The organism is Rhizobium sp. BK418, assembly GCF_004341105.1.
In the GTDB taxonomy this organism is placed as follows: Bacteria; Pseudomonadota; Alphaproteobacteria; order Rhizobiales; family Rhizobiaceae; genus Rhizobium.
On the sequence record NZ_SLZK01000002.1, the window covers coordinates 927228 to 1113600 of the forward strand.

176 protein-coding genes, 3 tRNA genes, 1 other RNA gene and 3 pseudogenes (1 of these 183 running past the window's edge) are annotated in these 186373 nt (G+C 59.7%); 103 read left to right on the top strand and 80 right to left on the bottom strand.

Annotated features, from left to right (window positions below; translation table 11 throughout):
- The 4 genes from cpaB to EV281_RS10600 all read right to left on the bottom strand — a co-directional run.
- Positions 1-624 carry the 5' portion of a Flp pilus assembly protein CpaB gene (gene cpaB / locus EV281_RS10585; RefSeq protein WP_132653032.1) on the bottom strand. It extends 192 nt beyond the left edge of the window, so only the first 624 of its 816 coding nucleotides appear in the window; it begins with the start codon at positions 622-624; its stop codon lies beyond the left edge, outside the window.
- A 110-nt stretch (positions 625-734) separates the two neighbouring features.
- Positions 735-1247: a prepilin peptidase gene (locus EV281_RS10590; protein WP_132653033.1), complete on the bottom strand. Its 513-nt coding sequence runs from the start codon at positions 1245-1247 to the stop codon at positions 735-737.
- A 99-nt stretch (positions 1248-1346) separates the two neighbouring features.
- On the bottom strand, positions 1347-1535 hold the full coding sequence (locus EV281_RS10595; RefSeq protein ID WP_132653034.1) for a Flp family type IVb pilin: 189 nt from the start codon (positions 1533-1535) through the stop codon (positions 1347-1349).
- A 52-nt stretch (positions 1536-1587) separates the two neighbouring features.
- Positions 1588-1776, bottom strand: coding sequence for a Flp family type IVb pilin (locus EV281_RS10600; RefSeq protein WP_132653035.1), 189 nt, complete (start codon positions 1774-1776; stop codon positions 1588-1590).
- A 393-nt stretch (positions 1777-2169) separates the two neighbouring features.
- On the opposite strand from EV281_RS10600, the gene EV281_RS10605 reads away from it, so the two are divergent.
- From EV281_RS10605 to EV281_RS10635, 7 genes are all read left to right on the top strand, one after another.
- The gene (locus EV281_RS10605; protein ID WP_132653036.1) at positions 2170-2571 is read left to right on the top strand and encodes a pilus assembly protein N-terminal domain-containing protein; all 402 of its coding nucleotides are present in this window, start codon (positions 2170-2172) and stop codon (positions 2569-2571) included.
- Positions 2572-2681: 110 nt separating this feature from the next.
- Positions 2682-3314 carry a TadE/TadG family type IV pilus assembly protein gene (locus EV281_RS10610; protein ID WP_132653037.1) on the top strand — a complete coding sequence of 211 codons (633 nt, stop codon included), beginning with the start codon at positions 2682-2684 and terminating at the stop codon, positions 3312-3314.
- Positions 3314-3895, top strand: coding sequence for a TadE/TadG family type IV pilus assembly protein (locus EV281_RS10615; RefSeq protein WP_132653233.1), 582 nt, complete (start codon positions 3314-3316; stop codon positions 3893-3895). The genes EV281_RS10610 and EV281_RS10615 overlap by 1 nt, the downstream gene beginning before the upstream one ends.
- Positions 3896-4088: 193 nt before the next feature.
- Complete coding sequence (locus tag EV281_RS10620; RefSeq protein ID WP_132653038.1) at positions 4089-5309, top strand: phosphopentomutase; 1221 nt, start codon at positions 4089-4091, stop codon at positions 5307-5309.
- The gene (locus EV281_RS10625; RefSeq protein ID WP_132653039.1) at positions 5306-6274 is read left to right on the top strand and encodes an adenosine deaminase; all 969 of its coding nucleotides are present in this window, start codon (positions 5306-5308) and stop codon (positions 6272-6274) included. The genes EV281_RS10620 and EV281_RS10625 overlap by 4 nt, the downstream gene beginning before the upstream one ends.
- A 111-nt stretch (positions 6275-6385) precedes the next feature.
- The gene (gene upp / locus EV281_RS10630) at positions 6386-7015 is read left to right on the top strand and encodes a uracil phosphoribosyltransferase (RefSeq protein WP_132653234.1); all 630 of its coding nucleotides are present in this window, start codon (positions 6386-6388) and stop codon (positions 7013-7015) included.
- A 159-nt stretch (positions 7016-7174) separates the two neighbouring features.
- Positions 7175-7708, top strand: a complete 534-nt coding sequence (locus EV281_RS10635) for a TIGR02281 family clan AA aspartic protease (protein WP_132653040.1) — start codon at positions 7175-7177, stop codon at positions 7706-7708.
- Positions 7709-7713: 5 nt separating this feature from the next.
- Here EV281_RS10635 and deoA read toward each other — a convergent pair whose 3' ends face one another.
- The 9 genes from deoA to EV281_RS10680 form a co-directional block, all read right to left on the bottom strand.
- Complete coding sequence (deoA, locus tag EV281_RS10640) at positions 7714-9021, bottom strand: thymidine phosphorylase (RefSeq protein WP_132653041.1); 1308 nt, start codon at positions 9019-9021, stop codon at positions 7714-7716.
- A gap of 1 nt (position 9022) precedes the next feature.
- The gene (deoC, locus tag EV281_RS10645; protein ID WP_132653042.1) at positions 9023-9799 is read right to left on the bottom strand and encodes a deoxyribose-phosphate aldolase; all 777 of its coding nucleotides are present in this window, start codon (positions 9797-9799) and stop codon (positions 9023-9025) included.
- Between the two features lie 20 nt (positions 9800-9819).
- Positions 9820-10614, bottom strand: a complete 795-nt coding sequence (locus tag EV281_RS10650; protein WP_132653043.1) for a purine-nucleoside phosphorylase — start codon at positions 10612-10614, stop codon at positions 9820-9822.
- Positions 10611-11000 (bottom strand): cytidine deaminase, encoded by a 390-nt coding sequence (locus EV281_RS10655; RefSeq protein WP_132653044.1) that lies wholly within the window; start codon positions 10998-11000, stop codon positions 10611-10613. Before EV281_RS10655 ends, EV281_RS10650 begins: the two co-directional genes overlap by 4 nt.
- Before the next feature lies 1 nt (position 11001).
- Positions 11002-11973, bottom strand: a complete 972-nt coding sequence (locus tag EV281_RS10660) for an ABC transporter permease (protein ID WP_132653045.1) — start codon at positions 11971-11973, stop codon at positions 11002-11004.
- Positions 11974-11983: 10 nt separating this feature from the next.
- Entirely contained in the window at positions 11984-13087 is a 1104-nt protein-coding gene (locus tag EV281_RS10665) for an ABC transporter permease (protein WP_132653046.1), read from the bottom strand.
- A 7-nt stretch (positions 13088-13094) separates the two neighbouring features.
- A complete protein-coding gene (locus tag EV281_RS10670) occupies positions 13095-14606 on the bottom strand; it encodes an ABC transporter ATP-binding protein (protein ID WP_132653047.1) in 1512 nt (503 codons plus the stop codon).
- Positions 14607-14678: 72 nt separating this feature from the next.
- The gene (locus tag EV281_RS10675) at positions 14679-15671 is read right to left on the bottom strand and encodes a BMP family ABC transporter substrate-binding protein (protein ID WP_132653048.1); all 993 of its coding nucleotides are present in this window, start codon (positions 15669-15671) and stop codon (positions 14679-14681) included.
- 334 nt (positions 15672-16005) lie between these two features.
- Positions 16006-16323: a hypothetical protein gene (locus EV281_RS10680; RefSeq protein WP_132653049.1), complete on the bottom strand. Its 318-nt coding sequence runs from the start codon at positions 16321-16323 to the stop codon at positions 16006-16008.
- A gap of 222 nt (positions 16324-16545) precedes the next feature.
- On the opposite strand from EV281_RS10680, the gene EV281_RS10685 reads away from it, so the two are divergent.
- Positions 16546-16635: transfer RNA gene (locus EV281_RS10685), tRNA-Ser, on the top strand.
- A 335-nt stretch (positions 16636-16970) separates the two neighbouring features.
- The gene (locus EV281_RS10690) at positions 16971-17177 is read left to right on the top strand and encodes a hypothetical protein (protein ID WP_132653050.1); all 207 of its coding nucleotides are present in this window, start codon (positions 16971-16973) and stop codon (positions 17175-17177) included.
- A 184-nt stretch (positions 17178-17361) separates the two neighbouring features.
- On the opposite strand, the gene chrA is transcribed toward EV281_RS10690, so the two are convergent.
- From chrA to EV281_RS10705, 3 genes are all read right to left on the bottom strand, one after another.
- Positions 17362-18768 carry a chromate efflux transporter gene (gene chrA, locus EV281_RS10695; RefSeq protein ID WP_132653051.1) on the bottom strand — a complete coding sequence of 469 codons (1407 nt, stop codon included), beginning with the start codon at positions 18766-18768 and terminating at the stop codon, positions 17362-17364.
- Positions 18769-18773: 5 nt separating this feature from the next.
- Entirely contained in the window at positions 18774-19586 is an 813-nt protein-coding gene (locus EV281_RS10700; protein WP_132653052.1) for a sulfurtransferase/chromate resistance protein, read from the bottom strand.
- A gap of 524 nt (positions 19587-20110) precedes the next feature.
- The gene (locus EV281_RS10705; protein ID WP_132653053.1) at positions 20111-20368 is read right to left on the bottom strand and encodes a hypothetical protein; all 258 of its coding nucleotides are present in this window, start codon (positions 20366-20368) and stop codon (positions 20111-20113) included.
- A gap of 13 nt (positions 20369-20381) precedes the next feature.
- Here EV281_RS10705 and EV281_RS10710 point away from each other — a divergent pair, with 13 nt between their 5' ends.
- Complete coding sequence (locus tag EV281_RS10710) at positions 20382-21362, top strand: DUF72 domain-containing protein (RefSeq protein WP_132653054.1); 981 nt, start codon at positions 20382-20384, stop codon at positions 21360-21362.
- Between the two features lies 1 nt (position 21363).
- On the opposite strand, the gene pncB is transcribed toward EV281_RS10710, so the two are convergent.
- From pncB to EV281_RS10750, 8 genes are all read right to left on the bottom strand, one after another.
- Positions 21364-22668, bottom strand: a complete 1305-nt coding sequence (pncB, locus tag EV281_RS10715) for a nicotinate phosphoribosyltransferase (protein WP_132653055.1) — start codon at positions 22666-22668, stop codon at positions 21364-21366.
- A 176-nt stretch (positions 22669-22844) separates the two neighbouring features.
- The gene (locus EV281_RS10720; RefSeq protein ID WP_132653056.1) at positions 22845-23138 is read right to left on the bottom strand and encodes a hypothetical protein; all 294 of its coding nucleotides are present in this window, start codon (positions 23136-23138) and stop codon (positions 22845-22847) included.
- 88 nt (positions 23139-23226) lie between these two features.
- Entirely contained in the window at positions 23227-24186 is a 960-nt protein-coding gene (locus tag EV281_RS10725) for a glyoxylate/hydroxypyruvate reductase A (RefSeq protein ID WP_132653057.1), read from the bottom strand.
- A 23-nt stretch (positions 24187-24209) separates the two neighbouring features.
- Positions 24210-25838, bottom strand: a complete 1629-nt coding sequence (locus EV281_RS10730; RefSeq protein WP_132653058.1) for an ABC transporter ATP-binding protein — start codon at positions 25836-25838, stop codon at positions 24210-24212.
- On the bottom strand, positions 25835-26980 hold the full coding sequence (locus EV281_RS10735; protein WP_132653059.1) for an ABC transporter permease: 1146 nt from the start codon (positions 26978-26980) through the stop codon (positions 25835-25837). Before EV281_RS10735 ends, EV281_RS10730 begins: the two co-directional genes overlap by 4 nt.
- Positions 26980-28068, bottom strand: coding sequence for a microcin C ABC transporter permease YejB (locus EV281_RS10740; RefSeq protein WP_132653060.1), 1089 nt, complete (start codon positions 28066-28068; stop codon positions 26980-26982). Before EV281_RS10740 ends, EV281_RS10735 begins: the two co-directional genes overlap by 1 nt.
- Before the next feature lie 149 nt (positions 28069-28217).
- Entirely contained in the window at positions 28218-30050 is a 1833-nt protein-coding gene (locus EV281_RS10745) for an extracellular solute-binding protein (RefSeq protein ID WP_132653061.1), read from the bottom strand.
- Between the two features lie 107 nt (positions 30051-30157).
- On the bottom strand, positions 30158-30793 hold the full coding sequence (locus tag EV281_RS10750) for a TetR/AcrR family transcriptional regulator (protein WP_132653062.1): 636 nt from the start codon (positions 30791-30793) through the stop codon (positions 30158-30160).
- 39 nt (positions 30794-30832) lie between these two features.
- Between EV281_RS10750 and EV281_RS10755 the strand changes: the two genes are divergently transcribed.
- The 7 genes from EV281_RS10755 to EV281_RS10795 all read left to right on the top strand — a co-directional run bounded on the left by EV281_RS10755 (position 30833) and on the right by EV281_RS10795 (position 37787).
- On the top strand, positions 30833-31405 hold the full coding sequence (locus tag EV281_RS10755; RefSeq protein ID WP_132653063.1) for a hydrolase: 573 nt from the start codon (positions 30833-30835) through the stop codon (positions 31403-31405).
- 96 nt (positions 31406-31501) lie between these two features.
- Positions 31502-32590 (top strand): penicillin-insensitive murein endopeptidase, encoded by a 1089-nt coding sequence (mepA, locus tag EV281_RS10760; RefSeq protein ID WP_132653064.1) that lies wholly within the window; start codon positions 31502-31504, stop codon positions 32588-32590.
- 99 nt (positions 32591-32689) lie between these two features.
- Entirely contained in the window at positions 32690-33070 is a 381-nt protein-coding gene (locus EV281_RS10765) for a methylglyoxal synthase (protein WP_132653065.1), read from the top strand.
- A gap of 28 nt (positions 33071-33098) precedes the next feature.
- A complete protein-coding gene (locus tag EV281_RS10770) occupies positions 33099-34115 on the top strand; it encodes a glucokinase (protein ID WP_132653066.1) in 1017 nt (338 codons plus the stop codon).
- Between the two features lie 383 nt (positions 34116-34498).
- The gene (locus EV281_RS10785) at positions 34499-36286 is read left to right on the top strand and encodes an ABC transporter ATP-binding protein (protein WP_132653068.1); all 1788 of its coding nucleotides are present in this window, start codon (positions 34499-34501) and stop codon (positions 36284-36286) included.
- An 18-nt stretch (positions 36287-36304) separates the two neighbouring features.
- Positions 36305-37129 carry a 4-hydroxy-tetrahydrodipicolinate reductase gene (gene dapB, locus EV281_RS10790; RefSeq protein ID WP_132653069.1) on the top strand — a complete coding sequence of 275 codons (825 nt, stop codon included), beginning with the start codon at positions 36305-36307 and terminating at the stop codon, positions 37127-37129.
- A gap of 22 nt (positions 37130-37151) precedes the next feature.
- The gene (locus EV281_RS10795; RefSeq protein WP_132653070.1) at positions 37152-37787 is read left to right on the top strand and encodes a 2,3-bisphosphoglycerate-dependent phosphoglycerate mutase; all 636 of its coding nucleotides are present in this window, start codon (positions 37152-37154) and stop codon (positions 37785-37787) included.
- Between the two features lie 55 nt (positions 37788-37842).
- Here EV281_RS10795 and phnF read toward each other — a convergent pair whose 3' ends face one another.
- Positions 37843-38580, bottom strand: a complete 738-nt coding sequence (gene phnF / locus EV281_RS10800) for a phosphonate metabolism transcriptional regulator PhnF (RefSeq protein WP_132653071.1) — start codon at positions 38578-38580, stop codon at positions 37843-37845.
- Between the two features lie 118 nt (positions 38581-38698).
- Between phnF and phnG the strand changes: the two genes are divergently transcribed.
- From phnG to EV281_RS10875, 15 genes are all read left to right on the top strand, one after another.
- The gene (gene phnG, locus EV281_RS10805) at positions 38699-39175 is read left to right on the top strand and encodes a phosphonate C-P lyase system protein PhnG (protein WP_132653235.1); all 477 of its coding nucleotides are present in this window, start codon (positions 38699-38701) and stop codon (positions 39173-39175) included.
- Positions 39175-39783, top strand: coding sequence for a phosphonate C-P lyase system protein PhnH (gene phnH / locus EV281_RS10810; RefSeq protein ID WP_132653072.1), 609 nt, complete (start codon positions 39175-39177; stop codon positions 39781-39783). The genes phnG and phnH overlap by 1 nt, the downstream gene beginning before the upstream one ends.
- Before the next feature lie 4 nt (positions 39784-39787).
- Positions 39788-40894, top strand: a complete 1107-nt coding sequence (locus EV281_RS10815; protein WP_132653073.1) for a carbon-phosphorus lyase complex subunit PhnI — start codon at positions 39788-39790, stop codon at positions 40892-40894.
- Positions 40891-41766 (top strand): alpha-D-ribose 1-methylphosphonate 5-phosphate C-P-lyase PhnJ, encoded by an 876-nt coding sequence (locus EV281_RS10820; RefSeq protein ID WP_132653074.1) that lies wholly within the window; start codon positions 40891-40893, stop codon positions 41764-41766. Before EV281_RS10815 ends, EV281_RS10820 begins: the two co-directional genes overlap by 4 nt.
- Positions 41763-42539, top strand: a complete 777-nt coding sequence (gene phnK / locus EV281_RS10825; RefSeq protein WP_132653075.1) for a phosphonate C-P lyase system protein PhnK — start codon at positions 41763-41765, stop codon at positions 42537-42539. Before EV281_RS10820 ends, phnK begins: the two co-directional genes overlap by 4 nt.
- Positions 42540-42551: 12 nt before the next feature.
- Positions 42552-43262, top strand: a complete 711-nt coding sequence (phnL, locus tag EV281_RS10830; RefSeq protein ID WP_132653076.1) for a phosphonate C-P lyase system protein PhnL — start codon at positions 42552-42554, stop codon at positions 43260-43262.
- Positions 43259-43876 carry a DapH/DapD/GlmU-related protein gene (locus EV281_RS10835; RefSeq protein WP_132653077.1) on the top strand — a complete coding sequence of 206 codons (618 nt, stop codon included), beginning with the start codon at positions 43259-43261 and terminating at the stop codon, positions 43874-43876. The genes phnL and EV281_RS10835 overlap by 4 nt, the downstream gene beginning before the upstream one ends.
- Before the next feature lie 118 nt (positions 43877-43994).
- Positions 43995-44840, top strand: coding sequence for a phosphonate ABC transporter ATP-binding protein (gene phnC / locus EV281_RS10840; RefSeq protein WP_132653236.1), 846 nt, complete (start codon positions 43995-43997; stop codon positions 44838-44840).
- Positions 44841-44927: 87 nt separating this feature from the next.
- A complete protein-coding gene (gene phnD / locus EV281_RS10845) occupies positions 44928-45836 on the top strand; it encodes a phosphonate ABC transporter substrate-binding protein (RefSeq protein ID WP_132653078.1) in 909 nt (302 codons plus the stop codon).
- A 165-nt stretch (positions 45837-46001) separates the two neighbouring features.
- Positions 46002-46967 carry a phosphonate ABC transporter, permease protein PhnE gene (gene phnE, locus EV281_RS10850; protein ID WP_132653079.1) on the top strand — a complete coding sequence of 322 codons (966 nt, stop codon included), beginning with the start codon at positions 46002-46004 and terminating at the stop codon, positions 46965-46967.
- A gap of 7 nt (positions 46968-46974) precedes the next feature.
- A complete protein-coding gene (gene phnE, locus EV281_RS10855; RefSeq protein ID WP_132653080.1) occupies positions 46975-48321 on the top strand; it encodes a phosphonate ABC transporter, permease protein PhnE in 1347 nt (448 codons plus the stop codon).
- Positions 48322-48459: 138 nt separating this feature from the next.
- Positions 48460-49155, top strand: coding sequence for a DUF1045 domain-containing protein (locus EV281_RS10860; RefSeq protein ID WP_132653081.1), 696 nt, complete (start codon positions 48460-48462; stop codon positions 49153-49155).
- A gap of 12 nt (positions 49156-49167) precedes the next feature.
- Positions 49168-50307 carry an alpha-D-ribose 1-methylphosphonate 5-triphosphate diphosphatase gene (locus EV281_RS10865; RefSeq protein ID WP_132653082.1) on the top strand — a complete coding sequence of 380 codons (1140 nt, stop codon included), beginning with the start codon at positions 49168-49170 and terminating at the stop codon, positions 50305-50307.
- Positions 50304-50903, top strand: coding sequence for a phosphonate metabolism protein/1,5-bisphosphokinase (PRPP-forming) PhnN (gene phnN, locus EV281_RS10870; protein WP_132653083.1), 600 nt, complete (start codon positions 50304-50306; stop codon positions 50901-50903). Before EV281_RS10865 ends, phnN begins: the two co-directional genes overlap by 4 nt.
- Before the next feature lie 19 nt (positions 50904-50922).
- Entirely contained in the window at positions 50923-51429 is a 507-nt protein-coding gene (locus EV281_RS10875) for a GrpB family protein (protein ID WP_132653084.1), read from the top strand.
- 15 nt (positions 51430-51444) lie between these two features.
- On the opposite strand, the gene EV281_RS10880 is transcribed toward EV281_RS10875, so the two are convergent.
- Positions 51445-53811, bottom strand: coding sequence for a DNA translocase FtsK (locus EV281_RS10880; RefSeq protein WP_132653085.1), 2367 nt, complete (start codon positions 53809-53811; stop codon positions 51445-51447).
- 174 nt (positions 53812-53985) lie between these two features.
- Complete coding sequence (gene polA, locus EV281_RS10885) at positions 53986-56985, bottom strand: DNA polymerase I (protein ID WP_132653086.1); 3000 nt, start codon at positions 56983-56985, stop codon at positions 53986-53988.
- A 437-nt stretch (positions 56986-57422) separates the two neighbouring features.
- On the opposite strand from polA, the gene EV281_RS10890 reads away from it, so the two are divergent.
- A complete protein-coding gene (locus EV281_RS10890; protein WP_132653087.1) occupies positions 57423-57839 on the top strand; it encodes a MarR family transcriptional regulator in 417 nt (138 codons plus the stop codon).
- Here the strand turns inward: EV281_RS10890 and EV281_RS10895 are convergent.
- Positions 57836-60235, bottom strand: coding sequence for an EAL domain-containing protein (locus EV281_RS10895; RefSeq protein WP_132653088.1), 2400 nt, complete (start codon positions 60233-60235; stop codon positions 57836-57838). The genes EV281_RS10890 and EV281_RS10895 overlap by 4 nt on opposite strands.
- Positions 60236-60421: 186 nt before the next feature.
- On the opposite strand from EV281_RS10895, the gene EV281_RS10900 reads away from it, so the two are divergent.
- From EV281_RS10900 to EV281_RS10925, 6 genes and pseudogenes are all read left to right on the top strand, one after another.
- Positions 60422-61810, top strand: coding sequence for a dipeptidase (locus EV281_RS10900; protein ID WP_132653089.1), 1389 nt, complete (start codon positions 60422-60424; stop codon positions 61808-61810).
- Positions 61811-62274: 464 nt separating this feature from the next.
- Positions 62275-62697, top strand: a pseudogene (locus tag EV281_RS10905) (SH3 domain-containing protein); the annotation flags it as partial.
- A gap of 587 nt (positions 62698-63284) precedes the next feature.
- Positions 63285-65594, top strand: coding sequence for a transglycosylase domain-containing protein (locus EV281_RS10910; protein ID WP_132653090.1), 2310 nt, complete (start codon positions 63285-63287; stop codon positions 65592-65594).
- A 305-nt stretch (positions 65595-65899) separates the two neighbouring features.
- Positions 65900-67810 (top strand): molecular chaperone DnaK, encoded by a 1911-nt coding sequence (gene dnaK, locus EV281_RS10915; protein ID WP_132653091.1) that lies wholly within the window; start codon positions 65900-65902, stop codon positions 67808-67810.
- A gap of 79 nt (positions 67811-67889) precedes the next feature.
- Positions 67890-69023 (top strand): molecular chaperone DnaJ, encoded by a 1134-nt coding sequence (dnaJ, locus tag EV281_RS10920; RefSeq protein ID WP_132653092.1) that lies wholly within the window; start codon positions 67890-67892, stop codon positions 69021-69023.
- A gap of 208 nt (positions 69024-69231) precedes the next feature.
- Positions 69232-69438 carry a hypothetical protein gene (locus EV281_RS10925; protein ID WP_184327331.1) on the top strand — a complete coding sequence of 69 codons (207 nt, stop codon included), beginning with the start codon at positions 69232-69234 and terminating at the stop codon, positions 69436-69438.
- 30 nt (positions 69439-69468) lie between these two features.
- On the opposite strand, the gene EV281_RS10930 is transcribed toward EV281_RS10925, so the two are convergent.
- On the bottom strand, positions 69469-69834 hold the full coding sequence (locus EV281_RS10930; protein ID WP_132653238.1) for a helix-turn-helix transcriptional regulator: 366 nt from the start codon (positions 69832-69834) through the stop codon (positions 69469-69471).
- Positions 69835-70663: 829 nt separating this feature from the next.
- Between EV281_RS10930 and recF the strand changes: the two genes are divergently transcribed.
- From recF to EV281_RS10955, 3 genes are read left to right on the top strand one after another with little or no spacing between them, the layout of a single operon-like run.
- On the top strand, positions 70664-71794 hold the full coding sequence (gene recF / locus EV281_RS10945; RefSeq protein WP_132653093.1) for a DNA replication/repair protein RecF: 1131 nt from the start codon (positions 70664-70666) through the stop codon (positions 71792-71794).
- Positions 71784-72608 carry a molybdopterin-synthase adenylyltransferase MoeB gene (locus EV281_RS10950; RefSeq protein WP_132653094.1) on the top strand — a complete coding sequence of 275 codons (825 nt, stop codon included), beginning with the start codon at positions 71784-71786 and terminating at the stop codon, positions 72606-72608. Before recF ends, EV281_RS10950 begins: the two co-directional genes overlap by 11 nt.
- On the top strand, positions 72605-73078 hold the full coding sequence (locus EV281_RS10955; RefSeq protein ID WP_132653095.1) for a GNAT family N-acetyltransferase: 474 nt from the start codon (positions 72605-72607) through the stop codon (positions 73076-73078). The genes EV281_RS10950 and EV281_RS10955 overlap by 4 nt, the downstream gene beginning before the upstream one ends.
- Positions 73079-73099: 21 nt before the next feature.
- Here EV281_RS10955 and EV281_RS10960 read toward each other — a convergent pair whose 3' ends face one another.
- Positions 73100-74101: a D-glycerate dehydrogenase gene (locus EV281_RS10960; protein WP_132653096.1), complete on the bottom strand. Its 1002-nt coding sequence runs from the start codon at positions 74099-74101 to the stop codon at positions 73100-73102.
- Positions 74102-74277: 176 nt separating this feature from the next.
- On the opposite strand from EV281_RS10960, the gene EV281_RS10965 reads away from it, so the two are divergent.
- On the top strand, positions 74278-74820 hold the full coding sequence (locus EV281_RS10965; protein ID WP_132653097.1) for an SH3 domain-containing protein: 543 nt from the start codon (positions 74278-74280) through the stop codon (positions 74818-74820).
- On the opposite strand, the gene EV281_RS10970 is transcribed toward EV281_RS10965, so the two are convergent.
- The gene (locus EV281_RS10970; protein WP_132653098.1) at positions 74813-75805 is read right to left on the bottom strand and encodes an adenosine kinase; all 993 of its coding nucleotides are present in this window, start codon (positions 75803-75805) and stop codon (positions 74813-74815) included. The two genes, EV281_RS10965 and EV281_RS10970, sit on opposite strands and share 8 nt — an antisense overlap.
- A 407-nt stretch (positions 75806-76212) precedes the next feature.
- Here EV281_RS10970 and EV281_RS10975 point away from each other — a divergent pair, with 407 nt between their 5' ends.
- Entirely contained in the window at positions 76213-77160 is a 948-nt protein-coding gene (locus tag EV281_RS10975; protein ID WP_132653099.1) for an AEC family transporter, read from the top strand.
- A gap of 56 nt (positions 77161-77216) precedes the next feature.
- Here EV281_RS10975 and EV281_RS10980 read toward each other — a convergent pair whose 3' ends face one another.
- Positions 77217-77789 carry a cytochrome c family protein gene (locus EV281_RS10980; RefSeq protein ID WP_132653100.1) on the bottom strand — a complete coding sequence of 191 codons (573 nt, stop codon included), beginning with the start codon at positions 77787-77789 and terminating at the stop codon, positions 77217-77219.
- A 154-nt stretch (positions 77790-77943) separates the two neighbouring features.
- On the opposite strand from EV281_RS10980, the gene EV281_RS10985 reads away from it, so the two are divergent.
- On the top strand, positions 77944-78699 hold the full coding sequence (locus tag EV281_RS10985) for a 3-deoxy-manno-octulosonate cytidylyltransferase (RefSeq protein WP_132653101.1): 756 nt from the start codon (positions 77944-77946) through the stop codon (positions 78697-78699).
- Positions 78700-78711: 12 nt separating this feature from the next.
- Positions 78712-79566, top strand: coding sequence for a prephenate dehydratase (locus EV281_RS10990; RefSeq protein WP_132653102.1), 855 nt, complete (start codon positions 78712-78714; stop codon positions 79564-79566).
- A 73-nt stretch (positions 79567-79639) separates the two neighbouring features.
- On the opposite strand, the gene EV281_RS10995 is transcribed toward EV281_RS10990, so the two are convergent.
- From EV281_RS10995 to EV281_RS11010, 4 genes are all read right to left on the bottom strand, one after another.
- Positions 79640-80008: a VOC family protein gene (locus EV281_RS10995; RefSeq protein ID WP_112542837.1), complete on the bottom strand. Its 369-nt coding sequence runs from the start codon at positions 80006-80008 to the stop codon at positions 79640-79642.
- 432 nt (positions 80009-80440) lie between these two features.
- Positions 80441-81136 carry a YafY family protein gene (locus EV281_RS11000; protein ID WP_132653239.1) on the bottom strand — a complete coding sequence of 232 codons (696 nt, stop codon included), beginning with the start codon at positions 81134-81136 and terminating at the stop codon, positions 80441-80443.
- Between the two features lie 61 nt (positions 81137-81197).
- Entirely contained in the window at positions 81198-82157 is a 960-nt protein-coding gene (gene nudC, locus EV281_RS11005) for an NAD(+) diphosphatase (RefSeq protein WP_132653103.1), read from the bottom strand.
- The gene (locus tag EV281_RS11010) at positions 82154-82564 is read right to left on the bottom strand and encodes an HIT family protein (RefSeq protein WP_132653104.1); all 411 of its coding nucleotides are present in this window, start codon (positions 82562-82564) and stop codon (positions 82154-82156) included. Before EV281_RS11010 ends, nudC begins: the two co-directional genes overlap by 4 nt.
- A gap of 89 nt (positions 82565-82653) precedes the next feature.
- Between EV281_RS11010 and ffs the strand changes: the two genes are divergently transcribed.
- The 4 genes from ffs (at position 82654) to EV281_RS11030 (ending at position 85655) form a co-directional block, all read left to right on the top strand.
- Positions 82654-82751, top strand: an RNA gene (gene ffs / locus EV281_RS11015) — signal recognition particle sRNA small type.
- Positions 82752-82794: 43 nt separating this feature from the next.
- Positions 82795-84663 carry a DNA polymerase III subunit gamma/tau gene (locus EV281_RS11020; protein ID WP_132653105.1) on the top strand — a complete coding sequence of 623 codons (1869 nt, stop codon included), beginning with the start codon at positions 82795-82797 and terminating at the stop codon, positions 84661-84663.
- 19 nt (positions 84664-84682) lie between these two features.
- Entirely contained in the window at positions 84683-85006 is a 324-nt protein-coding gene (locus EV281_RS11025; RefSeq protein ID WP_132653106.1) for a YbaB/EbfC family nucleoid-associated protein, read from the top strand.
- 37 nt (positions 85007-85043) lie between these two features.
- On the top strand, positions 85044-85655 hold the full coding sequence (locus tag EV281_RS11030; protein WP_132653240.1) for a LysE family translocator: 612 nt from the start codon (positions 85044-85046) through the stop codon (positions 85653-85655).
- Position 85656: 1 nt separating this feature from the next.
- Here the strand turns inward: EV281_RS11030 and EV281_RS11035 are convergent, their stop codons facing one another.
- Positions 85657-86274 (bottom strand): MOSC domain-containing protein, encoded by a 618-nt coding sequence (locus EV281_RS11035; RefSeq protein ID WP_245508247.1) that lies wholly within the window; start codon positions 86272-86274, stop codon positions 85657-85659.
- Between the two features lie 57 nt (positions 86275-86331).
- Between EV281_RS11035 and recR the strand changes: the two genes are divergently transcribed.
- Together recR and EV281_RS11045 are read left to right on the top strand one after the other, a co-directional pair.
- Positions 86332-86937: a recombination mediator RecR gene (recR, locus tag EV281_RS11040; protein WP_132653108.1), complete on the top strand. Its 606-nt coding sequence runs from the start codon at positions 86332-86334 to the stop codon at positions 86935-86937.
- 230 nt (positions 86938-87167) lie between these two features.
- On the top strand, positions 87168-88382 hold the full coding sequence (locus tag EV281_RS11045; protein WP_245508255.1) for a lytic murein transglycosylase: 1215 nt from the start codon (positions 87168-87170) through the stop codon (positions 88380-88382).
- Between the two features lie 14 nt (positions 88383-88396).
- Here EV281_RS11045 and EV281_RS11050 read toward each other — a convergent pair whose 3' ends face one another.
- Together EV281_RS11050 and EV281_RS11055 are read right to left on the bottom strand one after the other, a co-directional pair.
- Complete coding sequence (locus EV281_RS11050; RefSeq protein WP_132653110.1) at positions 88397-88852, bottom strand: GNAT family N-acetyltransferase; 456 nt, start codon at positions 88850-88852, stop codon at positions 88397-88399.
- Positions 88853-88860: 8 nt separating this feature from the next.
- Entirely contained in the window at positions 88861-90492 is a 1632-nt protein-coding gene (locus tag EV281_RS11055) for an MFS transporter (protein ID WP_132653111.1), read from the bottom strand.
- A gap of 245 nt (positions 90493-90737) precedes the next feature.
- On the opposite strand from EV281_RS11055, the gene rimP reads away from it, so the two are divergent.
- From rimP to EV281_RS11105, 10 genes are all read left to right on the top strand, one after another.
- Entirely contained in the window at positions 90738-91343 is a 606-nt protein-coding gene (gene rimP, locus EV281_RS11060; RefSeq protein WP_112564901.1) for a ribosome maturation factor RimP, read from the top strand.
- 60 nt (positions 91344-91403) lie between these two features.
- Positions 91404-93008, top strand: a complete 1605-nt coding sequence (gene nusA, locus EV281_RS11065; protein ID WP_132653112.1) for a transcription termination factor NusA — start codon at positions 91404-91406, stop codon at positions 93006-93008.
- On the top strand, positions 93008-93694 hold the full coding sequence (locus EV281_RS11070) for an RNA-binding protein (protein ID WP_132653113.1): 687 nt from the start codon (positions 93008-93010) through the stop codon (positions 93692-93694). Before nusA ends, EV281_RS11070 begins: the two co-directional genes overlap by 1 nt.
- 102 nt (positions 93695-93796) lie before the next feature.
- Positions 93797-96568: a translation initiation factor IF-2 gene (gene infB / locus EV281_RS11075; RefSeq protein WP_132653114.1), complete on the top strand. Its 2772-nt coding sequence runs from the start codon at positions 93797-93799 to the stop codon at positions 96566-96568.
- 75 nt (positions 96569-96643) lie between these two features.
- Entirely contained in the window at positions 96644-97045 is a 402-nt protein-coding gene (gene rbfA, locus EV281_RS11080; protein WP_132653115.1) for a 30S ribosome-binding factor RbfA, read from the top strand.
- A gap of 11 nt (positions 97046-97056) precedes the next feature.
- Positions 97057-97989, top strand: coding sequence for a tRNA pseudouridine(55) synthase TruB (gene truB, locus EV281_RS11085; protein ID WP_132653116.1), 933 nt, complete (start codon positions 97057-97059; stop codon positions 97987-97989).
- A gap of 91 nt (positions 97990-98080) precedes the next feature.
- Positions 98081-98932 (top strand): alpha/beta hydrolase, encoded by an 852-nt coding sequence (locus EV281_RS11090; protein WP_132653117.1) that lies wholly within the window; start codon positions 98081-98083, stop codon positions 98930-98932.
- Positions 98933-99085: 153 nt separating this feature from the next.
- Positions 99086-99355: a 30S ribosomal protein S15 gene (gene rpsO, locus EV281_RS11095; RefSeq protein WP_132653118.1), complete on the top strand. Its 270-nt coding sequence runs from the start codon at positions 99086-99088 to the stop codon at positions 99353-99355.
- A 334-nt stretch (positions 99356-99689) separates the two neighbouring features.
- Complete coding sequence (gene pnp, locus EV281_RS11100; protein WP_132653119.1) at positions 99690-101840, top strand: polyribonucleotide nucleotidyltransferase; 2151 nt, start codon at positions 99690-99692, stop codon at positions 101838-101840.
- Between the two features lie 131 nt (positions 101841-101971).
- On the top strand, positions 101972-102988 hold the full coding sequence (locus EV281_RS11105; RefSeq protein ID WP_132653120.1) for a class I SAM-dependent methyltransferase: 1017 nt from the start codon (positions 101972-101974) through the stop codon (positions 102986-102988).
- Between the two features lie 45 nt (positions 102989-103033).
- Here the strand turns inward: EV281_RS11105 and fabI are convergent, their stop codons facing one another.
- From fabI to fabA, 3 genes are read right to left on the bottom strand one after another with little or no spacing between them, the layout of a single operon-like run.
- The gene (fabI, locus tag EV281_RS11110) at positions 103034-103840 is read right to left on the bottom strand and encodes an enoyl-ACP reductase FabI (RefSeq protein ID WP_132653121.1); all 807 of its coding nucleotides are present in this window, start codon (positions 103838-103840) and stop codon (positions 103034-103036) included.
- A gap of 4 nt (positions 103841-103844) precedes the next feature.
- The gene (fabB, locus tag EV281_RS11115; protein WP_132653122.1) at positions 103845-105077 is read right to left on the bottom strand and encodes a beta-ketoacyl-ACP synthase I; all 1233 of its coding nucleotides are present in this window, start codon (positions 105075-105077) and stop codon (positions 103845-103847) included.
- A gap of 46 nt (positions 105078-105123) precedes the next feature.
- Positions 105124-105639 carry a 3-hydroxyacyl-[acyl-carrier-protein] dehydratase FabA gene (fabA, locus tag EV281_RS11120; protein ID WP_112564876.1) on the bottom strand — a complete coding sequence of 172 codons (516 nt, stop codon included), beginning with the start codon at positions 105637-105639 and terminating at the stop codon, positions 105124-105126.
- A gap of 302 nt (positions 105640-105941) precedes the next feature.
- On the opposite strand from fabA, the gene irrA reads away from it, so the two are divergent.
- Positions 105942-106361: an iron response transcriptional regulator IrrA gene (irrA, locus tag EV281_RS11125; protein ID WP_132653123.1), complete on the top strand. Its 420-nt coding sequence runs from the start codon at positions 105942-105944 to the stop codon at positions 106359-106361.
- Positions 106362-106364: 3 nt separating this feature from the next.
- Here the strand turns inward: irrA and EV281_RS11130 are convergent, their stop codons facing one another.
- A complete protein-coding gene (locus EV281_RS11130; RefSeq protein ID WP_132653124.1) occupies positions 106365-107000 on the bottom strand; it encodes a trimeric intracellular cation channel family protein in 636 nt (211 codons plus the stop codon).
- Between the two features lie 113 nt (positions 107001-107113).
- Between EV281_RS11130 and EV281_RS11135 the strand changes: the two genes are divergently transcribed.
- Positions 107114-107584: a hypothetical protein gene (locus EV281_RS11135; protein WP_132653125.1), complete on the top strand. Its 471-nt coding sequence runs from the start codon at positions 107114-107116 to the stop codon at positions 107582-107584.
- A 3-nt stretch (positions 107585-107587) separates the two neighbouring features.
- Here EV281_RS11135 and EV281_RS31590 read toward each other — a convergent pair.
- The 4 genes and pseudogenes from EV281_RS31590 to EV281_RS11155 form a co-directional block, all read right to left on the bottom strand.
- Positions 107588-107794: pseudogene (locus tag EV281_RS31590) on the bottom strand (YdcF family protein); the annotation flags it as partial.
- Positions 107795-107862: 68 nt separating this feature from the next.
- Positions 107863-108585 (bottom strand): YoaK family protein, encoded by a 723-nt coding sequence (locus EV281_RS11145; RefSeq protein ID WP_132653126.1) that lies wholly within the window; start codon positions 108583-108585, stop codon positions 107863-107865.
- A gap of 148 nt (positions 108586-108733) precedes the next feature.
- A tRNA-Ala gene (locus tag EV281_RS11150) sits at positions 108734-108809 on the bottom strand.
- Positions 108810-108957: 148 nt separating this feature from the next.
- Positions 108958-109338 (bottom strand): TIGR02300 family protein, encoded by a 381-nt coding sequence (locus EV281_RS11155; protein WP_132653127.1) that lies wholly within the window; start codon positions 109336-109338, stop codon positions 108958-108960.
- Between the two features lie 276 nt (positions 109339-109614).
- Between EV281_RS11155 and aroA the strand changes: the two genes are divergently transcribed.
- The 4 genes from aroA (at position 109615) to rpsA (ending at position 114139) form a co-directional block, all read left to right on the top strand.
- Positions 109615-110967, top strand: coding sequence for a 3-phosphoshikimate 1-carboxyvinyltransferase (gene aroA / locus EV281_RS11160; protein ID WP_132653128.1), 1353 nt, complete (start codon positions 109615-109617; stop codon positions 110965-110967).
- Position 110968: 1 nt separating this feature from the next.
- Complete coding sequence (locus EV281_RS11165) at positions 110969-111610, top strand: FMN-binding negative transcriptional regulator (protein ID WP_132653129.1); 642 nt, start codon at positions 110969-110971, stop codon at positions 111608-111610.
- Between the two features lie 4 nt (positions 111611-111614).
- Complete coding sequence (gene cmk / locus EV281_RS11170; RefSeq protein WP_132653130.1) at positions 111615-112259, top strand: (d)CMP kinase; 645 nt, start codon at positions 111615-111617, stop codon at positions 112257-112259.
- A gap of 176 nt (positions 112260-112435) precedes the next feature.
- Positions 112436-114139 carry a 30S ribosomal protein S1 gene (rpsA, locus tag EV281_RS11175; protein WP_132653131.1) on the top strand — a complete coding sequence of 568 codons (1704 nt, stop codon included), beginning with the start codon at positions 112436-112438 and terminating at the stop codon, positions 114137-114139.
- Positions 114140-114214: 75 nt separating this feature from the next.
- Here rpsA and EV281_RS11180 read toward each other — a convergent pair whose 3' ends face one another.
- The 3 genes from EV281_RS11180 to EV281_RS11190 all read right to left on the bottom strand — a co-directional run bounded on the left by EV281_RS11180 (position 114215) and on the right by EV281_RS11190 (position 116922).
- Entirely contained in the window at positions 114215-115750 is a 1536-nt protein-coding gene (locus tag EV281_RS11180; RefSeq protein WP_132653132.1) for a hypothetical protein, read from the bottom strand.
- Between the two features lie 224 nt (positions 115751-115974).
- Positions 115975-116601 carry a ribonuclease D gene (locus EV281_RS11185; protein ID WP_132653133.1) on the bottom strand — a complete coding sequence of 209 codons (627 nt, stop codon included), beginning with the start codon at positions 116599-116601 and terminating at the stop codon, positions 115975-115977.
- 111 nt (positions 116602-116712) lie between these two features.
- A complete protein-coding gene (locus EV281_RS11190) occupies positions 116713-116922 on the bottom strand; it encodes a SlyX family protein (protein WP_132653134.1) in 210 nt (69 codons plus the stop codon).
- A gap of 168 nt (positions 116923-117090) precedes the next feature.
- Between EV281_RS11190 and uxaC the strand changes: the two genes are divergently transcribed.
- Positions 117091-118506 carry a glucuronate isomerase gene (gene uxaC / locus EV281_RS11195; protein ID WP_132653135.1) on the top strand — a complete coding sequence of 472 codons (1416 nt, stop codon included), beginning with the start codon at positions 117091-117093 and terminating at the stop codon, positions 118504-118506.
- Positions 118503-119960, top strand: coding sequence for a mannitol dehydrogenase family protein (locus EV281_RS11200; protein WP_132653136.1), 1458 nt, complete (start codon positions 118503-118505; stop codon positions 119958-119960). The genes uxaC and EV281_RS11200 overlap by 4 nt, the downstream gene beginning before the upstream one ends.
- A 121-nt stretch (positions 119961-120081) precedes the next feature.
- On the opposite strand, the gene EV281_RS11205 is transcribed toward EV281_RS11200, so the two are convergent.
- The 7 genes from EV281_RS11205 to EV281_RS11235 all read right to left on the bottom strand — a co-directional run bounded on the left by EV281_RS11205 (position 120082) and on the right by EV281_RS11235 (position 128813).
- Positions 120082-122532: an FAD-dependent oxidoreductase gene (locus EV281_RS11205; protein ID WP_132653137.1), complete on the bottom strand. Its 2451-nt coding sequence runs from the start codon at positions 122530-122532 to the stop codon at positions 120082-120084.
- Complete coding sequence (locus EV281_RS11210) at positions 122533-123408, bottom strand: phosphotransferase (RefSeq protein ID WP_132653138.1); 876 nt, start codon at positions 123406-123408, stop codon at positions 122533-122535. It abuts the gene before it with no gap.
- A 70-nt stretch (positions 123409-123478) separates the two neighbouring features.
- The gene (gene ugpC / locus EV281_RS11215; RefSeq protein WP_132653139.1) at positions 123479-124555 is read right to left on the bottom strand and encodes a sn-glycerol-3-phosphate ABC transporter ATP-binding protein UgpC; all 1077 of its coding nucleotides are present in this window, start codon (positions 124553-124555) and stop codon (positions 123479-123481) included.
- A gap of 16 nt (positions 124556-124571) precedes the next feature.
- Entirely contained in the window at positions 124572-125645 is a 1074-nt protein-coding gene (locus EV281_RS11220) for a Gfo/Idh/MocA family oxidoreductase (RefSeq protein WP_132653140.1), read from the bottom strand.
- Between the two features lie 35 nt (positions 125646-125680).
- On the bottom strand, positions 125681-126568 hold the full coding sequence (locus EV281_RS11225) for a carbohydrate ABC transporter permease (RefSeq protein WP_132653141.1): 888 nt from the start codon (positions 126566-126568) through the stop codon (positions 125681-125683).
- Positions 126561-127520, bottom strand: a complete 960-nt coding sequence (locus EV281_RS11230) for a sugar ABC transporter permease (protein WP_165911866.1) — start codon at positions 127518-127520, stop codon at positions 126561-126563. The genes EV281_RS11225 and EV281_RS11230 overlap by 8 nt, the downstream gene beginning before the upstream one ends.
- A 6-nt stretch (positions 127521-127526) precedes the next feature.
- Positions 127527-128813: an ABC transporter substrate-binding protein gene (locus tag EV281_RS11235; RefSeq protein ID WP_132653143.1), complete on the bottom strand. Its 1287-nt coding sequence runs from the start codon at positions 128811-128813 to the stop codon at positions 127527-127529.
- Between the two features lie 207 nt (positions 128814-129020).
- Here EV281_RS11235 and EV281_RS11240 point away from each other — a divergent pair, with 207 nt between their 5' ends.
- The 5 genes from EV281_RS11240 to EV281_RS11260 all read left to right on the top strand — a co-directional run bounded on the left by EV281_RS11240 (position 129021) and on the right by EV281_RS11260 (position 134427).
- On the top strand, positions 129021-129695 hold the full coding sequence (locus EV281_RS11240; protein ID WP_132653144.1) for a TetR/AcrR family transcriptional regulator: 675 nt from the start codon (positions 129021-129023) through the stop codon (positions 129693-129695).
- Positions 129696-129828: 133 nt separating this feature from the next.
- Complete coding sequence (locus EV281_RS11245) at positions 129829-130977, top strand: Gfo/Idh/MocA family oxidoreductase (protein ID WP_132653145.1); 1149 nt, start codon at positions 129829-129831, stop codon at positions 130975-130977.
- Between the two features lie 3 nt (positions 130978-130980).
- The gene (locus EV281_RS11250) at positions 130981-132144 is read left to right on the top strand and encodes a dihydrodipicolinate synthase family protein (protein WP_132653146.1); all 1164 of its coding nucleotides are present in this window, start codon (positions 130981-130983) and stop codon (positions 132142-132144) included.
- 30 nt (positions 132145-132174) lie between these two features.
- Positions 132175-133005, top strand: coding sequence for a sugar phosphate isomerase/epimerase family protein (locus tag EV281_RS11255; RefSeq protein WP_132653147.1), 831 nt, complete (start codon positions 132175-132177; stop codon positions 133003-133005).
- 147 nt (positions 133006-133152) lie between these two features.
- Positions 133153-134427, top strand: coding sequence for a Gfo/Idh/MocA family oxidoreductase (locus EV281_RS11260; RefSeq protein ID WP_132653148.1), 1275 nt, complete (start codon positions 133153-133155; stop codon positions 134425-134427).
- 6 nt (positions 134428-134433) lie between these two features.
- Here the strand turns inward: EV281_RS11260 and EV281_RS11265 are convergent, their stop codons facing one another.
- From EV281_RS11265 to EV281_RS11275, 3 genes are read right to left on the bottom strand one after another with little or no spacing between them, the layout of a single operon-like run.
- On the bottom strand, positions 134434-135444 hold the full coding sequence (locus tag EV281_RS11265) for a hydroxyacid dehydrogenase (RefSeq protein ID WP_132653149.1): 1011 nt from the start codon (positions 135442-135444) through the stop codon (positions 134434-134436).
- The gene (locus tag EV281_RS11270; RefSeq protein ID WP_132653150.1) at positions 135441-137297 is read right to left on the bottom strand and encodes a DUF2264 domain-containing protein; all 1857 of its coding nucleotides are present in this window, start codon (positions 137295-137297) and stop codon (positions 135441-135443) included. The genes EV281_RS11265 and EV281_RS11270 overlap by 4 nt, the downstream gene beginning before the upstream one ends.
- Positions 137298-137306: 9 nt before the next feature.
- Positions 137307-138335, bottom strand: a complete 1029-nt coding sequence (locus EV281_RS11275; RefSeq protein ID WP_132653151.1) for a LacI family DNA-binding transcriptional regulator — start codon at positions 138333-138335, stop codon at positions 137307-137309.
- A gap of 158 nt (positions 138336-138493) precedes the next feature.
- Between EV281_RS11275 and EV281_RS11280 the strand changes: the two genes are divergently transcribed.
- Positions 138494-139780: an ABC transporter substrate-binding protein gene (locus EV281_RS11280; RefSeq protein ID WP_132653152.1), complete on the top strand. Its 1287-nt coding sequence runs from the start codon at positions 138494-138496 to the stop codon at positions 139778-139780.
- 183 nt (positions 139781-139963) lie between these two features.
- Here EV281_RS11280 and galE read toward each other — a convergent pair whose 3' ends face one another.
- The 3 genes from galE to EV281_RS11300 all read right to left on the bottom strand — a co-directional run bounded on the left by galE (position 139964) and on the right by EV281_RS11300 (position 143434).
- Positions 139964-140947 carry a UDP-glucose 4-epimerase GalE gene (gene galE, locus EV281_RS11285; RefSeq protein WP_132653153.1) on the bottom strand — a complete coding sequence of 328 codons (984 nt, stop codon included), beginning with the start codon at positions 140945-140947 and terminating at the stop codon, positions 139964-139966.
- A 1-nt stretch (position 140948) separates the two neighbouring features.
- A complete protein-coding gene (locus EV281_RS11290) occupies positions 140949-141896 on the bottom strand; it encodes a UDP-glucuronic acid decarboxylase family protein (RefSeq protein ID WP_210288324.1) in 948 nt (315 codons plus the stop codon).
- 755 nt (positions 141897-142651) lie between these two features.
- Positions 142652-143434, bottom strand: a complete 783-nt coding sequence (locus tag EV281_RS11300; protein WP_132653155.1) for a response regulator transcription factor — start codon at positions 143432-143434, stop codon at positions 142652-142654.
- A gap of 947 nt (positions 143435-144381) precedes the next feature.
- Between EV281_RS11300 and EV281_RS11305 the strand changes: the two are divergent.
- The 3 genes and pseudogenes from EV281_RS11305 to EV281_RS11320 all read left to right on the top strand — a co-directional run.
- Positions 144382-144531, top strand: a pseudogene (locus tag EV281_RS11305) (fibrinogen-binding protein); the annotation flags it as partial.
- A gap of 288 nt (positions 144532-144819) precedes the next feature.
- A complete protein-coding gene (locus EV281_RS11310) occupies positions 144820-145308 on the top strand; it encodes a hypothetical protein (RefSeq protein ID WP_132653156.1) in 489 nt (162 codons plus the stop codon).
- A 585-nt stretch (positions 145309-145893) separates the two neighbouring features.
- Complete coding sequence (locus tag EV281_RS11320) at positions 145894-146961, top strand: YihY/virulence factor BrkB family protein (protein WP_132653157.1); 1068 nt, start codon at positions 145894-145896, stop codon at positions 146959-146961.
- Positions 146962-147008: 47 nt separating this feature from the next.
- On the opposite strand, the gene EV281_RS11325 is transcribed toward EV281_RS11320, so the two are convergent.
- Together EV281_RS11325 and EV281_RS11330 are read right to left on the bottom strand one after the other, a co-directional pair.
- Entirely contained in the window at positions 147009-149309 is a 2301-nt protein-coding gene (locus EV281_RS11325) for a cation:proton antiporter (protein WP_132653158.1), read from the bottom strand.
- 214 nt (positions 149310-149523) lie between these two features.
- Positions 149524-150006 (bottom strand): PPC domain-containing DNA-binding protein, encoded by a 483-nt coding sequence (locus EV281_RS11330; protein WP_132653159.1) that lies wholly within the window; start codon positions 150004-150006, stop codon positions 149524-149526.
- 349 nt (positions 150007-150355) lie between these two features.
- Between EV281_RS11330 and EV281_RS11335 the strand changes: the two genes are divergently transcribed.
- Positions 150356-150769: an HD domain-containing protein gene (locus EV281_RS11335; protein ID WP_132653241.1), complete on the top strand. Its 414-nt coding sequence runs from the start codon at positions 150356-150358 to the stop codon at positions 150767-150769.
- Between the two features lie 31 nt (positions 150770-150800).
- Here the strand turns inward: EV281_RS11335 and EV281_RS11340 are convergent, their stop codons facing one another.
- Entirely contained in the window at positions 150801-151019 is a 219-nt protein-coding gene (locus EV281_RS11340) for a hypothetical protein (RefSeq protein ID WP_132653160.1), read from the bottom strand.
- A gap of 391 nt (positions 151020-151410) precedes the next feature.
- Between EV281_RS11340 and EV281_RS11345 the strand changes: the two genes are divergently transcribed.
- From EV281_RS11345 to EV281_RS11360, 4 genes are all read left to right on the top strand, one after another.
- Positions 151411-151911, top strand: coding sequence for a ferritin-like domain-containing protein (locus EV281_RS11345; RefSeq protein ID WP_132653161.1), 501 nt, complete (start codon positions 151411-151413; stop codon positions 151909-151911).
- Positions 151912-151981: 70 nt separating this feature from the next.
- Positions 151982-152467, top strand: a complete 486-nt coding sequence (locus EV281_RS11350) for a hypothetical protein (protein ID WP_132653162.1) — start codon at positions 151982-151984, stop codon at positions 152465-152467.
- Entirely contained in the window at positions 152464-152802 is a 339-nt protein-coding gene (locus EV281_RS11355; protein WP_132653163.1) for a hypothetical protein, read from the top strand. The genes EV281_RS11350 and EV281_RS11355 overlap by 4 nt, the downstream gene beginning before the upstream one ends.
- A gap of 480 nt (positions 152803-153282) precedes the next feature.
- Positions 153283-155055: a PAS domain S-box protein gene (locus EV281_RS11360; RefSeq protein WP_245508248.1), complete on the top strand. Its 1773-nt coding sequence runs from the start codon at positions 153283-153285 to the stop codon at positions 155053-155055.
- A 30-nt stretch (positions 155056-155085) separates the two neighbouring features.
- On the opposite strand, the gene EV281_RS31095 is transcribed toward EV281_RS11360, so the two are convergent.
- Positions 155086-155244 (bottom strand): hypothetical protein, encoded by a 159-nt coding sequence (locus EV281_RS31095; RefSeq protein WP_165911867.1) that lies wholly within the window; start codon positions 155242-155244, stop codon positions 155086-155088.
- 255 nt (positions 155245-155499) lie between these two features.
- Here EV281_RS31095 and EV281_RS11365 point away from each other — a divergent pair, with 255 nt between their 5' ends.
- Entirely contained in the window at positions 155500-156249 is a 750-nt protein-coding gene (locus tag EV281_RS11365; RefSeq protein ID WP_312862145.1) for a DUF1236 domain-containing protein, read from the top strand.
- 562 nt (positions 156250-156811) lie between these two features.
- Complete coding sequence (locus tag EV281_RS31595; protein ID WP_245508249.1) at positions 156812-157303, top strand: hypothetical protein; 492 nt, start codon at positions 156812-156814, stop codon at positions 157301-157303.
- On the opposite strand, the gene EV281_RS31600 is transcribed toward EV281_RS31595, so the two are convergent.
- Positions 157304-157501: a hypothetical protein gene (locus tag EV281_RS31600; protein ID WP_245508250.1), complete on the bottom strand. Its 198-nt coding sequence runs from the start codon at positions 157499-157501 to the stop codon at positions 157304-157306.
- A gap of 227 nt (positions 157502-157728) precedes the next feature.
- On the opposite strand from EV281_RS31600, the gene EV281_RS11375 reads away from it, so the two are divergent.
- Positions 157729-158568: a cytochrome c oxidase assembly protein gene (locus tag EV281_RS11375; protein WP_132653164.1), complete on the top strand. Its 840-nt coding sequence runs from the start codon at positions 157729-157731 to the stop codon at positions 158566-158568.
- Between the two features lie 217 nt (positions 158569-158785).
- Positions 158786-159037: a hypothetical protein gene (locus tag EV281_RS11380; protein ID WP_184327339.1), complete on the top strand. Its 252-nt coding sequence runs from the start codon at positions 158786-158788 to the stop codon at positions 159035-159037.
- A gap of 121 nt (positions 159038-159158) precedes the next feature.
- On the opposite strand, the gene EV281_RS11385 is transcribed toward EV281_RS11380, so the two are convergent.
- Positions 159159-159422: a hypothetical protein gene (locus EV281_RS11385; RefSeq protein ID WP_132653166.1), complete on the bottom strand. Its 264-nt coding sequence runs from the start codon at positions 159420-159422 to the stop codon at positions 159159-159161.
- 274 nt (positions 159423-159696) lie between these two features.
- Between EV281_RS11385 and EV281_RS11390 the strand changes: the two genes are divergently transcribed.
- Together EV281_RS11390 and EV281_RS11395 are read left to right on the top strand one after the other, a co-directional pair.
- Positions 159697-161499: a thiamine pyrophosphate-dependent enzyme gene (locus EV281_RS11390; protein ID WP_132653167.1), complete on the top strand. Its 1803-nt coding sequence runs from the start codon at positions 159697-159699 to the stop codon at positions 161497-161499.
- Between the two features lie 162 nt (positions 161500-161661).
- Positions 161662-162531, top strand: a complete 870-nt coding sequence (locus EV281_RS11395; protein ID WP_245508251.1) for a cytochrome c — start codon at positions 161662-161664, stop codon at positions 162529-162531.
- A gap of 2 nt (positions 162532-162533) precedes the next feature.
- Here the strand turns inward: EV281_RS11395 and EV281_RS11400 are convergent, their stop codons facing one another.
- The 10 genes from EV281_RS11400 to EV281_RS11450 form a co-directional block, all read right to left on the bottom strand.
- Positions 162534-162908, bottom strand: a complete 375-nt coding sequence (locus EV281_RS11400; RefSeq protein WP_165911875.1) for a c-type cytochrome — start codon at positions 162906-162908, stop codon at positions 162534-162536.
- Between the two features lie 396 nt (positions 162909-163304).
- Positions 163305-163907: a cytochrome c oxidase subunit 3 gene (locus EV281_RS11410; protein ID WP_132653170.1), complete on the bottom strand. Its 603-nt coding sequence runs from the start codon at positions 163905-163907 to the stop codon at positions 163305-163307.
- Positions 163904-165817, bottom strand: a complete 1914-nt coding sequence (gene ctaD / locus EV281_RS11415; protein WP_132653171.1) for a cytochrome c oxidase subunit I — start codon at positions 165815-165817, stop codon at positions 163904-163906. Before ctaD ends, EV281_RS11410 begins: the two co-directional genes overlap by 4 nt.
- Positions 165814-166800 carry a cytochrome c oxidase subunit II gene (coxB, locus tag EV281_RS11420; RefSeq protein WP_132653172.1) on the bottom strand — a complete coding sequence of 329 codons (987 nt, stop codon included), beginning with the start codon at positions 166798-166800 and terminating at the stop codon, positions 165814-165816. The genes ctaD and coxB overlap by 4 nt, the downstream gene beginning before the upstream one ends.
- Positions 166797-167402 (bottom strand): cytochrome c, encoded by a 606-nt coding sequence (locus EV281_RS11425; protein ID WP_132653173.1) that lies wholly within the window; start codon positions 167400-167402, stop codon positions 166797-166799. The genes coxB and EV281_RS11425 overlap by 4 nt, the downstream gene beginning before the upstream one ends.
- Positions 167403-167422: 20 nt before the next feature.
- The gene (locus tag EV281_RS11430) at positions 167423-169822 is read right to left on the bottom strand and encodes an FdhF/YdeP family oxidoreductase (protein WP_132653174.1); all 2400 of its coding nucleotides are present in this window, start codon (positions 169820-169822) and stop codon (positions 167423-167425) included.
- Between the two features lie 232 nt (positions 169823-170054).
- Positions 170055-170615 (bottom strand): DUF1003 domain-containing protein, encoded by a 561-nt coding sequence (locus EV281_RS11435; protein WP_132653175.1) that lies wholly within the window; start codon positions 170613-170615, stop codon positions 170055-170057.
- Between the two features lie 33 nt (positions 170616-170648).
- Positions 170649-170891: a helix-hairpin-helix domain-containing protein gene (locus EV281_RS11440; RefSeq protein ID WP_245508252.1), complete on the bottom strand. Its 243-nt coding sequence runs from the start codon at positions 170889-170891 to the stop codon at positions 170649-170651.
- A gap of 112 nt (positions 170892-171003) precedes the next feature.
- Positions 171004-172041, bottom strand: a complete 1038-nt coding sequence (locus EV281_RS11445) for a Gfo/Idh/MocA family oxidoreductase (RefSeq protein ID WP_132653176.1) — start codon at positions 172039-172041, stop codon at positions 171004-171006.
- Positions 172038-173027: a zinc-binding dehydrogenase gene (locus tag EV281_RS11450; RefSeq protein ID WP_132653177.1), complete on the bottom strand. Its 990-nt coding sequence runs from the start codon at positions 173025-173027 to the stop codon at positions 172038-172040. The genes EV281_RS11445 and EV281_RS11450 overlap by 4 nt, the downstream gene beginning before the upstream one ends.
- A 266-nt stretch (positions 173028-173293) precedes the next feature.
- Here EV281_RS11450 and EV281_RS11455 point away from each other — a divergent pair, with 266 nt between their 5' ends.
- From EV281_RS11455 to EV281_RS11510, 13 genes are all read left to right on the top strand, one after another.
- Positions 173294-174400 carry an NAD-dependent epimerase/dehydratase family protein gene (locus tag EV281_RS11455; protein ID WP_132653178.1) on the top strand — a complete coding sequence of 369 codons (1107 nt, stop codon included), beginning with the start codon at positions 173294-173296 and terminating at the stop codon, positions 174398-174400.
- Positions 174397-176439, top strand: coding sequence for an NAD-dependent epimerase/dehydratase family protein (locus tag EV281_RS11460; protein ID WP_132653179.1), 2043 nt, complete (start codon positions 174397-174399; stop codon positions 176437-176439). Before EV281_RS11455 ends, EV281_RS11460 begins: the two co-directional genes overlap by 4 nt.
- Positions 176440-176462: 23 nt before the next feature.
- Complete coding sequence (locus EV281_RS11465) at positions 176463-177542, top strand: glycosyltransferase (protein WP_132653246.1); 1080 nt, start codon at positions 176463-176465, stop codon at positions 177540-177542.
- A complete protein-coding gene (locus EV281_RS11470; protein WP_132653180.1) occupies positions 177539-178669 on the top strand; it encodes a glycosyltransferase in 1131 nt (376 codons plus the stop codon). Before EV281_RS11465 ends, EV281_RS11470 begins: the two co-directional genes overlap by 4 nt.
- Complete coding sequence (locus EV281_RS11475) at positions 178666-179754, top strand: glycosyltransferase (RefSeq protein ID WP_132653181.1); 1089 nt, start codon at positions 178666-178668, stop codon at positions 179752-179754. Before EV281_RS11470 ends, EV281_RS11475 begins: the two co-directional genes overlap by 4 nt.
- The gene (locus EV281_RS11480) at positions 179751-180860 is read left to right on the top strand and encodes a glycosyltransferase (RefSeq protein ID WP_132653182.1); all 1110 of its coding nucleotides are present in this window, start codon (positions 179751-179753) and stop codon (positions 180858-180860) included. The genes EV281_RS11475 and EV281_RS11480 overlap by 4 nt, the downstream gene beginning before the upstream one ends.
- 10 nt (positions 180861-180870) lie before the next feature.
- The gene (locus EV281_RS11485; RefSeq protein ID WP_132653183.1) at positions 180871-181947 is read left to right on the top strand and encodes a UDP-glucuronic acid decarboxylase family protein; all 1077 of its coding nucleotides are present in this window, start codon (positions 180871-180873) and stop codon (positions 181945-181947) included.
- A gap of 20 nt (positions 181948-181967) precedes the next feature.
- On the top strand, positions 181968-182732 hold the full coding sequence (locus EV281_RS11490) for a TIGR04290 family methyltransferase (protein ID WP_132653184.1): 765 nt from the start codon (positions 181968-181970) through the stop codon (positions 182730-182732).
- 685 nt (positions 182733-183417) lie between these two features.
- Entirely contained in the window at positions 183418-184635 is a 1218-nt protein-coding gene (locus EV281_RS11495) for an Nramp family divalent metal transporter (RefSeq protein ID WP_132653185.1), read from the top strand.
- Position 184636: 1 nt separating this feature from the next.
- Positions 184637-184981: a hypothetical protein gene (locus EV281_RS11500; protein WP_132653186.1), complete on the top strand. Its 345-nt coding sequence runs from the start codon at positions 184637-184639 to the stop codon at positions 184979-184981.
- The gene (locus tag EV281_RS11505) at positions 184978-185316 is read left to right on the top strand and encodes a hypothetical protein (RefSeq protein ID WP_184327340.1); all 339 of its coding nucleotides are present in this window, start codon (positions 184978-184980) and stop codon (positions 185314-185316) included. The genes EV281_RS11500 and EV281_RS11505 overlap by 4 nt, the downstream gene beginning before the upstream one ends.
- Before the next feature lie 6 nt (positions 185317-185322).
- Positions 185323-185469, top strand: coding sequence for a hypothetical protein (locus tag EV281_RS31100; protein ID WP_165911868.1), 147 nt, complete (start codon positions 185323-185325; stop codon positions 185467-185469).
- Between the two features lie 313 nt (positions 185470-185782).
- Positions 185783-186004 carry a hypothetical protein gene (locus EV281_RS11510; RefSeq protein ID WP_132653187.1) on the top strand — a complete coding sequence of 74 codons (222 nt, stop codon included), beginning with the start codon at positions 185783-185785 and terminating at the stop codon, positions 186002-186004.
- 284 nt (positions 186005-186288) lie between these two features.
- Here the strand turns inward: EV281_RS11510 and EV281_RS11515 are convergent.
- A tRNA-Met gene (locus EV281_RS11515) sits at positions 186289-186365 on the bottom strand.
- Positions 186366-186373 lie beyond the last annotated feature (8 nt).

Below are 186373 nucleotides of genomic sequence, written 5' to 3' on the forward strand. Positions count from 1 at the left end.
TGTCTGATCGGGGGTCAGTTCCAGCGTTGCAGTGGTGCCGACGGCTGCCTTGCTGCCGTCTTCCTTTTCCTCGATCTGCTGGTCGATGGCGAGGACGCGAACGTTGCTGAGCACGGTTTCGGTTATGTATTTCTCCGTGCCCTGCCCCTTGCGCACCATGATAACGTCGACGCGGTCATTGGGGAGGATGAAGCCGCCGGCGCCGGTCGCGACGGAGATTTCGGTCGCAACTGCCCGCTTGCCGGCAGGCAGCAGCGAAGACAGGATACGGCTGTTGGAATCGGCGACCTTTTCCGGACGGATCGGCTCTCCTTCGAAGACGGGCAAGCGCACGACAGCCCCTTGCAGATCCTTGATGGCATCAGGCCGTTCAGTCTCGGTAATAAAACCCTGGACAACGCCATTTTGCGGCCAGGCCATCCAGTGAACGGCTTTTTCATCCAGCCTTGCGCCAACGGGAAGATTGGCACTGGAGACCAGGACGTTGACGGTCGGCTCTTTTTCGATAACGGACTGGACTTTCGTCACCACGCCCCGATTGCCGGCCATGTTCATTGCAAGAAAACCGGCAAGGCCGGCTGCCACCACGGCGACAGCTAGGATAATAAGGCGGGCCGGTTTCATTGATCATTCCTCAGGGCACGACGCGTTCGCCCCGCAGAATGCTCAGGAATTGGTATAATTATGGTTAATGGAATACTTACATTTTAAGTTAACGGCCGATTAATACGCCGTTATTTCAGGCTTTCCAACGCCGCGATGAACAGCGGTGAGGATGGGAAGGCCATGAAACCGCCGATCGCGATGGCAATGCCATAGGGGATTTTTTTTGCGAGCAGGAGCGAATTGGGCATGGGAAGGCCGATGGCCAATATCGTGTTCGCCTGTGACCGGATCACAAGGATCGCCAAGGTGACCAGGCCACCGACGATACTGACATAGGTCAGAAACGACAGCAGAGCAGAATCGTAACCGAACCAGAGCGCGGCCGCGCTCAAGAGTTTCGCATCTCCGCCGCCCATAACATTGAGCGCGAAAAGCGCGAAGCAAATGCCGAACACGATAGCGGCACCCACTGCGTGCATCCCGATTGCCGGAAGAGCAAGGCCGCTCAATGGTGCGAGCACGGCAAATGAAATTACCAGGATCAACGATACCCTGTTCGGGATCGTCATCGTCAACAGATCGGACATGGCCGCAAAAGCAAGGCAGAGAGGAAAAATCAGAAGGATTACAGCTACCATCATCTTCTCACCTGCCCCAAGTTCTCATCTACCTAAGCAAAAAGGCCCACGGCGGTTCGCTCGTGAGCCTGATCGCTGTGAACGAGAGCTACGCTCCAGTTATTACGGAGTAGTCTTCGTCGTGGCATTAGACAGCTTTAGACCGAGCTCGCCGAACGTGTCGTTGAGCTTGGTGCCGAGCGTGGTGGCGCCAGCAACGAGGGCTACGGAAATGAGGGCGGCGATCAGGCCGTATTCGATTGCGGTCGCGCCGGATTTATCTTTTAAAAAACGGCCAAAAATTTCGGTCATGATCACTCCTAATTCCGGTTGATGTTTCTAAACCGAAGCTACGCCGCAGCTGTTAAGGGGCCGTCTTCGCCGTAGCATCGGACAGCTTGGTGCCAAGTCCAACGAAGGTGGCGTTGAGCTTCTGGCCGAGCGTCGTGGCGCCAGCAACGAGCGCTACGGAAATGAGGGCGGCGATCAGGCCGTATTCGATTGCGGTCGCGCCGGATTCATCCTTCAGAAAACGGCTAAAAAGCTTGGTCATGGCTACTTCTAACTCCAGTTGATGTTCAGCACGTCCGCCAACTGTTTGCCGTTGATCGGATAGCAGCAACCTAGCGAATGGCTGTTTCCATCGACTTAATGAAATGCGTTAACGGGATGTAAACGAGACAACCGGCCCGCTCAGGATAAGTAATTCCTTACCGCCTTACTTACATTTTTACATGAATTTCGGCAGAAAATGCGGAACAACAGCTTCCGGACATCCAGTAACGGCACAAATTTCTGGGGCACGGCAATTTCACGCCTCATCGGCGCGTACCGAAACAATCCAATTCGTTTCGCTCGTGAACATGTCATGGAACGCTTAAAGCTTCGTTCACCATTTTTTTCCATTCTATACGCACTTTGCATTGCGATCGTGAAAGAGGCCAAAATGCCATCGAACGGCAAGACCGTTTTCTTTGCCTGGGTGATTGCGGCTCTCACGGCATCCACAGCCTTCGCCCAGGAAGACATGCTGCGCGTTTACATGGATCACGCGCGCGTTTTGAAGCTCGACCGTCCGGTCAGCAAGGTCATCGTCGGCAATGCCAAGGTTGCAGATGCGACGGTTGCCGATGCCAAGACGATCGTGTTGACGGGCCGCAGTTTCGGCACGACCAACATCGTGCTGCTCGACGGCGATGGCAACGCCATTCTGGACGAACGCATTCTCGTTTCCATCGACGAAGGCAATACGGTGCGTGTCTATCGTCAGACAGAGCGCTCGGTTCTTTCCTGCACCCCCAACTGCGAACAGCATGCGCAGCAAGGTGGAGCCGCCTCCACAAATTAATGAATACGCGCTGCTCACGCCCATTCGTTAAAATGACTGCTCCGACCTGAAACGGAAAATCAACGAACACGCCCTAGTGTGCGCCCGAAGAACATTTTCGAGGCCAGACTATGGCGATCAGTGAGCAGGAGACGGGCAAGGTGCGTGTGTCCCTCCGTTTATCCAGACTTCGCGCCCTGGCCCGCTCGCGCGATGGCTCCGCCGCTATCGAATTCGCGTTGCTGGCTATCCCCTATTTCATCGTCATATTCGCCATCCTGGAAACCTTTATCGCCTTTGCGGCGGAAGAACTCGTCTCGAACGCCGTCGATACGATGAGCCGCCAGATGCGGACAGGGCAGATCACCTTCATCGATTCTACCCGCCCGACCTATAAGACGCAGACGCAGTTCCGGCAGGCTTTCTGCGACGAGATCTCGATTATCATCCGCTGCTCGGAAACGGAGGCGGCAACACCAAGCAAGCTTTATCTGGATGTCCGGAGCTTCACGACCTTCGCCTCGATCCCGACCACCATCCCCAGAGCATCTGCGGACAAATATTCCGATCTGAAGATTTCGGATTTCAAGTTCACGCCCGGCGGCCCCGGCACGATCAACATGGTGCGCGCCTATTATCGCTGGTCCATCATTGTCGACCTCGTCCGCCCCTATGTCACCGGCCTTCGCCCTGTCGGCAGTTCCATGCCGAGCGAATACCTTATTGTCGCGACGGCAGCCTTCCAGAACGAACAGTATCCATGATGGCGCGCCGCGGACTTCTCGTATGGCTGGCTTCGACGACGCGGCGCTTCGCCCGCGACAGGAAGGGCGTCGGCGCCATCGAGTTTGCAATCATCTTCCCGGTTCTGATCATGCTCTATCTGGGCGCGTTCGAGATCACGATCGGGCTCAGCGTCAGCAAGCGCACGACACGTGCCGCCGGCGCGATCGCCGATATCATTACCCAGCAGCAGAATGTCACCAAAAGCTCGCTCGCCGATATCGCCAAAGCCGCCCCGGCAATCTTCGCGCCTTATGACAGTTCCGATCTGTCGCTGAAGGTCACAGCAATCCAGATCGACGGCAGCGCAAATCCCACGGTTCTCTGGTCCTGGGCCCCGAGCGGTACGGCGCCCTATGCCAAGAACAGTGCGGTTTCCGGTGTGCCTACGGAAATGAAGAAGGCAAACAGCTTCCTCATCCGCACCGAACTCAGCACGCCTTATACGCTGTTCGTCTTTGCCCCCGATTTCATGCCGTCCGGGATGCGCACCATCACGATCAGCCGCAGCTATTTTTATCGCCAGCGGCAGAACGACAATATCCCCTGCGGCGACTGCTAGAGTCTGGCGCGCCTTTGCGCGACATGCTCTCTGTCTAGCGCATTCGTTATCCCAAAAACCGCTACGCACTATTGCGCGACATGCGCGCGCTTCCACACCTCAGATTTGCCAAGCGGTTTCCGTCATTATATGGCTGGGCGTTATTCAGATCGTTCCAGCCGAGGCTGACGACAGTAGATAATGCGGGTGAAAAATGGCGCGTGCCTTTCTCTTCGTTCTGGATTCCTTCGGTGTCGGTGGAGCGCCGGATGCAGCAGCCTATGGCGATGAAGGCGCCGATACGCTCGGCCATATCGCCGAATTTTGTGCGGCGGGTGCCGCTGACCGGGCGGGTCTGCGTTCCGGTCCCCTCTCGCTGCCGAACATGTCGGCACTCGGCCTATTGCATATTGCGCGGGCTGCTTCCGGCCAATTTCCAGCCGGCATGCCGCTGCCGGACAGGATCTACGGTATCTATGGCGCTGCCACTGAAACTTCGCGCGGCAAGGATACACCGTCAGGACATTGGGAAATTGCCGGAACGCCCGTTACCTTCGACTGGGGCTATTTTCCGAGCGAGGGCGATGCCTTTCCACCGGAGCTGATCGAAGCGCTCTGCCGGGCGGCCGACGTGCCCGGCATTCTCGGCAATTGCCATGCTTCGGGGACCGAGATCATCGCCCGCTACGGCGAAGAGCATATGCGCAGCGGCAAGCCAATCTGCTACACATCAGCGGATTCCGTGTTCCAGGTCGCCGCTCACGAGGTCTATTTCGGCCTCGATCGCCTGCTCAAGTTTTGCCAGATCGCCCGCAGCCTGCTCGATCCCTACAATATCGGCCGCGTCATCGCCCGGCCCTTCATCGGCCAGAGCGTCTCGACCTTCCAGAGAACGGGCAACCGCCGCGACTTCTCTGTGCCGCCGCCGGAACCGACGCTGCTCGACCGGCTCGTCCAGAATGGCCGGAATGTGCATGCGGTCGGCAAAATCGGCGATATCTTCGCCCATCAGGGCGTCTCCCGGGTGATCAAGGCGAATGGCAACGACGCGCTGATGGATGCCTCCCTGGCTGCCATCGACGAGGCGGAGGAAGGCGATCTGGTCTTCACCAATTTCGTCGATTTCGACATGATCTACGGCCATCGCCGCGATGTGCCGGGCTATGCCGCAGCACTCGAATCCTTCGATGCGCGCCTGACGGAAGTTCATCAGAAATTGCGGGAGGGCGACCTTGTGATCCTGACGGCCGATCACGGCTGCGATCCGACCTGGCGCGGCACCGACCATACGCGCGAGCGCGTGCCCGTCATCGCTTACGGCCCCGGCATCCGGTCGCGTTCGATTGGCGTTCGCCGGACCTATGCCGATATCGGCGAGAGCGTTGCGCGGCATCTCGGAATTCCCGCAGGCCCGCACGGAAGGAGTTTTCTGTGATATCGCATTTGAAGAAGGTAGAGCTGCATTGCCATCTGGAGGGTGCGGCCCCCCCAGACCTGACGGCTTCGCAGGCCCGTAAATACGGCATCGACATCAGCGCCCATCTGCAGGATGGCGTCTACGTCTGGCACGATTTTGCAAGCTTTCTGGAATGCTATGACAAAGTCTCCGAGGTCTACAAGACCGAGGAGGACTATGCGCTGCTGACAGAGACCTATCTGGAGGAGCTTGCCAGCATCGGCACGATCTACAGCGAACTCATCGTTTCCCCCGACCACGGCAAGCGCATCGGCCTCGGCGCGGATGCCTATATCGCCGGCGTGTGCGAGGGCATTCGCAGGGCAAAGGCAAAGAGCTGCATCGAGGCCCGGCTGATTGTGACCGGGGAACGGCATTTCGGCCCGGAAAGCGTGATCGGAGCCGCGGAATATGCCGCAAAGGCCGACAATCCGCTGATTACCGGCTTCAATCTCGCCGGCGAGGAGCGAATGGGACGTGTTGCCGACTATGCGCGCGCTTTCGACATCGCCCGCGATGCGGGGCTTGGCCTGACGATCCATGCCGGCGAAGTTTGCGGCGCCTTCAGCGTCTCGGATGCACTGGACGAGGTTCGCCCCGCGCGCATCGGCCATGGCGTACGGGCAATCGAGGATGCCGATCTCGTCAAGCGTCTGGCTGATCTCGGCACCGTGCTGGAAGTCTGCCCCGGTTCGAATATCGCGCTTAGGGTTTTTGAGAATTTCAGTTCGCACCCGCTGCGCAGGCTGAAGGACGCGGGCGTCAAGGTGACGATCAGCTCCGACGACCCGCCGTTCTTCCATACGTCGCTCGAGCGGGAATACGAGCTGGCCTCCGGTGCTTTCGGCTTCAACGATGCCGATATCGATGCGATGACGCGCACAGCTATCGAGGCAGCGTTCGTCGATGAAGAGACCCGCAAGGCGCTGCTCGCGCGCCTTTAACGGGTGCGCTGGATTGTTAATGGTCCAGGCAAATCAGCCTCCGCTCTTGAAGTGGAGGCGGTTTCCATGGAAGAAACAGCCGATAAGAACAAAGAATTGGAAGGTTTCCCTATGGACGGCGTCACAGTCATTGATCATCCGCTCGTGCAGCACAAACTCACCATCATGCGGCGCAAGGAAACCTCGACGGGCAGCTTCCGCCGGCTGTTGCGCGAGATCTCGACACTGCTCTGCTACGAGGTGACGCGCGATCTGGAATTGACCATGGAGACAATCGAAACGCCGATCCAGGAGATGCAGTCGCCGATCCTGGAAGGCAAGAAGCTGGTTTTTGCCTCCATCCTGCGCGCCGGCAACGGTCTCTTGGAAGGCATGCTCGATCTCGTACCGTCTGCCCGGGTTTCGCATATCGGCGTCTACCGCGACCATGAAACGCTGCAGCCGGTGGAATATTACTTCAAGGCGCCCGAAGATGTGGCCGAGCGCCTGATCATTGTCGTCGATCCGATGCTGGCGACCGGCAATTCCTCGATTGCCGCCATCGACAAGCTTAAGGAGCGCGGAGCGCACAATATCCGCTTCCTCTGCCTGTTGGCCGCTCCCGAGGGCCTCAAGAACTTCCGCACCGCGCATCCCGACGTTCCGGTCTTTACCGCCGCCATCGACAGCCATCTGAACGAGAGGGGCTATATCGTGCCCGGTCTCGGCGATGCGGGCGACCGGATGTACGGCACTAAATAATTTCGACTTCGTTTACCAAATCGAAAGACTTCCAAGGCCCGGTCGTCCATTCCGGGCCTTTTTAGTGTTGCGATTAGCAACTTCTCAGCACTTGCGGATTAGCTGCTTGAAGCATGGGGTTCCGCATGAGGCGGGGTTATACAGGAAGGATTTCTGTTCATGCTCATGCGAGCTGTCCTATTTGCCGGCATAGCGGCGGTGCTGGCGACACAAGTGCCTTCCCTGCTCGCAGTCGCGACACGGCAGCCTGGCAATACGATCTCCCCCAACTTCGTCTCGACCGAAGATGACCCACCTGACGCTTCTGCACCGATCGCCAATGGTGGCACGATGCGCCTGCAGGCCGATGCGCAGGGTCACTATACAGGCAACTTCAGGATCAACGGTAAGCCGGTGCAGGGGCTGATCGATACAGGCGCCACCTATGTCGCGCTGAACGAAAGCCTTGCCCGCAGGCTCGGTTACAGCGGCAACCAGCTTGACTTCCGCTACGCGGTCAATACGGCCAACGGCCAGACCAAGGCCGCGCATGTGACGCTCGACCGCGTGGAAATCGGCGGCATCCGTGTTCGCAGCGTCGAGGCCTTCGTGCTGAAAGACGAGGCGCTGAGCGGCACGCTGGTCGGCATGAGCTTTCTGCGGAAGCTGGCCTCCTACTCCGTCGCCGACGGTTCGCTCAGCCTCAAACAGTAGTTCGATCAGATCCGGCCGGCGATAACCGGAAGCAGGGCCGGTTTCTCGTCGGCAATGCGATAGTTTGCGGCAAGTGCGGCCACAGCTCTTTCGGCGGAAGCCTCGTCGGCCGCGTGAACGAGCGCGATCGGATCGCCTTCATGCACATGCGTTCCAAGCGGCAGCAGGCCGGTGAAGCCGACGCTGTGGTCGATTCTGTCGGCTGGATGGCGTCGCCCGCCGCCGAGGTCGATGACGCTCACGCCGACGTCGCGGGCGTCGCAGGCAGCGAGCCAGCCGCCGCGGGATGCCGGAATAGCCCGCTCTATGGGGGCTCTGCGCAGGTAGGCATCCGGCCGCTCCAGAAGATCGGCGGGGCCGCCAAGCATATGCACCATGCGTGCGAAGATCTCCGCAGCCCTGCCGGACGAAAGTGCCTCCTGCGCCTTGCTCTCCGCCTCGATGAGCGAGCCGGCAACACCCGATTGCACAAGCATTTCGGCGGCAAAGGCGAGGACGACGGTTTCAAGCCGGGTGCCGGCCTTTCGGCCTGCCAGAAAATCGAGGCAGTTGCGTACCTCCACGGCATTGCCGGCACTGTCGGCCAGCGGCTGGTTCATGTCCGTTATCAGCGCCGATGTCTTCACGCCCGCGCCGTTTGCGACCTCGACCAGCGAATGCGCCAGAACAGCCGCCTGCTCCGGATCGGCCATGAAGGCGCCGTTGCCGGTCTTGACGTCGAGCACCAGCGTCTGGAGACCAGCAGCGAGTTTCTTGGACAGGATCGACGCCGTAATCAGCGGGATGGAATCGACGGTCGCCGTCACGTCGCGCACGGCATAGAGCCGGCCATCTGCTGGCGCCAAGGCGCCTGTCGGGCCGATGATGGCGCAGCCGACGTCCTTCACCACCTTGCGAAAGAGCGTGGCATCCGGATTGATCGTATAGCCTGGAATAGATTCGAGCTTGTCCAGCGTACCGCCGGTATGGCCGAGGCCGCGGCCGGATATCATCGGCACCGCCAGACCGCAGGCGGCGGCGATCGGGGCAAGCATCAGCGAGACGTTGTCGCCCACCCCACCGGTCGAGTGTTTGTCGGCAACGGGGCGGTCAACGCCTGCCCAGGAGAGCATGTCGCCGGAGCGCGCCATGGCGAGCGTCAGCGCCACCGTTTCCGTGCGCGACATGCCCTTGAACCAGACCGCCATGGCGAAGGCACCGATCTGGCCTTCCGACAACTCGCCTGCCGCAAGCGCCGAGATGAAGGCATCGATATCGCCTGACGGCAGTTCGGCGCCGTTGCGCTTCTGGCGGATGATCTCCTGCGGGATCATCTCAATAGCTCGAGGCAACCGCCGGCTTCGGTTCCGTGCCGCTGAGCACGGCGAGGATATTGTCGAGCAGGCCAGAGGCGCCGAAACGGAAGGTGGAGGGCATCGGCCAGTCCGGCGTCATGATAGTTTCGGCCAAACTCAGATAGAGTGCCGCATCGGCGACGGTCGAGATACCGCCGGCGGGCTTGAAACCCACCTTGCGGCCGCTCTCCCTGATGGCGCGGATCATGATGTCGGCGGCTTCCAGCGTGGCGTTGACGGAAACCTTGCCCGTGGAGGTCTTGATGAAATCGGCGCCTGCGTCGATCGCCAGCTGCGAGGCGCGTCGGATGAGGGCCGCGTCCTTCAGTTCGCCGGTCTCGATGATCACCTTCAGGAGCACAGGTGCTACGCATTCGGCGCGTATGGCCGAAACCATGTCGATGACGGCCTTCTCGTTGCCCGCAATCAGCTTACGATAGGGAATGACGAGATCGATCTCATCGGCACCGTCGGCGATCGCCTCGCGGGTTTCGGCGGCGACATCGGCGATTTCCATATCGCCGGACGGGAAATTGACGACGGTTGCGATGCGGACTGGGTGACCTTTGCCGAGCACGGTGCGGGCATGGGCGACGAAACGCGGCCAGATGCAGATTGCGGCGCTGTTGCCATAGGGCGTCTGCGCACGGGCGCAAAGTGCATCAATCTGTTCCTGCATGCAGTCGTCCTTCAGGTTGGTGAGATCGAGAAGGGAAAGGGCGACAGCGGCCGTTTCCCGGCTGGAATGGCTATTCATTTCGCTTCCTCCACCGGCAATCAGCTTCCGGCAATCATTTCTTTGAGTATAGCGGCAAGACGGGCACCGCCAACCGGCGCCATATCCTTGGTTTCTTCGTGGCTCAGCTCGTTTCCGGTCATGCCAGCCCCATAGTTGGTGATTACGGAGGCAGCCGCAACCCTCAGCCCCAGCATTCTTGCAATGATGACCTCCGGCACGGTCGACATGCCGACCGCATCGGCGCCGAGAATACGGGCCAGGCGGATTTCGGCCGGCGTCTCGAAGCTCGGGCCGGAGAACCACATGTAGACGCCGCTTGCGAGCGGGATATCCAGCTTCTTTGCTGCATCTCGCATGGCCGCCGAAAGCTCAGCGTCATAAGCATTGGTCATACCGACGAAACGATGATCGCTCTCTTCGCCGATCAGCGGGTTCATGCCGGAATAATTGATATGATCGGCAATCTGCATCACCGAGCCGGGCGGTATCTCCTCTTTCAGAGAACCGGCCGAATTGGTGAGGATGAGGGCTTCGACGCCGAGCGCCTGCAGGACCTCGATCGGCAGGCGCATGGCGTTTGGGTCGCCCTTTTCGTAATAGTGGACGCGGCCCGAGAGCATGATGACCGGCACCGAACCGAGATGGCCGGCGACGACTTCTCCGGCATGACCGGAGACGGCGCTGACGGGAAAACCCGGCAGATCCTTATAGGGGATGCAAACCGCACCGGTGATCTCTCCGACGAGCGAGCCAAGGCCGGAGCCGAGCACGATGCCGTATCGCGGCTTCAGCCCGCCGAGCAGCGCCGTGAGCAGATCGATAGTCGCAATCATCCGAGTTCGGTCTCAAAGCTGAAGGGAAGAAGCTCATCCATGGTCATGGTCTTCTTCACGCCGGTCTCGTCGCAAAGGTAGATCTTCGTGCCCTTCGAGGCGAATTCCGAAATCTTCTGCCGGCAGCCGCCGCAGGGCGGGCAGAGCGGCAGCTTTTCGGCGATGACGGCCATTTCGACGATCTTCTTGGCGCCGCCCATGATCATGGCGCTGATTGCCGTCGGCTCGGCGCACCAGCCCTGCGGGAAGGAGAGGTTCTCGATATTGGCGCCGGTATAAACCTTGCCGTCTTCGGCGCGGATCGCCGCACCGACCGGAAACTTGGAATAGGGCGCGTGCGCGAAGGCCATGGCGCCGCGAGCGGCTTCGAACAGGTCGTGGGACATATCAACGCTCCTTTACATAGGGCACGCCGCCGGCCTTCGGCGGGATGGCGACGCCGATGAAACCGGCGAGCAGCACGCAGGTCAGAATATAGGGCAGCGCCTGGAAAACCTGAACGGGCACCTCACCAATCAACGGTACCGACTTACCCTGCATGAAGTTCGACAATGCATCGAGGAAGCCGAAGAGCAGGCAGGCGAACATGACCGGGACCGGCTTCCACTTGGCGAAGACCAGTGCCGCAAGCGCGATATAGCCCTTGCCGGCTGACATGTCCTTGATGAACGCAGCAGACTGGGCGATCGACAGATAGGTGCCGGAGAAGCCGCAGAGAATGCCGGCGCACATGACGGCGCGGTAGCGCAGCCAGCTTACCGAAATGCCTGCCGTATCGACTGCACCCGGATTTTCACCGACGGCACGCAGGCGAAGGCCGAAACGCGTGCGATAGAGAACCCACCAGGAGAAAGGCACGGCGAGGAAGGCAAGATAGGTGAGGATATTGTTGCCGGAGATCACGCCGGCATAGAGCGGGCCAATGATCGGCACGTCGCGAATGGCATCCGCACCCGGAAGCACGATCGGCGCGAAACGCGCTTGCGGGTCCAGTTGCGGCGTGCGGCCGCCCTGCCCGAACCAGGCCTGACCGAGCACGATGGTGATACCGGCGATGAAGAAGTTGATGGCGACGCCCGAGATGATTTGATTGCCGCGATTGGTGATCGAGGCAAAGCCGTGCACGAGGCTGAGCGCCACCGAGCAGACCACGCCGGCGCCAAGGCCGGCCCAAGCCGAGCCGGTGAGATAGGCCACACAGGCGGCGGCGAAGGCCGAGCCCAGCATCTTGCCTTCGAGACCGATATCGAAAATGCCGGCGCGCTCGGAAAACAGGCCAGCAAGTGCGGTGAAGATCAGGGGAATGGAGAGCCGGATCGTCGAGCTCAGAACGCTGATGAAAATTTCATAATATTCCATCGTCCGTTCCTCAGGCTCGCTTGAACTGCTGGTAGATATGCACCATCGCCGGGCGGAACATATATTCCAGCGCGCCGGCAAACAGGATCACCAGACCCTGAATGACGAGGATCATCTCGCGGGTGATGTTTGGCATTTCGAAAGAGATCCAGTCGCCGCCCTGATAGAGGACGCCGAAGAGGATTGCGGCGAAGATGATGCCGAGCGGATGGTTTCGTCCCATCAGCGAGACGGCGATACCGACGAAACCCGCGCCACCGACGAACTCCACCTGCAGGCGCGCCGACGAGCCCATGACCGGGTTCAGCGCCATCATGCCGGCCAGCGCTCCAGAGAGCAGCATAGCGATAATGACGATACGCGCATAGGGAATCCCGGCATAGGAGGCCGCTGTCGGGCTGACGCCGAGCGTGCGCATCTCAAAGCCGAGCTTGGTGCGCCAGACCAGGACCCAGACGAACCAGGCCGCGACCAGCGCAATGATGAAGGAGACATTGAACGGAGCAGCACCGAGTTTGCTGCCGAACATCGCCATGACCCAGCCGAGTTTCGGAAGCTGCCCGCCCTCCAGGAAGGTGCGGGTTTCCGGCGCCATCTTGCCCGGCACGATCAGCACATGCACCAGCAGATAGACCATCAGCGCTGCGGCGATATAGTTGAACATGATCGTGGTGATGACGATGTGGCTGCCGCGCTTCGCCTGCAGGAAGGCAGGAATGAAGGCCCAGGCAGCGCCGAAAAGGCCGGCGCCGACGACGGCAACCGGCATGGTCACATACCAAGGCACATATTTGTCGAGCGCCAGCGCCGCCAGCGCACAGCCGAGGCCGCCGACATAGGCCTGGCCTTCCGAGCCGATATTGAAGAGGCCGGCATGGATGGCGACGGCGACCGACAGGCCGGTGAAGATGAAACTCGTCGCGTAATAGAGCGTGAAGCCGATGCCTTCACCGCTGCCGAAGGCGCCTTCGATGAGCAGCGAGAGCGCGGCCAGCGGGCTTTCGCCTATCAGCCAGACGACGAAGCCTGATATCAGGAAGGCGACGATCAGGTTCAAAAGAGGGATCAGGCCGTAATTGATCCATCTCGGTAGGGGTACGGAAGCAGTGCTCATCAAGGCCTCACGCGGCAATGCCGGCCATCATCAGGCCGAGGGTCTGTTCACCGGCATCGGGCGCCTTCTCGCCGACGACATGGCCGGCGAACATGACAAGGATACGGTCTGAAAGGGCACGGATTTCATCGAGTTCGACGGATACGAGCAGGATCGCCTTGCCCGCGTCGCGCATCTCGATGATCCGGCGATGGATGAATTCGATGGCGCCGATATCGACGCCGCGGGTCGGCTGGCCGATGATCAGCATTTTCGGGTCACGCTCGATTTCGCGGGCGACGACGATCTTCTGCTGATTGCCGCCGGAGAAATTCGCCGTCTTCAGCCGCGGGTTCGGCGGGCGGATGTCGTACTTCTCGATCTTCTCCATCGCATCCTTGCGAATGGCTTCGAGATCGAGCAGCGGTCCGCGGCTGTAGCCCTTATGGCGATGATAGCCGAGCACGGAATTCTCATATTCCTCGAATTTCAGGACCAGCCCCATGTGATGGCGGTCTTCGGGAATATGGGCGAGGCCGAGCTCGCGAAGCCGGGCCGGATCAGCCTTGTCGATTGGCTGGCCGTCGAGCAGGATTTCGCCTGACGCCGGCTTGCGGATGCCGGCAATCGCCTCCAGCAGTTCCGATTGGCCGTTGCCGGCAACACCGGCAATGCCGACGATCTCGCCGGCGCGGACATCGAAGGAGACGTTGTCGACCATCGTCACGCCCCTGTTATCCTTGACCGTAAGGTTGCGGATGGACAGAACGACATCGGCGGGCTTTGCCTCGCCCTTCTGGACGCGCAGCAGCACGCGGCGGCCGACCATGAGTTCGGCCAATTCCTCGACTGTAGTCTCGCTCGTCTTGCGGGTGGCGACCATCTCGCCGCGGCGCATGACGGAAACCGTATCGGTGATCGCCATGATCTCGCGCAGCTTATGGGTGATGAGGATGACCGTCTTGCCCTGATCGCGCAGCACGCCAAGGATGCGGAAAAGGTGATCGGCTTCGGCCGGCGTCAGCACGCCTGTCGGCTCGTCGAGGATCAGGATTTCGGCGCCGCGATACATGGCTTTGAGGATTTCCACGCGCTGCTGCAGGCCAACCGGGAGCTGCTCGATCAGCGCATCCGGATTGACCTCCAGGCCGTACTCGGTTTCCAGCCGCTTGAGTTCGGCGCGGGCGGAAGCAACGCCCTTCGCCAGCAGCGCGCCGCCTTCCGCACCGAGCATGATGTTTTCGAGGACAGTGAAATTATCGACCAGCATGAAGTGCTGGTGCACCATGCCGATGCCGGCTGCGATGGCGGCCTGGCTGTCGCGGATGGTGACCGGCTGGCCGTTGACGCGGATCTCGCCGCTATCGGCATGGTAAAAACCGTAGATAATGGACATCAGCGTCGATTTACCCGCGCCGTTTTCCCCGATGATCCCGTGGATCGAGCCCTTGGCGACGGTGAGGTTGATGTCCTTGTTGGCGTGAACGGCGCCGAATTTCTTGTCGATGCCGACAAGTTCGATAGCAGGCTGGTCTGTCACAGCAGGCTCCAAATAAGAAAAGGGCGTATGGCGAAAATCCTTGTCCGCCATACGCCCGATCTCAGTTTCGACTCACTTCGGGCAAGCGTTGTCCGTGGTGTAATCGTGGACCTTGACGGTGCCTGCGACGATGTCGGCCTTGGCCTTGTCGAGGGCAGTCTGCATTTCGGCCGTGATCAGCGGCTTGTTGTTGTCGTCCATAGCAGCGGCAACGCCGTCTTCCTTGATGCCGAGGGCCAGGACGCCGGGCGTGAACTTGTCGTTCTTGGTGTCGTTGAAGGCATTGTAGACGGCCAGATCGACGCGCTTGACCATCGAGGTCAGAACGGAACCCGGATGCAGGTGGTTCTGGTTGGAATCGACGCCGATCGACAGCTTCTTGTTGTCGGCTGCCGTCTGCAGAACGCCAAGACCGGTTGCACCGGCTGCTGCGTAAACGACGTCTGCACCCTGATCGATCTGGTTCTTGGCGAGCTCGCCGCCGCGAACCGGGTCGTTCCAGGCTGCACCGGTCGTGCCGGTCATGTTCTGGAAGACTTCGATGTCGGACTTGACGGAACGAGCGCCCTGCTCATAGCCGCATTCGAACTTGCGGATCAGCGGAATATCCATGCCGCCGACGAAACCGACCTTGCCGGACTTGGAAGCGAGGCCAGCGAGAACGCCAACGAGATAGGAGCCTTCCTCTTCCTTGTAGAGGACGGAGCGGACATTCGGCTTGTCGACGACGGAGTCGACGATGATGAACTTGGTATCCGGGAATTCAGCGGCAACCTTCTCGACAGCCGAGGTCCAGGCGAAGGAAACGGCAACGACCGGGTTGAAGCCGCGGCTTGCAAAGTTGCGGATAGCCTGCTCGCCCTGGGTGTCGCCGGTGGGTTCGAAGTCACGGTAGGCGATGCCGGTTTCCTTCTTGAACTTTTCGGCGCCGTTGAAGGCCGCTTCGTTGAAGGACTTATCGAACTTCCCGCCGGTGCCGTAAACGAGAGCCGGCTTGATGTCGGCGGCAAGCGCCGTCGTCGACATCGCTGCCACGGCAAGGAGGGTGAGAAGGGATTTTTTCATGAGTTTGCAGCCCTGTTGTTACTATTTGTTTGGGGTCCTCCCGCAAGCCTTTTGAGGCATGTCTGCGGAACCACCGACCTCCCCCCGGAGGCCTGGCTGCGTGCATCCTTGCATGGCTCAGCGAAAAATTCACCAGAAATTTTTCGGTTGGTAAAGATTTGCCATCATTGCTGAAAATCAGTCCTCGGGTGCTGAATTCTGGGCAAATCTGCCGCTAAAGTGCGGATTTTCTGATCAACGGCGCCTCGTCATCAGCACCAGAATCCCGCTGCTTCAGTACCGGCCGATCGTGCCCGTTCCACACCCTGCAGATAGTGCTGGCTGGCGTCAGCGGTCAGGCGGTAAAGCGGCCAGCCACCGGCGGCTTCTTATAGCCGATCATCCAGAAGAGGAGCGACAAGACCAGAAACACGGCGAAGGCCGGCTGCAACATGAGCCACTGGAAGATAAAGGCATAGAAGCGCGGGTGGATATAGTAGGAGAGGGACGACTGGAGCGCCGTCAGCGTCGTGGGGCTGACATCCTGCCAGGCATCGGCCATCGGGGTCATGATCACTTGCGAGGATGCGACGGATTGAATCGAATCGATGGTTCCGGCAATGACCGCCGCTGCCAGCGCAAACAGACTGGCGAGACGCAACAAGAAACGCATCAAATCCTCCGACGACGGTAATGCCTTGATATCCGGCGAGCCGCGCCATTGTCTACCCAAACCAGACATAGGTTTGCGGCAGACACGGCGCAATGGACGGCATGCGCGCAGTTTTATCAGAAGAAGTCAAAAAACTGTTAGATTTGGGTTGATCGGCAAAAATTCATCGGTATATATCGCGCCGTTCCGACGATTTGCTCCTCTCCGGTGCGAAACGCAAATGGACAGGTGGCCGAGTGGTTGAAGGCGCACGCCTGGAACGCGTGTGTACGTGAAAGCGTACCGAGGGTTCGAATCCCTCTCTGTCCGCCATTTTTCCTTACGTTAATGTTCTGAAATTTTTGCATTATTTAATGCCGACTCGCCTGCCTCCGATCGCTGAGAGTTCTGTGCGGCGAAGCATTCCCAGCCGCAATCATCCTCGGAAAGGCGCTTGGCCACGAGCGATGGTGACTGTGCAGATAACTAACGCGCAGGCAAAGCAAAAGCTAATGGACCAAGCGCGTCCTATGTGGCAGCCAGCCATTTAACAAGGTAGCGACGAATTTCTTCGGGCTGGTCTACAACGCCATCGTAAGACGATAAGCTGCTCCGGACTTTCAGCACAGAACCACTTCATTGCCAACGACGGAGAGGGGAGACCAGCGATGACGAATTTCAAGGCTGAGGACGAAGCGATCGGAACGATCATCCTGATGGAGGAACTGTTTCAATCCCTGGTCAAGTCTGGCATCGTGCCTGCAGCCGTCATGGCGGATGTCGTGCGTGGCGCGGTTGCGAGGCTGGATACGACCGATCATTTCGGCGCCGGCGCGGCTGTTCGCCATTACTTCGAAAGCTGGCTGTCGAAGTAGATACCTTTCCGGAAGCAATCACGCCGAAATCAGCAGAGTGCGATGAGCTGGATCTCAGATCCGGCGGCGTAGGATGCATAGGCAATTTTCAACACTCTCTGGGAAATGTCGGATTCAATAGCTGTCATGTCATCGTCTGACATTTCCCACACGGCGTATGCATCCTATACAGGCGACAGAACTTCTAAGAGGAAAAAAGCACTGTCCACGCAACGCCCAAAGCAGCTGTCGTCGCCAGGATCGGTATCACCGACATCCTCAGCCGGAAGATGGCGACTGCGGCGAAGATGGTCAGCGCCAGAGGCGGCAAGGCGATGGACGTCAGGACGGGCAGATCCATCGTCCACGCCCTATAGGTAAAGCGCGTCGTCTCGCGGAACAGCACATGCAGCCCGAACCAGACGGCGAGATTGAGGATCACGCCGACGACGGCGGCGGTGATTGCCGACATCGCACCGCTAAGTGCCACATTGCCGCGCATCTTCTCGATGAAGGGCGCGCCTGCGAAGATCCAGAGAAAGCTCGGGATGAAGGTGACCCATGTCGTCAGCATGGCGGCGAGCGTTGCGGCCGTGAGTGGGCCTAATGGTCCCGCTGAACGATAGCCTGCCAGGAAGCCGACGAACTGCGTCACCATGATCAGCGGCCCGGGAGTGGTTTCCGCCATGCCCAGACCATCGAGCATTTCGCCCGGCTGCAGCCAGCCGAAATGTTGCACCGCCTCCTGTGCGACATAGGCGAGCACCGCATAAGCGCCGCCGAAGGTCACGACGGCCATCTGGCTGAAGAACAGGCCGATCTTGGAGAAGGTATTGTCGGGACCGAGTGTGAGGAGAAGGAGAGCGACCGGCAGAAGCCATGCGGCGGCAAGCGCGCCCGAGGTCTTCAGCGACCACGCCAGATTGGGGCGGGCGTGGGCGGGGATCTCCTCGCCCAGAAGCGAATCCCTGTCTTCCAGGATTTTGCCGGCGCCGGATTTGTGCCCGCCGCCGAGCTTGAATGCCGTCATACCGGCGCGCGCACCGAAATAGCCGATCAGCCCGGCCGCAAGGATGATCGCCGGGAACGGAACATGCAGGAAGAAGATTGCAACGAAGGCGGCGGCTGCGAGCCCCACCATGACATTGTTCTTCAGCGCCCGGCTGCCGATGCGGAAGACCGCCTGGACCACGATCGCCAGAACCGCGCATTTCAGGCCGAAGAACATGCCCGCGATGACGGTCACGTTTCCGAAGATGACGTAGACATAGCTCAGCGCCAGGATCGAGAAGAGGCCCGGCAGGACGAAGAGGATGCCGGCGATCATGCCGCCCAGAGTCCTGTTCAGCAGCCAGCCGATATAGATTGCCAGCTGATGGGCTTCAGGCCCGGGCAGCAGCATGCAGTAGTTCAGGGCATGCAGGAACCTGTGCTCGCCGATCCACCTTTTTTCGTCGACGAGGATGCGATTCATGACGGCGATCTGTCCTGCCGGGCCGCCGAAGCTGAGGGCGGCGACGCGCGCCCAGACCTTTACGGCCTCGGAGAGCGGCACGACATCCTTTTGGGCCGAGCCGGGCTGCTCGGCCGCGTCTTTTGCAAGGTCGGTCATGGGCTCTACCCCTTCCTGGGATTGGGCCAGTTGTGCGTCTCGTCGGTCGCATCGCGGCACCAGCGATAGAAGGCGTCATAAAGCAGCATTCCGGCCTCGAGCTGCGCAAGGTCATCGTTGAACATGCGGGAAAGGCCGAGCGATGCCGCCAGGAGGCCGGGCGCTTCAGGTGCAAGGTCCGGCCGGGCGGTGTCAGCGCCGCGAACGATCGTCGCAAGGTGCAGAAGCGGCTCGGTTTTGAGGCCGAACTCTTCGATCATAGTGTCGAAGGTGCAAAGCTCCCCTCGGTGGCTCCAGAAGACGTTTTCAATGTCGAACGGCACCGCGTTGAAGCGATCGGCGACATCAGGAACCTCGGCGGCCGGCACGAATAGGAAAACGGCCGAGGGATCGACGAAACGGCGGATCAGCCAGGGGCAGGCAATGCGGTCGATCTTCGGCCGCGCCCGCGTGACCCAGACAGTCCGCCCCCTGGCATCGCGCGGCGGCAGCTTGACGTCGGGCACCAGAATGCCCTTTGCATCGCGCCAGCCTTCGAAACCGCCTTCGAGAACCTCCGCTTCAACGCCGAGGGCGCGAAGGTGGGCGGCAGTCCCATGCGCGAGCTTCTGGCCTCGCTGGCAGAGCACGATGACCGGACCGGCCACTTCGCCCGCCCAATCGGCCACGGTGCGATAGTCGCGGCGAGTGGAGCCGGGAACAAGGCGCGGATCGGCGGCAAAATCCTCGTCGTTGCGCACATCGATAATCGTCGGCAGGTTGGGCGTGCCGATGATACGGTTCAGCTTATCGGAAGAAATTTCAAGAAATGACGGCATAGCGCGTCCCTCCGTTTGTTCGGGTTCAAAGGACGCGATTCTTTGGCCTTGGCCTCGTGGGGTGATCGCAACCCCATATCTAATCCTCTGCTCTTCGTGGTCTAAAAGTCAAGCCTCGTGGCGCATCACCGCTGCTACGCCGGCCGGCTCCATCGTTTCCACTTTCCAGAGCGTCGCATTCAAGCGGTTTTTCCGCGGTGACGACTATCTGGCCGTTGACGATGAGTCCCGAGTACTTGCGTAAAAATCCGCCGAAGCGAGCCGGTTCCATGGAGATCGGGAAGCGCTTCCCTCAGCGTTCAGTCAGGTTGATTGTCTAAGGGATCAACCGTCCCCTCCTGCCAATTTCGGCTGTTGTCCAGGACCTGCCGGTCGGCAAAGCCGCGATCACTCCTTCGTTAGCGGACGGAACCTTATCTAATATCTGCGGTTCTTTAATGGACCGCTTGACGTTTGTTCCTCAACCTTAGATCAGATCGCCGGCGGTCTACCTTCCGCCCGCGTCAGCGGGCGTCTTTTTGCCCTTAAAAGCGACGTAAAAAACGCACCACTTCTTGCGTCCGGCGCCATCGGGTGCGGGAATCGACATCGACGAATGGAAGCTGGCAGGCCCAGCAAATGCTGGCGCGGCTGATGCCGGCCGCCTCTTTGATTTGCCTGATGCCCAGCAGGATTATAGGGTCCTGACGTACCTGACCGTATCCGTGAAGGCCCTGCGAGGCGCTGGCGGCAAGGCAGCGCCTTTTGGGAACAAGCATGCGCCGGCTCAGTTTCCTTTCCATGGCAAAAACCTCCATGGCAAAAGCGGGCACGATCCGCATCGGCATATCGGGATGGACCTATGCGCCCTGGCGCGGTGTCTTCTATCCCAAGGGGCTGGTGCAGAAGCGCGAGCTTGCCTATGCCTCGCGGCAGTTTCCCTCCATCGAGATCAACGGCACATTTTACGGGCTGCAGAAGCCGGACGCTTTCGCCAGCTGGCGCGATGAAACCCCTGATGGTTTCGTGTTTTCGGTCAAGGGCTCGCGCTACATCACCCATCTCAAGCGCCTGCGCGACATCGAGAAGCCGCTTGCCAATTTCCTCGCCTCCGGCCTCTTGCGCCTGGGGCCGAAGCTTGGGCCGATCCTCTGGCAGTTTCCACCACGGCAGAAATTCGATGCCGAGCTCTTCGAGAACTTCCTGTCAATGCTGCCCAAGGATACGGATGATGCGGCCGATATGGCGAAGGGGCATGACGAGCGGCTCGACGGCCGCGCCTGGACGAAGAGCGAAGCGGCGCAGCCGATGCGGCATGCGCTGGAAATTCGCCACGACAGTTTCTGTGCGCCCGAATTCATCGAACTGCTGCGCAAGCACAAGGTCGGGCTGGTGGTTGCCGATACGGTGGAATGGCCGTTGCTGATGGATGTGACGGCCGATTTCGTCTATTGCCGCCTGCATGGATCGGAGCAGCTTTACGTCAGCGGCTATAGCGATGAGGCGCTTCATCGCTGGGCCGGGCGCATCGATGCCTGGACACATGGAATCGAACCCGAAGATGCCAACCGCATCAAGCCGCCGCTGAAACGATCGGCAAGGGGACGCGATGTCTATGTCTATTTCGACAATGACGTGAAGGTGCGTGCGCCAGCCGATGCCCGATCGCTTGCCGAGCAGCTCGGCGTCGCTCTGCCGCCTGACGACAGTCTCGCCGTCAAGCCGAAACGCCGCGGCGGGAAAACAATGGTCGAGGAGCCACGCCGGCACTGGCCAGCTCTGCGCACTTCACCTTAGTCTAAACCAGCACCGCCTGATCGGTGCGATCCTCGGTGCCGAAGAACTTCAGATAGCGCTCGACCTCGGCCGGTTCGCCAGTCGCCTTTTGCGGGTTGTCCGAGAGCTTGACCGCTGGGCGGCCATTGGCGTCGCTGACCTTGCAGACGATGGAGATCGGCAGGAAGTCGGACGTATCGGTTGGTGCACAGCCGGCAAAATCGTTCGTCAGGTTGGTGCCCCAGCCGAAGCTCATGCGCACCCGGCCCTCGAAATGCTTGTAGGTATCGATGATCGCATCGACATCGAGCCCATCGGAGAAGATCAGGAGCTTCTGGCGCGGGTCGCGGCCCATCTTCTTCCACCAGTCGATGATCTTCTCGCCGCCTTCGATCGGTGGGGCGCTGTCCGGGCGGAAGCCGGTCCAGTCAGCCACCCATTCCGGCGCATCGCGCAGGAAGGCGGCCGTTCCGAAAGCATCCGGCAGCACGATCAAGAGGTTGCCGCCGTAAAGCTTGTTCCAGTCGCGCAGCACCTTGTAGGGCGCGTTCCTGAGCTGCTCGTCCGTCTCGGCAAGAGCGGCGGCCACCATCGGCAGCTCATGCGCATTGGTGCCGACGGCTTCCAGATCGGAATCCATAGCCAGCAATACATTGCTGGTGCCGGTAAAGGCCGGGCCGATGCCTTCCTTCAGCGCTTCCACGCACCAGCGCTGCCAGAGGAAGCTATGGCGGCGGCGGGTGCCGAAATCGGAAATGCGCAGGCCCGGCAGCTCGCGCAGCTTCTCCACCTTGGCCCACATCTTGGCCTTGGCGCGGGCATAGAGCACATCAAGCGTGAAGGGACCCATCGCCTTCATGGCGGCGCGCGAACGCAGCTCGTTGATGATGGCAAGGGCGGGGATTTCCCACATGGTCGTTTCCTTCCACGACCCATGGAAATCGAGCACATATTGCCCGTCCTTCTTGGAAAGCTCGTATTCCGGCAGCTGGAAATTGGAGAGCCAGGCGAGGAATTCCGGCTCGAAGATCTGGGCGCGGCCATAGAAGCTGTTACCGGCGAGCCAGATCATCTCTTTCTTGGCGAGCCGCAGCGTGCGCGCATGGTCAAGCTGCTCGCGCAGCTCGCCCTCATCGATCTCCTCGGCGAGACGCACGCGCTTGGTGCGGTTGATGAGGGTGAAGGAGGCCTCGACGTCAGGATAGAGCTTCCAGATCATCTGCAGCATCAGGAGCTTGTAGAAATCCGTATCGATCAGACTGCGGATGATCGGATCGAGTTTCCAGGTGTGATTGTAGACGCGCCTTGCTATATCGGTCCTGGCCATGAAACTCCTGCCTGTCCGTCAATCCGGTCAGGTGCGGCCGTTTGCGACCAGCGCACGAAACCGGCTCGTGCGCCTTCTTATCGAAAAATAGATCGGCAAAGTCCAGAAAAAACAACACGCGAGTTACCTCAGCGGAGTGGCTGCAGGACGCGCTTCAAATGTATGGTATCAACCCGTCATCGTGCCGGTGCGGCAGGCTGGGCGGGCGCTGTGCCGCCATTCTGCGGCGGAGGCTGCGGAACCTGGGACTGCATCTGCTGGCCGGGCTGCTGCGGGGCGACATCATTGGCTTCCTTCTGACCCCAGATCTCGACGGGGATCCAGACGAGGAAGGCCAGCACCAGCGCAGCAATCAGCACGGCCAGGATGCGATAACCCGTACGGCCCTGCTTGGCCTTGACAGGCGAAATCTGTTCTTCGGCGTGAAGCTTTTGATCGGACTTTTCCCAACGCGTTTCCGTATGGGTCATGATCGTCTCCTTCCGGTAATCCGCAGGTTTCGGCTTGCGGAGCTCCTGCCAGGAAAACGACATGCGGCGGGGATGGTTCCGAGGCGGCTCAGTATCCCGCTTTGCGATCGACGACGAACTGCAGCGGCTCGCCACGTTCGAAGCGGGCGATCTGCATTTCGACATGACGAAAAAGCGCGTTCTCTTCGGAGATCGCGGCGTCATGCGGCGTGATGAAGACATTCTCCAGCTGCCAGAGCGGGTCGTCCGCCGGCAGAGGCTCGACCTCGAACACATCGAGCGAGGCGCCGCCGAGCACGCCGGCCTCGATCGCCGCGACGATATCGGCCTGGACCTGGCTCTTGCCGCGGCCGGCATTGATGAAGACGGGCTTGCCGAGCGCGCCGCCCTGGCGCAGCCTGGCGAAGAAGGCCTTATTGTATAGGCCTGTCGTATCCGGCGTCAGCGGCAGAAGGCCGACGACGATATCGGTCTTTGCCAGGAAGGCGTCGAGCTCCGGCCCGCTGAAGGTTTCGATGCCATCGACCTCTTTCTTCGAGCGCGACCAGCCGATGACGTTGAAGCCCATGACACGCAGCTTGGCGACGGCATCCTGGCCGAGAATGCCGAGGCCCATGACGCCGACGGTGATTTCGGCAGCTTCCGGCGGCACGAGCTTGCCCCAGATACGGTTGCGCTGGTCCTTGTCATGCTGGCGCTGCAGGCGCAGATGCATGAGGCACTGCATGACCACCCATTCGCTCATGCGCGTCGTCAGGCTGCGATCGACGAAGCGGACGATCGGCAGATCGGGCAGATCGGGAATGGACAGGATGCTATCGACCCCGGCGCCGCCGGAAAAGAGCACCTTGAGGTTCGGGGCGCGCTTGAAAATATCCGCATCCGGCTTCCAGAGCAGCGCGTAGTCGATGCCGGTTAGGTCCAGCGCCTTGCTGTCCGGGTCGGCGGCATTGATGCTGCCGCGGTCGGCAAAGGCGGTCTTCAGGATACGGGCGACGGTTTGGGGATCGAACTTGAGGTCGACGACAACGGGAGGTTTTGCTGACATGATTTTCTTTGCTGCTGTCCGTCTTATTGCTGGACCGCTGCGGTCGGCACCGCCTCGATATTGAAGGCGGCGGCCATCAGCGCCCTGGTATAGTCATGTTTCGGCGCCCGGAAGATCTCCGCCGATGGCCCCTGCTCCACCACCTTGCCGAAGCGCATGACGATGACATCGTTAGCCAGCGCTTTCACCACTTTCAGGTCGTGGCTGATGAAGAGATAGGCGAGATCGTGCTTCTTCTGCAGGTCTCGCAAGAGGTCCACCACCTGCGCCTGCACGCTCATGTCGAGCGCCGAGGTCGGCTCGTCGAGCATGACGAAACGCGGCTTCAGCACCATGGCGCGGGCAATGGCGATGCGCTGGCGCTGGCCGCCGGAAAATTCATGCGGGAAGCGCCAGCGGGTCAGTGGATCGAGCCCGACCTCCTCCAGCGCCCAGCAGACGCGCTGGTCGCGCTCCTCGGCAGAAAGCGAGCGCTCGTGCACCTTCAGGCCTTCGGCGACGATATCGCCGACCGACATGCGCGGGCTGAGCGATCCATAGGGATCCTGAAAAACGACTTGCAGCTGGTTGCGCAGCGGCCGCATTTCCGTGAATGAATAGTTCGCTATATCTTTTCCGACGAAGGAAATGCGGCCCTTCGAGGAGATGAGGCGGGTCAACGCCAGGCCAAGCGTGGTCTTGCCGGAGCCGGATTCGCCGACGACGCCGAGCGTCTGGCCGGAGCGCAGCGTCAGATCGATGCCATCAACCGCCTTCACGTGATCGACGACCTTGCGCATGAAGCCGGCCTTGATCGGGAACCAGACCTTGATGTCGCTGCCTTCCATGACGACAGGCCTGGAAGGATCGGTGACCGGCGGTTCGCCGCGCGGCTCGGAGGCGAGCAGGTGGCGGGTATAATCGTGCTTCGGATTGGCGAAGACCTCTTCCACCGTGCCGGTCTCGACGATCTTGCCCTTGGTCATGACGCAGACGCGGTCGGCGAACTTGCGCACGATGCCGAGATCATGAGTGATGAAGAGCATGGACATGCCATGCTCACCCTTCAATTTGCGCAAAAGTTCGAGGATCTGCGCCTGGACGGTCACGTCGAGCGCTGTCGTCGGCTCGTCGGCGATCAGCAGTTCCGGCCGGTTGGCGAGCGCCATGGCGATCATCACGCGCTGGCGCTGGCCGCCCGAGAGCTCGTGCGGATAGGCCTTCAGGCGCTTTTCCGGCTCGCGGATGCCGACCTGGTTCAGGAGTTCCAATATGCGGGTGCGCGCAGCCTGCCCCGTCATGCCCTGATGCAGCGCCAGAATCTCGGCGATCTGCTGCTCGATCGTGTGGAGCGGATTGAGCGATGTCATCGGCTCCTGGAAAATCATGGTGATGTCGTTGCCGCGCACTTCGCGCAACTCGCGATCGGAGGCCTTCAAGAGATTCTTGCCCTTGAAGAGGATCTCGCCGCCCGGATGGCTGGCCGAAGGATAGGGCAGAAGCCGCAGGATCGAATTTGCCGACACCGACTTGCCGGACCCGGATTCACCGACAAGCGCCAGGACTTCGCCCTTGCCGATATCGAAGGAGATGCGGTCGACGGCGAGCGAGGTTTCGCCGCCTTGATGGAAGGCGACCGAGAGATCGCGGACGGAGAGCAGGGATTCACTCATTGGAACGTCTTTCTCGGATCGAAAGCATCGCGCACTGCTTCGCCGATGAAGATCAGCAGCGAGAGCATGATCGACATGGTAAAGAAAGCCGTCAGGCCGAGCCATGGCGCCTGGAGATTAGCCTTGCCCTGGGCGATCAGCTCACCGAGCGAGGGAGAGCCCGGCGGCATGCCGAAGCCCAGGAAATCGAGCGAGGTCAGCGTGGTGATCGAGCCCGAAAGGATGAAGGGCAGGAAGGTCAGCGTCGCTACCATCGCATTCGGCAGCATATGCCGCCACATGATGGTGCGGTTGTTGACGCCGAGCGCGCGGGCGGCCCGGACATATTCGAAATTGCGGGCGCGCAGGAACTCGGCGCGCACGACGCCGACGAAGCCCACCCAGGAGAAGAGCAGCATGATGCCGAGCAGTACGAAAAAGCCGGGGGGCAGGATGGCGGCGATGATGAGCAGGATATAGAGCACCGGCATCGAGGACCAGATCTCGATGAAGCGCTGGAAGAGCAAGTCCGTCCAGCCGCCGAAATAGCCCTGGACGGCGCCGGCCGTGACACCGATGACGGCCGAGCAGATGGTGAGCGCCAGGCCGAAGAGCACGGAAATGCGGAAACCGTAGATGACGCGGGCGAGGACATCGCGCGCCTGATCGTCCGTGCCGAGCCAGTTGAGATTGCCAAGCCTGCAATCGGGATCGTTGGCACCCTGCGGATAGGCCGAGCAGCGCTCCTCCTTCGACATCAGCCAGAACGGCGGCGTCGGGGCCGAATGCGGAATATTGGAATTGACCGACTGGTAGGAATAGCGGATCGGCGGCCAGATCATCCAGCCATTGGCATTGATCTCATCTGCTATGACGGAAGAGCGATAGTCCGTCTCGGCCAGGAAGCCGCCGAATTTCTCCTCAGGATAATTGATGATGACGGGGAAAAGGATTTCGCCCTTGTAGGAGGCGATGATGGGCCTGTCATTGGCGATAAACTCGGCAAAGAGGCTGAGCACGAAGAGGATAAGGAAGAGCCAGAGCGACCAGTAGCCGCGCCGGTTCGCCTTGAAGTTCCGCCAGCGGCGGATGTTGGTCGGCGACAGCAGGCCCTTGCGGGGCGGGCGTACGGGCGTCGTCGTCGGGTTTGCGGCGGCATCCATCAGACGTCCCTCCGCTCGAAGTCGATGCGCGGATCGATCCATGTATAGAGCAGATCCGAGATTAGGCTGACGAACAGGCCGAGCAGCGAGAAGATGTAGAGCGTCGCAAAGACGATCGGATAGTCGCGGTTGACGACCGAGAGATAGCCGAGGCGGCCGAGACCATCGAGCGAGAAGATGTTCTCGATCAGGAGCGAACCGGTGAAGAAGGCGGAGATGAAGGCGCCGGGGAAGCTCGCGATGATGATCAGCATGGCATTGCGGAAAACGTGGCCGTAGAGCACCTGGCGCTCGGTGAGGCCCTTGGCGCGCGCGGTGATGACATATTGCTTCTTGATCTCGTCGATGAAGGAATTCTTGGTCAGAAGCGTCGTCGTGGCGAAGGATGCGAGCGACAGCGAGATCAGCGGCAGCGTGAGGTGCCAGAAATAATCGAGCGGCTTCTGCCACCAGGCCAGCTGGTCGAAATTGTCCGAGACGAGACCGCGCAGCGGGAACCAGTCATAGAAGGAACCGCCGGCGAAGAGCACGATCAGCAGGATGCCGAAGAGGAAGCTCGGCACTGCATAACCGACGATGATGACGCCTGAGGTCCAGACATCGAAGGAGGAGCCGTCCTTGACTGCCTTGCGGATGCCGAGCGGAATGGAGATGGCGTAGGAAAAGATCAGGATCCAGATGCCGAGTGAGATCGAAACCGGCAGCTTTTCGGCAATCAGATTGAGCACGGTCGTGTTGCGGAAGAAGCTTTCGCCGAAATCGAAGCGTATGTAATTCCACATCATTTCGCCGAAGCGGGTCAGCGGCGGCTTGTCGAAACCGAACTGCTTTTCCAGCTTGGCGATCAGCTCCGGATCGAGGCCCTGGGCGCCGCGATATTTGGAATTGGCGTCATCTCCCGCGCCGCCCAGGAGATCGCCGCCCCCGGAGATGCGCTGGTCGGCGCTGTCGGCCTGACCGGTCAACTGGGAGATCACCTGTTCGACCGGACCGCCGGGCGCGAATTGAACGACGATGAAAGAAATCGCCATGATGCCGATGATGGTCGGGATCATCAGAAGCAGGCGGCGAAGAATATAGGCGCCCATCAGTCTCGGGCCTCCAGGAATATCGTCGCCTGCGCGCCGTCCAGTCTATTGCCGTTCAATCTGCCAGCCTTCCTTTGCCGGATTATGCCGGCATTTCGTGATTCGCGGATGCCATTTGGAGCGCAGGCCCCCTCGCATTGCAAGCCTGCTCATTTCGCCGCGGTGGACCACCAGGCATCGGGGAAGCCAAGGCTGTACGTCGGAAACTCCGCCGGAGGCGTCACCGTATTCCAATAGGCAATCGAATAGGTGTCGCGGTAGAACAGCGGAATGACATAATGGTTGGCGAGCAGCACACGGTCCATCGCCTTGATGGCGGCGACCTGTTCATCGCGGTTGGGGGCGAAGATGATCATGCGAACAAGCGCATCGACGGCCGGATTGGCGATGCCGGCATAGTTGCGCGAGCCCTGCTGGTTGGCGGAACCCGAGCCCCAGTAATCGGCCTGCTCGTTGCCCGGGTTCATGGTCTGCGCCCAGACATTCCAGATCATGTCGTAATCGAAGCTGCGGGCACGGTTGGTATATTGCGCCGCATCGACGGTGCGCACCCGCGCATCGATACCAATCTTCTTCAGATTATTGGCATAGGGTACTGCCCAACGCTCCAGCATCGGGCTCGACAGGAGGATTTCGAAACTCATCGGCTGGCCGCTCTTGGTATTGACCATGCGGTTTCCCTTCAATTCCCAGCCGGCCTCCTTCAGCAGTGCGATGGCCTTGCGAAGATTGTCCCGGCTCTTTTGCGGATCGCCGCCGACGGGATTGCTGTAGGGCGTGGTGAATACCTCCTGCGGCACCTGATCCTTCAAGCCCTGAAGGATTTCCAGTTCCCTGCCCTGGGGTAGGCCGGACGAGGCGAGATCGGTATTCCAGAAATAGCTGTCGATGCGTTTGTAGCTGTTGAAGGCGACGGTCCGGTTCAACTCCTCGAAGTCCAGGCCGTAATTCAGGGCCTCGCGAACCCGCTCGTCCTTAAAAATGTCGCGGCGCATATTCGGCACGAGAGCCTGCATGATCCCGGTGGAACGCAGCGGATTCGGAACGTCCTGCTTCTTGACGCGCCCGTCCTTCACGGCCGGAAAATCATATCCCGTCGCCCAGCGCGCCGCGGTCGTCTCCTGCCAATAATCGCTGTTGCCGGCCCGGAAAGCCTCGAACTCCACGTCCCGATCGCCATAATAGGTGTAGAGGATGTTGCGGAAATTGTTCTGGCCGACATTCACGTTGAGGTCCTTGCCCCAATAATCGTCGCGCAGCTCGTAGCGGATCGTCGCGCCGGGCGAGAAGGCGGCAATCTTGTAAGGTCCCGAACCCATGACAGGCTCGAGCGTCGTCTTCGAAATGTCGCGCGGCTTGCCGTCCGGTCCCGGGGCTTCCCACCAATGTTTGGGCACGACAACCAGCTGGCCGAGAATGTTTGGCAGCTCGCGATTATTCTTTTCATCGAAGGTGAATGTGACGTCCCGCTCGCCCGTCTTTTCGGCCTTGACGACGTGACGGTAGTAGTTCCCGGCGAGCGGATTGAGCTCCTTGGTCTTGTCGAGGCTGAAAATCACGTCTTCGGGCGTGACCGACTGGCCGTCTGCCCATTTCGCTTCCTTGCGGAGTCGGAAGGTCGCGCTGGAAACATCCGTCGGATAGGAAAGACCTTCGGCAAGCAAACCGTAGGAGACGAGGAGTTCGTCGTCTGCCGATTTCATCAGCGTGTCGTAGACAAGCGACAGGCCGACAGCCGTCTCGCCTTTCGCCAGCAGCGGATTGAAAGTGTCGAACGTGCCACTCGAAGACAGGCGCAGGTCACCGCCTTTCGGGGCACCGGGATTGACGTAGTCGAAACGAGTGAAACCCGGCTTGTACTTCATTTCGCTGATGACCGAGCTGCCGATCTGGAACTGCTGGTCCTCAGCCAACAGAGTCACAGGCGCGAGCGCCCCCGCCAAAACCACCAGCAGACCGATTTTCGACCACGAGGCCATCATTCAGCATTTCCCTGTTTATTAGCTTTCGCCGACAATACGAAAAATGCCGGCGAAAAACAGGTGAGAGTTTGTTTTTTGCCGGGCTCGCAATATTTTGACCTGACCGTTTACGTGCAGGGCGTCACTTCCTCGAGACGCTTGCGCAACATCCGCCGCAGTTCGCCAACGAGACGTGGATCACCAGAGCCATCGGGGTCATTGGCGGCTGCGACGACGATGCGCAGCAGCTCGAGGACGAGAGCGCCCAGAAGATCGACATCACGCTCGACCGAAGGCTCGGCATTCTTGAGGAGTGCGGTGATGCTGACGCGAAGCTCCGCGCGCGATTTTGCCTTGCGCTCCTTGGGTACATCGCGCCTGGCGGCGAGAACGGGAAATTCCGGATGTTCCTCGAGAAAGCGGCCGAACCGCGTGAAGATCGCATCGCCGATCTCGGCCGCACTCCCGCCGCGGGTCTTCTCCGCGAGCTCGGTGAGGCAGCCGTTCAACTGCTGCAGGCGGTCGATGTGTAGCGCTTCGGCAAGCAGGAGCTTGGTCGGGAAGAATTGATAGAGTGAGCCGATAGAGGAATTGGCGGCTGCGGCAATCTCCGTCATGGTCGCGGCGTCATAGCCCTTTTCGAGAAAGACCCTGGCCGCTGCTTCGAGGAGGACGGCGACGCGGTCGTGGCCGCGCTGACGTTTCGGCACGCGGGTCTGCGGTTCGGGGCTTGATTTTTGTGAGGTTATCCTCGTATCTGTCATTGTGAGGATACCCTCATATTTTCTTCCCCGGAGATTCCCATGTCCCTCTACGATCCCAAGACCACAGCACTCATTTCCATCGACCTGCAGGGCTTCATCGTCAGCCGGCAACTTGCGCCGCATTCGGCCGAGCAGGTGGTCGAGAATACCGCCGCGATCGCACGGAAGTTGAAGTCCGAAGGCGGCACGGTGATCCTCGTTACCGTCGGATTCTCCCCGGACTATGCCGATGCTGTCAACCAGCCGGTGGACGAGCCGGCGGTTTTCCCTCAAGGCGGCCTTCCGGCCGAAGCGCTTGCGGCTCCTGCGGAAATCGCCGCGCTCGATGTCGACGTCCATATCGTCAAACAGCAGTGGAGCGCCTTTTATGGTACGGCGATGGATCTCCAGCTTCGCCGCCGCGGCATCAAGACCGTGATCCTGACGGGCATCGCAACGAATTTCGGCGTCGAGGCAACGGTCCGCGATGCCTTTGCCCATAACTACGCCGTCATCGCCGTCGAGGATGCGATGGCGACCTTCACCGCCGAAATGCATGCGCTTTCCTGCGGGCGCATCCTGCCTCGGCTCTCGAGGGTGCGCAAAACGGCCGATGTTCTTTCCAACGGCTAAAGCCTTTCCCGTGCCACCCGCCAATCATCGATTCACCAAAATTGCTTTTCACGGTAGATTCGATTGCAAATCACTCTGGCGCAATATGGGAACGGCATGGCTTTCGGCTTAATTCGGGCTTTCGGGACTCAAGCTTTCGGGACTTTCGGCAAGCTGATATTCGCTGGCGCAATGGGCGCAAGCCTTGTCGCCGGCGATGTCGGCGCTCAGCAGAAGACACCGAGCCCCGGCAGCGCCAAGGCGGTTTTCGGCGCGATGAAATTGCCGACGCAGGGACCGGCGCAGCCGATCGGTTTCTATGCCAAGGGCTGCATGACAGGCGCCGAAGCGCTGCCGGCAGACGGGCCGACCTGGCAGGCGATGCGGCTTTCGCGCAACCGGCGCTGGGGTAATCCGGCGATGATCGCGCTTCTGGAGAAATTCTCGCAGGATGCGCATGACAGGATCGGCTGGCCGGGCATCCTCGTTGGCGACATCGCCCAGCCGCGCGGCGGGCCGATGATCAACGGCCATGCTTCGCATCAGATCGGCCTTGATGCCGACGTCTGGCTGACGCCGATGCCCTCGCACCGCATGAGCTACGAAGAACGGGAGAACCTGCCCTTCATCAGCATGCTGCAAAAGGACAAGTTCCTGACCATCGATCCCAAGGTTTGGAGCGAGCAGCGGGCAGCGCTTCTCATGCTGGCTGCGAGCTATCCGCAGGTCGAGCGCATCTTCGTCAATCCGGCGATCAAGAAGAAGATGTGCGACACCTGGACGGGTGATCGCACCAATCTCGGCAAGCTCAGGCCCGAATACGGGCACGATTCGCATTTCCATATCCGCATCAAATGCCCGCCAGGCGTCAAGAGCTGCACGCCGCAGCCGCCCGTCGCCGCCGGCGACGGCTGCGACAAGTCGCTTGCCTGGTGGTTCACTAGGGAACCCTGGGCGCCGCCGAAACCGCCGAAGCCCGGTGTAATACCGAAGCCGCCGCGTGAAGTCATGGTCTCCGACCTGCCGAAGGCCTGCTCTGCCGTTGTCGATGCCCCGTCCATCGCCTCTGCCGAAGCTGGAACCTATGGCGGCCCTTCTGCGGCGAGTGCACTGGCGGCGGCACCGGCTACCGCATCCGCCATCGATGCTGGCACTGCACTGCCTTCCGTCGGCCCGCTTCCGAGCGACAAGCCCGTCGGGCCATAGGCCTGTGCAACAAGGCTGCCGGCGGCTGTCTTTCAAATCGCAAACGGCTGGTGTAGAAGCGGCCAAACCGATTGAATTACTCGCGCGGAGGTTCCGTTCATGGCCGGCGACAAATGCCTCGCATTGATTGCGCATGACCAGAAGAAGGACGAAATGGCGGAGTTTGCCCGCCGCAACAGAGACCTCCTCGCCAAATGGAAAATCGTCGCCACCGGCACGACCGGCGGGCGCGTGCTTGACGCGGTTCCCGACCTTCACGTGACGCGGCTGAAGAGCGGCCCGCTTGGCGGCGACCAGCAGATCGGCGCCCTGATCTCGACCGGCGAAGTCAGTGCCCTGATCTTCTTCGTGGACCCGCTGACGCCGATGCCGCATGATGTCGACGTGAAGGCGCTCATGCGGCTTGCGATCGTCTACGACATTCCGATGGCGCTCAACGAGTCGACAGCCGAAAAGCTTCTCCCTACCCTTAACGCCTGATATCTCGGGCTACAGCACGGAACCGGCCATGACTGCATCCTCCACTCCCTTGCCCTTTCCGATCCTGATCGGCGATATCGGCGGCACGAATGCCCGCTTTTCCATCCTGTCGGATGCCTATGCCGAGCCGAAGCAGTTTCCGAATGTGCGCACGGCCGATTACGGGACGATCGACGAAGCGATCCAGAAAGGTGTCCTGGACAAGACGTCCGTGCAGCCGCGCGCCGCAATCCTTGCCGTCGCCGGCCCGATCAAGGCCGATGAAATCCCGCTGACCAACTGCCCTTGGGTGGTGCGGCCGAAGACGATGATCGAGGGGCTTGGCCTCGTCGATGTGCTCATCGTCAACGATTTTGAGGCCCAGGCGTTGGCGATCGCCGCACTGTCCGACGAAAACCGCGAGCGCATCGGCTATACTTCTGACGACATGGTGGCGTCCCGCGTCGTGCTCGGGCCCGGCACCGGCCTCGGCGTCGGCGGCCTGGTTCACGCTCAGTCGACCTGGATCCCAGTTCCCGGCGAAGGCGGCCATGTCGATCTCGGACCGCGCAGCAGGCGCGACTATGAGATCTTCCCGCATGTCGAAACCATCGAGGGCCGGATTTCGGCCGAGCAGATCCTCTGCGGCCGCGGCATCGTCAATCTCTATCGCGCCATCTGTGCCGCCGACGGTCTCAAACCGACGATGTCCGATCCGGCCGATATCACCTCGCATGCACTCGCCGGCAGCGACAAGGTTGCCGTCGAAACGGTCTCGTTGTTTGCGACCTATCTCGGGCGCGTCGCGGGCGACATGGCGCTCGTCTTCATGGCCCGCGGCGGCGTCTATCTCTCAGGCGGCATCTCGCAGAAGATTCTTCCGGCGCTGAAAGGGCCGGAATTCCGCGCCGCCTTCGAGGATAAGGCGCCGCATTCCGCGCTGCTGCGAACGATCCCAACCTATGTCGTGACGCATCCGCTCGCCGCTCTGGCCGGGCTTTCCTCCTATGCGCGCATGCCCGGAAACTTCGGCGTTTCGACGGACGGCCGACGCTGGCGGCGTTAGAGCCTTTCCTGATTAGATTGAAGCATTCTGTTGGCTCAAACGGAGTCGGATGGTCGACCGGCCGGCACGCGTCGTAGCCCAGATCTACGGCCAAGCCGGCCGGTCGATCAGCCGGCCCGTTTCAGCCAACCCCGGTGGTTTGCTTGCAAACCAGCTAGGGCCGGGCATCGTTGCGCCAGGAGAAGCGATCGGCTCGGACGTATCTAGAGGTATGCCCGTCGCCAATCGCTTCCGCCCTGACACAAAACTGCTCCGGCAGAATGCTTCAAGCTAACCAGGAAAGGCTCTAAGTCAGCTAGCCAAAGCTCCTCCAACTCTTTATAGAGCGCGCGAATATGCGTGCCGCGCCTGCGGCATGCGGCCCTGAGACAGGAAGCCTATTTTTGGAAGCCGCCGAAAGCAGAAAGCCAAACGTCAACAGCGATACCGTGACCGGCGTCCTGAAGCGTATCATTGCCGAAAACGGCCGGGACCATCTCTGGGGCTATGTCTTCGCAATCGCCTGCCTTATCGTCGTGGCGCTTTCGACAGCGTTTACCGCCTGGATCATGCGGGCGATCATCGACGAGGCCTTCGCCAACCGGCGCGCCGACGTCGTCTGGATCATCTGTCTTTCGATCTTCATCGCCTTCATGCTGCGCGGCTTTGCGAGCTACGGGCAGGGCGTCGCGCTGTCGCGGATCGGCAACGATATCGTCGCGCGCTATCAGCGGCGCATCTATTCACATCTGATGACGCTCTCCGTCGGCTATTTCAACGAGGCACGCTCGGCCCATATCGCCGCGCAGGTCAGCCAGAACGTGACCGGCATCCGCGACGTGCTGAACCTCACGATTACCTCGACGGTGCGCGATCTCCTAACCTTCGTCTCGCTGATCGGCGTCATGGTGCTGCAGGATCCGCTGCTCAGCCTCGCCGTGTTCATCCTGGCGCCGCCGCTGCTCTATGCGCTGCGCTATGTTTCCAAGCGACTGCGCTCGGCCACCCGGGAAGCGGTCAACCTCAACAGCCATGTTCTCGGCGCCATGCAGGAAACAATCCAAGGCATTTCCATCGTCAAGGCCTTCACGATGGAAGAAGCGCTGGAGAACAAGGTCAACAAGCTGATTTCCGCTGCCGAAGGCCGGGCAAACCGTATCGCGCGGCTTTCGGAGCGTACCTCGCCGCTGACGGAAAGCTTTGCCGGCTTTGCCGTTGCAAGCGTGCTTGCCTATGCCGCTTATCGGTCCATCTATCAGGGCGTGCCGCCGGGCGCCTTCTTCTCTTTCGTCACGGCCCTCCTGCTCGCCTATGATCCGGCCCGCCGCCTCGCGCGCCTACAGGTGCAGATGGAGCGAGCCGTGGTCAACGCCCGGATGATCTACGAGCTGCTCGACATGGAGCCGCGCCAGCGCGAACTGCCGGATGCAAAGCCGCTTGTCGTGTCCGAGGCGAAGATCGAGCTGCGCAACGTTTCCTTCGCCTATGGCAACGAGAGCGTCCTGAACGGCGTGACGCTGACGGCTGAGGGCGGAAAAACGACTGCCCTCGTCGGCCCTTCGGGCGCCGGCAAATCCACCGTCATCAGCCTCATTCCGCGCTTTTACGATCCGAAGGAAGGTCAGATCCTGATCGACGGACAGGATATCGCCCATGTTACCAAGCAGTCGCTGCGCCGCCAGCTCGCCTATGTCTCGCAGCAGCCCTATCTCTTCGAAGGCACGATCCGCGACAATATCCGCTACGGCCGCCCCGAAGCGACGGACGACGAAATCGAAAAGGCAGCGCGGCTTGCCTATGCGCATGACTTCATCGTCGCACAGCCGCAGGGCTACGATACGCCCGTCGGCGAAAATGGCGTGACGCTGTCCGGCGGCCAGCGCCAGCGGCTGTCGATCGCCCGCGCGCTGGTGCGCAACGCACCGATCCTGCTGCTCGACGAGGCAACCTCGGCACTCGATACGGAATCGGAAGCGGCCGTACAGAAAGCACTCGACGAAGCCATGACCGGCCGCACTGTCGTCGTCATCGCCCACCGGCTTTCGACCGTGGTACGCGCCGACAAGATCATCGTCATGCAGCAGGGGCGCGTCGTCGAAGAAGGCAGTCACGAGACGCTTGCGAAGGTCAGCGACGGACTTTACGCTCGCCTCAACAATCTGCAGAGGCCTTCGGCTTCTGATTCATTTTAATCGGGATGACGGACTGACATGAGCGACGCTGCGATGAAACTGGTTGTGGTCGGAGCGGCGGGACGCATGGGACAGACGCTCATCCGTCTTATTCATTCCATCGACGGCGTGACGCTGCATGCAGCGGTCGCGCGGCCGGGCTCGCCCTTCGTCGGCAAGGATGCCGGTGAGGTCGCCGGTCTCGGCGCCAATGGCGTCATCATCGGCGACGATCCCTTGACAGCGTTCCTGCACGCCGAGGGCGTGCTGGATTTCACATCGCCCGCCACGTCAGTGGAATTTGCCGGATTGGCAGCGCAGGCGCGTATCGTTCATGTCGTCGGCACGACCGGCTGCTCCGACGAGGACAATGCCAAGATCGCGGCCGCCTCCCGCCATGCCCGCATCGTCCAGTCGGGCAATATGAGCCTCGGGGTTAATCTGCTCAGCGTGTTCGTGCAGCAGGCTGCTCAGGCGCTCGACCCTGCTGACTGGGATATCGAAATTCTCGAAATGCATCACAAGCGCAAGGTCGATGCGCCCTCCGGCACCGCATTGCTGCTTGGTGACGCCGCTGCAAGCGGCCGCAATATCGATCTTGCCTCGAAATCCGTGCGTGTGCGCGACGGCCATACTGGCGCGCGGGACGCCGGCACTATCGGCTTTGCGACGCTGCGCGGCGGCTCCGTCATTGGCGAGCATTCCGTACTCTTTGCCGGCGAAGGCGAGACCGTCACGCTTTCGCACAGCGCAACCGACCGTTCGATCTTTGCGCGCGGCGCCATCAAGGCGGCCCTTTGGGCGCGCGACAAGAAACCGGGTCTCTATTCCATGCTCGACGTTCTCGGGCTTTCTTCTCATTGACCATCTCTCGGAGGCATTTTTCATGAGCGGTACCCTCGTCCTCGTTCGCCACGGCCAGAGCGACTGGAATCTCAAGAATCTCTTCACCGGCTGGAAAGATCCTGATCTGACCGAGCTCGGCATCCAGGAAGCCACGACTGGCGGCCAGGCGCTTGCCGACTACGGCATCAAGTTCGATGTCGCCTTCACCTCCGCACTCGTGCGCGCCCAGCACACACTGAAGCTGATCCTCGACAAGGTCGGCCAGCCGGGCCTGGAAACGATCCGCGACCAGGCGCTGAACGAGCGCGACTATGGCGATCTCTCCGGCCTCAACAAGGATGATGCCCGTGCCAAATGGGGCGAAGAGCAGGTGCATATCTGGCGCCGCTCCTACGACATCCAGCCTCCGGGCGGCGAAAGCCTGCGCGACACCGGGGCTCGCGTCTGGCCGTACTATCTCACGGAAATCCTTCCACGCGTGCTGCGTGGCGAAAAGGTGCTCGTTGCCGCGCACGGCAATTCGCTGCGTTCGCTCGTCATGGTTCTCGACCGCCTCAACCGCGAACAGGTTCTGTCGCTGAACCTGGCGACGGGCGTGCCCATGGTATACAAGCTGAACGCAGACTCGACGGTCGCTTCCAAGGAAGTACTCGGCGACATGTCTGGCGCGCACTGAGCGCGGTCAGGCACCAGTAAAGCTAGGCCGGGCGTGAGTCCGGCCTTTTCCGTTTTCAGTTTTCGATGGTGAACTGAACGCGATCGGCCGCAAAACGGCTGATCGAATATTGCACCGGCACGCCTTCCAGATCGGTGTTCATCGCCTTGGTGATCAAGAGCACGGCGCCCGGCGTCAGTTCCAGATCGGCAATATCTCCGGAATCGGCATGGGCGGCGGTGATCTCCGTCGTGGCACGCACATAGTCCGACAGGCCGAGTGCGGCAAAGGCCTTGGTGATGGACTCCGTCTTCCGATAGATCTCGCCGATGCCGGCAAAACGAGCGGCCGGGAACCAGCTCGTTCCGCGCGCGACGGGCCGTTTATCCGCGTCGCGCACCGTTTCTAGACGAATGACCGGCGTGCCCTGTTCCACGCGCAGCCAGCGGGCCACCTCGGCATCGGCCGCTTCCTCCGCATGGCCGAGCAGGAGCGCATGTGTCTCGCGCGCCTGGTCCCTCAGGCCGTCGGTAAAGCGGGTACGGCGGCTGATCGGAAAATTCAGGCGCTCCTTGCGCTCGATCAACGTGCCGCGGCCTTGCACCGCACGCACGATGCCTTCCTGGGCAAGTGCGGCAAGTGCGCTGCGAACAGTATGCCTGTTGACCCCGAATTGAAGCGCAAGGACCGTTTCCGGTGGCACCATGCCGGTTTGATCGTAAACGCCACTGCTGATCGCCTCGCGGATCCTGTCGGCGATCTGGCGCCAGAGCGCCACACCCGTCTGCCGCTGCACCTGCTTTATTCCTGCCATTACACCCCATCCAGCCAATTCGGACGCGCCTTGTCACACGCTTGTCACGTCGCCGATTTAGGGATAGGTATAGCTTGTACGGTTGTCTATATCAATAGACATTTTCGAGGAAAAGATGATGACGGCAGCGGAGAAGACGGAAGCTGCGGCGCGGACGGAGGGCGGGCGCAAGCGTACCGTCGATCTGCTCGCGCGCGCCGAAAAACAGGAATTGCTGGCGGCGTGGGACGCGCTTGCCGAACAGCCGGTGGTGCAGCCGGTGCGCGGCCCGGAAACCGGTCTCGTCATGGTTCGCGGCCGCATCGGCGGCGGTGGTGCGCCCTTCAATCTCGGCGAAGTGACCGTGACGCGCGCGACGGTACGGCTTGCATCCGGCTCGGTCGGTCACGCCCAGGCGCTCGGCACCGACCGCGAGAAGGCACGGCTTTCGGCGATCTTCGACGCACTCTGGCAGGAAGAGGCAACCATGCGCTTCGTCGAGGAAAAACTGCTTTCGCCGATCGCCCGGCGGATCGCCGATGACAACAACCGCAAGGCTGAAGAAACGTCCGCGACCCGCGTCGACTTCTTCACCATGGTCCGGGGAGAAGACTGATGAACCTCAAGACCGACGTTTTGACCGGTGGCTTCACTGAGCCGGTTTTCCACGCACAGAGCGTGTTCAAGATGCTGATGGATGGCATGGCCCGCCCCGGCACGATCCAGTCCGTCACGCCCGATGTGACGCCGCCCGCACCACTCGGCATTGCCGCTGGCGCGATCGGCCTGACGCTCTGCGACCACGACACCCCCGTCTGGCTCTCCGCCGAGCTTGCCAAGTCGGCCGTTCCGGAGTGGCTCGGCTTCCATGCCGGTGCGCCGCTGACGGCGGAAAAGGCGGAAGCGCGATTCGCCTTCGTCGAAGCCGGTATGGCGCTTTCTACTTTCGGCCTCTTTGCGGCCGGTACTCAGGAATATCCCGACCGTTCGACGACCGTCGTGATCGAGCTTGCCGATCTCGAAGGCGGGCGCCGTCTCGCTTTGATGGGGCCGGGCATCCAGAGCGTAATCGAGATCGCCCCTATCGGCCTACCGGAAACCTTCCTGCGTCTCTGGACGGAAAACCGCGCACTTTTCCCACGCGGCGTAGACATCGTGCTGACGGCGGGCAAGCGTTTCCTCTGCCTGCCGCGCACCACCAAGATCACAGCAACGGAGATCTGAGCTCATGTATGTTGCCGTCAAGGGTGGCGAGGCCGCCATCGCCAATGCCCACCGCCTGCTCGCCGACCGCCGGCGCGGCGATCGTTCCGTGCCCGCTATCGGCATCGAGCAGATCGTCGAACAGCTCGCTCTCGCCGTCGACCGCGTCATGGCCGAAGCTTCGCTTTACGACCGCACGCTTGCCGCACTTGCCGTACGCCAGTCGCGCGGCGACATGATCGAGGCGATCTTCCTGCTGCGCGCCTATCGCACGACGCTGCCGCGCTTCGGCTACTCCAGGCCGCTCGATACGGCCGACATGCAGATCGAGCGCCGCATCTCGGCTACCTACAAGGATCTCCCGGGCGGACAGCTGCTCGGCCCGACCTTCGACTATACGCACCGTCTGCTCGATCCGACGCTTCTGACGGATGAGGCTGTGGAAGAGCCTGCCCAGCGTCCGGCCGAGACCGGCCGCGTCATGCGCGTCTCCGAAATCCTCGGTCAGGAGGGCCTGATCGAAAACGACGGTGAGCTTCCCGAAGACCACGAGACGGGCGACCTGACGCGCGAACCGATGGAATTCCCGATGACTAGGGATCTCCGCCTGCAGGCGCTTGCCCGCGGCGACGAGGGCTTTCTGCTGGCGCTCGGCTATTCCACCCAGCGCGGCTATGGCCGCAACCACCCTTTCACCGGTGAAATCCGCATCGGTGAAGTCGAGGTGGAATTCGACGTGCCAGAGCTTGGCTTTGCTGTATCGCTCGGCACGATCCAGCTCACCGAATGCCAGATGGTCAACCAATTCAAGGGTTCGGCCAAGGCTCCGCCGCAATTCACGCGCGGCTACGGCCTCGTCTTCGGCCAGAGCGAACGCAAGGCGATGGCGATGTCGCTGGTGGATCGCGCGCTGCGCGCCGAAGAACTCGGCGAGGATATCACCGCGCCGGCGCAGGACGAGGAATTCGTCATTTCCCATTCCGACAACGTCCAGGCGACCGGCTTTGTCGAGCACCTGAAGCTTCCGCACTATGTGGACTTCCAGGCCGAACTCGACCTCGTCCGCCGCATGCGCCGCGAATTCGAAGCCGCGCGCAGCAGCGGCGAGACCCAGAAGGAGGCCGCCGAATGAGTGATCTCGCCACCTACAATTTCGCCTATCTCGACGAACAGACCAAGCGCATGATCCGCCGCGCCATCCTGAAGGCGATCGCCATTCCCGGCTATCAGGTGCCTTTCGCCAGCAGAGAGATGCCCATGCCCTACGGCTGGGGTACGGGCGGCGTGCAGGTAACGGCCTCGATCATCGGGCCCGAGGACGTTCTGAAGGTCATCGACCAGGGCGCCGACGACACGACGAACGCCGTCTCCATCCGCGCTTTCTTCCAGAAGGTCGCCAATGTCGCCGTCACGACGCATACCAAGGACGCGACGATCATCCAGACGCGCCACCGCATTCCGGAGGAAAAACTCGGCGAAGGCCAGGTGCTCGTCTATCAGGTGCCGATTCCGGAACCGTTGCGCTTCCTCGAACCGCGCGAAACCGAGACCCGCAAGATGCACGCGCTCGAGGAGTACGGCCTCATGCATGTGAAACTTTACGAGGATATCGCCCGCAACGGCCGCATCGCCACGACCTATGCCTACCCGGTCAAAGTTCATGGCCGCTATGTCATGGATCCCTCGCCGACGCCGAAATTCGACAATCCGAAGATGCACAGATCGGAAGCGCTACAGCTCTTCGGCGCCGGTCGCGAAAAGCGCATCTATGCCGTGCCGCCCTATACCGATGTCGTCAGCCTGGACTTTGAAGACCATCCCTTCGAAATCCAGCGGTTCGGCAAGCCCTGCGCGCTCTGCGGCGCCGAGGACGTCTATCTCGACGAGGTGATCCTCGACGACAAGGGCGGGCGGATGTTCGTCTGCTCCGATACCGACCATTGCGAAGACCGCCGGGCACACGGACATGCCGGCGAAATGCTGGCCCGGGAGGCTGCAGAATGACCGACACGCCGCTTCTTAAAGTCAACGACCTCTCTAAGTTCTACGGCAACCGTATCGGCTGCCGGAACGTTTCCTTCGAACTCTGGCCGGGCGAAGTTCTCGCCATCGTCGGCGAATCCGGTTCGGGCAAGACGACGCTGCTGAACTGCATCTCAACCCGGCTGATGCCGACCACCGGCACTGTCGAATACCATATGCGCGACGGTACCTACCGCGACCTCTATCACATGAACGAGGCCGAGCGCCGCTTCCTGATGCGCACCGACTGGGGCTTCGTGCACCAGAACCCGGCCGACGGGCTGCGCATGACGGTCTCTGCCGGCGCCAATGTCGGCGAGCGCCTGATGGCGATCGGCGATCGGCACTACGGCAAGATACGCTCCACCGCCATTGATTGGCTGGAGCGCGTCGAGATCGATGCCGGCCGCATCGACGACCAGCCCCGCGCCTTTTCCGGCGGCATGCGCCAGCGCCTGCAGATCGCCCGCAATCTCGTGACCGGCCCACGTCTCGTCTTCATGGACGAGCCGACCGGCGGTCTCGACGTCTCCGTGCAGGCGCGTCTCCTCGATCTGGTGCGCACCCTTGTCAACGATCTCGGCCTCTCGGCCATCATTGTTACCCACGATCTCGCCGTCGCCCGCCTTCTCTCTCATCGCATGATGGTGATGAAGGATGGCCTGGTCATCGAGCAGGGCCTCACCGACCGCGTGCTGGACGATCCGCGCGAGCCCTACACCCAGCTCCTCGTTTCCTCGATCCTGCAGGTTTAAGAAAGAAGAACCATGGCAACGCCTCTCGTCGTTTCAGAAGTGGCCAAGAGCTTCACCATGCACCTGCGCGACGGCATCAAGCTGCCGGTCGTCTCCGATGTCTCCTTCTCGGTGGCCTCGGGCGAATGCGTCGTGCTCGGTGGCCCCTCGGGCATCGGCAAAAGCTCGCTGCTCAAGATGATCTACGGCAATTACGCCGTCGATACCGGCCAGATCCTCGTCAACCATAAGGGCAAGGTTGTCGATCTCGCCTCCGCCGACCCGCGCACCATTCTCGACGTGCGGCGCCAAACGCTCGGCTATGTCAGCCAATTCCTGCGCACCGTGCCGCGCGTGGCGGCAATCGATGTGGTCGCAGAGCCGCTGCTCGCGCGCGGTGAAGCTGCCGCCAGCGCCAGACAAAAGGCTGCCATCTTGCTCGAAAAGCTCAACCTGCCGGAAGCGCTCTGGCAGTTGCCGCCCGCCACCTTCTCCGGCGGCGAGCAGCAGCGCGTCAACATCGCCCGCGGCTTCATCACCGATCATACGATCCTGCTGCTCGATGAGCCGACGGCCTCGCTCGACGCGAAGAACCGCGCCGTCGTCGTCGGCATGATCGAGGAAAAGAAGAAGGCGGGCGTCGCCCTCCTCGGCATCTTCCACGATGAGGAAGTGCGCGAGGCAGCTGCCGACCGCATTCTCGACGTTCAGCAATTCTCTCCCCGAAAGGCAATCGCAGCATGAGCCGCAATCTGGGCATCGAACCCTATGTCCACGCGACCGCCTCCGTCTCCAAGTCGACCTTCGGCCGCTATACAGAAGTCTCCGAGCGCTGCCGCATCAGTGAGGTGGAGTTTGGCGACTATTCCTACATCATGCAGGACGGCTCCATCTGGTGCGCGACGATCGGCAAGTTCGTCAACATTGCCGCCGCGGTGCGCATCAATGCCACCAACCATCCGACCTGGCGCGCGACGCTGCATCACTTCACCTACCGCGCCGTCGACTATTGGCCGGATGCCGACATGGAGACGGAATTCTTCGAATGGCGCCGCTCGAACCGCGTCGTGATCGGCAATGATGTCTGGATCGGCCATGGCGCGACGATCCTGCCCGGCGTCACGGTCGGCAATGGTGCGGTCATCGGTGCTGGCGCCGTCGTCTCCAAAGACGTCGCTCCCTACACGATCGTCGGCGGCGTGCCGGCCAAGCTCATCCGGGAACGTTTCCCAAAGGAGGTCGGCGAGCGCATGGACAGGCTTGCCTGGTGGGACTGGGACCATGCTCGCTTGCGCGATGCACTGGCGGATTTCCGGGCGCTTGAGGCCGAAGATTTCCTCTCCCGCTACGGCGGGTGAGCTGAATGCCGCGACGCGGAGTTTTGTGACAGGACTTACACAAAACTGACATGCGAGCTTCATGAAGCGGGACTAATGCGATCCCTTAAACAAGCCTGAAATACGAAGGAAGAGCATGATGTTCGAGCTGAAGAATGTCACACGCCGTTTCGGAAAGAAGCTCGCTGTCGATTCCGTAACGCTGGACATTCCCCAGGGCCAAATGGTCGGCATCATCGGCCGCTCCGGCGCCGGCAAGTCCACCCTGCTGCGCATGATCAACCGCCTGCAGGAACCCTCCTCCGGCACCATCCACTTCGGGGGTGTCGAGGTTTCCGGCCTTCACGGCAAGGCGCTGCGCAACTGGCAGCGCGACTGCGCGATGATTTTCCAGCAGTTCAACCTCGTGCCGCGCCTCGACGTTCTCACCAACGTCATGCTCGGGCGTCTGAACCACCGCTCGACGATGCTGAGCCTGCTCAACGTCTTCGGCCGTGAGGAACGTATCCAGGCCATCGCCGCGCTCGAACGCCTCGGCATCGAGCAGACCGCGCTGCAGGCGGCCGGCACGCTTTCGGGCGGTCAGCAGCAGCGCGTGGCGATCGCCCGCGCGCTGATGCAGAACCCGAAAATGGTTCTTGCCGACGAACCGATCGCCTCACTCGACCCGCTGAACGCCAAGATCGTCATGGACGCTCTGCGTGACATCAATGAGCGCGAGGGCATCACCGTCATAACCAACCTGCACACGCTCGATACGGCCCGCAACTACTGCGAACGCATCGTCGGCATGGCAGGCGGCCGCGTCGTCTTCGACGGCAAGCCTTCCGAACTGACTACCGAGGCCGTCAAGGAAATCTACGGCACGGACAAGGACGGCGCCGGCATCGACGAGACGATGACGTCGACCGCAATCAACATCGCTCCGGGTGGAGCGGAAAACCAATCCGCCGGCGACCAACCGCTGGCGCTGGCCGGTCTGTGAGAGGGACGGCCGCGATCGAACGCCCGCGTCAAGGGCACATTTCTTCGTAACAAACGACCGGACCCCCGGCCATTCAGGAGAGACCCCATGTTGAAGAAAGCACTTTTTGCTGCAACGGCGATCCTGTCGCTCGCAGCTGGCGCTGCCAATGCCGCTGACCTCAAGGAATTCCGCGTCGGCATCCTTGGCGGCGAAAACGAAACCGACCGCCTGCGCAACTACGCCTGCCTTGCAGACCACCTGAAGCAGGAATTCGGCTTCGAGAAGGTTTCGCTCTTCCCGGCCGCCGATTATGACGGCGTCATCCAGGGCCTGCTCGGCGGCACGCTCGACTTCGCCGAACTCGGCGCTTCCGGCTACGCATCGGTTTACCTGAAGGATCCCAAGGCTGTTACGCCGATCCTGACGACGCAGCAGAAGGACGGTTCGACCGGCTACTATTCGATCGGTCTCGCTCTGAAGTCCTCCGGCATCAAGACCATCAAGGACGCCAAGGGCAAGAAGCTCGGCTACGCAGATCCGGACTCCACCTCGGGCTATCTCGTCCCGCTGACGCAGATCCCGAAGGACACCGGTATGCCGAACGACAAGTTCTTCGCTTCGACGCAGTTCAACGGCGGTCACGAAAACAACCTGCTCGCTGCTTATGACGGCAAGGTCGATGTTGCCGTTGATGACAGCTCGGGCATCGGCGACTTCAAGGATGGCTACACCTCCGGTACCTTCCGCAAGGAAGTCGACAAGGGCGCCGTCGATCCGAACAAGCTCGTTGAAGTATGGCGTTCGCCGCTGATCCCGAACGGCCCGCTCGTCGTTCGCAACGCTCTCGGCGAAGAGTGGCAGAAGAAGCTCACCGCCTTCTTCACAGCCCTGCCGGAGAAGGACCACAAGTGCTTCGCTGCTGTCGAAGGCGGCGATTACAAGGGCTACGCCCCGGTCAAGCACGACTTCTACAATGCCGTTGTAGAAGTTCGTAAGGCTGCTATCGGCGGCTGATTACGCCACTCATGTACGGGGCGGCCGGCAACGGCCGCCCATTTTCTTGTGACTATAGCGCCGTGCGTCAGACGCGCAAAGGGCGCTTTAACACTTTAAATTGCTGCATAATTTCATCCTTAAATCGACCCCGATTTAAGGACCTATGCAGTAGGCGAGGCGTTCATGACTATTGCCGATATACAGCCGCATGTGCCGATGCAGAGCACAAAGGAAATCGCCACCGCTTGGGACAAGATGATCGCCAAGCGGCGTTTCTATACCGCCCTTGGCTTGGTGATCCTCATCGTCGCCTTCGTAAGCTCCGTGCGCTTTGCCGACGAAAGCAATGCCGGTCACTTCTTCGACCGCCTGCCGCATCTTTTCGACTTCCTGAGCTGGCTTATCCCGAAAGACTGGACCGACGTCTGGCGCGCGCTTTTCGATATTGCGAGCCCGAATGACAAGGGGGGCGAGGAGTTCAACTTCGCCAACGGTCGTGTCTATGTCTGGGGCAGCTTCTATATCCCTGAATATTTCGAGCTGATGATCATCACGATCAATATCGCGCTTGTCTCGACCATCATCGCCTTCATCTTCGCCGTTCCGCTCAGCTTCTTTGCTGCCTGCAATCTGACGAAGAACTGGCCGCTACGCATTTTCACTAAGCGCATCATGGAATTCCTGCGCGCCTTCCCGGAGATCGTCATCGCCGGTCTGTTTTCGGCGATCCTTTCGATCGGCCCGGTGGCCGCCATCATTGCCATCACGCTTCATACGATCGGCGCGCTCGGCAAGCTTTTCTACGAAGTCGCCGAAAACATCGACATGAAACCGGACGAGGGTATGCGGGCCGTCGGCGCGAACTGGCTGGAGCGGGTGCGCTTTGCCGCGCTGCCGCAGGTCATGCCGAACTATGCGTCCTATGCGCTGCTGCGTCTCGAGATCAACGTGCGCGCTTCAACCATCATCGGTGCCGTCGGCGGCGGCGGTATCGGTGAAGAGCTCAAGCTCTCCATTTCCCGCGGCTTCGGCGCAAAGACCATGGCTCTGGTGCTGCTGCTCTTCGTGACGATCGTCGCTGTCGACCAGTTCTCCGCCTGGCTGCGCCGCCGACTCGTCGGCGAACATGCCTTCCTCCTGCAACATTGAGGCTGCCATGACGGTCATCGACGCAAACCGCATGCATGAGATCGAAGCGCGCTATCCGGAGTATTTTCACCGATCCTTCCGTCAGCGTTTCGGCGGTCTCCTCATCGTCCTTGCCACGATCCTCTACGGCATCTATGCCGTCTGGTTCTTCGATCTGCCGAAACTCGTCGCCGAAGCGCATTGGGAGCGCTTCGGCATCTATATGAGCCAGTGGATCAGCTATGACGTACAGCCGGAATTCCGTATCCAGGACGATGGCACGATCCAGACGCGCTATCCACGTTTCTCGCCGCTCGGCGACGATCCGCATCCAGACTGGGTGAAGAGCAATGCCGATGGCAGCATCACGGTTCTCGTCAGCGGCAGCGGCCGCACGGTGACCGTCAGCAAGAGCCAGACGACGATCGTCGCTCGGGGCATCACGGTGCCGATCGACGTTTCCAGCGGCGCGCCGAAAGTCGTCGGTCCAGTGCCGAGCTGGATGACAGTCTATGACGATAACGTGCTTGCCGATCTCGGCTTTGCCGGTGATGTCAGCATTTCCGTCGACCGCGTGAAGGTGCGCAAGCGCTTCATCGGCTGGGCGAACTTCGTCTTCGACACACAGTCGCCTTTCTTCGACAAACCGGTCAGCGAAGTCATCAGCCTCATCGTGTCAGGCCCGCGCATCCATCCCGACCAATCGAACCTGTCGCTCGCCTTCGACAATATCTGGAACAACAGCGCGTGGCAGCATGGCGATGTCTGGACCAAGCTGTTCCAGACGATCGTCATGGCCTTCCTTGGCACGCTGCTCGGTTCGATCGCCGCCTTCCCGCTCGCCTTCATGGCGGCGCGCAACATCACGCCGAACAGGTTCCTCAATCAGGCTTTGAAGCGCTTCTTCGATTTCCTGCGTTCCGTCGACATGCTGATCTGGGCGCTCTTCCTGACGCGCGCCTTCGGCCCCGGCCCGCTCGCCGGTTCCGGCGCCATCTTCCTCACGGAGACAGGCACACTTGGCAAGCTCTACTCGGAAGGTCTCGAAAACATCGACAACAAACCGCGCGAAGGCGTGAAGTCGACGGGTGCCTCGACCGTGCTGGTGCATCGTTACGGTATCATACCACAGATCGTTCCAGTCATCGTCAGCCAGACGCTCTATCAGTGGGAATCGAACGTGCGGGGCGCGACGATCATCGGTGCCGTCGGCGCCGGCGGTATCGGCCTCAAGCTCTGGGAAGCCATGCGCACCAATTCCAACTGGGAAAACGTCGCCTACATGGTCATCCTGATCCTGATTGTCGTCTTTCTGTTCGACGCCGCATCGAACGCGCTGCGTCACCGCCTGATGGGCACCAAGGCTGGTCACTAACTCCAGCAAATGATGATGACGGCACTGCCGTCATCATCATTCTGTCATGGAAATCTTTTAGCCGGAGCCTGCTTGCGGTTCGCCGCCAAATCACTGCACATTACGCTCCCCGTGCGGACGATCTCCAGGATAAAAGCTTTGCGCTACGCTCTCTATTTTTCGCCGTCTAAGGATGATCCCCTGACGGGTGCCGCCTCCGTCTGGCTTGGCCGCAATGCCTTTACCGGGGAGACCTATCCTGCGCCCGGTCATGAGACATTGCCGGCTGACGAACAGTTTGAGCTGACGGCTGATCCGCGCCGTTACGGCTTCCATGCGACCATCAAGGCGCCCTTCGAGCTTGCCTCTTCCGTAACCGAAAAGGACCTGATGACGGTCGTCGAGGATTTTGCCGCCAAGACGCCGGCCTTCGACATTCCGGAGCTGGTGCTGGGGCAGCTCGGTCACTTTTTCGCGCTCGTGCCGGGCTCGCTGCATCAGCCGCTTCAGGATTTTGCGGCAACGGTGGTAAAGTCCTTCGAGCCCTTTCGGGCGGCGCTCTCTGAGGCCGATATTCTCAGGCGCAAACCGGAAAGGCTGAGCGAAAGCCAGCGCAGCAATCTCCTGCGCTGGGGCTATCCTTACGTCATGGACGACTTCCGCTTCCACATGACCCTGACCGGCCCGGTGCCGGACGAGCGCGCCGAGGTGATGAAGACGATTCTGACAGAGCGTTTCGCGGATTTCACTGGCAGGCCGCTTCGTATTTCCGGCCTTGCCGTCTTTAGCGAAGAGGCTCGCGGCGCACCCTTCAAAGTCCACACATGGCTGCCTCTCGCTGGCGCCAGAAGCTGAAAGTTTTCTGACATGAGCAAAGAAACCGTTCTTTCAAATGCCCGCATCATTCTCGAGGATGATATTCTTTCGGGCTCCATTCTCATTCGCGACGGCAGGATTGCCGACATTTCGGAAGGCAAGTCCATAGCCGGCGAAGATTTCGAGGGCGATTACATCATCCCAGGTCTCGTCGAGCTTCATACGGACCATCTGGAAGGCCACTATTCGCCGCGTCCGGGCATCCGCTGGAACAAGACGGCAGCAGTCCAGGCACACGACGCGCAGATCGTTACCTCGGGCATCACCACGGTCTTCGACTGCCTGCGCATGGGCGCCGATGAAGACGGCGGCTTCGAACATGGCGAGATGCGCGAAATGGCCGACGCCATCCAGTCGGCCGAAAAGGAAGGCCGCCTGCGTGCCGAACACCTCCTCCATCTGCGCTGCGAGGTTTCTGCCGACAACGTGCTGCAACATTTCGCTGATTTCGAGAACGATCCTTATGTGCGTCTCGTCTCGTTGATGGACCACGCGCCCGGTCAGCGTCAGTTCCAGACGATGGATCAGTACATCTTTTACTATCAGAAGAAGCGCGGCCTTTCCGACGAGGAGTTCGCCCGTTTCTGCGCCCGTCGCATCGCCGAATCCGACCGCAATTCGACGCCGAACCGGGAGGCGATTTCAAAGGTCTGCGCCGAACGCGGCATCACTGTCGCAAGTCACGACGATGCTACATCCGCCCATGTCGACGAAGCGATAGAAAACGGCGTTCGCCTTGCCGAGTTCCCGACCAGCATCGACGCAGCCAGGCTGTCGCATGAAAACGGCATGAGCGTGCTCATGGGCGCGCCGAACATCGTGCGCGGCAAATCGCATTCCGGCAATATCGCCGCCCGCGACCTGGCGCAGCTCGGCGTGCTCGACGTGCTGTCTTCCGACTATGTGCCACTAAGCCTGCTGCATGCGCCCTTCATCCTTGCCGATGAAATTGAAGGTATAACGCTACCGAAAGCGATCGCGATGGTGACGGCAACGCCGGCGCGTACCGTCAGCCTCAATGACCGCGGCCGCATCGAAACCGGATTGCGGGCCGATCTCGTCCGCGTCCATCGTTCGCATGGCGTGCCGGTGACGCGTTCGGTGTGGCGAGAAGGGCGCCGGGTCGCATGACGATGTCGCACGAACCCCATCCAGGCGCTGGCGCCGAACATGGCATCATGGTCGTCGTCGTCGGCCCGAGCGGCGCCGGCAAGGACACGCTGATGAACCTGGCCGCCCGGCATTTCGACCACCGTGAGGACGTGCATTTCGTCCGCCGCGTCATCACCCGCCATGGCGATGCCGGCGGAGAAGATCATCTCGCCGTTTCGGATGCCGGATTCGCATCGATGGAGCAGGCCGGCTCCTTCGCCGTCTGGTGGGAGGCGCATGGCCTGAAATATGGGATCCCGGCTGAGGTCTCCGTGTCGCTCGCCAAGGGCCACATCGTCGTCGCCAACGGCTCGCGCTCGGCGCTGCACCGCTTCCAGGCCGCCTTCCCGCGGCTGAAGGTCATCAATGTGACCGCCCGGCCGGAAGTGCTGGCCGGGCGTCTTGAGGCCCGCGGCCGCGAGACGCATGAGGACATCATGGCGCGCCTGGCGCGCGGCCCGCTGACGGTGCGCGGCGACTACGATGTTGTGGAGCTCGACAACAGCGGCTCGCTGGAAGAAGCCAAGCGCAAGATGATCGATATCCTGGACGGCTTTCTGACGGAAATCGTCTGAACGCGAAAGGGAAATGGGAATGGCCATTCACGTCGTCGACTATGACCCCGAATGGCCGTCTCGCTTCCGTGAAATCGTCGGCGAGCTTGAACCGTTGCTCGCCGATCTCCATCCCGTCTTTCACCACGTCGGCAGCACATCCGTCCCCGGACTGGCCGCCAAGCCGAAGATTGATCTGCACGCCGCCTTTGCAAATGCAGATCCCCTTGCCGATGCGATCGAACGCGTGCAATCGCTCGGCGCCTTTATCTTCCACGGCGACAAATACAAGCAACAGACCTGGACCTTCACCAGCGGTAAAGGCTCCCACGGTGCGCGGCTCTATCTTTGCTCGGCGGATAATGCCGTGCTGAGGGACCGGATCACCTTTCGGGACTATCTGCGGTCACATCCGGAACGAGCAAAAGCCTATGCCGCTCTCAAGCTGAAGCTTATGGGCGAGGCAAATGACGATTGGGATTATTACACCGGCGGCAAGAGCGATTTCGTGCTTGAGACGCTGCGGTTGGCTTCCGAAGGGAGATAACCAGCCGCACTCAGACTATTCGCTGTCGCCGCGACCCGACACGATCTCGCGTTTGCCGACATGGTTTGCCGGGCCGACCAGCCCTTCCTTTTCCATGCGCTCGACCAGCGAGGCGGCACGGTTGTAACCGATGCCGAGGCGGCGCTGGATGTAGGATGTCGAGCACTTCTTGTCGCGCATGACGACCTTGACGGCTTGCTGATAGAGTTCGTCACCATCTTCCGCACCCATGGCGCTCTTATCGAAGACGGCGCTATCTTCTTCATCCTCGGCTTCGTCCTCCTCGCCGGCCGTGACCGTATCGAGATATTCCGGGCGGCCCTGCGTCTTCAGGTGTGCCACGACCTTTTCGACTTCGGCGTCGGAAACGAAGGGGCCATGGACACGGGCGATGCGGCCGCCGCCCTGCATGTGCAGCATGTCGCCCTGGCCGAGCAGCTGTTCGGCACCCTGTTCGCCGAGGATCGTGCGGCTGTCGATCTTCGAGGTGACCTGGAAGGAGATACGGGTCGGAAAGTTCGCCTTGATCGTACCCGTGATCACGTCGACCGAGGGACGCTGAGTCGCCATAATCAAGTGGATACCGGCGGCACGCGCCATCTGCGCCAGACGCTGGATTGCGCCTTCGATCTCCTTGCCGGCGACCATCATCAGGTCGGCCATCTCGTCGACGATGACGACGATGTAGGGCATCGGCGCAAGATCAAGTTCCTGTTGCTCTTCGATCGGCGCGCCGGTGCCCTTGTCGAAGCCAACCTGGACCATAATGTGGATGGTCTCGCCCTTTTCGCGGGCCTGGCTGACGCGGCCATTGTAGCCGTCGATATTGCGCACGCCGAGGCGTGACATCTTGCGATAGCGCTCTTCCATCTCGCGCACCGCCCATTTCAGCGCCATCACGGCCTTCTTGGGATCGGTAACGACAGGCGTCAGCAGATGCGGAATGCCGTCATAGACGGAGAGTTCCAGCATCTTGGGATCGACCATGATCAGGCGGCACTGTTCCGGCGTCATCCGGTAGAGCAGAGACAGGATCATCGTGTTGATGGCGACGGACTTGCCCGAGCCGGTCGTGCCGGCTACTAGGAGATGCGGCATCTTGGCGAGTTCGGCGATCACGGGCTCGCCGCCAATTGTCTTGCCGAGACCAAGGGCCAGCTTGTAGCCGCTTTTGTCGAAATCCTCGCTCTCGATCATCTCGCGGAAATAGACGGTTTCGCGCGTCTGGTTCGGCAGTTCGATACCGATGACGTTGCGGCCGGGAACGACGGCTACGCGCGCCGACAGCGCCGACATGGAGCGGGCGATATCATCGGCAAGGCCGATGACACGGGACGATTTAACGCCAGGCGCCGGCTCGAATTCGTAGAGTGTGACGACGGGGCCGGGGCGGACATGGATGATCTCGCCCTTGATGCCGAAATCCTCCAGAACGCTTTCCAGAAGGCCGGCATTCTGCTCCAGCGTCTCCTGCGACATGATCTCCCCGAGCCGCTCCGGCGGCTCCTGCAACAGGGCGCGCGGCGGGAACTCGTATCCGGAAGCGTCAACCTGATCGACAACAATGCGCGAGGGGCGAACCGGGGATAGTGCGGGTGCGGCAACCGTGACACGCGGCGCGGGCGGCAGATCCGGCTGCGGCGACTGCGGCTGATTCACAGGGGTCTGGGCGACCGGCGCCTCAATGATCGGAGCGACCGGAGGCTGGACCACCGGCGCACCGACTGCCGGCGAACGCGTGGGCCTGACCGCAGCAGCTGGAACAGGTGTCGCCGCACGCGGCGGCGCAACAGATACTCGCGGCATTACCGGCGCCGGGTTATGCCGGCCCGGGCGCCACTCCATGATGCGGAAGCGCGAAGTGATCGATTCCGATTCGGCCTGCGGCAATGCAATGGCTGGAGCACGCGACGGTTCGGCATCGGTTTCCTCGAAAGCCATAACTTCCCAGAAGGCGAAATCCGAGATCGCGGAAAGTTCCGATGCCGCGCGTAGTGCGGTTTCGGCCGGCGTTACGACGATGGGCTGCGGCTGAGGTTCCGGCTGCGGTACGACAACAGGCTCGGCCACTTCGGGCAGATAGATATCGAACGGCACATTGACGGTGATCGGTGCATGCGTGCGCGCAGGTGCTGGCTGCGGAGCGGAAGGTGCGACGACCTCTACGCGAACCGGCTCTTCAGGTGCGCGGCGCTTGCTGATCAGCGTTTCCGGCGTGCGGGTGAAGCGGACGTTCGGGGCGAGCGAGAAATTGCTCTGCCAGAGCGGCGGCACCGGCTTTTCGCCCTCATATTCCACGGGCGCATTTTCCACGGGATGTTCGGCTTCAACTCCGGATGAGAAATCTCCGGCATCCGTCAAATTGGTTCTTGGAAAACGCATGCGACAGCTACTCACTCATGCCTAGTAATTTCTGACATCCTTCCGGATAGAAAACGAAGGTTAATAAGTTCCTTCCAGCCGTCCCGCTGTGGGACGGCCAAAAAGATGAAACATCATCAATTTCAGAGGCTTGAGTCGAAGGGAAAAATCTTTGGGGTAATTTGACGAAACGCCTTAATGCGCTTCGTCCCAATTGGTGGCGGCGCGTGCGTCGACGCGAAGCGGCACGCGCATTTCAAGCGCCGGCGATGCGGCGTTTTCCATGACCGAGACGATGATTGGCGTCGCCTTTTCGACATCCTCGTCTTCAACCTCAAAGATCAATTCGTCGTGCACCTGCAAGAGCATGCGCACCCGATCGGCAAGACCGGCCTCGGCGAGGGCCGGCTCAATCTTGATCATGGCGCGGCGGATGACATCGGCGGCCGAACCCTGGATCGGCGCGTTGATGGCGGCGCGCTCGTTAAAGGCGCGCACCGAAGGATTGGACGAGCGGATGTCGGGATAATTGATTCGCCGGCCGAAGATCGTTTCGACATAGCCCTTGTCACGGGCCATCTGCTTGCGGCTTTCCATGTAATCGCGGATGCCGGGGAAACGCTCGAAATACTTCTTGATGTAGTCGCTGGCTTCCGAGCGCTCGATGGAGAGCTGGTTGGCCAGGCCGAAGGCGGAAATGCCGTAGATAATGCCGAAGTTGATGGCCTTTGCGCGGCGGCGCACCTCGCCCGGCATGCCTTCGACCGGCACGCCGAACATTTCGGAGGCGGTCATGGCATGGATATCGATCCCCTCCTCGAAGGCGCGTACGAGCTGCGGGATCTCGGCGACATGGGCGAGTACTCGAAGCTCAATCTGGCTATAGTCGGCGGAGATCAACTTATGACCCGGCGACGAAATGAAGGCGGTGCGGATCTTGCGGCCTTCGGCGGTGCGAACCGGAATGTTCTGCAGGTTCGGTTCCGAGGAGGAAAGACGGCCCGTCGTCGTCGATGCCAGCGAATAAGAGGTGTGGACCCGCTTCGTTTCCGGATGGACGTAGCCCGGAAGGGCATCCGTGTAGGTCGACTTCAGCTTGGTAAGCTGGCGCCAGTCGACGATCTTGCGGGGCAGCTCGAAGCCGGCTGCCGCCAGGTCTTCCAGCACGCTCGCCGAGGTCGACCACTGGCCGGTCTTGGTCTTGGTACCGCCTGCAAGGCCCATCTTGCCGAACAGGATGTCGCCGAGCTGCTTGGGAGAGCCAATGTTGAACTTCTCTCCTGCAAGCTGATAGATTTCATCCTCGTATCTGGCTGCACCCTGGGCCAATTCGCCCGAGAGGCGCGACAGGATCTGCCGGTCGACTGTAATTCCGCGCTCCTCCATACGCGCCAGAACAGCCACAAGCGGGCGCTCAAGACGCTCGTAGACGCGCGTCAGCTTGGCGGCGGCAAGACGCGGCTTCAGCACCATCCAGAGGCGCAGCGTCACGTCGGCGTCTTCGGCGGCATAGTGGGTCGCGCGGTCGATATCGACGAGGTCGAAGGTGACGTTCGACTTGCCGGAGCCAGCGATATCCTTGTAGGCGATCGGTGTGTGACCGAGGAATTTTTCCGACAACGGGTCCATTCCATGTGCGCCGGTGCCGGCGTCGAGCACATAGGATATCAGCATCGTATCATCGAAACTCTTCGTCTCGATGCCGTACCGCCTCATCAGCAGGTAGTCGTATTTTAGATTCTGCGCCACCTTGAGGATCGATTCATCCTCCAGCAGCGCCTTCAGCCGCGACAGTGCATCGCGCATCGGGATCTGGTTTTCCACAAGGCCGCCGCCGAGCAGATCGCCCACACCGGTCTTGTGGCCGATCGGGATATAGGCGGCGCGGATGCGCGTGCCGGTCGGATCGGCAGCATTGTCGGCAATCGCCATGGAGAAGCCGACGAGCTCGGCCTGCATGGCATCGAGCGAGGTCGTTTCGGTGTCGAAGGCGACGAGGCCGGTCTCCTTCGCGTCGGCGATCCACTGATCAAGGGTCGTAAGGTCGCGGATCGTCACGTAAGAGGAGTGATCGAACGGCAGCGTCGCGAAAGCCTCCGCACGTGCTTTGGCTAGGTCCGCCGGCGCGAAAGTCCCTTCGACTGCGGTCTTCGCCTTTGCGCGCGGCGGGACCGCCACAGCTTCGCCGCCAACATCCGGAACGGCGCCCGCGACAGGCTCCGGCTTGGCCATATCAAGATCCGGGCCGTGCGCGTCCGCACCCCATTCGATTTTGACGAAGGCAGGCTCGATTTCACTGGCGTCGCAATTGCAGAACTCGGCTACACGGCGCGTGAGCGTCGTGAATTCCATGGTCTTCAGGAAGCCGATCAGCTTGGGACCGTTCTGCGGCTCCAGCATGAGCGCGTCGAGGTCAAGCTCCAGCGGCACGTCGGTACGCAGGCGTACCAGTTCGCGGGAAAGCTTTGCCTTATCGATGTTTTCGAGAATCGTGAGACGGCGCTTTTCCTGTTTGATCTCATGGGCACGTTCGAGAAGCGTGTCCAGATCGCCGTATTCGGCAAGAAGCTGGGCAGCCGTCTTGGGACCGATGCCGGGAATGCCGGGCACGTTGTCGACAGAATCGCCGGTCATGGCCTGCAGATCGATCATCTTTTCCGGCGGCACACCCCATTTCTCGATGACGTCGGGGATGCCGATCTGCTTGTCCTTCATGCTGTCATACATGTGGACATTCGGCGTGACGAGTTGCATCAGATCCTTATCGGAGGAGACGATCGTCACATCGGCGCCAACGGCCTCGGCCTGGCGGGCATAAGTGGCGATGATGTCATCAGCCTCGAAACCTTCCGTCTCGATGCAGGGCAGATTGAAGGCGCGCGTCGCCTCGCGGATCAGGCCGAACTGGGGAACCAGCTCTTCGGGCGGCGCCGAACGGTTCGCCTTATAGGCATCGTAGAGATCCTTGCGGAAGGTCTTCGCCGAATAGTCGAAAATGACGGCGAGATGAGAAGGCGTGACACCTACATCCGTATTTCGCGCATCTCGCAACAGCTTCCAGAGCATGTTGCAAAAACCGGAGACGGCGCCGACCGGCAGACCATCCGATTTGCGCGTCAGTGGTGGCAGGGCATGAAAGGCCCGGAAGATGAAACCCGAACCGTCAACGAGGAAGAGGTGATCGCCTTTTTTCATGGCAGCATGGATAGCGCGACGGCCTGGTAAGGTCCATATAAACTTAGATGCGAAAAAAGATTCCGCCTCACCAAACTGTTACTAATTTGTAATAGACGGTTTTTCCTCTTTCCCTTGAAAAACCACAATCTCAATCACAAATCTGGCCTACCGGCGTTTGATCGCGCCGCGGGTCTGATAGCCGGCTTGTCCCCCGCCCGCGTCAGGCTTGGACAAAGGCCTTATCCCCCTCTCCGGGCCTTTGTCCCCATCTTCAAGCCGCCATGGCCTCCCTCCAGGCCGTGGCGGCTTTGTTTTTCAGCCTCTACAAAGTTTTCGAGATATGGCTCTCGAAAATTTAACTGCTTGGTCCGCGTGTTTTGATGCATCGTATGCAATTTGTTGCATTGTCTGCGGCAGGATTTTGAGCCTAACTTGCAATCATGGGATTTAATCGAATGGAATCCGGTGCCTACCTTGCCAGCCAGCTGGCCAAGGGTTTTGCCCGCTCGCTGCATCAGCGTGCGGCGGGACTCGGTTTTTCTCCCGGTCAGTTCCCCATACTTCTGGAGCTTTGGGCCCAAGACGGGCTGACCCAGAAGCAGTTGCTGGAACGCGTCGATATCGAGCAGGCGACCATGGCCAACACGCTCTCGCGCATGGCGCGCGATGGGTTGATCGAGCGCCGTCCGCACCCTACCGACAAACGCGCCCAGCTGATCTTTCTGACGGAGAAAGCCAAGGCGATGGAAGCGGAAGCAATCGATATTGCGCGCGAGGCTGATCTTGCCCTGTTCAAGGGGTTCAGGGCCTTCGAGCGAGAGTTGATGCTCGAATATATCCGGCGGCTGATCGACAACGCCAAGACGCTCTAGAACCGTTCCGCCGCAGCGCGATTGCGTGTGCGCTTGAGCCTTATCACCTGCGCCTCAGGACCCGTCGCCCCCACGGAGTTTTCACGAGCCGCGAGCTTGATGCTCGGCTCGATATCCGGCTTGCCGAGCAGCAGTCCCTGCACCTGGGCACAACCTTCGTCCACGACGATCTGCCGTTGCATTTCCGTCTCCACGCCCTCGGTGACAACAGGCATGCCGAGACTATGTCCCAAGCCGATGATGGCGCGCACGATCGAGCGGGCTCCCGCATCGTGTTCCAGGACGCCGGTGAAGCTGCGGTCGACCTTGATCTTGTCAAAAGGGAAGGAGCGCAGGTTGGACAGTGAAGAGAAGCCGGTGCCGAAATCATCCATGACGATACGCACGCCAAGAGCACGCAGACGCTGAAGCGTGCTCATGACCCGTTTGCGATCCCGCACGAGTGCAGCTTCAGTGATCTCCAGTTCCAGGCGCTCGGGCGCCAGACGGGCTTCTTTCAGGATATCAGTCACGCGCTCGCAGAGATTGGGCAGCAGAAACTGCACTGGAGAGACATTGACTGCAATCGTTAGCGGTTGCGGCCAGCGGGCCGCCTCCATGCAAGCCTCGCGCAGGATCCATTCGCCGAGCTGAACGATGGAGCCACTTTCCTCGGCAATCGGAATGAAGATGTCTGGCTCGCTCATGCCGTGGCCCGGCCTGTTCCACCGCATGAGGGCTTCATAGCCGTTGATCTCACCGCTGCGCGCGTCGAGGATTGGCTGATAGTTGACGTGGAGCTGCCTGCGGAGGATAGCGTGGCGAAGCTCATGCTCGATCTGGCGGCGGGTGCGCACCGACTCGTCCATTTCCGCATCGAAGAAACAGGCGGCGCCGCGCCCTGCATGTTTAACGCGATAAAGGGCGGTATCCGCGTTGTTGTAAAGCTCTTCGGCAGACTTTCCATCCGCGGGATAAAGCGCGATGCCGATGCTGGCGCCGACGGCCGTCGGATCGCGGGCCGTATCCATCTCGGCCGCAAACTCATCGATGATTCGGCTTGCCAGACGACGCGCCGCATCGGGCTGCTTCTTGCCTGGCTGGACGATGGCGAATTCATCGCCACCAAGCCGCGCAATCGTATCGTCCGCATCGACGCAACGTTTGAGGATCACGGCAACCTTGCGCAGGATGCGGTCACCTTCCGCATGGCCGAAGATATCGTTGACGGCCTTGAAGCGATCGAGGTCGATGCAGACGAGGGCAACCTCGGTCCGTTTGCGTTCAGCCACATGTAAGGCCTGGCGAATGCGGGTATCGAAAAGCGAACGGTTCGGCAGGTCCGTCAGAACATCGTGATGAGCGAGATGTTCGATCAATTCTTCGGTGCGCTTCCGCTCGGAGAGGTCGCGAACGACGAGAACGTCGCAGTAACGCCCGCGATAGACGATACTTCGCGTGACGACCTCGACCGGGATTTCCCTCTCATCCTTAGCGATTAACAGCATTTCCTTATGATCGCTCTCCTGCTCCACATGGATGAGCACCAGCACGCTCGAGGGGGTATTGCCGGTGAGCTCGGAGAGCTTCCAGCCGGACAGGGCCAGGAAGCGTTCATTGGTGTCGACGATCCTGCCTTCCCGCAAAATGACGAGGCCGTCCTGCGACACGTTGGCAAGGCCGCGAAGATCGGTCAGATGGCTTTCCAGGAAAACCGCGCCGAAGGACATGAGAATGAGGCCCGTCGAAACGGCCATGACGATCGCAGCAAGCACTTCCGGCGCAAGCACTTTCGCGGCGACCTCGCGCGCTGGATCCGGCACCAGCGCGATGCTGCTCATCGAGATGAAATGCAATGTGCAGATTGCCAGCACGAAGGCGATGGATGATGCGGCAAAGCGTTTCATGCCCTTCAGTTTGAAGAAGGCGAGGAAGGCGACAAAAGAAAGAGCCGCGCAGGAACTGAAAGCGATCACCGTAGCGAAGGCATCATAGACGACGACGGCTTGCGCCTCGATCGCCTGCATGCCGGTCAAATGCATGGCCGTAACGCCGAGCGCCATCAGCAGCCCGCCGAAAGCAAAGGAATAGGCGGCTCGACCTTCCGAGGCGATCAGGATCGCCACCCATGAGCCGAAGATCGAAAGGACAACCGAGAGAGAAGTCAGGCCGAGATTATAGCTGATCGGCAGGCCGCCATCATAGGCGAGCATGGCGATGAAGTGCGTTGCCCACACGCCGACGCCAGCGGCAAAGGCTGAAGTGCCGATCCAGAGCTTGCGCTGACCGACATCGCATTCCTGCGCACGGGAGAGAAGAAGCATCATTGTCAGGCTGCCGACGAGGCAGACGATTGCAGCCGCGATGATCAGCCGCCAATCATGGTTGTCCCTGATGCAGGCAATAACGGAGAACATTTGCTACCTCGAAGATCGACCTCGGGGCGAGATTATTTAGAGTTTGCTAAATAACTGTAAATTGCATTAGACACCTCTACTGCATCCGTTGCCGCATTTGGCGCCACGCGGCGAGTGTAAAATTTGCCGCTCGAAAGCGTCGCCAATTGGGTCTATCGTCCGGCCGAATTTCAAAAGGAGTCGGAAATGACCGAACTAAATCCTGTGCTTGCGCGTGCGGACCAGAATCTCGATTCGAGCCTCGAAAAGTTGTTCGAGCTACTGCGCATCAAGTCGATCTCCACCGATCCGGCCTATAAAGCCGAATGCCGCAAGGCGGCCGAATGGCTCACTGGATATCTGAGGACCCTCGGTTTTGATGCCTCGGTTCGTGACACGCCCGGCCATCCGATGGTGGTCGCCCATCACGAAGGCGCCTCGGCTGATGCACCGCACGTCCTCTTTTATGGTCATTATGACGTGCAGCCGGTCGATCCGATCGAGCTCTGGGAAAACGATCCCTTCGATCCCGCCGTCAAGGACGCTGGGAATGGCCGTAAGATCCTGACCGGCCGAGGCACTGCCGACGACAAGGGCCAGCTTATGACCTTTGTCGAAGCCTGCCGCGCCTACAAGGAGACCAACGGAGCGCTTCCCTGCCGCGTCACCATTCTTTTCGAAGGTGAAGAAGAATCCGGTTCACCGTCCTTGAAGCCGTTCCTCGAAGCCAATGCTGCCGAACTCAAGGCCGATTACGCCCTCGTCTGCGATACCAGCATGTGGGATCGCGATACGCCGGCAATCGCAGCGGCGCTTCGCGGTCTTGTCGGCGAAGAAGTCGTGATAACGGCCGCTGACCGCGACCTGCATTCCGGCCTTTTCGGCGGGGCTGCCGCCAATCCGATCCATATTCTCGTGGAAATCCTTGCCGGTCTGCACGACGAGACCGGACGCATCACGCTCGATGGCTTCTATGACGGCGTCGAGGAAACGCCCTCTAACATCAAGGCATCCTGGGAAGCGCTCGGCAAGTCGGCGGAAAGCTTCCTCGGCGAAGTCGGCCTCTCCGTTCCCTCGGGCGAAAAGGGACGCTCGGTCCTGGAACTCACCTGGGCGCGTCCCACGGCCGAGGTCAACGGCATCTGGGGCGGTTATACCGGCGAAGGCTTCAAAACCGTGATTGCGGCCAAGGCATCGGCGAAGGTTTCCTTCCGTCTCGTCGGCACGCAGGATCCGACAGCGGTCCGCGAAAGCTTCCGCAATTACGTCCGCTCGAAGATTCCGGCCGATTGCTCGGTCGAATTCCATCCGCATGGCGCCTCGCCGGCCATCCACCTTTCCTACGACTCGCCTGTTCTGACCAAGGCGCGCACGGCGCTTTCCGACGAATGGCCGAAGCCCGCCGTCGTCATCGGCATGGGCGGCTCGATCCCGATCGTCGGCGATTTCCAGAAGATGCTCGGGATGGAATCTCTGCTTGTCGGCTTCGGTCTTTCCGATGACCGTATCCATTCGCCGAACGAAAAGTATGAACTTGCCTCCTACCACAAAGGCATTCGCTCCTGGGTACGCATCCTTGCAGCGCTGAAGGCCTGAAACGAAAAAGGCGTGCCCGCGCTCTCGCGCGGCACGCCATCCGAAATCTGCAAACAAAAAGGCCGGGGCAAACCGGCCTTCCGCTATCCACCTCATCTCAGTGCCAGTACATCCGTGGTCAAAGGAGAAGCGGATAGTGCACAGCCAGACTGATCTCGAAAGACTAACGACCGGTTAACGATCGATCCAACCAGATCTCGGAAACGGTACGACTGATAAAGCGCACATCATTTCCGGGCTGCGATTTCTTGGAGAGTATATCGGAAGCCGCCCTCCACATTTCAAGACCCCGTAAAAGCTTGCCGCCGTTCAAGCTGCGTTCATCCGATCGTCTCTATAAGCCTTTGAAAGAGAAAGCGAAACCTGCGATGCGTGACCTGCGCCACAGGCGCTCTATCTTTGCCTTGCCGGGGAAATGTTGGTTCCGATGCCCGGCAGCCATCATTTATTGCGAGGAGTAAAAGGTGAAACATATTGTTCTGAAAATTGCTGCGGGCGGCCTGTTGCTGATTGCGCCAGCCATTGCCGAAGCAGCGCAGGGGATTTCGACTGCGAACGTGAACATGCGTGCGGGGCCGAGCACCCGCTATCCTGCCGTTGCCGTGATTCCAAACGGTACGCCGCTGCAAATCCGCGGCTGCCTCGCCGATACGCCCTGGTGCGACGTGGAATTCTACGGAGGCCGCGGCTGGGTTTCCGGCCAATATGTTCAGGCGACCTATGAGCAGCGCCGGATTTATGTCGGCCCGCAATATTACCGCCCGCTCGGAATTCCGACGGTGACCTTCAGCGTCGGCCCCTACTGGGACCGATATTATCGCAACCGCGACTTCTACCGTGATCGGGACCGCTGGCGCCGCGGGCCGGATTATTATTATCGCGACCGCGGCCCCTATCGCCCCTGACAAAAGGACCCGACGTATCTGGTGATACGCCGGGCATGATATTGATCGGCACGTGTTGAGGGGAGACGAGCCGATCTGAGCGGGACGTGAGGGGTATGCCCCGCTCAGGTAAAACTGCCGCGAAGCCTATTGGTTCCCTTACCCGCCGGAGGATGTGCGATGCTAGGTCGCCAGCAGCTCGCGCATTCCCGCATAGGTGCCGAGCAGCATCTTCAGCTGCCTCCCTGTCGAGCCGTTAATGCTGCGCAAAGGCAGGCACGCTCCAGACTTCGCGGAGGCGGGCTTCGCCTGTTCTGTCAGGATCGATCGTCGTTTTCCGCCTGGCTATGGCGCTCAGCTTCGTTAGCGAGCGGAAGCCGCGGCGATATCTGTCGGTTTTGTGGCGATCCTCACGAATGGCCGCCATTCGGAAAAACAAGGACGGTTAACGGAGAAAAGGCAGGCAGAGACAGTACTTGGCCGTATTGGTGTTGTTCTTAACAGCCCGTTAAATCGCCGCATTTACAGTTCAGTCGGATAAACCGCTGCCGAGGGGTGCGGTCTTTACAGCAAGGGTGCGCCACTCCGCTATGGTAGCCAGACGTAGATCAGACGAGAGGATCGAACCGTCCTTCAACGCCCGTGGCGGCCGCGAGGAGGATGACGAATTCGCGCTCGATGACGACGACCGCATCGACGGCAGACATGGCTCCAAGCGCCAATCGCGATCACCCGCGCCGCGCCGTGCACCGGCAAAGCGCCGTGCCGAGCCGCGGGAACGCGAAGGCGGCGGCCTCTTCTCATTCCTGCGCAGGGTCGTCTACTGGTGCATCGTGGTTGGCATCTGGGCCGGCATCGGCGTCGCCGGGCTCGTGCTCTATTATGGATCGCGCATGCCGAGCGCCAGCACCTGGGCAATTCCAGAACGGCCGCCGAACGTCAAGATTACTGCGGTCGACGGCAGCGTGATCGCCAATCGCGGTACGACCGGCGGCGAGGCTCTCTCGCTGGAAACCATGTCGCCCTATATCCCCGAAGCTGTGATCGCCATCGAGGATCGGCGCTTCTACTCGCATTTCGGCGTCGACCCGTTCGGCCTTGCGCGCGCCTTCATCAATAATTTGACCGGCCAGCCGATCCAAGGCGGTTCGACGCTGACGCAGCAGCTCGCCAAGAACCTCTTCCTCTCGCCAGACCGCACGCTGGAGCGTAAGGTTCAGGAGGTCCTGCTCTCCTTTTGGCTGGAACAGAAATATACCAAGGACCAGATCCTTGCGATGTATCTGAACCGCGTCTATTTCGGCTCGAATGCCTATGGCGTTGAAGCGGCTTCCCGCCGCTATTTCAACAAATCGGCGCGAGATGTGAACCTGGGCGAAGCAGCACTGCTTGCGGGCCTGGTGAAAGCGCCGTCCCGCCTTTCGCCGGCGCGCGATCCGGAGGCGGCAAATGCCCGCGCCCAGGTCGTGCTGCAGGCGATGCGCGATCAGGGTTATATCAGCGCTGACGAAATCAAGACAGCAATGTCGCAGACGCCCGCTTCCGCCCGCAGCTATTGGTCGGGCGCCGGACAATATGTCGCCGATATGGTGATGGACGAACTGCAGGGGCTGGTCGGCGACGTGAAGGAAGACGTCATCGTCGATACGACGATCGACAAGACGCTCGAAAAGAAGGCCGAACAGTCACTCGTCGATGTCCTCGACAAGGAGGGTGGCAAGTTCGACGCGTCGCAGGCGGCTCTCGTCTCGATTGACGGTACCGGTGCGATCCGCGCGCTTGTCGGCGGCAGGGACTATGCGACGAGCCAGTTCAACCGTGCCGTCAAAGCCAAACGCCAGCCGGGTTCCTCTTTCAAGCCTTTCGTCTATGCGGCTGCGCTCGAAAAGGGCCTGACGCCGGATTCGGTCTTCAACGACGCGCCGATCCGCATCGGCAACTGGACGCCGGAGAACTACGAGAAGAAATATAACGGCGAAGTGACGCTCCGCACTGCGCTCGCAAAATCGCTCAATACCGTGGCTGCGCAGCTTGTGATGTATGACGGGCCGGATCAGGTGATCAAACTCGCCCATCGCCTCGGCGTCGAATCGGACTTGCAGCCCAATGCCTCGATCGCGCTCGGCACCTCGGAAGTCTCGCTCATGGAACTGACGGCCTCCTACGCGGCCTTCATGAACGGCGGTTACAAGGCAACACCGCATGTGATCCGTCGCGTGACGACCACGGATGGCAAGGTGCTCTATGAGAACACCTATGACAGCCCGCCACGCGTGCTCTCCGAGCAGATCGTCGCCGAAATGAACATGATGATGATGGGCGTCATCAACGGCGGCACCGGCTCGAGCGCCAAGCTTCCCGGCTGGCAGGCCGCCGGCAAGACGGGCACGACGCAGAACTCGCGTGATGCGCTGTTCGTCGGCTTCACCAGCAACCTGACGACGGGCGTATGGTTCGGTAATGACGACGGCAAGCCGATGAAGAAGGTGACCGGCGGCGGGCTTCCGGCCAAGGCCTGGAAAGAATTCATGGTCGCCGCGCACAAGGGGCTTTCGCCCGCGCCGCTCTTCGGCATGGGCCAAACCTTTGTCGATCCCGGCATCGATCCCAACAACGGCCAGCCGATGGCGCAGGCCCAGCCTATGCCCGAACAGCCTTCGACCGTCGGCAGTATCATTTCCGGTGTTTTCGGTGGCAATGATGGTTTGAACCGCGCTCCGCCGGTACCCGATCAGCCCCGAGCACCGATGCCGGTGAATGGCGGGCCAGTGCCACCTGCCGATGTTGCCGGCGGCGGTTACGACGACATGGTGCCGCCAGGAGATGTCGGCGGACCGCAGGCAAGCTCGGGGGCGCGGCCGCGACGCACGACGCTTCTTGACCTCATCATGGGCCAGTAACAGTATTGGAACGGGATTCGGGCGCCTTGCGGCAGCACGGTCCCGCTTTAGGAGAGGCGCGCAGGATTTGCACGGTCTGGCTGTGCAAAACAGACCCTTTTCCGGCTACTGTAAAAATTGAATGCAACACATTCGTTTTGCTGGATTCCAAGCTATTTCTCGCCTTGCAGTCCAGAAAACCGCTCCTTATATACGCCGCATCACCGCAATCACGATTGCGTAATCTTAGTAGACCCATCCCGTAAGGGGCTGTCAGGGAAATGCCTTCTCGGGGTTCCGACAGCTTGCTTCAAGGAGAGAATGACATGGCAAAAGTAATTGGTATCGACCTTGGAACGACAAATTCCTGCGTCGCAGTCATGGACGGCAAAGACGCAAAGGTCATTGAGAATGCGGAAGGCGCGCGCACGACCCCTTCCATGGTGGCATTTTCCGATGATGGCGAACGCCTCGTCGGCCAGCCGGCCAAGCGCCAGGCAGTCACCAACCCCACGAACACTCTCTTCGCCGTAAAGCGCCTCATCGGCCGCCGTTACGAGGATCCGACTGTCGAGAAGGACAAACACCTCGTCCCCTTCAGCATCGTCAAGGGTGACAATGGCGACGCCTGGGTTGAAGCCAACGGCAAGGCCTACTCGCCCGCACAGATTTCCGCGATGATCCTTCAGAAGATGAAGGAAACCGCCGAGGCCTATCTCGGTGAAAAGGTCGAAAAGGCCGTCATCACCGTTCCCGCATACTTCAACGACGCGCAGCGCCAGGCAACCAAGGATGCCGGCCGCATCGCCGGTCTTGAAGTGCTCCGCATCATCAACGAGCCGACCGCAGCTGCACTCGCCTACGGCCTCGACAAGAAAGATGGCAAGACGATCGCCGTTTACGACCTTGGCGGCGGTACCTTCGATATCTCGATCCTCGAGATCGGTGACGGCGTCTTTGAAGTGAAGTCCACCAACGGCGATACTTTCCTCGGCGGTGAAGACTTCGACATGCGTCTCGTCGAATATCTCGTTGCCGAGTTCAAGAAGGACAATGGTATCGACCTGAAGAATGACAAGCTCGCCCTGCAGCGCCTCAAGGAAGCTGCCGAAAAGGCAAAGATCGAGCTGTCCTCTTCGCAGCAGACCGAAATCAACCTGCCATTCATTACGGCTGACGCTTCCGGCCCGAAGCACCTGACGCTGAAGCTGACCCGCGCCAAGCTCGAAAGCCTGGTCGACGATCTCGTTCAGCGCACGATTGCTCCGTGCAAGGCAGCCCTCAAGGATGCCGGCGTCACTGCAGCCGAGATCGACGAAGTCGTTCTCGTCGGCGGTATGAGCCGCATGCCGAAGGTCCAGGAAGTCGTCAAGCAGCTGTTCGGCAAGGAACCGCACAAGGGTGTCAACCCGGATGAAGTCGTTGCTCTCGGCGCAGCCATCCAGGCCGGCGTTCTGCAAGGCGACGTCAAGGACGTTCTGCTCCTCGACGTAACCCCGCTGTCTCTCGGTATCGAAACCCTCGGCGGTGTCTTCACCCGTCTGATCGAACGCAACACGACGATCCCGACGAAGAAGAGCCAGACCTTCTCGACCGCCGACGACAACCAGCAGGCAGTCACCATCCGCGTCTCGCAGGGCGAGCGTGAAATGGCTGCCGACAACAAGCTGCTCGGCCAGTTCGACCTCGTCGGCCTGCCGCCGGCACCGCGTGGCGTTCCGCAGATCGAAGTCACCTTCGACATCGACGCGAACGGCATCGTGCAGGTTTCGGCCAAGGACAAGGGCACGGGCAAGGAACAGCAGATTCGCATCCAGGCTTCCGGTGGTCTCTCTGACGCCGACATCGAAAAGATGGTCAAGGATGCCGAATCGCATGCTGCCGAAGACAAGAAGCGCCGCGAGGCCGTGGAAGCGAAGAACCAGGCCGAGAGCCTGATCCACTCCACGGAAAAGTCGCTCAAGGACTACGGCGACAAGGTTTCCGAAGCCGACCGTACCGCGATTTCCGATGCGATTGCCGCTCTGAAGTCCGCAACCGAGGCAACCGAGGCCGACGCCGAAGACATCAAGGCCAAGACCCAGACGCTCATGGAAGTTTCCATGAAGCTCGGCCAGGCGATCTATGAAGCCCAGCAGGCAGAAGGCGGCGCAGCCGAGGCGTCTGCCGAGGACGACAACGTCGTTGATGCCGACTACGAAGAAGTCAAGGACGACGACCGTAAGAAGTCCGCTTAATCGGTGGGCTCGCGTACGCTAGACGATAGACATCCGGCTGCTCACCATGGCAGCCGGAAATCCATTTCCGGGGCTTAAATTGGCAAAAGCGGACTTTTACGAAACTCTGGGTGTAGCCAAATCGGCGGATGAAAAAGAGCTGAAAAGCGCCTTCCGCAAGCTGGCAATGAAATTCCATCCGGACAAGAACCCGGATGACAAAGACGCCGAACGGAAGTTCAAGGAAATCAACGAAGCCTACGAAACGCTGAAGGACCCGCAGAAGCGTGCGGCCTATGACCGCTATGGCCATGCGGCCTTCGAACACGGCGGAATGGGTGGCCCCGGTGGCGGCGCCGGATTTGCCGGCGGTGGTTTCTCCGATATTTTCGAAGACATTTTCGGTGAGATGATGGGCGGCGGCCGTGGGCGGCAGCGCTCTTCGGGTGGCCGCGAACGTGGCGCCGACCTTCGCTACAACATGGAAATCTCGCTGGAAGAAGCCTTCTCGGGCAAAACGGCGCAGATTCGCGTGCCGACGTCGATCACCTGCGACGTCTGTTCCGGTTCCGGTGCCAGACCAGGCACGCAGCCGAAGACCTGCGGTACCTGCCAGGGCTCGGGCCGCGTGCGCGCAGCACAAGGTTTCTTCTCGATCGAACGTACCTGCCCGACCTGTCATGGCCGCGGCCAAATCATTCCCGATCCATGCCCGAAGTGCCACGGCCAGGGCCGTGTGACGGAAGAGCGTTCGCTCTCGGTCAACATTCCCTCCGGCATCGAGGATGGCACCCGCATTCGCCTGCAGGGCGAAGGCGAGGCTGGCATGCGCGGCGGGCCGGCGGGCGATCTCTATATCTTCCTGTCGGTGAAGCCGCATGAGTTCTACCAGCGAGACGGGGCCGATCTCTACTGCGCCGTGCCGATCTCCATGACGACGGCAGCGCTCGGCGGCACCTTCGATGTGGCGACGCTCGACGGCACCAAATCGCGCGTCAGCGTTCCCGAGGGTACGCAGGCCGGCAAGCAATTCCGCCTGAAGGGCAAGGGCATGCCGGTATTGCGCTCGAGCCAGACGGGCGATCTTTATATCCAGATTCAGATCGAGACGCCGCAGAAGCTTTCCAAGCGCCAGCGCGAGCTTCTGCAAGAGTTCGAGCAGCTCTCCTCCAAGGAGAACAATCCGGAATCGACGGGCTTCTTTGCCCGGATGAAGGAATTCTTCGAGGGCTGATCTCGATATCCCTCAAGGTTACAAAAGCCGGAGGTATTGCCTCCGGCTTTTTTCATGCGCGCTCTGATTTGAAACACATGTCCCAAGTCGGGACGGGCGATGCCATGCAGGCGTTTTGTGTTAACGCAGAGACCTGAACGTGCTTGCAAGCTCCTGAAATTCATACAGTCTGCGGTTCTCAGCCCCCGAACCAACCGAGAGTGTTTCCATGTCGGCGACGAACTTTTCCAATTGCATGCCCGAAGATGTCGATGTGCTTGCAGGTGCGCTTTATACATGGTGCGCGGAACGCAACATCAAGCTGCGCAGCCAGCAGGGCCTTTCGATCGCCAGCATCGCAATCGACCTCTATCATGCCGGCCACCAGACGCAGGATACCCTGCTCTTCGCGCTGCACGAGCGCGAGCTTCACTGACTTCCTAGCATTTCACGGATGTCTAGACGCTCAGGCGGCGTTTTCAGTTGCCTGGCCGCACATGAGGTTCAGGATCGTCTTGACCGCCTGCTTGCCTGCAGGCGAGTTCAGCCTGTCATAATTGATGGCCAGCTCATAAGCTTCCGGGCTCAGCTCGACTCGATTACTGAACTGGGAAATGCCCGTACCCTCGAAGAGTTCGGAAATATCGACGTCCAGGAAAACTGCAATCTGGTGCAGCTTGCTCGCAGAGACGCGGTTCGTCCCCTTTTCGTATTTCTGGATTTGCTGAAAGGTCAGGCCGAGTGCTTCGCCGAGTTCAAGTTGAGATACACGCCGACGAGCGCGAAGCTGTCTCACGTTGCGACCGACAATGATATCAATCGGATCCGGCACTGCCACTCTCTCTCCCGAAAAACCCTTCATTTACCATATAGCGTCAGCCGAATATCTCAACCGGGAAGTTGCAAATTTCAACCGACTTTTTTTGGGCATTAGGCCAATGCGTCAGTTGCTGTCGCGCAAATTCTACAACTACCGTTTGTTATTCGCTCACTTAGCGGCGATGTTACAAAAAATTGAACAGCTTCCGGTTGACTTCATCTTGGGCGACGATAGTTAGTCGCGCCGGACCCTATAGCGCCATCTGACGAGAGGCTTCGAATACTGCCATGACATCCGCTCCCACCGGGAAACATGATGCCGACAGTATCATCATCGATATGCGCCGCCAGCAGCTGATGATGATCCTCGACTCGTTAAGATCCCTGCGCGGTTCAATAAAGAACCGGCCCGACCTCCTCTATTGGATAGAAAGGGCAATTGCGGAGGCGGAGGCCCAGCTCGAAATTCCCCCTCCCAGCATGCATTAGGGACGTAAGCCGCTCCCAGCCTTGATATCCGTGCAGCTTCGGCTTAGAGCCTTTCCTGACCAGATTGAAGCTTTCTGTTGGCTCAAACAGAGACGGGTGGTCGACCGGCCAGCGCGCGTCGTAGCCCGGACCTGCGGCCAAGCCGGCCCGTTTCAGCCAACCCCGGTGGTTTGCTTGCAAACCAGCTAGGGCCGGACATCTTTCCGGCAGGATCAAAGGCGATCGGCTCGGACGTACCAGGGAGTATGTCCTTTGCCGATCGCCTTCGGCCTGACGGAAACCTGCTCCGGCAAAATGCTTCAATCTAGCCAGAAAAGGCTCTCACTGTCAGCCTTGATGATTCCGGATATCCGATGCCGCATAAGGTTGCCCTTTCCCGTCTGAAGCTGACCGATTTTCGCAATTATGCATCGGTCTCGCTTGCGTTCGATGGACGGCATGTGGTGCTGACCGGCGACAACGGCGCCGGCAAGACCAACCTCATGGAAGCCGTCTCCTTCCTGTCACCCGGACGAGGGCTGCGCCGCGCCGCCTATGGCGATATCACCCGTGTGAGTGCGGCGGCCGGGTTCTCGATCTTTGCCGGGCTCGATGGCATGGAAGGTGATGTCGAGATCGGTACCGGGATCGACACCAGCGACGAAACCACCACGCGCCGGCTGCGCATCAATGGAACGACCGCGAAAACAGTCGATGAACTGACGGATCACCTGCGCGTGCTCTGGCTAACGCCGGCCATGGATGGGCTCTTCACCGGCGGCTCATCGGATCGAAGGCGATTCCTCGACCGGCTCGTCCTGTCGCTCGACCCGGAACATGGCAGGCGGGCGAGCGATTTCGAGCGCGCGATGCGCAGCCGCAACAAGCTGCTCGACGAAGGCCGTTTCGATCCTTCCTGGCTTTCCGGTATCGAAGAGCAGATGGCAAGCCTCGGTATCGCCATGGCGCTCGCGCGGCAGGAAATGCTCGGTCTGCTGACGCGCCTCATCGAGGAAAGCCGCGAGACTTCCCCCTTCCCGTCGGCATCGCTGCAGCTCTCGGGCTTCATGGACGGCCAGTTCTCCAGGCCCTCGGTCGACCTGGAAGACGAATATGCGGCGACACTCCTCGACAACCGTTACCGCGATGCCGGCGCCGGACGTACGCTGGAGGGGCCGCATCGCGCCGATCTCATCGTGCATCATCGCGAGAAGCAGATGGAAGCGGCGCGCTGCTCGACCGGTGAACAAAAGGCTCTGCTGGTTGGCCTCGTGCTTGCCCATGCGCGGCTCGTCGGCAATCTCACGGGCCATGCGCCGATCCTGCTGCTGGACGAGATCGCCGCGCATCTCGATGAAGGACGCCGTGCCGCACTGTTCGACCTGATAGACGGTCTCGGCGGCCAGGCCTTCATGACGGGAACGGACCATCAGATGTTTGCGGCCTTGGGAGAGCGGGCGCAGTTCTTTACCGTTGCCGACGGGGAGATTTTGAATGAGCGATAACACTTCTCCTGCCAGTTCGGGGCGTGATAGCATCATGCCCATGGAACCTCTCAGCCCGGACGAAATTGCGCGTTATCATCGCCATATCCTGTTGCCGGAAATCGGCGGCGCGGGTCAGCAGAAGCTGAAGGCCGCCCGCGTGCTGGTGATCGGCGCCGGCGGGCTCGGCGCGCCGATCCTGCAATATCTCGCAGCGGCAGGCGTCGGCACGCTCGGCATTGCCGATGACGACCATGTTTCCCTGTCCAATCTGCAGCGGCAGGTTATTCACGATTCCGGCACGATCGGCGAGCTGAAGACGGAGAGCGCAGCTCAAGCGATTGCGCGGCTGAACCCTCATATCAAGGCCATCCGGTTTACGGAGCGCTTTTCGGCAGACGTTGCGCGCCGATACCTTTCCGGCTTCGATCTCCTGATTGACGGCTCTGATAATTTCGACACGCGTTATACCGCTGCCGATGCGGCCGAGGAAGCACGCATCCCGCTCGTCACCGGTGCCGTCGGTCGCTTCGACGGCTCGCTGACCGTACTGAAACCCTATGAGGTTGCCGAAGACGGCATAGCCAATCCCGGCTATCGCGATCTCTTTCCGGAAGCGCCGCCGGCCGGACTGATCCCTGCCTGTGCGGAAGCCGGCATCATTGGCGCGCTGACCGGTGTAATCGGCACGCTGATGGCTATGGAGGCGATCAAGCTCATTACCGGTGCCGGCGATCCGTTGATCGGCCGCTTGCTGCTCTACGACGCGCTGTCGGCCCGCTTCGACACGATCCGCTACAAACGTCGGCGCGCGAAACAGAGCAGGACTGCATGACTCCGTTCCGCATCGATGGGAGTTTTGCGCGCTGGAGCGAGCTGCTTCATCTCATTCGAGCGTCCTTCGCCTATATGGACGGCCGCATCGATCCGCCCTCCTCGGCAATCCGTCTGACGGTGGAATCGCTCGCGGAAAAAGCAAAGGCCGAAATCGCCTATGCCGTGGAGAACGACGGACGGCTCACAGGCTGCATGTTCCTGCGTCCTGAGGTGGACTGTCTCTACATCGGGAAGCTTGCGGTATTGCCATCCGCACAAGGCAAGGGTATCGGCCGCCGCCTGCTTGATATTGCCGAGGAGACGGCGCGCGGCCTCGACCTTCCGTCATTGAGGATCGAGACGCGGGTAGAGCTCGTCGACAATCACTCGACCTTTTCCGCCTGGGGCTTTGCCAGAACCGCAGACAAGCCGCATCCGGGTTTTACGCGCACGACATTTGTCGAAATGCGGAAAACGCTTACCGGCTAAGGATGTGAGCGCCTCGGGTCTCTATCGTCCGGGCAGCACACGGTTTGGCGGCCGGTGGCCATCAATGAAGGCGCGGATATTGATGATGACTTTGTCGCCCATTTCCGCACGTCCCTCGATCGTCGCCGAACTCATGTGCGGCAGCAGGACGACCTTTCCCTCATTGGCGAGCTTTACCAGCTTCGGATTGACCATCGGTTCATTCTCGAAGACGTCGAGCCCGGCACCGGCGATCCTTCCTTCTCGCAGGCTTTTGATCAACGCAGCCTCATCGATCACGTCGCCACGGGCGGTGTTGACGAGATAGGCTGTCGGCTGCAGGAGCGCCAGACGGCGCGCCGAGAGCAGATGGAAGGTCGCTGGCGTCGAAGGGCAGTTGACTGAGACGATATCGACGCGGGCAAGCATCTGATCGAGGCTTTCCCAATAGGTCGCCTCCAGCTCATCCTCGGTCGCCGGATTGACGCGTTTGCGGTTGTGATAATGAATCGACAGGCCAAAGGCCTTGGCCCGCCGTGCGACGGCCGTGCCGATGCGACCCATGCCGACAATGCCGATTCGCTTTCCATGAATGCGACGACCGAGCATCCAGGTCGGGGACCAGCCTGCCCATTCGCCGGGCCTGTCGGTCAAAACGCGGGCGCCCTCGCCGATCCGCCGCGGCACGGCGAGGATCAGCGCCATAGTCATGTCGGCGGTATCCTCGGTCAGTACGTTCGGGGTGTTGGTGACCGTGATGCCTTTACGCGCAGCCGCATCGACATCGATATGATCGGTGCCATTCGAAAAGCTGGCGATAAGCTTCATCTGCGGCCCGACCTGCTCAATGAGCGCTGCGTCGATGCGGTCGGTGACGGTCGGCACGAGCACGTCGCAGCTCTTGACGGCTTCGGCAAGCTCAAGGGCGGATCGCGGCGTATCGTCGATATTCAACTCGGCGTCGAAAAGCTCGCGCATCCGGGTTTCGACGACGTCAGGCAGCTTGCGGGTTATATAGACCTTCGGTTTTTTCTTCGTTGTCATAGCGGCTTGCGGTGCCTTGTTCAGAGGTCTTTAACCAAGTTGGACGATCATTTCCCATAACGGGCATTTTCTACCAGACCCGCACGCGAAGACAAACAAAACTCGCGAGGCGCGCGGGGAATCCCGGAAAGCGAGCAGGCAAGGCCTGCTTCGAATTCGAGCCAACGGAAGCTTCCATGCGTCGCACTGTTCTAAAGCCCTGCCTCGTCCTGGCGGTCGCCCTTGCCGTATCGGCAGGCACAATTGAGTTTGCGCAAGCCCAGGCGGCAGCCAAGGGGCCGAGCGGCCTGCCACTGCCGCGATTCGTGACGCTGAAGTCCAAGCGCGTCAACCTGCGTATCGGCCCGGGAACGGATTACGCCGTTTCCTGGCTGTATCTGAAGTCTGGGTTGCCGGTCGAAATCATCCAGGAATATGATAACTGGCGCCGTATCCGCGATGCCGACGGCACTGAGGGCTGGGTCAACCAGTCGCTGCTGTCAGGCCAGCGCGCGGCCATCGCCGCGCCGTGGATGAAGGGCAAGGGCAAGGGCGTCTATGTCAACCTCCGCCGTGAAGCGCAGCCGTCCTCCAGCATCGTTGCAAAGCTGGAGCCCGGCGTGATGATCACCATCGGTGAATGCAGCGGAGAGTGGTGCTTCGCAAAGACCGACGGCGCCGAGGGCTGGGTGGCGCAGTCGGAAATCTGGGGGGCCTATCCGGGCGAGGCCTTTAAATAAGGCCTGCCTCCTTTGCGGCTTCGGATAGGGATTTCATCGGCCGCGGGCCGATCTGCTGGATGACGATGCCGGCCGCAAGGCAGCCGAGCTTGCCGCAATCTTCCAGCGTACGGCCCTGCGTGTAGCCGTAGAGGAAGCCAGAAGCAAAGAGGTCGCCGGCGCCCGTGGTGTCCACGAGTTCGTCGATCTTGATCGCGTCGACGTAATGGCGCTCGTTACCCTTCAGGATCACGGCGCCGTCCTCGCTCACTGTCACGGCGGCAATCTTGCAATCCTTGGCGATTTTGTTCAGTGCCTCTTCGAAATCGTCGGTCTCGTAAAGCGACAGCGCCTCCTGACGATTGGCGAAGACGATGTCGACTTTGCCGGACCGCATGAGATCCAGGAACTCGCCACGGTAACGATCGACACAGAAGCTATCCGACAGCGTCATGGACATTTCACGGCCGTTTTCATGGGCGATGCGGGCGCAATCGAGGATCGCTTCCTTGGCGCGCGGCGGATCCCAGAGGTAGCCTTCGAAATAGGTGACCTTAGCTTGCGCCACGACATCCGCTTCGACATCCTCGGGCCCAAGTTCGACGCAGGCGCCGAGATAGGTGTTCATCGAGCGCTCGCCGTCATCGGTGACGAAGATCATCGAGCGCGCGGTCGGCGGAAACGTGCCCTTGGCCTTCGTCTGATAGTGAACGCCCTGGGCGCGGATATCATGCGCGAAGATCTCGCCGAGTTGGTCTTCCGCGACCTTGCCGAAATAGGCAGCCTTGCCGCCGAGGCTGGCAATACCGGCGGCCGTATTGCCGGCGCTGCCGCCGGAAGCTTCCAGTGCCGGTCCCATGCGGGAATAGAGCAGTTCGGCGCGATCGGCATCGATGAGGTTCATCGCCGCCTTGGTGATCTTGTTGTCAATGAGGAACTGGTCGTCGCAACGGGCGATGATATCGACGATTGCGTTGCCGACTGTCAGAACATCGAATTTGGTCATGAAATGGGAAGTCCCGGATTTGTGATAGCCGGTAATCGGTCTTAGCGAAATTTATTGGTATTGGAAGGATAAACCGCACACAGGTTTATAAGTCTTCGCAAAACTGCCGCTTATTCGTCATGCCGCTGTCACCTTACCTGCCTAAAAATCTCCTCGGAAAGACCGGCATGCAGTATTTTCGTAGAGCTGGTTACCGGGAGGGATGATCCCTTCTGTCTTACCGGAACGGCGCTGACCACGGATGAACTGGCAGTGTCGGATCTGGGTATCCGGCAGGACCGGATGCGGAAAAGCGGGCTTAGCCCGCTTTTTTATTGCGACGCGAAAAGAAATGCATGCCGTGCATTTGTCATGGCCGGCAATATGCTGCTAGACCTCGGGACCTTCCCCGCGCAGAGCAGCAGTTCATGTCAGCCATCATCTTCGACGTTCTTCCGATCTTCCTTCTCATTCTCATCGGTTGGCTGATCGTCCGCATCGGCGTGCTGACGGCAAGCGTCGGCGATGCCTTGAGCGAGTTCGTCTTCAAGATCGCCGTGCCCCTGTTGCTTTTCCGCACGATCGCCGAAGCCGATTTCCACGGCGCATCGCCGTTCCGGCTCTGGACCGTCTATTTTTCCGGCGTCGCAGTGACGTGGGCAGCCGGGCACATCGTCGCTACGCGTTTCTTCGGCCGCGACGAGCGGATCGGCGTGCTTGCCGGCGTATCCTCGGCCTTCGCCAACAACATTTTCATCGGCCTGCCGCTGGTCGAACGCACTGTGGGCAGCGAAGGGCTCGTCGCCCTTTCCATCCTGCTTGCCATCCATCTACCTATCATGATGGTGGCCGGCACCATCATGATGGAACATGCCGAACGCAAGATTTCAGGCAAGAGCGAGCGCAGCATGGCTCAAGTGCTCAAGCAGATCGGCTTGAATCTGCTGCATAATCCACTTGTCATCGGCATCGCCGCAGGCGCCGCCTTTCATGTCTCGGGCCTGACAATGCCGGCAACGGTCGGAACCGTCGTTGGGCAGATCGCCGGCACCGCCGGCCCGGCGGCGCTGATTTCGCTCGGCATGGCACTCCAGAAATACGGCGTCTCAGGGAATATCGGGATCGCCAGCGTGACCTCCGCATTCAAGCTGCTGCTGCTGCCAGGGTGCGTGTGGGCGGCAAGCCACCTGTTCGGCCTCAGCAACGAATGGGCGGCGGCGCTGGTACTGACTTCATCGGTTCCGACGGGGGTAAATGCCTGGCTGATCGCCAATCGCTTCGGTGTCGGCCACAGCCTGGCCGCCTCTACGATCTCGGTGACCACGGCGCTCGGCGCCATCACAGTTTCCTTCTGGGCTTATATCCTCGGCACCTAAGGCAACAAAAAACCCGGCGCGAGGCCGGGCTTCTTCTTAAAAACGCTCGACGGCTCTTACTGCGTTGCAGCCGGAGCATTCGGATCCGGCAGCGCAACCGGCGAATCAGCCAGCGTGTGCAGGTAGAGAATGACGTTGGCGCGATCCTGATCCTTCGGCAGGCCGGCAAAGCCCATAGCCGTGCCCGGAACGTCCTTCTTCGGCGCCGTCAGGAACTTGTTGAGGTTTTCGAACGTCCAATGTTCGCTGCCGCCCTTGGAGAAATCCTTCATGGCAGAGGAATAGGCAAAGCCTTCATGTGAGGCGATCGGGCGATCTACGACACCAAAGAGATTCGGACCAACCTTGTTCGGTCCGCCCTTGGTGCCGTCATGACAGGCCTGACACTTCTTAAATACGGTTTCGCCGGCCTTGGCATCGGCGCTTGCAAGAAGTTTCGCAATCGGAACAGCAGCGGCTGCAGGTGCGCTCTCACCGCCGGCGGCGGGTGCTTCCTCGGCGACGATGGCAAAACCTTCCTTTTCCGGCGCCTCGGAATGGAAGATCCCCTCGGACGCGATGGAAACCGACATCAGAACGAAAACCGTTCCAAGCAGTGCCCCCACGGCCGTATTGACGTATGAATTCATCTGCAATGCTCCCCTTGCAGCCGGCAGACCAGAAACCGGACCATCTTGAAATTGCGCGGAACCTATGTCTTTTGGCTATTCGTTGCAACTGTCTAAATGGTCTTGTGCGTGAGACTTTTTGCCACTTTTCTGCCTGGATTAGAAGGCCCGAACAATGACTGATTCAAAATTAGATGACGTGCTGGTGCTGATCCCAGCTCGCCTGGCCTCCACCCGCCTTCCGGGCAAGCCGCTGGCCGATATTTGTGGTTTGCCGATGATCGTGCAGGTCGCAAAACGGGCCGCCGAAGCGGCCATCGGGCGCGTCATCGTGGCGGTCGACGAGCAGGAAGTTTACGACGTCGTGGCTGCAGCCGGCTTCGAAGTGATCATGACAAGCAAGGACCATCAGGTCGGTTCGGACCGCATTTTCGAAGCGCTCACCAAGGTTGATCCAGACGGAAAGGCGAAAATCGTCGTGAACGTTCAAGGTGATCTTCCGACGATCGACGCGGAAACCGTGCGCGCAGCATTGCGCCCCCTGGAGAACCCGCAGGTCGATATCGCTACGTTGACGACTGTAATCGACAACGAGGAAGACAAGACGGCACCACACATCGTCAAGGTTGTCGGCACCCCCCTTTCGGCAAGTCGCCTGCGCGCGCTGTACTTCACCCGCACGAGCGCGCCCTATGGTGAGGGACCGCTTTACCACCATATCGGGCTTTACGCCTATCGGCGTGCCGCACTCGAGCGCTTTGTTTCTCTTGAGCGCGGTACACTCGAAAAGCGCGAATCACTGGAGCAGTTGCGCGCGCTCGAAGCCGGCATGCGCATCGATGTCGAGATCGTTGACACGGTTCCGCTCGGTGTCGATACTCCCGCCGACCTCGAAAAGGCGTGGCGCATTCTCTCCGCGAAGGCCAACTGACGGATTTTCCTCATGAACATCAAGACCAACAGGATCGCCTTCCAAGGCGAGTTCGGCGCCAATTCCGACATGGCGTGCCGGGACATGTTCCCGACGATGGAGCCGTTGCCTTGCCAGACCTTCGAGGACGCTTTTACCGCCGTCGACAATGGCGACGCCGATATCGGCATGATCCCGATCGAGAACACGATCGCAGGCCGTGTCGCCGACATCCACCATCTGCTGCCGGAATCGCGCCTGCACATCATCGGCGAATATTTCATGCCGATTCGGTTTCAGCTCATGGTATTGCCGGGTGTTACAAAGGACGAGATCCGCACCGTGCACAGCCATATCCATGCGCTCGGCCAGTGCCGCAAGATCGTTCGCGCCAACGGCTGGAAGCCCGTGATCGCCGGCGATACGGCAGGGGCTGCGAAGCTCGTCAAGGAAACCGGCGACCGCTCCATGGCAGCGCTTGCGCCGCGTCTTGCGGCTGATCTCTATGGGCTCGACATCGTCGCCGAGAATGTCGAGGACACGGAAAACAACGTGACGCGCTTCGTGGTGCTGTCGCGGGATGAGGAGTGGGCACAGCGCTCCGTCAGCGACGAGAAAATCGTCACCACCTTCGTCTTCAACGTCCGCAATATTCCGGCAGCGCTCTACAAGGCGCTCGGCGGCTTTGCGACGAACGGCATCAACATGACCAAGCTCGAGAGCTATCAGCTCGGCGGCAAGTTCGTAGCGACGCAGTTCTACGCCGATATCGAAGGCCATCCAAACGACCCGCATGTGCGCCGCGCGCTTGAAGAATTGCGCTTCTTCTCCGAGAAGGTCCGCATCCTCGGCGTCTATAAGGGCCATCCGATGCGCGGACTTCTTTAGGCGCTGCAGCTAGCAACGAATATGGCCCCTCGGGCATGGGGGCCGGAGGGACTTCTCGGGTGCGATTTGCCAGTTATTTATCCGGCTCACAAACGCGCAACCGGTGTCCGTCCGGATCCAGCACGACGAAGGTGGGACCGAAGTCGAGTTCGGTCAGCTCCTGGGCGACGGGCAGCCCGCGGCTGCGCCAGTCTTCGTAATGCCTTGCGACTGCGTTTTCGCCATCAACCATGAAGGCGACCTCGCCGCGATTGCCGATGGCGGAAGGCTGCGGTTCGACCTTGCTGCGGCGCCAGAGGCCGAGGGTGAAACCGCCATCCAGCGGGAAAGCGACGAAATTCGGTGCTTCCACGGCCGGCTCACGGCTCAGGATATTGCGGTAGAAAGCGGCACTTTCAGCGGGATCCTTGACATAGAGGATAATGAGATTGGGGCTGGCCATTTCAGTTCTCCGATTACGGTTGAAAAGTATCCCCGGCCGAAAGCTACTGCCATTTTATGGCAGTAGCTTTCGGATTACAGCGCTATTGGCAGCGCCGCTTCGTTACCGGGAGGAATATCAATGAGGCAGGCGCGCGGCGCTACCGGAAGAGATCGTCGCCGACGCGCCAATCCTGACCATCTATGAGGCCGAGATCGCGTTTACGCCATTGCGGGATCGTCTCAAGATCAAGGCGCGGACGGCGTGATGACGCTCTGGTGAATCTATCTGCGAATAAGCGCACCAGACGAGAGCGAAGGGTCCTTCCGGCTTCCTTGGAAGTACGACGGCCGGCATATTGAACGACTTGAGGCATTCCCATGATCAGTACTCCTTTCCTGCTGGACTGGTACTGATAATAGCGCCACCTGCTGACAGTTTATGGCAGCAGCGTCACTGCTCGACAGGAATATCCTGCGTGTCCCGCCACTCCTTCAGGAGCGCCGTGCGGCGGCGTGGATACCGTGTCTCATGGACTGTCATATCGATGATGCGATCGGTGCGGAAATGGCGGAAATCCTGGCGCAGCTCGCACCAGGCCATGATGATGCGCACATGCTCGAAATAGCCGAGCGCGAAAGGCCAGACACGGCGGCGCGAGACACGACCCTGCTCGTCGCCGTAATGCAGTTCGAGCACACGCTCCAGGCGGATTGCCTTGCGGATGGCCGAGACATCCGCCTTGTCCTCGTCCTGGCGCTTGCGGCCAACGAAGAGCGTCGCCGAATCGACCATTTCACGCATGTCGGACGGCAGGACGGCGGCAATCTTTGCCAGTGCATCGGCGCCGGCGTTCGCAAGCCGCGGCTCGGCGGCGCGAGCCACCCAGCGGGAGCCAAGCACCAGCGCCTCCAGCTCTTCTTCGGAAAACATCATCGGCGGCAGCATGAAGCCCGGTTTCAGCACGTAACCTATGCCCGCCTCACCCTCGATCATCGCCCCCTGCGACTGCAGGCTTGCAATGTCGCGGTAGAGCGTGCGCAGGCTGACGCCGGTTTCTGCAGCAAGCACGGTGCCGGTGACCGGCCGCCGATAGCGCCGGAGCGTCTGAAGCAGGGTCAGCAGCCGTTCCGAGCGGGCGACCATGATTATACCCTCATGCAAGCTGACCAGAGACGAACGACGATCGCCCCCACATTACAGCCTCTGCCTAGCGTTTCCACTCCACCCAGTCGCGCATCAGCCGATGGGCAATCGCACCCTTCGGCGGCGGCGCCTTGCCGTTGGCGCCGGGGCGCTCCAGCATTTCGATGGTCTCCTCGCGGGTGAACCAGCGGCAATCCTCGAGCTCGGCTTCATCCCGGTGGATCTCGCGCGACTTCGCTTCGGCATAACAGCCGATCATCAACGAATGCGGCATCGGCCAGGGCTGCGAGGCATGATAGCGGATACGGCCGGTCTTGATACCGGATTCCTCCAGCGTTTCGCGACGAACGGCATTTTCGATTGTCTCACCGGGCTCCACGAAGCCGGCCAGACAGGAATACATACCCGGCGCAAAATGCGGGCTGCGACCGAGCAGGCAGAGATCGCGCTCTTCATCGATCGTCAACATGATGACGACGGGGTCGGTGCGCGGGAAGATCATGTGCTCGCAGGCGGTGCAGACGCGCTTGTAGCCACCGATATGGATTTCCATGACCGAGCCGCAGCGGCCGCAAAACCGGTTGTCGCTGTTCCAGCGAATGAGACTTGCAGCCTGCGCGAATTCGCCGAGCAACATTTCATCGACCAGCTGGTCGCGAAAGAGCGAGCGGCCGTCCACGGGTTTAAATTGGCTCGCCATATCCTCGACGTCGATGCCGACGGGCACAGCAAGGCGCGGTTCGCCGGTCTTGCGGTAACCGAGCAGAACGGTCTCGTCCCAATTCGGCTTCAGCTCCTGCAGCTCGTAACGGACAAAGAGCGGATCAAGCACCTGACCGTCATGCTTCAGCACGAGCTTGTCCTTGGCGAAGGCAAAGATATGTGTGCCTTCGCGGGCAAGCGCTTTTTCGACCGAGCCTTCATCGCGATGTTCGCTGTCGCGGCTCAGGTCGTTGGCGGCGAAGGCCGTGAGATTGCTGGGTTCCGGATGCGGCACATCCGAATCGAAAAGCGAATGACTCATGGTGAAAGGGCTTCCCGCAGCTTTGCTATGAATTCGTCTCTGGTTGCGTCCTCATAAGGCTCAGCCTTGCCGAAGCCCCAGACAGGGCCCGGCCAATTCGCATCACCTTCGGAACGCGCAATAACATGAACATGAAGCTGGCGGACGATGTTGCCAAGAGCCCCTATATTGATTTTTGTGGCACCAGTGACCTTCTTGAGCGCTGAGGAGACAAGCTCGGTTTCGAAAGTGAGCAGCACCTGATCGAGCGGCGTCAGCTCGAAGATCTCGGTGATGCCTGCCCGGCGCGGCACCAGGATGAGCCACGGCCAGCGGGCATCCTTGGACAGCCGGACATCGCACAGGCCAACGACCATGATACTGGTGCTGTCGCTTTCGAGCCTGAGGTCGAGCACGAAATCACTCAAGGGCATTCTCCTCATGTTTTCCAATGGACTAGCAGTTTTTTTGGAGCTTGGCTTGCATTTGATGACGATTTTGCCGATATGTGCATCCGGGAGGTTGGTGGTGGACGAGCCACTCGCCAACCGGGTCAGGTCCGGAAGGAAGCAGCCCTAACGAGCCCCGGCACGGGTCATCGTGCCAGCCTCCCACCTTCTCTTCCAAGAAGCCCGGGCTTTCGGGCGCAAGCAGGGCGATGAGCGACACCGAGCGACAGTCACAAGATGCCGCCTCGACGGGCACCGGATACCGGGTGCTGGCACGCAAATACCGCCCCAAGGATTTCACGGACCTGATGGTCGGCCAAGAGCCGATGGTCCGCACCCTCACCAACGCCTTCGAGACCGGCCGCATCGCGCAGGCCTATATGCTGACCGGCGTTCGCGGGGTGGGCAAGACGACGACGGCGCGCATTCTTGCGCGAGCGCTGAACTACAAGACGGCCGATATCGACAAGCCGACGATCGACCTTCGCGTGCCTGGGGAACATTGCCAGGCGATCATGGAAGGCCGCCATGTCGATGTGATCGAGATGGACGCCGCCTCGCATACCGGTATCGACGACATCAGAGAGATCATCGAACAGGTGCGCTATCGGCCGGTTTCAGCGCGCTTCAAGGTCTATATCATCGACGAAGTGCACATGCTTTCGACGGCAGCGTTCAACGGGTTGTTGAAGACGCTCGAGGAGCCGCCGGAACATGTGAAGTTCATCTTCGCGACAACGGAAATCCGCAAGGTTCCGATCACCGTTCTCTCCCGCTGCCAGCGCTTCGACCTGCGCCGCATCAGCGCTTCGGATCTCGTCGGCTTGTTCTCGACGATCGCCGCCAAAGAAGGCATCGAGGCGGAGCCGGATGCGCTCGCGATGATTGCGCGCGCCGCGGAGGGCTCGGCCCGTGACGGCCTGTCGCTGATGGACCAGGCGATTGCCCACGGTGGCGGCGTAGTGCAGGCGGAGGCTGTGCGCGGCATGCTCGGTCTTGCCGACCGTGCCCGCATCGTCGATCTCTTCCAGCATATCGTGCGCGGCGAAGTGGCCAGCGCGCTCAATGAATTCCAGAGCCAGTACGAGGCGGGCGCAAACCCGGTCGTAGTGCTGACGGATCTTGCCGATTTCACGCATCTAGTCACGCGGCTGAAATATGTGCCCGATGCCGCAAACGATCCTTCGCTTAGCGAAGTGGAGCGCACCAAGGCAGCAGAATTTGCGCAAGGGATTGCCGTCACCACGCTCTCGCGCATCTGGCAGATGCTGCTGAAGGGCATTCCGGAAACGGAAAATTCTTCGCGTACGGCAGGCGCGGCCGAAATGGTGCTGATCCGGCTGGCACATGCCGCACATCTGCCGGCTCCCGAAGACGCGGCACGGCGGCTTGCGGAATTCTCCAATGACGACGGAGTGTCCCGCTCCTCCTCACCGGCACCTTCCGGCGGCGGCAGCGGGACGCGCGTTCCCTATCAGACGAACGTGACGGCGCGAGCGCCCGAACCTGCACTGCGGCCGCAGCCGTCAGGCCCGACCGCCATGCTGCGTGCCGTGCCCAATCCGGAGCCTCAGGCTATCGGACGCACCGAGGTGAGGCCCGCGGAAGCGCCGAAACCGCTCGTGCGCGTCAATTCGATCGGCGATATCGTCGATCTTGCCGGCGAGAAGCGCGACGTCAAGGTGAAGGCGCTGGTGCGCAATTTCGTACGACCTGTGCGCATCGAGCCGGGCCGGCTGGATGTGAACCTTACCGAAGGCGCACCCGGCACGCTGCTGAACGAGCTCGCCGTCAAGCTCAAGGAATGGACGGGCATCCACTGGATCGTCAGCCTCAGCCGCGAGGAAGGCGCGCCGACAATGGTGGAGGCGGAAGCCAGGGCGCAGGAACAGCGCGTCAGCGATGCGCGTCAGGATCCCGATGTCGCGGCGATCCTCGCCCAGTTTCCGGGCGCCAAGATCATCGACGTGCGTGTGAGGGCGCCGACGCCGGAGGAAGAAGCCGAGGAGGTTGCACTGCCTGCCGCCGCGGAATCCGAAGAAGGCGACATTCTGCCGGGCGACGACATAGAATTCTGAGTTCAAGAAGGAGAAGACGATGCGCGACATCATGGGCATGATGGGCAAAGTCAAGGAAATGCAGGCCAAGATGGAGCAGATGCAGGCTGAGATTGCCGAGCTGACTGCCGAAGGCAAGGCAGGCGGTGGCCTCGTGACCGTCATCATTTCAGGCAAAGGCGAGCTGAAGAGCCTGAAGATCGACCCCTCTCTCTTCAAGGAAGACGATGTGGAGATCCTCGAAGACCTGATCGTTGCCGCCCACAAGGACGCCAAGGATAAGGCCGAGGCGATTGCCGCCGAAAAGACCAAGGCGCTGACAGCCGGCCTGTCGATCCCGCCCGGCTTCAAGCTGCCGTTCTGATTTTACCGCCTGGTCCCGGAGGAGGAGACGGGAGATGATGACGCTCACGACATTGCTGGCTTTTGCCGGCGCTCTTTTCATTGCCGCCGGCACACCCGGACCAAGCATTGCGGCGCTCGTGGCCCGCGTCATTTCGAAAGGCGCGCGTGACGTGCTGCCCTTCCTCTTTGGCATGTGGGCCGGAGATGCGATCTGGCTCACCTGCGCGATTGCCGGCCTCTCGGCCATTGCCGAGAGCTTCTACCATGTTTTCGTCGTCATCAAATGGCTCGGCGTGCTCTATCTTCTTTATCTCGCCTGGCGGATGTGGTTCGCCAAAGCCGATGTCGAGGAAGAGGAGCTGCCGCAGGAGCGCTCGCGCGGCCGGATGTTTTTGACCGGCCTGGCGATTGCCCTCGGCAACCCAAAGATCATGTTGTTCTACGTGGCCCTTCTGCCGTCAATCATCGACATCCCCTCGGTGTCTCTCGCCGGCTGGGCCGAACTCGTCGTCACCCTGTTCGTCGTCCTTGCTATCGTCGATTGCAGCTGGATGTTCCTTGCCGCCAAAGCGCGCGGTTTCCTGAGGAGCCGTCGCGCAGTACGGATCGCCAACCGGGTGAGCGCGGGAACAATGGCCGGGGCTGCCGTCACGATTGCGATGCGCTAAGCTAGGCCTCGGCCTGCAGGATCGCCCGCAATTTATAATGAATCGGAGACGCGAGGTATCGCACCCGGTCGCCGTCCGAAAGCCGGCGGCCGAAGGTTTCCATCATTTCCGGCATCATCACTCTCGCACCCGCATAGGCTTGATGGCGCACTGGCGTGCCGGCTTCGACAATGCCGACGTGAATAACGCGGCAATAAATGCCGGGACGAGCGGCCGTTGTATAGCGCTTGACGAATTTCGGGTCGTTCATCCTGGCGGCGAATGTGGCGCAGGGGATGCGGCAGGAAGTGACCTCGAGGATCAGTTTGCCTGTCGTGAAACGGTCGCCAACCGCGACCTGTCGGTTGTCGAGGCCTTCAATAACGAGGTTCTCCCCGAATGTTCCAGGAGTGACGGGTTCGCCGAGTTCCCTCGCCCACCAGTCGAGCGTCAGCGATCCTTCGATATAGACAGCCTGATCGGCCCCGCCATGATGTTTCCTGTTGCAGATCGCGTCGCCCACGATACCTTCCGCATCGATCATGACGCCGCCGCTGACGGCGTGCTTGAAAATACCGGTCTTGTAGCTCTTGCCGGGCAGCTTTTCGGCTGTGCCTCGGCAGACGGCGAGGATTTTCATGGTTGCAGCGATTCTTCCGCGATTCCGTTTTCGTTCCATATCAGTTAAGAACGGCGCATGGCAAAGCGAGTCACCGGCCCCGAAATCGAAAAACTGATCCAGCTTCTGGCGAAAGTGCCGGGCCTTGGGCCGCGCTCGGCGCGGCGGGCGGCACTGCATCTGATCAAGAAGAAGGACCAGCTTCTAGGTCCTCTTTCGCATGCGATGGGCGAGGCCTATGACAAGGTGAAGATCTGCTCGCGATGCGGCAATGTCGATACGGTCGATCCCTGCACGGTCTGCACTGATGCGCAGCGCGACCAGTCCGTCATCATCGTCGTCGAGGATGTCTCCGACCTCTGGGCTCTGGAGCGTGCCGGAGCGCTGAATGCCGCCTACCATGTGCTCGGCGGCACGCTCTCGCCGCTCGACGGCGTCGGGCCTGACGACCTCAATATCCGCGGACTGATCAATCGCGTTAGCGAAGGCGGCATCAAGGAAATCATCATCGCGGTCAATGCCACCGTCGAGGGGCAGACGACGGCGCATTACATCGCCGACCAGCTTGCCGATCTCAATGTGAAGATCACGCGGCTGGCCCACGGCGTGCCTGTGGGCGGCGAACTCGACTATCTCGATGAGGGTACGCTGTCGGCGGCGCTTCGAGCGCGGACGGCAATATGAGGGAATTGAGGATGCGGCGAGCTACCCCTCTCTGCCCTGCCGGGCATCTCCTCCACAAGGTGGGAGATCAGAAGCGGCTTTGGTTTCCCGCCTCACTAACTGCTTGCCAGGTTGAGACGTCGGTAGCTGGCGGAAAACAGTGCATCCAATCAATCTCCCGACCTATGGGAGAGATGCCCGGCAGGCCAGACGGGGGTATTTTGCGGCGGTTGCTGATATTGACGCTCATCATGCTAACGGCGCTTTTCCCCTCCCCCGTCCTTGCTGGCCCATCAAAGGCCGATGTCGAAGCGCAATTCGACAGATGGCTACAGGCCAATCTCTGGCCGGAGGCGAAAAAGAACGGCATTTCGGAGAAGACTTTTCGGGCCGCCTTTTCCGGTGTTGAACTCAATTGGACCCTCACTGATCTCGCCCCTCCCGGCTTTCCGCCACCGAAGGAGCAGAAGCAGACGCAGGCGGAATTTTCCTCACCCGGTCCCTATTTCAACGAGGATCGGCTGAGACGGCTCGCCATGACCGGGCGCGGCTTTGCCTCGCAATATGCCTCGACGCTCAGCCGCATTGAAAAGATCTATGGCGTGCCGGGGTCAATCGTGCTGGCGATATGGGGCCGCGAGACCGGCTTTGGTGCAGCAAAGATCCCCAGTTCGGCAATCGAGGTATTGGCGACCAAGGCCTTCATGTCGACCCGCAAGGACATGTTCCGCATGGAGCTGATCGCTGCTCTCCATATTCTCGACGGTGGCGACGTAACACCTGCAGATTTCAAGGGATCGTCGGCAGGGGCACTCGGCCAGCCGCAGTTCATGCCGACCAGCTACCTGAAATATGCGGTCGATTTTGACGGCGACGGTCACCGCAACATCTGGACCTCGGTTCCTGACACGCTCGCCTCGATCGCGAATTTCCTCGTGAAGAAGGGGTGGCAGCGTGGTCGCGACTGGGGATTCGAGGTGACGATCCCGCAAGCCGTCTCCTGTGCGCAGGAAGGGCCTGACCTTGCCAAGCCCCTGTCCCACTGGGCGTCGCTTGGCGTCGACCGCATCTCCGGCAAGGGCTTTCCGTCCGGCGAATTAAAGGCGCAGGGCATGATGCTGGTGCCGGCCGGGCGCGACGGGCCACAATTCATCGTCACGCCCAATTTCTACATCATCAAGGAATATAACAACTCCGATCTCTATGCGCTCTACATCGGCAATCTCGCCGACCGCATTGCCCTCGGTTCTGGTGCCTTCCAGGGGCAATGGGGTGACGTTGGCAAGATGCTGCGCTCGGATGTCGCCGCCATGCAGCACGCGCTGGAGCGGCAGGGTTACGATGTCGGCGGCACCGACGGGTTGCCAGGCTACAAGACACGCCGCTCGATCGGCCAATGGCAGGAAAGGAACGGCATGAAACCGACCTGCTTTCCAGAGGAGTCGATGAAGGGCAAACTGAAGTAACGCCACACGCCATGTCATAGACTGCGCTTCAGCCCTTCATGGCTCGCCACGAAGCCGAGCTTTTCATAGAAACGGATCGAATCTGCGCGCGTTTTGTCTGTGGTGAGCTGGACGAGACCGCAGCCGCGCTCGGCGCAGCGGGCGACCGCCCATTCGACGAATTGCGAGCCAAGTCCGGAACCGCGACGGTGGCTTGCAATACGCACGCTCTCAATCTGGCCGCGCCACATGCCCGTTCTCGAAAGACCTGGAATAAAGCTCAATTGCAGGCAGCCGATAACCCGGTCCGTCTCGTCACTTGCAACGGCAAGCAACTGGTTGGGGTCCACGTCGATTGCGGCAAAGGCGGCGAGATAGCGTGCGTCGATTGGGTCGGAGACGACCTCGCGCGTGCTGCCGAGGTCATCATCGGCGAGCATGCGGACGATGTCAGGAAGATCGGACAACCGCGCGGTTCTGAACATGTGCATGCCTGGTCTCAATGATGCAGATCGATCGGGGCTTTGTGGAAGACGTCGTCGACGGGCGGTATGGCCTGGCGCTCGATCATGCGGCGAACACCCGGTGGGCTTTCGCCGCGGTGCAGCGCGCGAAGCCGGTCGGTATTTTCGGCATCGGCCTGCGTTCGGCGCAGATTATGCCTTATATACTCGACCCAGGTCGGCGTGTGATAGGTTTCCGTCCAGAGCCCGGGATTTTGGAGATCGCGCATCAGAGCCCAATTGCGGGCGCCATCACGGATACGGATGCGGCGGCGCTCGCCCATCAGCGTCATGAATTCGGCCAGATCGTCGTCGGCAATCTGGTAATCGACCTGGACGACAATCGGGCCGCTGCGTGGCGTGATGTCCAGGCCGAGAGCCGGCTCGATGAAGCGGTTGAGCGGATCGAGATTGAGCGAGGCGAAAGCGGGCATGGAAAATCGCAGGCCAATGACGATGCCAAGCAGCAGGACCGCAGCCGACATCAGCAATGCGTTGGAAAGACCGTAATTGTTGGCGACAACGCCCCAGAGCCAGCTGCCGCCGGCAATGCCGCCGAAAGTGACGGTCTGATAGAGCGAAAGGGAGCGGCCGACCACCCAGCGCGGCGTGGATAGCTGGACGATGGTGTTGAAGAGCGAAAGCGCAAAAACCCAGCAGGCGCCGGCAATCAGCAATCCGGCGGAGGTGAGCACGGCGCTTGGGCTCAGAGCCGCGATCACGGCGCTCAGCGCAAAACCAAGGAAGGCGAGACGGATGATCGTCTCGCTGGAAAACATTTCGCGCAGTTTGGCGCTGAGCACCGCGCCGGCTATCGCGCCGATGCCGAAGGCGCCGAGCATGAAACCATAGGTCAGCGGCCCGCCGGAAACGAGATCAAGCGCGACGACAGGCAACAGCGCTTGGATGGAGCTTGCGCCGATTCCGAACACCAGTCCTCTCAGGAGGATCTTTTCGAGATTGGGGGACATGGAGACATAGCGCATGCCGGCAAAGATGGCGCTGCCAAGTGTTTCCCGCGGCAATGTCGAGGCCGGCGTGTTCGGCCGCCAGCGAAACAGTGCATAGATCAGGGCGACATAGCTCAGCGCGTTCACCGCAAAGGCCGCGGCCGCACCGGCGGCGGCCACGATGGCACCACCGATCGCCGGACCGACGCTGCGGGTTATATTGAAGCCCATGCTGTTCAGCGTGACTGCATCCGGCAAATCGGCGCGCGGCACCATGTCGCCGACCGAGGCCTGCCAGGAGGGATTGTTGAGCGCCGTGCCGCAGCCGATGAGAAACGTGAAGAACAGAAGTAGACCGGGTGTAATCCATCCAAGGATGGCGCAAGCCGTCAACAGGATCGAGACCACGAGCATTGCCGATTGCGCCGTCAGCATGATCCGGCGTCGATCATAATTGTCGGCGAGTGCGCCTGAGATCAGCGAGAAGAGCATGACTGGCAGCGCCGTCGAGGTCTGGACCAGTGCAACCATATCCTCGGATGACGTGATGCTCGTCATCATCCAAGCGGCACCGACGGCCTGGATGAGGCCGCCGAAATTCGAGGCGAGACTTGCAAACCAGATGGTGCGATAGGTCTCGTGCCGCAAAGGCGCAAATGTCGATGTCGTACTGGCCACGCTTCCCCCGTTTTTATCGCATGCCTTGATAAGCAATATATGCGGAAGATAAATGCTCGCCATAGGTTAGCTTGCGCTTGAGAGGCCAAAGAGACGGAATCGCGTTCGACCTTGCAATTTCTATAGAACGGGACTATATGGCACTCAAATTCTTGATCGTACGATGAAGAGTGGGCCGCGAGGACCCGCTCTTTTTTGTTAGCGCGATCATCCCGAATGCCAGAAAATCGCAGGGAGCGCACCGCTTGTCGGATCTGACAAACGCAGACAACGAACGCGAGCCGCGGCTGATCACCGAGACCGGGCTTGACCAGCGCCTCGCCGATATCATCGAACCTGTGCTCGTGGACATGGGCTTCCGCCTCATTCGCGTGCGCATGCTCAATCAGAACGGCATGACGATGCAGGTCATGGCCGAGAAGAACGATGGCACGATGACCGTCGAGGACTGCGAGCAGGTCTCCATGGCGATTTCTCCGGTGCTCGATGTGGAAGATCCGATCGATAAAGAGTATCATCTCGAGGTGTCTTCGCCGGGTATCGACCGCCCTCTGGTGCGGAAATCCGATTTCACTCGCTGGCAGGGCCACCTCGTGAAGTGCGAAACGTCGATCATGATCGGCAATCGCAAACGCTTCCGCGGCAAGATCGTCGAAGCGGACGCCGACGGGTTTACGATCGAACGTGATCAAGTTGCCTACGGCGAGGAGCAGAAGGTCGTCATCCCCTTCACAGCGCTCAGCGATGCCAAACTCATTCTGACCGACGATCTGATCCGCGATGCGCTGCGCGCCGACAAGCTGGCGAAGGCGCAGGCTGCGAACCAGAACGAAGCGGACGACGAAGAATAACCGATCAACGTAAGCTCCAGGGACGGGAACCCGGGTAGTCAAGGACGGAGAAACAGAACAATGGCAGTCAGCGCAAACCGGCTCGAACTTCTGCAGATCGCAGATGCAGTGGCGCGCGAAAAGGTCATCGACCGCGAAATCGTGCTTGCCGCGATGGCCGATGCCATCCAGAAGGCGGCGCGCTCCCGTTACGGTACCGAATCCAATATCCGCGCCGACATTAACCCGAAGACCGGTGAAATCCGTCTGCAGCGCCTGCTCGAAGTCGTCGAGAAGGCTGAAGACTATTCCACCCAAATCCCGCTGGAATTGGCCCGCGACCGCAACCCGGACGCTGCCATCGGCGATTTCATTGCCGATCCGCTGCCGCCGATGGATTTCGGCCGTATCGCCGCGCAGTCGGCCAAGCAGGTCATCGTGCAGAAGGTGCGCGAAGCCGAGCGTGACCGCCAGTTCGACGAATTCAAGGATCGCGTCGGCGAAATCGTCAACGGCACGGTCAAGCGCGTCGAATATGGCAACGTCATCGTCGACCTCGGCCGTGGCGAAGGCATTATCCGCCGCGACGAAATGATCCCGCGCGAGAACGTCCGCTATGGCGATCGCGTCCGCGCATACGTATATGATGTGCGTCGCGAGCAGCGCGGCCCGCAGATCTTCCTGTCGCGCACGCATCCGCAGTTCATGGTCAAGCTCTTCACCATGGAAGTGCCCGAGATCTACGACGGCATCATTCAGGTGAAGTCGGTCGCCCGCGATCCGGGTTCGCGCGCCAAGATCGCCGTGATCTCGAACGATAGTTCGATCGATCCGGTCGGTGCCTGCGTCGGTATGCGTGGTTCTCGCGTTCAGGCCGTCGTCGGCGAGCTCCAGGGCGAGAAGATCGACATCATTCCCTGGTCGCAGGACCCGGCGACCTTCGTCGTCAACGCGCTGCAGCCGGCCGAAGTCGCCAAGGTCGTTCTCGACGAGGACGCAGAGCGCATCGAAGTGGTCGTACCGGACGAGCAGCTTTCGCTCGCCATCGGCCGCCGCGGCCAGAACGTTCGTCTCGCTTCGCAACTGACGGGCTGGGACATCGATATCATGACGGAAGCCGAAGAATCGGAACGCCGTCAGAAGGAATTCAACGAGCGCACCAACCTCTTCATGGATGCGCTCGACGTCGACGAGATGGTCGGACAGGTTCTGGCTTCGGAAGGCTTCGCTGCCGTCGAAGAACTGGCCTATGTCGATCTCGACGAAATCTCATCGATCGACGGCTTCGACGAAGATACCGCGCAGGAAATCCAGACCCGCGCCCGCGAATTCCTCGAAAAGCTCGAGGCAGAAATGGACGAGAAGCGCAAGGCTCTCGGCGTTTCCGACGAGCTGCGCCAGATCGATGGCATGACTGCCCAGATGATGGTCGCGCTCGGCGAGGACGGCATCAAGACGATCGAGGATTTCGCAGGCTGTGCAGCCGACGACCTCGTCGGCTGGACCGAACGCAAGAACGGCGAGACGAAGAAGTTCGAGGGCCTGTTCTCGAAATTCGACATTTCGCGTGTCGAAGCCGAACAGATGGTCGTGCAGGCCCGCCTGCTGGCCGGCTGGATCACAGAGGAAGACCTTGCGAAGGACACAGAGGCTGTTGAGGCCGATGCTGCCGAGCAGGACGCATAATGACGCTAACGCCGGACACATCTCCTGAGGACGACGATCTTGCAGGTTACGACGTGAACGGCCGCATGTGCATCGTGACACGCGAGAGCGGATCGCCTGATGAGCTGATCCGTTTCGTGGCCGCCCCTGACGGGACGGTGGTGCCGGATCTTAAGCGCGAGCTGCCGGGACGCGGCTGCTGGGTGAAGATCGATCGGTCACTGGTGGAAAAGGCGGTGGCGAAGAAGCTCTTCGCCCGCGCCCTGAAGGCCGATGTGAAGGCCGCCGATGACCTCGGCGAGAGATTGGAGCGGCTGTTTTTGCAGCAACTCCTGCAGATGATGAACATGGCGCGCAAAGCAGGCCAGCTCGTCACCGGCTCCGCCAAGGTGGATGCAGCAATCCGCAGCGGAGCTGCGCTTGCGGTGTTCCACTCGACGGATGCGGCAGCCGACGGTGTCAGAAAAATAGACCAGGCCCGCAAGGCCTGGCACCTCGGAATGGAAACCGAGGAGGAAATACCTTCCTTCCGTCTCTTCTCGGAGAACGAAATGGAAGGGGTGATGGGCCAGAATACTTTTATCCATGCCGCAGTGCTTGCAGGGCAGGCAGGTGAGGGTGTAGTGAAGCGCGCAAAGATGCTCGAACAGTACCGTAACGGCGGTCAGTCCCGGGCACCGGGCGGCGCTGGCCAGCAAAAACAATGATGCGGTCACCGGCGGAAGCCGGCCCCAATATCATTGATCGATTGTATGTGATTGACAGGGTATGATGGTTTCATCGTTCCCTGTCCGAAGGAACGGGAACGAATGACCGACAGCAACGACGACAAGACACTCAGCGTAACGGGGAAGAAGACCCTCACCTTGAAACCATCAGGGATGAGCCAGGGTACCGTTCGCCAAGATATGGGTCGCGGTCGCACCAAGGCGGTCGTCGTCGAGACCCGCAAGCGGCGCCCGATGCGCCCTGAAGACGAAAAGCCGATCACGCCTGCTCCCGCTGCTCCGGCGCGCGCGCCCGAACCAGCACCGGCGCCCGTGCAGGCTCGCCCGCAGCAGCCGGCGCCAGCCCCGCGCGTCCATCAGCCCGGCGGCCAGAACAACCAGCGCCCGCAGCAGAGCAACCAGCGGCCGCAGCAATCCTACCAGCCACCGCGCCAGCAGGATCGTCCGCGCCCCGTTGTGCTGAACCACCTTTCGCCGGAAGAAATGGATGCCCGCCGCCGCGCGCTTGCCGAAGCGCAGGCCCGTGACGCCCAGGATGCCATCCGCCGCGCGGAGGAAGAAAAGCGCCGTGCCGTCGAAGAGGCTGCACGTCAGGCTGCCGAAGCGGAAGAGGCCAAGCAGCGCGCTGCAGAAGAGGCTGCACGCCAGGCCGAGGCGGCAGCAGCCGCCGAGGCCGAAGCTCCGGCACCTGCTGCTCCCGTAGCGGAAGCGCGCGTTGAAACTCAGCGTCCGCAGCAGCCGACACCGCCATCCGCACCGGCCGCTCGCCGTCCGGAAGCCACTCCGTCGCCCTCAACGGCCCGGCCTGCGCCGGGTGCGCCGGCAGGCGCCCGTGGTCGCCGTAGTGAAGGCGAAGATGATGAACGTGGCACTTCGCGCGGCGGTCCGGTCCGTGGTCGCCCGGTTCGTCCGGAGCCCGCAAAGCCAGTGACGACCCGCCCGAAGAGCGAGGAAGACCGCCGCCGGGGCAAGCTGACCGTGACGACCGCAGACGTCGATGACGAAGGCAATGCACGCGGGCGTTCGCTTGCCTCCATGCGTCGCCGCCAGGAGAAATTCCGCCGCAGCCAGATGCAGGAAACGCGTGAGAAGATTTCGCGCGAAGTCGTCCTGCCGGAGACCATCACCATTCAGGAACTGTCGCAGCGTATGTCTGAACGTGCGGTCGACGTCATCAAGTTCCTGATGAAGGAAGGCCAGATGATGAAGCCGGGCGACGTCATCGACGCCGACCTTGCAGAACTCATTGCCGGCGAATTCGGCCACACGGTCAAGCGCGTCTCCGAATCCGACGTCGAACTCGGCATCTTCAATGTCGCCGACGTCGAAGGCGATCGTGTTTCGCGTCCGCCCGTCGTCACCATTATGGGGCACGTCGACCACGGCAAGACCTCGCTGCTCGACGCCATCCGCCATGCCAACGTGGTTGCTGGCGAAGCAGGCGGCATCACGCAGCATATCGGTGCCTATCAGGTGGAGCAGAACGGTCAGAAGATCACCTTCATCGACACGCCCGGCCACGCAGCCTTCACGGCCATGCGTGCCCGCGGTGCGCAGGCGACCGATATCGCGATCCTCGTCGTAGCGGCCGACGACAGCGTCATGCCGCAGACGATCGAATCGATCAATCACGCCAAGGCGGCCGGTGTTCCGATCATCGTGGCGATCAACAAGATCGACAAGCACGAGGCTGACCCGCAGAAGGTTCGCAACCAGCTTCTGCAGCATGAAGTCTTCGTGGAATCGATGGGCGGTGAAACGCTTGACGTCGAAGTATCTGCCAAGACCGGCAAGAACCTCGACAAGCTGCTCGAAGCCGTTCTGCTGCAGGCGGAAATCCTTGATCTCAAGGCCAATCCGAACCGCACCGCGGAAGGTACTGTTATCGAAGCCCAGCTTGACCGCGGCCGCGGCTCGGTTGCAACGGTTCTCGTTCAGAACGGTACGCTCAAGCCCGGTCAGATCATCGTCGCCGGCGATGTCTGGGGTCGCGTCCGCGCCCTAGTCAACGACAAGGGCGAGCACATGAAAGAGGCGCCACCGGCCATGCCGGTCGAAGTGCTCGGTCTCTCCGGTACGCCGCAGGCCGGCGACAAGTTCGCCGTCGTCGAAAACGAAAGCCGTGCCCGCGAGATCTCGGAATACCGTCAGCGTCTTGCCCGCGACAAGGCCGCTGCCCGCCAGTCGGGACAGCGCGGTTCGCTGGAACAGATGATGACGCAGCTCCAGACGACCGGCGTCAAGGAATTCCCGCTGGTCATCAAGGGCGACGTGCAGGGTTCGATCGAAGCGATCGCCGGTGCTCTCGAAAAGCTCGGCACCGACGAAGTGCGCGCCCGTATCGTCCACTCGGCGGTCGGCGGTATCACGGAATCGGATCTTTCGCTCGCCGAGGCCTCCGGTGCTGCCATCATCGGCTTCAACGTCCGCGCCAATTCGCAGGCTCGTACGCTTGCCGAACGCCAGGGTATCGAAATCCGCTACTACAACATCATCTACGACCTCGTGGATGACGTGAAGGCGGCGATGTCGGGTCTTCTGTCGCCGGAACGGCGCGAAACCTTCCTCGGCAATGCCGAAATCCTGGAAGTGTTCAACATCACCAGGGTTGGCAAGGTTGCTGGTTGCCGCGTCACCGAAGGCAAGGTCGAACGTGGTGCGGGCGTGCGCCTCATCCGCGACAACGTCGTCATCCACGAAGGCAAGCTCAAGACGCTCAAGCGCTTCAAGGACGAGGTTTCCGAAGTGCCGATGGGCCAGGAATGCGGCATGGCCTTCGAGAATTACGAGGATATCCGCGCCGGCGATACGATCGAGTGCTTCCGCGTGGAACATATCACGCGCACGCTCTGATCGGATCACGATTGAAATCTTGGACGGGCGCCGGATGATCCAGTCCGGCGCCCGATCCTTTTGGGATAAAGAACAATGGCAACAAGACCCACATCCTCGGCACCTTCGCAGCGCATGCTGCGCGTTGGCGAACAGGTTCGCGCAGCAATAACCCAGGTGCTGCAGCGTGGCGAAGTGCGCGACGACATCATCGAGGCGACAGTGATCTCGATCTCCGAGGTGCGCATGTCGCCCGACCTCAAGATCGCCACGGCCTATGTGACGCCGCTCGGCGTTTCCGACCACAGTGTCGTCATCGATGCGCTGAACCGCAACGCGAAGTTCATTCGCGGCCGACTCGGGCCGCAGCTGCGGCAGATGAAATACATGCCGGAAGTGCGCTTCCGCGACGATACCAGCTTCGACAATTATAAGAAGATCGACGACCTCTTGCGCTCGCCCGAGGTGAGTCGCGATCTCGACAGCGACGACGAATAACAGAAGAACAGATGTCCAAACCACGCAAACCCAAGGGCCGCCCGGTTTCCGGCTGGCTGATCCTCGACAAGCCGGTGGATTTCGGCTCGACGGAAGCCGTTTCCAAGATCAAGTGGCTCTTCAAGGCTCAGAAATGCGGTCATGCCGGCACGCTTGATCCGCTCGCATCCGGGATGCTGCCGATCGCGCTCGGCGATGCCACCAAGACCGTTCCCTATGTGATGGACGGCCGCAAGATCTACGAATTTACGGTGACTTGGGGCGAAGAGCGGGCGACCGACGACCTCGAAGGCGAGGTTACGCTGAGCTCCGACAAGCGGCCCAGCGAGCAGCAGATCCGTGACATCCTGCCGAAATATATCGGTACGATCAGCCAGGTCCCGCCGCAGTTCTCAGCCATCAAAATCGCCGGCGAGCGGGCCTATGATCTGGCACGTGATGGCGAGGTGGTCGAGATACCCTCGCGCGAAGTCGCGATTCATCGCCTGACGCTTCTCGCCTGCCCGGGTTCCAATACGGCGCATTTCGAGGTGGAATGCGGAAAGGGTACCTACGTGCGGGCGCTTGCACGCGATTTCGGCCGCGAGCTCGGCTGCTACGGCCATATTTCCGGCCTGCGCCGGACTTTCGTTGCGCCGTTCGCCGAAGAGACGATGGTGCCGCTTGTCAAGCTCACCGCGCTTGAAGAGATCGAGGACATGGATGAGCGCCTTGCCGCGCTCGATGCCCTGCTGATCGATACCTGCGAAGCGCTGTCGGCCCTGCCACATCTTGTTATCAGCGACGACCAGGCGCACCGGCTGAAGATGGGCAATCCCATCCTGGTGCGCGGCAGAGATGCTCCGATTGCCGAAAGCGAGGCCTATGCGACGGCACGCGGCAGGCTGATCGCTATCGGCGAGATCGGACAGGGCGAATTCCGGCCGAAGCGCGTCTTCGGCTGACGGGCAACCGCGAGCATCGCGGCAATTGCCAGACAATGACGATGCGGTATGTTTCCTGGCGGACCACAAAGGCCAACCAAAGGGGAAGAATATGCGCAGAATTACACTGGGAATACTGACGTTCTTTTCGCTGTTTCTGACCGTTGCCAGCGCTCAATCCGCCGAGCGCTGGGCCGGCCTTCCTGCCTTTCCTGCGATGCCGACGCCCAAAACGAGCGGCATGGCGGATGTGAACGACATCAAGATGTATTACGCCGAGTATGGCGAAGGGGACCCTATCCTCTTCATCCATGGTGGACTTGGAAATGCCGACGTCTGGGGATATCAGGTCGCCGATTTTGCTAAGGATCATCTTGTCATCGTTGCCGATAGCCGCGGCCACGGGCGCTCGACGCGCAGCCAACAGCCTTTCGGTTATGATCTGATGACGTCCGACTATGTCGCGTTGCTCGACTATCTGAAGATCGGCAAGGTGACGCTGGTCGGATGGTCGGATGGCGGCATCATCGGCATCGACATGGCAATGAAGCATCCGGAAAAGCTTGTACGCGTCATCGCACAGGCGGCCAATGTCACGACCGACGGCGTAAAATCCGATGTGATGAACAACAAGACGTTCAACGATTACATCAACGTCGCCGGCGAATATTACAAGAAACTGTCGCCGACGCCGAACGAGTACGATGCCTTCGTCAACCAGATCTCCGATATGTGGGCAACACAGCCCGCCTGGACGGCAGCCGACCTCGGAAAGATCACAGTGCCGGTCACGCTCGCCATCGGGGACCACGACGAGGCCGTGAAGCTCGACCATACCGAAATGATGGCAAAGGAGATTCCGGGCGCAAAACTCGTCGTACTGAAGGATGCAAGCCATTTCGCCATGCTGCAGGATCCCGAGGGGTACGACGCGATGATCCGGAACGCCATTGCAGGGCCTTGAAACCCGCTGCGGGAGAGCCTCTTTCCATCGCTGCATAATTGGTTTATAGGCAGCGCCAGCATAGGGGCTATCCCCGATTGCATTCGCGGCCAAGGCTGGACGACATCCCGGCTTTTGGCGACTTGAAACTCCTCTCATAGAAAGGATTGTCCGATGTCGATCACTGCTGAGCGCAAGGCTGCGCTGATCAAGGAATACGCGACCGCCGAAGGCGATACCGGTTCCCCGGAAGTCCAGGTTGCGATCCTCACCGAGCGCATCAACAACCTGACCGAACACTTCAAGGACCACAAGAAGGATAACCATTCCCGCCGTGGTCTGCTGACGCTCGTTTCCAGCCGCCGCTCGCTTCTTGATTATCTCAAGAAGAAGGACGAAGGCCGCTACACCAAGCTGATCAATAGCCTGGGTATCCGCCGCTAATGATTTTCCGGCGGGCGAAGCACTTCGCCCGCCGGATATCTTTTCGGGAGTGCATTTCCCGGTGACATTTTCCAGGCGCGCGCTATCTGCGTGAATGGAAAGACGGCAGGCCCGGATGGGCCGGTTCTGCCAGACCAACCGTTGACCTGTCATGGGGCAGGATTGCCGGATGCTTTCGGCCAGAGTTTCTCAAGAGCTTTGGCCCGATTTCCCTTAGGGGAAATCGTCCGCTCAAAGCTTCCCGTTGTCTTGCCCGTGATACGTCACACTGATTGCGGTCGACCTGCGCTGCTCCTGATGGAGAAGGCGCGATGGCTGCATTGAAGGACAGGACATGTTCGATACACATACCGTAGAAATCGAGTGGGCGGGCCGCCCACTCAAGCTCGAGACCGGCAAGATCGCCCGTCAGGCTGACGGCGCCGTACTCGCCACCTATGGCGAAACCGTCGTTCTCGCGACCGTCGTTTCTGCCAAGGCTCCGAAGCCCGGCCAGGACTTTTTCCCGTTGACGGTCAACTACCAGGAAAAGACCTACGCAGCCGGCAAGATCCCCGGCGGCTACTTCAAGCGTGAGGGCCGTCCGAGCGAAAACGAAACCCTCGTTTCCCGCCTGATCGACCGTCCGATCCGTCCGCTCTTTCCGGAAGGCTACAAGAACGATACGCAGGTCGTCGTCACCGTCGTCCAGCATGACCTCGAGAACGATCCGGACATCCTGTCCATGGTCGCCACTTCTGCTGCTCTGACGCTCTCCGGCGTTCCCTTCATGGGCCCGGTCGGCGGCGCGCGCGTCGGCTATATCAACGGCGAATACGTCCTGAACCCGCATCTCGACGAGATGGACGAGTCGACCCTCGACCTCGTCGTTGCCGGCACTTACGATGCCGTTCTGATGGTTGAATCCGAAGCCAAGGAACTGCCGGAAGATGTCATGCTCGGCGCCGTCATGTTTGGCCACAAGGGCTTCCAGCCGGTTCTCGACTCGATCATCAAGCTCGCCGAAGTCGCCGCCAAGGAACCGCGCGACTTCCAGCCGGAAGACTATTCCGAACTCGAAGGCGAAATGCTGAAGCATTTCGAAGCCGAACTGCGCGAAGCTTACAAGATCACTCAGAAGGCTGATCGTTACGCCGCCGTCGACGCCGTCAAGGCAAAAGTCAAGGCTCACTTCCTGCCGGAAGGCGTTGAAGCCAAGTATACGGCCGAAGAAGTCGGCGCAATCTTCAAGCACCTGCAGGCCAAGATCGTTCGCTGGAACATTCTCGACACCAAGAGCCGCATCGACGGTCGCGACCTGGAAACGGTTCGCCCGATCGTTGCCGAAGTCGGCCTGCTGCCGCGTACGCACGGTTCGGCCCTCTTCACCCGCGGTGAGACGCAGGCGATCGTCGTTGCCACGCTCGGCACCGGCGAAGACGAACAGTATGTCGACAGCCTGACGGGCATGTACAAAGAGCAGTTCATGCTCCACTACAACTTCCCGCCCTACTCCGTCGGTGAAACCGGCCGCATGGGTTCGCCGGGCCGCCGCGAAATCGGCCACGGCAAGCTCGCGTGGCGCGCCATCCACCCGATGCTGCCGTCGGCTGAGCAGTTCCCCTACACGCTGCGCGTCGTGTCCGAAATCACCGAATCCAATGGTTCGTCTTCGATGGCGACTGTCTGCGGCACCTCGCTGGCGCTGATGGATGCCGGCGTTCCGCTGGCAAAGCCGGTTGCCGGTATCGCCATGGGTCTGATCCTCGAAGGCGATCGCTTCGCCGTCCTCTCGGACATTCTCGGTGATGAAGATCACCTCGGCGACATGGACTTCAAGGTTGCAGGTACCGCCGATGGCATCACCTCGCTGCAGATGGACATCAAGATCGCCGGCATTACCGAAGAGATCATGAAGGTCGCCCTTAAACAGGCGCAGAGCGGTCGTGCCCACATTCTCGGCGAAATGGCGAAGGCCATCACCGAAAGCCGCGGCCAGCTCGGCGAATTCGCTCCGCGCATCGAAGTCATGAACATTCCGGTCGACAAGATCCGCGAAGTCATCGGCTCCGGCGGCAAGGTCATCCGCGAAATCGTCGAAAAGACCGGTGCGAAGATCAACATCGAGGACGACGGCACCGTCAAGATCGCCTCTTCCTCGGGCAAGGAAATCGAAGCGGCCCGCAAGTGGATCCACTCGATCGTTGCCGAGCCGGAAATCGGCCAGATCTACGAAGGCACTGTTGTCAAGACAGCCGACTTCGGCGCCTTCGTCAACTTCTTCGGTGCCCGTGACGGTCTCGTCCATATCTCCCAGCTCGCTTCCGAGCGCGTCGCCAAGACGACCGATGTCGTCAAGGAAGGAGACAAGGTCTGGGTCAAGCTGCTCGGCTTCGACGAACGCGGCAAGGTTCGCCTCTCCATGAAGGTCGTCGACCAGGCCACCGGCCAGGAAATCCCGGCGGCCGAAAAGGGCGACAAGAAGAAGGACGAAGCGGCCGAATAAGCTGCGCCTTCTCCTCTGATATCGGGCGCGGGACTGTTTCCGCGCCCTTTTTGTATTCGAGCTTTGCGCAATTGCGGACGGAAGCCCACTGCGCATTTTCCTGGAATTGCTCCAGATGACGGGACCAGACGATGAGCCGCGAGACGCTTAAGACCCTCTTTCATCCCTTTGCCAGTGAAACCATCGCGCCGCCCGGCGAAGGCCAGCGTGTGCTCTTCCTCGGCGCTGAGGCGGGCTTTGCGCTTCCCGAAGGCTTTGCCGCCTCGCTCGAGGCCGTACAGGGCTTCAAGCCGCTCTACAGGCAGCTTCTGGCGCAGCGTATCGAGGCCAAGCCCGAAATCGACGGCAACGATTACGACGCGGCGCTGGTGCTCTGCACCAAGCACAAGGGTGAGAACGAGGCCAATATCGCCGCGGCCGTTTCGCGCGTGAAGGCAGGGGGACTCATCCTCGTTGCCGGCGGCAAGGAAGACGGTATCCAGCCGCTGCGTAAACGCGTGGAAAACTTCGGCCTCGATATCGAACACATGCCGAAATATCATGGCGTTGCCCTCTGGTTCGGCCGGCCGGCCAATATCAGCGAGATCGTTTCGAAATTCGGGACGTCGCCCGTGCGTGTCGAGGGCCGCTTCATCGCCTCGCCCGGTATGTTCTCGCATGACCGGCTCGATGCCGGGTCGCAGCTTCTCGCTTCTCGTCTGCCGACGGATTTTACCGGCGATGCGGCCGATTTCGGTGCCGGCTGGGGGTATCTTGCGGTCGAACTAGCTGAGAAGTCTCCAAATCTTGCCCGCCTTGACCTCTATGAGGCCAACTACGAGGCGCTGGAGGCCGCCAAGGCCAATCTGGCGGAGAACTGCCCGAACGCGCCTGCGCGCTTCTTCTGGCACGATCTGGCGGGTGAGCAAGTGCGCGACAAATACGACCTCGTCATCATGAACCCCCCTTTTCACGAGGGCCATGCAGCCGAGCCCTCGCTCGGCCAAGCGATGATCAAGACTGCCGCTTCTGCACTGCGCGGGGGCGGGCGGCTGATGCTGGTCGCCAATCGGGGCCTGCCCTATGAGCCGGTGCTCGCAGAGCACTTCAAGGAGAGCGGCGAGACCTGCCGCAACGCGCGTTTCAAAGTGCTGTGGGCAAGGAAATAAAAAAGGCAGCCCTTGGCCGCCTTTTCTTTGAAGCTCTGCCCCGCCTTATTCGACGTCTGCCTTGCGCAGCGTCTCCAGCGTCGGCATCGACGTGATGTTGTAGCCGGCATCGACGAAATGGATTTCACCGGTCACGCCGGTCGACAGATCCGAAAGCAGGTAGAGCGCCGAGCTGCCGACCTGATCGATGGTGACGGTCTTGCGCAGCGGCGCATTGCGCTGGTTCCACGATAGGATGGCGCGAGCGTCCGAGATACCAGCGCCGGCGAGCGTGCGAATCGGGCCTGCGGAGATGGCGTTGACACGGATGCCGCGCGGGCCGTAATCGGCGGCCAGATAGCGCACGGACGCTTCCAGGGCTGCCTTGGCGACACCCATGACGTTGTAGTTGGGGATGACGCGCGTGGAACCGTTATAGGTCAGCGTCAGCATCGCACCGCCATCTTCCATCAGCGGCGCACAGCGCTTGGCGATCTCCGTGAAGGAGAAGCAGGAAATGACCATGGTGCGGCTGAAATTCTCACGCGTCGTATCGGCGTAAAGGCCCTTAAGCTCGTTCTTGTCTGAAAAGCCGATCGCATGAACGATGAAATCGAGCTTGCCCCAACGCTCCCTGATCGTATCGATGACCGTATCGACCGAAGCGATATCCTCGACATCGCAAGGCAGGAGAAAATCGGATCCGAGTTCGGCTGCAAGCGGCTTGACGCGCTTTCCGAGGGCCTCGCCCTGAAACGTGAAAGCCAGTTCGGCGCCCTGGGCAGCAAGCGCCTTAGAAATCCCCCAAGCGATCGAATGATTGTTTGCGACGCCCATGATGAGGCCGCGCTTACCCTGCATGATTCCCGTCATGTTATTATCCGTTGTAGCGCTGGAATACGAGCGTGGCGTTGGTGCCGCCGAAGCCGAAAGAGTTGGAGAGAGCAATATCGATTTTGGCATTGTCGATGCGCTTGCGGACAATCGGCACGCCTTCAAATTCAGGGTCGAGTTCTGTGATATGCGCGCTTTCGCCGATGAAGCCTTCCTGCATCATCAGCAGCGAATAGATTGATTCCTGCACGCCGGCAGCACCAAGCGAGTGACCAGTCAACGATTTAGTGGACTGAATGTGCGGCAGCTTATCACCGAAAACCTCGCGGATGGCGCCGATTTCCTTGCTGTCGCCGACCGGCGTCGAGGTGCCGTGCGTATTGATGTAATCGACGTCACCCTTCACGGTCGCCAGCGCCTGGCGCATGCAGCGGATGGCACCTTCGCCCGAGGGAGCGACCATGTCATAGCCGTCCGAGGTGGCACCGTAGCCGATGATCTCGGCATAGATCTTGGCGCCGCGCGCCTTGGCATGTTCCAGCTCCTCAAGGACGAGCACACCCGCACCGCCGGCGATGACGAAGCCGTCACGGCTGACGTCATAGGCGCGCGAAGCGCTCTCCGGGGTATCGTTGTACTTCGAGGACATGGCACCCATGGCGTCGAAGAGGTTCGACATGGTCCAGTCGAGGTCTTCGTGGCCACCGGCAAACATCATGTCCTGCTTGCCCCACTGGATCATTTCCACGGCATTGCCGATGCAGTGCGCGGATGTGGAGCAGGCTGACGAGATCGAATAATTGACACCATGGATCTTGAACCAGGTGGCGAGCGTTGCCGATGCGGTGGACGACATGGCCTTCGGCACGGCGAAGGGGCCGATGCGTTTCGGGCTGTTGTTCTTGACAGTGATCTCCGCCGCTTCGATGAGCGTGCGCGTGGACGGGCCGCCGGAGCCCATGATGATGCCGACGCGCTCGTTCTCACTGTATTCCTTTTCGTCCAGGCCGGAATCGGCGATCGCCTGTTTCATGGCGACATGGTTCCAGGCGCCACCCTGCGACAGGAAGCGCATGGCACGGCGGTCGACCAGTTCGGCGAGCTTGTCGGCACCGAGCTTGGGGCTGCCCCAAACCTGGCATTTGAAGCCGTGCTCGGCGAAATCGCTGGAGAAGGAAATTCCCGACTTTGCCTGCCGCAAGGATTCGGTGACTTCGGCTGCGTCGCTCCCGATCGAAGACACGACACCTAGACCCGTGACAACTACCCGTCTCATCTGATCAAACCCTTGTTGTTTTCGTGAGCCGCTCGCAATGCGGTTTTCAGGCCGTCTTGTCTTTCGAGAGACCGACGCGAAGATCGGTCGCCTGATAAATGGTTTCGCCGTCCGCCTTCAGCCAGCCATCGGCAGTGCCGAGCACCAGACGGCCGCGCATGACACGCTTGAAGTCGATACCGTATTCTATCAGCTTCGTGTGCGGACGAACCATGCCTTTGAATTTCACTTCACCGGTCGAGAGTGCCATGCCGCGACCTTCCTCTCCGAGCCAGCCCAGGAAGAAGCCCGTGAGCTGCCACATGCCATCGAGGCCAAGGCAGCCCGGCATGATCGGATTGCCTTCGAAGTGGCAGGGGAAATACCAGTCGTCCGGGCGCACATCATATTCGGCACGCAGATAGCCCTTGTCGAAGGCGCCGCCCGTCTCGGAAATATCCGTGATGCGGTGAACCATGAGCATGGGCGGCAACGGCAGCTGTGCATTGCCAGGCCCGAACAGTTCACCATGTGCGCAGGCGATGAGTTCTTCGTACGAGTAACTAGACTGTCTGGTTGTCATAAATCTCTGTTTCCCCCCGCGTTCTTGCGATGGATGTGTGTCTTTAGTCCAAGTTCCTAAGAAAATGAAGCGCAAGCATGGCGGCTTCTTTTCTGAGTTCCCGACTGGGCCTGAGCCAATATTTGGTGGTCGCATACAGGAAGGCCAAGGCCGCGACCAGACCTAATTGCGTCAAAAGCCCGTTTTTGCGGCCTTTTGAGCCTCCTTGTCCCCATTGAACTATTGAAAGGCTTTTGCGCAAAAGTTATATCGCATTGAGGAAACCTGATTGCTTTATGCCAGAATAACTGGAGTTGGTGTTGATGACGGGTCAAGCCCCGATCGCCATAGAGGTAAGGCTGCGTGCCGCCGGCCTGCGCCCCACCCGGCAGCGCGTCGCGCTTGGCGATCTCTTGTTTGCCAAGGGTGACAGGCATCTGACCGTCGAAGAACTGCATGAGGAAGCGGTCGCCGCCGGCGTGCCTGTCTCGCTCGCGACCGTTTACAATACGCTGCACCAGTTCACCGAAGCAGGGATGATCCGCGTTCTCGCTGTCGAGAGCACCAAGACCTATTTCGACACCAACGTCTCCGACCACCATCACTTTTTCGTCGAAGGTGAAAACCAGGTGCTCGATATCCCGATCAGCAATCTGACCATCGACAATCTGCCGCCGCCGCCCAAGGGCATGGAAATCGCCCATGTCGACGTGGTGATCCGCCTGCGCCCGAAGCAGAGCTGATTTTCACATCACGTCATCAGGGTGTCGGCCGGGCTTGTGCTTGTAGGTCGGAAATGTCCATCCGAACCATAGGGCGCCGGCGCGTACTGCAAAGGCGGCTGCAACCCCACAGGCCGACGCGATATAGAGCTCCGCCCCAAGCGCATTGACGCTGGTAAACACCCCTGCCCCGACCAGAGCCGCCGTCACATAGATTTCCGGCCGCAGCAGCACCGAAGGCTCATTTGCCAGGAGATCGCGCAGGATGCCGCCGAAGGTCGCCGTCAAGGCACCGGTGACGATGGCAATCGTCGGTGAGCCGGTGGCGGCCAGTCCCTTGGCGGCACCAAGCACACAATAGGCAGCCAGACCGACTGCATCGAGCCAGATCAGCAGGCGATAGCGCGATTCCAGGAGATGGGCGGTAAAGAAGACAACGACGCCGACAATGCAGCAGATGACGATATAGAGCGGATTCAACACCCAGAAAACCGGTACGCGGCCGAGAATGATATCGCGCACCGTGCCGCCGCCTGTTCCCGTCACGATCGCGAAGAACAGGAAGCCGATCAGATCGAGCTGCTTGCGTGAGGCAGCCAGCGCGCCGGTAGCGGCGAAGAGGGCAATGCCGGCGTAATCGAGATAATTGAGCAATGACATCGAAGCCTCCGACCGGCGAAATGAGGCATTACTGAATCATCGCGGCAAGGGCGGCGCAAGGCGGCGCGCGCAGAATAGAAGGCCAGAAAGCCTTTATCCATAAGAGGAAAGCCGTGAAGCTGCTGCCCGTACTCCTGAACGTCGTTGTGCTGCTGGTCGAGCCGGTTGCGGCCTTCGCTCAGCAATCGCTGATCTCCGACCCCGAGATTTACGAGAAGAAACATTTCCAGGAGCAATGCACGGAAGCCTCCTTCGGCGATGGTTTCCTCATCCGTCAGGATATCAACAATGACGGGTTGATGGATGCCGTCATCAACGAGGGCGAACTCACCTGCGATGGTCATAAGGGACCGCAATGCAACGAAGATGGTTGCACCTATAATTTCTATCTGCAGGTCGCCGAAGGCGGTTACTTCATGATCGCGACCGCGCAGATCTTCGGCTATGATTTCGTGAAGCGGTTTGGCAATATGGTTCTCGCGATGAAGATGAATCCCCGCTTCTGCGACCGCACGAGCGGCGATCCCTGCGTAGTGACCACGCGTGTGCGCGGCGCAAAATTCGTCACCATCTCCAAGAAATAGGTTTCAGCGCGGAAAGAGCGCCGAGGTGCGGCCGGCGAGGTAGTAACCGACGAGGCCGTACCATTCGCGAAAGGCAGTCCCAGGTTCTGGCCGTTCCGGCTCGGCTGCGTAAGATCGAGACCAAGCGTGACATTGCCGGTGGTGCGGTAATCCATTGGCCAAGCACGATTCGATGCCGAGCTTGCGAAACAGGCCAATCGAACGCGGCATGGCTCAACTTCTCGCTAGGTACCGTTCGGTCTTCCTGCCCGCTTCGAAAGCGACCGCAATGGTCGGCATCACCTCGCGCGTACCGGATGCGGTTGAGGAGATGCAATCTTTTGATTAAACCGACGTTGCAGCGGGCGCGGAATGAACAAGGCTACAATCGCCAGCGCCATCGCGAAGATGGAGACCAGCCACAGCGCCTGCGCGCCCACAAGACGTGTCATGAGGGCACCGCTGACGGCACCAAGCATCATGCCGCCCCAGGGCACGATCTGAATGGTCCAGTCAACGCGCCGGTCACCAATGATCCAGCGGCCTATGCCGCGGCCGAAGCGCGACAGCGCACCAGTCACATAGGTCAGACCGATCGGCAATCCTTCTACATGCTCGACCGCCGCATTCACCATGCCCATTGCGAGAACGATCGTATAGAACCGTGCCATCAACAGATCCTGCAGTGTCATCATCGAGGCCAATGCAAGCAAAAGGCTGACGCAGCAGAGCACGACGAAGATGCGCCGTTCGGCCCGGTGCGCGACGACGATCCCGGCGGCATTGCCGAGCACGAAGACGATGATGGCGGACAGCAGCACGGCGGCGTGCCTTACATCGCCGCTACTCAGAGCAAGAGCCCCCCGTGTCGTATTGCCCGTCATGAAGGAAACGAAATCGCCGGTCAGAAGCAGTCCGGTTGCATCCGTCATTCCCGCAAGAAAGGAGATCGCGCCGACCAGCGCCAGTCCGGTCGCAGTCCTGCGGGTTCTGATAATGCGGCGGCGTCTTGCTCGTGTCATGGTGTCCGGGTCCAGGAGGCGCCGAATCGGGTGACCTCAACCGATATAAAAACCCGCTTTCAGCCTTCGACAATACGACAACTGGCTAATGACGGAAAAATGCCAGTTATGTTGACCTGAAATGCCCGCTGAACTGCATTAGGAAATTTGGTGGAGCTAAGCGGGATCGAACCGCTGACCTCTTGCATGCCATGCAAGCGCTCTCCCAGCTGAGCTATAGCCCCATTAGGGTGGTCCGGACTGGCCGGTCCTGGGATACTCGGGAGGGCGTTCCCTCAGGAGTGGCGGCTTATTACTTGCGGTTTTCGCAGATGGCAAGCCTAAAAAATCCGGCCCGGAAAATTTTTGTCATCCGGGCCGCCGTTCGTCCTGTCAGACGTCGTCTTCGTCACCGGTGACGCCGATGATGTCGCTCATGTCGTCATCTTCATCGTCTTCATCGGCTTCGAGGAAGGTATCGTCATCATCGCCTTCGATTTCGACATCATCATCACCGATATCAGGGATATCATCGCCGGAAGCGCCGTCTTCAGCGTCTTCGAGCGAAACCAGTTCGACTTCGGTGTTTTCGGTATCGACCTCAGCAACCTCATCCTCGTCCTGAACTTCGGCGGTTGCCGAGGTTTCTTCGAAGAAGGACAGGGGATAGGACTTGCCCGTGTAAGGAGAAACGATCGGATCCCGGTTCAGGTCGTAGAACTTCTTGCCGGTTTCCGGATCGGTGCGCTTGGTTCCAAGTTCCGCTTTCGCCACTATAAGCCTCGTGAGAATGGCCGAATTCAACATTCGGCAAATGCCGTCAAATCGGCGTTCTGTTCGGAATTTATAAGCCGGTCCCCTTAATCGCTACGGCTTCCCGTGTCAAAGCTAAACTTCACAGGGCACTTCAGCCTTTTGCCCGGCATTCCGGATGACCGCTCGGCGAGTTTGTGCTAACCAGCCGCGATTGCCGCGGGGCTCGCTGGAAAAAATATGCTGGCACTGAGCTGTGAGCGGATTGAATATGTTGCCTTTGCAAGGGATTAACCCATGTCCCAAGGTTCCACACCGAAGCCGGCCATCGCTCGCAAATCTTCCGGGCTTTCCGGAACCGTCCGTATTCCCGGCGACAAGTCGATCTCGCATCGCGCGCTCATGCTCGGCGGGCTGGCATCGGGAGAAACGCGCATCACCGGCCTCCTCGAAGGCGAGGATGTGCTCAATACCGGCAAAGCGATGCAGGCGATGGGCGCCGTGATCCGCAAGGACGGCGGCGAATGGATTGTCAACGGGACAGGTAATGGCGCCTTGCTGGCATCGGAATCCCCGCTCGATTTCGGCAATTCAGGCACCGGCGCGCGCCTGTCCATGGGCCTTGCCGGCGTCTATGATTTCGACACCGTCCTTGTTGGCGACGCTTCGCTGTCCCGTCGCCCAATGGGCCGCGTGCTCGACCCGTTGCGTCGTATGGGCGTGCAGGTGAAGGCCGTAGAGGGCGATCGTCTGCCGGTCATGCTGCGCGGACCGGAAACGCCGGCCCCGATCCATTACACCTTGCCCGTCGCCTCGGCGCAGGTGAAATCGGCGGTGCTGCTTGCCGGCCTCAATATACCGGGTGTGACGACGGTTATCGAGCCGGCGATCACGCGTGACCATACCGAAAAGATGCTGGTCGGTTTCGGCGCAGAATTGTCGATCGAGACTGACAAGGACGGTACACGGACGATCCGGCTGCAGGGGCGCGGCAGGCTGACCGGCCAGGTAATCGAGGTGCCCGGCGATCCCTCTTCTGCCGCCTTCCCGCTTATCGCAGCTTTGCTGGTGCCCGGCTCCGACATCACAATTTCCAATGTGCTGATGAATCCGACACGAACGGGGCTGATCCTGACGCTGCAGGAGATGGGCGCCGATATCCAGATTCTCAATCTCCGCCTGGCAGGCGGCGAGGACGTGGCGGATCTGCGCGTGCGCCACTGCGAACTGACAGGCGTCAGCGTACCGGCAGAGCGTGCGCCGGCGATGATCGACGAATATCCTGTGCTTGCGGTTGCCGCCGCCTTTGCGAAAGGCAAGAGCATCATGAACGGCCTGCAGGAATTGCGGGTCAAAGAATCGGATCGTCTCTCTGCCGTTGCGGACGGACTCAAGCTCAACGGCGCCGAATGCGAGGAGGGCCAGGACTGGCTTTCCGTAACCGGTCGGCCTGACGGCAAGGGGCTTGGCAATGCAGCGGGTGAGCGGGTCGTCACGCACCTCGACCATCGTATCGCTATGAGCTTCCTTGTCATGGGGCTGGCTTCGGAGCATCCTGTCGGGATCGACGACAGCAATATGATCGCCACCAGCTTTCCGCAGTTCATGGATCTGATGAAGAGCCTCGGGGCAAGGATCGAGCAGGCCTGACATGTATCAGCCACCGCATTTCCGTGAAGACGATCTTGGCGTGCAGCACGCGTTGATGCGCGCACACCCGCTTGGTCTGCTGATTACGGCAGGCGCCTCCGGGTTGATCGCCAATTCCCTGCCGTTCCATCTCGATGCCGACGCATCGGAGAAAGGTACGCTTCGATTGCATCTGGCACGAGCGAACGAGCAGTGGCGCGATATCGCCGCTGGTGCACCAGTGCTTGTCGTCTTCCAAGGCGCCAATTCCTATGTCACGCCTTCCTGGTACAGGACGAAGGCCGAGACCGGCAAAGTGGTACCGACTTGGAACTATGCGATCGTACAGGCGCGCGGCCCGGCCCGGGTGATCGAGGATAGCGGCTGGCTGCTTTCACAGATCAACGCGATTACCGGCGAACATGAGGGCCAGCGCGAAAAACCGTGGTCCATCGGCGATGCGCCTGATGATTTCATCCGCTCCCAGCTCAAGGGCATCATCGGCATCGAAATCGAGATCACCGAGATCGAAGGCAAGTGGAAGGTGAGCCAGAACCGGCCGATTGCCGACCGGGAGGGTGTTGCCAAGGGCCTAGGCGAAATGGCAGAGCAGGCGGAAATGCAGGAATTGGTGCGCCGCTACGGCGGCCTCGGCACGGAATGATTTTATGACCGACAGCTTCGTCATCGCTATCGACGGCCCCGCCGCGGCGGGCAAGGGTACGCTTTCGCGAGGGATCGCAGAGCACTACGGCTTTCACCATCTCGATACCGGCCTCACTTACCGGGCGACCGCCAAGGCGCTGATCGACGCCGGACTGCCGCTCGATGATGAAACCATTGCCGAAAAGATAGCGCGCGAGGTTGAACTGGGCGGTTTGGATCGCGATATATTGTCCAAACACGAGATCGGCGAAGCTGCCTCGAAGATTGCCGTGATGCCGTCGGTCCGACGGGCACTGGTCGAGGCGCAGCGGCGGTTTTCGGAGAAGGCGCCGGGGACGGTTCTCGACGGCCGCGACATCGGCACCGTCGTCTGCCCCGCGGCCCCGGTGAAACTTTTTGTGACGGCATCGCCGGAAGTGCGTGCAAAACGCCGCTACGACGAGATTATCGGCAAGGGCGGCTCGGCGGATTTCGATGGCATTTTCGAAGACGTCAAGCGACGCGACGATCGGGACATGAACCGGGCGGACAGCCCGATGAAGCCGGCAGTCGATGCACACTTGCTTGACACGTCGGAAATGAGTATAGAGGCCGCGTTTCAAGCTGCTAAGTCGTTTATCGACGCTGCCTTGAGCCGAAATGCCTAAAACAGCAATTTCCGTGCTTCGTGCGCGGGACGCCATGCGAAAGCAAGCCTGAAATTCCGTCCAAGCGCCGGATTGCCTTCTTGAAAGAGGGGCGGACTGGGTTCAGGCCCATTCAACTCGAACCAACCGGCGCATACGTGAGCCTTGACGCTATCGAAGGCCACGCAGGAGATTTTATGTCAGTAGCAACTCCCTCTCGCGAGGATTTCGCGGCCCTTCTCGAAGAGTCCTTTGCCAAGAATGATTTGGCTGAAGGCTATGTTACCAAGGGTATCGTCACGGGCATCGAAAAGGATGTCGCCGTTGTTGACGTTGGCCTGAAGGTCGAAGGCCGCATTGCGCTCAAGGAATTCGGCGCACGTGCCAAGGACGGTTCGCTGAAGGTCGGCGACGAAGTCGAAGTTTACGTTGAGCGCATCGAAAACGCCCTGGGCGAAGCTGTTCTGTCGCGCGAGAAGGCTCGCCGCGAAGAAAGCTGGATCAAGCTCGAAGCCAAGTTCGAAGCTGGCGAGCGCGTCGAAGGTGTTATCTTCAACCAGGTCAAGGGCGGCTTCACGGTCGATCTCGACGGTGCGATCGCCTTCCTGCCGCGTTCTCAGGTCGACATCCGTCCGATCCGCGACGTTACGCCCCTCATGCACAACCCGCAGCCCTTCGAAATCCTCAAGATGGACAAGCGCCGCGGCAACATCGTGGTTTCGCGTCGTACGGTTCTGGAAGAATCCCGTGCCGAGCAGCGTTCTGAAATCGTTCAGAACCTCGAAGAAGGCCAGGTTGTTGACGGCGTCGTCAAGAACATCACCGATTATGGTGCGTTCGTTGACCTCGGCGGCATCGACGGCCTGCTGCACGTCACCGACATGGCGTGGCGCCGTGTGAACCATCCGTCGGAAATCCTGAACATCGGCCAGCAGGTCAAGGTTCAGATCATCCGCATCAACCAGGAAACCCACCGTATCTCGCTCGGCATGAAGCAGCTCGAGTCCGATCCGTGGGATGGCATTCAGGCCAAGTATCCGGAAGGCAAGAAGATCTCCGGTACCGTCACGAACATCACCGATTACGGTGCGTTCGTCGAGCTGGAGCCAGGCATCGAAGGCCTGATCCACATCTCGGAAATGTCCTGGACCAAGAAGAACGTCCACCCCGGCAAGATCCTGTCCACGAGCCAGGAAGTCGAAGTCGTCGTTCTCGAAGTCGATCCGTCCAAGCGCCGTATCTCGCTCGGCCTCAAGCAGACGCTGGAAAACCCGTGGGCAGCATTCGCCCGCAGCCATCCGGCCGGCACTGAGGTTGAAGGCGAAGTCAAGAACAAGACCGAATTCGGCCTGTTCATCGGCCTCGACGGCGATGTCGACGGCATGGTCCACCTCTCCGACCTCGACTGGAATCGTCCGGGCGAGCAGGTTATCGAGGAGTACAACAAGGGCGACGTCGTCAAGGCTGTCGTTCTGGACGTCGACGTCGAGAAGGAGCGCATCTCGCTCGGCATCAAGCAGCTCGGCAAGGACTCGGTCGGCGAAGCTGCAGCTTCCGGCGACCTGCGCAAGAACGCCGTCGTTTCGGCTGAAGTCATCGCTGTCAACGACGGCGGTATCGAAGTGAAGCTCGTCAACCACGAAGACATCACTTCCTTCATCCGTCGCGCCGACCTCGCTCGCGATCGCGACGAGCAGCGTCCGGAACGCTTCTCGGTCGGCCAGACTGTCGATGCCCGCGTTACCAACTTCTCCAAGAAGGACCGCAAGATCATGCTGTCCATTAAGGCTCTGGAAATCGCGGAAGAGAAGGAAGCCGTCGCACAGTTCGGTTCGTCCGACTCGGGCGCTTCGCTCGGCGACATCCTCGGCGCGGCTCTGAAGAACCGCGGCGGCGAATAATCCTTCGCTGATCCCTTAGAATTGAAGAACCCGCCGGAGCGATCCGGCGGGTTTTTCGTTTAGATTACTGGCTGGCTACTCCCATCCGACCATGCGCTGGTAGAGGGCATAGACCGGGTCGGCGACCGTTACCGGCGCGGTGGACGGGTCGGGATCAAACATCTTCGGCTGGCGCCGCTCCTCCCGCGGAGCTTCCCCGTCGCCGGCCTGCTGTTCATCGCCGCCCCGACCGGATTGCGCCTGCTGTTGCTGCTGATCCTGCGAACCATCGTTCTCATGATGGCGACGAGGAGGCTCGTCGGCCTTGGCCGCCTTATATTCATCGCGGGCGAACTGATATGGCGTCTGCGCATATGGGAGACCGTCCGGCATACGTGCCGCGAGCGGAACATATGAGGGCAGCTCGGCGACTGCGCCGGGAACCGGTTGCGGCTGGGCGGCGATTTCCCTGTCAGGACGAGGCGCCTGGGCGACCGCGGCAATTTCTGCCTGGGACGGACGAGAGGCCGGGGGGGCTTGGGCAGATGCGGGCTCGGCCACGTCGTCCGGTCTTGTGCGAACCAGGCTCTCCGTCGCCTCCATCATGACGGCCTCGTCCAGCATCGCATCGATTTCGACGGCTGCCTCGACAGGGACATCCATCAACAGAGCAGCGGCTTCCTGCTCGTGGATGATCGTCGCGATCATCTGCGAAACCTGTTCGGTCATGGAGCTGACAATGCCGGTCCAGTTACGCGGGATGACCGGATCAGCCTTGGCAGAGATCGCCTGCTGTTGAAGCTGCGGCAGGTCAACGGATTCGATCTGCTCCGCCGCTATGGTTTCCTGTTCGTTCGGCAATGAGACAGCCGGTGTCTCGTTGGTGTCCCGCAATGTGGCCGACTGTGGAGGAGTTTCACGCGTAACAGCCACAGAGCCAGCCTTCTGGGTTTCGGCGGCAATGTCGGTCATGTCGGCTGCAGCGACAAGGGCTTCAGCTCGCGTGGTCTCTTCGGCTGCCACGGGCAGGGCCACATTTTCGGCAGGCTTTGCTGTCGGCAGACGAGTGCCGGATTCCTGAAGCTGGATTTCCGGCCGCGCTTCGGCGCGCGGCGGTGGCGAGGCGTCATTCTGACCATATGAGCGCACGACGGCGCGGGCCGCGAGATCGCGGTCCTTGTAACGGACGGTCTCAAGATAGGCGATCACGCGGGCGGCCTGCAGGCCAGTGGGGTCTTTGAGGGCCGCGGCGACCATCCTCAGGGGCAGGCTGTGGCCGTCTTCGGAAAGCTGACGCTCGACTTCGTCGATCTCGGCGTCGGGCAGGCGGCGGATGGCATCAGCAACACGAGCGGCAAAAGCCTGATCGGTCTCACCTTCGCTTCGCTGCAGCGAGATGGTCCGCCCCGTGGCATTGATGATGTCGAGAAGCGCTTCGATCATGCGCTGCCGCGCGGCAATGAGCAGAATATTGAGCTTGCCCGCAATCGCGGCGTTCAGGTCGGCTGCTTCAACCGCATTCACCGGGGCGGGGGCGACCACCGAACGGTCGAGGCCACTGGCAACGACTGCCGCCGTCTGGCCTTGAGAAGAAAGGCTTGCATTGGACGCTGAACGAATGGGAGACAACACAGGCATGCTCCTTTCGCAAAGTGGCTATGAAAGCAGGTTCACAAAAGGACCGTGCTCATCCGGTCCCCAGCATCCTGGCAGATCCTCCTGTCCGCGTCGGCGCAATTTTCCGCGCTATCGAATGCATAAAAATTGATAATAATGTTAACGAAAACGTCTTAACGAATAGCTAACGGCCGCAGACGATATCCGCGGCCGTACCGGCATGTCCGAAGAAATGCGTCTCAGCTATGGGCGAAGATATCGGCCTCTTCCCAGCCGAGAAGATCGAGCTTAGCGCGCGTCGGCAGGAACTCGAAGCAGGCCGTCGCATGCTCCAGGCGGCCATCTCGGATAAGGCGCTGGTTCAGCTTGTCACGCAGCGCATGCAGATAGAGCACGTCGGAGGCAGCATATTCGAGCTGCGCCGGGGACAGCGTTTCGGCCGCCCAATCGGAGGACTGCTGAGCCTTGGAAATATCGACTTCCAGCATTTCCTTGAGAATATCTTTCAGGCCATGACGATCCGTGTAAGTGCGGGTCAGGCGTGAAGCGATCTTGGTGCAGAAGACTGGTGTCGTCGTGACACCGAAGGTATGGAAGAGCACAGCGATATCGAAGCGACCGTAATGAAAGATCTTCTGGCGCGACGGATCGGCAAGCAGTGCAACGAGATTCGGCGCCTCTTTCTGGCCGGCCGCAATACGAATCACATCGGCTGATCCGTCGCCGGGCGAAAGCTGCACGACGCAGAGGCGGTCCCGGCGCGGCACGAGGCCGAGAGTTTCAGTATCGATCGCGATGGCGCCGGTATAACGGGCGGCATCCGCTGCAGAAATATCGCCTTGATGAGAACGGATGGTGACAGCCATGGAATGTCTCTCGGTCAGCTTTGTCTTTCCGGGGCTATATCGCAAAGGGCGGACGCGCGAAACCGCTTTCCTGCGTAGCCGGCCACGAGGTGGCCGCGCTACAGGCCCCGCTCAATAATGTGGCGGTTTGGTGATCGCCGGCGCTTCCAGCGATTGTTCTTCGAGGCTCAGGAAACGCTCAGTCAGCCGATCGAGCTTCGCTCGCGTCTGCTCGACGACCTTCCATTGTTCTGCAAGCTGATCGGAAAGCTCCTCGATCGTCCTTGCCTGATGCGCCAGCATTTCTTCCAACTTAGTGACACGGGCTGTCTCGTCGGACATCGGTTTTCTCCCTGATATCAGGGGCATTCCAAAGCCCAAATAGGCCGGAACGTCAATGGTTCGAAGGCCAACGAAAAACGAATCCGAATGTGAACCGTCTGGTTACTAAAAGCCCTTGCCGCATCCGTTCGTGTGGGGTAGGGCCTTATCCATCAGGGAGGATTACTAATGGATGTAGGTAACGGCTTTCTTCATCCGGACCGGCTCTTTCCCGCCGATCCGGCAACGCGGGCAATCGCGCGCGATCTTTACGAGACGGTGCGCAGCCTCCCAATCCTCAGCCCGCACGGACATACCGAACCATCCTGGTTTGCAGACGACAAGGCCTTCGAAGATGCCGCCTCGCTGCTCGTCATTCCCGACCACTACCTCTTCCGCATGCTACACAGCACCGGCACCAGGCTCGATGAGCTTGGCGTGCCGCGGCTTGACGGCAAGCCAGTAGCAAGCGGGCGGGATATCTGGCGCGCTTTCGCTGCAAAATACCACCTTTTCCGCGGAACGCCTTCCAGCCTCTGGGTCGATCACGCCATGTCGGCCGTGCTCGGTTGCACCGAGCCGCTGACACCTGAGAATGCCGACTCGCTGTACGACCACATCAACGCGCAGCTGAAACTTCCGGAATTCCGCCCGCGGGCGCTGCATCAGCGCTTCGGCATCGAGACGATTGCCACGACCGAAGGCGCGCTCGACCCGCTTCCGCACCACCAGAAGATGGCAGCTGACGGCTGGATCGGCAAGGTGCGCACCACCTATCGGCCGGACAGCGTCACCGATCCTGATGCCGTTGGCTTCCGTGACAATCTCGTCAAGTTCGGCGAGATCACCGGCTGCGACATCACTAAATGGGATGGGTTGATCGACGCGCACCGCAAGCGGCGCGCCTATTTCCGCCAGTTCGGCGCGACGGCGACCGATCACGGCGTACCGACCGCCTTTACCGCCGACCTGCCGCTGGCCGAGAAACAGGGGCTGCTTGATAAGGCGCTGAAGGGACCGCTTTCAGCTTCCGACGCGGAGCTTTTCCGCGGTCAGATGATGACGGAAATGGCTGGTTTGTCCGCCGAAGACGGCATGGTGATGCAGATCCATGCCGGCGCGCGCCGAAACACCGACCGCGAACTTTTCGAAAGCCGCGGACCGAATATGGGCGCCGATATTCCGACGCGGACCGATTGGGTCGGCGGTCTCAATGCCCTGCTGTCGAAATACGGCCATGCGCCAGGCCTGCGTATCCTGCTCTTTACGCTCGACGAGACAACCTATGCCCGCGAACTCGCCCCGATGGCGGGCCACTGGGCTTGCCTGATGATCGGGCCGCCCTGGTGGTTCCACGACAGCCCGCTCGGCATCCGCCGTTATCTCGACCAGGTGGTGGAGACGGCCGGTTTTGCCAATCTTGCCGGTTTCAACGATGACACGCGCGCGTTGCTGTCGATCCCTGCCCGCCACGACGTCTGGCGCCGCGAGATCTGCCGCTTCCTGGCGCAGCTTGCAGCTGAGCATCGGATTTCCAGGAAGGATGCCGAAATCGTCGCGCGCGAACTCTCCTATGACAATGCGAAGAAGGCCTACAAGCTGTGAGTGACAGGCTGCAAACCACAACCGGCCTTGCGCCGACGGCAAAGCTTCCCGCCTATGACCGGGGTACACTGAGGGCCGGCATTTTGCATCTCGGCCCCGGTGCTTTCTTCCGCGCGCATTTTGCGCCTTTCACGGATGCTGCGCTCGCAGCTGCAGGCGGCGACTGGGGCATTGAGGTGGCGAGCCTTCGCACACCCGATGTCGCGGACAATCTCACCGCCCAGAACGGGCTCTATACGATGCTGATCCGCGACACCTCGGGCACGACGGCACAAGTGGTCGGCTCAATTCTTGGAGCGTATGTCGCGCCACGCGATCCGGCCGGCCTGCTGGCGCGGCTCGAAGACCCTGATATCCGCATCGTCAGCATGACGGTGACGGAAAAGGCTTACGGTTTCGATCCGGCAACGGGCGGGCTCGACCTCAAGCATCCCGATATCGTCGCCGACCTTGCCAACCGGCATGCGCCGCGCGGCGTTATCGGCTATTTGGTTGAAGGCCTCGCGCGCCGCCGGCAGAAGGGCATCGCGCCGTTTACGCCACTCAGCTGTGACAACCTGCCGAGCAATGGCGCGGTGTTGAAGCGCCTCGTCCTGGAATTCACTTCCCGCATCGATACCGAGCTGCATGACTGGATCGAAGCGAACGTACCCTTCCCGTCCACGATGGTCGATCGCATCACACCGGCAAGCACTGATGCGACCTATGCCGATGCCAAACGGCTGACGGGCCGCAGCGATCTCGCGGCGATCGAGACAGAACCTTTCACGCAATGGGTGATCGAGGATCATTTCGTCAATGGCCGGCCAGCCTGGGAAAAGGTGCATGGCGCGCTGATGGTCGAGGAAGTCTCGGCCTATGAGAAAATGAAGCTACGGATGCTGAATGGCGCGCATTCGCTGCTTGCATATCTGGGCTATACAGCAGGCTATGAATTTATCCGTGACGTGATGGATGATTCCGGTCTTGCGGCACTGGCTCGCCGACACATGAATGCTGCGGCCGCAACACTCGATCCGGTTCCCGGCATCGATCTCGATACCTATGCGGACGAGCTCATAGCGCGCTTTGCAAATAAGGCGATTGCCCACCGGACCTACCAGATCGCAATGGACGGTACGCAGAAACTGCCGCAGCGCCTGCTAGAGCCGGCGACCGAAGCGCTCGCAAAGGGCGGCAAGGCGGAGACTTACGCGATCGCCGTCGCAGCTTGGATGCGCTACGCAATGGGCGTCAACGGCAATGGCGACCGCTACGAACTGCGCGATCCGCGAGCGGCAGAGATTGCAACGCTTCTCGCCGATGTGCCGCGCAATGGCGGGGCAATTTCAGCGGCGTTGTTCAAGCTCCCGGGGCTGTTTCCGAAGGCGCTGACCGGCAATATAGCCTGGACTGAGGATGTGGCGAACAAACTGGAGATCCTGATTCAGGACGACAGACTACCGCTATATTGATGTTTTCTAACCATCTCCGTTCGCCGCGGGGATCGATCAGGCCCAGATCCCTGGACCTGCTCGGATGTGAAACCGCCGCAGAGTTCTGCTCGAATTGTGTCAATCCAGCCAGTCGTGAGACTCAGGCCTTCACACGGTTCATCTCCGGATCGTAGAGCGGCTTTAGGCTGACCCTGCAAGGCACACGCGCACGGGCGACATCGAGTTCATACGTGCCGGAGAGAATAAAATCCTCCGTCACGCCATCTGGATTGCGCACATAACCATAGCCGATCGGTTTACCGATCGTGTAACCGAAGCCGCCACTGGAAAGCCAGCCGACCCGCTTGCCGTCACGATAGATGGTTTCACGGCCGAGCAGCACGATATCGGGATCTTCGGGCACGAAGCAGGCGAGCATTTTCCTCACGCCGCCTTCGAGTTGGCGCTTGATCGCCTCCCGACCTTTGAACGGCGTGTTCTTTCGCACCTTTACGGCCCAACCGAGACCGGCTTCGATAGGCGTATGGTCGGGACCGATATCGGAGCCCCAGGCACGATAGCCTTTTTCCAGACGGCAGCTTTCAATGGCGCGGTAACCGGCATTGACGAGACCGACCCGGGCGCCTGACGCCATCAGCGCGTCGTAGACGGTCGTCGCATATTCAATCGGCACATGCAATTCATAGCCAAGCTCGCCGACATAGGTGATGCGCAATGCCCGGACAGGGCAGCCGGCTATGCCAATGGTCTTGACCCGACCGAACGGGAACGCGGCGTTGGAGACATCGCTGGTCGTGACCTTTTCCAGGACCGAACGGGAATTCGGCCCCATCAGCGAGAGCACGGTATAGGACGAGGTGACGTCGACCAGTTCGGCATGAAGGCCATCGGGAATGTTGCGCGAGATCCAGTCGAAATCATGCGTGGCGAAGCCCGTGCCGGTGACGATGTAATATTCGTTCTCGGCGATGCGGGCGCAGGTGACGTCGCATTCGATGCCGCCCTTGTCGTTCAGCATTTGCGTGTAGATCAGTGAGCCCAAGGGCTTTGCGACATCGTTGGCGGCAATCCATGATAAGGCAGCCTCGACATCCCTGCCCTTGAGCACGAACTTGGCGAATGATGTCTGGTCGAAGATGACAGCAGCTTCGCGCACGGCCTTGTGCTCACGGCCAACGGCATCGAACCAGTTCTGGCGGCCGTAGGTGTAGACGTCCTTTGGTTCTTCATTGGCGAAGAGATCGGCAAACCAGTTGGGCCGCTCCCAGCCGAGCTTTTCGCCGAAGCAGGCACCCTGCGACTTCAATCGGTCATAGAGCGGTGACTTCCGGCAGGGTCGGCCGCTTGCATATTCTTCAAAGGGGAAGGCGAGCGTGTAGTGCTTGCTATAAGCCTCCAACGTGCGGGTGCGCACCCAGTCCGTATCGAAATGCGGACGGCCGAAGCGGCGGATATCGACCGGCCAGAGATCATAAGGTGGCTCGCCCTTCGTCACCCATTCGGCAAGCGCCATGCCGGCGCCACCGGCGGATGCAATGCCGAAGGCGTTGAAGCCAGCGCCGACGAAGAAATTCTTCAGCTCCGGCGCTTCGCCGAGAATGAAATTGCCATCGGGCGTAAAGCTCTCCGGCCCGTTCAGAAGCTGCTTGATGCCGGCGTTTTCCAGTGCCGGCACGCGGCCGAGCGCCTGCTCCATGATCTGCTCGAAATGATCGAAGTTGCTGTCGAGAAGGGTGTAGTGAAAACCCTTGGGAATGCCATCCAGAGCCCAGCCGATAGGATTCGGCTCATAGCCACCCATGACGATGCCGCCGACCTCTTCCTTGTAATAGGTCAGGCGATCGGGATCGCGAAGCGTCGGGAGATTGGAAGGCACGCCGAAGGATTCGGTGATGATATATTGATGCTCGACCGAGACGAGCGGCACGTTCACGCCGAAGCGGGCAGCGAAACTGCGGGTCCACTGGCCAGCGCAAATCACGACGCGCTCGCATTCGATCCGGCCTTGCGCCGTGATCACGGCGCGGATTCTGCCGTTGTCGATGTCGATATCGAGAACTTCGGTATCCTCGAAAATCGATACACCGGCCATACGGACGCCTTTTGCCAGCGCCTGGGTGATGTCGGAAGGATTAGCCTGGCCGTCCGTTGGCAGGAAAGCAGCCCCGACGAGATCGTCCGTCGTCATCAGCGGCCAGAGATCGAAGGCTTCCTGGGGGCTTAGAAGATGCATTTCGAGGCCGAAGGACTGTGCCGTCGTCGCCTGGCGCTTGACTTCGGTCCAGCGCTCCTGATTGCAGGCAAGACGCAGGCCACCATTCATCTTCCAGCCGGTGCTGAGGCCAGTTTCGGCTTCCAGCTTCTTGTAGAGATCGACCGAGTATCCCAGAAGCTGGGTGATATTGGCGCTTGTGCGCAGTTGACCGACGAGACCGGCGGCGTGAAACGTGGTGCCGGATGTCAGTTTCTTGCGCTCCAGGAGCACAGTATCCGTCCAACCGAGCTTTGCCAGGTGATAGGCGGTCGAGCAGCCGATGATGCCGCCACCGATGACTACGGCTTTCGCCGTTTTCGGTAAATCCTTCGTCATTCAATGATCCTGTTCAAATGCCCGGTAGACGCGATCGAAACGGGCGAGATTTTCGGCGGTGTAGGCGGCGTAATCGAAATCGATAGTCGAATGGATTTCGGAGATCATGCTCCAGAGGGTTTCACGCAACAGCGAGGCGCATTTCATGGCCTGGTAGCGACGGCTGAGATCATCCGTCAAAGACCGGTCGAAATAGGTCTCCAGCATCAAGCGCTCGACCTTCTCGGAAAACTCATTGTTGGAGGCGAGGCCACCGAGATCGAAAAGCGGCGTGTTGAAGCCTGCATAGTCCCAGTCGATCAGCCAGAGCCGCCGGCCGTCGTCGAGGAAATTGGCGGCCAACAGATCATTGTGGCCGAAGGCGATGTCGAAAGGACCGGCTGCCTGTTCGAGTTGCTCGGCTTTCTCAAGCAGGCTGCCCAGCAACGGCGCATGAGGGCTGTTGGCGGCTTTCAGGTTCGCCACATAATCGCGGATCACATGGAAAACCCAGAAGATCATGGCCTGCCCGCGAAAATGGCGGGCCATATCGTGGTGGCAGGTGCGGATCAGCGGGATCAGACGAGCAAGCGTTTCCGGCTTTCTGACATCGTTGGGCGACAGCGGCGCGGCATCGATAAAATCAAGGATCAGCACGCCCGGCACGTGATGGATTACAGCAGGCGAAATGCCGGCAGCATGAGCGGCGCAGCTTGCTGCAAATTCATTCTGCCTGTTGATGTGGTGAACCGGAATGTCGTCGCCGAGGCGAACAACGCGCCGTACTGCGCCATCCCTTACGAGATAGTTCCGGTTGGTGATACCACCGGTGATCGGCGCTATGTCGATCGGGCCATGCCAGATGCCAAGCGCATGAATCCTTTCTTCAGGCGTCACGCATGTCCCCCTCGTAACCCTCAAGGAAATGATGGGCTTGTGAGGGATCGGCTGTCAAGTTTCGGCTGATTTAGATCGTCTTGCCGGTGTCATCAAAGACGTGACAACGCGCCGGATCGAAGGAGGCCTTCACATTGGTACCACGCTCGACCTTCTGCTGGCCGTCGAGCGCGATGGTCAGCGCCTGACTGTCGGGCGTCGTGGTGTAGAGCATCGTGGCGCCGCCGAGATTTTCGACGAGGTCGACATTGACGGTCGAAAGAACTGTGCCGCCTTCCGTTAGAGAGAGATGCTCGGGACGGATACCGAAGGTGACGCTCTGGCCAGCCTGGCCGGCAAGCCTGCGGCCGAGCTGAATGGAATTGCCGCAGACATTGACGGTCGAGCCGGCTTCCGTGACGCTCTCGATGTTAGCGCTAACGAAATTCATCTTCGGGCTGCCAATGAAGCCAGCGACGAAGCGGTTGGCGGGATTGTTGTAGAGGTCGAGCGGTGCGCCTACCTGCTCGATGCGACCGGAATTCAGTACGACGATCTTGTCCGCCATAGTCATGGCCTCCACCTGGTCGTGGGTCACGTAGATCATCGTGTTGCCGAGGCTACGGTGCAGGCGGGAAATCTCGACGCGCATCTGCACGCGAAGCTCGGCATCAAGGTTCGACAGCGGCTCATCGAAGAGGAAGATGCGCGGCTCGCGCACGATGGCGCGGCCGATCGCGACACGCTGGCGCTGGCCGCCTGAGAGTGCCTTCGGCTTGCGCTCGAGCAGCTTCTCGATCTGCAGGATCTGCGCGGCACGGCGTACTTTCGGTTCGATTTCGGCCTTCTTGTAACCTGCGGTTTCCAGACCGAAGGCGAGATTCTTGTAGACGGACATATGCGGATAGAGGGCATAGGACTGGAAAACCATGGCGATGCCGCGCTTGGCCGGCGCCACTTCATTCATGCGCTCGTTGTCGAGCATCAGTGCGCCGCCCGTGATCTCTTCGAGCCCGGCGATCATGCGCAGCAGCGTGGACTTGCCGCAGCCCGAAGGGCCGACGAAGACGGCGAATTCGCCGGGATCGATCGTCAGGTCGATGCCGTGGATGACGTCGAGCGAGCCATAACGCTTCTCGACTTTCTGAAGAACGACACTCGTTGCCATGTTCCGAAATCCCCTCTTATTTGGTTCTTGCACGCCATTCGGCGTATTTCGGGCTGTCAGGACCGATCGGCAGGGCGACATCAGCGCCGCTATCGGAGGATTGATAGATGGCTGTGACCAGCTCCAACGCGCGCCGTGCATCGGCGCTCGTCACCGGAAGCGGGCCTTTGCCCATCAGATAGTCGTGGAAGCGCAGCATCTGAGTGTTGAAGCGCAGCGGCACGGGCTGCCAGTCCGCGATGACGGCATCGATCTTCGCCTGTACCTCATCATCGGCAGCAATGATCTGCCAGGGATCTTGGCCAGGCGCATAGGCCTCGTGGTTGCTTTCGAAGGTGATGTTTTCGAAATGGAGCCTCAGCCGGCTGATTTCGTTCTGCGAGCCGAGCGTGCAGGACAGCGAGACAAACGCGCCGTTCTGCATCTGCAGGCTGACCGAAGCACAGTCTTCGACCTCGATCTCGTTAACGCGGGTTGCCACGCGGCCGAAGACGCGGGCAGCAGGACCGGCAAGATAGAAGAGCATGTCATGCAGGTGGAGCGCATGGGTGACGAGCACGCCGCCGAGCTCGGTTGCCCATTTGCCGCGCCAGGGAACGGCATAGTATTCCGGCTTGCGGCGCCAGAATGTTTCGACCGAGCCCATGTAGAACTTGCCGGCAAGACCGGCATCGATGATGCGCTTGGCCTTTTCGACTCCGTCGCCATACCGATACTGGAAGATCGGCATCAGCGTGCCCTTGGCGGTCTTTTCGGCCTTGATGATTTCATCGGCACCGGCGAGCGAACCGGTGAGCGGCTTTTCGCAGACGACATGCTTGCCGGCGGCGAGAGCCGCGATGACCTGTTCCTTATGGATGCCTGGCGGTGTGCAGATATCGATAATGTCGATGCTGTCGTCTGCGAGCAGCTCGTCGAAAGAGGTCGTGCGCCGTTCGATGCCGAATTCATCCCCGATCGTCTTCAGGCGTTCCTCGTTCAGGTCGCAGATTGCGGCGACCTTGAACTTGTCCGGATGCGGCAGGTAGCCCTCGACGATATGAGAGCGGCCGATACCGCAGCCGATAATCGCGACTGTCTTGATGCTCATGTCATTCATCCTGTCTGGCTTTTCCGTCTCACCCATCAACGCTTCATGCCGGTCGTGGCGATGCCTTCGATCAGCAGACGCTGGAAGAACAGGAAGAAGAAGAAGACGGGCACGAGAGTGAGCGTCGACATGGCAAACAGTCCGCCCCAGTCCGATGCACTGGTGGAGTCCACGAAGGTGCGCAGGCCGAGCTGGATCGTGTAGGTATTCATGTCGTTCAAGTAGATCAGCGGACCGAAGAAATCGTCCCAGGTCCAGATGAAGGAGAAGATGGCGGCGGTGGCCAGAACCGGCAGCGACAGTGGCAGCATGATCTTCCAATAGATGCGCCAGGCGCTGCAGCCGTCCATCATCGCCGCCTCATCGAGCTCACGCGGGATGCCGCGGAAGAACTGCACCATGAGGAAGATGAAGAAGGCGTCGCTGGCCAGGAATTTCGGAACGACCAGCGGCAGGATGGTGTTGACCCAGCCGAGATCGAGGAACAGCACATATTGCGGGATCAGCGTCACGTGATAGGGGATCATCAGCGTGCCGAGCATGATCGCGAACCAGAAGTTCCGGCCCGCAAACCGCAGCCGCGCGAAGGCGAAGGCCGTCAGCGAACAGGCGATGACATTGCCAGCTACGACCAGCAGCGAGATGACGAGCGAATTCCAGAAGAAGCGGCCGAAGGTAATATCGAGGCCGGTCCAGCCGCGCACATAGGACGAGAAATCTACCGATGACGGAATGAGCGAGGTCGAGGAGAAGATCTCGTTTTCCGGTCTGACCGATGCGGACACCATCCACAAGAGCGGATAGAGCATCAGCAGCGAGGCGGCAATCAACAGCGCGTGGATGATAATCGAAGCGGGCAGGCTGCGTTTGGTGATATCCGACGGCGGCCGGGGCGCGGTGACGGAAGCGGTCATCTCAGTCATCGTAATGTACCCAATAGCGCGAGGTCAGGAAGGAGAAGGCGGTGAAGATCGCGATAATCACCACGAGAATCCAGGCGAGCGCCGAGGCATAACCCATGCGGAAATTGCCGAAGGCTTCCTGATAGAGATAGAGCGTATAAAACAGCGTCGAATTGATCGGGCCACCCGTACCGCCTGATATGATGAAGGCCGGCGTGAAGGCCTTGAAGGCGTCGATCGTCTGAACAACGGCATTGAAGAAGATTACCGGCGTCAAGAGCGGCAGCGTGATCTTGTAGAACTGGCGGAATTTCGAGGCTCCATCGAGGCTTGCGGCCTCATACATATCCTGCGGGATCTGGCGCAGGCCGGCGAGGAAGATGATCATTGGCGAGCCGAACTGCCAGACGGAGAGTGCCACCAGCGTGTAGATCGAATAGCTCGGGTGCGAGATCCAGCTCGGACCGACGATGCCGAAATGCGAGAGCGCGGCGTTGACAAGGCCATCGCTGGCGAAGAGCTGACGCCACAACACGGCGATCGCGACGCTGCCCCCAAGAAGCGACGGAAGGTAAAAAATAGCGCGGTAGATCGGCAGGCCGCGCAGGCCCCGATTCAGGGCAAGCGCGACGAGTAGAGCAAAAGTCAGCTTGAAAGGAACCGACAATACAACATAGGTCAGCGTGACGGACATGGCCGATGCGAATTTCGGATCGGCTGTGGCGATGCGCACGTAATTTGCCGCCCCTACCCAACCCGGCGCCCTCAACATGTCGAAGTCGGTGAAGGACAGGTAGAGCGAAATCAGGGCAGGACCAAGCGTAAGGCCGAAGAAGCCTATCAGCCAGGGGAGTAGAAAGAGATAGCCGGGAGCATTGGCATTCCACAGCCGCCGGAAGCGTCCGTCGGCCCGTACTCCCTGATATCTTTCCACGGTTACCGTCCCTGCGGACGTGCGCATCGCATTTGTCATATAAGATCAACCCCGCGCGAGAATTCGGGTGATTTCATCCACGAGCTGCTTGCCGGCATCGGCCGGCTTGACCTGGCCGAAAGCGACCTGTTCAGAGATGGTGCGCAGCACGACCTGGCCTTCGCCGGCGCCGGTCGGCGGCGGGGGCGGAAGCGGGCCGGCGAGATCGCCAAGGCCGCCGACATATTCGAGCGGGATCTTGCCGGTTTCATCGAGCGTGCCGGCAACGACCTCACGCATCGCCTTCGATTCCGGAATACCGCGTTCGACGTCGAGGATCTTGGCGGCATCGGGATTCTTGACGAAGAAGTTGACGTAATCGACAGCCTGATCGATCACCTTCGACTGGGCGGAAACCGAGAAGAACATCGAAGGCTTGCGGTAATGGCCGCCCTTGGAGTCCGGCTTGATCCGCAGATAGTTGCTGAGCATCAGCTTGTCCTTGACCATCGCCTGATAGCCAACGAACTGGTTGGAGTGGGCATAGTCACAGGCAGCCTTGCCGAGGGTCAGCGGGCTGGTGTCGATCGTATCCTTGTAGAGCGCCTGGATATCGGGCGTCACGCAGGCGCCGGCATCGCGGAACTTGGCCCACATGTCGAACCATTCCGCGGCGTCATCCGCACCGAAGGCGATCTTCGAATCCGCCGTGTAGAGCGCCTTGCCGCGCTGGCGCACATAGTTTTCGAAAAGCGGCTCGGCGCCGCTGCCGTCGGCAAAGCCGAAATAGCCCTTGCGCTTGCCTGCCTTGGTGATTTCCGCGCCGATCTTGCCGAATTCCTCCCAGGTCGTCTTGTTCGTCGGCACGTCGATGCCCGCTTCCTTGAAGGCGACCGTGTTGATGACGGTCGCAGCCGAGTTTGCGCCGAGGCTGACGCCGTAGAAATGGCCGTCGACCTTGCCGCCTTCGATCTGCGCCGGATCGAAATCATCGAGCTGCAGCTTCGAGGGCATGTAGGATTCCAGCGGGGCAAGAGCGCCGCGCCGGGCATATTCGACGATGTAGCGATAATCCATCTGGATCACATCGGGGGCGTTGCGGCCGGCCACCTGCGTGGCAAGACGCGGCCAGTAATCGGCCCATCCAAGGAACTCGCCGGTGATCGAAACACCGCTGTTTTTCGTCTTGAAAAGGTCGGAGACCTTGTTTGTGCGGTCGGCGCGTGGCTGAGAGCCCCACCAGATGAGGCGCAGGCGGGTTTCCTGTGCCAAAGCGCTGTTTCCGAGCGCCGAAAGCGACAGGAGCGTTGCCCCGCCCGCCATGAAGTTACGTCTGCTTACACGAAAAGTCATATTGGTTTTCCTCCTCCCAATAGGAAGCGCCTCCACACGCTTCCGAATTAGCCATCTTGCAACAAATAACTAATTGGTTACAAGTTATGTTCAAAGCCTCCGGGCTGTCAAGCGGTGTTGCTGGCCCGGTTGCTCTGACCAAATCGGGTTTTTACATTCTTCCGCTTAAGCCTTATGAGCGCAACATGGGAAGATAGGGGAAATCGCATGAACGACACTGGGGAGAGCGCGAAAAAGAAAGTCAAGCGCCCGTCCGCCGAGCGCACCGCCCAACGCGATCCGGAGCGCACCCGCGCGGCTATACTGGAGGCTGCCACCCGAGAATTTGCCGAAAACGGCATGGGCGGAGCGCGTGTCGATGCCATTGCCGAGCGCGCCGGCACCAACAAGCGCATGCTCTACCACTATTTCGGCGACAAGGAGCAGCTCTATCTGCGTGTGCTGGAGGAGGCCTATGTCAGCATCCGTACGGCGGAACGCGCGCTGAATATCAGCACCCGCAGCCCCGAAGAGGGCATCGGGGAGCTTGCGCTCTTTACCTGGCGCTATTTCCTGCAGCATCCTGAATTCCTGAGCCTGCTCGGGACAGAGAACCTGCACCGGGCCCGCTGGCTGCGCCAATCCGTACGCCTGAAGGAACTGCATTCGCATCTGATCGGCGAGCTCTCGCAAGTACTGGAAGAAGGCAAAAAGGCAGGGGTCTTTACCGAAACTGCCGATCCGCTGCACGTCTATCTGACGATTGCCTCACTCGGCTATTTCTACCTCTCAAACCAGTACACGCTTTCGACGATCTTCGGCCGTGATCTCATTACGCCGGCCAATCTCGATGCCTGGGAAAGGCATATCGTTCACGTGACGCTTTCCTCGATAAAGCGCTGATTTCCAAAAAACCGAATTGGCTATTGACAGCCATAATCCTCTTCTGCCATCAAGTAACTGTTTAGTTACCGACTCGGGAGGGCCGGGCCTGACTGCCCGCTCCCGATGCATAAAAGCTTCCAGGGAGGGAAAAGTGGCACGTTTGGGGATCATTTTGCACGGCGTTACCGGCCGTATGGGCTACAATCAGCACCTCGTTCGCTCGATCCTCGCCTTCCGCGATCAGGGCGGCATCACCCTGAAATCCGGTGAGAAACTGGAGATCGACCCGATCATCGTCGGCCGCAACGGTGCGAAGATGGAAGAGCACGCCCGCAAGCATAACATCAAGCGCTGGTCGACCGATCTCGATGCTGCGCTCGCCAATCCTGACGATACCGTCTTCTTCGATGCCGGTACGACATTGATGCGCGCCGAACTCCTTTCCAAGGCGCTGGATGCCGGCAAACATGTCTATTGCGAGAAGCCGATTTCCGACGACCTGCAGGTGGCAATCGATCTCGCCCGCAAGGCGCGCGCCTCCGGCCTCAAGCACGGCGTGGTACAGGACAAGCTCTTCCTGCCCGGCCTGCGCAAGCTGGCGCTGCTGCGCGATTCCGGCTTCTTCGGCAAGATCCTCTCGGTGCGCGGCGAGTTCGGCTACTGGGTTTTTGAAGGCGACTGGGGCGTTCCGGCCCAGCGCCCATCCTGGAATTATCGCAAGGGCGATGGCGGCGGCATCATCCTGGATATGCTGTGCCACTGGCGTTATGTGCTCGACAATCTCTTTGGCGAGGTGAAGGCCGTTTCCTGCCTCGGTGCGACGCATATTCCGCGTCGTATCGACGAACAGGGCCAGCCCTATGACTGCGACACCGACGACGCAGCTTACGCGACCTTCGAACTGGAAGGCGGCGCGATCGCGCAGATCAATTCCTCCTGGGCGGTTCGCGTGCGCCGCGATGATCTCGTGACCTTCCAGGTGGACGGCACACATGGCTCTGCCGTCGCCGGCCTCACCAAGTGCTGGAGCCAGCACCGCGTCAACACGCCAAAGCCGGTCTGGAACCCCGACCAGCCGCAGACCATCGACTTCTACAAGACCTGGGATGAGGTGCCGGATACGCAGGTTTTCGACAACGGCTTCAAGGCGCAGTGGGAAATGTTTATCCGCCATGTCGTCGAAGATGCTCCGTGGCCCTATGGTCTGGAGGCCGGCGCCAAGGGCGTGCAGCTTGCGGAACTCGGCCTGAAATCCTGGGCCGAACGCCGCTGGCTCGATGTTCCAGTGCTGGAGTTCTGAGCGGTGACGACGATCAATCTTCCTCTCGACGGCAAGATCACGCCCTATAGGCTGACCGGCACGCCGATCGAACTCAAGAAGGGGGATGCCAAGAGCTTCCCGCGCATCGCCTTTGCCGCTGCCCATGTGGTCGCCGATCCGCTCGCCGACAATGATCCCTGGCTCACGCCGGCGATCGACTGGGAACGAACGCTCGCCTTCCGCCACCGTCTTTGGGACCTCGGCCTCGGCGTCGCCGAAGCAATGGATACGGCACAACGCGGCATGGGCCTCGGCTGGCCGGAAGCCCGCGATCTCATTCGCCGCGCACTGGCCGAGGCAGCTGGTCGTAAGGACGCGCTGATCGCCTGCGGCGCCGGGACCGATCATCTGACGCCAGGCCCCGACGTAACAATCGACACGATCATCAAAACCTACGAGGAACAGATCGAGACGGTCGAGGCCGCGGGCGGCCGTATCATCCTCATGGCAAGCCGCGCCCTTGCGGCCGCAGCCAGGGGGCCGGACGATTATATCAAGGTCTACGACCGGATCCTTCGTCAGGTAAAGGAACCCGTCATCATTCACTGGCTCGGCGAAATGTTCGACCCGGCTCTGGCCGGATACTGGGGCAATGGCGACCATCTGAAGGCAATGGAAACCTGCCTGCAGGTGATCGAAGCCAATACCGCAAAGGTAGACGGTATCAAGATCTCGCTTCTTTCCAAGGAGAAGGAAGTGACCATGCGCCGGCAACTGCCGAAGAGTGTGCGCATGTACACCGGCGACGACTTCAACTATGCCGAATTGATCGCCGGCGACGAAGAGGGCTATTCGGATGCGCTTCTCGGCATCTTCGACGCCATCGCGCCGGCGGCTTCTGCCGCACTTGATGCACTTGGCCGCAAGAGCAATCACGAGTTCTTCGACTTGCTCGAGCCGACGGTTCCGCTGTCACGCCATATCTTCAAGGCGCCCACCCGCTTCTACAAGACCGGCGTCGTTTTCCTCGCTTATCTCAACGGGTTGCAGGATCATTTTACGATGATCGGCGGCCAGCAGAGCACACGTTCGCTGACGCACCTGGCGGAGCTTTTCCGCCTGGCCGACAGGGCCCGGGTACTTGCCGACCCGGAACTGGCGACGGCACGCATGAAGCAGGTGCTTGCCGTCAACGGCGTTCACTGATCGCCGGCACGGCAATGGGAGGAGAATGACATGCAGGTCGAAGGACTTTCGATCAACCTCGCGACGATCCGCGAGCAGTGCGGTTTTGCCGAAGCCGTCGATATTTGCCTGAAGCACGGCATCACCTCGATCGCGCCATGGCGCGATCAAGTCGCCAAAGCCGGTCTCGACGAGGCGGTGAGGATCGTCAAGTCGAACGGCATCAAGCTGACCGGGCTTTGCCGTGGCGGGTTCTTTCCGGCCGCAAACGAGGCCGATTGGCAGAAGAACCTCGACGACAACAAGCGCGCCATCGACGAGGCGGCGGCATTTTCGGCCGATTGCCTCGTGCTCGTCGTGGGCGGCTTGCCGGGCAGCTCGAAGGACATCGTCGCAGCCAGGCAGATGGTGTTCGACGGCATTGCCGCCGTGCTGCCGCACGCCCAGGCGGCAGGCGTGAAACTCGCGATCGAGCCGTTGCATCCCATGTATGCCGCGGATCGGGCTTGCGTGAACACGCTCGGCCAGGCGCTCGATATGTGCGAGCAACTTGGCGAGGATGTCGGCGTTGCCGTCGATGTCTACCACGTCTGGTGGGATCCCGATCTTGCAAACCAGATTGCCCGCGCGGGAGGCATGAAGCGCATCTTCGCTCACCATATCTGCGACTGGCTGGTGCCGACCAAGGACCTGCTGCTCGACCGCGGCATGATGGGCGATGGCGTGATCGATCTCAAAGGCATAAGACGGATGGTGGAAGCCGCCGGCTTCTTCGGTGCGCAGGAGGTCGAGATCTTCTCCGCCGAAAATTGGTGGAAGCGTCCCGCCGACGAGGTGATCGCCACCTGTGTCGAGCGTTTCAGGAGCTGCTGCCAGATCTGATTCTAGAGCAATTCCGTTTTTCTTCGAATCCGGAAATGCTCTATCTCTTTGTTTTCACGCAATTCTGGACGCAAAACCGCTGCACACTTTTGCTAGAATTGCTTCAAAGTCCATTCGTTTCATCACGTATGAAGGAGGAATCATTCGATGGAGAAACGCCGTTTTGCCCTGATCGGCACCGGTAATCGCGGCACCACGATGTGGGGCAAGGATCTCTTGGCCGGCTGGCGCGAGCATGTCGACCTGACTGCGATCGTCGAGAAGAATTCGCTGCGTGGCGAGCGCGCCCGCACCATGATCGGCAGCAATGCACCACTCTATGAAAACATCGATTCGATGCTTTCGGAGCAGAAGCCGGATCTGGTGATCGTCTGCACGCCCGATCATACGCATGACGATATCGTCGTGCGTGCGTTGGAAGCCGGTATCGACGTCATCACCGAAAAACCGATGACGACCTCGGTCGAGAAGATCCGCCGGATTCTGGATGCCGAGAAACGCACCGGCCGCCGGGTCGACGTCTCATTCAACTATCGTTATGCGCCGACAGCAGCCAAGATCAAGGAACTCCTGAATTCCGGCGAGATCGGCCGGGTCACGTCAGTCGATTTCCATTGGTATCTCAACACCAAACACGGCGCCGACTATTTCCGCCGCTGGCATGCCTATACGGAAAATTCCGGCAGCCTCTTCGTTCACAAGGCGACTCACCATTTCGATCTTCTGAACTGGTATCTCGACAGCGATCCTGACGCCGTGACCTCCTTTGCCGATCTGCAAAATTACGGCCGCAAGGGACCGTTCCGCGGCCCTCGCTGCAAGCTCTGTCCGCACACGCAGGAATGCGACTACTATCTCGATCTCAAGAAGGATCCGTTCCTCGACACGCTTTATGAGGATCCCTCCAAGATCGACGGCTATTTCCGCGACGGTTGCGTTTTCCGCGAAGATATCGACATTCCCGATACGATGGTCGTTTCCATCCGCTACCGGAATAACGTTCATGTCTCCTATTCGCTGAATACGTTCCAGCCGATCGAAGGCCATCACCTCGCCTTCAATGGTACGAAAGGCCGCATCGAGCTTCGCCAATATGAGGCCCAGCCCTGGGAGGAGCCGAAGGAAGACACCATCCTGCTGATCCGCAGCTTTCCGGATGGCAAAGAAGCGGTCGAACGCATCAAGGTGCCGCATTCCTCCGGCGGCCATTACGGCGGCGACGACCGGATGCGCAACATGATCTTCAAGCCCGACATGCAGGACAGGCTCGCACAGCGGGCCGGCACCCGCGCCGGCGCCATGTCCGTGCTTTGCGGCATTGCGGCGCTGACGAGCTCGCGCACCGGCAAGGTCGTCAACATCTCCGACCTTATGCCGGAGCTTGCCAATGACGGTTCGCCGAACTCGCTGAAGATATTGTAAGACGTCTCAGGCAGTGTTTTCCAAGCTTTCGAGGGTAAGTCCGTACAGCAAGGGTTCGCCCTTGCTGAAACGCTCGGCCTCATCAGCTGCCATTTCACCGAGCCGGCTACGCTCCAGGCCGACTGCACCGGCAATGTGCGGTGTCAGGAAAACGTTGGGCAAATCGTAGAAGGCCGATTCCGGTCCCGGTATTTCGGGATCGGTCACATCGATGATGGCATCGATACGGCCGGTCTTCAGCTCGGCCAGCAGGGCCTTTTCGTCAATCAGTGCGCCGCGCGCGGTGTTGATCAGCGTAGCGTCATCCTTCATCAGCGCCAGTTTCGTAGCATCGATCATGTGATGGGTCGAAGGCAGCGACGGCGCGTGAAGGGAAACGATATCCGAGCGGCGCATGAGATCGTCTAGTTCCGCCTTCTGAACGCCCATGTCCAGTGCCTGATGTGCGTCGATTGTGGGATCTGACAGCAACACCTGGTAATCGAAAGGTTTCAGCAGATCGATGACCCGGCGACCAATGCGTGAAGCGCCGATGATGCCGACCGTGCGGCGATAATTGCCGATGGCCTCGCGCTGCATCGGATAGGTTCGGTCGCGGTGCCTATCTGCAATGTAAAAGTCGCGGAACCGGAAGACATGCTTGCCGGCAAAGATGATTGCGGCCAGCGTGAATTCGGCGACTGGTAGGGCATTGGCAGCCGCCGCATGGCTGACGGCGATCCCGGCTTCAAAAATATCGGCATCTATGATGCCTTTCACCGTTCCCGCCGCATGAACGACGAGCTTCAGTTTCGGAGCAAGGTCCAGAACCTCACGACCGACATAAGGTGCGCCCCAACTGGTAATGAGGATTTCCGTTTCGGCAAGCAGGCGTTTCGCACGCTGATCGTCAAAGCGCTCCAGCGGTTCGGCATCGAGCAGGCGGCCGAAACCATCCAGCCGACGAAGTACCGCCTCGGGCAGGATATGCTCGGTGCGGGAGGTCTGCATGGCAAGAACTATAGGGGGATGGTTCATGGCATATGTCCCGGTGCTTCGATAGCGCTGACGGTGACGCCCTCTTCGCTGACTAGTTTTTTGAGAGCGGCAATATCGGGCGCCTTCGGAGGCATTGCCCACGCGCCGGACACAGTTGCCAGATCGTTCATGGCCAGTGCAGCAGTGACGAGAATTGTCTCACCGGCAGGAATTTCACCACGCAGCTGCGGCACGAGGGTCTTGGAAACGATCATGTTGGTGTTCGGCAACGCCTTCTGGGCAAGGCCCTGTCGTTTGATCGATGAACCGAGGTCGACGATGCCGGTGAAGTCCGCCTCGCCGATCGCATAGGCAGAGCCTTGTGCAGCTGACAGCGTATCAGCATCGAGATCACGTTTGGCGATGGCAAAGCCGCCTTCGGCCGTCTGCAGAGGACGCGGCGTGGTGATGCGGTGAACGCGGATATGCCAAGGTGCCGACGGCACCAGCCAGGTTTCAACCTTCACATCCTCGAACGCAGACCATTTGGAATAAAGAACGTCTCCGGCAATCTTCGCTTCTTCGTTCGTTTCACGGACCCGGTAATGCAGGCCATCATCACTGAAGGCAAGCGCGGAATCGAAGGCGCCAAGTGCGAAGGCTCGCTCATCCGCCTCGACACTGAAGCCGTAGCGAGCAGAATAGGCGAATTTTGCGTATTTCTCCGTACCAAAGCGCATCTGCAGATTCTCCTGACCAGACGAGAGCGCCACAACATCATTGCCGGCCCGCATGATCACCATACCCGGGTGACGTTGCGGAACGACCTCGGGGACTTGCTCAGGCGCCTTTTCCTCCACAGTCCAGAAGGGGTGATCCTCAGGGATGGCGAGCGGCAGAAAGGCTTTGAAGGCCCAATAGGGCGAGCCGGCGGAGTTGTAGCTTTCCGACATCAACAGGTTCGGATAGCCGAAGCCGATGGTCAGCACACCGTCATGGCTGGCGATTGGCTTGTCGCGCCACCAGCGCAAATGTTCGAGGCAGAGATGCTTGACCTCGCCCCAGGGCAACGCCTCCAGATCGGCAAAGGCGAGCGCCGACCAGAAGCCCGCGCAGGCGAAACGATAGGTCAAGCTGCGGCCAAAGGGGATGGTCGCGCCGTCAGGCGCAAACCAGTGGCGGAAATCCTTTGCGAAGAGCACCGCGCGCTCGCGGTAGCGCTTGGCATATTCGTCATCGACCAGCTTGGAATAGATCAGGCCGTAAAAATGCATGGCGAAGGGTATGTAATGGTCTATGCGACGGATATTGCCGTCGCGATACCATCCGTCGCCGATGTAGAAACCCTCCAGTTCTTCCAGATATTGCTTCGTCAGGCTGCGGTCGAAATCGGCGCCGAGACGGTCGAGGGCGATATCGACGAAGATGCGGAAAAATTTCCAGTTATTGTCGGCATAGTCGAACTGCCGGACATGCTTGAAATAAGCGACAATATTGTCGCGAGCACGTTTGTCGAGCGGCTCCCAGATCTTCTCCGGCACCAGTGCCAAAGCAAAACCGAGGGCGGCCAATTCCACCATTCGCTGGTCGCGGGCGTTGACCGTGCCCCAGTATTCTGGATGAGCGGGGTCGCAGCCGTTCGCAAGACCCTCGGCAAAGCGGTGCCAATAGGCGAAATCATTCTTGCCGGCGCCGAGCGGCGCAAGACCCCAAAGGGGTCGGGCGAAACCCTCGAGATCGGCGGCAGCCCGGTCGAAATGGGCGCCGGCGCCATCGAGGCGAACACGGGCATTCCCCTTGGAGAAGAAGGGCAGCAGCGGGTTGAAGAGATCGTTGACGGCACGGATCATGTCGGAGCGCGTCTTCAGCGGATTGCCTGCAAGCGGGTTGGGGCTGGCGGGATCATAGGTCATCGGCATCACTCACAGCTTGTCGGTATCGGGAACAGTGCCTCCGGCAACAGGAACGACGGCCTGGCAGATATGGCGGGCCGGCGCGGTCCTGTCGCGGTAGCGGGAAATCATCAGGGAAACTGCCTCGCGGCCAAGCGCTGCGCGGTCGACGCGCATCGTCGAGAGCTGCGGATTGGTCATCACCGCGCAAGGGAGATCATCGAAGCCGACGATTGCGAAATCTTCCGGAACGCGACGGCCAGCTTCCGTGACGGCTTCGAGAACGCCGACAGCGATGAAGTCATTCATGCAGAAGGCAGCCGTATAGCCTGGATCCTCCGCAAGCATCGCAACTGTGCGTTCGTGTGCCTCGCGGCTGGCGCTGCCCTGGAAGGTCAGCGGTACGAGCCTTCCTTCGGCGCCGGGAACCGCTGCAATTGCCGCCTCGAAGCCCCGCACGCGTTCGCGGATCGTGTGACGATGCGAGCCGGTCAGATGCAGGATACGACGATGGCCGGCTTTCGTAAGGCGGCTTGTCGCCTCATAGGCACCGAAGAAATTGGACGGGGACACGCCGTCGAGACGCAGGCGCGGATCGGTGCCATTGACCAGAACAGTTGGCGTTCCGGTGGCTTCCAACCAGGCTCGCAGAGTATCGCTGGGATCGATACCGACGAGGAAAAGGCCTTCGGCTTCTGCCGTCTGCATATATTCGCCGACAACATCAGGCGTAGTGCGGTCCTCGCGCACGAGCCGCACTTCGAAGGGCATGCCGACATCTGCAGCACCAGCGCGAAGGCCCTCGACGATCGCCTCATAAAACACGCTGAGGCCGCCGGTCGCACCGTCGCTTGCGATCAGCGCGAGGCCGCCGGGAACGCTTTCCAAGATGGATTTGACCGGATAACCGTGCTCGGCAGCGACCTTCAATATGTGCCGCCGCACATTTTCGCTGATGCCGGGCTCGTTGGCGAGCACCCGTGACACTGTGGAAACGGAAACACCTGCGAGGCTCGCGATATCGGCCTGGCGAGGCCGCTTGGTCTTGGTTTCGGTCATTTTTATCTCATTCATGCAGCAAAGATTATGCAAATCATGCAAATTTGCAAGACAATCATAATTTCTTGCAAAGAGAAATTTTTTGCGTACTCTAACCTCGGGATTGCCCGGAAAGACCGTTGGAGGATGGCGCCGGGCATCAGACAAAGGAGGAAATCATGCAGGTCAATCGCCGTTCATTCTTGATGGGAACCGCGGGTGCCGCGGCCGGCCTCGCCTTTGGCGCCGGCAGCTCGACCCCCGTATTCGCAGAGGAAGCCTCGCTTCGCGCCATGTGGTGGGGTTCCAACGACCGCGCCAAGCGCACGCTCGACGTCGCAAAGCTCTATCAGTCGAAGACACCGGGCGTCACCATTGTCGGTGAATCACTTTCTGGCGACGGCTATTGGACGAAGCTTGCAACACAGATGGCCGGCCGTTCGATCGCCGATGTCTTCCAGCTGGAGCCGGGCACGATCTCCGACTATTCCAAGCGCGGCGCCTGCCTGCCGCTCGATGAATTCGTCCCCTCGACGCTGAAGGTCGACAGCTTTGGTGCGGACATGCTGAAATTGACCACCGTCGACAGCAAACTTTACGGTGTCGGCCTCGGCCTCAACTCCTTCGCCATGTTCTTTGATACCGTCGAATTTGAAAAGGCAGGCATTCCGGTGCCGACGCCTGATCTCACTTGGGATGAGTACGCCAAGCTCGCCGTAGAACTGGCCAAGGCCTCCGGTAAGGGCGGTGGCCCCTATGCGGCGCGCTATAATTACGTGTTCGATGCCTGGCTGCGTCAGCGCGGCAAGAGCCTCTTTGCCAAGGAAAGCGTCGGCCTGGGCTTTACTGTCGATGATGCCAAGGAGTGGTTCGACTATTGGGAAAAGCTGCGCAAGGCCGGCGGTACGGTCGCCGCCGATGTGCAGACGCTCGATCAGAACACCATCGACACCAATTGCCTCGGCCTCGGCAAATCTGTGATCGGCATGGCCTATTCCAACCAAATGGTCGGCTACCAGCTCATCATCAAGAACAAGCTTGGCATCACCATGCTGCCGCGCGAGAAGAAGGGCGGGCCGTCAGGCCATTACTACCGCCCCGCTCTGATCTGGAGTGTAGGCGCGACCACCAAGCAGGGTGAAGCCGCTGCAAAATTCATCAACTTCTTTGTTAACGATCCCGAAGCAGGCAAGATTCTGGGCGTTGAACGCGGCGTGCCAATGTCGCCGGTGGTTCGCGAAGCCATTCTGCCGCAACTCAACCCGACGGAGCAGGAAACGGTCAAATACGTCAACCTGCTCAAGGATCAGGTCGGCGAATATCCGCCGCCGGTACCGATGGGCGCCACCGAATTCGACCAGCGCGTTCTTCGCCCGACCTGTGACGAGCTGGCTTTCGAGCGTATCTCGGTGGCTGACGCCGCACAGAAGCTCGTCGAGACCGGCAAGGCAACGATCAAAGGTTGATACCCTCCGGTATGAGCAAGCAAGGCCCGCCGATCGCGGGCCTTTCTTTTGGCGATGCCAGCCCGGTTATGCCAGCCGGATCACTTTCCTGCCGCAGCTGAATGGCTCGACTCCAGCCAGCAGGACAGGCTCGAACATCTCGGCCTTTGCGGCAGAAGACTGGCCTCGCGGATTATTTCGCTCTCATGCGATCACATTCAGTCCGAATGTCGGACCGGCCGTGCGGATGATCGTGTCGATATCCGAAAGCGCGGGTGTGAAACCCAATTCCAGGCGGGCCTTTTCCGTGTCGGCAAAGAGAATCGGCGGATCGCCGGCACGGCGCGGCTGGTAGCGCACCGGCACGTTGTGGCCCGTTTTGCGTTTGATCGCATCGAGAATCTCGAGGATGGACGTTCCTCGGCCGGAGCCCAGGTTGACGCTCAACGAGTCGCCGCCGGCCAGAAAATAGCGAACGGCAGCGAGATGCGCCTCGGCGAGATCGCTCACATGGATATAGTCCCTGACACAAGTGCCGTCTTCGGTCTCATAATCCGTGCCGAAAACATCAAGGCTGTCGATCCGGCCGCTGGCCGCGAGAAGCGCGCGCGGAATCAGATGGGTTTCAGGATAGTGCCGTTCTGCAAGCTGGCCCTCCGGGTCGGCGCCGGCGACATTGAAGTAACGAAGGGAGGCAAAGCGGATGCCGTAGGCCGCGGCATAATCTTCCAGCGCCATTTCGAAGATCAGCTTGGTCCTGCCATAGGGATTAACCGGTTGCCGCGGCGTTTTCTCATTAATCGGCATTGTCTTCGGAATGCCGTAGGTCGCGCAGCTGCTGGAAAAAACGATCCTGTCGATATTGCGATCGAGGCAAGCATCAAGCAGCGACAGGCTGCCGATGACATTGTTGCGATAGTAGATGCCGGGCTTTTCGACGGATTCACCGACATAGGCATTGGCACCGCAATGAATGACACAATCGGGCGAATACTCCGCCATGACCTGTCGCAGCCTTACACCATCGGCGATATCTGCCTGGATCAGCGGCCCCCACCGGACGCTGTCGATATGTCCGGTCGAAAGATTGTCATAGGTCACCGGAACCATGCCGGCACGCGCAAGTGCCTTGCAGATGTGGCTACCTATGAAGCCGGCACCGCCCGTAACAAGGATGTAGCGGGGCATCTCATACGGCCTCCACCACTTGCTTTTCGGCCAGCAGTGCATCGAAGTAGGCTATCGTGCGCTTCAGCCCGGTCTTCAGTTCCGTGCTAGGCCACCAGCTCAGCTCTTCCCTGGCGCGGGTTATATCCGGCCGGCGCTGCTGCGGATCATCCGTTACGGCCGGAAGATAAACGACACGCGAGCGCGAATTGGTGAGATCGAGAACGATTTCGGCAAGATCCCGCACCGTGATCTCCGCCGGATTCCCAAGATTGATCGGGCCGATGCAGCTTTCGCCGGTATCGGCGAAACGCAGGAAGCCCTCAACGAGGTCGTCGACATAACAGAAAGAACGGGTCTGCCGGCCGTCGCCGTAGATCGTTATGTCTGCGTTGGAAAGCGCCTGGACGATGAAGTTGGACACGACTCGTCCATCATCGAGGCGCATGCGCGGACCGTAAGTATTGAAGATTCGGCCAACCTTGATATCGACGCCATATTTGCGGTGATAATCGAAGAAGAGGGTTTCAGCTGACCGTTTGCCTTCGTCGTAACAGCTGCGGGGACCGATCGGATTGACGTTGCCGAAATAGGTCTCGCGTTGGGGGTTCTCGTGCGGATCTCCGTAAACTTCCGAAGTCGAGGACTGAACGACTGTTGCCCCGCTACGGCGGGCTGCATCCAGCGTATTGACGGCTCCAAGAACATTGGTCAGCAACGTTCCGACGGGATCGCGCTGATAGTCCGGTGGCGAGGCCGGCGAAGCAAAGTTGAAGATGACGGACGCTTCGACATCATAGGGCTGCCGAACATCATGTTCGAGAAGCTGGAAGCGGGCGTTCTGCAGCAGATGCTCGATATTGACGCGGCGGCCGGTGTAGAAATTATCGAGACAGATGACCTGATGGCCACGATCGAGAAGCTGCTCGCAAAGATGGGAACCCAGGAAACCAGCGCCGCCGTTGACCAGTACTGCCTTTCGCCGTGATGGTGTCGATGCGGACGCAGGTTCCCGATGAGTTTTCGTGGGAATGAAACTACGCACTACAAACTCCTTCCCATGAGACGGGGTCCTTCTGGACCCTTCTATTTTTTAGGCTCCTTCTCATCCCCCTCGATTACCTCAACATGAAGTAGCATCGATCATGCAATACTATCAGTTATTCCTCGAATGATTGTAGCCATGTTGAAAATGATAGGAGAATATCAACCGAGGTCAATTTAAAAACGTTGGTACAATTCCAAATAGCTACTATAGCAAAACCCGGCACTCATTTGATTAATCCTTAAAGAATTATTCTGCGAAGCTTTTCATCCGGCTGCTCTAGCCTCAGCCAAAGGCCGATATAAAAGAAATCTCAGCTATTGGATGGAAGGGCGCGTCACTATCGCCCAAATAAAGGAGCCGGATGACAGTTCATCACCAAGTGCCTGGCACATCTATATGCAGACTCAATTCTTAGGCTTTGGCAGCAATGATGATTCCGGACCGATGTCTTGTGCAGTCGTCACGCGAGCACCGTAGGAAGTACGGAGAAGAGTGTTATGGTGGCGCGCGTTTCACACGCCACGAAGGACTTCGCCTATGCTGCCGAACCGAAGATCACCGCTCCGGCAAGGGTCAACGCCGCAGAATATCCCGGCTCTGCACCGTATATCTGCTCACCAAGCGGTTCGGCCAGAAGTCGCGCTGTTTCTCCCGCTCATCCCTGATGGATTGACGGACTAATGCGGCCACCTGCCGGAAATATCACCGTTGTCCGAAGTGTCGTTGAAGAAGCGGGAGGCCGCCTCCGTGCGGTTTCTCACGTTCATCTTCTTATAGATATTGCGGACATGAACTTTCACCGTGTTTTCGGACAGGTGCAGCTTATCGGCGATGATCTTGTTCTGTGTGCCCTTGCAGATGAGATCGAGAATTTGCACTTCTCGCGTCGTCAGAGCCGCCATGCTGTTGCGGCGAAGCTTCAGCGCGTTAGCGCGTGCTGCGTCGACAGACTTCGTCTGGTACAGCGAAGGCTCGATCTGTGCGGTCGCCCGATTGGACAGACGGCCGAGAAGCGCGGACGGAAAATGCTCGCCGCCCTTCATCAACAAATCGATTGCAGCCATGAAAACGTCCAGGCGCAGATTGAGCGGCAATACGCCATCGATGACGCGCGCTTCGACAAGGCGGCTGATATAAGGCTCCATCATGTCGATAGCTTCGACGACGAGGCCGATCGATGCGTCCGGACGATTTTCTCGAACGGTCTGCATGGCATCATGCAATTCGATACCGGCGATATGGTAAAACAGGACAAGCCGCATGTCCTGAATATCCCTCTCGGATATGGACTGCGCGCTCGGGACGCTTAAGACATCGAAATTCGGGAATTTCTTCGCCAGTGCTTCGACCATGCATTCGGAGAATAAATCCGGCTTGGCGATTACCAGAATTGTTTCCCCACTCGGACCCAGTCTCCTTGCTTGATCCGAATCTCCTACTTCCGACCCAACCATGAACATATACGCCTCCCCTAGCGCTACACTATACTAAAACTCGGAGCATCTACTCCCATTGGCGCGGTGGCGGGTATTACATGCCGACGAACATTGGCACGTGACCGCCTTATCTTTTAGGCATTTCTTAATTATGTTAATATGGATTTCAAAGGAAAGAAATGGCCCAAATGGGTTAGTTACCATGAAGTTATATTATTTTTTGCTACTTTATGGTTGCATTTTTGGCAACAAACATACTAGTGGGCGGTATTTCAACTAGATCGCGGTATAAACCGCTGTGTATTAGTTCGAGACACACGAAAGCAAAGAGGTAATGGGCAGATGATATCTTAAAATAAGACGGAGAACCTTTCGGGCTTAACTTCGCGATATCGCAATCAATCGAAACAGACGGATTCCGAGGTAAGGGCGCACCGTACCGAATCCACACACCACTTTCGTCAAGCATGCTGCCCGCCTGACGTATTGAGCTGGCGTTCAGGTGCCTTAACCCAAATTGATAACTATCGGCCTGAATTTTTTTCCATCAGTTTATGATGGTCACCGATGTGACGATGTGAAAATCAAGTATCGCCATGTGTTTTGCTACTCGGTCTTCTTGAGGAAATACAAAGAACGGTTCGACCGCCTCGCTCGCGTCCATATCGAGTCCGGAACCGGATTTGGCAGTCTTTGTACTGAATAGGCCCGATCCCAACAGAGAATTTGGCCTACAGATCGCGATGAAGCAGCAGGTGACAAGGTAGTGAGTACATCTGCCGATGTTAACGCATCGGAGCAAGCGCGGGCAAAGATCCCATTTGAGATGAGAGGGACTTCGAAAGCTGCTCCGGTTTTTGCTGGAGGAAACTGGAATGCCTTATCATCCGAAGCCCTGTCCGCAGGGCTCCGACGACGACACGGTGAAGGTGGGCGCCCTAGTCGACGGCGTAACCAATGATGCCGGCACTGGCCCTTCGACCGCAGGCGCTTCCGCGATCCTCGCCAGTTCGGGCTTCCATCTGGAACTGGTTCAGGGTGCGAATATGCTCAGTAACACCAGCGGCATCGGCGGCAACTCGCACGTTTCCGATGTCGCCGAAGATACCAGTGAGCACTAACCTCCAAGAGAATGCGGGCTTATCGGTTAAGGACACGTACATTGTGCGCGTAAAGATTCCAGGTGCTGAAATCGCCCGTATTCACAGATTCCGCGCGTTCCCTGCATTCCGCCGAAGTACTGAGCCAGGCTTCGGAGCGCACCTTCGTCAAATATCCGAGCAAACCTATCGTCGGACAACATGTCGAGCGCCTTCAAGGGAGCGCTAGGGGCAGACAAGATCGAAATATCCACGGAATTACATGATATAGTCCATATATTGTTATTGTCTATACCAAGGGAGTTCAGCATGACGGCCATGTCCGATGTGTTATTGAGCGTTGGACGGCTGAATTATGTTTGGACGAACACGGAAAGTCTGCTGATATATATTATCGCGCATCTTCTCGACGTGGAGAAGGAGGCGGCGATCGTGGTTTTCCTGACGCTCAATACAACGCGTGCGCGCATCGACCTCGTCGAGCGTCTCGCAAAGCTTCCTTCGAAACCTGCCGCGGACCGCGAAGCGATCCTCTCGGCCATGGCGCGTCTGAAAAAGGAATCGAAGATGCGTAACAAATACAATCATTGCATCTATTCCTTCGATGAGAAGGGCGAAATCTCCAGCACGCAGCTCATGCGCTTGGTCGAAGACGACAAGGAAATCCGCTACGGCAAAGTCGAACAGATGGATGAGCGGGAAATGGAGCTTCTAGAGATGTCGATTGCTGAGATTGTCGATATCAGCAAGGCGCTCTGGGCCTTCATCCATGCGAGCCCGCGGATTGTCGCACTCTAGTTTTTAGACAAAAACCTTGGCCGCAAGGACTAATCCCATTTCACATCTGGGGTCACCCGCACGACTTATTTGAGGATCGATGCTTCCCGTTAATTAGAATTTCTGGAATTAGGTATGAGTATGGATATGGGAGCGGCATATGCATCGACTCCATTGTATCGCGTATGACGCAGTTCGCGACAACTGGGATCAGGTCTATCGAGACGGACACCCAACATTTCCTTTTTTGGACATGGCTCAAAGACTTTCTCGGGCACTGCGGTTGGTAGTTCGTCCCGGCGTTGCGCAAGCAGTAACGGAATGCTCCCTATGTCGCCTTTTTGCCGTTGAGGCTGCTCACAAAACTCAACAGAGCGGGGCTTTTCTACGACGAAATTATCATGGCCGGGAATTATTCCGCTGATTATACCGGCCTCATCGCCATGCCTAGCTAAAAGCAAAGGCAATCGATGGCTTTGCCGGAACGGTGCGAGCTGTGCCGGATGCGGAACAAAAGGGCCACATGCACGATTGCCTCATCGACAGCGCGCATGCCCATAGGATCGACTGGCGCGGATAGTCTTTTGAACGGAGCAGACGGTCACCATGATCCAGCGGCAAATTCTATCCACTGCGGCCTTACTGCTGGTTGCTGTCGGCGGTTTTGCCCTGGCCTATCAAGGACGGAGTTCAAGGCGATCGTCAGGAGGCGTCGCGACCGCACTGAATGATGACCGAGGCAGACGCGCGGAGGTTCCAGAGGAGATCCCGATGCACGGTCTGCGTGATGTCTTCTGGCGTCTCCTCGAGGAAGTCAGCGATGATCGGGTGATGCTCGTTGCGGCAGGCGTGACCTTTTATCTGTTGCTGGCCATGTTCCCGGCACTTGCTGCGCTGGTTTCTCTTTACGGCCTCGCAGCCGACCCGCTAACGATTGCCGGCCATCTGCGCAAGCTTGCAATCCTTCTGCCGCCGGGAGCCTTCGACATCGTCGCAGACCAGATCCGGGCACTCGCCGGCCGACGAGAGGAAAGCCTCGGGGTCGCCTTCTTCGTTGGCCTCGCCCTTGCGCTCTGGAGCACCCATAGCGGCACGCTCGCGCTTTTCGATGCGATGAACGTCGCGTATGAGGAAAAGGAGAAGCGCGGTCTCGTCCGCCTGAACCTCGTCGCGCTTGCCTTCACCCTCTGCGCGATCATCGGCGCAATCGTCATCATCGCCCTGGTGGCTGCCGTACCGCTGCTGCTCTCCTATGTCTGGCTCGACCGCTTCGAGGAGGACTTCGCCCTTCTCGGCCGCTGGCCGCTGCTGCTCATCATCGTTACATCTGCTGTGATGACGATCTATCGGTTTGCGCCAAGCCGCGAGCCGGCCAGATTGCGCTGGCTAACCTGGGGCGCTGCTCTCAGCACCCTCGCCTGGTCGGTTATGTCCGTCGGCTTTGCCTTCTATCTCGACCATTTTGCCAATTATAATGCGACCTACGGCACGCTTGGCGCCTTGATCGGCCTGCTTGTCTGGATCTGGCTGTCGATCACGATCCTCATCGTCGGCGCCGAGCTCAATGCCGAACTGGAACATCAGACAGCTCGCGACACGACGACCGGACCGTCGCGGCCGATGGGCGCGCGGGGTGCCTATGTCGCCGATACGCTCGGCCGCCGGGTTGAATGAGGAAGAGGGTCCGTTTTCGGGACTTTGGTACGTGGTAGAACTCGGCACTATTCGCTCTTCGTAGCCGGCATGGGTAGTTCCGTCTCGACAAATACGCAGGAGCGATCCGCCGTGTGCAAAAGCGTCTCGGCGATTTCGCCATACGACAGAGTGTCACCCGCGCGACGGCTGACACCAAGAACGATCAGATTATAGCCGCCGGAACGGGCATGGCGCAAAATTGCCAATTCCGGCGAGCCGCCTCGTTGCACGATTTTCTCGGGCGCCTGCTCGTAATATTCGGCAATGGGTTTGATAGACCGGAATGCATCGTCATTGGAATTGCCGCGGTCGCTGACACGCGGAAGGGCTGCGACCTGACGGGGCTCCTCGATACGGATGACGGCGCATTGGGCACCCGCCGCTTGGCTGAGCGCAAACCCGAATTCCGCGGCCCGCGTCGAGCGCTCAGTCGCGCTCACCGGGATGAGAATGCGCAGATCCCTGCTACGCTGCGGAAGGATGCCCCTCGCAGAGATAACGACCGCCGTCCCCTTGAACGCGCGGGTGATTGTCTGAAGGGTATCGCTGAAGCCGCCGTCAGCGGCCGTCAACGGCTCCACTGCGGCCAGAAGAAGGTCGTGCCCGGTTTCCGACATTTCACTGAGCACCGGCTCGATTGGCCCATCCTGCGCGAAGGTTGTGACATGGGGCCCGGATTTTATGCCTTCGCCCTCGTGCGCCGCATAAAGATCCCGGGCTCGTTCTCTGATAATTGCTGCGATGGCTTCCGCACTGGTGGATTTTTGCGAATGCCGTTCGCTGACCTCCAGCACATCGGCATGCTGCTCGCGTCCGGCAATATCGACGACGGTGATAGGCATCTGGCGCGTGGAAGCAAGTAATGCTGCGAGCCACCCCGCCAGCCGGCTGCTCGACGATTCGTCAATGGCAAGCACCATGCGTTCGAACTTCGCCACGAAGCTATTTTCTTCAAACGCCTCGCGATCAAGGCGATCCCGTTCCTCTCCCCGCAAGGGCAGACGCGCCAGTGCCCAGCGCAAGCTCGGCGGCATTGCCATCGTTGTGATGATCGCCATGGCGACGATCACCGAGAAGAGTTGCTGGTTCAAAACCCCGACGGACAGACCGATCGTTGCGACGATCACTTCGGTCGAGCCTCGTGCATTCATACCACAGCCGAGCGCCAAAGCTTCTGGCGTTGAGAAGCCGCCGATCCTGGCTGCGGCAAATGCACCTCCGAACTTTCCGACAGACGCGATCAGGACGATGGCTGCCGTCAGCAACAGAATAGCTGGGTTGGATAAAATCGTCAGATCCGTCTGCAGGCCGGTCAGGCCGAAGAAAACCGGCATGAACAATGCCGTCGTCAATCCGCGAAGCTGGACATCGATCTGACGGGTCAGGATGGGCGATTCGCCGACGAGGATCCCAGCGACGAACGCGCCCAGAACGGTATGGACGCCGATCGCATCGGTGATCAGTGCCATGACACCCATGATGGTGATGATTGCACTCAGGACCGGCAGATCGCTGCGGAAATTGTCGTTCGTCCAGCGAATGATCTCGAAGACCACCCTCCGACCCACCGTGAAGCTCACAGCCATGAAAGCCACCGTGCCAATCACGCTTTTCGCAAGCGTCAGGAGATCGACCGCCCCGGTCCTTGCCAGACCAAAGGTCACGGCAATGATTACCCAACCGATCGCATCGTCGATGATCGCCGAGGCCACGATGAGTTGTCCGACGTTACGCCGCATGAAATCCATCTCGCGCACTACGGAGGCGACGATCTTGACCGAAGAGATCGAGAGCGCGGTGCCGAGGAAAAGTGCGGTAACAAGCCGTTTCTCCGGATCAGGAAGGAGCGTTTCGGGCAGGAACTCGCCGAGCGCGAAGCCGGCAGCGAAGGGAATGACAATGCCGGTCAAGGACACTCCGGCCGCCGAACGTCTAAGCTTTCTGGCCAGCACGAGATCGGTTTCCATGCCGGCGAGCAGCAACAGGAAAAGGATGCCAAGCTGCCCGACCGCATCCGCCATGCTTTTTTGCCCTTCGCCAGCCGGAAAGAGCATCGCCTGAATATCAGGGAATGCGAGACCCAGGATCGAAGGGCCAAGCAGGATACCGGCAATGATCTGTCCCATGATCGACGGTTGGCCTAGACGAACCATCAATTCACCTGTGAGCCGTCCGGCGACGACCAGCAGGATGATCTGAACAAGAAAGAGCGCTTCGGACGGCTTAGACGCGCTTTCGCCGCCGACAGCAAAGGCGTTGGCCGTTGCGAATAGAAAGATCAGGGCCGTCGAAGCGAAGAGGAGGAATGGCTTGAAATGCGATCGCATGAATGAATCCGATGGAGGAGACCGACATAAACGGCCCGAATTGCCGGACGTTCCAATACGCGAACAAGGTCTGTAACGTCGCCCGAACCGGGCGACCGCGATCCGGCCGATTGATGCGGTGATCGCCAGGCGGCGCGCGCTCTATCATTCACATCGGTCTGCGCCCGCGTTGTCACCCACAATCCCGATTTCAGAGTTCCGAAATCTATTCAGGTCAGCGAGAAAACGGGACAATGGGTGGTGGCGGATCCGCCTCCAAATCGAGGTCGATCAGCGCAATTCCGAGATCAGGCCGCCTTTTGCGCCGCAGCCCTACCGGATTCTCTCGAATGATGATTTCGAGCGTCGGGTGAACGAACCCCTCGATGAAATGGCCACCACGGGTGTTTCCATCGGAAAGTCCAAGCACGACATGCAGATGCAGGCTCGGTTTCCCGTCGTCGCCCCGGGCGAGGTCACCGAGCGTACTCAACACCTCACATTGCTCTTCGATCGGGATCTTCCGGTAGGTCTTGGTTTTGAAATCGAAGAAACCGACGACGGCGCTGCTGAAGGCACCGATCGCGCTGATCGACGCGCCATCAATTGACTGGAGTTCTGCAAATCGCGAAATCGCCGCGAACGCCTCCTCGCCATCATCAAGGATCAGAATAAAGGTCCGCTCATCGGCCTCGTCGGAAAGCAATTTGCTCTGCATGGCGGCACCTCATAGGGTCTGATGTCGCAACTTAACGGGGCGACACGGCAAATGTTCCTGATACTTGCGTCCTCTCAGGGTCGTCGGGCGGGCCGCCAGTATTGTGACTGGTTTATCTGCGGGACTCGCTTGCCGTCACCTGCTCAGGCTGATTGGGAGCCTGGCGTCCCTGCAGGTTGTGTTTTGAACAAATGTCCGGACCAGCAAACCTGTATTTGGTGGGGGAACCTGCGACACACTGCTCCGTTAGGCAGAAGTGGAGGTGACATCATGTCAATGACAGGACACCTGCAAGCGCGCTTACGATCAGACGGTCGGAGAACAGAAATTGAACGAACTAGCGAAAGCAATGCAAATCGCTGCCACAGCCCACGAGGGGCAATCTGACAAGACCGGTGCGCCTTACTTTTCGCACTGCCAACGGGTTGCGGACGGTGTTGAAAGCGACGGCGAAAAGATCGTCGCCTACCTGCATGACATTGTGGAGAAAGGCAAGGGCTGGACGTTGGAGCGGATACGGGCCGAAGGTTTTACGTCGGAGATTATCGACGCTGTGAATGCTCTTACACGAAGACCTGAAGAAACCGATGAGGAATTCGTCACCCGCGCCGCAGGAAATGCATTAGCACGTCCGGTAAAGCTCGCCGATCTGAAAGACAATCTTGCACAAGCAAAAAAAACTGGTGCCGATACCGCCAAATACATCGCGGGTCTGCGGACACTCGAGATCCTGCGCGCCGATCCAAATGTCGATGAAATCTGAAGGGTAGTCTCCCGACATACCGTGGGCAGCCTCACTTTCGTGTAGAAGCCACGGCTCGCTTTATAGGCAGCTCTATGGTGATCGCGCCGCCTTCGATATAAATTGTCAACGAGACCTTATCAGGTTTTCCAAATTCCGCGACGCCGGGGGAGCGATAGGGCATTTTTGCTTCGGCTGCAAAATATGCCGCCTTTGCAACCTCGATTGCTCGTCCCACTAGCTCGCCAATATCTGCGCTTGTCTCGCTCATTCCGGGTCCTCGGCAATAGTCTGAAAGAGGAGCGTGCCATTTGCTTTGCTCCCTTCAGGGCCAGTGGCTGACTTCAGCCTTGCAGGCACGTTCCAAACGCGCGTCGCTGACACCCGGTTCCTCGCTGCACGCGCCCTCTGAGCAAGACATCGCTGCAGTGAATCCTATTTGAGCCTTCCGGACAAATCGATCCGTATTTGGTGTTCCAACCGGTCGCATCGTTGACACCGCGCCACGAAATTCTCTGACAGGAGCCACGAAAGCCTAAATTGATGCACTGTAGGCCAGACCAAGCCCGTGGAGAGCTATGAACCTGCAAAGACAGCCGGAACTTTCAGCCGCATTTGGACTTTGTCCGATTGCCGAGATCAAAATCCTAGGAGATGATAAAATGGCAAATCCGAAGACGCTTGAAGACCTGTTCCTCGACACCCTCAAGGATATCTATTTCGCCGAAAAGCAGATCCTGAAGGCTCTGCCGAAAATGGCTCGGGCAGCGCAATCCGAAGAGGGCAAGGCAGGGTTCCTGCAGCACCGGGACGAGACCGAAGCGCAGGTCGAACGGCTTGAGCAGGTGTTCGAAATCATCAAAAAACCGGCCCGAGGAAAGACCTGTGAGGCAATTCAGGGGATACTTGCAGAAGGTGAGGAAATCATCGAGGAATTCAAGAATTCATCGGCCCTCGATGCCGGCCTCATTTCCTCCGCCCAGGCGGTCGAACATTACGAGATCGCCCGCTACGGCACGCTGATCGCATGGGCCAAGCAGCTCGGCCTCAACGACGCCGTTGCACTTCTCCAGGATAATCTGAAAGAAGAAAAAGCGACCGACCAGAAGCTGACGAAGCTTGCAGAAACCGTGGCCAATGCCAAGGGCAAGAAGGCCGCCTGAACAACAAGATGCCACTGACAACGGCCGCCTAGCGTGGTCGTTTTCGTGCCGCGTTGAACGGATGGGTGACATGATTGATCTTTATTACAAGAACAGTGTGATCTGCTGCCCGGACGTCGCAACCTTCAAGGACGATGACGGCATTGGTGACTTCAAAGGTCTGACCGATACGCTCGAATTGCAGCTCGTGCGACCGGCGGATTTCCGGTCGAGTTCCAGACGGACCCTTGTCGACCCCGCCAATGTCGGGCGTACCGCGCCGCGAAACAATGACGTGACCGTGATGCCTGCGATAACTGTCTGGAAACTTGACGCTCTGCCTGCATCCTTTCGGAACCCCGTGCATTCTCCTTTTCCAGGAACAATGACTCTGTCAAAGCACCCATTCATCGACATAAGGGCGAAAGCCAGTGCGCCTGGCAGATTGCAACAGGACAGCTCGAATCCATCGACCACTCACTCAACCGGCGATAAGCGCCGTCCGGCAAAGCGCCAATGCAAGCCCGGCAACGATCCGGTGCTCCCATACCCGGAAGCATTAGGAGGCAACCTGTGACCAATATCCGCACGAAAGGCCGTCTCGCCAAAGCCGCCCTGGAACAGCATCTTGCTGAACTGGAAGACGAGCCGCCTGTGACCGATTCCCCAGACGACGCATTGGATCTTGACCTCGATGCAGCTCGTAAGGAAATCGCATGGCTCCGAAAGGAAGTCGCTGATCTGCGCGGGCGGCTGGCTGTCATTCGTGGAGAGACGCAAGATGCTTCCTCCGACCATGGCGATACCCACCCGTGGCTTCACATCGGCTTCGCCATCGCCGCAGCATGGGTCCTACGCAAATTGGTGCCGCGCCTGCGGCTGGAGCGGCGGTTGCCGCGGACGTTCCAGTAGTAACGGCCGGGCCGAGCAGCGGCAGCGGCCGTTCGCCGATGTCCGCAGCCCAGATGCGACTCGGAAGTATCGGAATCTTTCGCGACCGAAGCGATCAACCTTGAAGTCCGCCATCTGATCAAGCCTGCAGATAACAGCGTTCTCGCTCGACCGCCCTCGATTGCAGGGCGTTAACGGTGCCTATCTTCTCCTAGAAGATGCCGAACTGATTGCTGCCGCTCATGTGCTCTCAAAGACATCCTAAATACGAAGCGGTTCAGGCGCTGCGGTCTGCGGGCGCTGAGACCAGGGGCGATCCCTATTTCAAAAGAAAAGAGCCCGTCCGCACTCTTCCATGCCCTTGCGCGATGATTGACATGCGTTAAGTTTCGGATTCCAACAGATGACTTGGGCTGGCACAAGTCTTTGAATTGCAGAAACATTCACGATGGCGACATGTCATAACGCGAAGGACCATCCATGGCCGGGGAGATGAAAGGATTGTTCTCCGCAACGGACTGGTCGCGGACCAGTCTTGGCCCTTCGGACAAATGGCCGAACTGTCTGAAATCCGCCGTCGATATCATGCTTCCCTCGCAGGCCGAGATCGTGCTCTTCTGGGGTGAGGATTTTGTCGCACTCTATAATGATGCCTATGCGGCGACGATTGGAGACAAGCATCCGCGGGCTTTCGGACGGCCGGCCCGGGAAAACTGGAGCGAGCTTTGGGATGATCTTCAGCCGCTATTGGTCCGCGTTCTTGATCGTGGCGAGACCGTATTCGCTAAGAACCGCCCCTTTTACCTAGAGCGATACGGCCGCCCCGAGACCGTCTATTTCGATATTTCCTACTCGCCGGTGAGTGACGAAACCGGCTGCGTTCTAGGCGTTTTCTGCATCGTCAACGAGACAACACAAAGGGTTCGAACGGAAGCCGCACTTCGCGGAAGCGAGGATCGCCTGAGGGCGATATTTGCCCAGTCGGCGGCGGGCATAGTGGAGGCCGATCTGGATGGTCAGCTCCTGAGCGTGAACCAGCGCTATTGCGAGATGGTAGGCTATTCCGCCGAAGAACTTCTCGGCATGAAGATGCACGACATTACCGTCGAGGATGACCGCGCCGAGAGTCTTCGCCTCTATCGGACGATGATCGAGACGGGCGAAAGCTTCAATATCGAGAAGCGCCATGTTCGAAAGAATGGAAATCACGTCTGGACCGCAAATTCGGTCTATCCCATTCGTGACGAGAATGGCCGGATCAAGCGGGCCGGCGCAATCGTCGTCGATATTACCGAACGTAAGCGCGTGCGTCAGGTCGAAGCACATCTAGCGGCGATGATTGCCTCTTCGAACGACGCCATACTCGGCCTCGATTTCGACATGAAAATCACCAGCTGGAATGCGGCAGCGACGAAGCTCTATGGATATTCAGAATCGGAGGCGATCGGGCAATCCGTGCTGATACTTGTCCCCGATGACCGCAAGGAAGAAGAGCCCGCCATTCTCAGACAGATCGCCGCCGGCCTGATCGTTGAGCACTACGAGACAGTCAGACGGTGCAAGGACGGCAAGCTTGTGGATGTTTTGCTCAGCGTTTCACCCATTCATGACGCAACGGGCCGCGTTGTCGGCGCTTCAAAAGTGGCGCATGACATTTCTGCCCGAAAGGAAGCGGAACGTCTTCAGGCCCTGTTGGTCGGCGAGCTCAATCACAGGGTCAAGAATGTCCTGGCCACTGTAACCGCAATCGCAAGGCAGACGTTTGGACGAAACGAGGAGAACAGTGTTGATGTCGAAACCTTCGGCGCACGACTGTCTTCTCTTGGCCGCGCCCATGACCTCCTCATCCAGGGAACATGGCAGAAGGCCGATTTACGATCGGTCGTGGACCAAGCCCTCCTTCCATTCGCGGCGGAGAAATTTCATGTAACGGGCGTACCGGTTCCCCTGCCCGCGAGAGCGGTGGTGGCATTTTCGCTGGCGCTTCACGAGCTTGCCACCAATGCTGCCAAATACGGCGCCCTTTCGGTCCCGGATGGGCGGGTCTTGATCACCTGGCAACTCGAAGGGAAGGACGCGTCAACCCTGAAGTTCCAATGGACCGAAAAAGGCGGGCCGGCCGTCAGCGCTCCGACAAAAAAAGGCTTCGGCTCACTGTTGATCGAACGCCTGCTCGCGACGGAGCTGAACGGCGAATCGATCGTCATCTATGACGTGGATGGCGTCAGCTGCAAGATCTCCGCGCAGCTTTCAGACGCCAACGCGGGAGCCTGACGATGGTAACCACGTCCGCCGCCTGTACCCTCAAGGCGGCGCAAGTCTCGGCGGCGGCGAGGCGGCTAATCTATATTTGTCGACGAAGACGCGTTCACCCGGGGTTGCCCATCGCTCGACATAACTCGCGACCAGCTTTGTCGCGAGGCAGAGGTCGCTGAAGAGACGGTCACCAACTGTGAGTTCCAAGGACGTCCGCCTGTGATGTTTTGGATTGCATGTTGGGTGAGCCTGGCTAGCGGGCGTGCGATATTGTTGACTCATCACGCCAGACTGCCGGATCTTTCCATCCCAGGCGACACCGGCCTGATCGTGAAGTCGACACCGCTCCTAGGAGGGGCGGGATGGGAGCTCTGAGCTTCAGACTTAGGTCCCATACCGGGAACAGTTCTCTTGATTTCCGGTTTACGAAAAAGCGGATGAACCGCTGAAGATGCGAACGGCATGGCGCGCCAGAATCCACGGAGATTCAACATGAAAACCACTCATCTGACCATGGTATTAGCGACCTTGTCGCTCAGCGTGTCGCCGCTTGCCGCATTCCCGACCTCGGCCCAGCAGAACATGCAGGGCGGCGGCCAGTCGCAATCCGACTCCGGGCAGTCGCAATCCGGGCAGCCGCAGTCCGGCACGACGGCTTGCCCGACACCCGATGCATCGGGAGGCTGCCCGACACCGGAGAAGGGCAAACAGGTACAGCAGAATTCGGGCAAGGGCACGGAGATGCAGCAGAACGCGCAGCAGCCCTCGAAAACCAATCCCTCGGCCGGCGGAACCACCACAGGGCAGGCATCTGGTGAAACCACGATAAAAAAACCCGGGTCGCAGCAGAATTCCGGCAGCTCGATGACGCAGCAGAAGTCGACCACGCAGCCCAGCGGTGAAACGACGGGCAGCACTACGACCAAGAACCAGTCGTCGAACACCACGGCGAATGTCAACATCACGACGGAACAGCAGACCGAAATTCGCCAGGTCGTGAAGGAAGTGCACGTCCGACCTGTCGAGGAGGCAAACCTTACCGTCACCGTCGGAACCAAGATTCCGAAGAAAGTCCGTCTTCAACCGCTGCCGCCGCGAATTGTGAAGATCGTCCCGGAATACAAAGGCTATGACTTTTTCGTCCTCGCGGACGGCCGGATCGTCATCGTCGATCCGAGCAGTCTGGAGATCGTCTACATCATCACGGCCTAGGTGATCTTGAGAGTGTCAGCTCTTACTGTCATATCGTTCAGAGCCGCCGAAGCAGAGTTCGACGGCGCTCGAAAATCCCAAAGGCCGGGCTCGTGCCCGGCCTCGATGTGTCATGCTGCAGATCGAGCGGCCATCGGCATTATATTGCGCTCGCTAGGGGCTAGCCATTTGCATCCGCGATTTGGATAGATCGTATCTTCAGGTCGGTTCGCGCCACCTACGCTCGCCTGATAAACAAGCAGCCGCTGGCCGAGCCAACAGTGGACCGATGAAGGGTGGAATCCCCGATTCCTCCGAACGCGTCTTTGCCGGCGCGAGATCGAGCGGCATACCTGCTGACCCAGCTGTCTTCATCCCGGCCCTCGTCGATGAATATGACAGCAGGCGCGGCTGGGCGTAAGCGCCGCCCGACCGCTACCGAGAGCAGATATTGGTCCTCCAGCGCGTTCTCGTTTCCGTCTTCAATGGAACACTATCGAAGCCGGCGTGTTCTTCGTCGCAGGATCCGACTGGTGCTTTCGAAAACGGAGCCCGTTGGCGTATCTGCATTGCAGAGCGCATCATGAAAATCGACACTCTTGAGAGTTCGCTGCGGGCACCGTGTCGCGGACTCCAAACCAGATGGGGTGCAAGAAAAGCAATGAAGGAGCGGCACGCGAGTGATGCGATCGGTCCGAGGCCAGACGAGGCTAAATCCGGGCCGAAGGTGCTGCAATTCATGACTACCGAACATTTCGCACTGCAGACTGCCCGCACGGCAACGATCCAGGAGGCGAACCAGCGCGCCAACCTCTTTCTGACGTCGGTCTCGAGCGCGACGATTGCCCTCGCCTTTGTTGCCCAGGTTACGCAGATGGGGCAGTCGTTTGTCTTGTTCAGCCTGATCCTGTTGCCGTGCCTCTACTTCATCGGTCTCGTAACTTTCGTGCGGACCGTGCAGGTTGCCATCGAAGACATGGTGCATGCGCGTGGGATCGCACGGATCCACCACTATTACATCGAAATCGCGCCGCTGATGGAAAAATATTTGATCCATTCCACTCACGAACGATGATCAGGCCGTGTTGAGCGACAAGGCCTTCAAGGCGTCGCGCTGGCAATCGTTCATGAGCACGGCAGGATTGGTGAGCGTCATCGCCGGAGCAATCGCCGGCGTGTTTACTGGGATAGTCGTCAAGACGGTCGTCGGATCGAGCGTCACTGTCGCAGTTGTTCTGGGAATCGTCATTTTCGTGGCAAACGTTGCAGCCATGCGGCGTTATCACGTTCAAACCTGGACAGCTGCAGAACAGAGAGTGAGAGTGCTGTTTCCCAGTGCGCCCTGAGTGCCCAACGTGACGTTCTTCGTCTGAGACGACCGCGTGTGGCGACCGTATTTTGACCTGCTTTTCGGCAGCACGCGCAATGCGATCCGCGGTCGCCGGAACAAACCCCAATCACACGTGTTTAGTGGCCGAAACAACAATGTTTGGGGGCGGTATGACTTTCAAACTCGATCCATACTGCGGTAGCGCCCCACCGCCTCAACTCCTGATATCGGATTGGAACGTCGATCCTTACCTGCTGCTCGCGATAAGCGTTATCGCTGCATTGACCTGGCTGCCAGCACGTCGAGACAATCGCATCCATCAATGGCTGGCCGCTATCGTTCTCCTCGTTGTCGCCTTCGTTTCTCCCTTGTGCGCGCTGAGTTCAGCGTTGTTCTCGGCAAGAGCAGTTCATCACTTCATACTGATCTCATTCGCTGCGCCGCTTATCTGGCGCTTTATCTTCAGCCGGGAGACGTTCTTGGATCGAGTGCCATCGATATTGGTCTTCGGCTTTCACACGACGATGCTCTGGTTATGGCATCTGCCCGTACCCTATGCTTGGGCGCTGTCGGGAAATGCTACTTACTGGATCATGGAAGTACCGCTTTTCTTGTCGGCCGTATGGCTTTGGAAGGAAATTCTTGACGTGAGACGGCCTGTAGGCGGCGCACTTATCGTCTCCGCCGCAACGCTCCTGCAGATGACGGCGCTTGGTGCTTTTCTGACCTTTGCGCCGCACCCTCTGTTCAGCCCGCATTTTCTAACATCGCAAGCCTATGGCCTGTCACCTCTTGAAGATCAGCAACTCGCCGGACTTTTGATGTGGATACCGGCTTCACTGCCCTTGGCCGCAGCATTTCTGTTCAGGGTCGCCCGAGCCCTCACGCAACCATCCAATGAACCGTTCGCCGGACGAATGCAGCCGCGTCGAGATTGCTGCGTTAGGCTTTCAGCTCGTGCCTGTAGCGGCGTACCACGCAACGGCAGCTGTGAACTCCTTGAGCGATGAGCGGCGACGACGGTTCTACGGGACCGGGAACAGTTTGACGCTTTTGAAGTTCTAGTGCCACTAACGAGGAGAGCAGAAGCTTCGACAACAGTAACGGCCAGTGCGGCACCCTTTCAGCCGCCGGACTGGCAAGGAACCCAGAACAGGCTTCCGGCAGCGTCAACCACTGGCGCTGATGAGATCGAGCCCAAAGTGAGCTACCGGCAGGAGGTGCATCATGACGAATATTGCCACTTTGCCGGAGCGTGAATTCGCCTCAGCGCTCGAGGCGATGACAGATGAGGAGCTTTTCGAGCTGATGGCCGACCTAGAGAGGCGGAGTGAAGCGTCGGATCAGGCTTCACCAACAAATGAGGTATTCGCAAGAATCGTTCTTACGGAAAGTGCGATCGAGAAGCGGTTTCCGGGTCAGATGCTGCTGCCGTACAAGGACTGGAAGAACAGGCTCGATCGGTTGGCGCCGCGATAGCGCCACATCTCGCGCACAACGCAGGACAATTAGTAGGCGGCAGAAAGCCAGAGCGTGCGAAAGGTTCGTTCCATCTTGATGTCCGCGCGCAGTCATGGCGCCGAGCATTGTCCGTCAGTCATCAGTTGCGACTGACAAATTTATTGAATCGGCTTCTCTCACCACCCTCCGTCTTTTCCTGATGAAGAAAAGCAAGTTCGTTTTCATCAAAAATGGCGAAGAACTCATCCCAGGAAATTTCTTCCAAGTTTTCTTCCGGCTCTCCAAAATCGATCCGCAAGATGCCTCCTTGCTTGGCACCCTTGACACGGGAAGGATGCCCTTTGCGGGCTTCCACCCACTTACGAATTGCCGCATGGTCGGTTGTCGTATTTGCCGTCGTCATTGGAGCCTCCATTTCGCTTCGTCCCACGTCCTCCAGCATTTCCGCCGTTCTTGCGTGGCACTGAATCGAACCAATGCGATTGGCTAAAGTTCCAACCAATGAGCGATCGGCCAGCTTCCTAGCAGATCTAACTTAGGGCATTACCGCAGAAGTGGGGATCCTGCTGTCCTGCTTCTCGGGCGATCGCGCGCCGAGCAAGTACTTCAGGCAAACATCTCGGAACCTTTGATGGTGAAAGAGGTTTGCAGTCTTTGACAAGCAAAGGACGAGTTCGATGCCCAACGCCGCAGACATATTGATAGACACCCTGATCGATTGGGACGTCAAAGTCATCTTCGGCCTTCCCGGAGACGGCATCAACGGCGTGATGGAGGCGTTGCGCAAGCGCCAGGATCAGATCCGGTTCATACAGGTCCGTCATGAGGAATCAGCAGCTTTCATGGCGAGCGCCTATGCGAAGTTCACCGGCAAGCTTGGCGTTTGCCTCGCAACGTCTGGGCCGGGTGGCACTCATCTGCTGACGGGCCTTTATGACGCCAAGCTCGACCAGATGCCGGTGCTTGCGATTACAGGGACGCAGTTTCATGACCTGATCGAAACCTTTACCCAGCAAGACGTCGACCTCACCCGCGTGTTTGACAATGTCGCGATCTATAATGCGCATGTCAGTGACGCGTCGCACATGGAAAATGTCGCCAGTCTCGCCTGCCGCTCGGCGCTCTCGCGCCGCGGGGTTGCACATCTTTCGATTGCCAACGACGTTCAAGAAATGGACTCGAAATCCCGCTCGAAACGGAACCGGCCAAAACATGTACCGAACCGCTATTTCCAAGGCCGCCAAGTACCCGACGATACCGAGCTTGATCACGCGTCAAAGATTCTGAACGATGCCAGCAAGGTAGCGATCCTCGCTGGTCGGGGCGCCGTTGGTGCGCAGGAGGAATTGCGCGAGGCGGCCGAATTGTTGGCTGCGCCGGTCGTCAAAGCCCTGCTCGGCAAGACGGCTCTCGCCGACGATGATCCCCTGACCACGGGCGGCATCGGGATCTTGGGTACCGAACCGTCACAGGCGGTCATGGAACAATGTGATGCCGTATTGATCGTCGGCTCGTCGTTTCCCTATATTGAATACTATCCGCGACCCGAGGCGGCCCGCGGCGTTCAGATCGACAGCGACCCGCAGCGCGTGGGGCTGCGCTTCCCCGTCGATGCCGGTCTCGTGGGGGATGCGAAGGAATCGCTTCGGCTCCTCAACAGCAAGCTGACGAGAAAGGCGGATCGGTCATTTCTGGAACGGGCGCAAAGGGCGATGTCCGCGTGGCGCCAAAAAATGAATACCATGGAGACAGATCAGAGCGCGCCATTGAAGGCACAGGCCGTGGTTCGAGCTTTCGGACTGCGCATCGCGGCTAACGGCGTCGTGGTAGCCGATTCCGGCCAGAACACGGAGCTGGCGGCGCGCCATATAGACCTTGGCACCGAAAACCAATTTGCCGTCTCCGGCGCCCTCGCCTCGATGGCCTCCGGCTTGCCTTATGCGATCGCCGCCGGCGTCGCCGATCCAAAGCGACCAATTTACGCTATCGTCGGCGATGGCGGCTTCGGCATGCAGCTCGGAGAGTTTTCGACGGCCGTCCGCCTCGGCCTTCCCCTGAAATTGCTGGTCATCTGCAACGGAATGCTCAATCAGATCGCCTGGGAGCAAATGATGTTTCTCGGAAATCCTCAGTTCGCCTGCGAACTGGCGCCGATTGATTTTGCTAAGGCGGCAGAAGCGATGGGAGGTCGCGGCTTCACGATCAGGCGCTTTGAGGAGATAGAGCCGATTTTGGCAGAAGCTTTTTCTGTGGATGGTCCGGTCGTCATTCAGGCCTTCGTCGACCAATACGAGCCGATGATGCCGCCGAAAATGCCGAAAGATTACGCCAAGAACTTCCGCAATGCGCTTCCCGACACACCAGGTCATGCAGCGATCGAGAAAAATGTGTCCCGCTCGCCGCTCCGCGAGATGATGGCTGCGGGAGAGCAGGAAAAGGACCTATCGGAGACCACGACCGATCTTCCGGGCACGCCTTGAACAGCGGGAGGATGTACGACGATCTGTGCTGTGGTCAGGCGGAAGGACATGATGAGCAGCTCGTCTTCAGCCGATGGCAATCTCCGCATCGCTCGTCTTCGCGCTCGAAACTTGCTGTCATCGGCGCCGGTTTGGCTGATTGCAGCCGGAATCGGCTGCACATTGATCGCCGTTCTTCTTTTCTTGTACGTCACAGAAGCCGATCGCCGCTTCAGTCCTGAGGATGCCGCGTTGACGCCGGGCGACGCTGTCAAAGGAGAGTTGGTTTTTCTGGCTGCCGACTGCTCTTCATGCCACGCCACACCTGGTCAGCCGGACAGGTTGAAACTGGGGGGCGGCTTGGCGCTCGCCTCACCGTTCGGGATGTTCAGGCCGCCAAACATTTCGCCCGACCCCGTGGATGGCATCGGGTCGTGGTCGGTCGCCGATCTTGCAAACGCGTTGATCAGCGGCGTCTCGCCTCGCGGCGAACATTACTATCCCGCATTCCCCTATCCGAGCTACACCGGCATGTCGCTCGACGATGTAAGGGATCTTTACGCCTATCTGCGAACGCTGCAGCCGGTAGCTGGGCGGCCTCCGCCGCATGAACTGCCGTTGCTGTTCAGGTTCCGCCGACCGCTGGCATTTTGGAAGCTGCTGTTTTTTCATGAGGGCAAGTCCGAAGCTTCCCTCAACGGCGATGCTATGCACGATCGCGGCGGCTATCTGGTCGAGACACTCGGCCACTGCGCCGAGTGTCATTCGACCCGTAACATGCTGGGCGCAATCAAGCGCTCGACGCGTTTCGCCGGAGGGCCTGACCCCGAAGGCGCCGGCTTTGTGCCGAATATCACGCCGAGCCGGATCGGCGGCTGGACGGAAGCGCAAATCGCCACCATGCTCAGCACCGGCAAAACCCCGGACCACGGCCGGATCGGCTCATCGATGGCAGATGTCGTCACCAACACGGCGCAACTGCCTCAGGATGATCGTGATGCAATCGCGCGCTATATCAAATCGCTGCCGGCCCGACCGACACCCCATCCTTGATTTTACTGCGCGTAGAGATAGGCAGCCAGATCCCTTGCCTCAGCTTCAGAGATCCCCGTTGCAGGCATTCCCGAGTTTGCCGAGAAGCGCTGCGGAAAAACGATCCATTGCACGAGGTTCTCGGACGTATTACTGGCGACACCGCCAATATAGAGGCGTTGTCGCAGATCGATCAACGGCCCGCCAACTTTCCCATCCGCGCCGGGAATGCCTGGAATGACGTGGCACCCTCCGCATCCATAGCGGCGAAAGATCGCTGGTGCCCGAGAGGGATCGCCTGACGTCATGGCGATCGCCACAGCCTGACGTTTCTCTTTGTCCCTAACTCGATCGGCTGCGAAACCGATAAAAGTCAGAGCCAGAACGAAAGTGGTCAAGGCATAGTTAAGGCGAGTGAAAGTGATTTGCACGGACACCCTCCTCTGCTTGCGACGTGGATCGACGAACTCGGCATGATCGGAGTGATCATCGTAGGCATGGGTTCAACAGCAGCGTCGCTGCCCCCTGAAGAAACAATGCAAAGGCAAAGCCAAACCCCAAGAGAATTCCGACCTTGCTGATGAAGAGCGCACTGCGCGATTCCGTTGACTGATGGCCCCGCCATGAAAGCACCGCGCCGGCGACAGCCAAAGCAGTCGCCACAAAGGCGGCGAATACGGTCCATGCGGTTCCCCCGCCGCAATCGGCGTAGGGAAGAATCTGCCCGAGCTGGCTGCTCACCGCCCAGGCGGCCGGCGATAGAGTCAGTCCAGAAGTTCTTGCTATAGCGACACTCATTGGCGAGGCACCCAATAGATGCAGATATAGAGCGGAAGCCAGGTGACGACCACAAAGTTCCAGTAGAGCGCATTGTCCTGAACGTCGCCGTAGCGACGCGCATTGTCGCCGTGCCGGGTAAACATCAGGCATGTCAGCACCAGCGTATCGATCAGATCGGTGAGGATATGGGTCGTATGCAACCCGAGCAGGGTCCAGACGATCGAACCATAGGCATTATCATCCCAGCTCACATGCAAGGCCGGGAATTCGAAAACGCGAAAGACTAACGGGGCAGCACCGCAAAGCGACATCACCACCAGACCGATCTGCACTTTTCTCAACTTTTTTTGCTTTGCCCATCGCGACACCATCAGGTTGGGGATAACGCTGGCGAGAAGTAGTGCTGTCAGGAGCGTACCGGGAAGCAAATCCGGTGGCGGCGCATCGATCGGCCATTGCGGCGCTAGGCTCATCAAGTAGAAATAAACGGCAATCGCCAGACCGAAGCCTGATCCTTCGATCAGCATGAATGCCCCCGTTGCCCACCAGGTCGGGGAGGCGGAGCCCATCCCGTGCAGGGGTAACCGCGAAACATCAAGCACGATCCGGTCCTTCATGATTCGTCCTCTGCGCTGCCTTTGGGCCAGAACCACCCGATAAGGGTGATTGCTATCGGGATAGAGCCCCAGACCACGGCCCAGGGCGAGGACATCGACCAGATCAGCATGATCGCGGTCGCAATGGCCGCCCAGAGAGGCCAGACGCTGTCGGCTGGCGACGACTCGCGCGCTTCCGGCAGCGCTTCAACAACGCTGGTCACCAACAGCTCGCGGCGATCGGTTCTCAGTCCACTCGCAACTGCGATCTCACCGTCGTCCGGCAATGGCAATTCCCTGGTGTCAACGACAGGAATGCGTCGGAAATTATAAGAGGGCGGTGGCGACGATGTCGTCCATTCCAGGGTCGTTGCATTCCAGGGATTGGGACCTGCGAGTGCTCCGTAGCGCCAGCTACGGAACGCGTCGATGAAGAAAATAAGAAAGCCAAGAGCCAGGACGAGCGAGCTCAGACTGACGAACAGGTTCAAACCAGCCCACGGTAACTCAGGCTGATATGTGTAGACGCGGCGCGGCATGCCCATCAGGCCAAGTATATGCATCGGAAAAAACGTCAGGTGAAAACCGATGAAGATCAGCCAGAAAGCCCAGCGGCCCAGCCGTTCGCTCATCATCCTGCCGGTCATCTTGGGAAACCAGTAATAAATGGCGGCAATCAGCGGGAAGACCGCGCCGCCGATCAGAACGTAATGGAAATGCGCGACGACGAAATAGGTGTCATGCACCTGGGTATCGAACGGCACCGATGCCACCATGACGCCGGTAAGGCCGCCGATGACGAAGGTTACGATGAAGCCGACTACGAAGAGAAAGGGCGTGCGGAAAACCGGCCGCCCTGCCCAAATCGTCGCCAACCAACAGAAGATCTGGATGCCAGCGGGGATTGAAATAGCCATGCTGGACGCGGTGAAAAAACTCTCTCCCAGCCGCGGCAATCCGACCGTGAACATGTGATGCACCCAGAGACCGAACGAAAGAACCCCGGTGGTAATCAGCGCCATCACCATGAGCAGGTAGCCAAAAAGCGGGCGTCCAACGAAGGCAGGCAAAATGGTCGACACCATTCCAACAGCCGGAACAAAAATGATGTAGACTTCGGGATGGCCGAAGAACCAGAACAAGTGCTGCCACAGCAGCGCATCGCCCCCTTCTGCCGGATTATAGAACTGCGTACCCACCAAGCGGTCGAGGATCAGCGTCGAACTGGCGAACATGATCGCCGGCATTGCCATGATGACGAGAAACGACATGACGAGCATCGCCCAGACCAGCACGGGAACCTTATCCAGCGACATGCCCGGCGCCCGTTGCTTGAAGACGGTAACCACGATCTCGACGGCAACGGCAAGCGCCGAGAGTTCGGTGAAGGTAATCATCTGCGCCCAGATATCGGCGCGTTTGCCGGAGCCATATTCGGGTCCCGACAGCGGCACGTAGGCAAACCATCCGACGTCGGGGGCCGTGTCGAGGGCAAAAGACAGCCAGAGCAGGATGCCTCCGAAAAGGAATATCCAATAAGAAAAGGCATTCAGCCTTGGAAAGGCAATGTTGCGGGTGCCGACCAGCAAGGGGACGAAGTAAACCCCCATGGCCTCCATCACCGGAACGGCGAAGAGGAACATCATGTTCGACCCATGCATGGTGAAGATCTGGTTGTACCGGTCGGGGCCGATGAAACGGGCTTCCGGCTGTGCCAGCTGCAGGCGCATGGCAAGCGCAAGTATTCCGCCAAGGATGAGGAAGATGAAGGCCGTCAGGACGTAACGTCTTGCGATGACCTTGTGGTCGACGGTCGCAATGGCGCCCCAAAAGCCCCGACGCGAGCCCCAGGTGACGGAAAGCTGTCGCTCGACCTCGGCATCGGCGAGTTCGATATCTGTCGGAGCTGCGGAAGCCTGATCCTGTGTCATCGGAGGCTTTCCATATAGGCGGAAAGCTGCCGCAGCTCATCAGCCGTCAACGGCACGACCGGCATGTTGTTTCCTGGTTTTAGCGTTTGGGGATCGGCTATCCAGGCGGCAAGCGAGCCGCGGGTGGTATCGAGCAAACCGGCTGCGATCGTGCGGCGGCTTCCGACATGAGTGAGATCAGGTCCGGTCGATCCCGTTGCAGGTGTCCCGCGTATTGTATGACAGGCAGCGCATGGTTTTGCCAGGAAAACGGCCCTGCCGGCAACGGTCTCGGCTCCAGTTGGAGATGCTCCGTCGAGCCGCTGCGTGGCCAACCAATGCTGATAGTCGGCACCGTCTTCGACGATGACAACGAAGGCCATATGGCTGTGCTGGAGGCCGCAGAACTCGGCGCATTGGCCGCGATAGACGCCAGGCTTTTCGGCGCGCAAGGTCAAAATATTCTCTCGCCCCGGAATGAGGTCCAGTTTACCCGCAAGGCTCGGCACCCAGAAGGAATGAATGACATCGGCCGCCTGAAGTCGAAGGCGGACAGTTCTGCCCACCGGAATATGAAGCTCGTTAGCCGTCTGGAAGAGCTGCTTTTGATCCTGATCGGCATAGATGAACTGCCACCACCATTGCTGAGCACGAACGGTTATCGTGAGATCGGCGGTTCCATCGCTGTTCAGGGCACGCGTCGTATAGAAGCTTGCTACGGTCAGGACGGCAACGACAAGAGCGGTCGCTGCGGTGGCGGTTGCCACAACAGTTGTTATCCGCCGCTCTGATCGAGAATCCGGAACTAGTTGACGCTGACGGCGTAGAAGGGCGAGCGCCATGAAAATCATGACCGCGAGCCAGATGAGGATTGCGACCAGGACAATGAAGACGATCAGATCCTTCAGTGCGATGGCAGCCTGACCGTATGCGTCGAGAACCGACTGGGGACCGCCGCATCCCGAAAGCAGGAGCAGGAGTGCGGGCAGAGAGCGGCTCTTCACGGTGACGGACCCTGGTCAGGTTTCAAGGCAGACGGACCCTGTTCGAAAAAAATGGCAGCCGGTGCGCGGTTTTCGGCTGGGCGCGTGTAACGGTCGTCGTCGCGGCCAGGTGCAACCGAACTGGCGGTATAAGATCCGACCGCCTTGACGTAGCCGGCAAGCTGCCAAATCTGATCGATCGTCATCCTGTCCTTGAAGGCCGGCATCCCATGCGGCCGCCCGTCGCGGATGGAGGCGACGATCGAGACCATGGAAGGACCGTATAGCCACCACCCGTCGAGGAAGGATGGACCAATCCCGCCTCTGCCGTCGCCGTGGCAGGAGGAGCAACCGAACCAGGCATAAAGCCGCTTGCCCTGGCTAAGATCGTAGCCGTTCGTCTCGTATGGTTTGTTAAGAGCAAAGTATACTTCTGGCGGCATGCCTCCGATTCCGTTGGCCATTAACCGTATGCCTCCGAGCGCATCGGCAACAGGTGGATCGGCGCGATATTGTCTTGGCTCACGCAGCCAACCAACCGAGGCAGCCAGACACATTGCAAGGACTGAAACAACGATGCTCGAACACCAGCCAAGACTTCTCTTCAAGATCTTTTCCGGCATCGCTCGATCCTCAGCGCCATTCACTCGAGCGGTGCCGTCTCGGATCGGCTGAGGCGCACTGGCAATAACTTGTACGCTGGCGTTTTTGCCTTTTCGTCATGGTGGCTGAGCGGGAATAGCGGGTTCGCTTCGGGATAATAGGCTGCGCAACATCCTTTCGGAATGTCATAAGCGACAATCCGGAAGCCCAAGATCATCCGTTTCGTCTCCGGTTCGATCGCGGTCGACAGATCGACGCGATCTCCGTCGACGAAGCCTAGACGGGCGATGTCGGCGGCATTCAGAAAGACGACTCGGCGAGTACCATCGACGCCGCGGAAGCGATCACTATAACCGTAGATCGTGGTGTTGAACTGATCGTTTGACCGCAAGGTCGCAAGATGGAGAACACTTTCATCCTCGACAATTCCGAACTGCGGAAACAGGCGTGGCGGCGTGATGAAGTTGGCTTTGCCGTTCGGTGTCACCCATCGGCGTTCCCTGGCTGGCAGCGGCCTGGGGATACCGCCCGGCTGAAAGAGCCGCTGATTGAACCCCTTGAAGGTTTCCGGATATGTCCGCTCTATTGCGTCGCGGATTTCGGAATAGTCTGCGACCCAGCGATCCCAGGGCACGCTGCTTTCGGCTAATGTCGCCTTGGCCAGCCCGGCGATAATGGCGGGTTCCGACAGCAGTTCGGGACTGGCAGGTGCTGCCCTGCCGCGCGAGCCGTGGAAATGCGCCACCGAGCTTTCGATCGAGACCGCCTGCGGGCCGCTCGCCTGCTTGTCGATCTCCAACCGGCCAAGACATGGCAGCAGGTAAGCGATCTCACCGTGGATGACGTGGCTCCGGTTGAGCTTGGTGGCAATCTGCACGGTCAGGCGCAGCTTTCGCCACGCCGCTTCCAATGCCGCCGTGTCGGGCGCAGCGCGCAGAAAATTGCCGCCAAGGCTGATGAAGGCCCGACTTTCGCCGTCGCATATGGCCTTGCACACATCCACGGTGCCATGGCCCTTCCAGCGAGGGGGATCGAAATGATAGAGCTCCGCTAGCTTATCCAACGGCACAAGATCAGGTTTTTCGGTGATGCCGACCGTTCTCTGGCCCTGTACGTTGGAGTGGCCTCTCACAGCACAGATGTTGGCGCCCGGTTTGCCGATATTGCCTCGGAGCAAGGCGAGATTGACCACCATCTGAACGTTCTGGACACCCATGACATGCTGGGTCAATCCCATCCCGTAGACCATGAGAACCGCGTCAGATGCGGCATAGGTGCGGGCAGCCTGAGTCATCTGCTCACGCGTAAGTCCAGATACCTTCTCCAGCTCCTGCCATCCATGGCCTCTGACGGCGGCAGCGAACTCTTCGAATCCGGATGTGTGTTCGGCGATGAAATCATGATCGAGGACATGTTTTCTGTCAGCCGCCCGGATCGAGGCAGCGAAGGCCACAGCGGCCGCATTGGCAGGATCGTCCGGCTCTGCGTCGGAACCCGACACTTTGCTGAAGCCGGGCTTATGCAGGGCATCGTCGGCTTCTATCAGCGCTTTGCAGACGCCGAAGAGCGCCGCGATGTCTCCGCCGTTCCTGACCTGATAATATTCGCTGGAAATCGGCGTTTCCTTGCCGGTCAGCATCTGGCTCGGCGCTTGCGGATTGATGAAGCGTTCGAGACCTGGTTCTCTGAGCGGATTGAACGTGACAATCCTCACGCCGCGATCAACCGCGTCCTGAAGGTCGTGCAGTAGTCGCGGCGACGACGTTCCGACATTTTGTCCGAGGTAGAAAATGCAATCGCAGTTTTGAAAATCAGAGAGGACCGCCGTACCGACGGAAGCACCAATGCTTTCCGGCAGCGCGACGGATGAACTCTCGTGACACATGTTGGAAGAGTCCGGCAGGTTATTGCTGCCGAAGATACGAGCGAAAAGCTGATACATGTATGAGGTTTCGAGCGAGGCGCGGCCAGAAGTATAAAACTCTACCTTCTCCGGCGGAATTCCACGCAGTTCGCGGCCGATTTCTTCGAATGCGGATTGCCAGGAGACCGGAACATATTTGTCCGTTGCCTCATCCCATCGCATCGGATGGGTCAGACGCCCCTGCTCTTCCAAATCGTGGTCGCGCCAGCCTTCCAGCTCCGTCAGGGAGTGCGCCGCGAAGAAGGCGCGATCCGCACGTCGGCTCGTCGTCTCCCATATCGTCGCCTTGGCACCGTTTTCGCAGAACTCCAGCGGATGAGGCTTTGCCGGTTTGGCCCAGGCGCAGCTGACGCACATATATCCGTCTGGCTTGTTCTGATGTGACAGCAGCGCAGGACCAGAGACCGGAATATGTTCGCGGATAAGAATTTCTCCCACCGATTTTGCTGAACCCCACCCACCCACTGGTCCGCTATCAAAGCCGATCTTCGGTTTTTTTCTGGGTTTTGGCGTCATAATGAAACGTCCCGGGCGTTATCTAGGATCTCGACGGACACCCTGGCGCATCTGCTAATCCGCCAAGAAGATCGATTACCGACTGGAATACTTTTGACGCACGACGTGGTGCGACGAGTAATGCTGCTGTCAAACTCCGGAAAAGGCAGGTTGTTCCGCGATCGAGCTGACACGGCTCGAGGCAACCAATATTTTTCTCCAGTGAGGTGGATGCCAAGACAAGGTCACGGCGTCATTGTGTTGGCGGTGGCTTTCTGGCTCCTCGCCGCTGTACTTTCTCCTCGATTTCGTCCAGTACCGCTTCCGGTGTCACCTCCTCTTTCAATTCCTCAAGCTCGGCTTTCGTTTCGATTTCGACGTCGAGTTTGTCGGCAATGGCCGCAACAAGGGTCAACAGCTTCGTCACCTCATGCTCAGCAAGAAGGCAGATCTGCAAATTAAGATCGGAGCGCTTGTCATCGGCCTCCGCCATGCGATTTTGACTGATCAGTACGAATGTTGAAATGAAGATGGCTTCGACAGACGCGACCATGGCGAGAATGACCAGCGATGGGTCGAAGGCGGGCACCAAAGGGAGCAGGCCGAGATTGGCGATGATCCAGAGCCCGAATATCAACAGGTGCAGGTAGACGAAGGCCAAGGATCCCGCAAAACGAGTAATGGCATCTGCCGCCCGCTCCTGCATGGTCGATTGTCGCGCCTCTTGCTCCCGCCGCTTTAGCAGGGCCTCAATGTTGCGGTCGAGCTGCTTGGCAGTCCTACTTATCTGCCGATCGGATATTGTCGATGACATTGAATGCTTCCGTTATTGCGCAATTCTGGCCGTTTACCTCTTGCTTCTTCCGCTATCGAAGGCGCCAACAGCCGACCGAATGAGTTCAACCGCCCGCTTGCCGATACCCGGAATTGCCAGAAGTTCGTCGTCGGTCATCGCCGCCAGTTTACTGACCCGCTTGACGCCATTGGAAAGAAGCGCCCTTACGATCCAGACAGGAATCTTACTGCGGGCGAGCATGTCGCTCGAGGCTGCCCGCGGCTTCGACGTCGTCCTTGCTGGTCGAGAGGCCATGTTGATCCCGCAAATGAATTGCGATCGCCAAAACCGGCAGAAGGCCTGGCGGTTCCAGTCGTTTCACCGATGACATCAAACAATTCTGTCAGATCGGGCCAAACAACCAGCGTCATGGCGAAAATTTCACGCTCCCGTAAATACCCTCGATAACTTCTGCGAGGTCGACAAGCCGTTCGCAGGCTGGATCGTAGGTCTGACCGCCGGCAAGGCGCGCCGCCCAGTCCACCGCCGCCCGCCCTCCCCAATCATCGGGCGGCTGAACAAGGCTTTCGCTGGCAGTGCCGCGTAAACGCTGAGCGGCGAAGTCGTAGAATGATCCGTTAACGTTCTTGAACGATGCGCCCCCTGCTGTTCCGAAGAAGTCGGCGCTGATTACAGCATCGGACCCTGCATGCAGTCGCCAGGAGCACGTAAGCCGGATGACAGCACCATTTGCCAACGTGAGCGTAGCGACCGCGAAATCTTCAACATCTTCCAGCTTATCGATAAGCTCCCCCGCTTTCATCAAAGTACTGGTGGTCTCAGCCACTTGAGGAAAATCGAGACACCAGAGTGCCATGTCGATGAGATGGATGCCGAGGTCAATCACGCATCCCCCGCCGGATAGCGATTTGTCGTAGAACCAGGATTTGTCAGGGCCATAGGCGTTGTGAAAAACGAGATCGGCGGCGAAAACCTTGCCGAGCTCTCCATGCTTGATCAGATTGCGGATGCACTGCATCCCCTCGGTATAACGATAGGATAAATCGACGCCCAACAGCCTGCCGGCTGACCTAGCGGCGGCCACAACCGCCGCCGCCTCCGCCGCGGACCGGCCGAGCGGCTTCTGGCAGAACACCGCAACGCTGCTCTGCAGGGCTCGGATCGACTGCTCTGCGTGCAGAGCGCTCGGAGTAGCAATAACGACACCATCGAGATCGTGCGCTAAGAGCGCGTCGAGATCGGCGACGATTTTCGCGTCAGGGGCAAGGCTAAGTGCTTCATGCGCCCTCTCCTCAGAGGGATCGGCGATGGCGACAGCTACTGCCGAATTTGACCGGAGGATCGCTGCCATTCGGTTCCTGCCGATCCAGCCGACACCGAGAAAGCCGAGCCTGGCGGGCTTCACGTTCGTCTGAATGGAGCGCTTTTCCATCATCGTATTCATTTATGCATCACCACTGCTTTGAGAAAGCCATCGGGCCTATCGCGGGTGGCATCGAGCGCCTCGCCCAGGCCTTCGAGCGGATAGACGTGCGTATAAAGCCGTGACGGATCGAGCCTGCCGGCTACGACCGCTTCGACCGCCTCACGCATACCAGAGATATAGATCTTCGGGTCGCGTTCATGGGCATTGATCACGTCGAGCCCGCGCCAGTTCCAGAGCTGCATGTTGACTTGCCTGGGGCCATCCTGATGGTATCCTGCCACAACCAGCCGGCCACGCTCCGCAGTCAATTCGCCGGCTAGGTCAAGCGGCCATTGCTTGCCGACCGCCTCTATGACGCAATGGCAGAAAGCACCGCTGGTCAGTTGTTTTACAGCCTCGATGATCCGCCAGTGATCGTCCATCGCAAGAGTTTCTGCGGCGCCCATCTGCTTGGCGACCTCCAGCGAAAACGGACGGCGAGAGATTGCAATGACGCGCGCGCCAACGCCGCTGGCAAGCTGTGTCAGCAGGGCGCCGAGAAATCCAATCCCGATGATAGCGACCGTTTGACCCGGCCCGATGCCGCTACGCCTGAATATGTTGATCGCACATCCGAGTGGTTCGCCTGGGAATGGCTGGTCGTCGAGGGCCGATGGCAATGGAACGAGCATCTCGACATCGGCAATGTCGTGGGTGGCATAGGCATGGTATGAAAGCGCGGCGACCCGGTCTCCTAAGCCAAAGGTCGACACCCCAGGCCCAAGCGCGTCGACCCTCCCCCAGCCTTCGTGACCGAGGGCGCCGGGCTCTGTTGGAAAGGTCATCCATTCCGGCCCTGCCCAAGGCCCGAGATTGGAGGCGCATACGCCCGAGCCTTCGAGCCTGATCCTCACCTGCCCCGGTCCAGGCTGAGGGAAGGGCCTCTCCTCCACGGAGATCTTCCCCGGGCCAGTAATGATGGCCGCCCGAATCCGTCCCTCGGACGCTCTCGGCAACATATTCATGAATTGCTCCTCCGGTTGGAACATTGTCAGTGGCGGCGTCGTTGCTGCGGGACATACGCCCCGCTCCGGCCATCCGCCTTGATGACCTTACGCCCTCAAATCTTCGAGGAATATTTCGCCGAAGAATTGGCCGTCTAACCAAAGACGCCGCCGAATGTTCCGGATGATGTCAAAGAACATGTCAAAGAAGATGTCATTGAACCAGGAACAATCTCCGCCGAGCTTCGTTCGGCAGATCATCTTCAACCTGAGCGGACGGAAATCTAATGGCGATGATCCTTGTGACTGGCGGCTGCGGCTTCATCGGAAGGCATGTCGTCGAGGAACTTCTCGAAAACGGCTTTGGCGTGCGGGTCCTCGACGCATTGATCGACCAGGTTCACGGCGATGCCGAAGCATCGTTGCCCGAGGCTGCCGAGCTCTTGCGCGGCGACATCAGGGACAAGAATACGGTCGAGCAGGCGCTTTCGGGCGTCGATGGCGTCATCCATCTTGCCGCAGAGGTTGGCGTCGGACAGTCCATGTATGAGATTGCCCGATATGTCGGCACCAATGATCTCGGCACAGCTGTTCTTCTGGAAGCGATGATCAGCCGCCGGCCAAAACGCATCGTCGTCGCTTCGTCGATGAGCGTCTATGGCGAGGGCCGTTATCAGACCGCAGACGGCACCGTCCTCGAGCTGGTTAGGCGCAGGAGTGATCGCATCAAGGCCGGCCAATGGGATCTGCTCGGCGGTGACGGCAAGACTTTAAGACCCGTCGCCACGGACGAGGAGAAACCTGTCGATCTCGCCTCGATCTACGCTCTGACCAAATACGCGCAGGAAAAACAGGTTCTGATCTTCGGGGATGCCTACGAAGTCGATGCAGTGGCACTGCGCCTCTTCAACGTGTTCGGCGCCGGTCAGGCGTTGTCCAATCCCTACACCGGTGTGCTGGCGAACTTTGCCTCCAGGCTTGCCAACGGCCAGCCGCCGATGATCTTCGAGGACGGTGAGCAGAGGCGAGACTTCGTGCACGTACGCGATGTGGCCCGCGCCTTCCGTCTCGCACTCGAAAAACCCAATGCGTCAAGGCATGTGATCAACATCGGCAGCGGCCAAGCCTACACGATCGCTGAAGTAGCGACGCTTCTTGCCGAAGCCATGGGGGTGCCGGAGATACGGCCCGAGATCATGCACAAGGCGCGGTCGGGCGATATCCGCAACTGCTTTGCAGACATTTCCAAGGCGCGAGAGCTGCTTGGTTTCGAGCCGCGCTTCAGACTGGAAAACTCTCTGGGACCTTTCGCCGACTGGGCGAGAAATGCCGGAGCGATTGATCGCGGAGCGGAGATGAAACGGCAGTTGGAAGAAAGAGGGCTGGTGTCATGACCATGTCCGGATTGACCGCCAAAACCTATGGGTCTCAAAAATCCTATGGATTCGTGGAGTGGTTCCGTCCCGGCGAACACGAGCGGACCTTGCAGACGATTGCAGACGTCAGATTGAGCGGCGCAAGCTATCTGCGCACTCATCTTTCATGGGCCGAATATCTTGCGCCCGGTGGCGAGGCCTGGTTCGATTGGCTGATCCCGAAGCTCGGGCGCGACATCGATCTCCTCCCATGCATTCACTATACGCCGCCATCCTTATCCCGGACGGGGCGGTCTTCGGGTGCACCGGCCGATCTCAAATCATATGCTGATTTCGTCGATCATGTGCTCACCCGGTACGGCCGGTATTTCAGCCATATCGAATTGTGGAACGAGCCCAACAATCTGCTCGACTGGGACTGGCGAGAGGATAAGGACTTCCTGCTCTTCTGCGAGATGGTCGGGGGCGCCGCCTATTGGGCCAAACATCGCGGCTGGAAACCCGTGCTCGGTGGCCCGTGCCCATTTGATCCCTATTGGCTTAACCTGATGGGCGAGCGCGGCGTTCTTGGCGTCGTCGATGCCGTCGGCTTCCACGGATTCCCCGGTACATGGGACAGCGAGGAAGGCACTTGGGGCGGCTGGGACATGCATCTCGGCGAGACGCGAAAGATTATCGACCGTTTCAATGGCGATGCCGAGATCTGGATTACCGAAACCGGTTACTCGACCTGGCGCAATGACGAGATGGAACAGGCACGGCGTTTCGTGAATGCTCTGAGCGTGCCGGCTGAGCGGATGTATTGGTATTCCTGGCGCGATGTACCGCCGGATGTTGCGGTGCAGGAAGGCCTGTGGTTCGATCCTCGGCACTATCACCTCGGAGCTGTCACCGATGATAACCAGCCCAAGCTGCTTGCACGGCTATTGATGGAAGGCGGCGTTGACCGGCTGAAGCAGGTCGCGCGGCTCGCAGCTCCTAACCTCGCCAAGGGAGCAGCCCCGATCGTGATTACCGGAGGCTGCGGCTTCATCGGCTCCAATCTCGCCGACAGCTATCTTCAGGACGGTGAAGACGTGGTTGTTCTCGACAATCTCGGGCGATCCGGCGTCGATCAGAACCTCGGCTGGCTGATGGAACGGCATGGGACAAGGGTGCATCCGGTGCTTGCCGACGTGCGAGACGCCAGAAGCATCGACGCAGCATTTGCCGATGCCAAGGCAGTGTTTCATTTCGCCGCCCAGACCGCGGTCACGACGAGCCTCATTCATCCAGTCGACGATTTCGAGGCGAACGCAAGGGGTACGATCAATGTTCTGGAATCGGTACGGAAAGCGGGACGCCGCGCGCCCGTGATCTTTGCCAGTACCAACAAGGTCTATGGCGGGCTTGAGGACCTTGCAATGCACGAGTTCGAGGATCGCTATATGCCAATGGATGATACTATCCGGGCGTTTGGTATCGGCGAAGACCGGCCGCTCGATTTCTGCACTCCCTATGGCTGCTCCAAGGGCGTGGCCGATCAGTATGTGCTGGACTATGCGAAATCCTTCGATATTCCTACGGCCGTGCTGCGTATGAGCTGTATCTTCGGTCCACGCCAGTTCGGTACCGAAGACCAGGGCTGGGTTGCGCACTTCCTCATCCGGGCGCTGGCGGGCGAGCCTGTTTCAATCTACGGCGACGGCAAGCAAGTTCGCGATATTCTTCACGTCGCGGATGCGGTTGCCGCCTATCGCGCTTTGCGCGACGGCATCGAAAGGATCAGAGGCAGCGCCTTCAATCTTGGAGGTGGCCCGGCAAACGCCGTCAGTATTCTGGAGGTCCTTCGCGAGATCGGCCGGTTGCTGGGGCGTCCAATCGAGACCTCGTTTGGCGACTGGCGGGCCGGAGACCAATATTTCTTCGTCGCAGACACACGCAGATTGGAAAGCGCGCTGGGCTGGAGTGCGCGTGTCGGCTGGAAGAGCGGCCTGCAACACCTGGCGGAATGGCTTATCGAGAACCGTTTCGGGGGCCGGCCTGTTCTACGCCACGATCGAAAGGTTTCGGCATGATCGATCGGCACATCCGAATATTGATGACCGTCGATTCGGTCGGAGGAGTCTGGCGCTACGCTATGGATCTCGCGGCCGGTCTTCGGTGCGAAGGAGTGGACATCGTCTTTGTCGGTCTTGGTCCCGTACCGTCGGAGACACAGGTTAGTGAGGCGAAGGCGCTGGGAAAACTCGTGTGGCTTGATGCTCCTCTCGACTGGATGGCCACGGGCAGGGCTGAGATAGCCGGCGTTTCAGAAGAAATCGCTCGGATCGCCAGAGACAACGCTGTCGGTCTGCTCCACCTCAACTTGCCGTCGCAGGCAGCAGGGATCGATACGCCGCTGCCCATCGTCGTGGTTTCCCATTCCTGCGTCGTCACATGGTTTGCCGCCGTGCGCGGAACGCCGGTGCCGCCGGGCTGGGCCTGGCAGCGCGATGTGAACCGGGAAGGCTTCGATCGCGCAGATGCCGTGCTCTCGCCGAGCGAAAGTCATGCGAATGCACTACGAGCGGCCTATGGTCCGGTCTCCCGGCTCAAGGTGGTTCATAACGCCAGCAGCGTCGAGGCCGAACCGCATTCAAAGAAGATCTTCGCTTTCGCAGCCGGACGCTGGTGGGACGAAGGCAAAAACGGTGCGGTGCTCGACAAGGCGGCTGCAATGATGTCACTGCCCGTCGTCATGGCGGGCTCCTGCGTGGGCCCCAATGGCCAGAGACTGCAATTCAGCAACGCCGACGACCTTGGGCCACTGCCATATTCCAAGGCCGTTGCCTTGATGCAATGCGCACAAATCGTCGTGTCGCCATCCGTCTACGAGCCGTTCGGCCTGACCGCTCTGGAGGCCGCGCGATGCGGCGCTGCATTGGTGCTGTCGGATATTCCCACCTATCGGGAGCTATGGGATGGATGCGCGCTGTTTTTCGATCCTTATGATCCGAAATCCTTAGCATCTGCCTGCGCACAGCTCAGCGGCGACGCGCAGCTGCGGGAAGAGCTGGTGGCAAAATCGCGGGCGCGGGCGCGGGGGTTCAATCTGAAACGGCAGGCGGCATCGATGCTCGACACTTACGTGCATCTGATGGATCGCACCTTCAACCTCGCGGCGGCGGAGCAATCATGAGATTTCTGTTCTACACCCATTCGCTGGTTTCCGACTGGAACCATGGCAACGCGCATTTTCTGCGTGGCGTGATGCGGGAGCTGACCCGGAGGCATCACGAGGCGCTGGCGCTGGAACCCGAGAACTCGTGGAGCCGATGTAATCTTCTGAGCGATCAAGGGCTGCAGGCGATCGAAAAATTCCACAGTACGTTCCCGCAGCTACAGTCGCAAATCTACGGAGAACAATTCGACCACGATGCAGCTATCGCCAACGCCGATGTCGTCATCGTTCACGAGTGGACTGAACCGGCGCTTGTGGAGCGGATCGGTCGCGCGCGGCGCAATGGCGCCGGCTTTACACTGTTGTTCCATGACACGCATCACCGCGCCGTCTCCGCAAAGGGCGATATCGCTGGACTGACGCTCGAGGATTACGATGGTGTGCTCGCCTTCGGTGAAACGCTGCGGCGGCGCTACCTGCAGGCCGGCTGGGGCAGGTCGGTCTTCACCTGGCATGAGGCTGCTGACGAGGCATTGTTTTGCCCGCGACCGGAGGTCGCAACGACAGGTGATCTCATCTGGATCGGCAATTGGGGCGACGACGAGCGCTCCTCTGAGATTGCGGAATTCCTCGTCCGCCCGGCTCGTGATCTCGCGCTCAAAACGACTGTGCGCGGCGTACGCTACCCTCGGCGGGCGCTCGACGCCCTGCAGGACGCAGGTATCGCGTATGGGGGCTGGATCGCCAATGCTGAGGTGCCGCTCGCTTTCGCCAGCCACAGAGTCACGATGCATATTCCACGACGGCCCTACGTCGAAAACCTTCCTGGCATTCCGACGATTCGTGTTTTCGAGGCTCTTGCCTGCGGCATTCCGCTGATCTGTGCGCCTTGGGACGACGTTGAGGCACTTTTCAGGCCAGGCAGAGACTATCTCGTCGCCGAAAACGGCCAGGAGATGACGCGCCTGCTGCGCGATGTGCTGGCCGACGATGATCTTTCGGCTGCCCTTATCGCGTCCGGTCTCGAAACAATCCGGTCGAGACACACCTGCCGGCATCGTATCGATGAACTATTCACCATTCTGGAACGATGCGGCACCGCACGCGTCGTCAGCCAGCTGCCTGCAAAGGAGGCCGCCGAATGAAGATCGCATTTTACGGATCCAGCCTGCTTTCAGCCTATTGGAACGGTGCCGCAACCTACTACCGCGGGTTGTTGCGCGCATTAGCGCAAAAGGGTTACGACATCACCTTCTACGAACCCGACGTCTATGACCGACAAAAGAATCGCGACATCGATCCACCGGAATGGTGCAAGGTTGTCGTCTATCAAGGCACTACCGAGGCACTGAAGGCGGCGACGGCAGCAGCAGTCGATGCCGACATCGTCGTCAAAACAAGCGGTGTGGGTTTTGAGGACGATCTCCTTCTCCAGGAGATCCTTCGCCATGCCAGGCAAGGCGCCTTGAAGATTTTTTGGGACGTGGATGCGCCGGCAACGCTTTCCGAGCTGCGACAGAGCCCCGACCATCCGCTTCGCAGATCGTTGGCAAAGATCGATCTAGTCCTCACCTATGGTGGCGGCGATCCTGTAATCGACGCCTATCGCAGCCTTGGGGCGGCGGATTGCATACCGATCTATAACGCGCTTGATCCCGAAACCCATCACCCGGTCGAAAAAGAGGCTCGCTTTGCTGCAGAGCTCGCTTTTCTCGGCAACCGCCTGCCCGATCGGGAAACACGAGTCGAGCAGTTCTTTCTGGAGCCGGCCGCCCACTTGCCGCAGCAAAGGTTTTTGCTCGGTGGTTCGGGCTGGAGCAACAAGCCGCTGTCTTCGAACATCGTCTATATCGGCCATGTCTCGACCCGCGATCACAATGCCTTCAACGCAACACCGAAGGCGGTGCTCAACATTTCGCGGTCAAGCATGGCGGAAAACGGTTTTTCGCCGGCAACACGGATCTTCGAGGCTGCCGGCGCAGGTGCCTGCTTAATTACTGACCACTGGGACGGCATTGATCTTTTTCTCAAGCCCGGTGACGAAATACTAGTGGCACGTGACGGCCACGATGTCGCCGAACTTCTCGCTGGCCTCACAAGCCAGCGGGCCAAGGAGATAGGACAGCAAGCGCTGAGACGCGTGCTTGACGGGCATACCTATGCGCATCGCGCCGCGACCGTCGATGCCATCTTCCGTGTAGGTGCCGCACGGCCGGAGGCGGCCGAATGACCGGATCGCTCAATATCGTCATCCTCGGCCTGTCCCTGTCGTCATCCTGGGGCAACGGTCACGCTACGACTTATCGCGCCCTCATCCGCGGATTGAGCGTACAGGGACACAGGGTATGGTTCCTGGAGCGGGATATGCCCTGGTACGCGTCGCACCGCGACCTGCCCAATCCCGACTTCTGCCAGCTCATCCACTACAACGACATTGACGAAATGATTGAAATCCATGCTGGCCTGATCAAAGCGGCGGACGCCGTGATCGTGGGATCATACGTCCCATCCGGCGTGACAGTCATCGACAGGATTGCGGCCCTTCAGCCACAACGACTTTGTTTCTATGATATCGACACGCCGGTCACATTGGCCAAGCTCGCCCGTGGCGACGAGGAATATCTGGCCCGCCGACAAATCCCGCTTTTCGACAGCTACTTCTCGTTTTCAGGCGGAGACGCTTTAGGCAGGATCGAACGCGACTACGGCGCGCGCAAGGCACTGGCTCTCTATTGCTCCGTCGATGCCAGCCGATACCGAGCAACCGGCGAAGCTTTCCGTTGGGACCTCGGCTATCTCGGTACCTATAGCCCCGACCGCCAGGCAACCTTGGAGCGGCTCCTGATCGAGCCTGCCAGGCGGCTGCCGCATCTCAGCTTCGCGGTCGCCGGCCCTCAATATCCTGAAGACATCGTGTGGCCATCAAACGTCGAACGGATCGAGCACCTGCCTCCCGCCGATCATGCGAGTTTCTATAGCCGGCAGCGTTTTACACTGAACGTTACCCGAAGCGACATGATCGCAGCCGGCTGGTCGCCAAGCGTCCGGCTGTTCGAGGCCGCAGCCTGTGGCACACCGATTGTCAGTGACGATTGGCGCGGGCTCAACGATTTTTTTGCCGAGGGCCAGGCGATCATCATCGCTCGGCGATCGGACGACGTGGTTAAAGCCTTGACGACGATCCCCGCAGCGGATCGGTTCACATTGGCATCGGCTGCAAGGGCGACCGTGATGCAAGGCCACACCGGCGAGAGGCGGGCCTACGAGTTCGCCGCCGCGCTTCAAGGACTGCCAGAAGCCGGAATCCGACCCACCCCTCAACCCATTTCAGCCTAGGAGAGGCATAATGCTGCAAAGGACTCGAAACGGAAGAGTGAAGACTGTACTTGTCGCCGGAGGAGCTGGTTTCGTCGGCTCGCATCTATGCGACGCGCTGCTGGCACGCGGTGACCGTGTGATCTGCGTCGACAGCTATATCACCGGATCGGAGGACAATGTCCGGCCGCTGATCAATCATCCGAAATTCCGTTTGATCGAGAAGGACATTTGTCATCTGAAGAGTCTCAACGAGACTGTAGACCAGATCTATAACCTGGCCTGCGCAGCTTCACCGCCGCAGTATCAAGCAGACCCGGTGCATACGATGATGACCTGCGTTGCAGGTACTGGCAATCTGCTTTCGCTGGCCGAACAATATCACGCCTCTTTCCTGCAAGCGTCGACAAGCGAAGTCTATGGCGATCCGGTGGAGCATCCACAAACTGAGGATTATCGCGGCAATGTTAATTGTACCGGTCCCCGCGCCTGCTACGACGAAGGCAAACGGGCAGCGGAGGCCCTGTGCTTCGACATGCTTCGGGCCGGCAGGGCGGATGCACGCATTGCCCGCATATTCAACACCTATGGACCGCGCATGCAGCCGAGCGACGGGAGGATCATCTCCAATCTCCTCGTGCAAACCCTCTCCGGCGCGCCGCTTACGATTTACGGAAGCGGTAACCAGACGCGCTCCTTCTGCTTCGTCAGCGATCTCGTCGCGGGCCTGATGGCGTTGATGGATGTTGATCCCAATCCCGGCGTTCCGGTCAATCTCGGCAACCCCGGCGAATTTACGATCAACCAGCTTGTCAACCTGGTCATGAGCATTGTGCCATCGACATCGACTATCGTCCACAAGCCGCTGCCGCAAGACGATCCCCAGCGCAGAAGACCGGACATCTCGCGGGCGAAAGAACTGCTCGGCTGGCAGCCGATGATTCCGCTTGCCGAAGGTCTTCGCCTGACAGCCGATTGGTTCACGGCCTCGATCCGTCCTGACGGGCGCTTCGATAGCTCAAAGGCCCAACGTCGCTCGAGATTGCCGCCGCGTTCAAAAGCCGGACGCACCTCGCTCGACGCCTGCCAACAGAGGACCGCGCCGTAAGGTGATGAAGGAGAACCGACATGGATGCAGCACGCCCAACAGAACATCAGGATCTACAAAGACGGATTGAGGAACTCGGGCCATGGTTTCAGAATTTGAACATCGACGGCCACATGACCGCCCCCGATCATTTCCTCGGAGATTATCCGGCCTTCAAGTGGAACGGTTTTCGGCATGTGCTTCCGACCGACCTTGGAGGTCTCAGCGTGCTCGATGTCGGCTGCAATGCAGGTTTCTATGCGCTTGAGATGAAGCGGCGTAACGCCGCCCGCGTGGTCGGTATCGATTCAGATCCCCACTACCTGAAGCAGGCGCGCTTTGCTGCTGAGCAGGCTGAAATGGAAATCGAGTTCAGGCAGATGTCGGTCTATGATGTCGGCCGGCTGGGTGAGAAATTCGACCTGGTGATCTTCATGGGCGTGCTCTATCACCTGCGCCACCCACTGCTGGCGCTGGATCTTCTCTATGAACACGCTGTCGGCGACATGATGCTGTTTCAGTGCCTCCAGCGCGGTGACGAGCGCATTCCCGATCTCGAAGAGGACTACGACTTTTCCGAATGGAGCATCTTCGATAAGCCTGAATATCCAAAGCTTTTCTTCGTAGAGCAACGCTATGCGTCCGATCCCACCAACTGGTTCATCCCCAACCAGGCGGCCGTCGAGGCAATGCTGCGCAGTGCCGGCTTCCGAATCGACGACCATCCGGAACGCGAGGTCTATCTGTGCCGCCGGGGCCAACGACATTATGCGGTCGAACCGCCGCCTTCATTTGCAACACGATAGACGACGATATCTTCGATCTTTTGCGGTATGGACGCCATATCCGGGGCGCAGCCGATCAGCGTTAACGCCAGGCGCTGCGTGGTTCAAAAAAGACTTCTCTGTCGCTCAGGCCTCCGACTGACCATAAAATCTTTCATTGGCTCGTTTGTGAGGTCCTCAACGGTGGTCACGTTTCGGATGACAAGAAATTGGCGCAACTCGCTATGTCCGCAGCCAATGCCAAATCAGCGTGACGCAGAAACTCGGTCGATCTTTCGCGACGTCCGATTCAGCTGGGATGGGGAGTAAAAATTGCGGCAAGCTGAGGAAGTGGTGAAAACCCACTCCTCAACATCTCGGCACCGCTCAAAGAAATGCCTCTGCGTGACGGCCATAAGACCTTACACAGGACGCTAAGAGATGTCGCGGCGACGCTTGACGGCGTGTCTCAGCACAGCGCATCCGAGACGCGACGGATAGGAGTCGGACGCACGGTTGACGAGATCGCCACCATCCTACCGGGAGCTATGTCGGTTCTCGTTCTGCCGTGAATGCGCCGAACCTCCGTTTCCTTCTTTTGGCGAAACAGTGGCCAGAGGAACAGCGGGCCGAGATTTGCGTTACTCTTCGCCAGTCGCTTCAAGGAACGCGCGTCGTCTCGGCCTTCAGGCGGATGCAGAACGATCTTGATCCCAACGGGGATGCTATGAAGAAATTACTCGAGGTCTCGCTTGGGGTCGTCACCAGCGTAGGCGGTTTTCTTGAGACCGGGTCGATTGCGACCTCCGCCCAGGCAGGGGCGGCGTACGGCTTCAGCCTCATCTGGGCTGTCATCCTCGGCACGGGGTGTCTAATCTTTCTCGTCGAAATGTCTGGACGGTTCGCCATCGCCAGTCATCATACGATCGCAGACGGCATCCGGGACCGGTTCGGTTCGAATTTTTTCATCCTCGTGATCGTCGTGATGTCCATCGTCAGTATCATGGTGTTGGCGGCCGAGATTGGTGGTGTTGCCCTTGCGCTTCAGTTTCTGACTGGATGGAGTTTTCAATGGTGGGCATTGCCGGTCGCCTTCGCCACATGGCTGCTGTTATGGCGCGGCACGTTCGGAACGATCGAGAAGGGAGTGTCGGCGCTCGGATTGATCGCGCTCTCGTTCGTGGTCGCCATGTTCGTTATGGGGCCGCCATGGAAAGAAGTGGCAAAGGGCGCATTGCCAACTCTTCCCGACAAGGACGCATCGCATTACGCATTCATCGCAGTCAGCATCCTCGGCGCCACGATCTCCAACTATCTATTCTTCTTCTATTCGGCCGGCGCCATTGAAGAGAAATGGGACAAATCGTATTTTGGAATAAACAAGATCACCGCAACATTCGGCATGGCGTTTGGAGGCGCGCTGTCGGTTGCCATCATCGTGCTTGCGGCCATGGTCTACCCTGCTCGCGGCATCGAGAACATAGAAAGCTACGAGCAGATCGCGATGATCTTGACCCCAGCTCTTGGCACCTGGGGTATTTACATCTTTTCCCTTTCGCTTCTGATCACTTGTTTCGGGGCCGCTTTGGAGCTGAGCCTCGCCCAGGCCTATATTACCGCTCAGGGATTTGGCTGGAACTGGTCCGAGGACGCAAAACCGAAAACCAATCCCGCCTTCAGTCTCGTCTATACGGTCGCCATCGTTATCGCCGTCATTCCCATCGCCGCTGGTCTCGATCCCTTGCAGGTCACCATCTTCTCGATGGCAATTACCGCCATGAGCCTTCCTCTCGGAGTCATACCATTTCTGTTCCTGATGAACGATGAAACCTTCGTTGGCGACCATACGAACGGCTGGATAGGTAATGTGGTCGTCCTGTTCATCATCGGGCTGGCCTTCACGCTTGCGATCGTCACCGTACCGCTGCAAATCTGGGGAGGCTGACATGCATCTCGTGCGAGATGTTCTAGACAAGCAACTCGTCGACCAGGCAGAGGTTCGCGTCGGCAGGGCAGATGGGATCATTCTACACCTTAACGAGCACGGGCAGCCGAAAGTCGTAGCGATCGAGCTCGGGTGGTCGACGCTTGCCAGACGGCTGTTGAAAGGCGTTGGTCTTCGAACGCTCGCTCGGGATCGAGGCCGCGGATATCGGATCGCCTGGTCTCATGTCGCCGACGTTGGCGTCGACATAACCATCGATGTCGATCGCCAGGAACTGCCGCTGGAGCGTTGGCAGCAGTGGCTTCGTCGAAGGATTTTAGGGTGGATTCCAGGCGGGCTGTCATGAGTGAGCTATTTCTCCAGGATCTGCTGGGCGCACGGGTGTTAGGACCGGGCAACGAGGTGGTGGGACGCATCGAGGAAGTCGTCGCAGAAGCGCATGGCGACGAACTCTTCATCGTCGAATACCACGTCGGAACCTTTGCGCTTCTTGAGCGCCTGGCTTCCTCTTCGTTCGCCCGCGCAGTCCTCGGAGCTGCCGGGCTTCGCTCAGGTGAAGGACTGGCTGTTCCCTGGGAGCAACTGGATCTTTCGAATGCAGCTTCACCAAGGTTGCTTTGTGATCCGCAGCAGTTGAAGCCGCCTCGTCGCTCGTCCGCAACTCCCCAGTCGGCGCGTTAAAACGCTTTGGAGCGCAAGCGTCCAGGTGGCTGTATCTGGCTTTCGGGGCTGATCTGGGTATTCGTACGCTATGACGATACGAAGGTTTCGCAGGATGCCTGGCGCGCCGGCGTCATCATCCGTAGCGACGCCATCGAAGGCGATATCGATTGAATGAGCACCGTCCGGTGCAACGTCACTATCGCCATGCCACTGGCATGACCTTCGCCAGCCACGTCCGTTCCATCATCGAATCAAACGGGAACCTGATCGGACCTTAGTCCGATGGCCGACGGGAACTTGCCTGCTAGTTTTGCTTCCGCTGAACTGCAGACTCGACAGGAGGAGGCTCGCCCATTCCGTAAGCCCGGCATCCTTCTCCAACTCTGACATTTTCTGGCCCGCCTTCATCTGGTGAACCGGACATGCTTGGAAAACCATCGGTTTCGACCTATGATCGATGCTGATTTCGCGCGTGGAGAAATCGATGAATGAGCGCAAAATCACTGAACGCGACCGGCCGATGACCTCGCAAGATCTTGCTGTCTGCCAGCAAGTCTTGGAAGCCGTGAAAGCGGAATTTCAGCTTGCCGACGATGACGCTCAGACATCCAGAAGCGCGGCAATCACGATCGAACTCTACCGACAGGGTGTCCGCGATGTCGATCAGCTCAAGGTCCTGGTATTCGCCACCCGGGGCAAAATCTAAAGCTCGATGAACCGCAGCTTCAAGATTTGCGTTGGCGGCCAGCACAGCCGGACTCACGTCGCCTGTCTTAGTCGCCGATGCCAGCGCATCTTCCAGGCCAGGCCGCATCGCCGAAAACGGGCGTCGACCAATGGCTCCGTTCCGTTGTTGATCTCATCGCATAAGCAGCAATTGCGGTCATGCGTGGGTCTGACGTGTGCGGAGGAGGAGCTAGCATCGGCGGGCAAGCGCAGCTTTTCCGTCAGCGATAAGCGGAGGGCGCTGTGTTTTTGCAGGGCAGGGTTTGGTTGCGGGGGCAGGATTTGAACCTGCGGCCTTCAGGTTATGAGCCTGACGAGCTACCGGGCTGCTCCACCCCGCGTTATCCAG

Coding starts and splice junctions, on each gene's coding strand:
- EV281_RS11390 (WP_132653167.1), top strand. CDS start 159,697: ATGCCCAACGCCGCAGACATATTGATAGACACCCTGATCGATTGGGAC.
- EV281_RS10965 (WP_132653097.1), top strand. CDS start 74,278: ATGCGTCGCACTGTTCTAAAGCCCTGCCTCGTCCTGGCGGTCGCCCTT.
- phnH (WP_132653072.1), top strand. CDS start 39,175: ATGAACCTCAAGACCGACGTTTTGACCGGTGGCTTCACTGAGCCGGTT.
- infB (WP_132653114.1), top strand. CDS start 93,797: ATGACCGACAGCAACGACGACAAGACACTCAGCGTAACGGGGAAGAAG.
- deoA (WP_132653041.1), bottom strand. CDS start 9,021: ATGATCCCGCAGGAGATCATCCGCCAGAAGCGCAACGGCGCCGAACTG.
- EV281_RS11020 (WP_132653105.1), top strand. CDS start 82,795: ATGAGCGACACCGAGCGACAGTCACAAGATGCCGCCTCGACGGGCACC.
- EV281_RS10985 (WP_132653101.1), top strand. CDS start 77,944: ATGACTGATTCAAAATTAGATGACGTGCTGGTGCTGATCCCAGCTCGC.
- EV281_RS10875 (WP_132653084.1), top strand. CDS start 50,923: ATGGCCATTCACGTCGTCGACTATGACCCCGAATGGCCGTCTCGCTTC.
- EV281_RS10665 (WP_132653046.1), bottom strand. CDS start 13,087: ATGAGCACTGCTTCCGTACCCCTACCGAGATGGATCAATTACGGCCTG.
- EV281_RS11480 (WP_132653182.1), top strand. CDS start 179,751: ATGACCGGATCGCTCAATATCGTCATCCTCGGCCTGTCCCTGTCGTCA.
- EV281_RS11220 (WP_132653140.1), bottom strand. CDS start 125,645: ATGAGCATCAAGACAGTCGCGATTATCGGCTGCGGTATCGGCCGCTCT.
- EV281_RS10970 (WP_132653098.1), bottom strand. CDS start 75,805: ATGACCAAATTCGATGTTCTGACAGTCGGCAACGCAATCGTCGATATC.
- EV281_RS10820 (WP_132653074.1), top strand. CDS start 40,891: ATGAGTGATCTCGCCACCTACAATTTCGCCTATCTCGACGAACAGACC.
- EV281_RS11145 (WP_132653126.1), bottom strand. CDS start 108,585: ATGACACGAGCAAGACGCCGCCGCATTATCAGAACCCGCAGGACTGCG.
- EV281_RS10675 (WP_132653048.1), bottom strand. CDS start 15,671: ATGAAAAAATCCCTTCTCACCCTCCTTGCCGTGGCAGCGATGTCGACG.
- nudC (WP_132653103.1), bottom strand. CDS start 82,157: ATGAGTCATTCGCTTTTCGATTCGGATGTGCCGCATCCGGAACCCAGC.
- EV281_RS10660 (WP_132653045.1), bottom strand. CDS start 11,973: ATGGAATATTATGAAATTTTCATCAGCGTTCTGAGCTCGACGATCCGG.
- EV281_RS10960 (WP_132653096.1), bottom strand. CDS start 74,101: ATGACAACGAAGAAAAAACCGAAGGTCTATATAACCCGCAAGCTGCCT.
- EV281_RS11030 (WP_132653240.1), top strand. CDS start 85,044: ATGACGCTCACGACATTGCTGGCTTTTGCCGGCGCTCTTTTCATTGCC.
- EV281_RS10655 (WP_132653044.1), bottom strand. CDS start 11,000: ATGTCCCACGACCTGTTCGAAGCCGCTCGCGGCGCCATGGCCTTCGCG.
- EV281_RS11330 (WP_132653159.1), bottom strand. CDS start 150,006: ATGCAGAGCAAATTGCTTTCCGACGAGGCCGATGAGCGGACCTTTATT.
- EV281_RS10595 (WP_132653034.1), bottom strand. CDS start 1,535: ATGACCGAAATTTTTGGCCGTTTTTTAAAAGATAAATCCGGCGCGACC.
- phnK (WP_132653075.1), top strand. CDS start 41,763: ATGACCGACACGCCGCTTCTTAAAGTCAACGACCTCTCTAAGTTCTAC.
- EV281_RS11425 (WP_132653173.1), bottom strand. CDS start 167,402: ATGCCGGAAAAGATCTTGAAGAGAAGTCTTGGCTGGTGTTCGAGCATC.
- EV281_RS10910 (WP_132653090.1), top strand. CDS start 63,285: ATGGTAGCCAGACGTAGATCAGACGAGAGGATCGAACCGTCCTTCAAC.
- EV281_RS11185 (WP_132653133.1), bottom strand. CDS start 116,601: ATGGCTGTCACCATCCGTTCTCATCAAGGCGATATTTCTGCAGCGGAT.
- EV281_RS11310 (WP_132653156.1), top strand. CDS start 144,820: ATGACGGCCATGTCCGATGTGTTATTGAGCGTTGGACGGCTGAATTAT.
- EV281_RS31600 (WP_245508250.1), bottom strand. CDS start 157,501: ATGGCTGCAACGTTTGCCACGAAAATGACGATTCCCAGAACAACTGCG.
- EV281_RS11260 (WP_132653148.1), top strand. CDS start 133,153: ATGGAGAAACGCCGTTTTGCCCTGATCGGCACCGGTAATCGCGGCACC.
- dnaK (WP_132653091.1), top strand. CDS start 65,900: ATGGCAAAAGTAATTGGTATCGACCTTGGAACGACAAATTCCTGCGTC.
- EV281_RS11335 (WP_132653241.1), top strand. CDS start 150,356: ATGCAAATCGCTGCCACAGCCCACGAGGGGCAATCTGACAAGACCGGT.
- ctaD (WP_132653171.1), bottom strand. CDS start 165,817: ATGACACAGGATCAGGCTTCCGCAGCTCCGACAGATATCGAACTCGCC.
- EV281_RS11300 (WP_132653155.1), bottom strand. CDS start 143,434: ATGTTCATGGTTGGGTCGGAAGTAGGAGATTCGGATCAAGCAAGGAGA.
- EV281_RS10770 (WP_132653066.1), top strand. CDS start 33,099: ATGACTGCATCCTCCACTCCCTTGCCCTTTCCGATCCTGATCGGCGAT.
- EV281_RS10980 (WP_132653100.1), bottom strand. CDS start 77,789: ATGAATTCATACGTCAATACGGCCGTGGGGGCACTGCTTGGAACGGTT.
- EV281_RS11500 (WP_132653186.1), top strand. CDS start 184,637: ATGCATCTCGTGCGAGATGTTCTAGACAAGCAACTCGTCGACCAGGCA.
- EV281_RS11450 (WP_132653177.1), bottom strand. CDS start 173,027: ATGAATATGTTGCCGAGAGCGTCCGAGGGACGGATTCGGGCGGCCATC.
- EV281_RS10835 (WP_132653077.1), top strand. CDS start 43,259: ATGAGCCGCAATCTGGGCATCGAACCCTATGTCCACGCGACCGCCTCC.
- EV281_RS10925 (WP_184327331.1), top strand. CDS start 69,232: ATGTCGGCGACGAACTTTTCCAATTGCATGCCCGAAGATGTCGATGTG.
- EV281_RS10890 (WP_132653087.1), top strand. CDS start 57,423: ATGGAATCCGGTGCCTACCTTGCCAGCCAGCTGGCCAAGGGTTTTGCC.
- EV281_RS11495 (WP_132653185.1), top strand. CDS start 183,418: ATGAAGAAATTACTCGAGGTCTCGCTTGGGGTCGTCACCAGCGTAGGC.
- EV281_RS10865 (WP_132653082.1), top strand. CDS start 49,168: ATGAGCAAAGAAACCGTTCTTTCAAATGCCCGCATCATTCTCGAGGAT.
- EV281_RS10620 (WP_132653038.1), top strand. CDS start 4,089: ATGGCGCGTGCCTTTCTCTTCGTTCTGGATTCCTTCGGTGTCGGTGGA.
- EV281_RS10955 (WP_132653095.1), top strand. CDS start 72,605: ATGACTCCGTTCCGCATCGATGGGAGTTTTGCGCGCTGGAGCGAGCTG.
- EV281_RS11275 (WP_132653151.1), bottom strand. CDS start 138,335: ATGACCGAAACCAAGACCAAGCGGCCTCGCCAGGCCGATATCGCGAGC.
- EV281_RS10755 (WP_132653063.1), top strand. CDS start 30,833: ATGTCCCTCTACGATCCCAAGACCACAGCACTCATTTCCATCGACCTG.
- EV281_RS11475 (WP_132653181.1), top strand. CDS start 178,666: ATGAAGATCGCATTTTACGGATCCAGCCTGCTTTCAGCCTATTGGAAC.
- rbfA (WP_132653115.1), top strand. CDS start 96,644: ATGGCAACAAGACCCACATCCTCGGCACCTTCGCAGCGCATGCTGCGC.
- EV281_RS10605 (WP_132653036.1), top strand. CDS start 2,170: ATGCCATCGAACGGCAAGACCGTTTTCTTTGCCTGGGTGATTGCGGCT.
- rpsO (WP_132653118.1), top strand. CDS start 99,086: ATGTCGATCACTGCTGAGCGCAAGGCTGCGCTGATCAAGGAATACGCG.
- EV281_RS10895 (WP_132653088.1), bottom strand. CDS start 60,235: ATGTTCTCCGTTATTGCCTGCATCAGGGACAACCATGATTGGCGGCTG.
- EV281_RS11165 (WP_132653129.1), top strand. CDS start 110,969: ATGTATCAGCCACCGCATTTCCGTGAAGACGATCTTGGCGTGCAGCAC.
- EV281_RS11230 (WP_165911866.1), bottom strand. CDS start 127,520: ATGACAAATGCGATGCGCACGTCCGCAGGGACGGTAACCGTGGAAAGA.
- nusA (WP_132653112.1), top strand. CDS start 91,404: ATGGCAGTCAGCGCAAACCGGCTCGAACTTCTGCAGATCGCAGATGCA.
- EV281_RS11455 (WP_132653178.1), top strand. CDS start 173,294: ATGGCGATGATCCTTGTGACTGGCGGCTGCGGCTTCATCGGAAGGCAT.
- EV281_RS11090 (WP_132653117.1), top strand. CDS start 98,081: ATGCGCAGAATTACACTGGGAATACTGACGTTCTTTTCGCTGTTTCTG.
- EV281_RS10880 (WP_132653085.1), bottom strand. CDS start 53,811: ATGCGTTTTCCAAGAACCAATTTGACGGATGCCGGAGATTTCTCATCC.
- phnC (WP_132653236.1), top strand. CDS start 43,995: ATGTTCGAGCTGAAGAATGTCACACGCCGTTTCGGAAAGAAGCTCGCT.
- ugpC (WP_132653139.1), bottom strand. CDS start 124,555: ATGGCAACGAGTGTCGTTCTTCAGAAAGTCGAGAAGCGTTATGGCTCG.
- EV281_RS11490 (WP_132653184.1), top strand. CDS start 181,968: ATGGATGCAGCACGCCCAACAGAACATCAGGATCTACAAAGACGGATT.
- EV281_RS10700 (WP_132653052.1), bottom strand. CDS start 19,586: ATGCCGTCATTTCTTGAAATTTCTTCCGATAAGCTGAACCGTATCATC.
- EV281_RS10635 (WP_132653040.1), top strand. CDS start 7,175: ATGCTCATGCGAGCTGTCCTATTTGCCGGCATAGCGGCGGTGCTGGCG.
- EV281_RS10615 (WP_132653233.1), top strand. CDS start 3,314: ATGGCGCGCCGCGGACTTCTCGTATGGCTGGCTTCGACGACGCGGCGC.
- galE (WP_132653153.1), bottom strand. CDS start 140,947: ATGCCCCGCTACATCCTTGTTACGGGCGGTGCCGGCTTCATAGGTAGC.
- EV281_RS11470 (WP_132653180.1), top strand. CDS start 177,539: ATGAGATTTCTGTTCTACACCCATTCGCTGGTTTCCGACTGGAACCAT.
- upp (WP_132653234.1), top strand. CDS start 6,386: ATGGACGGCGTCACAGTCATTGATCATCCGCTCGTGCAGCACAAACTC.
- EV281_RS11350 (WP_132653162.1), top strand. CDS start 151,982: ATGATTGATCTTTATTACAAGAACAGTGTGATCTGCTGCCCGGACGTC.
- rpsA (WP_132653131.1), top strand. CDS start 112,436: ATGTCAGTAGCAACTCCCTCTCGCGAGGATTTCGCGGCCCTTCTCGAA.
- polA (WP_132653086.1), bottom strand. CDS start 56,985: ATGAAAAAAGGCGATCACCTCTTCCTCGTTGACGGTTCGGGTTTCATC.
- EV281_RS11380 (WP_184327339.1), top strand. CDS start 158,786: ATGACGAATATTGCCACTTTGCCGGAGCGTGAATTCGCCTCAGCGCTC.
- EV281_RS10610 (WP_132653037.1), top strand. CDS start 2,682: ATGGCGATCAGTGAGCAGGAGACGGGCAAGGTGCGTGTGTCCCTCCGT.
- EV281_RS11320 (WP_132653157.1), top strand. CDS start 145,894: ATGATCCAGCGGCAAATTCTATCCACTGCGGCCTTACTGCTGGTTGCT.
- EV281_RS11460 (WP_132653179.1), top strand. CDS start 174,397: ATGACCATGTCCGGATTGACCGCCAAAACCTATGGGTCTCAAAAATCC.
- EV281_RS10650 (WP_132653043.1), bottom strand. CDS start 10,614: ATGATTGCGACTATCGATCTGCTCACGGCGCTGCTCGGCGGGCTGAAG.
- EV281_RS10765 (WP_132653065.1), top strand. CDS start 32,690: ATGGCCGGCGACAAATGCCTCGCATTGATTGCGCATGACCAGAAGAAG.
- recF (WP_132653093.1), top strand. CDS start 70,664: ATGCCGCATAAGGTTGCCCTTTCCCGTCTGAAGCTGACCGATTTTCGC.
- EV281_RS10725 (WP_132653057.1), bottom strand. CDS start 24,186: ATGTCAGCAAAACCTCCCGTTGTCGTCGACCTCAAGTTCGATCCCCAA.
- EV281_RS10900 (WP_132653089.1), top strand. CDS start 60,422: ATGACCGAACTAAATCCTGTGCTTGCGCGTGCGGACCAGAATCTCGAT.
- EV281_RS11235 (WP_132653143.1), bottom strand. CDS start 128,813: ATGACTTTTCGTGTAAGCAGACGTAACTTCATGGCGGGCGGGGCAACG.
- EV281_RS10705 (WP_132653053.1), bottom strand. CDS start 20,368: ATGGAAAGGAAACTGAGCCGGCGCATGCTTGTTCCCAAAAGGCGCTGC.
- EV281_RS10995 (WP_112542837.1), bottom strand. CDS start 80,008: ATGGCCAGCCCCAATCTCATTATCCTCTATGTCAAGGATCCCGCTGAA.
- fabB (WP_132653122.1), bottom strand. CDS start 105,077: ATGAGACGGGTAGTTGTCACGGGTCTAGGTGTCGTGTCTTCGATCGGG.
- EV281_RS11435 (WP_132653175.1), bottom strand. CDS start 170,615: ATGTCATCGACAATATCCGATCGGCAGATAAGTAGGACTGCCAAGCAG.
- EV281_RS11240 (WP_132653144.1), top strand. CDS start 129,021: ATGAACGACACTGGGGAGAGCGCGAAAAAGAAAGTCAAGCGCCCGTCC.
- EV281_RS11340 (WP_132653160.1), bottom strand. CDS start 151,019: ATGAGCGAGACAAGCGCAGATATTGGCGAGCTAGTGGGACGAGCAATC.
- EV281_RS10735 (WP_132653059.1), bottom strand. CDS start 26,980: ATGGATGCCGCCGCAAACCCGACGACGACGCCCGTACGCCCGCCCCGC.
- EV281_RS10710 (WP_132653054.1), top strand. CDS start 20,382: ATGGCAAAAGCGGGCACGATCCGCATCGGCATATCGGGATGGACCTAT.
- EV281_RS11445 (WP_132653176.1), bottom strand. CDS start 172,041: ATGAATACGATGATGGAAAAGCGCTCCATTCAGACGAACGTGAAGCCC.
- EV281_RS10745 (WP_132653061.1), bottom strand. CDS start 30,050: ATGATGGCCTCGTGGTCGAAAATCGGTCTGCTGGTGGTTTTGGCGGGG.
- EV281_RS11325 (WP_132653158.1), bottom strand. CDS start 149,309: ATGCGATCGCATTTCAAGCCATTCCTCCTCTTCGCTTCGACGGCCCTG.
- EV281_RS11385 (WP_132653166.1), bottom strand. CDS start 159,422: ATGACGACGGCAAATACGACAACCGACCATGCGGCAATTCGTAAGTGG.
- fabA (WP_112564876.1), bottom strand. CDS start 105,639: ATGACAACCAGACAGTCTAGTTACTCGTACGAAGAACTCATCGCCTGC.
- recR (WP_132653108.1), top strand. CDS start 86,332: ATGGCAAAGCGAGTCACCGGCCCCGAAATCGAAAAACTGATCCAGCTT.
- EV281_RS10720 (WP_132653056.1), bottom strand. CDS start 23,138: ATGACCCATACGGAAACGCGTTGGGAAAAGTCCGATCAAAAGCTTCAC.
- EV281_RS11365 (WP_312862145.1), top strand. CDS start 155,500: ATGGCGCGCCAGAATCCACGGAGATTCAACATGAAAACCACTCATCTG.
- EV281_RS10795 (WP_132653070.1), top strand. CDS start 37,152: ATGAGCGGTACCCTCGTCCTCGTTCGCCACGGCCAGAGCGACTGGAAT.
- uxaC (WP_132653135.1), top strand. CDS start 117,091: ATGGATGTAGGTAACGGCTTTCTTCATCCGGACCGGCTCTTTCCCGCC.
- phnL (WP_132653076.1), top strand. CDS start 42,552: ATGGCAACGCCTCTCGTCGTTTCAGAAGTGGCCAAGAGCTTCACCATG.
- EV281_RS11130 (WP_132653124.1), bottom strand. CDS start 107,000: ATGTCATTGCTCAATTATCTCGATTACGCCGGCATTGCCCTCTTCGCC.
- EV281_RS11225 (WP_132653141.1), bottom strand. CDS start 126,568: ATGACTGAGATGACCGCTTCCGTCACCGCGCCCCGGCCGCCGTCGGAT.
- EV281_RS10600 (WP_132653035.1), bottom strand. CDS start 1,776: ATGACCAAGCTTTTTAGCCGTTTTCTGAAGGATGAATCCGGCGCGACC.
- irrA (WP_132653123.1), top strand. CDS start 105,942: ATGACGGGTCAAGCCCCGATCGCCATAGAGGTAAGGCTGCGTGCCGCC.
- EV281_RS10975 (WP_132653099.1), top strand. CDS start 76,213: ATGTCAGCCATCATCTTCGACGTTCTTCCGATCTTCCTTCTCATTCTC.
- dapB (WP_132653069.1), top strand. CDS start 36,305: ATGAGCGACGCTGCGATGAAACTGGTTGTGGTCGGAGCGGCGGGACGC.
- EV281_RS31595 (WP_245508249.1), top strand. CDS start 156,812: ATGAAAATCGACACTCTTGAGAGTTCGCTGCGGGCACCGTGTCGCGGA.
- EV281_RS11505 (WP_184327340.1), top strand. CDS start 184,978: ATGAGTGAGCTATTTCTCCAGGATCTGCTGGGCGCACGGGTGTTAGGA.
- phnF (WP_132653071.1), bottom strand. CDS start 38,580: ATGGCAGGAATAAAGCAGGTGCAGCGGCAGACGGGTGTGGCGCTCTGG.
- EV281_RS11280 (WP_132653152.1), top strand. CDS start 138,494: ATGCAGGTCAATCGCCGTTCATTCTTGATGGGAACCGCGGGTGCCGCG.
- EV281_RS11025 (WP_132653106.1), top strand. CDS start 84,683: ATGCGCGACATCATGGGCATGATGGGCAAAGTCAAGGAAATGCAGGCC.
- EV281_RS10690 (WP_132653050.1), top strand. CDS start 16,971: ATGACGAATTTCAAGGCTGAGGACGAAGCGATCGGAACGATCATCCTG.
- EV281_RS11190 (WP_132653134.1), bottom strand. CDS start 116,922: ATGTCCGACGAGACAGCCCGTGTCACTAAGTTGGAAGAAATGCTGGCG.
- EV281_RS10750 (WP_132653062.1), bottom strand. CDS start 30,793: ATGACAGATACGAGGATAACCTCACAAAAATCAAGCCCCGAACCGCAG.
- EV281_RS10680 (WP_132653049.1), bottom strand. CDS start 16,323: ATGCGTTTCTTGTTGCGTCTCGCCAGTCTGTTTGCGCTGGCAGCGGCG.
- EV281_RS11255 (WP_132653147.1), top strand. CDS start 132,175: ATGCAGGTCGAAGGACTTTCGATCAACCTCGCGACGATCCGCGAGCAG.
- EV281_RS11105 (WP_132653120.1), top strand. CDS start 101,972: ATGAGCCGCGAGACGCTTAAGACCCTCTTTCATCCCTTTGCCAGTGAA.
- EV281_RS11440 (WP_245508252.1), bottom strand. CDS start 170,891: ATGGCCTCTCGACCAGCAAGGACGACGTCGAAGCCGCGGGCAGCCTCG.
- EV281_RS10590 (WP_132653033.1), bottom strand. CDS start 1,247: ATGATGGTAGCTGTAATCCTTCTGATTTTTCCTCTCTGCCTTGCTTTT.
- pnp (WP_132653119.1), top strand. CDS start 99,690: ATGTTCGATACACATACCGTAGAAATCGAGTGGGCGGGCCGCCCACTC.
- EV281_RS10730 (WP_132653058.1), bottom strand. CDS start 25,838: ATGAGTGAATCCCTGCTCTCCGTCCGCGATCTCTCGGTCGCCTTCCAT.
- EV281_RS11045 (WP_245508255.1), top strand. CDS start 87,168: ATGCTAACGGCGCTTTTCCCCTCCCCCGTCCTTGCTGGCCCATCAAAG.
- aroA (WP_132653128.1), top strand. CDS start 109,615: ATGTCCCAAGGTTCCACACCGAAGCCGGCCATCGCTCGCAAATCTTCC.
- EV281_RS11070 (WP_132653113.1), top strand. CDS start 93,008: ATGACGCTAACGCCGGACACATCTCCTGAGGACGACGATCTTGCAGGT.
- EV281_RS10815 (WP_132653073.1), top strand. CDS start 39,788: ATGTATGTTGCCGTCAAGGGTGGCGAGGCCGCCATCGCCAATGCCCAC.
- phnE (WP_132653080.1), top strand. CDS start 46,975: ATGACGGTCATCGACGCAAACCGCATGCATGAGATCGAAGCGCGCTAT.
- pncB (WP_132653055.1), bottom strand. CDS start 22,668: ATGGCCAGGACCGATATAGCAAGGCGCGTCTACAATCACACCTGGAAA.
- chrA (WP_132653051.1), bottom strand. CDS start 18,768: ATGACCGACCTTGCAAAAGACGCGGCCGAGCAGCCCGGCTCGGCCCAA.
- EV281_RS11375 (WP_132653164.1), top strand. CDS start 157,729: ATGACTTTCAAACTCGATCCATACTGCGGTAGCGCCCCACCGCCTCAA.
- phnE (WP_132653079.1), top strand. CDS start 46,002: ATGACTATTGCCGATATACAGCCGCATGTGCCGATGCAGAGCACAAAG.
- EV281_RS11465 (WP_132653246.1), top strand. CDS start 176,463: ATGACCGTCGATTCGGTCGGAGGAGTCTGGCGCTACGCTATGGATCTC.
- phnG (WP_132653235.1), top strand. CDS start 38,699: ATGACGGCAGCGGAGAAGACGGAAGCTGCGGCGCGGACGGAGGGCGGG.
- EV281_RS11205 (WP_132653137.1), bottom strand. CDS start 122,532: ATGACGAAGGATTTACCGAAAACGGCGAAAGCCGTAGTCATCGGTGGC.
- cmk (WP_132653130.1), top strand. CDS start 111,615: ATGACCGACAGCTTCGTCATCGCTATCGACGGCCCCGCCGCGGCGGGC.
- EV281_RS11430 (WP_132653174.1), bottom strand. CDS start 169,822: ATGACGCCAAAACCCAGAAAAAAACCGAAGATCGGCTTTGATAGCGGA.
- EV281_RS11035 (WP_245508247.1), bottom strand. CDS start 86,274: ATGAAAATCCTCGCCGTCTGCCGAGGCACAGCCGAAAAGCTGCCCGGC.
- EV281_RS11485 (WP_132653183.1), top strand. CDS start 180,871: ATGCTGCAAAGGACTCGAAACGGAAGAGTGAAGACTGTACTTGTCGCC.
- mepA (WP_132653064.1), top strand. CDS start 31,502: ATGGCTTTCGGCTTAATTCGGGCTTTCGGGACTCAAGCTTTCGGGACT.
- deoC (WP_132653042.1), bottom strand. CDS start 9,799: ATGAATAGCCATTCCAGCCGGGAAACGGCCGCTGTCGCCCTTTCCCTT.
- EV281_RS10950 (WP_132653094.1), top strand. CDS start 71,784: ATGAGCGATAACACTTCTCCTGCCAGTTCGGGGCGTGATAGCATCATG.
- truB (WP_132653116.1), top strand. CDS start 97,057: ATGTCCAAACCACGCAAACCCAAGGGCCGCCCGGTTTCCGGCTGGCTG.
- EV281_RS11510 (WP_132653187.1), top strand. CDS start 185,783: ATGAATGAGCGCAAAATCACTGAACGCGACCGGCCGATGACCTCGCAA.
- phnN (WP_132653083.1), top strand. CDS start 50,304: ATGACGATGTCGCACGAACCCCATCCAGGCGCTGGCGCCGAACATGGC.
- EV281_RS11050 (WP_132653110.1), bottom strand. CDS start 88,852: ATGCACATGTTCAGAACCGCGCGGTTGTCCGATCTTCCTGACATCGTC.
- EV281_RS10740 (WP_132653060.1), bottom strand. CDS start 28,068: ATGGGCGCCTATATTCTTCGCCGCCTGCTTCTGATGATCCCGACCATC.
- EV281_RS11345 (WP_132653161.1), top strand. CDS start 151,411: ATGGCAAATCCGAAGACGCTTGAAGACCTGTTCCTCGACACCCTCAAG.
- fabI (WP_132653121.1), bottom strand. CDS start 103,840: ATGACGGGAATCATGCAGGGTAAGCGCGGCCTCATCATGGGCGTCGCA.
- EV281_RS11265 (WP_132653149.1), bottom strand. CDS start 135,444: ATGAACCATCCCCCTATAGTTCTTGCCATGCAGACCTCCCGCACCGAG.
- phnD (WP_132653078.1), top strand. CDS start 44,928: ATGTTGAAGAAAGCACTTTTTGCTGCAACGGCGATCCTGTCGCTCGCA.
- EV281_RS11410 (WP_132653170.1), bottom strand. CDS start 163,907: ATGAAGGACCGGATCGTGCTTGATGTTTCGCGGTTACCCCTGCACGGG.
- EV281_RS10990 (WP_132653102.1), top strand. CDS start 78,712: ATGAACATCAAGACCAACAGGATCGCCTTCCAAGGCGAGTTCGGCGCC.
- EV281_RS11270 (WP_132653150.1), bottom strand. CDS start 137,297: ATGACCTATGATCCCGCCAGCCCCAACCCGCTTGCAGGCAATCCGCTG.